Annotated in this window: 214 protein-coding genes and 1 tRNA gene (2 of these 215 running past the window's edge); 101 read left to right on the top strand and 114 right to left on the bottom strand. The window is 65.8% G+C overall.

The features are described 5' to 3' along the window. The 10 genes from QRN07_RS03550 to QRN07_RS03505 all read left to right on the top strand — a co-directional run. Positions 1 to 409, top strand: the 3' portion of a protein-coding gene (locus QRN07_RS03550) for a PH-like domain-containing protein (protein WP_050684665.1). Its footprint begins 110 nt before the window's first position; only the last 409 of its 519 coding nucleotides appear in the window; the start codon falls outside the window, past its left edge; the stop codon is at positions 407 to 409. A 54-nt stretch (positions 410 to 463) separates the two neighbouring features. Continuing rightward, a complete protein-coding gene (gene carA, locus QRN07_RS03545; RefSeq protein WP_157370950.1) occupies positions 464 to 1,693 on the top strand; it encodes a glutamine-hydrolyzing carbamoyl-phosphate synthase small subunit in 1,230 nt (409 codons plus the stop codon). Beyond that, positions 1,693 to 5,007: a carbamoyl-phosphate synthase large subunit gene (gene carB / locus QRN07_RS03540; protein WP_285240334.1), complete on the top strand. Its 3,315-nt coding sequence runs from the start codon at positions 1,693 to 1,695 to the stop codon at positions 5,005 to 5,007. The genes carA and carB overlap by 1 nt, the downstream gene beginning before the upstream one ends. After that, positions 5,000 to 5,854, top strand: coding sequence for an orotidine-5'-phosphate decarboxylase (gene pyrF, locus QRN07_RS03535; RefSeq protein ID WP_285240333.1), 855 nt, complete (start codon positions 5,000 to 5,002; stop codon positions 5,852 to 5,854). The genes carB and pyrF overlap by 8 nt, the downstream gene beginning before the upstream one ends. Positions 5,855 to 5,966: 112 nt before the next feature. Continuing rightward, on the top strand, positions 5,967 to 6,284 hold the full coding sequence (gene mihF, locus QRN07_RS03530; protein ID WP_050684669.1) for an integration host factor, actinobacterial type: 318 nt from the start codon (positions 5,967 to 5,969) through the stop codon (positions 6,282 to 6,284). 44 nt (positions 6,285 to 6,328) lie between these two features. Continuing rightward, positions 6,329 to 6,901: a guanylate kinase gene (gene gmk, locus QRN07_RS03525; protein ID WP_050684670.1), complete on the top strand. Its 573-nt coding sequence runs from the start codon at positions 6,329 to 6,331 to the stop codon at positions 6,899 to 6,901. Between the two features lie 35 nt (positions 6,902 to 6,936). Continuing rightward, positions 6,937 to 7,197, top strand: coding sequence for a DNA-directed RNA polymerase subunit omega (gene rpoZ / locus QRN07_RS03520; RefSeq protein ID WP_003800778.1), 261 nt, complete (start codon positions 6,937 to 6,939; stop codon positions 7,195 to 7,197). A gap of 39 nt (positions 7,198 to 7,236) precedes the next feature. Then, on the top strand, positions 7,237 to 8,475 hold the full coding sequence (gene coaBC, locus QRN07_RS03515) for a bifunctional phosphopantothenoylcysteine decarboxylase/phosphopantothenate--cysteine ligase CoaBC (RefSeq protein ID WP_285240332.1): 1,239 nt from the start codon (positions 7,237 to 7,239) through the stop codon (positions 8,473 to 8,475). Positions 8,476 to 8,552: 77 nt separating this feature from the next. After that, positions 8,553 to 9,788 carry a methionine adenosyltransferase gene (metK, locus tag QRN07_RS03510; RefSeq protein ID WP_050684672.1) on the top strand — a complete coding sequence of 412 codons (1,236 nt, stop codon included), beginning with the start codon at positions 8,553 to 8,555 and terminating at the stop codon, positions 9,786 to 9,788. Positions 9,789 to 9,877: 89 nt separating this feature from the next. Beyond that, positions 9,878 to 11,989, top strand: coding sequence for a primosomal protein N' (locus QRN07_RS03505; protein WP_285240331.1), 2,112 nt, complete (start codon positions 9,878 to 9,880; stop codon positions 11,987 to 11,989). On the opposite strand, the gene QRN07_RS03500 is transcribed toward QRN07_RS03505, so the two are convergent. Genes QRN07_RS03500 through QRN07_RS03485 form a run of 4 tightly spaced genes read right to left on the bottom strand, consistent with a single transcriptional unit; the run spans position 11,986 to position 15,845 of the window. Continuing rightward, on the bottom strand, positions 11,986 to 13,062 hold the full coding sequence (locus tag QRN07_RS03500; protein ID WP_285240330.1) for a glycosyltransferase family 4 protein: 1,077 nt from the start codon (positions 13,060 to 13,062) through the stop codon (positions 11,986 to 11,988). The genes QRN07_RS03505 and QRN07_RS03500 overlap by 4 nt on opposite strands. Further along, on the bottom strand, positions 13,059 to 13,979 hold the full coding sequence (locus QRN07_RS03495; RefSeq protein ID WP_285240329.1) for an alpha/beta fold hydrolase: 921 nt from the start codon (positions 13,977 to 13,979) through the stop codon (positions 13,059 to 13,061). Before QRN07_RS03495 ends, QRN07_RS03500 begins: the two co-directional genes overlap by 4 nt. 11 nt (positions 13,980 to 13,990) lie before the next feature. Then, positions 13,991 to 14,860 carry an aldo/keto reductase gene (locus QRN07_RS03490; protein ID WP_285240328.1) on the bottom strand — a complete coding sequence of 290 codons (870 nt, stop codon included), beginning with the start codon at positions 14,858 to 14,860 and terminating at the stop codon, positions 13,991 to 13,993. A gap of 10 nt (positions 14,861 to 14,870) precedes the next feature. Next, positions 14,871 to 15,845, bottom strand: a complete 975-nt coding sequence (locus QRN07_RS03485; RefSeq protein WP_285240327.1) for a sugar-binding transcriptional regulator — start codon at positions 15,843 to 15,845, stop codon at positions 14,871 to 14,873. 122 nt (positions 15,846 to 15,967) lie between these two features. Here QRN07_RS03485 and QRN07_RS03480 point away from each other — a divergent pair, with 122 nt between their 5' ends. From QRN07_RS03480 to holA, 8 genes are all read left to right on the top strand, one after another. Beyond that, entirely contained in the window at positions 15,968 to 17,782 is a 1,815-nt protein-coding gene (locus QRN07_RS03480) for a glycerol-3-phosphate dehydrogenase/oxidase (protein ID WP_050684678.1), read from the top strand. 89 nt (positions 17,783 to 17,871) lie between these two features. Beyond that, positions 17,872 to 18,621 carry an MIP/aquaporin family protein gene (locus tag QRN07_RS03475; protein ID WP_050684679.1) on the top strand — a complete coding sequence of 250 codons (750 nt, stop codon included), beginning with the start codon at positions 17,872 to 17,874 and terminating at the stop codon, positions 18,619 to 18,621. A gap of 77 nt (positions 18,622 to 18,698) precedes the next feature. Next, positions 18,699 to 20,213 (top strand): glycerol kinase GlpK, encoded by a 1,515-nt coding sequence (gene glpK, locus QRN07_RS03470; protein WP_056598206.1) that lies wholly within the window; start codon positions 18,699 to 18,701, stop codon positions 20,211 to 20,213. A gap of 322 nt (positions 20,214 to 20,535) precedes the next feature. Then, positions 20,536 to 23,061: a leucine--tRNA ligase gene (gene leuS, locus QRN07_RS03465; RefSeq protein ID WP_056598218.1), complete on the top strand. Its 2,526-nt coding sequence runs from the start codon at positions 20,536 to 20,538 to the stop codon at positions 23,059 to 23,061. 52 nt (positions 23,062 to 23,113) lie between these two features. Beyond that, complete coding sequence (locus QRN07_RS03460; RefSeq protein ID WP_285240326.1) at positions 23,114 to 24,136, top strand: DegV family protein; 1,023 nt, start codon at positions 23,114 to 23,116, stop codon at positions 24,134 to 24,136. Between the two features lie 209 nt (positions 24,137 to 24,345). Next, complete coding sequence (locus QRN07_RS03455) at positions 24,346 to 25,215, top strand: ComEA family DNA-binding protein (protein WP_285240325.1); 870 nt, start codon at positions 24,346 to 24,348, stop codon at positions 25,213 to 25,215. A gap of 144 nt (positions 25,216 to 25,359) precedes the next feature. Beyond that, on the top strand, positions 25,360 to 27,243 hold the full coding sequence (locus tag QRN07_RS03450; RefSeq protein ID WP_285240324.1) for a ComEC/Rec2 family competence protein: 1,884 nt from the start codon (positions 25,360 to 25,362) through the stop codon (positions 27,241 to 27,243). Next, a complete protein-coding gene (gene holA, locus QRN07_RS03445; RefSeq protein WP_285240323.1) occupies positions 27,177 to 28,193 on the top strand; it encodes a DNA polymerase III subunit delta in 1,017 nt (338 codons plus the stop codon). The genes QRN07_RS03450 and holA overlap by 67 nt, the downstream gene beginning before the upstream one ends. 92 nt (positions 28,194 to 28,285) lie before the next feature. Here holA and rpsT read toward each other — a convergent pair whose 3' ends face one another. Both rpsT and QRN07_RS03435 read right to left on the bottom strand, forming a co-directional pair. Next, positions 28,286 to 28,546 (bottom strand): 30S ribosomal protein S20, encoded by a 261-nt coding sequence (gene rpsT / locus QRN07_RS03440; RefSeq protein WP_050684685.1) that lies wholly within the window; start codon positions 28,544 to 28,546, stop codon positions 28,286 to 28,288. 168 nt (positions 28,547 to 28,714) lie between these two features. Continuing rightward, a complete protein-coding gene (locus QRN07_RS03435) occupies positions 28,715 to 29,290 on the bottom strand; it encodes a type II toxin-antitoxin system PemK/MazF family toxin (protein ID WP_285240322.1) in 576 nt (191 codons plus the stop codon). Positions 29,291 to 29,465: 175 nt separating this feature from the next. Here QRN07_RS03435 and lepA point away from each other — a divergent pair, with 175 nt between their 5' ends. Together lepA and hemW are read left to right on the top strand one after the other, a co-directional pair. Next, on the top strand, positions 29,466 to 31,322 hold the full coding sequence (gene lepA, locus QRN07_RS03430; RefSeq protein WP_050684687.1) for a translation elongation factor 4: 1,857 nt from the start codon (positions 29,466 to 29,468) through the stop codon (positions 31,320 to 31,322). A gap of 25 nt (positions 31,323 to 31,347) precedes the next feature. Further along, on the top strand, positions 31,348 to 32,577 hold the full coding sequence (gene hemW, locus QRN07_RS03425) for a radical SAM family heme chaperone HemW (RefSeq protein WP_056598225.1): 1,230 nt from the start codon (positions 31,348 to 31,350) through the stop codon (positions 32,575 to 32,577). Positions 32,578 to 32,605: 28 nt separating this feature from the next. Here hemW and QRN07_RS03420 read toward each other — a convergent pair whose 3' ends face one another. From QRN07_RS03420 to QRN07_RS03410, 3 genes are all read right to left on the bottom strand, one after another. Next, positions 32,606 to 33,118, bottom strand: a complete 513-nt coding sequence (locus QRN07_RS03420) for a 2'-5' RNA ligase family protein (RefSeq protein ID WP_285240321.1) — start codon at positions 33,116 to 33,118, stop codon at positions 32,606 to 32,608. Positions 33,119 to 33,140: 22 nt separating this feature from the next. Further along, a complete protein-coding gene (locus tag QRN07_RS03415) occupies positions 33,141 to 33,560 on the bottom strand; it encodes a DUF4870 domain-containing protein (RefSeq protein WP_050684690.1) in 420 nt (139 codons plus the stop codon). Positions 33,561 to 33,676: 116 nt separating this feature from the next. Beyond that, on the bottom strand, positions 33,677 to 34,525 hold the full coding sequence (locus QRN07_RS03410) for a DUF3097 domain-containing protein (RefSeq protein WP_056598228.1): 849 nt from the start codon (positions 34,523 to 34,525) through the stop codon (positions 33,677 to 33,679). A gap of 175 nt (positions 34,526 to 34,700) precedes the next feature. Here QRN07_RS03410 and hrcA point away from each other — a divergent pair, with 175 nt between their 5' ends. The 3 genes from hrcA (at position 34,701) to QRN07_RS03395 (ending at position 37,718) form a co-directional block, all read left to right on the top strand. After that, positions 34,701 to 35,714, top strand: a complete 1,014-nt coding sequence (hrcA, locus tag QRN07_RS03405; protein WP_056598229.1) for a heat-inducible transcriptional repressor HrcA — start codon at positions 34,701 to 34,703, stop codon at positions 35,712 to 35,714. A 94-nt stretch (positions 35,715 to 35,808) separates the two neighbouring features. Further along, the gene (dnaJ, locus tag QRN07_RS03400) at positions 35,809 to 36,936 is read left to right on the top strand and encodes a molecular chaperone DnaJ (protein WP_050684693.1); all 1,128 of its coding nucleotides are present in this window, start codon (positions 35,809 to 35,811) and stop codon (positions 36,934 to 36,936) included. 2 nt (positions 36,937 to 36,938) lie between these two features. After that, positions 36,939 to 37,718 (top strand): 16S rRNA (uracil(1498)-N(3))-methyltransferase, encoded by a 780-nt coding sequence (locus QRN07_RS03395; protein WP_056598230.1) that lies wholly within the window; start codon positions 36,939 to 36,941, stop codon positions 37,716 to 37,718. On the opposite strand, the gene QRN07_RS03390 is transcribed toward QRN07_RS03395, so the two are convergent. Beyond that, positions 37,705 to 38,655: a GerMN domain-containing protein gene (locus QRN07_RS03390; protein WP_050684695.1), complete on the bottom strand. Its 951-nt coding sequence runs from the start codon at positions 38,653 to 38,655 to the stop codon at positions 37,705 to 37,707. The two genes, QRN07_RS03395 and QRN07_RS03390, sit on opposite strands and share 14 nt — an antisense overlap. 362 nt (positions 38,656 to 39,017) lie before the next feature. On the opposite strand from QRN07_RS03390, the gene QRN07_RS03385 reads away from it, so the two are divergent. The 5 genes from QRN07_RS03385 (at position 39,018) to QRN07_RS03365 (ending at position 44,525) form a co-directional block, all read left to right on the top strand. Then, positions 39,018 to 40,106: a PhoH family protein gene (locus QRN07_RS03385; RefSeq protein WP_050684696.1), complete on the top strand. Its 1,089-nt coding sequence runs from the start codon at positions 39,018 to 39,020 to the stop codon at positions 40,104 to 40,106. Continuing rightward, the gene (ybeY, locus tag QRN07_RS03380; protein ID WP_050684697.1) at positions 40,103 to 40,576 is read left to right on the top strand and encodes an rRNA maturation RNase YbeY; all 474 of its coding nucleotides are present in this window, start codon (positions 40,103 to 40,105) and stop codon (positions 40,574 to 40,576) included. The genes QRN07_RS03385 and ybeY overlap by 4 nt, the downstream gene beginning before the upstream one ends. Next, positions 40,573 to 41,904 carry a hemolysin family protein gene (locus tag QRN07_RS03375; protein ID WP_056598231.1) on the top strand — a complete coding sequence of 444 codons (1,332 nt, stop codon included), beginning with the start codon at positions 40,573 to 40,575 and terminating at the stop codon, positions 41,902 to 41,904. The genes ybeY and QRN07_RS03375 overlap by 4 nt, the downstream gene beginning before the upstream one ends. Continuing rightward, a complete protein-coding gene (gene era / locus QRN07_RS03370; protein WP_056598233.1) occupies positions 41,888 to 42,847 on the top strand; it encodes a GTPase Era in 960 nt (319 codons plus the stop codon). Before QRN07_RS03375 ends, era begins: the two co-directional genes overlap by 17 nt. A gap of 97 nt (positions 42,848 to 42,944) precedes the next feature. Then, positions 42,945 to 44,525: an LCP family protein gene (locus tag QRN07_RS03365; protein ID WP_285240320.1), complete on the top strand. Its 1,581-nt coding sequence runs from the start codon at positions 42,945 to 42,947 to the stop codon at positions 44,523 to 44,525. An 84-nt stretch (positions 44,526 to 44,609) separates the two neighbouring features. Here QRN07_RS03365 and QRN07_RS03360 read toward each other — a convergent pair whose 3' ends face one another. Both QRN07_RS03360 and QRN07_RS03355 read right to left on the bottom strand, forming a co-directional pair. Continuing rightward, on the bottom strand, positions 44,610 to 45,212 hold the full coding sequence (locus QRN07_RS03360) for a hypothetical protein (protein ID WP_285240319.1): 603 nt from the start codon (positions 45,210 to 45,212) through the stop codon (positions 44,610 to 44,612). Positions 45,213 to 45,415: 203 nt separating this feature from the next. Further along, entirely contained in the window at positions 45,416 to 47,368 is a 1,953-nt protein-coding gene (locus tag QRN07_RS03355; protein ID WP_285240318.1) for a M13 family metallopeptidase, read from the bottom strand. Between the two features lie 247 nt (positions 47,369 to 47,615). On the opposite strand from QRN07_RS03355, the gene leuA reads away from it, so the two are divergent. From leuA to QRN07_RS03340, 3 genes are all read left to right on the top strand, one after another. Continuing rightward, on the top strand, positions 47,616 to 49,355 hold the full coding sequence (leuA, locus tag QRN07_RS03350) for a 2-isopropylmalate synthase (protein ID WP_285240317.1): 1,740 nt from the start codon (positions 47,616 to 47,618) through the stop codon (positions 49,353 to 49,355). A 108-nt stretch (positions 49,356 to 49,463) separates the two neighbouring features. Continuing rightward, complete coding sequence (gene recO / locus QRN07_RS03345; RefSeq protein ID WP_050684704.1) at positions 49,464 to 50,216, top strand: DNA repair protein RecO; 753 nt, start codon at positions 49,464 to 49,466, stop codon at positions 50,214 to 50,216. A gap of 2 nt (positions 50,217 to 50,218) precedes the next feature. Beyond that, positions 50,219 to 51,049: an isoprenyl transferase gene (locus QRN07_RS03340; RefSeq protein WP_050684705.1), complete on the top strand. Its 831-nt coding sequence runs from the start codon at positions 50,219 to 50,221 to the stop codon at positions 51,047 to 51,049. Between the two features lie 20 nt (positions 51,050 to 51,069). Here QRN07_RS03340 and QRN07_RS03335 read toward each other — a convergent pair whose 3' ends face one another. Then, the gene (locus tag QRN07_RS03335) at positions 51,070 to 52,038 is read right to left on the bottom strand and encodes an alpha/beta hydrolase (protein WP_050684706.1); all 969 of its coding nucleotides are present in this window, start codon (positions 52,036 to 52,038) and stop codon (positions 51,070 to 51,072) included. 60 nt (positions 52,039 to 52,098) lie between these two features. Between QRN07_RS03335 and QRN07_RS03330 the strand changes: the two genes are divergently transcribed. Continuing rightward, positions 52,099 to 53,169 (top strand): quinone-dependent dihydroorotate dehydrogenase, encoded by a 1,071-nt coding sequence (locus QRN07_RS03330; RefSeq protein ID WP_050684707.1) that lies wholly within the window; start codon positions 52,099 to 52,101, stop codon positions 53,167 to 53,169. A 105-nt stretch (positions 53,170 to 53,274) separates the two neighbouring features. Here the strand turns inward: QRN07_RS03330 and QRN07_RS03325 are convergent, their stop codons facing one another. Further along, positions 53,275 to 53,877, bottom strand: coding sequence for a DUF3043 domain-containing protein (locus QRN07_RS03325; RefSeq protein WP_050684717.1), 603 nt, complete (start codon positions 53,875 to 53,877; stop codon positions 53,275 to 53,277). A gap of 88 nt (positions 53,878 to 53,965) precedes the next feature. Between QRN07_RS03325 and QRN07_RS03320 the strand changes: the two genes are divergently transcribed. The 5 genes from QRN07_RS03320 (at position 53,966) to QRN07_RS03300 (ending at position 59,167) form a co-directional block, all read left to right on the top strand. After that, a complete protein-coding gene (locus QRN07_RS03320) occupies positions 53,966 to 55,411 on the top strand; it encodes a dipeptidase (RefSeq protein ID WP_050684708.1) in 1,446 nt (481 codons plus the stop codon). 171 nt (positions 55,412 to 55,582) lie between these two features. Next, positions 55,583 to 55,972 (top strand): HesB/IscA family protein, encoded by a 390-nt coding sequence (locus tag QRN07_RS03315; RefSeq protein WP_050684709.1) that lies wholly within the window; start codon positions 55,583 to 55,585, stop codon positions 55,970 to 55,972. Between the two features lie 186 nt (positions 55,973 to 56,158). Next, positions 56,159 to 57,031: an aa3-type cytochrome oxidase subunit II gene (gene ctaC, locus QRN07_RS03310; protein WP_050684710.1), complete on the top strand. Its 873-nt coding sequence runs from the start codon at positions 56,159 to 56,161 to the stop codon at positions 57,029 to 57,031. Between the two features lie 10 nt (positions 57,032 to 57,041). Beyond that, positions 57,042 to 58,769, top strand: a complete 1,728-nt coding sequence (gene ctaD / locus QRN07_RS03305; RefSeq protein WP_050684711.1) for an aa3-type cytochrome oxidase subunit I — start codon at positions 57,042 to 57,044, stop codon at positions 58,767 to 58,769. Further along, positions 58,766 to 59,167, top strand: coding sequence for a cytochrome c oxidase subunit 4 (locus tag QRN07_RS03300; RefSeq protein ID WP_050684712.1), 402 nt, complete (start codon positions 58,766 to 58,768; stop codon positions 59,165 to 59,167). Before ctaD ends, QRN07_RS03300 begins: the two co-directional genes overlap by 4 nt. A gap of 121 nt (positions 59,168 to 59,288) precedes the next feature. On the opposite strand, the gene QRN07_RS03295 is transcribed toward QRN07_RS03300, so the two are convergent. Further along, the gene (locus QRN07_RS03295; RefSeq protein ID WP_050687152.1) at positions 59,289 to 59,606 is read right to left on the bottom strand and encodes an HPr family phosphocarrier protein; all 318 of its coding nucleotides are present in this window, start codon (positions 59,604 to 59,606) and stop codon (positions 59,289 to 59,291) included. A 157-nt stretch (positions 59,607 to 59,763) separates the two neighbouring features. Here QRN07_RS03295 and QRN07_RS03290 point away from each other — a divergent pair, with 157 nt between their 5' ends. Further along, positions 59,764 to 60,534: a GntR family transcriptional regulator gene (locus tag QRN07_RS03290; RefSeq protein ID WP_050687154.1), complete on the top strand. Its 771-nt coding sequence runs from the start codon at positions 59,764 to 59,766 to the stop codon at positions 60,532 to 60,534. A 139-nt stretch (positions 60,535 to 60,673) separates the two neighbouring features. Here QRN07_RS03290 and qcrB read toward each other — a convergent pair whose 3' ends face one another. The 4 genes from qcrB to ctaE all read right to left on the bottom strand — a co-directional run bounded on the left by qcrB (position 60,674) and on the right by ctaE (position 65,005). Further along, a complete protein-coding gene (gene qcrB / locus QRN07_RS03285) occupies positions 60,674 to 62,344 on the bottom strand; it encodes a cytochrome bc1 complex cytochrome b subunit (protein WP_050687156.1) in 1,671 nt (556 codons plus the stop codon). Then, positions 62,322 to 63,392, bottom strand: coding sequence for a cytochrome bc1 complex Rieske iron-sulfur subunit (gene qcrA, locus QRN07_RS03280; RefSeq protein WP_050687157.1), 1,071 nt, complete (start codon positions 63,390 to 63,392; stop codon positions 62,322 to 62,324). Before qcrA ends, qcrB begins: the two co-directional genes overlap by 23 nt. A 99-nt stretch (positions 63,393 to 63,491) precedes the next feature. Beyond that, complete coding sequence (gene qcrC / locus QRN07_RS03275) at positions 63,492 to 64,280, bottom strand: cytochrome bc1 complex diheme cytochrome c subunit (protein WP_050687159.1); 789 nt, start codon at positions 64,278 to 64,280, stop codon at positions 63,492 to 63,494. An 86-nt stretch (positions 64,281 to 64,366) separates the two neighbouring features. Further along, entirely contained in the window at positions 64,367 to 65,005 is a 639-nt protein-coding gene (ctaE, locus tag QRN07_RS03270; protein WP_197273605.1) for an aa3-type cytochrome oxidase subunit III, read from the bottom strand. Between the two features lie 148 nt (positions 65,006 to 65,153). On the opposite strand from ctaE, the gene trpD reads away from it, so the two are divergent. Next, the gene (trpD, locus tag QRN07_RS03265; protein WP_285240316.1) at positions 65,154 to 66,209 is read left to right on the top strand and encodes an anthranilate phosphoribosyltransferase; all 1,056 of its coding nucleotides are present in this window, start codon (positions 65,154 to 65,156) and stop codon (positions 66,207 to 66,209) included. Positions 66,210 to 66,242: 33 nt separating this feature from the next. On the opposite strand, the gene QRN07_RS03260 is transcribed toward trpD, so the two are convergent. The 3 genes from QRN07_RS03260 to QRN07_RS03250 all read right to left on the bottom strand — a co-directional run bounded on the left by QRN07_RS03260 (position 66,243) and on the right by QRN07_RS03250 (position 67,414). Continuing rightward, positions 66,243 to 66,524, bottom strand: a complete 282-nt coding sequence (locus QRN07_RS03260; protein ID WP_050687163.1) for an Lrp/AsnC family transcriptional regulator — start codon at positions 66,522 to 66,524, stop codon at positions 66,243 to 66,245. Between the two features lie 118 nt (positions 66,525 to 66,642). Beyond that, on the bottom strand, positions 66,643 to 67,044 hold the full coding sequence (locus QRN07_RS03255; protein WP_285240315.1) for a DUF3054 domain-containing protein: 402 nt from the start codon (positions 67,042 to 67,044) through the stop codon (positions 66,643 to 66,645). A gap of 100 nt (positions 67,045 to 67,144) precedes the next feature. Then, entirely contained in the window at positions 67,145 to 67,414 is a 270-nt protein-coding gene (locus QRN07_RS03250) for a hypothetical protein (protein ID WP_285240314.1), read from the bottom strand. 219 nt (positions 67,415 to 67,633) lie between these two features. On the opposite strand from QRN07_RS03250, the gene QRN07_RS03245 reads away from it, so the two are divergent. Further along, the gene (locus QRN07_RS03245) at positions 67,634 to 67,783 is read left to right on the top strand and encodes a hypothetical protein (protein WP_164468854.1); all 150 of its coding nucleotides are present in this window, start codon (positions 67,634 to 67,636) and stop codon (positions 67,781 to 67,783) included. A gap of 51 nt (positions 67,784 to 67,834) precedes the next feature. Beyond that, positions 67,835 to 68,509 carry a DNA alkylation repair protein gene (locus QRN07_RS03240; RefSeq protein ID WP_285240313.1) on the top strand — a complete coding sequence of 225 codons (675 nt, stop codon included), beginning with the start codon at positions 67,835 to 67,837 and terminating at the stop codon, positions 68,507 to 68,509. A gap of 79 nt (positions 68,510 to 68,588) precedes the next feature. Here QRN07_RS03240 and QRN07_RS03235 read toward each other — a convergent pair whose 3' ends face one another. Next, on the bottom strand, positions 68,589 to 68,987 hold the full coding sequence (locus QRN07_RS03235; protein WP_050687170.1) for a VOC family protein: 399 nt from the start codon (positions 68,985 to 68,987) through the stop codon (positions 68,589 to 68,591). Between the two features lie 398 nt (positions 68,988 to 69,385). On the opposite strand from QRN07_RS03235, the gene QRN07_RS03230 reads away from it, so the two are divergent. Next, positions 69,386 to 70,225: a sulfurtransferase gene (locus QRN07_RS03230; protein ID WP_285240312.1), complete on the top strand. Its 840-nt coding sequence runs from the start codon at positions 69,386 to 69,388 to the stop codon at positions 70,223 to 70,225. A gap of 1,624 nt (positions 70,226 to 71,849) precedes the next feature. Then, complete coding sequence (locus tag QRN07_RS03225) at positions 71,850 to 72,638, top strand: hypothetical protein (protein WP_285240311.1); 789 nt, start codon at positions 71,850 to 71,852, stop codon at positions 72,636 to 72,638. A gap of 710 nt (positions 72,639 to 73,348) precedes the next feature. Here QRN07_RS03225 and QRN07_RS03220 read toward each other — a convergent pair. Beyond that, entirely contained in the window at positions 73,349 to 73,786 is a 438-nt protein-coding gene (locus tag QRN07_RS03220) for a hypothetical protein (RefSeq protein WP_285240310.1), read from the bottom strand. Positions 73,787 to 73,988: 202 nt separating this feature from the next. On the opposite strand from QRN07_RS03220, the gene QRN07_RS03215 reads away from it, so the two are divergent. The 4 genes from QRN07_RS03215 (at position 73,989) to QRN07_RS19755 (ending at position 77,322) form a co-directional block, all read left to right on the top strand. Beyond that, complete coding sequence (locus tag QRN07_RS03215) at positions 73,989 to 74,297, top strand: hypothetical protein (RefSeq protein WP_285240309.1); 309 nt, start codon at positions 73,989 to 73,991, stop codon at positions 74,295 to 74,297. After that, a complete protein-coding gene (locus QRN07_RS03210; RefSeq protein WP_285240308.1) occupies positions 74,294 to 75,433 on the top strand; it encodes a hypothetical protein in 1,140 nt (379 codons plus the stop codon). Before QRN07_RS03215 ends, QRN07_RS03210 begins: the two co-directional genes overlap by 4 nt. A gap of 451 nt (positions 75,434 to 75,884) precedes the next feature. Beyond that, the gene (locus tag QRN07_RS03205) at positions 75,885 to 76,718 is read left to right on the top strand and encodes a hypothetical protein (protein WP_285240307.1); all 834 of its coding nucleotides are present in this window, start codon (positions 75,885 to 75,887) and stop codon (positions 76,716 to 76,718) included. Positions 76,719 to 76,875: 157 nt separating this feature from the next. Beyond that, the gene (locus QRN07_RS19755) at positions 76,876 to 77,322 is read left to right on the top strand and encodes an NUDIX domain-containing protein (protein ID WP_350224276.1); all 447 of its coding nucleotides are present in this window, start codon (positions 76,876 to 76,878) and stop codon (positions 77,320 to 77,322) included. A 575-nt stretch (positions 77,323 to 77,897) separates the two neighbouring features. Here QRN07_RS19755 and QRN07_RS19750 read toward each other — a convergent pair. Then, positions 77,898 to 78,146, bottom strand: a complete 249-nt coding sequence (locus QRN07_RS19750) for a PLD nuclease N-terminal domain-containing protein (RefSeq protein WP_350224277.1) — start codon at positions 78,144 to 78,146, stop codon at positions 77,898 to 77,900. Between the two features lie 231 nt (positions 78,147 to 78,377). Then, complete coding sequence (locus QRN07_RS03200; RefSeq protein WP_285240306.1) at positions 78,378 to 78,842, bottom strand: hypothetical protein; 465 nt, start codon at positions 78,840 to 78,842, stop codon at positions 78,378 to 78,380. 220 nt (positions 78,843 to 79,062) lie between these two features. On the opposite strand from QRN07_RS03200, the gene QRN07_RS03195 reads away from it, so the two are divergent. Further along, entirely contained in the window at positions 79,063 to 79,611 is a 549-nt protein-coding gene (locus tag QRN07_RS03195) for a hypothetical protein (protein WP_285240305.1), read from the top strand. A gap of 76 nt (positions 79,612 to 79,687) precedes the next feature. Here the strand turns inward: QRN07_RS03195 and QRN07_RS03190 are convergent, their stop codons facing one another. After that, entirely contained in the window at positions 79,688 to 80,245 is a 558-nt protein-coding gene (locus tag QRN07_RS03190; protein WP_285240304.1) for a hypothetical protein, read from the bottom strand. A 1,007-nt stretch (positions 80,246 to 81,252) separates the two neighbouring features. Between QRN07_RS03190 and QRN07_RS03185 the strand changes: the two genes are divergently transcribed. Beyond that, positions 81,253 to 81,831: a recombinase family protein gene (locus tag QRN07_RS03185; RefSeq protein WP_285240303.1), complete on the top strand. Its 579-nt coding sequence runs from the start codon at positions 81,253 to 81,255 to the stop codon at positions 81,829 to 81,831. Positions 81,832 to 82,519: 688 nt separating this feature from the next. Here the strand turns inward: QRN07_RS03185 and QRN07_RS03180 are convergent. Together QRN07_RS03180 and QRN07_RS03175 are read right to left on the bottom strand one after the other, a co-directional pair. After that, entirely contained in the window at positions 82,520 to 82,984 is a 465-nt protein-coding gene (locus tag QRN07_RS03180) for a hypothetical protein (RefSeq protein WP_285240302.1), read from the bottom strand. Positions 82,985 to 83,100: 116 nt separating this feature from the next. Beyond that, positions 83,101 to 83,637, bottom strand: coding sequence for a hypothetical protein (locus tag QRN07_RS03175; protein WP_285240301.1), 537 nt, complete (start codon positions 83,635 to 83,637; stop codon positions 83,101 to 83,103). 230 nt (positions 83,638 to 83,867) lie between these two features. On the opposite strand from QRN07_RS03175, the gene QRN07_RS03170 reads away from it, so the two are divergent. Beyond that, complete coding sequence (locus QRN07_RS03170; RefSeq protein ID WP_285240300.1) at positions 83,868 to 84,281, top strand: DUF6924 domain-containing protein; 414 nt, start codon at positions 83,868 to 83,870, stop codon at positions 84,279 to 84,281. A gap of 906 nt (positions 84,282 to 85,187) precedes the next feature. Here the strand turns inward: QRN07_RS03170 and QRN07_RS03165 are convergent. Then, a complete protein-coding gene (locus QRN07_RS03165; protein ID WP_285240299.1) occupies positions 85,188 to 86,312 on the bottom strand; it encodes a hypothetical protein in 1,125 nt (374 codons plus the stop codon). Between the two features lie 104 nt (positions 86,313 to 86,416). After that, positions 86,417 to 86,941 (bottom strand): RNA polymerase sigma factor, encoded by a 525-nt coding sequence (locus QRN07_RS03160; RefSeq protein WP_285240298.1) that lies wholly within the window; start codon positions 86,939 to 86,941, stop codon positions 86,417 to 86,419. A gap of 205 nt (positions 86,942 to 87,146) precedes the next feature. Here QRN07_RS03160 and QRN07_RS03155 point away from each other — a divergent pair, with 205 nt between their 5' ends. After that, complete coding sequence (locus tag QRN07_RS03155) at positions 87,147 to 87,581, top strand: hypothetical protein (RefSeq protein ID WP_285240297.1); 435 nt, start codon at positions 87,147 to 87,149, stop codon at positions 87,579 to 87,581. Between the two features lie 59 nt (positions 87,582 to 87,640). Here QRN07_RS03155 and QRN07_RS03150 read toward each other — a convergent pair whose 3' ends face one another. From QRN07_RS03150 to QRN07_RS03120, 7 genes are all read right to left on the bottom strand, one after another. Beyond that, a complete protein-coding gene (locus tag QRN07_RS03150; protein ID WP_285240360.1) occupies positions 87,641 to 88,030 on the bottom strand; it encodes a LexA family protein in 390 nt (129 codons plus the stop codon). Between the two features lie 24 nt (positions 88,031 to 88,054). Then, positions 88,055 to 88,198, bottom strand: coding sequence for a hypothetical protein (locus QRN07_RS03145; protein WP_285240296.1), 144 nt, complete (start codon positions 88,196 to 88,198; stop codon positions 88,055 to 88,057). After that, positions 88,189 to 88,638: a hypothetical protein gene (locus QRN07_RS03140; RefSeq protein WP_285240295.1), complete on the bottom strand. Its 450-nt coding sequence runs from the start codon at positions 88,636 to 88,638 to the stop codon at positions 88,189 to 88,191. Before QRN07_RS03140 ends, QRN07_RS03145 begins: the two co-directional genes overlap by 10 nt. Then, positions 88,625 to 88,939 (bottom strand): hypothetical protein, encoded by a 315-nt coding sequence (locus QRN07_RS03135; protein WP_285240294.1) that lies wholly within the window; start codon positions 88,937 to 88,939, stop codon positions 88,625 to 88,627. The genes QRN07_RS03140 and QRN07_RS03135 overlap by 14 nt, the downstream gene beginning before the upstream one ends. A 52-nt stretch (positions 88,940 to 88,991) precedes the next feature. Further along, a complete protein-coding gene (locus tag QRN07_RS03130; protein WP_285240359.1) occupies positions 88,992 to 90,272 on the bottom strand; it encodes a Y-family DNA polymerase in 1,281 nt (426 codons plus the stop codon). A gap of 29 nt (positions 90,273 to 90,301) precedes the next feature. Further along, positions 90,302 to 90,733, bottom strand: a complete 432-nt coding sequence (locus QRN07_RS03125; protein WP_285240293.1) for a LexA family protein — start codon at positions 90,731 to 90,733, stop codon at positions 90,302 to 90,304. A 1,158-nt stretch (positions 90,734 to 91,891) separates the two neighbouring features. Next, positions 91,892 to 92,833: a glycoside hydrolase family 43 protein gene (locus QRN07_RS03120; RefSeq protein ID WP_082484323.1), complete on the bottom strand. Its 942-nt coding sequence runs from the start codon at positions 92,831 to 92,833 to the stop codon at positions 91,892 to 91,894. 381 nt (positions 92,834 to 93,214) lie between these two features. On the opposite strand from QRN07_RS03120, the gene QRN07_RS03115 reads away from it, so the two are divergent. Then, on the top strand, positions 93,215 to 93,751 hold the full coding sequence (locus QRN07_RS03115; protein WP_050687209.1) for a DUF3090 domain-containing protein: 537 nt from the start codon (positions 93,215 to 93,217) through the stop codon (positions 93,749 to 93,751). Between the two features lie 58 nt (positions 93,752 to 93,809). Here QRN07_RS03115 and pcp read toward each other — a convergent pair whose 3' ends face one another. Further along, positions 93,810 to 94,451: a pyroglutamyl-peptidase I gene (gene pcp / locus QRN07_RS03110; RefSeq protein ID WP_056600295.1), complete on the bottom strand. Its 642-nt coding sequence runs from the start codon at positions 94,449 to 94,451 to the stop codon at positions 93,810 to 93,812. Positions 94,452 to 94,503: 52 nt separating this feature from the next. On the opposite strand from pcp, the gene arr reads away from it, so the two are divergent. From arr to QRN07_RS03085, 5 genes are all read left to right on the top strand, one after another. Further along, entirely contained in the window at positions 94,504 to 94,914 is a 411-nt protein-coding gene (arr, locus tag QRN07_RS03105) for an NAD(+)--rifampin ADP-ribosyltransferase (protein ID WP_050687211.1), read from the top strand. Positions 94,915 to 94,965: 51 nt separating this feature from the next. Next, positions 94,966 to 95,406, top strand: coding sequence for a VOC family protein (locus QRN07_RS03100; protein ID WP_050687213.1), 441 nt, complete (start codon positions 94,966 to 94,968; stop codon positions 95,404 to 95,406). 106 nt (positions 95,407 to 95,512) lie between these two features. Beyond that, on the top strand, positions 95,513 to 96,709 hold the full coding sequence (locus tag QRN07_RS03095) for a type III polyketide synthase (protein WP_056600298.1): 1,197 nt from the start codon (positions 95,513 to 95,515) through the stop codon (positions 96,707 to 96,709). Between the two features lie 13 nt (positions 96,710 to 96,722). After that, positions 96,723 to 97,409, top strand: coding sequence for a class I SAM-dependent methyltransferase (locus QRN07_RS03090; protein WP_442854169.1), 687 nt, complete (start codon positions 96,723 to 96,725; stop codon positions 97,407 to 97,409). 1 nt (position 97,410) lies between these two features. Beyond that, positions 97,411 to 98,559, top strand: coding sequence for an FAD-dependent oxidoreductase (locus QRN07_RS03085; RefSeq protein WP_056600301.1), 1,149 nt, complete (start codon positions 97,411 to 97,413; stop codon positions 98,557 to 98,559). A gap of 12 nt (positions 98,560 to 98,571) precedes the next feature. Here QRN07_RS03085 and QRN07_RS03080 read toward each other — a convergent pair whose 3' ends face one another. Next, positions 98,572 to 98,985: a nuclear transport factor 2 family protein gene (locus tag QRN07_RS03080; protein ID WP_056600304.1), complete on the bottom strand. Its 414-nt coding sequence runs from the start codon at positions 98,983 to 98,985 to the stop codon at positions 98,572 to 98,574. Between the two features lie 61 nt (positions 98,986 to 99,046). Between QRN07_RS03080 and QRN07_RS03075 the strand changes: the two genes are divergently transcribed. The 5 genes from QRN07_RS03075 (at position 99,047) to QRN07_RS03055 (ending at position 102,831) form a co-directional block, all read left to right on the top strand. Continuing rightward, on the top strand, positions 99,047 to 99,727 hold the full coding sequence (locus QRN07_RS03075) for a peptide deformylase (protein WP_056600306.1): 681 nt from the start codon (positions 99,047 to 99,049) through the stop codon (positions 99,725 to 99,727). Positions 99,728 to 99,786: 59 nt separating this feature from the next. Then, positions 99,787 to 100,665, top strand: coding sequence for a methyltransferase domain-containing protein (locus QRN07_RS03070; protein ID WP_056600309.1), 879 nt, complete (start codon positions 99,787 to 99,789; stop codon positions 100,663 to 100,665). Positions 100,666 to 100,792: 127 nt separating this feature from the next. Then, positions 100,793 to 101,260 (top strand): NfeD family protein, encoded by a 468-nt coding sequence (locus QRN07_RS03065; protein ID WP_050687227.1) that lies wholly within the window; start codon positions 100,793 to 100,795, stop codon positions 101,258 to 101,260. A gap of 33 nt (positions 101,261 to 101,293) precedes the next feature. Beyond that, positions 101,294 to 102,235 (top strand): SPFH domain-containing protein, encoded by a 942-nt coding sequence (locus QRN07_RS03060; RefSeq protein ID WP_050687229.1) that lies wholly within the window; start codon positions 101,294 to 101,296, stop codon positions 102,233 to 102,235. A gap of 248 nt (positions 102,236 to 102,483) precedes the next feature. Further along, positions 102,484 to 102,831, top strand: coding sequence for an RNA polymerase-binding protein RbpA (locus tag QRN07_RS03055; protein WP_013600997.1), 348 nt, complete (start codon positions 102,484 to 102,486; stop codon positions 102,829 to 102,831). Between the two features lie 83 nt (positions 102,832 to 102,914). Here QRN07_RS03055 and QRN07_RS03050 read toward each other — a convergent pair whose 3' ends face one another. From QRN07_RS03050 to QRN07_RS02965, 18 genes are all read right to left on the bottom strand, one after another. After that, a complete protein-coding gene (locus QRN07_RS03050) occupies positions 102,915 to 103,652 on the bottom strand; it encodes a polyprenol monophosphomannose synthase (protein ID WP_050687300.1) in 738 nt (245 codons plus the stop codon). Positions 103,653 to 103,747: 95 nt separating this feature from the next. Then, a complete protein-coding gene (locus tag QRN07_RS03045) occupies positions 103,748 to 105,400 on the bottom strand; it encodes an amidohydrolase (protein ID WP_056600312.1) in 1,653 nt (550 codons plus the stop codon). A gap of 55 nt (positions 105,401 to 105,455) precedes the next feature. Continuing rightward, positions 105,456 to 108,356, bottom strand: a complete 2,901-nt coding sequence (locus tag QRN07_RS03040) for a DEAD/DEAH box helicase (protein WP_050687304.1) — start codon at positions 108,354 to 108,356, stop codon at positions 105,456 to 105,458. 20 nt (positions 108,357 to 108,376) lie between these two features. Continuing rightward, entirely contained in the window at positions 108,377 to 109,171 is a 795-nt protein-coding gene (gene tatC, locus QRN07_RS03035; protein ID WP_050687408.1) for a twin-arginine translocase subunit TatC, read from the bottom strand. A gap of 48 nt (positions 109,172 to 109,219) precedes the next feature. Beyond that, positions 109,220 to 109,504, bottom strand: coding sequence for a Sec-independent protein translocase subunit TatA (tatA, locus tag QRN07_RS03030; protein WP_050687306.1), 285 nt, complete (start codon positions 109,502 to 109,504; stop codon positions 109,220 to 109,222). 26 nt (positions 109,505 to 109,530) lie between these two features. Next, positions 109,531 to 109,884, bottom strand: coding sequence for a hypothetical protein (locus QRN07_RS03025; protein ID WP_050687308.1), 354 nt, complete (start codon positions 109,882 to 109,884; stop codon positions 109,531 to 109,533). A 10-nt stretch (positions 109,885 to 109,894) separates the two neighbouring features. After that, complete coding sequence (locus QRN07_RS03020; protein WP_200933667.1) at positions 109,895 to 111,877, bottom strand: helix-turn-helix transcriptional regulator; 1,983 nt, start codon at positions 111,875 to 111,877, stop codon at positions 109,895 to 109,897. 144 nt (positions 111,878 to 112,021) lie between these two features. Then, positions 112,022 to 112,417 (bottom strand): FKBP-type peptidyl-prolyl cis-trans isomerase, encoded by a 396-nt coding sequence (locus QRN07_RS03015; protein WP_050687312.1) that lies wholly within the window; start codon positions 112,415 to 112,417, stop codon positions 112,022 to 112,024. A 72-nt stretch (positions 112,418 to 112,489) separates the two neighbouring features. Continuing rightward, positions 112,490 to 113,416: an FKBP-type peptidyl-prolyl cis-trans isomerase gene (locus QRN07_RS03010; protein ID WP_285240292.1), complete on the bottom strand. Its 927-nt coding sequence runs from the start codon at positions 113,414 to 113,416 to the stop codon at positions 112,490 to 112,492. A gap of 110 nt (positions 113,417 to 113,526) precedes the next feature. Further along, complete coding sequence (gene pafA, locus QRN07_RS03005) at positions 113,527 to 114,891, bottom strand: Pup--protein ligase (protein ID WP_050687316.1); 1,365 nt, start codon at positions 114,889 to 114,891, stop codon at positions 113,527 to 113,529. An 8-nt stretch (positions 114,892 to 114,899) separates the two neighbouring features. After that, positions 114,900 to 115,622 carry a proteasome subunit alpha gene (prcA, locus tag QRN07_RS03000; protein ID WP_050687317.1) on the bottom strand — a complete coding sequence of 241 codons (723 nt, stop codon included), beginning with the start codon at positions 115,620 to 115,622 and terminating at the stop codon, positions 114,900 to 114,902. Between the two features lies 1 nt (position 115,623). Continuing rightward, complete coding sequence (prcB, locus tag QRN07_RS02995) at positions 115,624 to 116,445, bottom strand: proteasome subunit beta (protein WP_056600323.1); 822 nt, start codon at positions 116,443 to 116,445, stop codon at positions 115,624 to 115,626. Positions 116,446 to 116,525: 80 nt separating this feature from the next. Next, positions 116,526 to 116,729, bottom strand: a complete 204-nt coding sequence (locus QRN07_RS02990; RefSeq protein WP_015937113.1) for a ubiquitin-like protein Pup — start codon at positions 116,727 to 116,729, stop codon at positions 116,526 to 116,528. Between the two features lie 86 nt (positions 116,730 to 116,815). Beyond that, the gene (gene dop / locus QRN07_RS02985; RefSeq protein WP_157371012.1) at positions 116,816 to 118,435 is read right to left on the bottom strand and encodes a depupylase/deamidase Dop; all 1,620 of its coding nucleotides are present in this window, start codon (positions 118,433 to 118,435) and stop codon (positions 116,816 to 116,818) included. Between the two features lie 50 nt (positions 118,436 to 118,485). Beyond that, positions 118,486 to 120,237 carry a proteasome ATPase gene (gene arc, locus QRN07_RS02980; RefSeq protein ID WP_056600329.1) on the bottom strand — a complete coding sequence of 584 codons (1,752 nt, stop codon included), beginning with the start codon at positions 120,235 to 120,237 and terminating at the stop codon, positions 118,486 to 118,488. A gap of 82 nt (positions 120,238 to 120,319) precedes the next feature. Continuing rightward, positions 120,320 to 121,384, bottom strand: a complete 1,065-nt coding sequence (locus tag QRN07_RS02975) for a tRNA (adenine-N1)-methyltransferase (RefSeq protein ID WP_056600332.1) — start codon at positions 121,382 to 121,384, stop codon at positions 120,320 to 120,322. A 92-nt stretch (positions 121,385 to 121,476) separates the two neighbouring features. After that, positions 121,477 to 122,643, bottom strand: a complete 1,167-nt coding sequence (locus tag QRN07_RS02970; protein WP_056600335.1) for a site-2 protease family protein — start codon at positions 122,641 to 122,643, stop codon at positions 121,477 to 121,479. Beyond that, positions 122,636 to 123,367, bottom strand: a complete 732-nt coding sequence (locus tag QRN07_RS02965) for an HAD family hydrolase (protein WP_056600338.1) — start codon at positions 123,365 to 123,367, stop codon at positions 122,636 to 122,638. Before QRN07_RS02965 ends, QRN07_RS02970 begins: the two co-directional genes overlap by 8 nt. A 152-nt stretch (positions 123,368 to 123,519) precedes the next feature. Here QRN07_RS02965 and QRN07_RS02960 point away from each other — a divergent pair, with 152 nt between their 5' ends. Next, the gene (locus tag QRN07_RS02960) at positions 123,520 to 124,425 is read left to right on the top strand and encodes a PAC2 family protein (RefSeq protein ID WP_056600341.1); all 906 of its coding nucleotides are present in this window, start codon (positions 123,520 to 123,522) and stop codon (positions 124,423 to 124,425) included. Positions 124,426 to 124,481: 56 nt separating this feature from the next. Here QRN07_RS02960 and mshC read toward each other — a convergent pair whose 3' ends face one another. After that, entirely contained in the window at positions 124,482 to 125,759 is a 1,278-nt protein-coding gene (gene mshC / locus QRN07_RS02955; RefSeq protein WP_285240291.1) for a cysteine--1-D-myo-inosityl 2-amino-2-deoxy-alpha-D-glucopyranoside ligase, read from the bottom strand. Positions 125,760 to 125,774: 15 nt separating this feature from the next. Next, on the bottom strand, positions 125,775 to 126,608 hold the full coding sequence (locus QRN07_RS02950) for an undecaprenyl-diphosphate phosphatase (RefSeq protein ID WP_050687328.1): 834 nt from the start codon (positions 126,606 to 126,608) through the stop codon (positions 125,775 to 125,777). A gap of 52 nt (positions 126,609 to 126,660) precedes the next feature. Between QRN07_RS02950 and QRN07_RS02945 the strand changes: the two genes are divergently transcribed. Next, positions 126,661 to 127,599 (top strand): aldo/keto reductase, encoded by a 939-nt coding sequence (locus QRN07_RS02945; RefSeq protein ID WP_050687329.1) that lies wholly within the window; start codon positions 126,661 to 126,663, stop codon positions 127,597 to 127,599. Here QRN07_RS02945 and QRN07_RS02940 read toward each other — a convergent pair. Next, positions 127,596 to 127,853, bottom strand: a complete 258-nt coding sequence (locus QRN07_RS02940; protein WP_050687332.1) for a hypothetical protein — start codon at positions 127,851 to 127,853, stop codon at positions 127,596 to 127,598. The genes QRN07_RS02945 and QRN07_RS02940 overlap by 4 nt on opposite strands. A gap of 39 nt (positions 127,854 to 127,892) precedes the next feature. Between QRN07_RS02940 and QRN07_RS02935 the strand changes: the two genes are divergently transcribed. After that, positions 127,893 to 128,126, top strand: coding sequence for a DUF5703 family protein (locus QRN07_RS02935; RefSeq protein ID WP_056600347.1), 234 nt, complete (start codon positions 127,893 to 127,895; stop codon positions 128,124 to 128,126). A gap of 8 nt (positions 128,127 to 128,134) precedes the next feature. Here the strand turns inward: QRN07_RS02935 and QRN07_RS02930 are convergent, their stop codons facing one another. Together QRN07_RS02930 and QRN07_RS02925 are read right to left on the bottom strand one after the other, a co-directional pair. Beyond that, positions 128,135 to 129,295, bottom strand: coding sequence for an acyl-CoA dehydrogenase family protein (locus tag QRN07_RS02930; protein WP_056600349.1), 1,161 nt, complete (start codon positions 129,293 to 129,295; stop codon positions 128,135 to 128,137). An 11-nt stretch (positions 129,296 to 129,306) separates the two neighbouring features. Continuing rightward, positions 129,307 to 130,611: a M20/M25/M40 family metallo-hydrolase gene (locus tag QRN07_RS02925; RefSeq protein ID WP_050687339.1), complete on the bottom strand. Its 1,305-nt coding sequence runs from the start codon at positions 130,609 to 130,611 to the stop codon at positions 129,307 to 129,309. A gap of 179 nt (positions 130,612 to 130,790) precedes the next feature. On the opposite strand from QRN07_RS02925, the gene QRN07_RS02920 reads away from it, so the two are divergent. Continuing rightward, positions 130,791 to 130,873 (top strand) — tRNA-Leu (locus QRN07_RS02920). Between the two features lie 158 nt (positions 130,874 to 131,031). Here the strand turns inward: QRN07_RS02920 and QRN07_RS02915 are convergent. From QRN07_RS02915 to QRN07_RS02905, 3 genes are all read right to left on the bottom strand, one after another. Then, positions 131,032 to 131,526, bottom strand: a complete 495-nt coding sequence (locus QRN07_RS02915; protein ID WP_056600352.1) for a DUF805 domain-containing protein — start codon at positions 131,524 to 131,526, stop codon at positions 131,032 to 131,034. A gap of 111 nt (positions 131,527 to 131,637) precedes the next feature. Beyond that, the gene (locus QRN07_RS02910) at positions 131,638 to 132,603 is read right to left on the bottom strand and encodes a glycosyltransferase family 9 protein (protein WP_285240290.1); all 966 of its coding nucleotides are present in this window, start codon (positions 132,601 to 132,603) and stop codon (positions 131,638 to 131,640) included. Then, positions 132,600 to 133,745, bottom strand: coding sequence for a glycosyltransferase family 9 protein (locus QRN07_RS02905; RefSeq protein ID WP_285240289.1), 1,146 nt, complete (start codon positions 133,743 to 133,745; stop codon positions 132,600 to 132,602). Before QRN07_RS02905 ends, QRN07_RS02910 begins: the two co-directional genes overlap by 4 nt. A 209-nt stretch (positions 133,746 to 133,954) precedes the next feature. On the opposite strand from QRN07_RS02905, the gene QRN07_RS02900 reads away from it, so the two are divergent. From QRN07_RS02900 to QRN07_RS02880, 5 genes are all read left to right on the top strand, one after another. Further along, complete coding sequence (locus QRN07_RS02900; RefSeq protein ID WP_050687344.1) at positions 133,955 to 134,257, top strand: DUF4193 domain-containing protein; 303 nt, start codon at positions 133,955 to 133,957, stop codon at positions 134,255 to 134,257. A gap of 120 nt (positions 134,258 to 134,377) precedes the next feature. Further along, positions 134,378 to 135,118, top strand: a complete 741-nt coding sequence (locus tag QRN07_RS02895) for a M50 family metallopeptidase (protein ID WP_050687346.1) — start codon at positions 134,378 to 134,380, stop codon at positions 135,116 to 135,118. Between the two features lie 9 nt (positions 135,119 to 135,127). Next, complete coding sequence (locus tag QRN07_RS02890; protein ID WP_285240288.1) at positions 135,128 to 136,234, top strand: glutathione S-transferase family protein; 1,107 nt, start codon at positions 135,128 to 135,130, stop codon at positions 136,232 to 136,234. Positions 136,235 to 136,247: 13 nt separating this feature from the next. After that, positions 136,248 to 137,363 carry a serine hydrolase domain-containing protein gene (locus QRN07_RS02885; protein ID WP_050687349.1) on the top strand — a complete coding sequence of 372 codons (1,116 nt, stop codon included), beginning with the start codon at positions 136,248 to 136,250 and terminating at the stop codon, positions 137,361 to 137,363. Between the two features lie 27 nt (positions 137,364 to 137,390). Continuing rightward, positions 137,391 to 138,524 (top strand): FUSC family protein, encoded by a 1,134-nt coding sequence (locus QRN07_RS02880; RefSeq protein ID WP_231686115.1) that lies wholly within the window; start codon positions 137,391 to 137,393, stop codon positions 138,522 to 138,524. On the opposite strand, the gene QRN07_RS02875 is transcribed toward QRN07_RS02880, so the two are convergent. The 3 genes from QRN07_RS02875 to QRN07_RS02865 are packed head-to-tail and all read right to left on the bottom strand — an operon-like array spanning position 138,521 to position 142,133. After that, positions 138,521 to 139,432, bottom strand: coding sequence for a MaoC family dehydratase (locus tag QRN07_RS02875; RefSeq protein ID WP_285240287.1), 912 nt, complete (start codon positions 139,430 to 139,432; stop codon positions 138,521 to 138,523). The genes QRN07_RS02880 and QRN07_RS02875 overlap by 4 nt on opposite strands. Beyond that, complete coding sequence (locus tag QRN07_RS02870) at positions 139,429 to 140,769, bottom strand: 3-oxoacyl-ACP reductase (protein WP_285240286.1); 1,341 nt, start codon at positions 140,767 to 140,769, stop codon at positions 139,429 to 139,431. The genes QRN07_RS02875 and QRN07_RS02870 overlap by 4 nt, the downstream gene beginning before the upstream one ends. An 8-nt stretch (positions 140,770 to 140,777) precedes the next feature. Beyond that, on the bottom strand, positions 140,778 to 142,133 hold the full coding sequence (locus tag QRN07_RS02865) for an acetyl-CoA C-acetyltransferase (RefSeq protein WP_050687355.1): 1,356 nt from the start codon (positions 142,131 to 142,133) through the stop codon (positions 140,778 to 140,780). A 61-nt stretch (positions 142,134 to 142,194) separates the two neighbouring features. Between QRN07_RS02865 and QRN07_RS02860 the strand changes: the two genes are divergently transcribed. Both QRN07_RS02860 and QRN07_RS02855 read left to right on the top strand, forming a co-directional pair. Further along, the gene (locus QRN07_RS02860) at positions 142,195 to 142,914 is read left to right on the top strand and encodes a TetR/AcrR family transcriptional regulator (protein ID WP_231686116.1); all 720 of its coding nucleotides are present in this window, start codon (positions 142,195 to 142,197) and stop codon (positions 142,912 to 142,914) included. A 1-nt stretch (position 142,915) separates the two neighbouring features. After that, on the top strand, positions 142,916 to 145,018 hold the full coding sequence (locus QRN07_RS02855; protein WP_056600370.1) for an acyl-CoA dehydrogenase family protein: 2,103 nt from the start codon (positions 142,916 to 142,918) through the stop codon (positions 145,016 to 145,018). A gap of 83 nt (positions 145,019 to 145,101) precedes the next feature. Here the strand turns inward: QRN07_RS02855 and glgA are convergent, their stop codons facing one another. Continuing rightward, complete coding sequence (gene glgA / locus QRN07_RS02850) at positions 145,102 to 146,310, bottom strand: glycogen synthase (protein WP_285240285.1); 1,209 nt, start codon at positions 146,308 to 146,310, stop codon at positions 145,102 to 145,104. Positions 146,311 to 146,411: 101 nt separating this feature from the next. Here glgA and glgC point away from each other — a divergent pair, with 101 nt between their 5' ends. Both glgC and QRN07_RS02840 read left to right on the top strand, forming a co-directional pair. Continuing rightward, entirely contained in the window at positions 146,412 to 147,809 is a 1,398-nt protein-coding gene (gene glgC / locus QRN07_RS02845; RefSeq protein WP_056600373.1) for a glucose-1-phosphate adenylyltransferase, read from the top strand. An 84-nt stretch (positions 147,810 to 147,893) separates the two neighbouring features. Further along, the gene (locus QRN07_RS02840; protein WP_056600376.1) at positions 147,894 to 149,345 is read left to right on the top strand and encodes an SDR family NAD(P)-dependent oxidoreductase; all 1,452 of its coding nucleotides are present in this window, start codon (positions 147,894 to 147,896) and stop codon (positions 149,343 to 149,345) included. Between the two features lie 45 nt (positions 149,346 to 149,390). Here QRN07_RS02840 and QRN07_RS02835 read toward each other — a convergent pair whose 3' ends face one another. The 3 genes from QRN07_RS02835 to QRN07_RS02825 are packed head-to-tail and all read right to left on the bottom strand — an operon-like array spanning position 149,391 to position 152,782. Further along, entirely contained in the window at positions 149,391 to 150,242 is an 852-nt protein-coding gene (locus QRN07_RS02835; protein ID WP_050687365.1) for a transglutaminase family protein, read from the bottom strand. Further along, positions 150,239 to 151,165, bottom strand: a complete 927-nt coding sequence (locus QRN07_RS02830; RefSeq protein WP_018761308.1) for an alpha-E domain-containing protein — start codon at positions 151,163 to 151,165, stop codon at positions 150,239 to 150,241. Before QRN07_RS02830 ends, QRN07_RS02835 begins: the two co-directional genes overlap by 4 nt. Positions 151,166 to 151,225: 60 nt before the next feature. Then, positions 151,226 to 152,782, bottom strand: coding sequence for a circularly permuted type 2 ATP-grasp protein (locus QRN07_RS02825; protein WP_050687367.1), 1,557 nt, complete (start codon positions 152,780 to 152,782; stop codon positions 151,226 to 151,228). Positions 152,783 to 152,895: 113 nt separating this feature from the next. Here QRN07_RS02825 and QRN07_RS02820 point away from each other — a divergent pair, with 113 nt between their 5' ends. Both QRN07_RS02820 and pepN read left to right on the top strand, forming a co-directional pair. After that, positions 152,896 to 153,948 (top strand): YeiH family protein, encoded by a 1,053-nt coding sequence (locus QRN07_RS02820; RefSeq protein ID WP_056600379.1) that lies wholly within the window; start codon positions 152,896 to 152,898, stop codon positions 153,946 to 153,948. Positions 153,949 to 153,981: 33 nt separating this feature from the next. Beyond that, on the top strand, positions 153,982 to 156,582 hold the full coding sequence (gene pepN, locus QRN07_RS02815) for an aminopeptidase N (RefSeq protein ID WP_285240284.1): 2,601 nt from the start codon (positions 153,982 to 153,984) through the stop codon (positions 156,580 to 156,582). A gap of 35 nt (positions 156,583 to 156,617) precedes the next feature. On the opposite strand, the gene lplAB is transcribed toward pepN, so the two are convergent. The 5 genes from lplAB to QRN07_RS02790 all read right to left on the bottom strand — a co-directional run bounded on the left by lplAB (position 156,618) and on the right by QRN07_RS02790 (position 160,626). Further along, positions 156,618 to 157,715 carry a lipoate-protein ligase LplAB gene (gene lplAB / locus QRN07_RS02810; RefSeq protein WP_056600383.1) on the bottom strand — a complete coding sequence of 366 codons (1,098 nt, stop codon included), beginning with the start codon at positions 157,713 to 157,715 and terminating at the stop codon, positions 156,618 to 156,620. Between the two features lie 95 nt (positions 157,716 to 157,810). Next, a complete protein-coding gene (locus QRN07_RS02805) occupies positions 157,811 to 158,068 on the bottom strand; it encodes a type B 50S ribosomal protein L31 (protein ID WP_050687374.1) in 258 nt (85 codons plus the stop codon). Positions 158,069 to 158,221: 153 nt separating this feature from the next. Next, positions 158,222 to 159,031 carry a TrmH family RNA methyltransferase gene (locus tag QRN07_RS02800; RefSeq protein ID WP_056600385.1) on the bottom strand — a complete coding sequence of 270 codons (810 nt, stop codon included), beginning with the start codon at positions 159,029 to 159,031 and terminating at the stop codon, positions 158,222 to 158,224. A 7-nt stretch (positions 159,032 to 159,038) separates the two neighbouring features. Beyond that, on the bottom strand, positions 159,039 to 159,824 hold the full coding sequence (locus QRN07_RS02795) for a sulfite exporter TauE/SafE family protein (protein ID WP_056600387.1): 786 nt from the start codon (positions 159,822 to 159,824) through the stop codon (positions 159,039 to 159,041). A 16-nt stretch (positions 159,825 to 159,840) separates the two neighbouring features. After that, positions 159,841 to 160,626 (bottom strand): ABC transporter ATP-binding protein, encoded by a 786-nt coding sequence (locus QRN07_RS02790; protein WP_056600389.1) that lies wholly within the window; start codon positions 160,624 to 160,626, stop codon positions 159,841 to 159,843. Positions 160,627 to 160,715: 89 nt separating this feature from the next. Between QRN07_RS02790 and serB the strand changes: the two genes are divergently transcribed. Continuing rightward, on the top strand, positions 160,716 to 161,609 hold the full coding sequence (gene serB, locus QRN07_RS02785; RefSeq protein WP_056600391.1) for a phosphoserine phosphatase SerB: 894 nt from the start codon (positions 160,716 to 160,718) through the stop codon (positions 161,607 to 161,609). A gap of 84 nt (positions 161,610 to 161,693) precedes the next feature. Here the strand turns inward: serB and QRN07_RS02780 are convergent, their stop codons facing one another. Together QRN07_RS02780 and fabG are read right to left on the bottom strand one after the other, a co-directional pair. After that, positions 161,694 to 162,452 (bottom strand): SDR family oxidoreductase, encoded by a 759-nt coding sequence (locus tag QRN07_RS02780; protein ID WP_050687383.1) that lies wholly within the window; start codon positions 162,450 to 162,452, stop codon positions 161,694 to 161,696. Between the two features lie 119 nt (positions 162,453 to 162,571). Beyond that, a complete protein-coding gene (gene fabG, locus QRN07_RS02775) occupies positions 162,572 to 163,297 on the bottom strand; it encodes a 3-oxoacyl-ACP reductase FabG (RefSeq protein WP_056600393.1) in 726 nt (241 codons plus the stop codon). A 150-nt stretch (positions 163,298 to 163,447) separates the two neighbouring features. Here fabG and QRN07_RS02770 point away from each other — a divergent pair, with 150 nt between their 5' ends. From QRN07_RS02770 to QRN07_RS02760, 3 genes are read left to right on the top strand one after another with little or no spacing between them, the layout of a single operon-like run. After that, the gene (locus QRN07_RS02770; RefSeq protein ID WP_050687388.1) at positions 163,448 to 163,879 is read left to right on the top strand and encodes a DUF3099 domain-containing protein; all 432 of its coding nucleotides are present in this window, start codon (positions 163,448 to 163,450) and stop codon (positions 163,877 to 163,879) included. Beyond that, on the top strand, positions 163,876 to 164,145 hold the full coding sequence (locus QRN07_RS02765) for a hypothetical protein (RefSeq protein WP_050687390.1): 270 nt from the start codon (positions 163,876 to 163,878) through the stop codon (positions 164,143 to 164,145). Before QRN07_RS02770 ends, QRN07_RS02765 begins: the two co-directional genes overlap by 4 nt. After that, a complete protein-coding gene (locus tag QRN07_RS02760; protein WP_056600396.1) occupies positions 164,146 to 165,042 on the top strand; it encodes an SURF1 family cytochrome oxidase biogenesis protein in 897 nt (298 codons plus the stop codon). Between the two features lie 58 nt (positions 165,043 to 165,100). On the opposite strand, the gene QRN07_RS02755 is transcribed toward QRN07_RS02760, so the two are convergent. Further along, on the bottom strand, positions 165,101 to 166,699 hold the full coding sequence (locus tag QRN07_RS02755; RefSeq protein ID WP_050687394.1) for an ABC-F family ATP-binding cassette domain-containing protein: 1,599 nt from the start codon (positions 166,697 to 166,699) through the stop codon (positions 165,101 to 165,103). A gap of 290 nt (positions 166,700 to 166,989) precedes the next feature. On the opposite strand from QRN07_RS02755, the gene QRN07_RS02750 reads away from it, so the two are divergent. From QRN07_RS02750 to QRN07_RS02740, 3 genes are read left to right on the top strand one after another with little or no spacing between them, the layout of a single operon-like run. After that, the gene (locus tag QRN07_RS02750) at positions 166,990 to 167,631 is read left to right on the top strand and encodes a biotin transporter BioY (RefSeq protein WP_050687396.1); all 642 of its coding nucleotides are present in this window, start codon (positions 166,990 to 166,992) and stop codon (positions 167,629 to 167,631) included. Positions 167,632 to 167,640: 9 nt separating this feature from the next. Further along, the gene (locus QRN07_RS02745; protein WP_056600398.1) at positions 167,641 to 168,372 is read left to right on the top strand and encodes an energy-coupling factor ABC transporter ATP-binding protein; all 732 of its coding nucleotides are present in this window, start codon (positions 167,641 to 167,643) and stop codon (positions 168,370 to 168,372) included. After that, positions 168,369 to 168,992, top strand: coding sequence for an energy-coupling factor transporter transmembrane component T family protein (locus tag QRN07_RS02740; RefSeq protein WP_056600399.1), 624 nt, complete (start codon positions 168,369 to 168,371; stop codon positions 168,990 to 168,992). The genes QRN07_RS02745 and QRN07_RS02740 overlap by 4 nt, the downstream gene beginning before the upstream one ends. Before the next feature lie 11 nt (positions 168,993 to 169,003). Here QRN07_RS02740 and QRN07_RS02735 read toward each other — a convergent pair whose 3' ends face one another. Together QRN07_RS02735 and QRN07_RS02730 are read right to left on the bottom strand one after the other, a co-directional pair. Further along, positions 169,004 to 170,191: a thiolase family protein gene (locus tag QRN07_RS02735; protein WP_056600402.1), complete on the bottom strand. Its 1,188-nt coding sequence runs from the start codon at positions 170,189 to 170,191 to the stop codon at positions 169,004 to 169,006. Further along, positions 170,181 to 171,593, bottom strand: coding sequence for a class I adenylate-forming enzyme family protein (locus QRN07_RS02730; protein WP_056600404.1), 1,413 nt, complete (start codon positions 171,591 to 171,593; stop codon positions 170,181 to 170,183). Before QRN07_RS02730 ends, QRN07_RS02735 begins: the two co-directional genes overlap by 11 nt. 60 nt (positions 171,594 to 171,653) lie before the next feature. On the opposite strand from QRN07_RS02730, the gene ypfJ reads away from it, so the two are divergent. After that, on the top strand, positions 171,654 to 172,538 hold the full coding sequence (gene ypfJ / locus QRN07_RS02725) for a KPN_02809 family neutral zinc metallopeptidase (protein WP_056600407.1): 885 nt from the start codon (positions 171,654 to 171,656) through the stop codon (positions 172,536 to 172,538). Between the two features lie 61 nt (positions 172,539 to 172,599). Here the strand turns inward: ypfJ and QRN07_RS02720 are convergent, their stop codons facing one another. The 6 genes from QRN07_RS02720 to QRN07_RS02695 all read right to left on the bottom strand — a co-directional run bounded on the left by QRN07_RS02720 (position 172,600) and on the right by QRN07_RS02695 (position 177,784). Beyond that, positions 172,600 to 172,932 carry a metal-sulfur cluster assembly factor gene (locus tag QRN07_RS02720; RefSeq protein WP_050684829.1) on the bottom strand — a complete coding sequence of 111 codons (333 nt, stop codon included), beginning with the start codon at positions 172,930 to 172,932 and terminating at the stop codon, positions 172,600 to 172,602. Positions 172,933 to 172,942: 10 nt separating this feature from the next. Continuing rightward, on the bottom strand, positions 172,943 to 173,731 hold the full coding sequence (gene sufC / locus QRN07_RS02715) for a Fe-S cluster assembly ATPase SufC (RefSeq protein ID WP_050684828.1): 789 nt from the start codon (positions 173,729 to 173,731) through the stop codon (positions 172,943 to 172,945). Between the two features lie 78 nt (positions 173,732 to 173,809). After that, a complete protein-coding gene (locus QRN07_RS02710) occupies positions 173,810 to 174,169 on the bottom strand; it encodes a non-heme iron oxygenase ferredoxin subunit (RefSeq protein WP_050684827.1) in 360 nt (119 codons plus the stop codon). A gap of 20 nt (positions 174,170 to 174,189) precedes the next feature. Next, positions 174,190 to 175,476: a Fe-S cluster assembly protein SufD gene (gene sufD / locus QRN07_RS02705; RefSeq protein ID WP_050684826.1), complete on the bottom strand. Its 1,287-nt coding sequence runs from the start codon at positions 175,474 to 175,476 to the stop codon at positions 174,190 to 174,192. 2 nt (positions 175,477 to 175,478) lie between these two features. Beyond that, positions 175,479 to 176,942, bottom strand: coding sequence for a Fe-S cluster assembly protein SufB (sufB, locus tag QRN07_RS02700; RefSeq protein ID WP_050684825.1), 1,464 nt, complete (start codon positions 176,940 to 176,942; stop codon positions 175,479 to 175,481). After that, the gene (locus QRN07_RS02695) at positions 176,942 to 177,784 is read right to left on the bottom strand and encodes a helix-turn-helix transcriptional regulator (RefSeq protein ID WP_082178215.1); all 843 of its coding nucleotides are present in this window, start codon (positions 177,782 to 177,784) and stop codon (positions 176,942 to 176,944) included. Before QRN07_RS02695 ends, sufB begins: the two co-directional genes overlap by 1 nt. A gap of 107 nt (positions 177,785 to 177,891) precedes the next feature. Between QRN07_RS02695 and QRN07_RS02690 the strand changes: the two genes are divergently transcribed. From QRN07_RS02690 to QRN07_RS02680, 3 genes are read left to right on the top strand one after another with little or no spacing between them, the layout of a single operon-like run. Further along, the gene (locus QRN07_RS02690) at positions 177,892 to 178,860 is read left to right on the top strand and encodes an ABC transporter ATP-binding protein (RefSeq protein ID WP_050684823.1); all 969 of its coding nucleotides are present in this window, start codon (positions 177,892 to 177,894) and stop codon (positions 178,858 to 178,860) included. Further along, a complete protein-coding gene (locus QRN07_RS02685; protein ID WP_082178214.1) occupies positions 178,857 to 179,672 on the top strand; it encodes an ABC transporter permease in 816 nt (271 codons plus the stop codon). Before QRN07_RS02690 ends, QRN07_RS02685 begins: the two co-directional genes overlap by 4 nt. A 7-nt stretch (positions 179,673 to 179,679) precedes the next feature. Further along, positions 179,680 to 180,630, top strand: a complete 951-nt coding sequence (locus QRN07_RS02680) for a COX15/CtaA family protein (RefSeq protein WP_050684822.1) — start codon at positions 179,680 to 179,682, stop codon at positions 180,628 to 180,630. Between the two features lie 72 nt (positions 180,631 to 180,702). On the opposite strand, the gene QRN07_RS02675 is transcribed toward QRN07_RS02680, so the two are convergent. Further along, complete coding sequence (locus tag QRN07_RS02675; protein WP_050684821.1) at positions 180,703 to 183,051, bottom strand: SulP family inorganic anion transporter; 2,349 nt, start codon at positions 183,049 to 183,051, stop codon at positions 180,703 to 180,705. Positions 183,052 to 183,193: 142 nt separating this feature from the next. On the opposite strand from QRN07_RS02675, the gene QRN07_RS02670 reads away from it, so the two are divergent. Then, entirely contained in the window at positions 183,194 to 183,877 is a 684-nt protein-coding gene (locus QRN07_RS02670; RefSeq protein ID WP_050684820.1) for an SDR family NAD(P)-dependent oxidoreductase, read from the top strand. 22 nt (positions 183,878 to 183,899) lie between these two features. On the opposite strand, the gene QRN07_RS02665 is transcribed toward QRN07_RS02670, so the two are convergent. Further along, on the bottom strand, positions 183,900 to 184,859 hold the full coding sequence (locus QRN07_RS02665) for a heme o synthase (RefSeq protein ID WP_050684819.1): 960 nt from the start codon (positions 184,857 to 184,859) through the stop codon (positions 183,900 to 183,902). Positions 184,860 to 185,369: 510 nt separating this feature from the next. Here QRN07_RS02665 and tkt point away from each other — a divergent pair. Genes tkt through pgl form a run of 6 tightly spaced genes read left to right on the top strand, consistent with a single transcriptional unit; the run spans position 185,370 to position 193,585 of the window. Then, positions 185,370 to 187,487, top strand: a complete 2,118-nt coding sequence (gene tkt / locus QRN07_RS02660) for a transketolase (RefSeq protein ID WP_056600412.1) — start codon at positions 185,370 to 185,372, stop codon at positions 187,485 to 187,487. A gap of 23 nt (positions 187,488 to 187,510) precedes the next feature. Next, positions 187,511 to 188,626, top strand: a complete 1,116-nt coding sequence (gene tal, locus QRN07_RS02655; protein ID WP_050684817.1) for a transaldolase — start codon at positions 187,511 to 187,513, stop codon at positions 188,624 to 188,626. 6 nt (positions 188,627 to 188,632) lie between these two features. Next, positions 188,633 to 190,264 (top strand): glucose-6-phosphate isomerase, encoded by a 1,632-nt coding sequence (locus tag QRN07_RS02650; protein WP_056600414.1) that lies wholly within the window; start codon positions 188,633 to 188,635, stop codon positions 190,262 to 190,264. A 15-nt stretch (positions 190,265 to 190,279) separates the two neighbouring features. Next, positions 190,280 to 191,839: a glucose-6-phosphate dehydrogenase gene (gene zwf / locus QRN07_RS02645; protein ID WP_056600416.1), complete on the top strand. Its 1,560-nt coding sequence runs from the start codon at positions 190,280 to 190,282 to the stop codon at positions 191,837 to 191,839. Beyond that, positions 191,836 to 192,777 (top strand): glucose-6-phosphate dehydrogenase assembly protein OpcA, encoded by a 942-nt coding sequence (locus QRN07_RS02640; RefSeq protein ID WP_050684814.1) that lies wholly within the window; start codon positions 191,836 to 191,838, stop codon positions 192,775 to 192,777. Before zwf ends, QRN07_RS02640 begins: the two co-directional genes overlap by 4 nt. After that, positions 192,767 to 193,585, top strand: a complete 819-nt coding sequence (gene pgl / locus QRN07_RS02635) for a 6-phosphogluconolactonase (RefSeq protein ID WP_285240283.1) — start codon at positions 192,767 to 192,769, stop codon at positions 193,583 to 193,585. Before QRN07_RS02640 ends, pgl begins: the two co-directional genes overlap by 11 nt. Here pgl and QRN07_RS02630 read toward each other — a convergent pair. The 17 genes from QRN07_RS02630 to QRN07_RS02550 all read right to left on the bottom strand — a co-directional run bounded on the left by QRN07_RS02630 (position 193,538) and on the right by QRN07_RS02550 (position 213,031). Beyond that, a complete protein-coding gene (locus QRN07_RS02630) occupies positions 193,538 to 193,933 on the bottom strand; it encodes an RNA polymerase-binding protein RbpA (protein WP_050684812.1) in 396 nt (131 codons plus the stop codon). The two genes, pgl and QRN07_RS02630, sit on opposite strands and share 48 nt — an antisense overlap. A gap of 148 nt (positions 193,934 to 194,081) precedes the next feature. Then, positions 194,082 to 194,339 carry a preprotein translocase subunit SecG gene (gene secG / locus QRN07_RS02625; protein WP_050684811.1) on the bottom strand — a complete coding sequence of 86 codons (258 nt, stop codon included), beginning with the start codon at positions 194,337 to 194,339 and terminating at the stop codon, positions 194,082 to 194,084. A 48-nt stretch (positions 194,340 to 194,387) separates the two neighbouring features. Then, positions 194,388 to 195,203: a triose-phosphate isomerase gene (gene tpiA, locus QRN07_RS02620; RefSeq protein ID WP_285240282.1), complete on the bottom strand. Its 816-nt coding sequence runs from the start codon at positions 195,201 to 195,203 to the stop codon at positions 194,388 to 194,390. Between the two features lie 86 nt (positions 195,204 to 195,289). Beyond that, positions 195,290 to 196,516 (bottom strand): phosphoglycerate kinase, encoded by a 1,227-nt coding sequence (locus QRN07_RS02615; protein WP_285240281.1) that lies wholly within the window; start codon positions 196,514 to 196,516, stop codon positions 195,290 to 195,292. 10 nt (positions 196,517 to 196,526) lie between these two features. Then, positions 196,527 to 197,537, bottom strand: a complete 1,011-nt coding sequence (gene gap / locus QRN07_RS02610; RefSeq protein ID WP_050684808.1) for a type I glyceraldehyde-3-phosphate dehydrogenase — start codon at positions 197,535 to 197,537, stop codon at positions 196,527 to 196,529. Between the two features lie 264 nt (positions 197,538 to 197,801). Further along, positions 197,802 to 198,428, bottom strand: a complete 627-nt coding sequence (locus QRN07_RS02605; protein WP_050684831.1) for a superoxide dismutase — start codon at positions 198,426 to 198,428, stop codon at positions 197,802 to 197,804. A 180-nt stretch (positions 198,429 to 198,608) separates the two neighbouring features. After that, a complete protein-coding gene (whiA, locus tag QRN07_RS02600) occupies positions 198,609 to 199,589 on the bottom strand; it encodes a DNA-binding protein WhiA (RefSeq protein WP_050684807.1) in 981 nt (326 codons plus the stop codon). Positions 199,590 to 199,598: 9 nt separating this feature from the next. Then, the gene (locus QRN07_RS02595) at positions 199,599 to 200,618 is read right to left on the bottom strand and encodes a gluconeogenesis factor YvcK family protein (RefSeq protein ID WP_050684806.1); all 1,020 of its coding nucleotides are present in this window, start codon (positions 200,616 to 200,618) and stop codon (positions 199,599 to 199,601) included. Continuing rightward, positions 200,618 to 201,541, bottom strand: a complete 924-nt coding sequence (gene rapZ, locus QRN07_RS02590; protein ID WP_050684805.1) for an RNase adapter RapZ — start codon at positions 201,539 to 201,541, stop codon at positions 200,618 to 200,620. The genes QRN07_RS02595 and rapZ overlap by 1 nt, the downstream gene beginning before the upstream one ends. A 72-nt stretch (positions 201,542 to 201,613) precedes the next feature. Further along, complete coding sequence (gene uvrC, locus QRN07_RS02585) at positions 201,614 to 203,671, bottom strand: excinuclease ABC subunit UvrC (RefSeq protein WP_056600419.1); 2,058 nt, start codon at positions 203,669 to 203,671, stop codon at positions 201,614 to 201,616. 59 nt (positions 203,672 to 203,730) lie between these two features. Continuing rightward, entirely contained in the window at positions 203,731 to 204,399 is a 669-nt protein-coding gene (locus tag QRN07_RS02580) for a lysophospholipid acyltransferase family protein (RefSeq protein WP_050684803.1), read from the bottom strand. Further along, positions 204,386 to 205,102 carry an HAD family hydrolase gene (locus QRN07_RS02575; protein ID WP_056600420.1) on the bottom strand — a complete coding sequence of 239 codons (717 nt, stop codon included), beginning with the start codon at positions 205,100 to 205,102 and terminating at the stop codon, positions 204,386 to 204,388. Before QRN07_RS02575 ends, QRN07_RS02580 begins: the two co-directional genes overlap by 14 nt. Positions 205,103 to 205,171: 69 nt before the next feature. Beyond that, complete coding sequence (uvrA, locus tag QRN07_RS02570) at positions 205,172 to 208,096, bottom strand: excinuclease ABC subunit UvrA (protein ID WP_056600421.1); 2,925 nt, start codon at positions 208,094 to 208,096, stop codon at positions 205,172 to 205,174. Between the two features lie 49 nt (positions 208,097 to 208,145). Continuing rightward, on the bottom strand, positions 208,146 to 208,526 hold the full coding sequence (locus tag QRN07_RS02565; RefSeq protein ID WP_050684800.1) for a GntR family transcriptional regulator: 381 nt from the start codon (positions 208,524 to 208,526) through the stop codon (positions 208,146 to 208,148). Next, the gene (locus QRN07_RS02560; RefSeq protein ID WP_082484344.1) at positions 208,523 to 210,262 is read right to left on the bottom strand and encodes an ABC transporter ATP-binding protein; all 1,740 of its coding nucleotides are present in this window, start codon (positions 210,260 to 210,262) and stop codon (positions 208,523 to 208,525) included. The genes QRN07_RS02565 and QRN07_RS02560 overlap by 4 nt, the downstream gene beginning before the upstream one ends. A gap of 86 nt (positions 210,263 to 210,348) precedes the next feature. Continuing rightward, positions 210,349 to 212,103 (bottom strand): ABC transporter ATP-binding protein, encoded by a 1,755-nt coding sequence (locus QRN07_RS02555; protein ID WP_082484347.1) that lies wholly within the window; start codon positions 212,101 to 212,103, stop codon positions 210,349 to 210,351. Positions 212,104 to 212,257: 154 nt separating this feature from the next. Then, positions 212,258 to 213,031 (bottom strand): trans-aconitate 2-methyltransferase, encoded by a 774-nt coding sequence (locus tag QRN07_RS02550; RefSeq protein WP_056600470.1) that lies wholly within the window; start codon positions 213,029 to 213,031, stop codon positions 212,258 to 212,260. 95 nt (positions 213,032 to 213,126) lie between these two features. Here QRN07_RS02550 and QRN07_RS02545 point away from each other — a divergent pair, with 95 nt between their 5' ends. From QRN07_RS02545 to QRN07_RS02535, 3 genes are all read left to right on the top strand, one after another. Next, positions 213,127 to 215,670 (top strand): DEAD/DEAH box helicase, encoded by a 2,544-nt coding sequence (locus QRN07_RS02545; RefSeq protein WP_056600424.1) that lies wholly within the window; start codon positions 213,127 to 213,129, stop codon positions 215,668 to 215,670. A 79-nt stretch (positions 215,671 to 215,749) separates the two neighbouring features. After that, entirely contained in the window at positions 215,750 to 216,250 is a 501-nt protein-coding gene (locus QRN07_RS02540) for a GNAT family N-acetyltransferase (RefSeq protein WP_056600425.1), read from the top strand. Further along, complete coding sequence (locus tag QRN07_RS02535) at positions 216,243 to 217,586, top strand: alpha/beta fold hydrolase (protein WP_056600426.1); 1,344 nt, start codon at positions 216,243 to 216,245, stop codon at positions 217,584 to 217,586. The genes QRN07_RS02540 and QRN07_RS02535 overlap by 8 nt, the downstream gene beginning before the upstream one ends. On the opposite strand, the gene QRN07_RS02530 is transcribed toward QRN07_RS02535, so the two are convergent. The 4 genes from QRN07_RS02530 to coaE all read right to left on the bottom strand — a co-directional run bounded on the left by QRN07_RS02530 (position 217,572) and on the right by coaE (position 223,647). Beyond that, the gene (locus tag QRN07_RS02530) at positions 217,572 to 218,903 is read right to left on the bottom strand and encodes an MFS transporter (protein ID WP_056600427.1); all 1,332 of its coding nucleotides are present in this window, start codon (positions 218,901 to 218,903) and stop codon (positions 217,572 to 217,574) included. The two genes, QRN07_RS02535 and QRN07_RS02530, sit on opposite strands and share 15 nt — an antisense overlap. Before the next feature lie 98 nt (positions 218,904 to 219,001). Beyond that, positions 219,002 to 220,024 carry a TerC family protein gene (locus tag QRN07_RS02525; RefSeq protein WP_056600428.1) on the bottom strand — a complete coding sequence of 341 codons (1,023 nt, stop codon included), beginning with the start codon at positions 220,022 to 220,024 and terminating at the stop codon, positions 219,002 to 219,004. Between the two features lie 210 nt (positions 220,025 to 220,234). Then, positions 220,235 to 222,349 carry an excinuclease ABC subunit UvrB gene (gene uvrB, locus QRN07_RS02520; RefSeq protein WP_050684792.1) on the bottom strand — a complete coding sequence of 705 codons (2,115 nt, stop codon included), beginning with the start codon at positions 222,347 to 222,349 and terminating at the stop codon, positions 220,235 to 220,237. A gap of 83 nt (positions 222,350 to 222,432) precedes the next feature. After that, entirely contained in the window at positions 222,433 to 223,647 is a 1,215-nt protein-coding gene (gene coaE / locus QRN07_RS02515) for a dephospho-CoA kinase (protein WP_285240280.1), read from the bottom strand. A 70-nt stretch (positions 223,648 to 223,717) separates the two neighbouring features. Between coaE and QRN07_RS02510 the strand changes: the two genes are divergently transcribed. From QRN07_RS02510 to QRN07_RS02500, 3 genes are all read left to right on the top strand, one after another. Next, positions 223,718 to 224,410, top strand: a complete 693-nt coding sequence (locus QRN07_RS02510) for an IMPACT family protein (RefSeq protein WP_285240279.1) — start codon at positions 223,718 to 223,720, stop codon at positions 224,408 to 224,410. Continuing rightward, positions 224,400 to 224,900, top strand: coding sequence for a GNAT family N-acetyltransferase (locus QRN07_RS02505; protein ID WP_050684789.1), 501 nt, complete (start codon positions 224,400 to 224,402; stop codon positions 224,898 to 224,900). The genes QRN07_RS02510 and QRN07_RS02505 overlap by 11 nt, the downstream gene beginning before the upstream one ends. Positions 224,901 to 225,076: 176 nt before the next feature. Further along, positions 225,077 to 226,570 (top strand): HNH endonuclease, encoded by a 1,494-nt coding sequence (locus QRN07_RS02500; RefSeq protein WP_285240358.1) that lies wholly within the window; start codon positions 225,077 to 225,079, stop codon positions 226,568 to 226,570. Positions 226,571 to 226,637: 67 nt separating this feature from the next. Here QRN07_RS02500 and rpsA read toward each other — a convergent pair whose 3' ends face one another. Next, complete coding sequence (gene rpsA / locus QRN07_RS02495) at positions 226,638 to 228,116, bottom strand: 30S ribosomal protein S1 (protein WP_050687814.1); 1,479 nt, start codon at positions 228,114 to 228,116, stop codon at positions 226,638 to 226,640. 180 nt (positions 228,117 to 228,296) lie between these two features. Further along, positions 228,297 to 228,836 carry the 3' portion of a polysaccharide deacetylase family protein gene (locus QRN07_RS02490; protein ID WP_050687815.1) on the bottom strand. The gene runs 435 nt beyond the window's last position, so the window shows 540 of its 975 coding nt (coding positions 436–975); its start codon lies off the right edge, out of view; the stop codon is at positions 228,297 to 228,299.

The following is a 228,836-nucleotide window of genomic DNA, read 5'->3' as shown; positions in this document are numbered from 1 at the left end:
GCTCCCCGCCGTGCCCGCCGCACCTGGCGAGCCCATCACCTCCGCCGAGGGCCAGTACGTTGCCACCACCACCGGCGGCGACTGGCTGGACCGGATCGCCGTGCAGAGCCTCGGCATCCGCACCAACGCCACCCTCGCCGTCCACCCGCACGGGGTGCTCTTCGAGCGCACCGGCGCTCCCGCCCTCTACATCCCGGCCGCGTCCCTCACCGGGGTCCGGCAGGACAGCGGCATGGCAGGCAAGTTCGTCGAAAAGGACGGCCTGCTGGTGCTCACCTGGCTGCTTGGCAGCCGGGAACTGGACACCGGCTTCCGGACCCGCCGGGCCGCCGACAAGGACGTCCTGCACGCCGCCCTTACGGACCTGATCTCCCCAGCCCCCGCGGCTGGCACCACCAGTGGAAAGTAGGACCCAGTGACCGAAACCCGCAACGCCACAGACCCAGCAGTGAAAGCGAAAACAGTGACAGCAACCGCCACACCCCGAAGTGCCGCCAACCACGGCACCCCGTCCGCCCCGGCAGCACTGGTCCTCGAGGACGGCCGCATCTTCCGCGGCCGCAGCTACGGCGCCACCGGAACGGCCCTGGGCGAGGCAGTGTTCGCCACCGGCATGACGGGCTACCAGGAAACCATCACGGATCCTTCCTACGCCCGCCAGCTGGTGGTGCAGACCGCCCCGCATATAGGCAACACCGGTGTGAACAAGGACGACGCCGAGTCCCGGCGGATCTGGGTGGCCGGCTACGTGGTCCGCGACGCCGCCCGCCGCCCCTCAAACTGGCGTTCCGAGCGTTCCCTGGACGAGGAACTCATCGAACAGGGCGTTGTAGGCATCCAGGGCGTCGACACCCGCGCCATCACCCGCCACCTGCGGGAAAACAAAACCATGCGCGCCGGGATCTTCTCGGGCGACGCGGCCAACGCCACGGATAAGGAACTGGTCTCCGCCGTCCTGGCGAGCTCACCGATGGAAGGGTCCCGGCTCGCGGAGGAAGTCAGCGTTGACGAAGCCTACGTCGTGGAGCCCGCTGACCACGGCTGGGACGGCGACGCCCGCTTCAGCATCGCCGCGATCGACCTCGGCATCAAGACCATGACGCCCGTCCGCTTCGCCGAACGCGGTGTCCGGGTCCACGTCCTGCCCGCCACCGCCACCCTGGCAGATGTCCAGGCCGTCAACCCGGACGGCTTCTTTATGTCCAACGGGCCAGGCGACCCCGCCACCGCCGACGCCCAGGTCAACCTCCTCCGCTCCGTCCTGGACGAGAAACTGCCGTACTTCGGCATCTGCTTCGGCAACCAGATCCTGGGCCGCGCCCTCGGATTCGGCACCTACAAGCTGCGCTACGGCCACCGGGGCATCAACCAGCCGGTCATGGACCGCCGCACCGGCAAGGTGGAAATCACCTCGCAGAACCACGGTTTCGCCGTGGACGCTCCGCTCGACGGCGCCACCTTGGCCCCCGAGGAGCGCTTCGGCCGCGTTGAGGTCAGCCACGTCAGCCTCAACGATGACGTCGTCGAAGGCCTCGCCTGCCTCGACATCCCCGCGTTTTCGGTCCAGTACCACCCCGAAGCCGCAGCCGGCCCGCACGACGCCGCCTACCTCTTCGACAGGTTCATCGACCTGATGGAAAGCACCAAAAACGGCGCCCAGAACACCAACGACAACACTGAGGACACCAAGTAATGCCCAAGAGAACTGACCTCAAAAGCGTCCTGGTCATCGGTTCCGGCCCGATCGTCATCGGCCAGGCCGCCGAATTCGACTACTCCGGCACCCAGGCACTGCGTGTCCTCAAGGAGGAGGGCCTGCGGGTCATCCTGGTGAACTCGAACCCGGCCACCATCATGACGGACCCCGAGTTCGCCGACGCCACCTACATCGAACCCATCACCCCCGAGGTGGTGGAGAAGATCATCGCCAAGGAACGGCCTGACGCTGTCCTCCCCACCCTCGGCGGGCAGACGGCCCTGAACACGGCCATCGCCCTGGACAAGAACGGTGTACTGGAGAAGTACAACGTGGAGCTGATCGGCGCCAACATCGCCGCGATCGAACTCGGCGAGGACCGCGAAAAGTTCAAGGGCGTGGTGGAGCGCTGCGGCGCCGAATCGGCCCGCAGCCACATCATCCACACCATCGACGAGGCCCTCAAGGCCGCCGAGGACCTGGGGTACCCCATGGTGGTCCGTCCCTCCTTCACCATGGGCGGCCTGGGCTCCGGCCTCGCGTACGACGAAAGCGACCTGCGCCGCATCGTCGGCCAGGGCCTGCAGTACAGCCCTACCTCCGAGGTGCTCCTTGAAGAGAGCATCCTGGGCTGGAAGGAGTACGAGCTTGAGATGATGCGCGACAAAAACGACAACGTTGTGGTGGTCTGCTCCATCGAGAACTTCGACCCCGTAGGCGTCCACACCGGCGACTCCATCACCGTGGCCCCGGCGCTGACCCTCACCGACCGCGAGTACCAGCGGCTGCGTGACATTTCCATCGCCGTCATCCGCGAAGTCGGCGTCGACACCGGCGGCTGCAACATCCAGTTCGCCGTGGAGCCTGACACGGGACGCGTTGTTGTGATCGAGATGAACCCGCGCGTCTCCCGGTCCTCCGCCCTGGCCTCCAAGGCCACCGGCTTCGCGATCGCCAAGATCGCCACGAAACTGTCCCTGGGCTACACCCTGGACGAGATCCCCAACGACATCACGCAGAAGACCCCGGCGTCCTTCGAGCCGACGCTGGACTACGTGGTGGTCAAGGTTCCCCGGTTCGCGTTCGAGAAATTCCCCGCCGCCGACAACACCCTCACTACCACCATGAAGTCCGTGGGCGAGGCCATGGCCATGGGCCGCAACTTCACCGAGGCCCTGCAGAAGGCGCTGCGCTCCCTGGAGCAGAAGGGCTCGCAGCTGGACTTCAGCAGCGTCCCGGAATGGGAAGTCGCTGAGCTGATCGAGAAGTCCAAGCGCCCCACCACTGACCGCCTGCACCAGGTCCAGCGCGCCCTCCTGGGCGGCGCCACCGTGGAACAGCTGTTCGAGGCCACCAAGATCGACCCCTGGTACCTGGACCAGCTGCAGCTGCTCAACGAGATCTCGCACGAAATCCGCCAGGCCTCCGCCCTGACCAAGGAAATGCTGGAGCGGGCCAAACGCCACGGCTTCTCCGACGAGCAGATCGGCGCGCTGACACACAACTCCGAAGCTGTGGTCCGCGGTGTCCGCCAGGCCCTCGGGATCCGACCGGTCTACAAAACGGTGGACACCTGCGCCGCCGAATTCGCCGCCTACACCCCGTACCACTACTCGTCCTACGACGAAGAGGACGAGGTGGCGATGCACGCCAAGCCGTCGATCCTGATCCTGGGCTCCGGGCCCAACCGGATCGGCCAGGGCATCGAATTCGACTACTCCTGCGTCCACGCCTCCATGGCGCTGCGCAAGGCCGGCTACGAAACGGTCATGGTCAACTGCAACCCGGAAACGGTGTCCACCGACTACGACGTCTCCACCCGGCTGTACTTCGAGCCACTCACCCTCGAGGACGTCCTCGAAGTCATTGCCGCTGAAGAGCGCACCGGCGGCGTGATGGGTGTCTTCGTCCAGCTGGGCGGCCAGACGCCGCTGAAGCTGGCGCAGCAGCTCGCCGACGCCGGCGTGCCCATCCTGGGCACCTCACCGGAAGCGATCGACCTTGCCGAGCACCGCGGCATGTTCTCCCGGGTCCTGGACCAGGCCGGCCTGATCGCCCCGAAGAACGGCACCGCCGTGTCCTTCGAGGACGCCAAGAAGATCGCCGACGAAATCGGCTACCCCGTCCTGGTCCGCCCGTCCTACGTGCTGGGCGGCCGCGGCATGGAAATCGTCTACGACGAGCCCAATCTGTCCCGCTACATCGCCAACGCCACGGAAATCACCCCGGACCACCCGGTCCTGATCGACCGGTTCCTTGAGGACGCCGTCGAAATCGACGTCGACGCCCTCTTTGACGGCACCGACATGTACCTGGGCGGCATCATGGAGCACATCGAGGAAGCCGGCATCCACTCCGGCGACTCCGCCTGTGTCCTGCCGCCCATCACCCTGGGCACCAACGTGCTCGAACGGGTCCGCACGGCAACCCGCGCCATCGCTGAAGGCGTCGGCGTCCGGGGCCTGATCAACATCCAGTTCGCGCTGGCCTCCGACGTCCTTTACGTCCTCGAAGCCAACCCGCGGGCCTCCCGCACCGTACCGTTTGTGTCCAAGGCCACGGGCGTGCAGATGGCCAAGGCCGCTGCCCTGATCGGCACCGGCGTCACGATTGGCCAGCTCCGCAGCGATTACAAGATGCTGCCGGAAACCGGCGACGGTTCCACGCTCCCGCTGGACGCCCCCGTGTCCGTCAAGGAGGCCGTGCTGCCGTTCAGCCGCTTCCGCACCGTGGAGGGCAAGGTGGTTGACTCCCTGCTTGGCCCCGAAATGCGGTCCACCGGTGAGGTCATGGGCATCGACAAGCACTTCGACACCGCCTTCGCCAAGAGCCAGGCCGCAGCCAACAACGCCCTGCCCACTGAAGGCAAGATCTTTGTCTCCGTGGCCAACCGGGACAAGCGCTCCGTGATTATGGGCGTCAAGCGGCTCTCCGACCTGGGCTTCGAGATCGTCTCCACCGGCGGTACCGCCGACGTCCTGCGCCGCAACGGCATCCAGGCCACCCCGGTCCGCAAGGTGGCCGAGGGATCCAGTGCCGACGGGGAAGGCACCATCGCGGACCTGGTCATCGCCGGGGAGATCGACATGGTCTTCAACACCCCCTCCGGCGGCGAAGCCCGAAGCGACGGCTACGAACTGCGGGCAGCGGCAACCTCGATCGGGATTCCCTGCATCACCACGGTGGCTGAGTTCAACGCGGCGGTCCAGGCCATCGAGGCCATGCGCACCTACGAATGGTCCGTCACCAGCCTGCAGGAACACGCTGCCGCGCTGGCCGCCTCGCAGGAAGCGGCCCGCCGGAATGCCTGAGCAGGAATCCGCCGGCCGGGAGCCTTTCGGTTCCCGGCTCGGCGCGGCCATGGCCAGCCGCGGCCCGCTGTGCGTGGGCATTGACCCGCACCCGGGCCTGCTGTCCGCGTGGGGGTTGAACGACGACGCCGAAGGGCTGCGGACGTTTTCCCGCACCGTCCTGGACGCCGTAGGTTCCCTCGCTGCCGCGATCAAGCCGCAGGTGGCCCTATACGAACGCCACGGCTCGGCCGGCATGGCGGTGCTCGAGGAACTGCTCGCAGCTGCCACCGGGACCGGCGTGCTGACCATCGCGGACGCCAAACGCGGCGACATCGGCTCCACCATGGCCGCCTACGCGGACGCCTGGCTGCGGGACGGTTCGCCGCTCGCCGCGGACTCCGTGACCCTCAGCCCCTACCTGGGCTTTGAGTCGCTGCGCCCGGCGCTGGACCTGGCCGCGGAAACGGGCCGGGGCGTATTTGTCCTGGCACTGACGTCCAACCCGGAAGGCGCTTCCGTCCAGCACGTTGGCGGTGCGGACTCCGTGGCCCGGCGGATCGTCGAAGCGGCGGCAGCGGAGAACACCCGCTACGCCGGGGACCTGGGCTCGGTGGGCCTGGTGGTCGGCGCTACCGTGGGCTCCGCTCTGGCAAGCCTGGACCTTGATCTGGCGGCCGTCCGCGGCCCCATCCTGGCTCCGGGACTGGGAGCACAGGGGGCCACCCCCGCGGATCTGCGCGCCACGTTCGGCGCGGCGTATCCGCAGGTGCTGGGCACATCCAGCCGCGACATCCTGTCCGCCGGCCCCGATCCGGTACGGCTCCGGGCAGCTGCGGCCCGGACCCTGGACGGGCTGTGCGGGTAATAGGGCGCCGTTTAGGCCGATCCATTGATTCACGCAGTCCTGAAGAGTAGTTTCAGGACAGGTTCAAGGGCGGCCGCCCTGGACCATCCGCCGAATCCGGGGGTGTCCTCTTATGGTCCTGCGACCTTTATCTGCTGCGGAACGCGCTGACGCACTTCACAAGGCGGCAGCCGCCAGGGCTACCCGGGCGGACGCCAAGGAGAGCCTGAAGAACGGCAAGCGCTCCGCGGCGGACATCATCAGTTCGGCGGGGGAGGACGACGCCCTGGCCAGGATGCGCGTGTCCGAACTGCTCGAATCGCTGCCCGGCATCGGAAAGGTCCGTGCCGCCGCCATCATGGAGCAGCTCGGCATTGCCGCGTCCCGGCGGGTCCGGGGCCTCGGCGTGCACCAGCGCCAGGCGCTGGTAGATTTTATAGACGAGAGTTAGCGGGCCGCATCCGGCCGCATCCCCACCCCCGGCAAAAGGAATACGTGCACAAGTTACCTGGACTGACAGTCCTCGCTGGTCCGACGGCTGTTGGCAAAGGCACCGTGTCCACCTACATCCGCGACAACTACCCCGAAGTGTGGCTGTCAGTGTCCGCCACCACCAGGGCGCCCCGCCCGGGCGAGGTTGACGGGGTGCACTACTTCTTCAAATCCAAGGACGAGTTCGAACGGCTCATTGCAGAGGGTGAATTCCTTGAGTGGGCGGTGGTGCACGGGCAGAACACGTACGGCACGCTGAAGAGCACGGTGAACCAGGCCATCGCCGACGGCAAGTCGGTCCTCCTGGAGATCGACCTGCAGGGCGCGCGCCAGGTCAAGGAGGCCCTCCCGGAGGCGCAGTTCGTCTTCCTGGCCCCGCCCAGCTGGGAAGAACTGGTCCGCCGGCTTGTGGGCCGCGGCACGGAATCCGCCGAGGAGCAGCAGCGACGGCTGGAAACCGGTAAAGTGGAACTTGCTGCTGAACCGGAGTTCGACCACACAGTCATCAATGATGACGTCCGCCGGGCAGCGGACGAGCTTGTTTCACTCATGGGGCTGACCCCGCATCCACACTGACCGCTTCGTCAGCCCGCTAGTAATTTGGAGAATTCGTGTCCACGAACCTTGAAGGCATCATCAACCCGCCGATCGATTCGCTGCTTGAGGCAGCCGATTCCAAGTACGGCCTGGTGATCTTCGGTGCCAAGCGTGCTCGCCAGATCAACGCTTACTACGCCCAGCTGCACGAGGGCCTCTTCGAGTACGTTGGCCCGCTGGTCGACACCAAGTTGAACGAAAAGTCCCTCTCGATCGCGCTCCGCGAGATCAACGAAGGCAAACTGGTGTCCACACCGATCGAAGCCGCAGAGTAGTCCTGCAGCCGAGCCTGACTTGCTGTTGACGGAGGTCACGTGCGCATAGTCCTCGGAGTCGGGGGAGGGATTGCCGCCTACAAGGTGGCATCGCTCCTCCGGCTTTTTACTGAAGCCGGCCATCACGTCACGGTGATCCCCACCGAGGCGTCCACCCGGTTTGTCGGCACTGCCACCTGGGAAGCCCTCTCCGGCAACCCGGTGAGCAACAGCGTGTTCGACGACGTCCACCAGGTCAACCACGTCCGGTTGGGCCACGAGGCGGACCTCGTTGTGGTGGCCCCGGCCACCGCGGACCTTCTCTCCAAAGCGGCAGCCGGCCAGGCCGGTGACCTGCTCACCAACACGCTGCTGATGGCCTCCGGGCCCGTGCTCTTCGCCCCCGCCATGCACACCGAGATGTGGCAGCACGCCGCAACCCGCGCCAACGTGGAAACCCTGCGCAGCAGGGGAGTGGCGGTCCTGGAACCCGCCAGCGGCAGGCTGACAGGCTCCGACTCCGGACCCGGCCGCCTGCCCGAGCCCGAAGACATCTTCGCCGCCGCGATGGCCCTGATGCACGGCGACACCGACATCGCGCTGCCGCTGGCCGGCCGCACCGTCACCATCAGCGCCGGCGGCACCCGGGAACCCCTGGATCCGGTCCGGTTCCTGGGCAACCGGTCCTCCGGCAAGCAGGGCGTGGCCCTCGCCGTGGCCGCCCGGAACGCCGGCGCCACAGTCCGGCTGCTCGCCGCCCACATGGAAGTCCCTGCGCCCCCCGGCGTCGAAACGGTGTCCGTGGAGACTGCCCTGCAGCTTCGCGAAGCCGCCCTTGCCGCCGCAGCCGATTCCGACGTCGTGATCATGTCCGCCGCCGTGGCCGACTTCCGGCCGGCGGAAATCTCCGGCACCAAAATCAAAAAACGGGACGACACCGCCGACCCCGTCATCAGCTTGGTCCGCAATCCGGACATCCTCCAGGAGCTGGTGGAGCTCCGGAACCAGGGCCCGGAGCGCGAACACCAGCTTATTGTCGGTTTCGCCGCCGAAACCGGGGATGAACAGGGCGGTGTGCTGGCTTACGCCCAGGCCAAACTGCGACGCAAAGGCTGCGACCTTCTGGTGGTCAACCACGTGGGCGCGGACAAGGTTTTTGGCCAGGACACCAACGCCGTGGTCATCCTGTCCCGCTCCGGCTCCGAACCACAGGAGGCCGCCGGAACCAAGACCGAGGTTGCGGCGGCAGTCATCCGCAGGATCGGCTGTGAACTGAACCACGTACCGCACCGCGCCTGACGTGATCCGGGCCACCCCCGCTTAGCGCGGGGTCATGTCCCGGCGGGCGCGCCGCCTCCAACCAGTAAGGTAGTTGAGTGACTTTACCGCTGCACCTTCCCCAGACCTCCCGGGCTACGCCCGCCGCCCTCCGGCTCTTCACCTCAGAGTCCGTGACGGAAGGCCACCCGGACAAGATCTGTGACCAGATCAGTGACGCCATCCTGGACGCATTGCTGTCCAAGGACCCTGAATCCAGGGTTGCCGTGGAAACCATGGCCACCACCGGCCTGGTCCACGTGGCAGGCGAGGTCACCACCGACGCATACGTCGAGATTCCCCAAATCGTCCGGGAGACCATCCTCGGCATCGGCTATGACTCTTCAGCGAACGGGTTCGACGGTGCCCGGTGCGGAGTGTCCGTCTCCATCGGCCAGCAGTCCAACGACATCGCCGGCGGCGTCTTCAACTCCCTGGAAGCCCGGGAAGGCCGCCAGGAGGATGACTACGACCTTCAGGGCGCCGGCGACCAGGGCCTGATGTTTGGCTACGCCAGCGACGAGACCCCCTCCTTTATGCCCACCCCCATTTGGTTGGCCCACCGCCTCTCCGAACGGCTCACCCAGGTGCGCAAGTCCGGCGAACTGGCCTACCTGCGCCCGGACGGCAAGACCCAGGTCACCGTGGGATACGACGGCGATGTGCCCGTGTCCGTCGAAACGGTGGTCATCTCCAGCCAGCACGCCGAAGGCACCAGCCTCGCGCAGCTGCGCGCGGACCTTGCCTCGATCGTGATCGAACCCGTCCTGGCCGGCGCCAACCTGGACATCTCCCGCGCCGCGAACATCCTTAACCCGGCAGGCGAGTTCGTCATCGGCGGCCCGGTGGGCGACGCCGGCCTGACCGGCCGGAAGATCATCGTTGACACATACGGCGGCATGGCCCGCCACGGCGGCGGCGCGTTCTCGGGCAAGGACCCGTCCAAGGTGGACCGGTCCGCCGCGTACGCCATGCGCTGGGTGGCTAAAAACGTGGTGGCCGCCGGCCTGGCAAAGCGCGCGGAAATCCAGATCGCCTACGCCATCGGCCAGGCCCGGCCCGTTGGCACCTACGTGGAAACCTTCGGCACCGAGACTGTCGATCCTGCCCGGATCAGCGCCGCGATAGCCGAGATCTTCGACCTGCGGCCCCGGGCCATCATCGACGCCCTGGACCTGAAGCGGCCCATCTACGCCAAGACCGCAGCGCACGGCCACTTCGGCCGCGACGATCCGGACTTCACCTGGGAACGCCTCGACCGCGTGGACGACCTCAAGGCCTACTTCAACGCCTAGGGTCCGCAGCCGCCGGGCTCCCGGCCGATTGTCGGTGCCTGGTGATTGGCTGGACCCATCCACCACCAGGCCGATCGGAGGTAGCCGCAGTGGTTGCTGACACCCCCGCCCAACCGGCACTGGAGCTTCCGGGCGCCCTGCAGCCCACACTGCTGCAGGGTTTCCCGGCCAAGCGGCTGCCCACCGGCGTACCCCTGGCACGGGAGCTGCCGGTGGCCAGGGTGCTGGTGGAATCGACGCTGCCGCACCTGGACCGGCCCTTCGACTACGCCGTCCCGGAATCCCTCGACCAGGCCGCCCAACCAGGCGTGCGGGTCAAGGTCAGCTTCAACGGCCAGGACCTCAGCGGTTTCCTCCTGGAACGCACGGCGGAGTCGGACGCCGGCCACACGCTTGTGCCGCTGGCCAAAGTCGTGTCACCGGTCCCGGTCCTCACCCCGGCCATCCGCGACCTGGTGAACGCCGTCGCAGCCCGTTACGCCGGCACTGTCAGCGACGTCATCCGCGTGGCCATTCCGCCGCGGGTGGCCAAACTGGATAAGGACTACCCGCAAACCGAATCCGGGGCGGAGCAGGATCCGCCCGCAGCTGCGCCGGATGCCGGCTCCGCCTGGGATACCTACCACAACGGGCCCGCCTACCTGCGGCACCTGGGCCAGGGCGGTTCCCCCCGGGCCGTGCTCCATCCGCTGCAGGGCTATGGCGCCGCGGGCTGGCCGCAGCTGATGGCCGAGGCCATCGCCGCCACCCACGCAGCGGGCAGGGGAGCCGTGGTGGTGGTCCCCGATTACCGCGACCTGGACCGCCTCGAGGCCGCAGTCCTGGCGCTTATACCGGCCAAAGCAGTGGCCCGGCTGACTGCCGATGACGGGCCCACCCCCCGCTACCGGAATTTCCTGCGCCTGCTCGCCGGAACCGCCACGGTGGCCATCGGCACCAGGTCCGCTGCGTTTGCCCCGGTCCGCAACCTGGGGCTTGTTGCCTGCTGGGACGACGGCGACGACCTCCACATCGAACAGCGCGCACCCTACGCCCATGCCCGCGAGGTCCTGCTGCTGCGCGCCGAACAGGAGGGCACCGCGTGCCTTCTGGCAGGGCACGCCCGAAGCACCGAGGTCCAGCGCCTGGTGGCTGCAGGGTGGGCCTTCCCGGTGGAATCGGGTCGCACCGAAATGCGGCGCACGGTACCGCGGGTGGTGAATACCGCCGACAGCTTTGAGCAGGACCGCGACCCCCTTGCCTCCATCGCACGGCTTCCCGGCGCAGCCTGGCGTGCCGCGAAGGACGGGTTGGAGCGCGGCCCCGTGCTGGTGCAGGTGGCCCGGGCCGGCTACGCGCCGTCGCTGGCCTGTGAAACCTGCCGGGAGCCGGCGCGCTGCGGAACCTGCCAGGGCCCCTTGGCGATCGCCGGGGCGGGGTCGGCCATGGCCCAATGCCGGTGGTGCTCCACGCCCGCCCCGGACTGGCGTTGCACGCACTGCGGTGGCCGGCATTTGCGCAAGGGCGCCACCGGGGTGCTGCGGACCGCCGAGGAACTGGGCCGGGCCTTTCCCGGCAAAACAGTCATCACCTCATCCGGCGACCAGGTGAAGGCCACCGTAGGCTCCGGGAAGGCACTGGTGGTGGCCACGGTTGGCGCCGAACCTGTGGCCGAGGGCGGCTACGCGGCCGCGCTGCTGCTGGACGGCGACTCGCTGCTGCGCCGGGAAAGCCTCCGCGCCGGCGAGGACACCGTGCGGCGCTGGTTCAACGCTGCCGCACTGGTCCGCCCCGCAGCGGACGGCGGCCTGGTGGTGGTCACCGCTGCAGACACCACGGCGGTGGGCGCCCTGCTGCGCTGGGATCCGGCCGGCCACGCCTACCGGGAACTGGCCCTGCGGACCGAACTGCAGCTGCCGCCGTCCGTCCGGGTCGCCTCCGTGACGGGGCCGCGCGCCGCCGTCGACCATTTCACCAGCACTGTGGCCGCGGCACTCGACACGGCAGGAACAACACTGCGGACCGCCGGGCCGGCGCCGGTGCTCCTCAACGGGCCGGCATCGGCACGCCGGCCGGCTGAGGACGTGCGGACACTGCTCTTCTTCTCCTATGCCCAGGCCGCGGGCGTGGTCCGCGTACTCCGGGCCACCCGGGCCGCGGCCGCCGCGAAGCGCACCGTGGAACCGGTGCAGCTGCGGCTGGACGGCGTGGACGTCCTCTAGAGCTGCCGCCGGCGGACAATTCCCTGGGCGACGGCCACCAGCTGGCGGGCCGAGTCCTCCCAGCTGAACTGGGCGGCCCTGGCCACGGAGCGGCGGGACACCTGTTCCCAGTGCTCCCGGTCCGCCAGGTCCGCCACCGCCGCGGCGAACCCGACGGGCGAGGCCGGATCCACGTACGCCGCAACGTCCCCGCCCACTTCTCGGAAAATGGGAATGTCACTGGCAATCACCGGCGTGCCCACGGCCATGGCCTCCACCAGCGGCAGGCCATATCCCTCAGCCCGGGACAGGCTGACCAGCGCCGTGGCCTTCCGGAGCAGCGCGTCGTACTCCGCATCGGTCACCCCGTTGTGGAACACCACCTGCGCGCCCGCAGGAACCAGGCGTTCCAGCTCCGCCCGCCGGGCGGGTGTGATCCTGCTGAGCAGGTGCAGCGTGAACCCGGACAGACCGGCCATGCCCGCCACCATGGTTTCCACGTTTTTGTAAGGCATGAACGAGCCCATGTACACCAGCGAGCGGTCCGCGCCGGCAGCGGCGTCGCGGGGCACCTGGTCCGGCTGGGGTGCGTTGCTGATGATTTCCACCGGACGTTTGGTCAAGCGGTACTTTGCCATCAGCGCCTCGGTGGTCCGGCTGATGGTGGCCACCGTGTCCGCGCGGTCCAGCAGCAGCCGCTGCGGCCAGAACGCCTTGTGGTAAAGCCGCCACAGCACCCGGACAGGGGCCGGCAGGAATCCGGGCGGGGCGGGGTGCTCGTAGTAGATCAGGTCGTGCAGGGTCAGCACCAGGCCGTACTTCCGGCCCCACGTGCCCATGGTCTGCATCGGGCAGACCACCACGTCAGCGCCGAGCCTGTTGACCTGACGTGCCACAAACAGCTCTTTTGGCGATAACGGGCTGCTGATCAGGGTGTACGGCACGTCCGGCAGCAGGGCCAGTTGCCGTGGATCGGACACCAGCATCTCGACGTCGGCGATCCTGGCGGTCGCCGCGATCAGGCTGGCACCGTAGCGGCTGATGCCGTCGTGGTGGTCGGTGCGGGTGAACCGGGCATCGATGACGATCTTCACGCGGGATGGTCCTTCAGGAAGCTGCGGATGTGGTGGGCGGCCGGTTCCGGCGTTTCGTAGTGGATCAGGTGTCCGACGCCGGGAATCACCTTCAGCTCGCCGTCCGGCAGCTGCGCCAGGAGGGTGTGCTGGTCAGGCAGGGCGGCGATCTCATCCTTTTCGCCGGCGATCAGCAGGACGGGCAGGGTAAGCCGGGCGGCCACCTCGGTGACGTTGCCGCTGACGGACGCCGTGAACGATTCGAGCAGGCTGTCCCGGTCGGCGAAGGCGCTGAAATAGGCATGGTGCTGGCCGTGGATGAACCCCCGCAGTCCCGGGTCCCTGGTCTTTGCCATGGCTTCGCTCATGATCCGGACAATCAACGGGCTGCGGAGCAGGGCAAGCCCTGCGCGGCGGGGGAGGCGGGCTGCGAGCCGGTAATACAGCACGGCCAGCCGCGTCATGACACCCTTGGGCCCTTCCAGCGCGGGTGCGGCGATCGGATTGACCAGGATCAGCGGAGTGACAGTGCCGGGGTTGGCTGCCACGAAGTGTGCGGCGATGATGGAACCGAAGGAATGGCCCAGCAGCACGGTCTCCGGCCCCAGTCCCAGTTCCGCCATGAACCCGGTGATGAAGCGGCCGTAGTGCGCCACGGAGTGGTCGCCGTCGGCGAAAGCGGCCGAGCTGCCGAAGCCGGGGAGGTCCGGCATGATGATCCGCATGTCCGGCAGGAGATCGGCCACGCGCAGCAGGCCGTGGTGGTCGCCGCGGAAGCCGTGGATGACCAGCATGGTCCTGGTTTCCGGGGTCGCGTGCTGCGGTTCGTAGGTCCAGTAAGCCACCGGAGCACCCGCCAGCTGGACCACGCCGGCCGTGGTCCGCGCGGCCAGGCCTGCGCTGAGGTAGGTGGGTGCGCCCGGGTCTGCAGTCTGCATAAGTGCTGGTCCTAGTTGACGGTGTCGGGGTGGGAGCCGGTGCGCTGGTTCCGGTCGAGGCCTGCGAGCGCGGCCATGTCCGCCGCGGACAGGTCAAAGCCGAAAACATCCAGGTTTTCGCGGAGGCGCGGTTCTGAGGATGCCTTGGGGATGGCGATGTTGCCCAGTTGCATGTGCCAGCGGAGGATTACCTGCGCGGGCGTCCGGTGGTGGGCAGCCGCAATGCCGGCGATGCCGGGATCCGTGAGGACCTGGCCGCGGCCCAGCGGACTCCACGCCTCGGTCCGGATCCCCAGGGTGGCGTGTTTGGCCCGGAGCTCCTCCTGCTGCAGCCAGGGGTGCAGTTCGACCTGGTTGACGGCGGGGACCACCTCTGCGGTTTCCAGGAGCCGGTCCAGGTGGGCGGGCTGGAAGTTGCTGACGCCGATCGCGCGGACCCGGCCTTCCCGGTAGAGGGTTTCCAGGGCGCGGTAGGTCTCCCGGTACAGGTCCTTGGCCGGGCACGGCCAGTGGATCAGGTACAGGTCGATGTAGTCCAGGCCCAGGTTGACCATGGACGTGTCGAAGGCCCGCAGGGCGGCGTCGTAGCCATGGTGGTCGTTCCAGAGCTTGGTGGTGATGAACAGGTCCCCGCGGGCCAGGGAGCTGCTGAGCTCGCCGGAACCGCCGCTGCCTGCCGGACCGCCCAGCAGGGGCGACAGCCCGCGGGCCACGCCGGTCTCGTTGCCGTACATGGCTGCCGTGTCGAAGTGCCGGTAGCCGGCATCCAGGGCTGCTGCCACGAGATCCGCGGTCCCCGCCGCCGGAACCTTGTAGAGCCCGAAACCGAGCTGGTCAATCAGCACGCCGTTGTTCAGGCCAAGCCGGGGTGAGGTTCTCATGTCCACGACTCTACCCACTTGCCGCCGCGAGCCCCTCAAAGTCCACCAACCGCCGCGCAGTGGCCTCGTCCAGGATGAGGTCCGTGGCCAGGCCTGCTGTGAGTGCGCCGCGGAGGCCGTTGATCTTCGATTCCCCGGAGACCACGCAGATCCTCCGCCGGACCTCCCTCAGCTGCGCCAGGGAGGGGCCGGTGGAACGCTCGTTGAGCACAATGCCGTCAGAGGAGCCGTCGCCGCGGAAAAACACCGTTGCAACGTCGCCCACCACGTCCGAGGTGGCCAGGATATTCAGGTCGCATTCGTCCAGGTAACCGCCGGCGTAGACGTGGCTGGGGTAGTCGGCGTCCACGGAACCGACACCGAAAATGGCGATGCTCATCTTGGCCTGCAGTTCCAGGATCCGCTGCACGCTGCGCTCATTCCACATGGCCGTTTTGGTTCCGGCGTGGTCGAAGAACGCGGGCACCGGGAACTGCTCCACCCGTGCACCGTAGGCACTGCCGAAGCGGCGCATGATGTCGCTGGCGTACGTGATTCCCGTGGTGTGCATGTTGCCCGCGCCGTTCAGTTGGACGATCACGCTGTCGTGCGTGATCTTCCGGGTGAGGTGCCTGCTGACGGCGCTCAGGGTGGAGCCCCAGGCCACGCCGATGATGGCGTTCGAGTCCACGATGGGCCCGATGGTCCGGGCCGCCTGCATCGCCACCCGGTCAAGGGTTTCGGCCTCGTTGAGCGTTTCCAGGACCGGAACCACGTGCACGTCCACGTTGTAGTGGCGGCGGATCATGCCTTCCAGCTCGGGTCCGGTGTCCAGGGGATTGCGGATCTGGATCTGCACGAGGCCCGAGTCCCGGGCGGAGGAAAGCAGCCGGGAAACGGTGGAGCGGGACGTCCTGAGCTCGCGGGCGATGGCATCCATTGTGAGGTCCTGGAGGTAATACATCTGCGCAGCCCGAAGCGCGTCGGAATGCCGGGAGGGGTCCATTGCAGGTCCGTTCTGCACGTTTGTGCATAGAGCTTGACGCCATTTTCCATTATTCAAAAGAATAGTTGTAAAGGCGGCACACCTCCGGGCGGCCGCACCGCACCAAGCCCAAGGGAGTCGTTTTGGGACCGAAGGAAACACCCGCAGAACCAGCAGCCGCGGCACCGCAGCCGGGCGCTGAACGCACCTCAGTGCACAACCTCCGCCGGCGGCCGCACGCCAAGGTGCTGGTGGTGGGCGGCGGCATCAACGGTGTGGGAACGTTCCGCGACCTGGCGCTGCAAGGCGTGGACGTTGCGCTCGTGGAACGCGGCGACTACTGCCAGGGCGCCAGCGGAGCCTCCTCGCACATGATCCACGGCGGCATCCGCTACCTGGAAAACGGTGAGTTCCGTCTGGTCCAGGAGTCGGTGGTGGAACGCAACCGGCTGCTCCGCATTGCCCCCCACTACGTGAAGCCGCTGCAGACCACCATCCCCATCTTCAGCACGTTCTCCGGCATCCTGTCCGCACCGGCCCGGTTCCTGACCCACAAGCAGGGCAAGCCCAAGGAACGCGGCGCGTTCCTCATCAAAGTGGGCCTGAGCCTCTACGATTCCTTCTCCCGCGACGGCGGCACCGTTCCCCGGCACCAGTTCCGCGGCCGGAAGCGTGCCCTGGCCGAGCTGCCCCGCCTGCGGCAGGACGTCAAGTACGCGGCCACCTACTTCGATGCCTCGGTGCACAACCCCGAACGGCTCACCCTCGACGTCCTCCAGGACGGCGAAAAAGCCGGCCAGTCCGGCTCCGCCGCGGCCCAGGGCGACACCGCCCGGGCCAGCAACTACCTGTCCCTGGTATCAACGACGGAGCAGCCCAACGCCGGCACCGGCCGCGGCAGCACGGTCCGGCTCCGCGACGAACTGACGGGGGAGGAGTTCGACTTCACCGCCGACGTCATCGTCAACACCACCGGCGCCTGGGTGGATCAGACCAACGGGGCCATGGGATCGGCGTCGACCTTTATGGGCGGCACCAAGGGCTCGCACATTGTGCTGGACCATCCCGCCCTGCTGGACGCCTGCCAGGGCCGGGAAATCTTCTTCGAGCACACCGACGGCCGGATCGTCCTGATCTACCCCATGGGCGACCGCGTCCTGGTGGGCACCACCGACGTGGACGCGGACATGGCACAGGACGCCGTCTGCACCGACGAGGAGATCGACTACTTCTTCGAACTGGTGGGCCACGTCTTCCCGGACATCCCCGTCTCGCGGGAGCAGATTGTCTACACCTTCTCCGGCGTCCGCCCGCTGCCCCGGCACGATGCAACCCAGCCCGGCTTCGTCTCCCGCGATTACCGGATTGAACGCCGCGGCCCCGGTGCCGGCGCCCCGCAGGCGGCGCCCGTCCTCAGCCTGGTGGGCGGCAAATGGACCACGTTCCGGGCCCTGGCCGAGCACCTCACCAACGATGTCCTGGCCGAACTGGGCGAGCAGCGCAAGGTGTCGACGGCGCAACTGGCCATCGGCGGCGGCGCCGGCTTCCCGGCCGACGAGGCCGGGGTTCAGGCCTGGATCAAGGCGCACATGACAGCAGACCGGGACGCTGACCGCACGGCGGGGCTCCTGACCCGCTACGGTACCCGCGCCGAAGCCGTCATGGAGTTCCTTGACGCCGCGCCGGACCGTGCCCTGCACTCCACCCGCGAACTGAGTGTCCGGGAACTGGAGTTCATGGCCGCCAACGAGCAGGTGGGCCACCTCGTGGACATCCTGGTCCGCCGCACCTCCCTGGCCTTCCGGGGCCTGGTGACCGGCGAACTGCTCAATGAAATGGCCGATGTCCTGGGCGCCCCGCTGCACTGGGATGCCGCCGCCAGGGCCGCCGAAGTGCGGCACGCCCAAGAGGTGCTGCAGCGGTTCCACCGCGTGGAAATCCACAGCCTGGTCGCCTGAGGCCGGACTGACCGCCGGGGCGGCAAACCGCCCCGGCCCAACGGCCCCCAACCCGCAGGGGCCAACAACAGAGATAATAGGAGTCAAAGATGTCTCTTGGAATTGTGTTCCTTTCCGAGCTTTTCGGAACGGCGATGGTCACCCTCCTGGGTTGTGGCGTCGTCGCAAACGTCGCCCTTCGGGGGACGAAAGGAAATAACGGCGGGTTCCTGATGGTCACCTGGGGCTGGGGAATTGCAGTCTTCGCCGGTGTGTTTGTCGCCGCGAAGTCCGGCGCGCACCTGAACCCGGCCGTCACCCTGGGCAAGCTCACCAACGGCGGCGCCACCTACGCCCCGGACGTTCCCATTTCGTTCGCCTCCACGGTGACCTACCTGGGCGCCGAACTGCTGGGTGCCTTCATCGGCGCCGTGGTCTGCTGGCTCGCCTATAAGCAGCACTTCGACGCCGAACCCGAGCCCGCAGCCAAGCTTGGTGTGTTTTCCACGGGCCCCGCGATCCGGGCCACCCCGTGGAACCTGGCCACGGAAATCATCGCCACCTTCGTCCTGGTCTTCGTTATCCTCGCCTTCGGCGGGACCCCCTCAGGCCTTGGCCCCCTCGCCGTGGCGCTGCTCGTCGTCGGCATCGGCATCTCCCTCGGCGGCCCCACCGGCTACGCCATCAACCCGGCCCGTGACCTCGGTCCCCGCATCGCCCACGCCCTGCTCCCCATCAAAGGCAAGGGTTCCAGCGACTGGAGCTACGCCTGGATCCCGGTGGCAGGCCCCCTGGCGGGCGGGGCCCTGGCCGGCCTCGTGGCCAAGATTGTGCCGATCATTTTTATCGCCGCTGCCTGACCTGACCCACGGGCGCTTCAGCCCAACCGCTCCACCAACCATGAACCGTCACTCACTGACAAGACAAGGACGTCACCATGAACCAGTACGTAATCGCCATCGACCAGGGCACCACCAGCACGCGCGCCATCATTTTTGACCACAGCGGGGCGATCGTCTCCTCCGGCCAGATGGAACACGAGCAGATCTTCCCGCAGGCCGGGTGGGTGGAACACAACGCTGCCGAAATCTGGAACAACACCCGGGAGGTCATTGCCTCCGCCCTGTCCAAGGCGAACCTGACCCGCCACGACATCGCCGCCGTCGGGATCACCAACCAGCGCGAAACCGCCGTCGTGTGGGACAAAACCACCGGCGAGCCCGTGTACAACGCCATCGTATGGCAGGACACCCGCACGCAGGACATCGTCGATGAACTGTCCAAGGACGGCGGCGGGGACCGGTTCAAGCCAAAAGTCGGCCTGCCCCTGGCCACCTACTTCTCCGGCACCAAAATCAAGTGGATCCTGGACAACGTGGCCGGCGCCCGCGAAAAGGCCGAGGCCGGCGACCTGGTGTTCGGCAACACCGATGCCTGGGTCCTGTGGAACCTCACCGGCGGCGTTGACGGCGGCGTCCACGTCACGGACGTCACCAACGCCTCCCGCACCCTGTTTATGGACCTCGAAACCCTTCAGTGGGACGAGGAAATCCTCGGCATCTTCGGCGTCCCGCTCAGCATGATGCCCGAGATCCGCTCCTCCTCCGAGGTCTACGGCCAGGTCCACGGCTCCCAGCTGCTCCGCGAAACGCCCGTCGCCGGTATCCTGGGCGACCAGCAGGCCGCCACGTTCGGGCAGGCAGCGTTCCAGACCGGCGAAGCCAAAAACACCTACGGCACCGGCTGCTTCCTCATCTTCAACACCGGTGAGGAAATCGTCCACTCCAAAAACGGCCTGCTCACCACGGTCGGCTACAAGCTTGGCGACGCTGCGCCGCACTACGCCCTGGAAGGCTCCATCGCCGTCACCGGTTCCCTGATCCAGTGGCTGCGCGACAATCTCGGCCTGATCAGCAGCGCACCGGAGGTGGAAACGCTTGCCGCCGCCGTCGAGGACAACGGCGGCGTGTACATCGTCCCGGCCTTCTCCGGCCTCTTCGCCCCCTACTGGCGCTCCGATGCCCGCGGCGCCATTGTGGGGCTCACCCGGTACGTCAACAAAAACCACATCGCCCGGGCCGCGCTGGAATCCACGGCGTTCCAGACCCGCGAGGTCCTCGACGCAGTCAACGCCGACTCCGGCGTGCCGCTGACCGAACTGAAGGTCGACGGCGGCATGGTCGCCAACGATGCCCTGATGCAGTTCCAGGCGGACATCCTCGGCGTTCCCGTCATTCGGCCCAAGGTCGTGGAAACCACCGCCCTGGGCGCCGCGTACGCTGCGGGCCTCGCCGTGAACTTCTGGAAGGACCTCGGCGAGCTGTCTGCCAACTGGTCCGAAGACAAGCGGTGGGAACCCCAGCTGGACCAGGCCGAGCAGGACCGCCAGCTGCGGCTCTGGAAGAAAGCCGTCACCAAGTCCATGGACTGGGTCGACGAGGACGTGAAGTAGCACCGGCTTAGCTGATGCCTTCCCTGTTAAGGGGGCCCCGCCCGCTTCGCGGACGCCCGAAGCCGCTCCCGGGCCCCCTTAACAGCTCGGCATGCCCGGGCCGGTACATTCAGCCGCCCGTAGCGACTTACGCTAAAGTGGATTCATGCGTGCGATCCTCTTGCTTAGTCAGCCGCCGGGTGTCCGAAACATTGGATAGCTGAGCGGCAGCCCCTCCATGGAGAGGGGCTTTTGTGTGTCCGGGGTACTTTCCGGGCCGGCAGCAGGAGGATCAAGCCGTTATGGCAGTACAGATGCCGTGACAGAACAGAAGAGGGCAGCAGTGGGCGTTCAGCCGGAGACCAAGACCGGAACAGCAGCATCAGCAGCGGAGGCGCCCGAAGAAGGCGCCTACAGCTTTACCGCCATGGAGGCCAGATGGCCCAAGGTGTGGGATGACCTCCAGGTCTTCACACCTGTGGATGACGGCTCGAAGGAACGCCGCTACGTGCTGGACATGTTCCCGTACCCGTCCGGCGACCTGCACATGGGCCACGCCGAAGCGTTCGCCATGGGTGATGTGGTGGCCCGTTACCTCCGCCAGCAGGGCTTCGACGTGCTGCACCCCATCGGCTGGGACTCCTTCGGCCTGCCCGCGGAAAACGCGGCCATCAAGCGCAACGCCCACCCCAGCGAGTGGACCTACGCCAACATCGACACCCAGGCTGCGTCCTTCAAGCGGTACGCGATTTCCGCTGACTGGTCCCGCCGCCTGCATACCTCGGACCCCGGCTACTACCGCTGGACCCAGTGGCTGTTCAAACGCTTCTACCAGCGTGGACTGGCCTACCGCAAGGATTCCCCGGTCAACTGGTGCCCCAAGGACCAGACGGTGCTGGCCAACGAACAGGTGGTCAACGGCGCCTGCGAACGCTGCGGCACCATCGTCACCAAGAAGTCGTTGAACCAGTGGTACTTCAAGATCACCGACTATGCCGACCGGCTGCTCGATGACATGGAGCAGCTCCGCGGCCACTGGCCCGAGCGGGTCCTGGCCATGCAGAAAAACTGGATCGGCCGCTCCGAAGGAGCCCACGTCACGTTCGTGATCGAGGCCGACGGCGAAAAGCCCGCCAAGGACGTCACGGTCTTCACCACGCGCCCGGACACCCTGTACGGGGCAACGTTCTTTGTGGTGGCCGCTGACGCGCCGATCGCCGTCGAACTCGTCACCGCGGGACACGCCGACGCCCTGGACGCCTACCGCGAACAGGTCAAAGCACTCTCCGACATCGAACGCCAGTCCACGGAACGGGACAAAACCGGCGTCTTCACCGGCCGCTACGCCATCAACCCGCTCAACGGCGAAAAGCTGCCCGTCTGGGCCGCCGACTACGTCCTGGCGGACTACGGCACCGGTGCCATCATGGCCGTCCCTGCCCACGACCAGCGCGACCTCGACTTTGCCCGGACCTTCGACCTGCCCGTCCGGACCGTCCTGGACACCGGCGAGGAGGACCCCTCCGTGTCCGGTACCGCAACGGCAGGGGAGGGCACCCTGGTCAACTCCGGCGAACTGGACGGCCTGCCCAAGGCCGAGGCGATCCCCGCCGCGATCGCCATGCTGGAGCGCCAAGGCACCGGTGAGAAGTTCGTGAACTTCAGGCTCCGCGACTGGCTGCTGAGCCGGCAGCGGTTCTGGGGCACCCCCATCCCCATCATCCACTGCCCGTCCTGCGGCGAAGTCCCCGTCCCGGACGACCAACTGCCCGTAACCCTGCCCGCTGACCTGCGCGGCGAGGACCTGTCCCCGAAGGGCACCTCCCCGCTGGCCGCCGCCGAAGCGTGGGTCAACGTTGACTGCCCCTCCTGCCACGGCCCGGCAAAGCGCGACACGGACACCATGGACACGTTTGTGGACTCGTCCTGGTACTTCCTCCGGTTCGTTTCCCCGGACTTCACCGAGGGCCCGTTTGATCCGGCCAAGATCAACGACTGGATGCCGGTGGGGCAGTACGTGGGCGGCGTTGAGCACGCCATCCTGCACCTGCTGTACGCCCGGTTCTTCACCAAGGTCATCAACGACCTCGGCCTGATCGAAGCCAACGAGCCGTTCAGTGCGCTCCTGAACCAGGGGCAGGTGCTCAACGGCGGCAAAGCCATGAGCAAGTCCCTGGGCAACGGTGTGGACCTCGGCGAGCAGCTGGACAAGTACGGTGTTGACGCCGTCCGCCTGACCATGGTGTTCGCCTCCCCGCCCGAGGACGACGTGGACTGGGCCGATGTTTCCCCGTCCGGGTCCGCCAAGTTCCTGGCCCGGGCCTGGCGCCTGGCCCAGGACGTCACCAGCGGAGCGGGCACCGATGCCGCATCAGGTGACCGGGCCCTGCGCTCCGTGACCCACAGGACCATCGCGGACGCTGCGGAACTGCTGGACGCCAACAAGTTCAACGTGGTGGTGGCCAAGCTGATGGAACTGGTCAACGCCACCCGCAAGGCCATCGACTCCGGCGCCGGCGGCGCTGACCCGGCCGTCCGGGAAGCCACCGAGGCCGTTGCTGTGATCCTCAGCCTCTTCGCCCCTTACACGGCCGAGGACATGTGGAACGTCCTGGGGCACCCCGCCTCGGTCGCGAACGCCGGCTGGCCCGAACATGATCCGGCCCTCTTGGTCCAGGACACGGTCACGGCAGTCGTCCAGGTCCAGGGGAAGGTCCGGGACCGCCTCGAGGTGTCCCCGGACGTCTCCGAAGACGAGCTGCGTGAACTGGCGCTGGCATCGGACAACGTCCAGCGTGCCCTCGACGGCCGCGGCATCCGCACCGTAATCGTCCGGGCCCCTAAACTGGTCAACATCGTCCCGGCCTGACCGGGAACCGGCCGCCCTTCCCGGGCGGCCGGCACCAGACCAGGAGGCCCCCTTGCCCGAGAGCAATCCGGTTGCGTGGCACTGGTTCCGGGCGCGCCTGGCGGGACTCCGCCCGGCGCCCCGGCCCGCACCGGTCGCCCCCGGGGCGCCGCGGGTGCGGACCGCCGTCGTCACTGACTCTGCAGCCGCGTTGCCGGTGGACTGGGCGGCCACCAACGCCCCGGACGGCGCCCTCACGGTCATTCCCATGCCGGTCATGGTGGGCGCTGATATCTATGGCGAGGGTGAAGACGACATCCTCGAAACCATCGCCCTTGCCCTGGCCGCCGGAAAAGCCGTCAAAACGTCCCGGCCTTCACCCGGACAATTCGAACAGGCGTACCGCACGGCCGAGCGGCTCGGATTCGAGTCGGTGGTCTCGATCCATCTCTCAGGTGACCTTTCCGGCACCGCTGATGCGGCCCGGCTTGCGGCCACCAGGGTGCAGATCCCCGTGGAGGTAGTGGACTCCCGGACGGTGGGCATGGCGCAGGGCATCGCCGTCCAGGCAGCTGTCCACGCCGCGTCCGCGGGGGCGGAGGCTGCCGCGGTAGCGGCAGCAGCAGCCGACCAGGCCGGCCGGACGTCTGTCCGCTTCTATGTCCCCAGCCTTGAGCAACTGCGCCGGGGCGGCCGCATCGGCGCCGCAGCGTCCCTGGTGGGGACCATGCTGGCCATCAAACCGCTCCTGGCCGTGGACGGCGGGAAGATCGTGCCGCTGGAGAAGGTCCGCTCGGCTGCAAGGGCCGTGGCCCGGCTGGAGGAACTGGTCGCGGCCGAAGTTGCGGCGCACCCACTGCCGGTGCCACGGCTGGCGCTGCACCACTTCGGCAATCCCGCCGAAGCCGAGGCACTGGCTGAGCGGCTTGCCGTAGCCTTGCCGCAGTGCGCCCCGGCGCAGATCAGCTCACTGCCTGCTGTGCTTGCCGCGCATGCCGGGTTGGGCGTTCTTGCCGTTATCGTGGCGCATGACGCACCTGGCGATCAATCCGGTGGATCCTGGCCCACTGGAGCGGGGTTACCACTGTCGCTTTGAACGAAGGGGCAGAGCCGGGATGACCCAAATGCCCTTGGTATTGCTTTTGGTACTGCGTGATTTACCTTGCCTGCAGGAGAATATCCCGGTGGCTGATTCCAGGCAGTATCGTTCGTAAGCCGGTCACGGCCGGACCCTTCCCTGCCGCACTGTCCACATAGGATCACGGCCCCCTGTTGCCGGGCGGGCCGGCTTCCTAGCGTGGAACCATGTCAGGCCGGGAATCTCGTGCAGCGCGCCCGCCGGCGCGCCACGCGCCGGCCCGGCTGGAAGCCACCGTGGGAAAGTCTCCGGGGCTGCTGGCCGATGTGGCAGGGGAACCGTTCGAATACCGGAACGCCGGTTCTGCCGGTGGGAAAGAAAACGCGGAAGTGCCCTCGGCCGGCGGCCTGCGGGGCGCGAGGCTCCGGTGGCGGCTTGGCCTGCGCCTGGCTGTGCTGCTCGGAGTCCTTTCGCTCCTAGCCGGTGCCTGGTTTTGGTGGCTTGCGGCCGCCGGGCAGCCCGGGATCCTTCCGCTGGGAGCGGAGTCGGCGGCAGGACCCAGCCCTGCCGCAGACGGCGGGGATCCGAACCGGGAAAACACGCCCGACGCCGGTCCGGAACCGTCAGTGCCCGGCGCCGCGGCAGCGGTGGACGTTGTGGTGCACGTGGCCGGGGCCGTTGGCCGGCCGGGAGTTGTCCGGTTGCCCGCCGGCAGCCGGGTCCAGGACGCAGTCACCGCGGCAGGCGGAAGCGTGCCCGGCGCGGATCTGGACCTGCTCAACCTGGCGCTGGTCCTGGTGGACGGGCAGAAAATCCTGGTGCCGGTGGCGGGGGAGCCGTTGCCGGCCGCCGGTGGCGGCGCCGTCGGGGACAGCGGCCTACCCGACGGCCCGGCCCCGCCCGTCCTGAAGGTCAACCTGAACACGGCGGACGCCGAAACGCTGGCGACGCTGCCCAAGGTGGGTCCTGTACTGGCGCAGCGGATCGTGCTGTGGCGCAAGGAGCACGGGCCGTTCAGGACCACCGCGGAACTCGATGCCGTGGACGGTGTAGGACCCAAGCTGCTCGAGGCGCTTCTGCCTTTGGTCACGGTCTGACATGCGGCCGCGGATCCAACGGGGGTGCCCGTGACCGGCACTGGCCGGTCCGGCCGTAAAAGCCCGTGGAGCCGGTATGTGGACTCGGCGGTCCAGGGACCGCGGCCCGCGCCGGACGGTAGCCAGGCCGGGAGGCCCGGTGCCGTGTCCACCTCGGCACGCCTGCGCCGTTACGACGCCTTCCTGGACCTCCGCCGGCGGGTGCTGCCGGCAGCAGCGGCGGCGCAGCCGGACGACGGCAGGGCAAAGCCTGCCGGCCCCGGCACCCGGAGACGGACCGATCTCCGGCTGGTGCTCCCCGCACTGGCCGCTTGGGGCGCAGCAGTCGCGGGGCTCTGGCTGCCGCCGCTGGCCCTCGGTTTCGCGTGTTGTCTGCTGCTCGCAGCCTCGGCTGCGCTCCTGGCCGGCCACCGTTACGGTCGGCGCACCGTGCGCACCGTGCGCACCGTGCGCCCGGTGGGGCGTGGCGGCCGTTCGTTCCCCGCCACCGCCGCCGTCGCGCTGGCCCTGGCCGCCACCGTTGCCGCCCACGCGGCGGTGGCTGCGGGCCAACGCACTGACGGTCCGCTGGCTGACGCGGTCGCTGCCGGAAAGTCGGTGGTGGCGTTGGTGGAAGTGGCGGCAACGCCCAAAGCCCTCAACCTGGCGGGCCATTCTTCCGGACCCCAGCGATGGGCGGTGCCCGTCTGGACGGTGGAGATCAGCACCGGCGGGGTCCTCGTGCGCACCAGGGCGCAACTGCTGGTGATGGGCGGCGGGGCCTGGGGAGCCGCAGTACCGGGCCAGCAGCTACGGGCCGCGGGCAAACTCCGCGCGCCGGGTCCGGGAAGTCTGGAAACCGGCATCCTTGCTGCTTCCGCAGCACCCGCCACCATGTCCGACGGGGCCGGGCTGAACGCAGCGGCCGCGGACCTGCGGGCCCGCTTTGTGGCTGCCTGCCGGTTCCTGGGCCCGGATGCCAGCGGGCTGCTGCCGGGCCTGGTCACCGGCGATACCAGTGTCCTGGACGAAGACCTCATGGTTGCCATGAAATCGGTGGGCATGACCCACCTGACCGCAGTATCCGGGGCGAATTGCAGCCTGGTCCTGGGCGGACTGCTGCTGGCGGCCCGAAGGTTCCGGCTGCCGCGGGTGCCGGCGGCCGGCGTCGCGCTTGGTGGCCTTGGATTGTTTGTGGTGCTGGTGGGCCCGGAGGCAAGCGTCCTCCGCGCGGCCGTGATGGGCGGCGTTGCCGTGGCAGCGCTGGCCTGTGGGCGGTCCGGGCGCGGCCTGAGCTTCCTGTGCCTGGCCGTGATCGGGCTGCTATTGCTTGATCCGGGGCTGGGTGGCAGTTTCGGGTTCCTCCTGTCCGTCCTGGCAACATTGGGCATCATCGTGCTGGGCAGGCGGCTCATTGAATGGACGCCCGCGGCAGTTCCGCGCTGGATGGCCGCTGCTGTTGCGGTGCCGCTGTCCGCCCAACTGCTGTGCGGTCCGGTCACGGTCCTGCTGCAGCCCGGATTTTCGACGTACTCGCTCCTGGCCAACGTGCTGGCCGCCCCACTGGTGGCGCCGGTGACGCTGCTGGGGACTGCGGCGGTTCCGATGCTGGCGGTGGCGGAGTGGTGGGCTGTTCCCCTTATTGCCGGTGCCGGCTTGTTCAGCGCAGGAGTGGCCGCCATCGCACGCTTCGCGACTGCGCTGCCTGCGGCCACGGTGCCGTGGGCCGAGGGGATCCCCGGCGTGCTGTCCATGGCCCTGCTCTCCGCGCTGACCTTCGGAGCTGTGTGGGCCTCAGTCCGGCCGCGCAGGACGGCGCGTAAGATCCTGGCCTGCCACCGGCACACCGAACGGCTGCTGGCACAACTGGAAACGTGGGGACGGACTGGCCCGGCCCGCTTCCCCGGGCGCCGCCGCTTGGCCGGACGGCAAGGACATGGCAGGGTTGGAAACTCCACAAAACTCTCCGGAAGGAACCCCCGATGGCCGCTGCACAAAAACGGGCACCCAGCTCACCGGCAGCCAACATGGCCACGTGGCGGGACGTAAGCCCTGCCGCGATCGTGCTGGTAGGCGGGCCTGAGGAGTACCTGGGGATCCGTGCCATGGACAGGGTCCGGGCGCAGGTCCGCGCGGCTGCCCCGGATGTGGAAGTGAGCCGCATCAACGCTGCAGCCTATGAACCAGGCACCCTGCTGATGCAGGTCAGCCCCTCGCTCTTCGGCGAGAGCAAGCTCATCGAGGTCGAAGCCGTTGAGTCCATGAACGAAGCGTTCCTGACCGATGCCCTGGCCTATCTTGGCAGGCCGGAGGAGGACGCGGTCCTGGTGCTCCGGCACGGTGGGGGAGCACGCGGCAAAAAGCTGCTGGACGCGATCCGCAAGGGCGGCTGGCCCGTGGTGGACTGCCAGCCCCTGAAGAAGGACGCTGAAAAAGCCGCTTTTGTTGTCTCGGAGTTCAAGGCGGGCGGCCGCCGGATCGAGCAGGAAGCAGTCCAGGCGCTGGTCAACGCAGTGGGGGCCAGCCTTTCTGAGCTTGCCGCGGCCTGCAGCCAGCTGATTGCGGACGCCGGCACCACCGTGACCTCGGAGCTTGTGGACCGCTACTACGGCGGACGCATCGAGGCCACCGCCTTCAAGGTGGCCGACGCCGCCATGGCCGGGAACGGACCACTCGCGCTGTCCACCCTTCGGCACGCCCTCGCCACCGGCGCGGATCCTGTCCCGTTGGTTGCCGCGCTTGCTGCAAAGCTGCGGACCGTGGCACGCGTGGCCGGGGCGTCAGGCTCGTCGGCCCAGATCGCCGCCGAACTGGGCATGCAGCCCTGGCTGGTGGAACAGGCCCAGCGGGATGTCCGGCGCTGGACCCCGGACGGCCTGGTCCGGTCCATCCAGGCCACAGCCGAGGCCGACGCCCAGGTGAAGGGACTGTCCAGGGATCCCGTTTATGCCGTGGAGCACGCCGTGACGGTTATCGCCATGTCGGTCCAGGGCCGCTGACCCTTCAGCGAGGAACGGCCCAGCACGTTAAAGATGTGTGGCCGGCACCTTACGGTACCGGCCACAACCATCAGTTCAGTGAACTGGAAACCTTACAGTGCGTTGACCTTCTTGGAGATCGCCGACTTGCGGTTCGCTGCGTTGTTCTTGTGCAGAACACCCTTGCTGACAGCCTTGTCCAGCTTGCGGCTGGCAGTGGCCAGGGCAGCAGCCGCTGCATCCTTGTCGGTGGAATCAACGGCGGTGTTGACGGCGCGGATGGCCGTCTTCAGCTCGGACTTGACTGCGTTGTTGCGCAGGCGTGCCTTCTCGTTGGTGAGGATGCGCTTCTTCTGGGACTTGATATTCGCCACGTGTGAACTCTCTTTTTAATGCGGAAATGGTCTAGAGGGCTTTCAGATTGGCCATTGACTGAGCGGCGTGGGGATACCTATGGCGGCCAACCATCTGTGGCCGTCGACCTGCACGGACACACAGCTATAAAGAATAGCAGGTCAGCTGCCGGGCTGGCCATTTGACGGTCAGGTCCAGCCGTGTCGCTTCCGCAGCCCGGCGGCCACCTTCTCGAAGCGGGCACGGTCCAGAACGGCGCCCTCGCGGCGGATCGCGTCCGGCCGGATCTGCAGGACCCTGTCCAGGAGTGCTTCGCTGGGCCTGCCCTGCGTGTCCCATGGCCCGGCTCCCAAGTCGATGTAAACCCCGTCGGAGCGGGATGCAGGAACGTGGTCCTTGCTGGTGAGCATCAGGCCCAGGAGGTATGCGCCGCTGTTGCCCACCAGCAGGACGGGGCGGTCCTTCCCCCGGCTGTAGTCCTCCTCATACGGAACCCACGCCCACACCACCTCGCCCGGGTCCGGATCTCCGTCGGGGGCGGGGGAATACCGGACGGTGCTGCGGCCGCGGAAGTCGCCCGGGTAGCCGGCGGTTCCGGACTGCTGCGTTCCGGACTGTGCAGTCCCCGCACGCGGGGCAGGGCGCCGTGTCGGGGGAGCGGGGGGTTGCCGGCGCGTGCCGGACGGTGGGACCGCGCCGGCCTTCTGCAGGATCCGGAGGCCCGTGCGGACGGCGTTCACCACGGTTCGAAGATTGATAGCCATTCCGCAACATTAGCGCCGGGCGCCGGGCCCGGGGAATGCGCACCGTGGCGGCAGGAATGCGTGCACGGCGCCCCGGACGTGGGACACTGGAGGTTGAAGATGGGCGGTCCTCCGGCCCGGGCACGTTTGTGTGCCCTCCGGCCCCGCCACGTGAAGCCAACAGTAAGGACCCTGCGTGTCTCCCATGGCCCGCACCGCCCCGGTGCCCGCCGCGACAGATCCGGCCATTATTCGGAACTTCTGCATCATCGCGCACATCGACCACGGTAAATCCACCCTCGCCGACCGCATGCTGCAGTACACCGGAGTGGTCCAGTCGCGCGATATGAAGGCCCAGTACCTGGACCGGATGGACATCGAGCGTGAGCGCGGCATCACCATCAAGTCCCAGGCCGTCCGCATGCCCTGGGAACGCGATGGCGTCAGCTATGCCCTGAACATGATCGACACCCCCGGCCACGTTGACTTCACCTACGAGGTTTCCCGGTCGCTGGCGGCCTGCGAAGGCGCCGTTCTGCTCGTGGACGCGGCACAAGGCATCGAGGCCCAGACCCTGGCCAACCTGTACCTGGCCATGGAGAACAACCTCACCATCATCCCGGTCCTGAACAAGATCGACCTGCCGGCCGCGCAGCCCGAGAAGTACGCCGCTGAACTGGCGAGCCTGATCGGCGGCGATCCCGAGGACGTCCTGCGGGTCTCCGGCAAGACCGGCGCCGGCGTCGAGGCCCTCCTGGACAAGATCGTGCACGACCTGCCTGCTCCCCAGGGCGATCCCAACGCCCCGGCCCGCGCCATGATCTTCGACTCGGTGTACGACACCTACCGCGGCGTGGTCACCTACGTCCGTGTGGTTGACGGCATGCTGCACCCCCGCGAGCGCATCCAGATGATGTCCACCCGCGCCACCCACGAACTCCTCGAAATCGGCGTGAGCTCCCCGGAGCCCACCCCGTCCAAGGGGCTCGGCGTCGGTGAGGTGGGCTACCTGATCACCGGCGTGAAGGACGTGCGCCAGTCCAAGGTGGGTGACACCGTCACCAACCTGGCCAAGCCCGCCTCGGAATCGCTGCCCGGCTATGCGGACGCCAAGCCCATGGTGTTCTCCGGCCTGTACCCGCTGGACGGCGCCGATTACCCGGTGCTGCGCGACGCCCTCGAAAAGCTCATGCTCAATGACGCAGCCCTCGTTTACGAACCGGAGACCTCAGCGGCGCTGGGCTTCGGCTTCCGGGTGGGTTTCCTGGGCCTGCTCCACCTGGAAATCACCCGCGAACGGCTGGAACGGGAATACAACCTCGCCCTGATCTCCACGGCACCGAACGTTGAGTACGAGGTGACGCTGGAGGACAAAAAGGTGGTCCAGGTGACCAACCCCAGCGAATACCCCACAGGGAAGGTTGCCGAGGTCCGCGAACCCATGGTGTCCGCCACCATCCTGGCCCCCAATGAATTCGTGGGCGCCATCATGGAACTGTGCCAGAGCCGCCGTGGCGTGCTGGGCGGCATGGACTACCTTTCCGAGGACCGGGTGGAAATCCGGTACCGCTTGCCGCTGGCCGAGATTGTGTTCGACTTCTTCGACATCCTCAAATCCAAGACCCGCGGCTACGGTTCCCTCGACTGGAAGGCAGACGGCGAACAGGCCGCCGACCTGGTCAAGGTCGACATCATGCTCCAGGGCGAGCAGGTGGATGCCTTCAGTGCCATCACGCACCGCGACAAGGCCTACGCCTACGGCGTTATGATGACCGGCAAGCTCCGCGAACTGATCCCGCGCCAGCAGTTCGAGGTGCCCATCCAGGCCGCGATCGGCTCCCGCATCATCGCCCGCGAAAGCATCCGCGCCATCCGCAAGGACGTGCTGGCCAAGTGCTACGGCGGTGACATCACCCGAAAGCGCAAACTGCTGGAGAAGCAAAAAGAAGGCAAAAAGCGCATGAAGATGGTGGGCACCGTGGAAGTGCCGCAGGAAGCGTTCATCGCCGCCCTCACCACCGATGAGTCGAAGGACAAGGCCAAAAAGAAGTGACCACCGCGCAGCCGGGGACCCGCTGATGCCCAGCGTCCTTCCCCTGGGCGACCCGGCGCCGTCGGACGGCCTGCTGCCTGCCCAGGCGGCGGCCGGCGCGGCGGACCGGGCCTTTGGCCTGTACGTCCACATCCCGTTCTGCGCCGTGCGGTGCGGGTACTGCGACTTCAACACCTACACGGCAACGGAACTGGGCGGCGGCGCCTCCCAGGACGCGTATGCCGGCACCGCCGTGTCCGAGGTGGACCTGGCTGCCCGGGTACTCACCGCGTCCGGGCTGCCGGACCGTCCGCTCAGCACGGTGTTCTTCGGCGGCGGCACTCCCACGCTGCTCCCTGCGGAGGACCTTGCGCTGATCCTCCGCGCCGCCATCAGCACGTGGGGGATTGAGGACGGTGCCGAGGTCACCACCGAGGCCAACCCCGATTCGGTGACACCGGAATCCCTTGCCGTGCTGAAGGCAGCCGGTTTCACGCGCGTGTCCTTCGGCATGCAGTCGGCGGTGCCGCACGTCCTGAAGGTCCTGGACCGCACGCACAGCCCGGCCCGGGTTCCGCAGGTGGTCCGGTGGGCCCGCGAGGCAGGCCTGGCGGTCAGCCTCGACCTCATCTACGGCACCCCCGGCGAATCGTTGGACGACTGGCGCCTCTCCCTGGAGACCGCCCTTTCGTACGAACCGGACCACATCAGCGCCTACGCCCTGATTGTGGAGGACGGCACCAAGCTCGCAGCCCAGATCCGGCGCGGGCAAGTGCCTGGAATTGACGACGACGACCACGCGGCCAAGTACGAACTCGCCGACCAGTTGATCACCGCAGCCGGGCTTGGCTGGTATGAGGTCAGCAACTGGGCACGGACTCCGGAGCAGGCCTGCCGCCACAACCTGGCCTACTGGCGGGGGGACGACTGGTGGGGCATCGGGCCGGGCGCCCACTCGCATGTTGGCGGGGTCCGCTGGTGGAACGTCAAGCACCCCACCGCCTACGCGGGGCGGCTGGGCCAGGGCGTCTCGCCCGCTGCCGGGCGGGAGACGCTGGATGCGGAAACGCGCAACGTGGAGCGGGTCATGCTGGCGGCCAGGCTCAGCGGCGGCCTCCGGATTGACTCATTGGGCGATGCCGGCCGCCGGCAGGTGGCGGGCCTGATCGCCGATTCCCTGGTTGAACCCACTGCGGCGTTCCGCGGAACACTCGTGCTCACCCTCAAGGGCAGGCTGCTGGCGGACGCCGTGGTGCGGCGGATCCTCCCGGACTGACTGACCCGCAGCCGGCGCGGTTAACGGCTCAGGCCGTTGGCGGACTGTTCAGTGCCGTAACGGTCCGGGTGGTGCTGTCCCACAGCCGCGCGTCGGTGCACCGGGCCTCGAGGGTGGCGGCCAGGGTCCCCACTGCCGCGCCCAGCAGCTCTGCCGGAATCCGGCGGGCGAGCGTGACGTGCGGGGTCCAGGCGCCGGGGCGGGTGAGGGGCAAGGCGTCGTTGGCCTGCCGGTGCAGGCCGGCGTGGAGGGCCAGCAGTTGCCTTGATCCCACCACCAGCCGGGCCAGGACGTATTTGCCTTTCCCAGCAGGGAAGAGGACCAGCCCGCCCAGGCGGACGTCCAGTGGAAGGCCCGCCCAGAGCCCGGCCGCTTCGGCCGCAACAGCCAGGCTGTTGCCCGCTGCGAGCGTGATGTGGGGCCTGTTGCTGGGGGCGGTATGGGAGCCCAGGCTGGGCAGGCCCGCCGCGGCCAGCCGGGCCCAGTCCGCCCGGATGCACGCCTCGGCGGGACCGTCGAAGGTCAGCTCGATGCTTCGCACGGGACCCGGCCGTCAGGCGGTGTTACTTGATCCAGCGGAGGTTGAACTGGTAGCGGTAGGGCTGGCCGCGGTTGACGCGGATCCCTGCTGCCACGGAGTAGCAGGTCAGGGCAATCCAGATGAGGGCCGCCGCGACGGCGAAGATGTTTCCGATCACCGGGATGAAGACCAGGATGTTCGCCACCACTGCCGCGATGGTCGGAGGCAGGCTGAAGTTGAGGGCTTCCTTGGATTCCTGGGCCGTGAATGGTCCACGATCACGGAAAATGAGGTAGACGAGCAGCGACGGGATGCAGCCCAGGATGCCGCCGAAGTGCGCCAGCGTGGCCCATTGCCGGTCTTCGCTGGCCGTCAGGGGCAGCGCGTTGGCCGGGACGCCGTGGTATTCGGACCGGCTTTGGCGGCCCTGCGGGTCCCCGTGCCCGCGTGCGTTGTCTGCCACAGTTGTGTTCCTTCGAAGATGCAATAGTGCGTTCGGCGCTGAGGCGCCGGCCGCCCCCGCCGGGAGTGGCAGGTGCTGGTCTACCCAGAATACTGGGTGTTGGCCGGAAGACTGCTTTAGGGAACCGTGAGGAAGTCGATGACTTCCTCCACCCGGCCCAGAAGCGAGGCCTCGAGGTCCGCATAGGTATGCACCGCACCCAGGAGTTTCTGCCACCCCAGCCCCACGTCCTCCTTGGTCTGGTGCGGCCAGCCGAATGCGGCCAGGATCCCGGTTTTCCAGTCCTGCCCGCGCGGCACGGCAGGCCACTTCGCGATGCCCAGCACGGAGGGCCGGATGGCCTGCCACACGTCCACATACGGATGGCCCACAATCAGGACGTTCCCGGCCGCGCCGGGGGAGGCCATTACGGCATCGGCAATGCGCGATTCCTTCGAGTTGGGTACCAGATGGTCCACCAGGACGCCCAGCCGCCGGCCTGGACCGGGGTTGAAGGCCGCCACCGCACCGGCCAGGTCATCGATGCCGTGGAGAGGCTCGACGACGATGCCCTCCACCCTGAGGTCATCGCCCCAGACTTTTTCCACCAGCTCGGCGTCGTGCTTGCCCTCCACCCAGATGCGGCTTGCCTTCGCCACCTGGGCGCGCTGGCCGGCCACCCGAACGGAACCGGAAGCGGTCCGGCCCGCCGCAGTGGTGGGAGCGGCACGCGGCGCAGGCGGAACCAGTTTGATGGGCCGGCCCTCCAGGAGGAAGCCGAACCCCAACCGGAAGGACCGGGACTTTCCCCGCCGGTCCTCCAAGGCCACCACATGCATGCCGCCGGACTTCTCCACCCGGGTTACGGCACCGACCCAGCCGGACTGGACGTCCTCCAAAACCATTCCGCGCTCCACCGGGACCTCGGGCAGGGTGGTGCGGGCCGGGGTGGACATGTCTGCCGGCCCCCAGTTCTGGTAATCCATGGTTGACTCCGCCTCGCAGTTGGTTCGTGGCCCGGAATTTCGCCCGGAGCGGTACCAATGCTAACAACGGGGCGGGGCGTAATAGACTGTTGGCACTAAGGCATGCCGAGTGCTAACTGACGGGGCCGCGTTGCCCAGGCGGCGCGGCGGCCCCAATCCCGGATGGAGGTGGACTATGAGCGAGCCACGCAAGCTGGAAGTCCTGCGGGCCATCGTGGAGGACTACGTCCATTCCCGCGAACCCGTGGGCTCCAAAGCCCTCGTGGAGCGGCACCATCTTGGCGTCTCCAGCGCCACGATCCGCAACGACATGGCGGCCCTGGAGGACGAGGGCCTCATTACGGCGCCGCACACCAGCGCCGGCCGGATCCCCACGGACAAGGGCTACCGCCTGTTTGTGGACCAGATTTCCGCGGTCAAACCGTTGTCGCCGCCGGAACGGCGGGCCATCCAGTCGCTGCTGGAAGGCTCCGATGACCTGGACGATGTCCTGGACCGCACGGTCCGGATGCTCTCCCAGCTGACCAACCAGGTGGCAGTGGTCCAGTACCCGCACCTGAGCCGGGCCCAGATCCGGCACATCGAATTTGTCCTGCTCGCCCCCCGGAAAGTGCTGGTTGTGCTGATTGCCGACAGCGGCAAGGTGGAGCAGCGGGTCATTGACGTTGGCCACGACCTTGCTGACGACGCCCTCGCCGGCCTGCGGACCCGGTTCCTGGCGACCCTTGCCGGGACGCCGCTGGGCCGGCTCAGCATGGTGCTGCCCGCGGTGGTGTCCGCCGTGGCGCCTGTCCACCGCCAGGCCGCGCAGGCCTTGGCCAACGGGCTGGAGATCCTGGGGCAGAACAGCCGCGAGGAACGTATGGTGATGGCGGGGACCGCCAACCTGGCCCGCTCCAACGTGGATTTCCCGCTCAGCATCGGACCCGTCCTGGAAGCCCTGGAGGAGCAGGTGGTGATGCTCCGCCTGCTCAGCGAAATGGCGCAGGACCCCCGCGGTGTTGCGGTCAGTATCGGCCGGGAAAACCCGTACGACGGGCTGGCCGAGGCATCGGTGGTGGCCACCGCCTACGGTCCGGACAGCACCGCGAAAATCGGCATCCTTGGACCAACCCGCATGGATTACCCCACCACCATGGCCGCCGTCAGGGCTGTGGCCCGATACCTGTCCCGGATCCTGGGTCCCTGAACAGGCCTGCCCGGTCGGCCGCGCGCCGACAGGGCACCAAGAGCAACACCGGCAGTCGAACTGCCGGCAGTACAACAAGGAAGAGACACGAACTTTGAGCAGCCACTACGACGTCCTTGGAGTCTCACCGGAGGCTACGGGCGAAGAGATCAAAAAGGCCTACCGCAAACTGGCCCGCACCCTGCACCCGGACGTCAACCCCGGGGACGACGCGTCCGACCGTTTCAAGGCCGTCACGCATGCCTACGAGGTCCTGTCGGATCCGCAGAAACGGCGGGTCTACGACACCACCGGCAACGAAAACGGCACTGACAACGGCTTTGGCGGCGGCAGCTATGCCGGCCAGGGCTTCGCGTTCCAGGACATCTTCGACACCTTTTTCGGCGCAGGCGGCTCGGCCGGCCCGGCCTCCCGCGTCCGGCGCGGCCAGGACGCCCTGATCAGCGTTCGGATCGAACTTAAGGACGCCGTTTTCGGTGTCAACCGGAAGCTGGAGGTGGATACCGCCGTCACGTGCCCCACCTGCGACGGCTCCTGCTGCCAGCCCGGCACCTCGCCGGAACGCTGCGACATCTGCGGTGGCAGCGGCCAGGTCCAGCGGGCCGTCCGGTCCATCCTGGGCCAGGTCATGACGGCGGCGCCGTGCGGTACCTGCGAAGGCTTCGGCACGGTCATCAAGGACCCCTGCAACGAGTGCAGCGGGCAGGGACGCATCCGCAGCCGCCGTTCGCTGACCATCAAGGTCCCCGCAGGCGTTGCCACGGGCACCCGGATCCAGCTTTCCGGCCAGGGTGAAGCCGGCCCTGCGGGTGGCCCTGCCGGCGACCTGTACGTGGAGATCCGCGTCAACAACGACGCCACCTACGTCCGGGACGGCGACGACCTGCACGCCACACTGAACATTCCCATGACGGCGGCTGCGCTGGGAACCGACGTCAGCCTGGAAACCTTCGACGGCAGCCAGGACATCGACGTCAAGCCCGGTACCCAGTCCGGGGAGATCATCACGCTGCGCGGCCTCGGCGTCACGCACCTGCGCGGGTACGGCCGCGGCGACCTTAAGGTGCACCTCCAGGTGGAGACGCCCGCGAGGCTGGACCAGGCCCAGGAGGACCTGCTGCGGCAGCTGGCCAAGCTGCGCGGGGAGCAGATCACCGAAGGCAAGCTCGCGGCCAGCGGCGGTATGTTCGCCAAGCTGCGGGACCGGCTCGGTAACCTGTAGCGGTGAGCAACCCCGTCTTTTTCACCACCGCCGGCGCGCTGGACCAGGTGCACCCCCAGGGCAGGTTTGTCCTGGAGGGCCCTGAAGCCCGGCACGCCGTGGCCGTGAAACGGCTGGCGCCCGGTGAGCCCGTGGACATCGTGGACGGTGCAGGCACCAGGCTCAGCGGAGTTGTGGTGGCTGCCTCGTCCGCGGCACTGGAAGTTGAGTGCATATCCGTGGCCCGGGAGGACCGGCCTGACATCCGCCTTGTCCTGGTCCAGGCCCTGGCGAAAGGCGACCGGGACGAGCTCGCCATCGAGACGGCCACGGAACTGGGAATCGACGCAGTCATCCCGTGGCAGTCCGAACGGGCCATCGTCCGCTGGAAGGGTGACCGTGCCGCGAAGGCGCACGCCAAGTGGCAGTCCACGGTGACTGCCGCCGCCAAACAGGCCCGCCGGGCCTGGGTGCCTGAGGTGCGGGCCGCCGTCGACACTGCCGCCCTCGCCGGCGCTGTGGAAGCCGCGGACCTGGCCGTCATCCTGCACGAAAACGCTGTCCGGCCGCTCCGCTCCGTCCTGTCGGCGTGGGCCGGGGAGTCTACGGCCGCAGTGCGCGAGGTGCTGCTGATCGTCGGCCCCGAAGGCGGGATCAGCCCCCGCGAAGTGACGCGCCTGTGCGATCAGGGTGCCGTGACTGCCCTGCTGGGGCACCACGTCCTGCGCTCCTCCACGGCCGGACCGGCCGCCGTCGTGCTCGCCAGCGATGTGCTGGGCCGCTGGGACGCTACCGCACAGTGAACGAGCGGGTGTCCTCGTTGCGGTCCACCTGGTCGTCGGCACCCAACTGGGCCACCTTTGCCTCGTAGTCCCCGGCCGGCAGCGTCAGGGCAAGCGTAAACAGCCCGGCACTCCCGGGTTCGGGGGCCGTGGTGGTCTCGCCGGTCAGGAAGGGCTCCTTGGTGCCGTTCTTCTCGGACCGCAGGATCTGCCAGCGGAGCTTGCCGCCCGAGACCGAACTGCGGCCGCCGATTTTGACGCTGCCGGACCGCAGCTCGGTGCCTTCCTGAGGGTCGATGATCCAGACCGGAGCCAGCAGCCCGGTGGCGCGGGTCATCAGGGCGCCGAGCTGGACATGGCCGAACGCCATGTAATCGGTGTGCCCGTCCACCAGGATCCGGACCCGGATCTGCTGGCCGGTGTCGATCAGGCCCGAACTGGCCCCGGCGGCTGTGGCCGTATAAACGAGCTGCTGGATGGCCCGGTTGGCGGTGTCGGCGTCGAGGTTGCTGTTGAAGGCGTCCTCCGAAACATCCACCGTGATGACATCCTTGCCCGAAATGGACGTGGCCAGCTTGGAAGGATTTTGCCAGGGCGTAAAGAAATCCGCGTCGAGGGGTTTCTCGTCCATCATGGCCCGCAGGGCGCGTGTGACAGGGTTTTCCTGGTCCGGGACGTCGCGGAACTCGCGGTAAAGGAAGACATTGTTGTTGGTCCGGCCCAGCCAATAGACGGGGGCCTTGTTGGAGGACTGGGTTGTTTCCAGTGGGGAGCTGGTGGCCGGAATGTCGGGTGTGCCTGTCACCGAAGGGCTGGCTGTCAGGGTGCTGGACTCCGAAGCGCCGGGGTCGGCGATGCAGCCGGACAGGGCGGGAACAACAAGAAGGCCCGCAAGAACCAGTGCCCGCGCGCGGCGTGCACTTTGTCCGGCCCCGAAGGGCGCAGCGGTTTCGGGCACTGTTGTTGCCTGTCCTTTCCTGGTGTGGAGGGCCGATCCCCGGGCGGCCCGCTGTCCAGCAGTAGCTGGGTTTCCAGCATTACACAGGGTGCAGCCGGGAAGTGCTCCGGATCCGGGTCATGCCGGAACTGCAACGGGAACGATATGAGGACGATATGAAGTTGATACCTAACGGGGGAGCACGGCACCCACCAGCCGCACCGGCAGCCGGTGGCTACCAGGGTCCTGATCGCGGGCGGCGGTGTGTGCTGGCGTAAGATGGAGGGATCACTGGGCCGGGACCAGCACGTACCGGAAGTCCCGCCCGGCCAGACGGAAAGCACTTCGACCTTGAGGGGACCACGGGCCTGCGGGCCAGCACCATGACTGAATCAGCGAATGGAAAGCGCCGGCTCACCACAGGAGAGGGCATGGCGGCCGAATTCCCCCATTCACTCCCCGGGATCCGGACAGAAGTTGTTGTTTTCGACAACTCCGACCAAATGGTCCAATCCCTCGGCAGCCACGATGAGGCCCTGAGGTTCATTGAGGAACAGTTCCCCGACGTCAATTTCCACGTCCGCGGCAACGAGCTTTCCATCAGCGGACCAGTCCGCGACGTGCCCCGCATCATGCGGCTCCTGCACGAGGTCCGTGGCCTGGTGGCCCGTGGCAGCGTGATCAGCCCCGCCGTGCTGCAGCAGCTGGCGGCCCTGCTCCGGAGCCAGTCCACGCAGAACCCCGTGGATGTCCTCACCCACGACATCCTCTCCAGCCGCGGCCGGACCATCCGGCCCAAGACGCTGAACCAGAAGAACTATGTTGATGCCATTGATGCCAACACCGTGATCTTCGGGATCGGCCCCGCCGGTACCGGCAAGACGTACCTGGCCATGGCCAAAGCCGTCCAGGCGCTGCAGCAGAAGGAAGTCAGCCGGATCATCCTGACCCGGCCGGCTGTTGAGGCGGGGGAGCGGCTGGGCTTCCTGCCAGGCACCCTCAGCGACAAGATCGACCCCTACCTGCGGCCGCTCTACGACGCCCTGCACGACATGATGGATCCCGAATCCATTCCCCGCCTGATGGCGGCCGGGACCATCGAGGTTGCCCCGCTGGCCTACATGCGCGGCAGGACCCTCAATGACGCCTTCATCATCCTGGACGAGGCACAAAACACCACTCCCGAACAGATGAAGATGTTCCTGACCCGCCTGGGCTTCGGTTCCAAGATGGTGGTCACGGGCGACGTCACCCAGGTGGACCTGCCCTTCGGCACCCGCTCTGGCCTGCGGATCGTTGAAGAAATCCTTAAGGGCATCGACGACGTCAACTTCTCGGTCCTGGACGCCACGGACGTGGTCCGGCACAAACTGGTGGGGGACATCGTCAACGCCTACAGCAACTGGGACGACATCCAGCGCAGCCGGGTCAAGCAACCGGCCGGCAGCCAGCGGCGGGGGGACAGCGCATGAGCATCGAAGTGAACAACGAATCCGGCATCCAGGTGGACGAAGCCAGCCTGGTGGCGCTGTCCCGCTATATTTTTGAGCAGCTGTACATCCACCCCCAGGCGGAGCTTTCCATCCTGCTGGTGGACGAGCCCGCCATGGAAAAGCTGCACATCGAACTGATGGACGAGCCCGGTTCAACCGATGTCCTTTCCGTCCCCATGGACGAGTTGACCCCCGGCACCCCGGGCCGGCCCACGCCACAGGGGATGCTCGGCGACATTGCCATCTGCCCGCAGGTCGCCACGGTGCAGGCCAAAAACGCCGGCCACGGGCTCGCAGACGAGATGCTGCTGCTGACCACCCACGGCATCCTGCACCTGCTGGGCTACGATCACGCGGAGCCTGAGGAAAAGACGGAAATGTTCGGCCTCCAGCGTGAACTCCTGACCGGCTTCACCGGTAGAGAAGCACCCGCCGAGACCACCCAGTGACGCCACTGCTCCTGGTGGTGATGGCCCTGGTGTTCCTGGGCGTCGCCGCCGTGCTGACGGCAGCCGAGGCGGCCTTCAACTTCCTGCCGCGCCACGACGCCGAGGAAGCACTGGTGCGGAGCCGCAGCAACGCCATGCGGAAAATCCTCGCCGAGCCCGTGGCCCACATCCGGGCCCTGCGCTTCTGGCGGATCTGGTTCGAGATGGCCTCCGCCGTCGCTGTGGCGGTGCTGCTGTACAGCGTCCTCGACAACGTCTGGCTGGCCGGCCTGGCAGCCACGGGCATCATGGCCCTGGTGGGCTTTGTGATTGTCGGTGTTTCGCCCCGCCAGCTGGGCCGGCTCCACTCAGGCGCCGTGGTCAGGTTCACCGCCCCGATGATCCGCTTCCTCACCTGGGTCCTGGGACCCATTCCCGGTTGGCTGGTGGCCCTGGGAAGCGCCGCAGCACCCGGCGCCCCGGGCGGGGACGAAGCCTTCTTCAGCGAACAGGAATTCCGCGAACTCGTGGACCGGGCCAGCGAATCCGACATGATCGAGGACACGGAGGCCACCATGATCCAATCGGTCTTCGACTTCGGCGACACGTTGGTGCGGGCCGTTATGGTTCCCCGCACGGACATCCTGAGTGTCGACGCCGGATCCACACTCCGCCACGCCATGTCCCTCTTCCTGCGCTCCGGGTACTCCCGGATGCCGGTGATCGGCGAAAACAACGACGACATCCTGGGCATCATCTACCTCAAGGACGTGGCCGCCGTCCTGCACGAACTCGCCCCGGGTGAGGAACCACCGCTGGTGGATTCGCTGACCCGGGAGGTACGGTACGTTCCCGAATCCAAGCCGGTCAGCGACCTGCTGAGTGAACTGCAGAAGGAATCCACCCACGTGGCCATCGTCATCGACGAATACGGCGGCACCGCCGGGCTGGTCACGCTGGAGGACCTGATCGAGGAAATCGTCGGCGAGATCGTTGACGAGTACGACACTGAAAGTGCTGAAGCGGTGGAACTGGGTGACGGCTCCTACCGGGTCAGCGCCCGGATGAGCATTGATGACCTTGGCGAACTGTTCGACATCGAACTCGATGACGATGAAGTGGACACCGTCGGCGGTTTGCTGGCCAAAGCACTGGGCCGCGTGCCCATCGTGGGCAGCGCCGTGGAAGTCCACGGCGTCGCCTTACGCGCAGACCGGCTTGAGGGCCGGCGGAACCGGGTCAGCCACATCATTGCGGCACCGGTACCAAAGATAGACACTGACCTTGAAGACCTCCTCGAAGAGGCGGAAACAACCCAGCAGGGAGTTCCACGTGAGCAAGAAAATTAAAGCCGGCGGCGACGAGGAATTCGGCGGCTTCCGGGCCGGTTTTTCCGTCCTGGTGGGCCGGCCCAACGCCGGAAAGTCCACCCTGACCAACGCCCTGGTAGGCAAGAAAGTGGCCATCACCTCCGCCAAACCGCAGACCACACGGCACACCATCCGCGGCATCGTCCACCGGGAGGACGCCCAGCTGATCCTGGTGGACACCCCGGGCCTCCACCGGCCCCGGACCCTGCTGGGGAAGCGGCTGAACGACCTCGTCGCGGACACCCTGTCCGAGGTGGACGCCATCGGGTTCTGCCTGCCCGCCAACGAGAAGATCGGTCCCGGCGATAAATTCATTGCCGCGCAGCTCGCTGCCCTGGGCAACAAACCGATCATCGCGATCGTGACCAAGGCCGACACCGTCGACCGGCAGGCCCTCACGGAGCAGCTCCTGGCCGTCGCGGCCCTGGGACGTGAAGTTCTCGGCGAGGACGGCTGGAAGGACATCGTCCCGGTGTCGGCAACTGACGGCTTCCAGGTGGAAACCGTGGCCGACGTGCTGATCGGCCACATGCCGCCCTCGCCCCCGCTGTACCCGGACGGGCACCTGACTGACGAGCCCGAGGCCGTTATGGTGGCTGAACTCATCCGTGAGGCAGCGCTGGAGGGTGTCCGCGACGAACTGCCGCACTCCCTGGCCGTTGTGGTGGAGGAGATCGTTCCCCGGGAAGGCCGTTCCGAGGACAGCCCGTTCCTTGACGTCAGGGTCAACCTGTACGTGGAGCGTCCCTCGCAGAAGGCCATCATCATCGGCAAGGGCGGCGCCCGGCTCCGCGAAGTGGGCACAAACGCCCGCAAGGGAATCGAAGCCCTGCTGGGCACGCGCATCTATCTTGACCTGCACGTGAAGGTGGCCAAGGACTGGCAGCGGGACCCGAAGCAGCTGGTCAAGCTGGGCTTCTGAGCCGGCAGGACCGGTGCCGCCGCGGGGCGGTCCGGCGTTTTCCCAGACTGGGCCACTAAAATGGGCCGGATTTTGTTTTTAGAGGAAGGTTCATCACGTGGGGCGAGGCCGCGACAAGCAGGACAACGGCGCTGACAGTGCTGCCGGAGCTGGACCTGTGTCCCGCCACTCAGATGCTTCGGCCGCTGGCGCTGGCGCTGCCCGGCACCTGGGACCCATCCGCCGGATGCCCATCTGGCTGAAGGCGGTCACTGCCGTCCTGGCGGTTGTGCTCGTAGGTGGCCTGGCCTTCGCCGGGTTCTGGTTCTTCCGGCTGCAGAACAACATCTCCAAGGCGCCCCTGAACGCCGGCGGCGGCAGCACCGAAGGCCAGGTTGATGACGCCAAGGGCAGGATGCAGATCCTGATCCTCGGTTCGGATACCCGCGACGGGAAAAACGCCGACTACGGGACAGCGGACCAGTCCACCGGATACGGGAACTCCGATGTGATGATGCTGATGGACATCTCCGAGGACAATAAGCGCGTCAGCGTGATCAGTTTCCCCCGCGACCTCCTGGTGGACATCCCGGAATGCACTGACGAGGACACCAAACAGACGTATCCGGCCCGCAGCGGCGTGATGATCAACGAAGCCATGGCTGAAGCCGGGATCGGCTGCGCAGTGGACACCGTCAACAAACTCACCGGCATGGAAGTGGACCACTTCATGATGGCCGACTTCAACGCGGTGAAGGAACTCTCCAACGCCGTGGGCGGCGTCGATGTCTGCATCAGCGACGCCGTCTACGATCCGGACTCCCGGCTGCGGCTGCCTGCGGGCACCTCCTCCGTAGAGGGCGAGCAGGCCCTTGCATTCCTCCGGACCCGCCACGCGTTTGCCGACGGCGGGGACCTCGGCCGGATCAAGGCCCAGCAGGGTTTCCTCTCCTCCCTCACCCGGAAGATCAAGGACGAAGGCACCCTGACGGACCCCGTGCGGATGCTGAAGATCGCCGACGTCGTCACCCAGAACCTGACGGTCGACCAGGGCCTGGGATCAGTTCCCACCCTGCTCACCATCGGCAACCGGCTCAAGGACATCGACGTCGGAAAGGTCGCCTTTGTGGCGGTCCCCACGGGGCCTGCCGCGTCTGATCCGAACCGGCTCGAAGTGGCTGAACCCGCGGCTTCGCAACTCTTCTCCGCATTGCGCAAGGACGTGGACCTGACGGATCCCACCGCGCCCACGTCGCCGTCGGCCAGCCCGTCCGCGGAGCCCAGCACGGCCCCGACGGAAACAGCCCCTGCCGTGGCGCCGTACGACAAGGCCCTGCAACCCGTCGCGCTGGCCAACGGCACCGGCGTCCCTGGCCGGGCGCAGGAAATTGTGCAGGCCCTGGTCGCCGGCGGATTCACCCAGTCGACCTTCTTTGACGCAGCAGTGACCGGCCAGACCGTGGTTTACTACGGGGCGGACTTCGCCGATGTGGCCGCTGATACGGCGGCCCTGCTGGGCATCCCCGCCACACAGCTCGTCCCGTCAACCAACGTCTACGGCGTGCAGGTGGCCCTCGGCAGCGACTTCCCCTCCGGCGTTACCTACGGTGCCGGCACCGCCCTCCCGGACGACATCGTCAGCCAGACCGCCGGTGACGCCGTGTGCCAGCAGGCAAACCCGGAGCTGATCGTCCGCTGACAGCGGTCCCGGCTTCCGGCGGCGAACGCCTCCGACGGTGCCGTTCACCCGTAAATCAGCTCTACGTCTTCCGAAGCATGCTCCCTACCTTGCCGGCTCCCACTCTGGGGTGCCGTCTGTTAAGTCGGCGCCCAGGGGCGGCGTCGTCACAAGGGCGGTGACTCCTTGTGCCTCAAGTTCATCCACAACAACGCGAAGCATTGTCTCTCCCATGGCCCGGGGGAGTTCACCTTTGGTGTCCAGATATGCCAGCGGTCCGTGAGACGTGAGGTAGACCGGCGACGAGTAATTCGGCGTGTATTCATTTGTGGTTTCCAGCGCAGAGTCGGTTAACTCATTGCCCTTGCTGTCGATGTGCATGCACCGTTCCATGGCGATATGGAGGGCCTCGGCAGCCTTGTCTGTTTGATCGGTGATGATAAGGAAGAACGGCGATGGACCTTCCCACCCATCCCAATCCCGTGAAATGGATCCTTCCTCAGTCTGCCGGTCAAAGATGCCTGGGGCTACCGTCACGTTGGCGATTCCGTCCCCCGGTGTTGTGTTAATCGGCGCACCGCACGCCGCGAGCAAAGCCGCGCAGGCCAGGAGCGCAAGCATCGTCTCAACGGTTGCGATCCGTGTTTTTCGATTCGTCGCCAAAACTATGGCCTTCGCCGCGCGGCATTCCCTCATCCGGGAGGACACTGTTCTCCTCCCTCTTGAAATGCTGTAAACGAGTCGCCCGCTGCCATGCCGAAAGCGTACAGGGTCGTGGTGTGCCGGGACAGAGCAACAGGACTGGCCAGGTGGGATGCTGCCGCGATACGTCAGAGCCTGGCACAGCAGATGCAAGCGGGTTTAAAAGCGGAAGGTCCCGTCCCAAGGGGGACGGGACCTTCCGTGGAGAGCTACCAGATGTTGACGCGCTCGGCCGGCGGCATCCACATGCCGTCGGCTTCGGTGACGGTGAACGCGTCATGGAAGGCGTCGAGGTTCCTGGCGATGGCATTGGTCCGGAACTCGTTGGGGGAGTGCGGGTCCGTGGCCAGGCGCCGGACGGCCTCCTCGGTCCGGATGACCTGCCGCCAACCGGCAGCCCAGGACGCAAAGAAACGCTGCTGCCCGGTCAACCCGTCCAGCTCTTCGGGCTCCTGGCCGTCCAGGCTGATGTGGTAGGCCTTGTAGGCGATGGCAAGGCCGGCGAGGTCGCCGATGTTTTCGCCCAGGGTGAGCCGGCCGTTGACGTTGTGACCCGGCGCAGCCGTCGGGGACAGTTCGTCATACTGGGCCACGAGTTTGGCGGTGAGGGCTTCGAACGCCTTCCGGTCCGCGTCCGTCCACCAGTTCCGCAACGCGCCGCCGCCGTCAAACTGCGAACCCTGATCATCAAAGCCGTGGCCGATCTCATGGCCGATAACGGCCCCGATGCCGCCGTAGTTCACGGCATCATCGGCGTCGGCGGTAAAGAACGGCGGCTGGAGGATGGCGGCCGGGAAGACGATTTCGTTCATCATCGGGTGGTAGTAGGCATTCACCGTCTGCGGTGTCATCAGCCATTTAGTGCGGTCCACGGGCTTGCCCACCTCGTCCAGGTGCCTGTCGACGTCGGCGTTGTGCGCACGCTCCACGTTGCCCAGCAGGTCCGCCGGATCAATCTCCACAGCGGAGTAGTCGATCCACTCGTCAGGGAAGCCGATCTTGGCCCGGAAGCCCTCAAGCTTCCGCAGGGCCTCTTCCTTGGTCTCGGCGCCCATCCATCCCACATCCTGGATGCTTTGGCGGTACGCCTCGATCAGGTTGGCCACGAGGGTCTGCATCCTGGCCTTATGGGTTTCCGGGAAATGCCGGGCCACATAGATCTGGCCCACGGCTTCGCCGAGCGCACCTTCCACAACACCCACGCCGCGCTTCCAGCGGTCCTTGTTGCGCGGCGTCCCACTGATGGTGGTGCCGTAGAAGGCGAAGTTTGTGTCCACAAAAGTACTGGAGAGATACGGTGCGGCCGCGCTGACCACACGCATCGCGAGCCAGTCCTGCCACGCCTGCAGCGGCTCGGATTCCAGCAGCGCCGCTGCGCCCACAAAAAAGTCAGGGGTGCTGACCACAATCTCTTCCCGTTTGGCGGCGTCGATGCCTGCAGCGTCAAACCAGGTGGCCAGGTGCGGGAAGAGGGCAGCGGATTCACCGGCGGTCTTCAGGTTGTATGTTTTCTGCGGGTCCCGCAGCGTGACGTTGTCCCAGTGGTGCGAAGCGAGGAGGGTTTCCAGTTGCACCACGCGTCCCGCGGCAGTTGCTGCGTCCGCCACTCCGGCCAGTGCCAGCATGGCCTGCACATGGTCCGTGTAGGCGGCCACCATGGGCGCGAATTTTTCCTCGCGGTAATACGATTCGTCCGGCAGGCCCAGCCCGCCCTGGCCGGTGTAGAGCAGGACGCGGTCCGGGTTGCCGGCGTCGGGTGCCGGATAAATGTAGAACAGGCCTCCGACGTCCGCGCGGAACAGGCGCCCCGCCAGGGCGATCAGGTCGGCTGCGGAGTCCGTGGCATACACATCGGCGAGCCGCTGGCGGATGGGTCCGATGCCCTTGGCTTCTGCCGCGGCCTCATCCATGAAGCTGGTGTAGAGGTCCCCGATCTTCCGCTCGATGCCACTGGCGGCGGCGCCCTTACCTGCCGCTTCCTCAATGATGGCGCGGACGGCGAGCTCTGAACCGTCCCGCAATGCGGTGAAGGTGCCTTCCAGCGGACGGTCGTCCGGGATTTCCGTTGCCTTGAGCCAGGTGCCGTTCACATGCTGGTACAGGTCATCCTGCGGCCGGACTGTGTGATCAATGGTGGAAAGGTCGATCCCCGATGTGGGCACTGAAACTCCTTTTGACGAAAGCGCCGCAGCCGGACACCGGCGGGCGTCTGCATGCTGGACGTTACGGACGGTGGTGCTCTTTCATCTTACGCACCCGTGTTACGCTCAAATGGTGCGTGCAGAGCTCCTCCTTCTTAGCTGCCGCGGCGAGGCCTCAGACGCTGTCTAGCGCAAGGCCCATCCTCGCCGCGGAGTCTGTGTTGTCCGGCCGTCCTTTTGAAAAGACCACAGAAAAGGCCCGATCGTAATGCATAACGCACAAAAAACCTCAGGAATGCCGGCCCACCGCTACGCCCCGTTCCAGGACCTCATTACCGTTGAACTGCCCGACCGCACCTGGCCGGACAAGGTCATCACGGCAGCACCGCGCTGGTGCGCCGTGGACCTGCGAGATGGCAACCAGGCCCTGATCGATCCCATGAGCCCTGCCCGCAAGATGAAGATGTTCGATCTGCTGGTCCGGATGGGCTACAAGGAAATCGAAGTCGGTTTCCCGTCCGCGTCGCAGACGGACTTCGACTTTGTCCGCCAGCTGATCGAGGGCAACCACATCCCGGAGGATGTGACCATCCAGGTCCTGACGCAGGCCCGCGAACACCTGATCGAGCGGACCTACGAGTCACTGGTCGGTGCCAAGCAGGCAATCGTGCACCTCTACAACTCCACCTCCGTGCTGCAGCGCCGTGTGGTGTTCAACCAGGACCAGGACGGCATCCTGGACATCGCGCTGCAGGGCGCGCGACTGTGCAAGAAGTACGAGGAAACCCTCGTGGACACGCACATCACTTACGAATACTCACCGGAATCCTTCACCGGCACCGAGCTGGAGTACGCCGTCCGGGTGTGCAACGCCGTCGCCGACGTCTTTGAGGCCTCCGCGGACAGCCAGGTCATCATTAACCTGCCTGCCACGGTGGAAATGGCCACGCCCAACGTTTACGCGGATTCAATCGAGTGGATGAGCCGCCACCTGCACCCGCGGGAGGGCATCATCCTGTCCCTGCACCCGCACAATGACCGGGGAACCGGCGTGGCCGCCGCCGAGCTGGGTTACATGGCCGGCGCGGACCGGATCGAGGGCTGCCTGTTCGGCAATGGCGAGCGGACCGGCAACGTGGACCTGGTCACCCTGGGCCTGAACCTGTTTGTGCAGGGCATCGATCCCATGATCGACTTTTCCAACATCGATGAAGTCCGCCGCACCGTGGAGTACTGCAACCAGCTGCCCGTCCCCGAGCGTTCCCCGTACGGCGGCGACCTGGTCTTCACGGCGTTCTCCGGCTCGCACCAGGACGCCATCAAGAAGGGCTTCGAAGCCCTGGAACGTGACGCCGCTGCTGCCGGCAAGGCTGTGGCGGACTACTCCTGGCAGGTTCCGTACCTGCCCGTTGATCCCAAGGACCTGGGTCGCAGCTACGAGGCAGTCATCCGCGTGAACTCCCAGTCCGGCAAGGGCGGCGTGGCGTACCTGCTGAAGAACGAGCACAGCCTGGATCTGCCCCGGCGCGCGCAGATCGAGTTCTCCGGCGTCATCCAGCGCCAGACCGACACCGTTGGCGGCGAGGTCAGTGGCGCCCAGCTCTGGAAGGTCTTCCAGGACGAGTACCTGCCGTCCGGGCAGTCCGACGGCCAGTGGGGCCAGTACTCGCTGGGCAAGGTCAGCACGGAAACGGACGCCGACGGCGGCATGACCCTGCACGCCTCACTCACCGTTGACGGCGTGGAAGTCAGCCGGACGGGCACCGGGAACGGGCCCATCGCCGCGCTGCTGTCCATCCTCCGGGAAGACGGCGTGGACGTCCGGGTCCTGGACTACAGCGAGCACGCGCTCTCCGAAGGCGGCAACGCCATGGCCGCGGCGTATGTCGAAGCCGCCGTGGGGGAGCGGGTCCTCTGGGGTGTTGGCATCGACGCCAACACCAGCATGTCCTCGCTGAAGGCCGTCATCTCCGCCGTCAACCGCGCCGTGCGGGACGCCCGGGCCTGATCCTGAAGCTGTGCCGCCGGATCCGTCCGGCGGCACAGCCGCACCCCCCTAAACGCAGGGTGCCCGCGCCCGTACACGCGGGGCACGCGGGGGATGGGAAGATGGAGTGTGGCCCAACAGTCTTTCGCTTCCCGGGCGTACCGGGATGAAGCAGTGGTGCTCCGTACCCACAAGCTGGGCGAAGCGGACCGCATCATCACTCTCCTGACCAAACACCACGGCCAGGTCCGTGCCGTGGCCAAGGGCGTCCGCCGCACCAGCAGCCGTTTCGGCGCGCGGCTGGAACCCTTTATGGTCGCAGACCTTCAGCTGGTCGCGGGCCGCACCCTGGACATCGTCACCCAGGCCGTGGCCAAGGGGGCCTACGGCGGGAACATCGCCGCCGACTACGGCCGGTATACGGTGGCGGCGGCCATGACCGAGACCGCCGAAAAACTCACTGATGTGGACGGCGAAGCCGGGACTGCGCAGTACAACCTCCTGGTGGGCGCCCTGGCATCCCTGAGCCGGGAGGACCACGCCGCCGGCCTGATCCTGGACTCCTACCTGCTCCGGGCGCTGGCCACCGGCGGCTGGGCGCCGAGCTTTACCGTCTGCGCACGCTGCGGCAGGCCGGGACCCCACACGGCATTCTCGGCACCGCTTGGCGGCATGGTCTGCGCGGACTGCAGGCCGCCCGGTTCCCCCGCGCCGGCTGCGGAGACCGTGATCCTGCTGGGCGCCCTGCTCACCGGTGACTGGCCCACCGCGGACGGTTCCGCCGCCGTGCACCGCCGCGAAGCCGCCGGCCTGGTGGCCGCCTACCTGCAGTGGCACCTTGAACGAGTCCTGAAATCCCTCAAGCATGTGGAGCGTACCTGACAGTGGCCCTGGGCAAAAAGCACCCCACCACCCGCCGGCGGACCCAACCGGTCATCGCCCCGTACCCGCACCCCTCAGGGGCGGTGGCCCCGGCGATCCCCGCCGAATTTGTGCCCCGCCATGTGGCCATTGTTATGGACGGCAACGGGCGCTGGGCAAACCAGCGCGGGCTGCCCCGGATAGAAGGGCACAAGGCGGGCGAACCCGCCCTGCTGGACGTTATGGCCGGTGCCATTGAACTGGGCATCGAATACGTCAGTGTCTACGCGTTCTCCACAGAGAACTGGCGCCGTTCCCCGGAGGAAGTGCGTTTCCTGATGGGATTTAACAAGGACGTGCTACGCAGGCAGCGGAACCAGCTGGATGAGTGGGGCGTAAGGGTGCGCTGGTCCGGCCGCCGCCCCCGGCTGTGGGGCTCCGTGATCCGCGAACTCGAGGATGCCGAGGAGTTCACCGCCGGCAACAGCACCTGTACGTTGAACATGTGTGTTAATTACGGTGGCCGGGCCGAAATCACGGACGCCGTGTCCGCGATTGCCGCCGAGGTTGCCGCCGGCCGGCTGAAACCCGGTGCCATCACTGAGCGCACCATCCAGAAGTACCTGGACGAACCGGACCTCCCCGACGTGGACCTATTCCTGCGCAGCTCGGGGGAGCAGCGGCTCTCCAACTTCCTGCTGTGGCAATCCGCGTATGCCGAGTTTGTTTTTATGGACACCCTCTGGCCGGACGTGGACCGCCGCACCCTGTGGACCGCCGTCGAGGAATACGCCCGGCGCGACCGCCGCTACGGCGGCGCGGTGGATGCCGCGAAGCCGGCCGGCCATCCATAGCAGCAGATAGCAGCAGCGGCTTAAATGCCGGCTGACCCATAGGCGCGGAGCCAGCGGGCCAGCCTCGCATAGGCGTCCGCGCGGACCTTCTCGGGTGACAGGAAGACATCATGCAGTGCGCCCCCAATCTTCTCCACCGTCACCGTGGTGCCCAAGCCGAAAGCGCGGGCGCCGATGGCATGCACATCCAGGACAGCGTCAGTGCGCCGCATTTCCTCCGACCAGACCATCCCGTTGGCGCTGCCCTGCGATAACAGCACCAGCACCGGAACATCAAGCCGCAGGCCCTTTGCCACACGGGCTTGCCCGGCAAGGATGGCGCTCAACCAGCCGGCCCTCACAGGGAAGGCCATGGGCGGCCGGTAAGCGTCGTCAAGGTCCCATTCGCCTTCGGCCGAGCTGCTGATGGTCCGCCAGTAAAACCCACGCTCCGGCAGCCGCAGGACTGTTTCCGGCCGGCGCCGGGCCAGCGGCCCCACCAGGCCCGATGCGGCGCGCCGGACCAGGTGGCTGCCGTGCATTTCCAGCCAGGGGCTGTTGAGGACAAGACCGGAAAGTGCTTCGGGATTCCGGCTGGCCCACAATGATGCCACCAGGCCGCCGGTGGAGTGGCCCATCAGGGTCAACGGCCCGGCCGCCCCGTCCGCCCGGATCAGGTCCCACGCCCGGCTTATTTCGGGGTCGTAGTCGGCCAGGTCGGCGACGTAGCCGCCGGGGCTTCCCGGTTGCAGGCTCCGGCCGTGGTTGTGCATGTCCAGTGCGTAAAACGCGTACCCGGCCGATTCCCAGAAGCGGGCCAGGTCCGTATTAAAGAAGTAGTCGCTCCAGCCGTGCAGGAACAGCACCGCAGCCTTCGGGTTCCGACCCGGAGCGGGCGTGGCCGGCCGGTACCTGATGAGCGTGGCGGTGCGTGCCACGCCGTCCGGTCCGGCGGCGGAAAAGGGCCGGGAGGTGAATTCCGGTCCCAGGAAGTCCTGTTGCCATGCCATGGGCCCATGCTATTGCGTCACCCGTTTGGTCTGGGCCGCCGGAGACGGAAAACTAGAGGCATGCGCGTTTATCCCACATTCTTCAAGCTGGCATTTTCCTGGATGGACGCCGAGCGCGCCCACACGATCGGCTTCAAAGCCATCAGGCTCGCGCACACCACCGGTGCCGGGAAGGTCCTGCAGAAGTTCACGGCCCCCGCGGCTTCACTCCAGACCACCGCGTTCGGCCTGACGTTCCCGTCCCCGTTCGGCCTGGCTGCCGGGTTTGATAAGGAAGGCCACGGCATCGAGGCCCTGGCTGAACTCGGTTTCGGCCACGTCGAGGTGGGAACCATCACCGGCCAGGCGCAGCCCGGCAACGAGAAGCCCAGGCTCTTCCGCCTGGTTCAGGACCGCGCGGTGATCAACCGGATGGGCTTCAACAACGACGGCGCCGCCGCCGTGGCTCCCCGGCTCAAGGCGGCACGGGCTGCTTTGCAGCGCCGGCATCCTTCGGTGCGCCCGGTCATCGGCGTCAACATCGGCAAGACCAAAACCGTGGAACTCGCGGAGGCCGTGGACGACTACCTGGTCAGCGCCCGGACGTTGGCGCCGGTAGCCGACTACCTGGTGGTCAACGTCAGTTCTCCCAACACTCCCGGCCTCAGGCTCCTCCAGGACGTGGAAACCCTGCGCCCGCTGCTGACGGCTGTGGGCGACGAAGCAGACAGGGCAGCCGGGCGGCACGTTCCGCTGCTGGTGAAGATCGCCCCGGACCTGAGCAACGAGGACATCGATGACGTCGCCCGGCTGGCGCTGGACCTGAAGCTCGACGGCATCATCGCCACCAACACCACGATCGCCCGGTCCGGGCTCAGCACCCCGGCGGACCAGGTGGAGGCCCGCGGGGCGGGCGGACTGTCTGGCGCTCCGCTCAAGCAGCGCTCCCTGGAAGTCCTTCGCCGGCTCAAGGCTGCCACCGGTGATGCACTGACCCTGGTCGCCGTCGGCGGCGTCGAAACAGGCCAGGACGTCCAGGACAGGCTCGATGCCGGCGCAACTCTGGTCCAGGGCTACACCGCGTTCCTCTACGAGGGGCCCTTCTGGGCTGCCGGCGTCAACCGGCACCTGGCCAGGAACCGCCGCCGCTGATTCCCGGCCCCAGCCCGGGTCCGGCTTAAAAAGACAAAAGGTGGGCCCCGGCGGATTTTTCCGCCGGGGCCCACCTTTCGGGTTTGCGCTGCTGGGTTCGGTGGGTCAGGAAGGGAACTGGCCGCGCCGGACCTGCGGCTTGGGCAGGCGCAGCTTGCGGAACTGCAGGGACCGCATGGACCCGTACCAGACGGTGCCGCGTTCCACCTCGCCGAACTTCTGGGCCAGCAGCTTCTTCAGCTTGCGGGAAATCAGGTACACGTCCACAAACACGGCCAGAAACATCACCCAGAACGCGCCCAGGACGTAGATCATCAGCTCGCTGCTGGCCGGCACCAGCAAGGAAACGAGCACAAAGACCAGCGCGCCGAACATCAGGAACTCGCCAAGGCTGAAGCGGGCATCCACGTAATCGCGGGCAAACCTCTTCTGCGGGCCCTTGTCGCGCAGGGGCAGGAACTTCTCGTCACCCGTGTCCAGTGCGTGCCGCATCTTCTGCCGCTGATCGGCAATGACCTGGCGCTCGGCGGCTTTGGACGCCTTGCGGTCCTCAGGCACCAGCGGGCGCTTGCGCGCAGCTTCCTGCGCCCTGCGGGTGGGAGTCGGTGCCCCTTTGCCGATGGCGCCGTTGCGCTGCGCCGCCGCTTCCGCGGCCTGCTGGTCTACTGTCTCCTGCGCCGAGGGCGCTTCCTTTTTACGTCCGAACACCACAACAGAATACCTTGCGGGAGCCCGCCGGGCTGCTGGCGGCCGGGCCTGCCCTGGCGGCCGATGTGACGGGGGTAATGTTTTGGCCATGACTTCTTCACCTGCTGCCACCCCGCACAACGCCCCCGGCCCCACACCTTCGGGCCCTGCCGGCACCCCCTGGACGGAAGACCTCCGTACCTCGATCGGCAATGCGTTCGGGCGGACCCTCACCCACCTCAAGGAGCTCGTGGCCATTCCGGGCATCGCGTGGCCCAGTTTCGACAGGGCGCCGCTGGAAACCAGCGCCGGGGCTGTTGCCGCCCTCCTGCACACCGCCGGAGTGTCCGATGTCCAGATCCTCGCCTGCAACAAACCGGACGGCACCCCCGGAGGTCCCGCCGTCGTCGGCCGCCGCCCGGCTGCGCCCGGCAAGCCGACCATCCTGCTCTACGCCCACCACGACGTGCAGCCCCCCGGCGACGAAGCGCTCTGGGAAACCGATCCCTTTACTGCGGTGGAAAAGGACGGCCGCCTTTACGGCAGGGGCGCCGCGGATGACAAGGCCGGCATCATGGCGCACGTGGCCGCTTACGCCGCGGTCACCGAAGTCCTCGGCGACGAACTGGGCCTCGGCGTGACCTTCTTCTTTGAGGGGGAGGAGGAAGCCGGCTCGCCCACGTTCCGCGCGTTCCTCGAGACGCACCGCGAACTGCTCCGCGCCGACGTCATTGTGGTGGCGGACTCCAGCAACTGGAAAGTGGGCATCCCGGCCCTGACCACCAGCCTCCGTGGCCTCGTGGATGGCGTAGTTGAGGTCCAGGTCCTGGACCACGCCGTGCACTCCGGCATGTTCGGCGGACCGGTTCTGGACGCGCCGACCCTTCTGTCCCGCCTGATCGCCACCCTGCATAACGACGACGGCTCCGTGGCCATCAAGGGCCTGGTCGCCACGGACAACGCCACGGTGGACATGGCGGAAGCCGACTACCGTGCCGACGCTTCGGTGCTCGACGGCGTCCGGCTGGCCGGTTCCGGCAGCCTCGCGTCCCGCCTGTGGACCAAGCCCGCGCTGTCGATCATCGGTTTCGACGCACCGGCCGTGGACGTCGCCTCCAACACCCTGATCCCGCGCGCCAGGGCAAAGTTCAGCCTGCGGCTGGCTCCCGGCCAGGACCCGGCCGCGGCGATGACCGCTGTCAAGGCCCACGTGGAGGCCAACGCGCCGTTCGGGGCGAAAGTGGTGTTCACCCCGGGGGAGAGCGGCAACCCCTTCCAGACCGACACATCCTCCGCCGCCGCGTCCCTGGCCATGTGGGCGCTGGGGGAAGCCTGGGGAGTCCCCGCCGTCGAAACTGGAATTGGCGGCTCCATCCCCTTCATTGCCGACCTCACGGAACTTTATCCGGACGTCCAGATCCTGGTGACGGGTGTGGAAGACCCGGATTCGCGGGCGCACAGCGCCAACGAATCGTTGCACCTGGCCGACTTCCGGAACGCCATCCTGGCAGAGTCCCTCCTGCTGGCGCGGCTGAACCGTGACGGGCTGCAGTAGCCGGGCATCCAGCCGCGTTTCCAGGGAACAAGCAGAGCCCTTCCACGGTTACGCAAGGAGTTAGAGCTATACGTCTGTCCGACGTAGCATGTAGCTATAGCCCATACCGAATCCGTAGGGGCAGGCGCCGCTGAGGCGGCGCTGCCAGGACCGTCCTAAGAAGGTAGGCCAATGAGCACCGCAACCAATGAGAACAGCACCGAAACCACCAGCGCAGCCAGCGATGAACTGGCCGTCCACGAGGTCAAGCTGACCGACGTCGCCGCGGGCAAGGTACGCAGCCTTCTCGAACAGGAAGGCCGCACCGACCTGCGCCTCCGGGTTGCCGTGCAGCCCGGCGGCTGTTCCGGCTTGATTTACCAGCTCTACTTCGATGAGCGGCTCCTTGACGGGGACGCAGTCCGCGATTACGACGGTGTCGAGGTGGTAGTGGACAAGATGAGCGTCCCTTACCTCTCCGGTGCCAGCATCGACTTCGAGGACACCATCGCCAAACAGGGCTTCACCATTGACAATCCGAACGCAGGCGGCTCATGCGCCTGCGGCGATTCGTTCCACTAAGCCGGTTCTTTCGCCTGATGCCGGCGCCGTGCCCTCTGCCGTGGAAAACGGCAGGGGGACGCGGCGCCGACATGTGGGCGAAACGCCCGGCGGAGCGGTAAGCTCTACACCGAGTAGTAAAACTTTTAGTGTGCCCGGGGAGCCTAAGGCTGGCCGGACAACAGCATCAAGTAGGAAGGGCCGTCTGTGAGTTCGCAGAACCGAACCGGCAGCCGACGCAAAACGATCTCATCGATCACTGGCTTGGCAATTGCCGGCGCGTTGGTTTTGACCGGATGTTCGCCAGAGGTAGAGAGAGGGTGGCTGCCCACTGAACGTGGCACCACCAGCAACACCGATCGCATCATGGACCTCTGGGTCAACTCATGGATTGCAGCCCTGGTTGTGGGCATCATCACGTGGGGCCTGATCGTCTGGTGCCTGGTGGCCTACCGCCGACGCAAGGGCACCGTAGGGTTCCCCCGGCAGACCAGCTTCAACCTCCCGCTGGAAGTCTTTTACCTGACCATCCCGCTGTTCATGGTGCTGGTGTTCTTCTACTTCACCGACCGGGACCAGGCGGCCATCGATGACCGCTCCCAGCCCGCCGACGTCGTTGTTGATGTCCGCGGCAAGCAGTGGGCCTGGGACTTCAACTACAAGTCCGGCAGCGTCATCGAAGAAGACCTGCACGAGGCCGGCGTCCAGGCGCACCTCACCGGCAACACCATTGACAAGGAACTGCTTCCCACGCTGTACCTGCCCGTCAACAAGTCCGTGGACCTCGAGCTCAACGCCCGCGACGTCATCCACTCCTTCTGGGTTCCCGCCTTCCTGCAGAAGCGCGACATGATCCCTGGCAAGACCAACTACATCCGGTTCACCCCCACCAAGGAGGGAACCTATGACGGTAAGTGCGCCGAACTTTGCGGCGAGTACCACTCCGAAATGCTGTTCCGCGTCAAGGTGGTCTCGGAGGCCGAATTCCAGACCCACATGGACGGGCTCCGGGCGGCAGGCAACACAGGCCTCCTGGGTGCGGAATACGACCGCAACCCGAACCTGAACGAAATTAAGTAAGGGGAGCGACGTGGCTACGTACACTCAATCCGCACCCACCGAAGCCTTGTCGGCTCCCGTGGTTCCGAAGTCCAAGGGGCGCATCGTCGTCAACTGGATCACCTCCACCGACCACAAGACCATCGGGTACATGTACCTGATCGCGTCCTTCGTGTTCTTCTGCTTCGGCGGCGTTATGGCCTTGCTGATCCGCGCCGAACTCTTCGAGCCGGGCATGCAGATCCTGCAGACCAAAGAGCAGTACAACCAGCTGTTCACCATGCACGGCACCGTAATGCTGCTGATGTTTGCAACGCCGCTCTTTGCCGGCTTCGCAAACGTCATCATGCCGCTGCAGATCGGTGCCCCCGACGTCGCCTTCCCGCGGCTGAACGCACTGGCCTTCTGGTTCTTCCTGTTCGGCTCCACCATCGCCGTGTCAGGCTTCATCACCCCGCAGGGTGCGGCATCCTTCGGTTGGTTCGCCTACGCGCCGCTGTCCAACACCACGTTCAGCCCCGGAATCGGTGGCGACCTGTGGGTGTTTGGCCTGGCGCTGTCAGGCTTCGGCACCATCCTCGGTGCGGTCAACTTCATCACCACCATCATCTGCATGCGCGCCCCGGGCATGACCATGTGGCGGATGCCCATCTTCACCTGGAACACCCTGGTCACCGCCATCCTGGTGCTCATGGCCTTCCCGCCACTGGCTGCCGCCCTGTTCGCCCTCGGTGCCGACCGCCGGTTCGGTGCACACATCTTCGACCCCGAAAACGGCGGTGCCGTCCTCTGGCAGCACCTGTTCTGGTTCTTCGGCCACCCCGAGGTGTACATCATCGCGCTGCCGTTCTTCGGCATCGTCTCCGAGATCTTCCCGGTCTTCAGCCGCAAGCCGATCTTCGGCTACAAGGGCCTGGTGTACGCCACCATCGCCATTGCTGCCCTCTCCGTCACCGTGTGGGCCCACCACATGTACGTCACGGGCTCGGTCCTGCTGCCGTTCTTCGCCTTTATGACCATGCTGATCGCGGTACCCACGGGTGTGAAGTTCTTCAACTGGATCGGCACCATGTGGCGCGGTTCCATTACGTTCGAGACGCCCATGCTCTGGAGCATCGGCTTCCTCATCACGTTCCTCTTCGGTGGCCTGACCGGCATCATCCTGGCTTCGCCGCCCCTGGACTTCCACGTCTCGGACTCCTATTTCGTGGTGGCGCACTTCCACTACGTGGTCTTCGGCACCGTCGTGTTCGCCATGTTCGCCGGCTTCTACTTCTGGTGGCCCAAGTGGACCGGCAAAATGCTCAACGAACGCTTGGGCAAGATCCACTTCTGGCTCCTGTTCCTTGGCTTCCACGGCACCTTCCTGATCCAGCACTGGCTGGGCGTCGAGGGCATGCCGCGCCGCTACGCGGACTACCTGGTGGAGGACAACTTCACCTGGATGAACCAGTTCTCCACCATCGCCTCGTTCGTCCTGGGCGCGTCACTGATCCCGTTCTTCTGGAACGTGTACATCACCTGGCGCAGCGCTGAGCGGGTCACCGTGGATGATCCCTGGGGCTTCGGGGCTTCGCTGGAGTGGGCCACGTCCTGCCCGCCGCCGCGCCACAACTTCACCTCGTTGCCCCGGATCCGTTCCGAGCGCCCCGCACTGGACCTGCACCACCCGGAACTCCGCCAGGTCCACACCGTTGACTCACCCGCGCCTGCTGCAAAAACGCTGGGTAACGCCGACCAGAAGGACACCGCACAGTGAAAATCGAATCTTGGATCTTTGGTGCGGGTGTTTTCTTCTTCATTCCCGTATCGATTGTTTACGGCTTCCTGACCAACTGGCACGAATGGGTCGGCACCCTGGGAATCCTCCTCGTGGGTGGGCTGTCCGGCATGATCGGCGGCTACCTCGGCTTCACCGGCAAGCGGGTAGGCATGCGCCCCGAGGACCGAAGCGACGCTGAGATCCACGAAGGTGCCGGCGAGCAGGGCCACTTCAGCCCCTGGAGCTGGTGGCCACTGGTCCTCGGCATCGCCTGCGCCACCGGGTTCCTTGGCCTGGCACTTGGCTGGTGGATCGTATTCATCGCCGCCGGCCTTGCTGTAGTTGCACTCGTTGGCTGGGTTTACGAATACAGCCGCGGCGACCACGCGCACTAACTGCATAACAGACGTACGACGGCGGGCCCCACCAAATTTGGTGGGGCCCGCCGTCGTTAGTGGTCAATTCAGCAGGGGAGGGCGGGTACCGGAGCAGCCCGCGCCGGCTTGCGGGCCGCGGTCAGGAAGCCTGCACGGGCGCCTTCGCGGCGGCATCCTGTGAAGCGATCAGGGCGGCAAGGCCACGCAGAGTTTCCTCCGCCGCCTGCAGCGCGGCCGCCCCCGCCAGGGCGTTATCGCTGATGCCGAGCTCCACTTCACAGCCTTGTTCAAAGTCGGCGGCCATCACCTGGAGGAGGGAGCGGGCGTCCACCGCTTCGGTCCCGCGTTTACTGATGGTGACCGGCAGGCCCGTTTCCATCACGGCACGGACAAACACGGCCGCGGGCCGGGCATGCAGGCCTACGGCTGCTGTGATCACTGCCTTGTGTACTGGCAAAGGGGACTCCTTCGTGATGACGGCCCCCACCGTCGCATCGTGCTGTCCAGATCAATATATCGGCCGTGCCGGCCGGCAGCTAAACCCGGACCTTGCGCACCTGACTGGTCTAGACCTGACCTAAAATGGTGGCAGGACAGATAACAGGGAGACCACCATGGCCGCTGGCGCCACAGCCATCACCGGAACCATCGACCGCACCAGCGGCACGGCCATCTACGTGCAGCTGCGCGAGATCCTGCGCGCCCACATCACCGGGTACTGCAAGCCAGGGGCGGCCCTGCCCTCCGAACGGGACTTGGCCGAGCGGTTCGGGCTGGCCCGCATGACGGTGCGGCAGGCCATCGACGCCCTTGTGGGTGAAGAAGTCATTGAGCGGGTGGTGGGGCTGGGCACCTTCGTCCGCCGGCCCAAGATGGACCTTCAGGTCAAGCTGACGTCCTACAGCGAAGAGATGCAGCGGCGTGGCATGGTTCCCGCCGCCAAGGTCCTCAGCTTTGAACAGATCGCCGCCAGCGCCTTCCTGGCACGAGAACTCCAGCTGGAGGAGGGAACGCCGCTGGTCCGGTTCCGCCGGCTTCTCCTCGCGGACGGTGAGCCCATGAGCGTGGACGAGAACTTCATTCCCGCGCACCGTGTTCCGGGCCTCCTGGACGGGGAACCGCCCACATCGCTCTACAACGTCCTCAACGAACAGTTTGGCCTGGTGATGGAGTGGGGCGAGGACATGATCGAAGCGACGGCAGCCTCACCGTCAACGGCCCGGCTGCTGAACGTTGAAGTAGGGGCGCCGCTGCTGAAGATTCAGCGGCACGCCTTTGTTGCCCGGGCCATGGTGGACTATTCGGTATCGTACTACCGGGCGGACCGCTATAAGCTCTGGGTGCCGCTTCAGCGGCCCGGCGCCCGCCGGACCCGCAACCACTAGCCGCGCACGGGGGAGGCCCTGCAGGGTGCCTCCGTTGGGCTGCAGGAGGGGTAGGTGGTCTGTGGCATCAATTCCGGGACGAGCATTGAACGCAGAAAGGCCCGGTCCGCAGGGACCGGGCCTTTCTTGTGCTGCGCAGTTAGTGCGTCAGGGACTTGGAGTCCTCGGAAGCCTCAACAGCTGCATGGCCGTGACCGTGCGCTGCTTCGAGTTCCGCCGGCGTTGCCGGGGCAACACGGTCTTCGAAGAACCACTTGGAGAGGAACGCGCGGCGCTTCTCCTTGCCGGTGACGACACCGTGTTCGTTCGGCTCCGCAGGAAGTACCTTGGGAGATTCGAATCCTACGAGCTTGTAGCGCTTGTACTCATCGAGCGGTGCGTGCACCTCAATGAACTCACCGTGCGGGAGCCGGACAATGCGTCCGGTCTCGCGGCCGTGCAGGGCGATCTCGCGGTCCTTGCGCTGCAGCGCCAGGGCCACACGCTTGGTCACGATGAACGCGATGATCGGGCCGATGAAGAAGAGTGTGCGCAGCCAGTACGTCACATCGTTCAGGGACACGTGGAAGTGCGTGGCGATGAGGTCGGAACCGGCAGCGGCCCACATCACGCAGTACCAGACGAAGCCTGCCATGCCGATGGCCGTACGGGTCGGGGCGTTGCGGGGACGGTCAAGGACGTGGTGCTCGCGGTCGTCCTTGGTGATCCACCGTTCGATCCACGGGTACATAAACATTACGGTGAACAGGATGCCTGCCGGCACCAGGGCCGGGAGCAGGACGTTCAGCGTCAGCGTGAATCCGAAGATGACGTACTCGAAGTGGAATCCGTTGATCACACCCGGCATCAGGCGCAGGGCGCCGTCAACGAATCCGATGTACCAGTCAGGCTGGGTACCGGCGGAAACGGGGGAGGGATCGTAGGGACCGTAGTTCCAGATCGGGTTGATGGTGAAGAAGCCTGCCATCAGGGCCAGCACGCCGAAGACGATGAAGAAGAATCCACCGGCCTTCGCAGCGTAAACCGGGCCCAGCGGGTAGCCCACAACATTGTTGTCGTTGCGGCCGGGGCCGGGGTACTGGGTGTGCTTGTGGACAACCACCATAAAGAGGTGCAGGACGATCATCAGCAGGATCAGGGCCGGTACCAGCAGGATGTGCAGCATGTAGAGGCGGCTGATGATGGCCGTGCCGGGGAACTCGCCGCCGAACAGGAAGAACGAGATGTACGTTCCAACGATCGGGATTGACTTGATCACGCCGTCGATGATGCGCAGGCCGTTACCGGAGAGCAGGTCATCGGGGAGTGAGTAGCCGGTGAAGCCGGCAGCCATGGCAAGGATGAGCAGGACGCTGCCCACAACCCAGTTCATTTCGCGGGGCTTGCGGAAGGCTCCGGTGAAGAAGACCCTCAGCATGTGCACGGCGATGGAGGCTACGAACAGCAGGGCTGCCCAGTGGTGGACCTGGCGCATGAACAGGCCGCCGCGGATGTCGAAGGAGATATCCAGCGAGGAGCTGTAGGCCACGGACATTTCGACGCCCTTGAGGGGCACATACGAACCGTCGTAGTGGGTCTCCGCCATTGACGGATCAAAGAAGAACGTCAGGAACGTGCCGGAGAGCAGCAGGATGACGAACGAGTACAGGGCCACTTCGCCAAACATGAACGACCAGTGGTCCGGAAAGACCTTGCGGCCGAATTCGCGGAGGATTCCGGAACCGCCCACACGGGAATCGACGAAGTCGGTGACCCGGCCTGCCTTGGTTTTGGCGACGAAAGCGGGCTCAGCTGTTGTTGCTGCGCTCATGCATATCACGCTCCCAGTAACTCGGTCCTACGGGTTCTTTGAAGTCGCTGGTAGCGACCAGGTATCCCTCGTCGTCAACTGCGATGGGCAGCTGGGGGAGCGGACGGCTGGCGGGGCCAAAGATCACTTTGCACTCTTGCGTGAGGTCAAAGGTGGACTGGTGGCACGGGCACAGCAGGTGGTGCGTCTGCTGCTCATAGAGAGCAACGGGGCAACCGACGTGGGTGCAGATCTTGGAGTAAGCAACGATGCCGTTGTAACCCCAGTCCTCGCGGCCCGCGGACGGGTTGAGCGAGGAAGGGTCGAGGCGCATCAGCAGAACGACGGCTTTGGCCTTTTCGTTCAGCTTGCCCTCGTGGAGTTCGTTCAGGCCTTCGGGAATGACGTGGAAGGCTGAGCCCAGCGTCACGTCGGAGGCCTTGATGGGCGTTCCGTCGGGGTCGCGGGCGAGGCGCTTCAGGTTCCCGTCCTGGGGAGCCCACATGGTGTGTGCGAGCTTCTCGTCCGGGCGCGGTCCGAGGTCACCGAAAATGGCGATCGCGGGAAGCGGTGCCAGGGCCACGGCGCCGAGGAGCGTATTGCGGATGAGGGGGCGGCGTTTGATGCCGGTCTCTTCGACAATGTCATCGACAATGCGGACAGCTGCTACGCGGTCTTCCTCGTAGCGGATCGCATGGCGTTCCTCGGATACCTCGTGATCGGGCATCAGGGCCTTGGCCCAGTGCACGATGCCGGTACCGATGCCCAGCATGGCGAAGGCGGTGCCTACACCGAGGAGGGCGTTCTGGAGGCGGATGGTGGCAATGCCGGCATCCTCGCCCAGATCGATGGCGAAGTACGCCACCAGGAAGATTACGGTTCCAACAACAGAGAGGCCAAAAAGTAAGGCGACCTGCCGTTCTGCCCGCTTTGCGGCCTTCGGGTCCGTGTCAGCCAGGCGCAAACGGTGCGGGGGAATTCCAGGATCCTGGAACTTCTCCACCTCATTCTGACCAGCCGTAGCTACGGTGCCCGAGTGGTTCGGACTGCCGTCACTATGGTTGCCCATAATTCGCCTCATCCTTCTCTCGTCCCGGCGGCTGCCGGGTTAGTTTTCAATTTCAAGCTGCTGACGGATCAGCAGAAGTGCTGTGGTGCTGCGTGGACGTCAGGAGGTCCGGGAGGTGAGCCAGATGGTGAAGGCGATGATGACACCAAGGCCTGCGACCCAGACGAACAGGCCTTCAGCAACCGGGCCAAGCGAACCGAGGTCGGCTCCGCCCGGGGAGCCGGTGGATTCGATCTGCTTCAGGAACGTGATGACGTCGCGCTTGCCTTCGGGGGTGATGTTCGTGTCGCTGAACACCGGCATGTTCTGCGGGCCGGTGACCATGGCCTCGTAGATGTGCTTGCCGGAAACGTCCGCGAGGGCGGGAGCGAACTTGCCACGGGTCAGGGCCCCACCGGCTGCTGCCGCGTTGTGGCACATGGCGCAGTTGGTACGGAAGAGCTCGCCACCTGCAGCGGCGTCGCCGCCTTCGTCCAACAGGCCTTCTTCAGGAACTGCCGGGCCGGCTCCCAGGGAAGCCACATAGGCTGCAAGCTGGTGGGTCTGTTCGTCGTTGAACTGGGCCGGCTTTTCCATGGCCTGCGGGCCGTTCATCTGCATCGGCATACGCCCGGTGCCCACCTGGAAGTCAACAGCAGCAGCGCCGACGCCAACCAGCGACGGACCCGCCTGGGTTCCGCTGGCGCCCATGCCGTGGCAGGTGGCGCAGTTGGCGGCGAAAAGCTTGCCGCCCTCTTCGGTGTCGTTGGCGCTGTACGAGGTGGTGGAGGCTTTTGCCTCGTTCACCGTGGTAGCGACGGCGTAGAGCCCGCCCATGACGAGCAGCCCCATCAGTAGCAGCGCTACGGCTGCCAGTGGGTGACGCCGCTTTTGCGAAAGTGCCTTCACGTGGTGGTTCCTTTATTCGATCCTGCGCCGGCTCCGGGAGCCGCTACCTGAAATTCTGCCTCTTGTAGAAAAAGAATCAAAGCTGGCTACTTGAGGACGTAGATGACCAGGAAGAGGCCAATCCAGACGACATCCACGAAGTGCCAGTAGTAAGAGGTGACAATCGCGGACGTGGCCTCGAAGTGGCCGAACTTCTTCGCCGCGAAGGACCGGCCCATGATGAGCAGGAAGGCGATGAGGCCGCCGATGACGTGCAGGCCGTGGAAGCCGGTGGTCATGTAGAAAGCGGAGCCGTAGGCGTTCGAGGACAGCGATACATGCTCGGAAACGAGCATGGCGTACTCGAAGGACTGGCCGCCGACGAAGATGGCACCCATTATGAAGGTCAAGGTGAACCATTCATTCATTCCCCACTTGGAGAACTTGAGGGCGCCACCGCTTCGGCGCGGCTGCAGCCTTTCGGCGGCGAAGACGCCCATCTGGCAAGTAAAGGAACTGGCCACAAGGACGATCGTGTTTGCTAGCGCGAAGGGGAAGTTGAGCTTGGCCGTCTCTTCCGCCCACATGGCACCACTCGTGGAGCGCAGTGTGAAGTACATGGCGAAGAGACCGGCGAAGAACATCAACTCACTGGACAGCCACACTACGGTTCCAACGGAAACCATATTGGGGCGGTTCAGCGTGGGGTGCGCCGGGGTACTGGGGGCATGGGTCGCAGATGTCACATAGACATTATGTCTGTAAAAGTCCGTGCTGCCCAACGCAAACCGCCTTTTGGGGGGACTTTTTCTACAAAGACGCGAAATTGCCCGGAAAAGTTCCCGGGAGGGTTCATATTGGTCAGTCCCGGCCCTCGCTCGATAGCATCAGGGGGTGACTTCTCCGGCAACTGCAGCCCCCGCCAACACGTGGCCCCGGCTGATCTCGGCACTGATCAGCGGTTCGGACCTTACTGCCGCGAATACTTCCTGGGCCATGGACACCATCATGTCTGGAGCGGCGACGCCCGCGCAGATCGCCGGTTTCCTGGTGGCGCTGAGCGCCAAGGGCGAAACGGTGGAGGAGCTTTCCGGCCTGGTGCACGCCATGCTTTCGCACGCCAACCCGATCTCTATTTCCGGCGAAAAGCTGGACATCGTGGGCACCGGCGGAGACCAGCTCAACACCGTCAACATCTCCACGATGGCCGCCCTGGTCGCTGCCGGCGCGGGCGCGAAAGTGGTTAAGCACGGCAACCGGGCGGCGTCGTCGTCGTCCGGTTCCGCCGATGTCCTCGAGGCACTGGGCGTGCGGCTGGACCTGGGAATCAAGCAGGTGGCGCGGAACGCTGAACTGGCAGGCATCACATTCTGCTTTGCCCAGGTCTTCCATCCGTCATTCCGGCACACGGCCGTCCCGCGGCGGGAACTTGCCATCCCTACGGCGTTCAACTTCCTTGGTCCGTTGACCAATCCCGCCCAGGTCCAGGCATCAGCCGTTGGTGTTGCCAACGCGCGGATGGCGCCGCTCGTTGCCGGCGTACTTGCCCGGCGGGGCAGCAGGGGCCTGGTGTTCCGCGGGAACGACGGCTTGGATGAGCTGACCACTACCGGCCCGTCGACCGTTTGGGAGATCCGGAACGGCGGCGTGACCGAGCTTGTCTTTTCGCCGCAGGATCTCGGTATCAGGCTCGCCACCGTCGACCAGCTCCGGGGCGGCGATGCGCAGGTGAATGCCGGCGTGGTGCGCGACGTCCTGGCAGGAAGTGCGGGGCCGGCGCGTGACGCCGTGCTGCTGAATGCTGCCGCCGGGCTGGTGGCGTTTGACCTGACCGCTGACGGGCCGTTCCTTGACCGCATGGCCGGTGCTTACCACCGCGCCGCCGAATCCATCGATTCGGGAGCCGCGGCCGCGGTTCTGGAGAAATGGGTGTCGCTCACCACGTCCTGACCCGAGAAGTGGGCCCTGCTGCGGTGGGGAGGATTACTGCTCGAACCCCAGCGAAAATGCGGCGTCCAGGTCATGCTGGGAGTAGGCGCGGAACGCAATGTGCGTGGTGGTGTGGACCACGGCGGGGACCTTCGACAGCCTGTCGGCAATGACGTCCGCGAGGTCCTCGTGCCGGGGGACCCGCGCCACGGCAATGAGGTCCCACTCGCCTGTGACGGAATAGACCTCACTGATGCCTTCGATAGCGGAGATTTCCTCTGCCGTCTCTGGAATGCGGGCGGCGTCGGTCTTGATCAGAACGAATGCGGTGATCACGTTTAACCCTTCCGGATCAGTTGCGCCGTAGCTTTGCCCGGCCAGCTTGTCAGTTCTGCCAGCCTATTACAGAAGGGCGCCGCAGGACCTCTGTCCGTGGCGGGCAGCAATGCCAAGGTCACGGGTGCCTGCGGCGCCGGATCAGTGCCGCAATAAGCCGGTAGCCCAGCAGCAGGACTGCAAGGCTGAGAGTGGCCACGATGATGAAGGGCAGCACCACGCTCTGCCCGGTCACGGCGCGCAGCAGCATTCCGCCCACCAGGGCGCCCAGCCAGACGGGAACTCCGGCCCGTGTTGGTGAGAATGGGTTCCGCCAGGACCGCGCCGCAGCCCACCCAACGGCGGCTCCCAGCAGGAACGGCCATGCAGTCAGCAAAACCCCGGTCACCACATCGCCGCGATGGTGGGCATCGCGGCCGACGGCGGCAAACACCAGGATCAGCACCACATCAACAAGGGCGGCGGCCGCCCAGGCCCTGGTGGCGGTGGGTTGAGGGGTCCGGCTTTTCGGGAAACTCATGGCTTCGAGCCTATCGCCCGGAACCGTTGTGCCCGCGCGGTCCAGAACGAGCCCTGCAGGCAATGCTGGACGGCGGGAACGCGGCTGACAGCGGGGATCGTTAAGGCCCCCGGGGCGTTCGTCTGACCAGGCAGCCAGGCTCCCAGTGGTAGCTGCTGTCCGCGCCTTCGCCGTATTCCATCAGGACGTGGGTCACCGTATACGCCAGCGCCCGCCCTGGCCGGAAGCGGGCCTGTGCCCGGACGGGATACCGGAGCAGAACCGGCCTGCCGGGGGACTGATGCAGCGCGTCCGCTAAAGGGGTGGTGCCCTCAAAGGCGCGCGCCAGCGCCGCACCGACAGCAGGGGCGCTTGGGAAAAAATCCGGCATGGCAATCCTTCCGCAATCCGGCGGGCTACGGGCCTGAAAGCATTGGACAGCCAGGAACAGAAGGTGAGTGCCGCCGTCGGCCGCCGTTTTGTGAGCCTACGGCTAGTTGTCCTGCTGCGCACCCGTAGTGGCTACGCGGATCCGGCCGGCCCGTTACTTGTGCGGGCGCCCGGCACGACGGGTGTGGCTTACGCTGGACTTCCGACGAGTGGAGGCGCCATGAACAAGCCGCTGTGGATTTGCTGCCTGGTGGGGGCGGCGCTTGGCATCGCCCTGGGCCTGGCGATTTTTGACAGCCCTGTGGTGGGGGTTGCCTTGGGACTCGCGGTCGGCGCGGTGGTGGGTGCTGGACTCAAGCAGCGGCACTGAACCATCCCGGCCGATACGCTTGAATGGTAGGCACTGATGCAGGAGGCTGGCATGAACGGGACGACGCTGGACGCCGTGATGGCGGAACTGTCCGGATTGCAGGATCCGAGGGTGCGTGAGGTCAACGAAAAACGCGGGGACGACCACGGCGTGAACCTGTCGAAGCTGCGCGGCGTGGCGAAACGGCTTAAGACCCAGCAGGACCTGGCCCGCGGACTGTGGGCCACCGGGGACACTGCTGCCCGGCTGCTGGCGTTGCTGATCTGCCGGCCCAAGGAGTTTACGGCAGCCGACCTGGATGCGATGCTGCGCGAAGCTCGGGCTCCCAAAGTGCACGACTGGCTGGTGAACTACGTGGTCCGGAAGAGTCCCCACGCCGAAGACCTGCGCCTGGCGTGGACCGGGGATCCCGACCCGGTGGTGGCAAGTGCGGGCTGGGCGTTGACCGGTGACCGGGTGGCGAAGTCGCCGGACGGACTTGACTTGGCCGGCCTGCTGGACACCATCGAAGCGGAGATGAGGGACGCGCCGGACCGCCTGCAGTGGGCCATGAACAGCACGCTGGCGCAGATCGGGATTGTGCATCCCGAGCACCGTGGCAGGGCGCTGCGGATCGGCGAGCGGCTGGAAGTGCTCAAGGACTATCCCACGCCGCCGAACTGTACCTCCCCGTTCGCGCCCATCTGGATCAATGAGATAGTGCGGCGGAACGAAGCTCCTGCCTGATCCCGTAGATAGTTCACGCCTCACGCGTGGCGGGGTTCACCGGTTGGTCCCGTTGGACCGGCGGAGATACGCCCAACACTCACGCGGGTTCGTAGCCGATCAGCCAATGCAGTCCATGCCGGTCGATTACCTGCCCGTCCGAGGCGCCCCAGGGTTTTGCCGCCAACGGATCGACAATCCGGCCGCCGGCAGCGAGGCTGTCGAACCACTGGTGCAGTACGGGCGCTTCCGCCGTTCCCAGCAGGGAGAGCATCAGCCCTTCGCAGTTCACCGGTTTGTCACCCTCGGACGCGTCGGTGCCGGCCATGGCCACGGGCCCTGAAAGGACACCGTGCGCTATGGCCGAGGGGTCGCCCGTGGAGTTTCCGAAGTCAGCGTTGGTATGCAGGGCGAGTTCACCGCCGAAAATGTTCGCGTAGAAGCCCAGTGCGTCCCGGGCCGTGCCAGGAAACGTGATGTAGATCATGGGTGCAGCCATGTCCCCAGCCTACAGATCCCAGGCGAGGCCGCACAGGCAGTCTTTATCGGTGCACCCGCAGTCCTTTAGGCCGCAGCAGGGGAGTGGTCGCGATTACTGGCTCGGCCCCGCCCATGCCCCCGGGGCATTGGTCCACCGACCACCGCTGTCATCATCCCGTCCGCAACGCACGCAGCGCCGGAAGCGACGGCCATCGTCAGTGTGTTCAACGTGCCAGTCGTGACGGAGGTTCAATTTGCACAGCAGGGCCTGGATCATGGCACTGTCCGCTCTCTGGGTGGGTCCCCTTGGTACCAATTCCATGGTGGCACGCGAGGACCTCTAGGCATAGGCCGTGGTCATCCACATTATGAGACTTTTTTGCTCAAAATATGGACGCATCAATTAGCCTGCACTGTATGGACGACAGCCGGATAACCCCAGAAGATCTCCCACCCTTTGTTGATGTCGCGTGGCTCACGGCGCACCGCCAGAACCTTGTCATCGCCGATGTTCGGTGGTACCTCGACGGTGCGTCCGGCCGTAACGCGTATGATGGCGGACATCTGCCAGGTGCGGTATTTGTGGACCTGGACGCATGGCTGTCAGGCGATTCTGGACCACGCGGGCTTAACCCGCTTCCCGGCCCGGAAGTGTTCGCGCATGGAATGTCCTCCCTCGGAATCGGCGACGGCTCGACCGTCGTCGCCTATGACGACGCGGGGGGAGTCATCGCCGCGCGGCTCGTGTGGATGCTGCGTTCGCTCGGACATAGGGCGGCGTTGCTCGACGGCGGGATTTCCGCATGGTCGGGACCGCTCGAAACAACGCCCGTGGAGCCTTCGCCGGTGGCCTTCACGCCGTCTCCATGGCCCGGGGCCCGTCTCGCCACGCTTGAGGACATCACTTCGGAGGCTGCCGGAATCGTCGTAGACGCCCGCAACAACGACCGCTTCGACGGAAGCCTCCAGCTGCCCACCGATCCCCAAGCCGGACACATCCCCGGTGCAGTGAACGTCCCGTGCCGTGGGAACCTCGACTCCGACAGACGCCTGCGCCCGGTCGAAGACGTCCGACGGGCGTTTGCGAAGGTTGGAATCGAAGACGCGACCGACGTCACCTCCTACTGTGGTTCAGGCGTCACCGCGTGCCATAACCTTCTCGCTCTTGAGTATGCAGGGCTTGGTCAGGGCCGTCTTTACGCGGGCGGGTGGTCAGAGTACGGGGCCGACCTTCGCCGCCGGGCCGAGCTTGGATGACAACTGGCCTGCGGTGCTCGCCGGATGAGGCTTTGTTGACCAGGTCATTGGTGCTGCGGACGGTTTGGTGCATCGGCCGGAGTTACGTTCCTGAAGACGGAGCTAAGCGCCTTGTCCAGACCGCAGTGAATATAGGTTGCGGCGATTACCTCTCGTCCAGGATAGTTTCCATGCTGTGTTGTGTGCGGCTCATTAGCGTTGGAAACTGCCCCATCCTGCAGATGCGTTCGGTTCGAGTCGTCCGGAGTAAGCAACCCTAAACGGACCCGGTTCATCGGCGGCTTCGTAACGATAAACCGGTAGCCGTTCTCAAGTCCCAGGCTGAGATACTGCTTTCTTGCCTGTCAGGTACGGCCACGTGATGATGAGTCCCCCTGTAAGACCACCTGCAAGAGTGCCCAGCGCTGGGCCCGGTCCGAATGCAATCATGAGGAAAAGCGTCGGAATGACAAGAGCGAGTGCCAATATCGAATATCCCCGCTTGCGTTTAGGCCTTTTGTCTCGAACCCCAAATGCCCCAATCATTATTAGAAGGATTCCGGCGGTGGAGGCCACGCTCGGCCAATAGGTTTTGTCACCCGGGGCTACAAATAAAGCAAGAACGCCAGCCCCAATGAGGGAACCTATCAGCCAGAACAAGATGGCGACTACGATCTTCTTCCCTCTGGTGCTCAATTCATCACCCCTTGCGCCTCAAATGAGAGGCAGATTTCTTTGTTTGGCCACTGTGGGTGGACGCAAGCTTCCCTCCGACGGTTAGCCGTGCCGTCAGCGTAACAGTGGCCAAGGCCGAGCGCACTGGTCGGGATCCCTCAAGAACAGTGCTGTCCGCCGCCCCTTCCCGAGCGTTGGAAAACGTCCATAAGAGGCCAGTTCGCATAACGTCCCATACGCCGATCCTTGAATGGACGCCTTATTCCAGCCCGTGCAGCGCTGTTGTGGCTGGTCACGGCACTGTCGGCCGTGTCAGCGGTCAGGATAATGTCTGGATTATGCGTGAACTGTTGATGGTGGCGCTTGGGTTGTTCTTTTTTGGCGGATGCATAGTGACCTTCCTCTGGATTCGCACGGTTGCGCGCAGGACAAGCCAGTTCGGGTGGGCGGATTCACGTCAGGCGGTCGGTAGGCGGCGCCAGATTCAGTTTGCTTACGACCGCAGAAATGCTCACAATCGTCTGCCTCGACGCTCCAAATCTGCCCGGCGTAGATCTTCCTCATCCCAGAATGGAGCATCATTTCGGCGTACGTGGAGCATGTGAAGGACTTGTCCAGCGCCGAGCAAAAACCACGCTGCGAAAAGGCAGAAGAACCCAATATCCCAACCGTTGTTCAACCCCTTTGCGAATTCGTTGGTTGCGAGGAGCGCACTGGCTACAATCTGGGCACAGTAAGCCCACATACCGGTCGGTGAAAGCTGCTTCAAATTGGCGTTTCCTCGCCGCGGCTTCAGCGTGCTCCTGTCACTTCGGGGGATTGCATGAGTCGAACTGATCTCCGTGCAGTTCTTCATTGTCACGGGTTTACTGCCGGAGGAGACTTGAGGCGACGGCATCCAATCTCGGGCCGCCCGCGGGGCCACCCGGCTGCGGGGCCCCACAGGACTTTGTAGCGGCCTGGTGGATCAATGAGTTCCGTGACGACCCTTGAAAAGGCCGCTAAGAGGTCGTGCCATCTCTTGCCTTTGGCGACTGTCGCCCTGCTTGGATGTCTCAGCGGGTGCCAGTATGAGCCTGACGACGCGTTCCTCGCGTCTGCCACTTCTCCGGTCACGGAGGCTCGCACAGTCCCGACGCTGCCGGAGAGTCGCGACCCTCGCACGGTCCCACCGCTGCCGGAGAGCGGCGACATCGACGCCGGCACATACCTAGTCCCCGTCGTCGGCTACACGGAGCCTTTCGAGATCACCGTCCCGGACGGCTGGTATACCCGTGACGGCCAAAGCCTGGGCAAGGATGACCCGGGTCACCCGGCTGAATGGGCCGTCTACCTGACTCTTTCGCCCGCGGACTATGTGTCAATGGACGCATGCAGCTGGATGGGCGCTCTTGCCAATGTCGAACCGTCGGCCGAGGCCTTCGTCAAAGCGATGGCGGCACAGTCATGGACGGTAAGCACCCCTCCCGTCGAGGTCATGGTGGGCGATTACTCCGGCTTCGAGTTCGACCACTCCGTCGAGGGTGACGTGGACTTCAAAGCCTGCGGCGCCCGAAGGTTATGTATCCACTCAGAATCATTCGCCACCTGCTCACACTGGTACTCAACTCAGAATGAACACGAAACCTACCGGGTGGTCGACCTGAACGGCCAGTGGGCTGTGGTCTCGGTGGGCTATATCGACGAATTGATCAATCCGGAACTGATGAGAGAGGCACGTGCCGTCTTCGACTCGATCGTGTTCAGGTCCTACAAGTGACCAGTTAATCCGATAGGCGATCCCACCCGCGGCTCCGACTCCTTCTCTGAACTCACCGGGTGTCTCAGATCCGCAGCGCCTCGAAACGCTAGGGTTTCACGGCAGTCTGAGGCGTAGCAGTTAGGGCACCCTCACCGTGCATTTCATCGTTCGGGGTAAACGTACACATCAGGGGCCGACAACGGAGCAGAGGAATGGATCCATGCCTGGCTGAACGCTAAACGACCGGCTTACGGACGGGGCCACTCGGAAGCGTAAAGCCTCTGCTGACCGGTTCCGGAGTGGGTATCCATAATGCCGCGGGTGCTTGACTGGCGTGGTTAGGCTTTGAGCAATGACCGGCGAATGAGTCGGAGCAAGTTCGCTGGGGCGTTAGCGGGGACTAGATGAAAAAAATAGAAGCGCCCCGAACCTGGGCCGTCTACGCAGGTATCGGGATCGTTCTCTGGGTGGTGTTTAGTGCAATCGATTTCGCTAACAACGGGGCTTCGTGGCGAACGATCGCGTATGCGCTGCTGGAAGCAGGGTCGATTTACCTCTTGTTTAGGGCGATTAGCACCTTGAAGCGCGAGAGAACCCAAGGGCGGTAGCCGCCCGCAGCGGTACCCTAGCCGGGCGCCATACCGTTCATTCCGGCTGTCTTGTATGGTTTGTGTTTCGAAGCGCAGAGGTTGAGCAAGTAAGTCAATCGAAGTTGTGGAGGTACTTGTCTACGTCCGCCCAGATTTCATCTTCGGTCCTTGGGGGATGTAGTTGCTGGTGAGCTCGTCCCAAAGCTGCCATAGGACATACGCTTCCTCGGCGTCTCGATCGGCATACTCGACTGCTCGAAGGTATTGAACGGCATCTCGGAGGATTTGCCCCCTGGTTCGCTGGCCAGTTTTCCATGAGGCTAGTTCGTATGCCCAGATCAAAGGCCACTGCTTTTCAAGTGGAATGGCTTGGACTTCTAAGTCCTGCAGGGTTGCCGTCCACAAGTCACGAATGTCGTTGGGATCCTCGTTGTCGGCGCCGGCAAGTGTGCGAAGGTTCGCCGAATCCATGCCGTCCGCCAGCCACTGGGCGGCAATGTCAGGAAAGTCGTCGACTTCCAACAGCCCGGAAGTCATCAGGGCCATGGCCTGGTCAGGGGTCGGTTGAAGCTCCATTTGATCAGCCTTACATACGTGCCGCACGATTCGAGCGCGTCACGCCATAGGGTCGGGGACGCATATATTGTGCCTTCTCTGCGACGGAGCGGCGCCCCGGTAGAGGATCCTTCACCGGACGCCGGTGCTGCGGAACGGTCAAAGGCTCAAGAAAGAATCAGGGGTCCGCTTTTAGGCGAGGTTTCGTGCGTAACTGTTCCGTATGGACTGGGACGAGGCTGGCGGTAGTGGTGTTCTTGGCGCAAGTGCGGGAAATTTGGAGACGAAGGCTTCGCGGGATTTGTATACGTTCGCGGTTCCGGCTGGTGGGCAGTTCCTTTACCTCGATATTGGGACGTATCCCTATTACGGGCGATGGCAGCTGATGTCTCAGGGCACGGGCGCGCAGATCGCGACTGGGCGATGCTGGGCCGGGGACAAGCAGGTCAACAACTTTCCCGCAGGGAACTACACTCTGGATTTTCATGGCGTCAAAGAGGCTCAGGGCACCTACTCTTTCGAGATCCGATGAAGATTGAAGCCAGTGATCTGAGCGTCAGTGAAAAGATGATTTTGCGTGAATGGAGGCGGTGTGGAACGGTCCACCTGCGTTTACGCTCAGACTTATCGGTAGATCAGGCTGCTTCATGTTTACGAAAATCCAGGTTGGAACTCGCACTACCCGGCCTTGGGGAAATGGGCCTCGGGGGAGTGGCCGCAACCTCCCAGGGGCCGGTGCTGATCCTTCATGATGTGCCTGACCGCAAAGAGGCTTTGGAACTGGTGCGCAGGATCGCCGATAACTTGCGAGAGCAGGGAGTTACCGGCCGGTTGATGTCCTGCGGGTTCCAAAAGTCTCCCCTCGAAAACTCTGACCGGTTCTTTCCAGCGATAGCGGCCGGGATCAGCCTGCGGGGAAACCCATCATTTGTTCCCCCGGTTCCGAACGCTGGCCGTGCGCGGGCGGAATATCACTGGGATATCGATCCCATGGTGCTGGGGACGGTTTTTGACTATGCCCTTCGCTGGTGCACCGTCCCGTCCGGGAAGTACTTCGTTAACTCTGGGTTGACACAGTTTAAGTGCGAGCAACAAGAGTGCGGGGATCTTCTGTTGGCGGCCTACGGGGCCATCCCCACGGCCGCGCTGACTTGTGCGGCGGGACCCAACGAGGCACGCCGCGTCGCCATTACCAGGGATGGTTTCCTTACGTTTGAATGGTATTTTCCACCCAGCGGCTGGAAGGACGGTGTCGCCGAGCTGACGGGGGTGCTGGAGGCGATGGCCGACTACGCGCAGTACGGACTGGTCAAGAGAATCAACATGCCTGGTTTCACCTGGCAGACCTTGATTGACCTCGACTGGCCAGTCAGGCCCCATTTGCGAACATCGTCCATGTGGGGGCAAGAGCTCATGGCCGGGCTCATTCCTGATGCCTTCGCGGTTCAGCTCCTCAGCAGCACCCACAAGCTTCCGAACTTCAACGGACAGTGGGCCTCCAGACCAGCTGGCCGCTCCTCTCTGCTTCTCACCCACGCCGACCTGTCAGCCTGGTTTGACGGGCGTCATCCCCGTCAGGAAACCCTTGACGCAGCACGCCACAGCCTGTCCGCACTCTTCATGAATGACGCGATGCTCAGGGACAAAAAAGTAGACTTCTTCGGATAGCACCTCAGAATATCTCAGGCGTAGAGCGGATTACACGAGAGCTAGCGCCCGGATGAGAGCTCTAGTCTCAGCCTCCCACCAGTCCGTTTGACGGAGGATGGTGCTCATTCCAATACTCTTTGCGCTGTCTCCGCAGAGATTTTACGAGCACTGTAATCCCGAGGACCAGGGCGATCGCCGCAACGCCCAGTAATATCCAAGTCAAAACTTCCGATCCGCGGAAGATCGCGTTTGACCACGTTGCGATCAGACCGATCACTATAAAGAGAAGCGCTGCTCGGGTTTCCCTTTTGTTCATACGGGAGTCTAACCACGATGATGCCGCGGGTAATAGGAGCCGACGTTGTCCTGCAAACGGAGCCACCTCACCGCGCCCGTAAGCCGGTCCTCCACCGGACGCAGTTTGAGTCCGATGGGTCGGGATCGGATTATTGCCTCATAAAGTGGTGCCATGACCGAGATGATCGTTTGGAATCTGGCCTTTCGTCGTGGCACAGGTATTGGCAAAGCACCAGGACGAACTGCCGAAGCTGCCCTGCCAAGCCAGCCGCCCTCTGGGTGGACAGGAAGTTATGGTCCTGGCGTTCGTTGGGAACACTGGCCACGAAGCCTCAACACTGGTTTGCCTATGATGCACGTGCTGACTCTGTGGCCACCGGAAGACTTCCAACGGCGCGGTCCCCAGTTTCCAGGGATTGCGATTTTTGCTGGTGAGGGCCAATTCGCAGTAGGCGACAAATTTCCCATGCCGAGCGCTGAATCAACCGATCCATTCCTGCGCGACCTTGCAGCAGCCGAGAACCATCCAGGTTTGCTTAGGCGCAGAGACCTCATCGACGGAGAATTTGCCATCCTCTGGCTCATGCATGATGAGTTGGCTGCCGGCCCGACGGCACCTCGTCCCGATCTTCGTGCCAAGGGCGAGCATGTCGACGAATCACAAGGTAATAATGCTTGGGACAACGTCGAGCCAATCACGGACATTTGGTTGGTTCCGCGAGTCGATCCGAATGCTGGCAAGACACCTGTTGAACTCTGGGGAGATGAGGTCGGCGCCGATGGGTATGTCCATCCCACAACAGATGCGGGCAGTCTCACGGACTGGGCAGAACCCCTATTCGCCAGATGCCACTTGGGCGGAACTGCCTTTCCCGTCCAGACAATGCCTGACGGGCTTACTCCTTGGTACCTCGAACTGGAAGAGATCTCTGGGCTCAACTTCGGCGGTGGTGGCAACGCTCAATTCGATCTGGAATCCGATACGTTCGACTGGGCCTGCGGATAGCGCAAGCGGGGTATCTGGCCGTGGGTTTCTAAGCGCCTCAGACAAGAGCAGGACCGGTCCAGGACGTGTCGCGTAAGCCGGTCCTTTACCGGGCGTTATAAGTCAGCAGTTCCGGGGGCTTCGTACGAACGCAGCGGCGGGTCGGTAGGCTGAAGAGATGCCTCGCGAAGTCGAAAAGGTTGTCTGCTACGTCGTCCACGATGACCATTTGCTGGTGTTCACACACGACAACCAGCCAATGACCGTAACCGGGGTGCAAGTGCCTGCCGGGTCGATTGCGCCCGGGGAGTCACCGGTGGAAGCCGCTATTCGTGAGCTTTATGAGGAAACTGGGAGACGCGGACAAGTACTCCGAAGTCTTGGCACTCAGTCATACGACCTACGTCCAGCGCGGGATGAGGTGGCAATCCGGCATTATTTCGAGATGACAGTGTCCAGTGCCGATGTTGCAGAGCGATGGGCCGGCGGAGAGGATGACTCATCCAGCGGCGGTAACGCGGAAATTTGGACATGCTGGTGGCTTCCCCTCAAGCATGCCCACGTTCTGGCAGCAGGCTTCGGAGGCTTGCTCGGCTCAATGCACGAAACGGATGCTGTCCGTTAGTCGATCCTTCACCGGACACCCTCAGTTAGAGGTGACCTGAACGGGCTTGAACCTGAAAGGCCCTCCACATCCGTCCCCGAAGGGATGTTCCCCGGTGGATTCAGTTACTACTGGCAAGTCAACCTTGGTTTGGCCGCCCAGCGCAGCTGTGGCCTCAACATGGATTGAAGTCACGCTTACGGGCTCGTTCAGGTAAGGCGCGGATTGGGGGACCAGCCACTTCTGCTCATCGTCCTGTTCCACCGGCTCAGGCATACACCCTTCCCCAAAACAAGCTGCAACTGATGCCGGCAGAGTGGAGAACACTAATTCCACGGGACCCGTATAGGCATAACCAATGGCTGGGCACACGCGGGGAATACGGGACACGCTGCCAAGCGCAGCGATAACCGCCAACAGCACTGCGACAACGCCACCGACTGCAAGGAGCATTGCCCACCGACGCGTCATGGAGTGAGAGTAGCGCTTGAGGAGGCAACTTTCGAGCATCGGGAGTTTCGGGAGAGGATCCTTTACCGGACGTCCCCGATGCTTATTCGGCGTCACGTCCCATTCATGCCGATAGAGGCGCTTGGTCAGGAGGCGGTGGGTGAGGTTCGAGTTGACCTGCTCCCGGTAAGGAACCAAACAAGCGGGCCGAGGACAGGGACTGCAAACACGACTAGGATCCACAGCACGGTGCCGACTGGGGTTTGCTGTTTGTTCCGCATGATGCTGATCAGCGCAGCGATGAAGAGTATCGCAATTACCAGGCCTACCAGCGGGGTCGCGGCTTCCCACGCTGGCGGAATGATCGGATTGGCATTTTCGGCTACGGATTGCATCAAGAACATGTGGTCCCCCAATTTGTCTTATTCCTCATCCGGTAGCTTGGCGCACTCGGTTGCGGACACCCTACCGCTAACCGCTTCTTCTAGGACAGTCAACCGCCTGCGTCCCCGTGCTTTGCAACCTGAGCATTCGGCAGACTCCTGGACGAAAGCGCTCGAGTATCCGCAAGGGGATCCTTTACCGGGCGGGGCTTCATCTCACTGAAGTTGCTCGCTACTTCGAGGTCAAGACGCGACAACGGTTGCAGTTTCGACGGATAGGAGCCGGGCGTAGTTCAAACACATGCTCAAGCTTTCGTTCGCCGGAACTCGTACGCCCTCGACTGCCACGGTTGCACCCTCAGATAAAGGCGAGGTGCCAGGAAAGACGACTGACTCACCGTCGAACTTAGTGCCTTCTGGAAAGACCAAGGTGTAATCGTCACCGTCCTCCGCCTCCAGGATGAAGCAACCGGCGTCGTCATTGTCTATGCGCCCCTTCAGCTGAGCGCCTTGTCTCGGAGCCGAAGACGGTCCCGAAAGAACCACAGCCTTCTTGCCGGCTTCACTTAGAAGCAACTCCGTCGGCAGCTCCTGCTGTGCAGAGGGCGAATTTGTGGCAACCGGGGTCCTGTCTTGTGCTGCGGGTGAGCAGGATGCCAGCGAAAGGCCAATTACTGTCAAAGCGCCGAAGGAAAGTGCATGCTTCATTTCTGTCCCCAATCAGAATTGCGTGTCGCTCCAGCCTAAAAGCTGAACCTGCCACATCCCACTGTTCCAGGTATTACCGCAATGAAACCGGTATAAGGGTGTCAGCTCAATGCCCAGTCCGTAGACACCGCGTTTAGGTGCAGTACCTGTGAAACGTCCCGGTGAAGGAGCTTCTTCTGACGATGAGTCTTTGCCTTTGTCTGCGGAGTAGGGTGCAGCTATGGACGAGCGCATAGGAAACGTTGAGTCACTGGACCCGCATCCCAGTGTCATCGTTCGATTCATACAATCGGCCGCCGAGAAAACGTGGCCTTCGGACGTGGCCCTCTTCCAGGATTACTTTGATCATCTTGGGTGCGAGCTCGACGTCGTAGATGATCTGGCTGGCACGGAACCGCCGGCCGTGACTCGAGGATTATTTACAACAACAGATATTCGGACCGATGGTGCTTCGTGGGCCGCTCTCGACGGGTTGCTCTCTAGCCTCAATTTTTTTGCCTACCAGCATGAACAGGATGTGGCCGCTGCCGTTGTCGCCGGTTATGAAGGTGTGAGGGCCGGTCTCAAAGATTTGTTTGGCCCGTCGCCCGATGAGCAGACGGATGGACACGGTAATCGTTCAGCTATGTGGAGGACCCAGGACGTTCTGATTGAGTTGTACGCGCATGTGACAGAGGCTCCTGCGCTGCAGGTTGGTATCAGCCACAGAGAACGCAATGCGATCTACGAACGTCTATTAGCGCACACCGCGTTCAAGCCAAACCCGTGATTAGCTTCCGCACCTCCCGACAGCGTCCGGTGAAGGATCCTTACCCAGACGTGGCTTCTAGTCCTGTGGCACCTGCTCAGGGGTCTGATATTGGCTTGGTGAAACACCGTGTGTTCAGGAGCTCGAGGCTTGCACGGCGGGCGGCTAGCTGGAGTGTTTTGTTCTCGGAGGTGATGGTGACTATGAGTCCTCCGGGAAAGACGGTCCAGGGGGCTTTTTCGAGATCTCCGATGGGCGTGGGCTCAGGGTAGATTTCCAGTGGCCCTGTAAGGGGTCCGTCCTCACCAGCACCCATCTGGAAGATGAGCCGGTTTGGCTCTGCCCTTGCATAACCTCGAGCCCATCTACCCCGAAGCCCCGATCCAGGCTCTCTGTGGGCGCATTCGAAAAGTCCTCGTTCGGTGTCCTGGGCTTTGCGCTTCGTCCGCATAGGGGCAACGACAAAGAACTGGATTGCGGCTGTCATAACGATGCCGGAAGTGATCACGATGACCCATGCAGGCCACAAGCCCAGGGCAGCCTGCAATGGGACATAGAAGATGCCGGCTAGGACGAACAGCGGCAGGGAACTGATGGTGTCGTAGACCTGTTCCAGTCGGCTCTTGGGAGTCGGGTCCAAATCCGGCTCGCGCATGGGAAACCTGCTTCCTGCTAAATCGAGTTCGGGTAGGGGCGTCAGCAGGACTGAAAGACACCGTTACGCCGTCTGTTAGTGGGTCCTTCACTCACCTACGAAGGGTGCCGTCGCGCCTGTCGGTCTTTTCGTCTTTGCTGCCACTCAAGGATCGGGCCGATTACGAGTAGGTAACTTGCCCCTAGACCGGACACACCTCCGAGAATCGTGTACGCACTGGTGAGCAAGGGTGATGAGCCATCTTCTTGTCCTCGAAGAATGAGAGCGAGACCGAAGGCGACAATGGTGACAGCAAGGGCGGCCAGGAAGACTCTTTTTCGGCGCGTCCTGGCCCGAGGGGATGGTGTCATGAATGCCTCTCGTTCTTGCTTCCGGTTTCCGGTTGTTCGCGAGCATCCGGAAGTGGATCGTCAGAGTCCTGATCTTGTTTCCGGCGCCGTAGTTCCCTCCGCGCCAACACAAAATAGCTCACCCAAAGAATTGCGAGGATCACCGACGACAGCTTCGCCCAACCTGAGTAGCCAAACAGTCCAAGGGCAGCCCATGTGACACCGAAGACCAAGGCAAGGTTTCCGATCCACCGAAGGTCCGCGCTTGATCTTTTAGGGAAACGCATCGAGGTTCGCAGCCTGGCAGTCATGGTTACCAAGGACTCTCCTTTGATCAGTTCTCCGAAACGTATGGGCATCCTTGACCCAGTCACCCACCAATCTGTTCCCGAGAAAAGACCTTTGTGGGTTTTCTACGGTTTTCTACCCGATCTGCATCTCTCTACAAGGAGTCAGTAATGCCTGATAAATCTGCCGGGTGCGGCGCTTTCTAAAAAGCATGTTCAAGAGTGTCTAAGCACGAGCAGCGAAGCGCCCGTTAGCCGGTCCTTCACCGGCCGCCGCGAAGCCCCAAATAGCGCTCATCAAAATCCGCTCCATTCTGCGGAAACAGGATTCCCGTATGACCCGCCCGCAAAACTGCCCGGTGAAGGTGCCCTAAACGCTACACTCGATCCCATGCTTATCGGTTATGCCCGCGTCTCGACCAATACCCAGGACCTGACCGCCCAACGCGACGCTCTCGCGGCCGCCGGCGTGGATCCCGACGCCATCTATGTCGATCACGGGTTCACCGGCACCAAACGTGAACGGCCCGGCCTGGGTAAAGCCTTGGCCGCCTGCCGCAAGGGGGACACCCTCGTGGTGACCAAGCTGGACCGGCTCGCCCGGTCCTTGCCTGATGCCCGGGACATCGCGGATGAGCTCACCCGCAAAGGGGTTGCCCTTAACCTGGGCGGGAGCGTCTATGACCCTCACGATCCGGTAGGGAAGCTGCTGTTCAACGTCCTGGGCATGGTTGCCGAATTCGAAGCGGACCTCATCCGTGCCAGGACAAGGGAAGGAATGGCCGTGGCCAAAGCCAAGGGCCGGCTGCGAGGCAAACAGCCGAAGCTCTCAAAATCCCAGGAAGCGCACCTCGTGAACCTCCACCAGGGTGGGGTGCACACCACCACCGAGATCGCCGAGCTCTTCGGCGTGGCCCGCTCGACGGTCTACCGTGCACTCCAAAGAGCAGCGCCAGCGCCACTTATCTGAAATCGCATCCTAGGAAGATTGCATCGGATTGGCCGTAAACGAGGAAGCCAAATAGCGCCCACGACAAGTCCAGAGGGGACGGTGGGAAACGAGGGGATGGGCGTTGCGTTGGCTCGGGCAGCCGCGCCCGCCTCAGCCCGCTGATTTGCCCCGACGGAGTGCAAGGCCTTGTCGACAGCAACACCCAGGTCCCCGAAGGCAGCACCTACACAGCCGGGGACAAGTTCACCATCGAGATCCAAACCGAGGCCAAAACGGCAGGAGGCTAGTTGCTCGCCGCTTTAGGCATGTAAACCTACGACGAGAACCTAAATTCTTTTAGCATTGACTCAAATTCCAAAAGAGTCAGTACGCTCTCACGATTGATATCCAGCTCGTCCTCTATGGTCACGGTGGATGTTTCGCCATCCAGTCTGACGTTATAAATGTTATACTCAAAGTATCTAGTATTGGTCTTTAGTTCCCCTATTTCAAAAATAAGCTCATTTCTTATTTCTGGGGTTAATTCACAGGTAAGAAAATCTTCAATTGGAGAGCGTAATGTCAAGGTATTCCCATGCGATATGCGGTTTTGATTAAGCCATCACGTACAATTATCTTGAGACCCCTGTCGTGGTGTAGGGGAGTTGACGTGCGCAGGTACTGCGTTGGCGACAACCGGGGCGAAGCAATGCCAGAACTCGAGAATCTAATCAGCATGCCGTAGCACATATTTTTCTGGTGAATTGTAATCAAAAAGGTACCGTACGAGCTTTATATCGTTATAGCCTTCTCGAATACCTAATTCGATGGTATGAGGAGTTGGAAACTCTGAAGAACCAACAGTGCGCATTTGTAAAACGTAGCTTTCATCTTCAAGTTGTTTGTCAGTAATTTCCCAGGTTCTCTTTTCTTCCGTCTTTTCACCTTGGGAAGACTCGTTGACGAAGTTGACCGGGGCTTCTGATAGTTCGAACGTGCCGTCATCCTTGATCTCTAAGAGGAGATCCGGCGCCATTTTCCCGCCCAAAAATGTTTCGTGATCTGACTTCCACGACCCGAAAAGGGAACTGGCTGCTGGCGGTTGATTACCATTTATGCACTCAGTCGTTAGCAGAATCACTACTGAAAAAATACAGAACGCTTCCAGCGTCCTGTGGGCTCTTCGGATCATCCTAATCTTTCTGTCCAAGTGATGGGCTCGCTTCGCTGCAGATGTTTTCTGAGGAAGAGAACCCGTCCACACCACTGACCTGACTGGACTCATTCACGACGTGGGCAACCGTGCGTTCAACGCGGTTGTGTAATCGCTGGGCCCAGAGTCCAGACGTTCGTGGGAGAGAACTCCATGTCCCACCCTGGAACGAGTCCAGTTACATCGATGTGGTCGACATAGCTGGGTATGTCCTGGGGGAGAGCGGGAAGCCTGCCCGCATAGAATTCGACGGATTCTGCCGTGATGAGCAGGTCCATGGCATTGATTTTTCCCAGAGGTCTGGCTTCCACCCCGTCGGACGACTGTTCTATATGGCAATCACCGACAGGCCAAACCGCTGGGGTTGGGCTGTCTTTATCAGGGATTTTCCATGTCACTTCTGTTGTCTTTCGAAACATCATGACCCCGCAGTTCAATGAAACGATGTCGAGTTCAGTAGGAAGGTAGGACGAGCGGATCTCGAACAGCGCGCCCACGGTTGAGTGGAGCACATCTATGCGCACGTCCAGCAACTGCGCGTCCACAAAGATCCAGTCAGTAGTCAGCGGATTGTGTTCGGGCTTACCCGGGAGATCCAGTATTTGCTGTAAAAAGAGAGCGGAAAGCTTCATGCACCGAACTCTACGTGGGGAGAAGCTTAGCGGGACGTGGACCGCTTCCTGCTGCTTCTCGCGCCGAATTCACTGAGCAGCACTGCCGGCCTCGGCATCACTGCGGAAAAGTCACTAAACCCTCTCCCACCGACCACGCCACTGCCCTGAAACTGGCCCAATCACAAAGACCCTGTTCCAACATATCGAGACCCTCGCGCCCACCCTCATTCGCGTGGTTGGATAACGGCATGCCGATTCTTCCAAGCACAGAGAATTCACTTCTGGTCCGCACGAGCTTCGTCGATGACGAATCGTGGGCCGATGTTCTGTCCGTTGTCATGACGGAAAATGAGGACGGTTTCCGTGCCTATGTGGAAGTCATTGACGACCCAACTTGGTCCGAGGCTGATTGCGAACAGGTCCGCTATGCGGCTCTGGCGACCGGCGAACAAGCAGCGGTGCTCTTCATTGTGGACAACGCCGCTCTGGAACCCGACTACCCGGTACTGGTAGTTGACCTCCTCGACTTGGAACACGAACCGTTCCGATGTATTGCAAGTGAACTCTGGGGAGTCGATAACAACTTGAACATCGCCAACATGGACTGGGAAGAGTTCGCTGACATGGCCCAGAGCGACGGGATTTTCAGAGGCTTCGCCTGACATCTTTCTTATCCAACGCAGCGCCAATCTCCTTACGGCTGCTGACATTGTGCGGACGACTTCTGAAACTGACAGACTTGTGGCTTGGTTTCTTGGATAGCGTGACCAGGACTCAGTGAAAGGGAAGTTCTGAGCGCTGGGGGAAGGACACGACTCCTTGCGTGGGGGTCGCGGTGAACCACTGGCCGCCTTGGTTGTTGGCAAAGATGAGGACTCTTTCAGCGGTGTCGAGTGGGTCGCCGTCAGGGTAGGACCCCTCCTGGAGTGCACGTCTCGGGCGTGGATGTGATGCGTAGGTTCCCCCTGCCGGGATTCCCTTTGAGTATCTGCTCGACTTCGACGAGGTGGGTCGTGGCCTGGTGACCGTAAATTGTGGTCTGTCCGGCCTGGCTAACAGACTTTCCGATGAGCACCAGGCCGGCGTTGTCGTATTCGTCCTGAGGGTTGGCGAACAAGACAAAGTCCACACACGAGAACGCGCCACCACCTGGAACGGGGATGCTGGTAGAGCCCGGGTCTGAGCTGGCGGCTTCCGTTGTGAGTTCGGCAGTTCCCGGCCCGCCCGCCAATCTGCCCCCGCATGGTGTCAGCAGCATGACGAAAAGTAGGGCCATGATGAGAACTCTCCATAACCGACCGCGCTTCATTATGCTCCCTCAAGGTGATTGCTGATCGGCGGAATAGCATTTTCGGCCCTGCACTTACGGATGGTGTACATGGCCCTGAGCGGGAACGACACGAAGCGGTTCAGCGAGTGGTTCAGTGAATTGGGACGAGCGGCTGGGCGGTCATCCTGGCGTGGCACTTCGCGTGGGGTAGGCCGGTATTCCCCGCCAGAGCCGGAGGCCACACCTGACTTTCCGCATCTCGTAACCTTCCCGCTTCGTGTCCCTAGGCGTGGGAGATCTATGGCAATGATGCTCCCGCTTCGTGGTTAAGGGCGTAGGGGCTGGATCCAGGTCCTTCGGTGGGTACGACGTCGAAGACGGGCAGAACTTCGTTGCTGCAGGAGGCGGTTTCGTTGGTGAGGTTGCCTGTCAGGGCCGGCCAAGGCGAGCCATCGTAGCCATAGACGACCCCCCAATCGTTGAGTACAACAGGCCGGTCTCCCAGAGAGTTGTTGTCTGAGGATATGTCGCCAGATGCATCCTCCGGGAGGGACTTCGTGGCTGCTGTGTAGCCTGAGGGCCAGCGGAGGTAGACCTTTTGGGTGCTGGTCTGGAATGTGAAGCATGCTTCCGTTGAAGTGAGGTGGCCATTCATGACCCCTGATGAGGTGCCGTCAGCATTCATACGTTGTTCCTGGATCATGCCCACCACTTTGGGGACGGTCGTGTAGGTAGCGATGGGTACGTCCCCAGTTGGAGCGACGGAAATCCGCTGGCTTAGATCGGGGCCGGTATCGACCACTTCATGGGTGGTGGTGTCAGTCAGTATGCCTTGACGCAAATTTCGGATTTCCAAAAGTGCGTGAGGTTCCGTCATGAGATGCGATTCTCCGTCAGTTCCCTTGGTAATGAAGGCGAGAAACGTTAGTGGCGCGACGCTGTTGGTGTTTTTCCACCACGCGGGCGCTGCTTTCACATCCAGCGTGGATTGCCCAGGGATTCGTGTGCCTTTTAGAACCTGCAAAACGTTGATGGGTTCCACTCCAAGGACCGGGAACTGCGGACCGGGTATGCCGGGGGCAGCGGGCGCGCTTTGAGATTGCCTGAGGAATTCTTCCTGGGCTTTGTTCCAAGCAGTCGGGTTGGGTAGGGCCTGAAGCACCAGAACTTCGTCTGCGGCAGCGAAAAGATCCTTGAGGGGACCGGACGGTGTTTCCTGAGCTGGCGATGTCTGGGATATCGCTGGTGCCGCCGGTTCCACAGGAGTCGTAGGCAGGGAGGTAGCGACGATCATCCCCACCACAGCTGCGGCTGCGGCGGTGAGTCCGATCCCGGCCAAGCGCCCCCAATGACGTTTGACCGGGCGGCTATGGAAATCCGCTATGGCTCCGCCGACTGCGATGTGAGTGACATCGGTATCCATAACTGCCAGGCTTCGAGCCCTGCTGCGGGACATTTCGTCGGCTGAGATATCCAAGGCAGGGTCAGCTGCTATTAGACGTCGTATGGCGGACGTTTCTTTCTTGGTCATCGTCGTGCCTCCTCTGACTCTTGCTCTGTCCGAAGTAGTTCGCTCAGTTCTTTCCTTGCCCGGTGCAGACGCATCCTGATGGCAGTCGCGCTGACATTGAGCAGGTCCGAGACTTCACCGGATGTGAGACCGTCCCAGTACGTCAGGAGCAACACCTCTCGCTCGTCGGGCTTCAGCCGATCCATGGTGTCCCGGACAGTTGTCTCTGCCACTTGGTCGTGGGTGCGCTGCCCCTGCAGTTGGTGGAGAAGGTTAGCGGATCGTGCCGCTGACCGTCGGTGGTTCCGGAGGACGTTCCCGGCAACTCCAAAGATCACGAGTACAGACAGATCGTTTTCCTGATGGGACTTCTCCCAGGCAATTCGAAAAACTTCCGCGCAAAGATCCTCGGCCGTCGCGGAGTCGTTCGTTCGGCGGCGGAAATATCGGTAAACACGGTCGTGGCAAGCCGCATGAGCCGCCAAGAACCGTTTCTTCCTGCCCGAATCCACGCGTTCCCCCTGGTCTGTCTGCAAGCTCATGCCCTGTTAATGTCCGGCAGCCCGGAAAGTGTAACGAGAGTGCTCAAAGAATTTCCGGTTCAGGCTTTGCGGTCAACTCTTCCTTACAGTGACGGCACCTCCGCCGGGGCTCCCTCCTATAAAGAAGTGCCCGTACTTGAGTGCGGCGCGGAGCTGAGCAACGGAAGTACTCTTTCTTCAACGAGAAAACTTCTTTGGGGGACAAATGGAAAATGCACCTGTGTTGCTGGTCGCCGATCCGGCGGCATGGGAGAGGCAGTACCTTCGGTTCGTACGGACAACCAAGCGACTGAGAAACTTTGGCTGGATTTCCAAGCTTCCATGTGCCGGTGTGGTGCTTTACCTGGTGGGGATATATTCCCCCCTGTTCAGGGGGGACGTCGTGTTCGGTCACCCCAGCTACGAGGAATACATGGCGATAACCGAAATGGCGGCTCCCCTCTTTGCCGCGTCCATGGTGCCTTGGTTTGTAGCCAACTGGTTGACTTGGCGGTGGTACAGGAAGTCCTATGTTGCCCTGGGATTTGGCCCAGACGGCAAGATTTTAGTGGTGCGCGAAATTCCCAGCGAAAGCGCGGTCAGCGTCGCTGAATCTTCCCGGGGGGATCTTGAAGGTTGGAGCCTCGAAACCTCCCGATGATGCTTCTCTGCCAGGAGTAGGGGCCCCTGACTGCACCACGGTTTCTCTTGGCTCACGTTTTAGAGTCGGTGGAGGGTGCGGGTGACGATGCCGAGGATTTGCAGGTCGGTGATGTCTGAGATTTCCGTGGGTGGAACGTTGGGGTTTGAGGCTTCGAGCCAGGTGCGGCCGTTGGTTTGGCGGAGCCGGCGGATGAGAATGTCGCCGCCATCCATGGTGGCGACCACGACGGAGCCGTGGTGTGGTGTGCCGGTGCGGTCGAACAGGATTTCATCGCCGGCGCAGATCCCGTCAAGGTTCATGGCGTTATCGCGGACTCTCATCAGGACGGTGGTGGCCGGTTTGGGTATCAGGGCTTTGTTCAGATCGATCCGCCCGGAGAAATAGTCCTGGGCGGGGGGAGGGGAACCCCGTGGGCAGAAGCGATTCCGGGACCGGAGCCAGGCCAGGTTCTTCCGTGGTGGCCGTGATCCTCAGCTTCTACGGATCACGATGAGCCGGTGTCCCTCGAGGACCCGTTCGCGCAGCGTTGTGCGGGCCGCATCATATGTCTCGCCGGCGGCTGTGATGTGGTCGTGGGAAACGTCCGGGGCGTCGACGGTGCCTGTTAAGTCCACGTTTTCACCTTTTGCTTCGTGGTGGTGTTCTTTGATGTGCCGAACCGCTCCAGAGCGTGCAGGAGCAGGGGAGTGGGGTCATGGAGCAGGTCCACCGGGCGCCGGCCTTCGAGGTCCGGGCACGGGGTGGTCATCCAGGCGCTGAAGTAGTTGTGCGCGATCCGCAGCTCCATAGCCCTGGCGAACAGGACAAGAACTGCCGGCTTCACTTCCAGGGTGTCAGTGAACTGGTAGCCAGGGCACAGGGTTTCATCCCCGAGAAAGATCCGCACGAGCTGACGCATGATCGGTTCTGGATCCGTGTGGATGGAAGTAAGCCGGGTCCGTACCTGGGCGAGGGTGGGAAGGCCGAACTCTTTCCGGATGCCCTCCCATGCCGTGTCCGGGATTGCTTGCCCGTACAGGAGCGCGGGCGCAGTTGTGGGGTTAGGTGGCGTCATTGATTGAAGCCAGGATCCAGTGGTCGGTCATCGCTGGCTGGCGCAGCTCCATGGTCCGTAAGGGGGCGCCGCCGTGGAGTTGGACCTGGACTTGCCAGATGGTGACTTCAACAACGGCGGCACCGGCGGGCACCCTTGTCTGGGTTTCCCACCTGGATTCGCGTTCGTACCGGCGCACAGGGTCCGCGGCGACGGCCCAGATGTGTCCGTCGTACCTGACGGCTAACGGGGTGCCGTCGAAGGTGAAGCGGACGTCGACCACGGGTGCGGTGCGGGTGGGGTGTTCGGGTGCGATGGTCATGAGGGGGTTTTCCTTCAACGGTGCTGTGCTGTGGGGTGTTCGGGGCGGGGGGTTAGCCGGCTTTGGCGAGGGGCAGTTCGTCCCAGTGGGTGGTGTATCGGGGGGAGAGCATGTCGCGTTTCATGGTCCAGTTCAGGCCTTGGCGGATCCCGCCGTGTCCGAGTCCGATGGATCCGCGGCCGTAGCGTTTGGTGACGTCTTCAAGGAGGGTGTCGATGTGGCGTTCCTCGTGCGGGTTCTCGAACAGGGACAGGGGGGATTGGTTTCCGGAGGGGCGCAGGTCGGTGACCATGATCCCGGCTCTGGCGTAGCGGATGCCGTCGACAATTTTGGGCAGCAGTGCGTGGGCTGCCCTGGTGAGGAGGACCGGGTCCGCGGTCGGCATGGGCAGCGGTACACACACGGAGGGGTAGGAGGTGTCGTGGGGGTTGAAGTGGGAGGTCCCGGCGAACGCGGTGAGGACTTTGGCTTGCTGGTCGTGTTTGGCGAGCCTGGCTGCGGCTTGTTGTCCGTAGACGCTCATGACCTGCCGGATCCCGGTGGCGGTGGTGATGGGTGTGGCGAACGAACGGGAGAAGATCAGTTGTTCCTTCCCGATACGTTCTTCTTCCATGGGGATGCAGGGGGTGCCTTGGAGTTCCAGGACGGTGCGCATCATGACAACGGAGAACCGGTCCCTGATCATGACGGGGTTCGCGGCGGCGAGGTCGTGGATGGAGTGGATCCCCAGGGCGTTGAGGCGTTTGGTGAGTCTGGTGGCCACGCCCCAGATTTCAATGACGGGCAGGGACCTCATTAGCCGTTGCCGCTCCGCTGTGGGCACGGAGTCCCAGTGGCAGACCCCGGCGAACCTCGGGTTGTTCTTCGCCCATTTGTTCGCCAGTTTTGCCAGGGTCTTCGTCGGTGCGATCCCGACACAGGCCGGGACCCCGATATGGGCCCGGACGGCGTCTTTCATTTCCCGGCCCAGGATGTGGAGGTGGGTGGGTTCGCCTTTGACGCCGAGGAAGGCTTCATCGATGCTGTAGACCTCGAGCCAGGCCGAGTACCGGCCCAGCAGCTCCATGACCCGTGAGCTGATGTCGCCGTAGAGCTCGTAGTTACTCGACAGGGCGATCAGCCCCCATTCCTTGGCGCGGGGGGCGAGTTTGAACCACGGGTCACCCATGCCGATACCGAGGGCTTTGGCTTCGGGGGAGCGGGTGACCGCGCACCCGTCATTGTTTGAAAGCACGATCACGGGTTTGCCTTCCAGGGACGGATTGAACGCCCGCTCCGCGGAAGCGTAGAAGCAGTTCACATCCACATGGGCGATCTGCGGCATATGCCGCATCAACGCCGGCTTTGACACGGACCCGACCCCTAGACGTGGTGAAGGCATCGCGTCGCGACACCCCAAATGGTCAGATCTGACAGGGCCGGGACTTCAATGTCGGGGTAGCGGGGGTTCTCAGACTGCAGGATCACTTTGCCGGCGGTGATCCGCAGCCGCTTGATTGTCAACTCCCCGTCCAGGACAGCGACTACAACGGACCCGTCTGTGGGCCGCAGCGCACGGTTGACGATGAGCTCATCCCCGTCGCTGATCCCAGCGCCCTCCATGGACTCCCCGGACGCCCGCACCACGTAGGTGCTGGTGACGTCCTTGATCAGGTGCGCATTCAAATCAATCCGCCCATCAAAGTAGTCCTGCGCCGGCGACGGGAAACCCGCCGCGACCGGCACCGGAGAGAGTAATGCCGAAACCAACGACACGCTCGCGTCTATCACGCGGGGACCAACAACAACGCTCACAACACACCTTTATTCGAATATATGTTCGACTCTTTGAGTGTACGCCGGGACGCTGACATTCGGGGTGCCGACCGGGAGGGTGAAACCCAGGGGACAGCTTTGAGCTGCTCGCAAGGGCTCCATCTGCCCGCCAATGGGCACTGCCGACCTATAGCAAGGTCCACAGCGCAGCAGGAACTCAGGGATCCCGATTCGACTGGCGACGTGGCGGGGACGTGCGGGCTCGGCGCCTGCAGGGCTGCTCTGTAACCCGTGCCCGCGGGGTTCTGCTAAGTTGGCCGGGTGAGGTTCTTTCCCTACCTGGTGGCCATCTTTCTGGCATTGGCCGTGGGGGTAGTGGCGTTTTTGGCCGTGCCGCTTTGGTCGAAAGCCCTCGCCGTGGTGTGGATTGCATCCCCATGGGTTGTGAACGCGTTCCGGCTGAGACAAGGCAAGCGGATTGCTGCTGAGTTAGCTTCGCACTGTTCAAGCTCAGTGCAGGACCGGATTCTGCACGACTACCGTCAACGCAAATAGCACTCTGAATTAGCCCATGAGTCCCGTTGATGCCGTACAAGCATCCCGGGCACGGCAAAAGCTCAAGCCCTCCGGGCCTTTGTCGAAAACGGGGAAACGGAACCCAACTGACCGGCTGACCACATAGCGATCCCCGCATCTTCAGGATCCAGGTGGGTCAGAGAAAGAGTCCCGCACCAGCTGGTCGCTGGCCGGCACGCCCGTGGCGGATTTCCAGCCGGGGGAGTAGTGGGTGGAATGTAAAGCAGGTACTGATTACTGTGCCCGGTTTGCGATTGGGCCGCATAGCTTGGTGGGTATCGCGTCAGGCAGCATTGGTACGGAGGGGGTCAAAAACCTGCCCGGCCGCTCTTGTACGTGAGCAGCACGGCCGTACCAGTCCGGGACAGGAACCGGCAGGATATGGCTCCGGGACATGCCCCGAAACTCGGGGCGGCCGGCGAACTGAAGGGGACCAGTCCATGCAAAGGCGCACTACATTCACAACCCTTATGGCCCAGGGCACCGTCGCTGGAGGCGGGGTGATCATGCAAAAAATGCGACGGTTCTTGTCCTACTTGACATAATGTAGATTATCGGCGCTTTAGAGGTCCCGGTGGAAGTGGTTCCGGCGCGCCGTGGAACGCGACTCACGAAACAACGTCATACAATCCGGACCCGGACGCCGTGGATCTCTACTTCGGCAAGTTTAACGCGTTCGTCAGGGGTGTCATTGGGCCAGTGGAAGACCAGATAGCTGTGTCCCGTGGAGGTGCTCAGAATCATGCCGTGGCCGCCGTTGCTGGACCACAGTGGCTGGTCATGCTGCATCCAGGGCCCAACGATGGTTCCACTTTCCGACTCGGCGATTCCCATGGCGTATCCTGTCTGTCCGTGGCTGGACCACAGCATCAGCAGCGATCCTTCGGGCGACCGGATGAGAAATGGACCATCTGTGAACATGGGGTCTTTGGCAAGGTTCAGCCCCGCCGGTGGTTCAACCCCGTCCGGAAACCGCAGCGGGCGGCTCCACCCTGCGGATGAGGCTGCGAACAACAGGATCGGCTCGCCGACGCCGGCCTTGAGGTCCTGCGACAGGCGGCGCGCATACATTTCGCCATCGGAGATCCCTGGCCTGCCAGCCGTCCCCTCAGCGCCGCGGCTGTAGACAAGCCAGCGGACAGCGTCTTCATCAACAAACAATGTCCCGTCGAGGCTTGGCTCCTGCTCCGGCGTAACCGGTCCCTCGCTCCATGGTGCGTAAGGACCTGTGGCGGTGTCGGAGACCAGAATCCCGACTCCGCGGGGCCGTTCGAGTGTCGAGGTGGCGAATGTAGCGAACATAAAGAATCGGCCGTCAAGGTGATGGACTTCCGGTGCCCAATACTGGCTGTCCGCCCAAAAGCCCTGCGGTGGGCGGAATGCGGGGAACGGACCGCTCCAGCGCTTGAGATCATCGCTTGTATAGCAGTCGAAGCCGGTCGCCGGCCCTCCCCAGACGTTTTCGTCAGTCGTCCCGAAAAGGACGAACTCACCCGGAACCGGCTCCAGGATAAACGGATCACGTATCCGGATTTCCTCAAGGCGGAGTTGTTCAACGGGCATCGGCATTCCTTTCCTCGGCTTACTGGTTCGCCTCATCCGGGCGCCCGGCCTGGTCCATACAATGCGACCAGTCTTGCTGTCTTGGCAGACCGCGTGGAGGCTCACTTTCGCCCAATGAAAACGTTTGCCTGCCTCTCCCCCGCCGGATTCACCGTGTGTCTGGGCCGGATCGGCTGCGGGTTGTTCGGAGTCCAGGGTAGAAGACGTCGATTGGGGCGGCGAGCCCCCGCCTTGACCTGGGTGCTGATATCGTCGGCGACGACTTCGAAATCGCCGTTTTCGACGGCGAGCTCCTCAGTACCGAACTCATCATTCGCATGTCGTGTGGCTGCTGACCGGCGCAGAAGCCACCGCGGAACCTTCTGTGCCTAAGATATTCACATGCCTACACGTGTTCACGAGTTTGCCTGGCCTGACCGGGTTGTCGTTGGCACCATCGGCCTCCCCGGGGCGCGCACGTTTTATCTGCAGGTGCGCGCCGGGACGCAGATCGTGACCATCGCCCTGGAAAAGCAGCAGTCAGCCCTGCTCGCCGAAAAGGTCGACGAAATCCTCGACCAACTCATCACCATCGACGGCAACCCGTTCAGCGTCCCCACGGGCACTCCCATCGAACTTGTCGACAACGATCAGCTCGAGCCCGTCCAGGAACAGTTCCGGACCGGCGCGATGAGCCTCGGGTGGGACCCCACGACGGCGCAGGTTGTCGTCGAGGCCTACCCGCTCACCGACGCCGATCCCGAGGATATCGACGACGCTGAGGAAACCGAAAAACTTCTGGTGCGGATGCCCGTAGGAACAGCCCGCGCGTTCGCCAAGCGCACGCGCGAAATCGTGGGTGCCGGGCGTCCGATGTGCCCGCTCTGCGGTTATCCCATGGACGCCGACGGGCATACCTGCACAGTTCCCGAAGGCTGACGCCGACGGCGCGCACCGGGAGGTCCTGCAATATAGGCAGCAGCCCGCAAAGCAAGGCTTAGTGGGTGGCGCCGGCTGACATTTCAACATCGGTTCGGGTGCGCAGGCTTGCGCGGACGACGGCGGCGATTCCGTTGGCTGCCGTTTCCACCGTCATCGACGGGGCGGCGCTGCCCGGCGGGACTTGTTCTGGAAGGTACGGAAGGTGGACAAAGCCGCCCCGGGCACCGGGCCTGTCCGCGAGGGCATGCATCAGGGCGTAAAAAATGTGGTTGCACACGTAAGTGCCTGCCGTCTGCGAGACCTCGCCGTCGATGCCCGCAAGGTTGAGATCCCGAAGCGCAGCCTTGATGGGAAGGGTGGAGAAGTATGCGGCCGGTCCGCCGGGGACAACTTCCTGATCAATGGGCCGCCCGCCCTTGTTATCCGGGATGCGGGCGTCATCGCAGTTGATGGCCACGCGTTCGAGGGACACCCGTCCCCTGCCGCCCGCCAGGCCTGCGCAGACCACCAGCTCCGGATCCAGGCGGGTAATGGCTTCCCGGAGGACCTCCGCCGATTCACCGAAGACGCAAGGCAGCTCCATCGCCTCCACCGCAAGGCCTTCGGCCCGAAGGATCGCCGCTGCCCGGCGCGCAGCCAGCCAGGATGGATTTACTTTCTCGGGTCCGAACGGCTCGAAGCCGGTAATCAGGATCATGGGTTCCACCCTAACCAGCCTGCCTCTCCCCCGGCATGCCTAGACTGAAAGCGTGAGCCAACCCCTGGATGAAGGACCGTTCTTTCACGGTACAAAAGCCGATCTCCGCGACGGCGATTTCCTCAGGGCCGGATTCCGGTCCAACTATCGTCCGGAGGTGGTGATGAACCATATCTATTTCACCGCCCTGAAGGACGGTGCCGGACTCGCCGCGGAACTCGCACCTGGCGACGGGGCCCCGCGCGTCTACGCCGTGGAGCCCACCGGGGCGTTCGAAAACGACCCCAACGTGACCGACAAAAAATTCCCGGGGAATCCCACCCGGTCGTTCCGCAGTGCAGAGCCGCTGCGGGTCATCGGCGAGGTCACTGACTGGACCCGACTGACGCCCGCTGCGCTGCTGGCCTGGCAGGAGCGGCTGGCGGTACTGCGCTCGGACCAAAGTGCCAAAATCATCAACTGACCAGGATCCTGCCCTTTCCAGGGCCCGGCCCGGCTGGGTAGCGTGCTGTGCATGGCCATCAAACTTGAAAACGTCGGCATTGCCGTTCGCGACATCGAAGCAACCATCGCCTTCTTCACCGACCTCGGTCTCACAGTGGTGGGCCGGGACACCGTCAGCGGAGAATGGGCCGATACCGCCGTGGGCCTCGACGGCAACCATGCCAAAATTGCGATGCTCCAGACACCCGATGGCCACGGCACCCTGGAGCTCTTCGAATACATCCATCCGGACGCCATCGAAACGGAGCCCACCCTCCCCAACGAGATCGGCATGCACCGCGTCGCGTTCTCCGTCGACAACATCGACGCTGCCCTGGAGATCGCCGCGAAGCACGGCTGCCGGCCACTGCGTGGAGTTGCCACTTACGGGGACGTCTACAAACTCTCCTACGTCCGGGGCCCCAGCGGAATCATCGTGATGCTCGCCGAGGCATTGAACACAAAAAACTGACGGCTGCGCCGAAGCAGGGCTGCTCACCGGCTCCCCCATTAATAGATTGTGCAGGTCAACGGCCCAAAGCATTGTCTTCTTCCGGAGGCTCGCCAAGAATGAACCAATGACGGTCTATGTGCGGGCACTCGAAACAGCAGTTCCAAAAACCACCCTGGTCCAGTCCGAGGCGCGTGACGTGTTCGCTGCCCAACCCGGCTTGACCCGGCTCGGATCGCGGCTGGTCAGCACGTGTTTCGACTCGGCCGCCATCGACACCCGCTACACCGCCGTGGATGAACTGACCAAGGACTTCCGCGCGGACGATCCGCAGTTCTTCGACCCGGCCACCGGGCTCCTGCTGAATCCCAGCACCAAGGTGCGCAATGAAATCTTCGGCCGGGAAGCCACCAAACTTTTTGTTGAAGCTGCCGCTGCAGCCCTCGGGGCCTGCCCTGACCTCAGCCCGGGCGACGTCACGCACCTCATCACGGTGTCCTGCACCGGCTTCTTCAACCCCGGCCCGGACTACAAAATCGTCCGGGAACTGGGACTGAACCCCTCTGTGCAGCGTTACCACCTCGGCTTTATGGGCTGTTATGCAGCTTTTCCCGCCCTCCGCGCCGCGAAGCTGTTCTGCGAGGCGGACCCGGGCGCCGTGGTGCTGGTGGTTTGTGCAGAACTCTGCTCGTTGCACGTCCGGACCTCCAACGACCCCGACACCATCATGGGGTCGGCGCTGTTCGCGGACGGAGCCGCTGCCGCCGTCGTGACCTCCCAACCTGCCCCGGACGGGACGGCGCTGCTGCAGCTGGACCACTTCGAGACGGTCCTGACGCCGGTGGGCGAGGACTCCATGGCGTGGAACATTGGTGACCACGGCTTCGAGATGGTTTTGGGCAACTACGTCCCGCACATCATCGATGACCACATCGTGGGGGCGCTCGAGCCGCTCCTGGCCCGCGATCCGGACCTGCTGCCGCTCCCCTACACCGCCATCCGGCACTGGGCCATCCATCCCGGCGGGCGGAGCATCCTGGACAAAGTCCAGTCCCGGCTGGGCCTGACGGACCAGCAGCTGGTGCCGGCCCGGGAAACCCTCCGCAACTACGGCAACATGAGCAGCGCCACCGTCCTGTTTGTCCTCAAGTACATTGTGGAACAGGAACCGGAGCCGGGCGATGAACGGATCTGTTCCATGGCTTTCGGGCCGGGCCTGACAGTGGAAACTGCCCTGTTCACCAAACTGCCGCGCACCTCCGCCGCGGCCGGCAGCGAAACCGTTTCCGGCCGAGTCTCGCTGCAGGAAGCGCCGGTGGCCTGACCCGGTGCGACTCCTGCTGGGCGAGCGGGCGGTGGACGCCGTGGAACTGATGGACCGCCCCGACTGCAACCCCGTGCTGCTCGAAAATACCTACCGCCAGTTCGGCCCGGTGAACCGGCTGTTTTCCGGCTGGCGGGGACTGTACCGCCGGGAACTGCGGCCGCTCCTCGCCACGGCGGTCCGGCCGGTGTCCCTGCTGGACATCGGCTGCGGCGGGGGCGACCTCGCCACCCTGCTTGCCCGGTGGGCCGCCCGGGACGGACTGCGCCTTGACCTGACGGGCATCGATCCTGACCCCCGTGCTGCCGCGTTTGCGTTGCGGCGCCCTGCCCGGCCGGGTGTCCTGTTCCGCCAGGCCCACAGCCGGGACCTTGTGGCCGAGGGACGCAGGTACGACGTGGTGATTTCCAACCACGTCATCCATCACTTGCCGCCGGAACAGCTCAGCGAGCTGCTGTCCCATTCCGAGCAGCTGGCCACACGATCGGTCCTGCACAACGACCTGCGCCGCAGCCCCACGGCGTTTGCCCTTTTCAGCGCCGCAGCCCTGCCGTTCCGGAACTCCTTTATCCGCGCGGACGGGCTCACCTCCATCCGGCGCAGCTATACCCCGGCCGAGTTGCGGGCTGCCGCTCCCCAGGGGTGGCGGGTGGAACTGAACCAGGCGTTCCACCAGGTGCTCACCTTCCGGCACGGCTGATATGGAAACGGATGTGGTCATAGTGGGCGGCGGTCCGGTGGGGCTTTACCTGGCTGCCCTGCTGCTCCAGGCCGGCGTCCGCGTCCGGGTCCTGGAGCAGCGGCCATCCCCCAACGGGCACTCCCGTGCCATCGGCATCCACCCTCCGGCGCTGGCGGCGCTTGAGGACGTCGGGCTTGCCTCCGGCCTGGTCCACGCCGGCGTCCCCATCCGCCGCGGCCTGGCCATCAGCGGCGGCAGGACGGTAGGTGCCATGGAATTCAGCAGCGTTTCGCGCCGTTATCCCTTTGTCCTGGCGCTCCCCCAGCACCGGACGGAGCAGCTCCTGGCAGAACGCGTCCGGACCCTGGACCCGGACGCGCTGGTGCGGGGTGCACGGGTCACGGGCGTAGCGGACGACGGCGGACAGGTTGCCGTCAGCGTTGGGCCCGGCCTGGGTGCCGCGGACCCGGCCCGCGGCTACGCGGCACAGGTGGTCATCGCCGCGGACGGGGCCCGGTCCGGCCTGCGGCAGCAGCTGGGTGTACCCGTCGCCCGGAAAACGTATCCGGACCATTACCTGATGGGTGATTTCGCCGATGCCGGCACCCATGGAGAAAAGGCCGTCCTGTTCCTGGAACGGCACGGCATAGTGGAATCCTTTCCGCTGCCCGGTGGCGTCCGCCGCTGGGTGGTCCGCCTCGGGGCACCCGCAGCCGCCACGGATCCGCTGCATCTTGCCCACCTGGTCCGAGACCGGACGGGAATCCTGCCCGAGCCAGGCAGCAACTCCATGCTGAGCGCCTTCTCCGTCCACACCACCGCCGTCAGGAAAACAGTCATCGGCCGGGTGGTCCTGCTGGGTGATGCCGCCCATGAAATCAGTCCCATCGGCGGGCAGGGCATGAACCTGGGTTGGTTGGATGCCCAGGCGCTGGCCCCCGTGATCCACCGCGTGCTGGCCGGCACCGCCACGCCCGCGGAGGTGTGCCGCTATGAGTCCGGCAGGCGGCAGGCCGCCGCCCGGGCCGCCCGGCAGGCCGGAATCAACATGATGCTGGGCCGGCCGCTCCCACCGGCGTTGCTGGGCGTGCGGAACGCCGCCCTGGCCGCGGTCGCGTCCAGCCCGCCTGTGAACCGCTGGGTGGCCCGCCGGTTCACCATGCAGTGACCGGGGCGGAGCCTACCGGTAGTAGCAGTCGTAGCTGGCCTGGCTGGTGATCAGGCCGTCGCTGACTTCGAACACGGAGGAAGTGCTGGCGCGGATGGTTTCGCCGCGGTCCCAGTAACGCAGGTCCATGCGGACCGTGGCGGACCAGTCGGCTTCCACCACAACGCGTCCGTCCCCGCTGGTGGTCCGCTTGATCACAAACTCCTGGCCGGAAACAACTTCGGAGCTCTGGTCCGCTCCTTGCAGCACCTGGGCCAGGTTCCGGGTGGCACCCTCGGGCGCCAGCAGGTGCGGCGCCTCCACCAGCGTGAAGGTATCCGCCAGGAAGGGCCTCAGTTGCGCCGCGCCGCCGCCGGCTTGCAGGGTCCGGATGAACTCGAGCACCAGCTCACGCGGGGATGAAACACGTTGGGGTTCAGTGGCCATGCCTTCGAGACTAACCCAGCCGCCGGCCGTGCACGCCCGGCGGCGCCGCTAGGCTTTGCCCATGAGCAACAATCCTCCGGAAACAACCCAGAGCCCGGCGCAGATCGCCGAACAGGTCGAGGCCATGCTGGCCACCGGTGACCTGCCGCCCATTGTGCAGGCGGGACACCCGGTGCTGCGGCAGCGTGCAGCCGCCTACGATGGCCAGCTGCCCGGCGACCAGCTGGAACGGCTGATCGAGTTGATGCGGCGGGTTATGCATGATGCGCCCGGCGTGGGACTCGCCGCACCGCAGTTGGGCATCCCGCTGCAGCTGGCGGTCCTGGAGGACAAATTCGACGTCGACCCGGAGGCGGCAGCGCTCAGGCGGCGGGAACCGCTGGACTTCCTGGCCATCGTCAATCCCCGGTACACGCCGCTGGGAGCCAGCCACGCCTCGTTCTACGAAGGCTGCCTGTCACTGAACGGACTGCAGGCAGTGGTGGCCCGGCCGGAAACCGTCCGGCTCGACTTCCTGACGGTCGACGGCGGTGCGGTGCAGCGGGAATTTTTTGGCTGGCAGGCCAGGATTGTCCAACATGAGACGGACCACCTGAACGGGGTTCTGTACGTGGACCGCGCCCAGTTGCGCTCGCTGAGCAGCAACGCCGAATACGCTGCGCACTGGGCGGGCCCCGGCATCGACAAGGCCAGCGAAGGGCTGGGGTTCGACGCCGGACCGGCGGGTATCAGCGTCGCCTGACGGCAGCGGCCGCGGCACTGCGCCGGGCAGCGCCGGGTCCGCCGCCTAAAGTGGTATCCATGCCCTTTGCCCCGCACCTTTCCCTGCTGTGCCCGGTATGCCGGCAACCCTTCGAGCCTTCCGGAGCCCATCCGCAGGCCGGGAAGCGGCTGGTCTGTCCGGCAGGGCACAGTTTCGACGCCGCACGGCAGGGCTACTTCAACTTTCTGGTCGGGAAAGGGACGGCTTTCGAGGCGGACTCTGCCGCCATGGTCGAAGCCCGCCACTCCTTCCTCGCCGCGGGGCATTACCTGCCGCTGGCAACCGCCGTGGCAGCCGCCGTCGTCCGTGTCCTGCCGGCTACCGGCGCGGCGGTCCTTGATTCCGGCACCGGGACGGGCCAGTACCTTCGGGTGCTCCTTGACCAGGCAGCGGCAACGGCCCCCGCTGCCTACGGCCTGGACATCTCCAAATACGCGCTGCGGCGGGCAGCCCGGCTCAACCCGGAGGCCATGAACCTGGTCTGGGACATCTGGCAGCCGCTTCCCCTGGCAACAGATTCCGTGGACGCCGTGACGGTGGTGTTCGCGCCCCGGAATCCTGCCGAGTTCGCCCGGGTCCTGCGGCCCGCCGGTCGGCTGGTGGTGGTCACCCCCCGCAGCGGCCACCTCGCCGAACTCGCTGCGCGCACCGGGATGCTGGCCATTGAGGAGGGTAAGGACGCGCGGCTGGCTGCTGCCATGGCCTCGCATTTCGATCTCGAATCATCCTCGGACATCGACATTCCGTTGTCACTCACGGTGCCGCAGGCAACGGACCTGGCTTTTATGGGGCCAGCCGGCCACCATCTGGGCCGCGAGGCCATCGCCGGCAGGCTCGCGGGCAGCAGGGAGCCCGTGACTGCCGAAGCCCGCTTCAAGCTGTTGGTGTTCACCCCTGCGCAGACGCCGGCGGAGTAACGACTTGGCCAATATCCCGGCCCGCACGGATGCGCCCGCCCCCTCCGGGAGGCGTCCGGACTAGGATGGAAGTGCAGTGACTGGGGGGTCTGCGGCACGCGGCTCCACGAAGCAGAGGGGGAACGGCATGTTCGAATGGCTGGGCGAAAACTGGTGGGCATTGTGGCTCACCGCGTTCCTGGCATTTGCGGTGATCGAGATGATCACCCTCGACCTGTTCTTCATCATGCTGGGCGGCGGCGCCCTCGCGGCCCTGGTTGCCGACTTCGCCGGCGCCGAGGGCTGGCTGCAGATCATCATTTTCTGCGTCGTTTCGCTGCTGATGATCGCCTTCGTCCGCCCCGTGGCCCTTTCGCACATCAAGAAGGGTCCGGCTGAGCAGCGGACCAACGTGGACCGCCTGATCGGCGAGTCCGCCGTGGTGATGGAAGCCGTCACCACAGCCGGCGGGCTGGTAAAAATCGGTGGCGACATCTGGAGCGCACGCTCCTCCGCGGGCGACCTGCCCGCCGGCCAGCACGTGGTGGTGGCCGCCATTGAAGGCGCCACAGCAGTGGTGTCAACGCCGCCACCGGCCACCCCCGCCCAGTCCTGACAGAGTCTTATCAATTGGGGAAAGAGGAGATGTATGGAAAACGCAGGAGGGACCGCCCTGGCCATTGTGCTGGTAGTCCTGATCATATTTGTGGTGATTGTCCTGGTCAGGTCGGTGCGGATCATTCCGCAGGCCCGGGCCGGCGTGGTGGAGCGGCTGGGTAAGTACCAGCGCACGCTCAATCCCGGCCTGACCATCCTGATCCCGTTTGTGGACCGGCTGCTGCCGCTGCTGGACCTGCGTGAACAGGTGGTTTCGTTCCCGCCGCAGCCCGTGATCACCGAGGACAACCTGGTGGTCTCCATCGACACGGTGGTCTACTTCCAGGTCACCGACGCCCGCGCCGCGACCTACGAGATCGCCAACTACATCCAGGCCGTGGAACAGCTCACCACCACCACCTTGCGCAACGTGGTGGGCGGGCTGAACCTCGAAGAGGCGCTCACCTCCCGGGACCAGATCAACGGCCAGCTGCGCGGCGTCCTCGACGAAGCGACCGGCCGCTGGGGCATCCGGGTGTCCCGGGTGGAGCTCAAGGCCATCGATCCGCCCCACTCCATCCAGGATTCGATGGAGAAGCAGATGCGCGCCGAGCGGGACCGCCGTGCGGCCATCCTCACGGCTGAGGGTACCAAGCAGTCCGCCATCCTTACGGCCGAAGGCCAGCGGCAGTCGTCCATCCTGAAGGCTGAGGGCGACGCGAAAGCGGCGATCCTCCGCGCCGACGGTGAAGCGCAAGCCATCCAGAAGGTCTTCGACGCCATCCATAAGGGCAACCCTGACCAGAAGCTGTTGGCGTACCAGTACCTGCAGACCCTGCCGAAACTTGCCGAAGGCACGTCGAACAAGCTGTGGATCATCCCCAGCGAACTCACTGAGGCACTGAAGGGAATCGGGGGCGCCCTGGGCGGCACCAACCCGGATCCCTCAGCGGACGGATTCGCCGCCACCCCGGCAGCGCCCGCCCAGCCCTGAACCACCGGGCTGATTGCCCGGGGGGGGATCCGCAGTAACCTGCGGGTCCCCTCCCCTGTTTTGTGCCTGCGCCGGTTGAACCGGTATACTCGGGTATTTGCCCGGCTGGAGCAATCCGCTGGAACAACACAGCTTCGCGATGCGTTGAATCCTATGATGCAGCACAGAGCACAAAGAAGTCCGGCGGTGCTTCGTTACTGCCGGCCAGCGCGGGTTTTCCTACCGCGTAACGACCAGAGGGAGAAATCATGAGCGATCGCAGCCTGCGGGGCATGCGCCTTGGCGCGCAGAGCATGGAGACCGAGTCCGGCGTCGAGCCGGCGCCGCGCCAGCGGGTCGAGTACCGCTGCGAAGACGGCGAGCAGGTTTTTGTCACCTTCTCCTCCGAAGCGGAAATTCCCCCGGTCTGGGTTTCGAAGACCGGCAAGGAAGCGCTCCTGGTGGACGGCGAACGCCCCGACACCAGCAACGACAAAGCTGTCCGCACGCACTGGGACATGCTGCTGGAACGCCGGTCCCTTCCCGAGCTGGAGCAGATTCTTGAGGACCGCCTGACCATCCTGCGGGAACGCCGCGGAGAGCGTCGCTCAGCCTAGCTGCCGCAACAGAAAAGGGGCCATCCCGCACTTCGGTGCGGGATGGCCCCTTTTCTGTTCAGCCGGAACGGCTGCGGGAGCCGTCAGTTCGCGGCTTTCCTGCCGGTCAGAGCCTTCCAACGGGCAGCCAGGCCCCACTTGGTGACGTTGATCATGGCCTCAACCACAATGTTGCCGCTCATCTTCGATGCCCCGAGTTCGCGCTCCACAAACGTGATGGGCCGTTCCTCGATGCGCATGCCCATCCGGGCCACCCGCCAGGCGAGGTCCACCTGGAAGCCGTAGCCCACCGAGTCCACCTGGTCCAGGTTCAGCCGCTCCAGGGTGGTCCGCCGGAAGGCACGGTAGCCGCCGGTGACATCCTTGATCTTCAGGCCCAGCATAAGGCGGGCGTAGGTGCTGCCGATCCGGGAAATGGCCTGGCGGTACAGCGGCCAGTTGACCACGCTGCCGCCCGGAACCCAGCGGGATCCCATGGCCAGGTCCGCGCCCTGTTCGATGGCTTCCAGGAGCTGGGGAAGTTGCTCGGGCTGGTGGGAGCCGTCAGCGTCCATCTCCACGAGGACGTCATAGCCCGCCTCGAGGCCCCAGCCGAAGCCGGCGATGTACGCGGCGCCAAGGCCTTCCTTTCCTTTACGGTGCAGGACGTGGACCTGGGCGTCGTCGGCAGCGATGGAGTCGGCGAGCTTGCCGGTGCCGTCAGGGCTGTTGTCATCAACCACCAGCACGTCCGACGACGGGACGGCGGCCCTGAGGCGCTGGAGCGTCTTGGGCAGCGATTCCAGTTCGTTGTAAGTGGGGATGATCGTAAGGACGCGCACAGAGGGCCTTTCCTGGGAGGAGCGGTCAATGCACCAGAGGGTGAGCGGGTCACCGGCGGGCGCAACTACCCATTATAGGGCGGACGGGGCGCCGGTCAGTGACGCAGGGCCGGGCTCGCGAAGAGTTCGACGCCGTTGCTCACCGTCTGCAGGCACGTCGGGTCGGTCCCGGTATCCAGGGCCGGCAGCAACGGCGTCCTGGCGCGGGGATCAGTGCTCCACGACTGGACCCGGCCATCCGCCACCTGCACCATCAACTCTTCGACCTCCCACACCGCGAAACTTGCCGGCGCGCCGGGAACCAGTTGCCCGGCCATAAAGTCGGGATGCCGGGCTGCCCGCCAGCCTGCACGGGTGTGGCCCAGGAACGCTGCGCGGGCGGAGATCCGCTGGTCTGGGTTGTGATGTTCCAGGCAGGCCCGGATGCTGGACCACGGCCGCAAGGGCGTGACCGGGCTGTCGCTGCCGAAACAGACAGGGACTCCCTGTGCGTAGAGGGTGGCGAACGGATTCATTCCCCGGCTCCGCTCCCCCAGCCGCTGTTCGTACAGGCCGCCGGGTCCACCCCAGGCGGCGTCGAACGCCGGCTGTGCGCTGACGGTGACGGCGTATTTAGCCAGCCTCGCCACCGCGGCGGCGTCCACCATTTCCACGTGCTCAAAACGGTGCCCGGCGGCGCGGACCCGCTGCTCGCCCACCTGTTCCGCGGCGAGGTCCAGCGCGTCGAGTGCCGCGTCCAGCCCGGCGTCGCCAATCACATGGAAGCCGCCCTGGATGCCCAGCAGCGAGCACGCGGCCAGGTGCGCCGCGGCTTCGTCCACGCCCAGGTACAGCGTGCCCTGCTCCGCTGAGTCGCTGTAGGCGGAACGGAGCGCCGCCGTCCGGGACCCCAATGAGCCGTCGATGTTCAGGTCACCGGCCAGGCCGCGGATCCCAAAACCGAAGCTGTCCAGGATGCTGCGGGCGTGCGCCTCGGACTCCGCCAGCTCACCCCAGTAGGGCAGCACCTCGGGAACCGCCGGGGCACCTGCGGCTCCTTCATTCCAGGCGGCCGCGATCCGGAGGTCTTCGGCGCCGCCGATGTGCGGGGCTCCCATCTCGGCGACCGCCACGTACCCGTTGGCTGCAGCCTCGGCCAGGGCCCGGGCCTGGTGCTCCCGGAGGGTTGCGGCCGGCAATGCCCTGGTGAACTGCCGGGCCGCTGCGTGCGCGTCCCGGCGGACCCGGGGGCCGCCGTCGAACCCGTCCCTGCCCCGAAGCCCCGCGGACCCGGCCAACGTTGCGGACACCAGGGCGGAGTGGACGTCCACCCGGGCCAGGTACACGGCACGGCCGCCGGCGGCCCGTTCGAGTTCCTCAGCGGTGGGCAGTGTCGCGTCAGCCCACCGCGTTTCATCCCAGCCGTGCCCCAGGACGGTACCCTGGCCCGGCGCCGCAGCAACGGCCGCCAGCAGTTCGGCCGCCGAGGCGGTACTGCCCAGGGCCAGGGAGCCCAGCGCGATGCCGGTCTCGGTGAGGTGCGCGTGCGAGTCCACGAACCCGGGGGTCACCAAGGCGCCGCGTAGGTCAATGATCTCCATGGAACTGTCCGCGATGGACGTGGCCGCCTGTTCGGACCCCACCCAGGCCACGGTGCCGCCCTCCACCACCATGGCGGTGGCGAAGGGATCTGCGGCGGTGTAGACGGACCCGTTGCGGTAAAGCACTGCTTTGGGGCGGCCTGCGGACGGGGATTCCGGGGTGGTCATGTAGGGCGGGGCTCCTCAGGGGAAGGGCCGGCGGGCGCCGGCGGACGGGAAAACGTCAGAGAACGGACGAGTAGGCCACAACGCCCCGGCGGATCAGGGCGATGGCTTCGGCGCACAGCCGGGAAAGCCGGGGCTCCAGGCCGGGGATCTTGGCCAGTTGGTCCAGCAGGTCCACTACCTGCTTGACCCAGCGGACAAAGTCGCCGGCTGCGAGGTCAGTCCCGTTCAGGACCTCCTGCAGGTGCCGGCCGCGGGCCCACTTGTACATGGGCCACACCAGCCCGAGTTCAGGTTCGCCGGTCAGGGGAAGTTTGTTGTCCTCTTCCACGTCCTCCAGGGCGGACCATTCCCGGACCACAAGGTCCACTGACGTCTCCAGTGAGACGCTGGGCATGCGCGGCCGGAGGCCCCGGTCCTCGCGTTTGGCCTGGTAGACCAGGACGCTGGCCAGGGCCGCGACTTCCACGGCATCCAGGTCGTTGAATGCGCCCAGCCGGAGCGACTGGGAGATGAGGAGGTCCTTTTCGCCGTATATCCGGCGGAGCCGTTGGCCGTCGGGGCTGATGGACAGCCTGCCGTCCGGGGCGCTTTCGAGATAACCGTAGGTGGACAGGACGTCGCAGACACGGTCGAAAGTCTTGGCAATGGTGTTGGTCCGGCCCTGGATCTGCCGGACCAAGCCGTCGGTTTCCCGGCGGAGCTTCCACCAGCGTTCAGCCCAACGGGCGTGGTCCTCACGTTCGCTGCACCCGTGGCAGGGATGCGCGCGAAGCGCGCGGCGCAGTTCCGTGATGCGCTTGTCCTGGTCCGGCAGCGCGGCTGCCCGGCCGAAGTCGTCGTTGCGGGTGTGGCCCGGGGCCAGCGGACGGTTCTCACGGAGCGCGTTCCGGGCGGAGGAGGCCAGGTCGCGGCGGGACTTGGGCACCTTCGCGTTGAACGACTTGGGGATCCTGATCCGCGTGACGGGCGAGATGGGTCCCTCAAGGTCGTCAGTGCCGATCCGGCGCAACTGGTTGTCCAGGGTCAGGACCGCCGGCCGGGGCTCACGGCTGCCGTGGTCCGAACTGAGCACAATCGCCGGGCCGGGCGCCCGCCCACCGGGAACGTCTACTACATCCCCCGGCAGGAGCCGGGCCAGGGAGTCATCGCTCAGGGACTTCCGGTTCCGGTACTTGGATTTGGTGCCGGCGTTCTCCGCGTCGGAAAGTTCCCGGCGCAGGCGCGCGTACTCGGTGAAGTTGCCCAGGTGGCAGGTCATGGACTTGGCATATCCGGCCAGGGACTCTTCCCGGCTCCTGACCTGCTTGGCCAGGCCCACCACTGACCTGTCCGCCTGGAACTGGGCGAAGGAAGACTCCAGGATTTCCCGGGCCCGGGCGCGGCCGAACTGGGCCAGGAGGTTGATGCTCATGTTGTAGGTGGGCCGGAAACTGGAGTTCAGCGGATAGGTGCGCCTGGAGGCCAGGCCTGCGACCGCTGTGGGGTCGGTGCCGGGCTGCCAGAGCACCACGGCATGGCCCTCCACGTCGATGCCGCGGCGGCCCGCACGGCCGGTGAGCTGGGTGTACTCGCCCGCGGTGATGTCCACGTGCGCCTCACCGTTGTACTTATCGAGCTTCTCCAGTACCACGGACCGGGCCGGCATGTTCACGCCCAGCGCGAGGGTTTCGGTGGCAAATACGGCCTTGACCAGGCCGTCCACAAAGAGTTTTTCCACCACTTCCTTGAAGGTGGGGAGCATGCCGGCGTGGTGCGCAGCAAAGCCGCGCAGCAGCCCGTCGCGCCAGGTCCAGAAACCCAGGACATCCAGGTCGTCCGGCGGGATGTCCTGGCCGGCAGCGTCAACCCGCTGGGCGATGACCTGCTGCTCCTGCTCCGTGGTCAGCCACAGCCCCGAGGAGACGCACTGCGCAACGGCGGCGTCACAGCCTGCCCGGGAAAAGATGAACGTGATGGCCGGCAGCAGGTCCATCCGGTCCAGGCTGGCGATCACCTGGGGCCTGCTGGCCCTGCGGACCCCTGGCTCCTGGGCGCCGCGGGCCGGCCGGTCGGAGCCGCCGCGCCGGCCGCGCTGGTTCCGTCCGCCGGAGCCAGGCCTGCTGCGGAAGCCCTGCTGTCCCTCGCTGCGGGCCACGGAGAGGAGTTCGGGGTTCACATCGAAGCCGCTCCCGGGGGCAGCTGCGGTGACGGTCGCCGGAGCGCCGGAGGCGTCCACTGGCGGGGCGATCTCATCAAAGGTGGTCTCGCCGGCGAACAGGTCCACGATCTGGCGGCCCACCATCACGTGCTGCCACAGCGGCACCGGACGGTGCTCGGAAACGATGATGTCCGTGTCGCCGCGGACGGTGTCCAGCCAGGCCCCGAACTCTTCTGCGTTGGAAACAGTTGCGCTCAGGGAGGCGACCTGCACCTCGCTGGGAAGGTGGATGATCACTTCTTCCCAGACGGCGCCGCGGAACCGGTCGGCCAAATAATGGACCTCGTCCATCACCACGTAGCCCAGGTCATCAAGGGTGGCGGAATCCGCGTACAGCATGTTCCGCAGGACTTCGGTGGTCATCACCACCACCGGCGCATCGCCGTTGATGCTGGTGTCGCCGGTCAGGAGACCCACGTTTTCGGCGCCGTATTTTTCGCCGAGCTCAGTGAATTTCTGGTTGCTCAGGGCCTTGATGGGTGTGGTGTAGAAGGCTTTCAGCCCGCGCTGGAGGGCCAGGAAGATGGCAAATTCGCCAACGATCGTTTTGCCGGCACCGGTGGGCGCCGCCACCAGCACTCCCCTGCCTTCCTGGAGGGAACGGCAGGCCTGGCGCTGGAAGTCATCGAGTTCGAACTCCAGGGTCCTGGTGAAAGCCCCCAGGTACGTGGCGTTTTCGGCTTGGCGTTCCGCGTTGGCGCGGTATCTCTCTGCCGGTGATAACTCGTCAGGATCGGTGGGCCCGGTGGTGGAGAACATGTCCCAAGCCTAGCGGGAGCTTAGAGCTTCTTGAGCTCACTGCCGGGGGTGGCGACGTCCGCGGTGGCGTCCGTCTCAGCGGCGACCTTTGCCTCACGCTTGTCCCTGCGCTTGTCGTTGATGATGCACAGGCCGATGGCGGCGAAGAACAGGATCAGCAGCGGAGCCGCCAGCATCACCATGGACAGCGCGTCCGTGCCGGGTGCGGCCAGGGCGGCGAGGACGAAGACCAGGAAAACGATGATGCGCCAGGCCTTCAGGATGGTGCGGCCGCGGACCACGCCGGCCATGTTGACGCCGACCAGGATCACCGGCACCAGGAAGGAAACCCCCAGGATCAGGAACATCTGCGTGGCAAACGTGAGGTAGTCAGTGGCTGAGACGTTGTTGGCGCCTGTGGTGGGGGTGAACTGAAGGAGGGCCCGAACCACCGTGGGGAAGACCAGCCAGGCGACAAAAACGCCGGCGAGGAACAGCGGTACGGCCGCGGCCATAAATCCCAGCGTGTACCGGCGTTCCTTACCCGTCAGGCCAGGGGTGATAAAAGCCCACACCTGATAGATCCAGACGGGGCTGGAGATGACCAGGCCGATCTGGATGGCAATCTGGATCTTGAACGCGAACGGATCCGCGATGGTCGCGAAGTTCAGTACCGCGGTGCGGCCTGTCTGCTGCGCGATGGTGATGAGCGGTTCAGAGAGGTTGAAGACCACCGGATCGTAAAGGAACCAGCCGGCGATGCCGGCCAGCACCACGGCGATGGCCGACTTGATCAACCGGTTCTTGAGTTCCTTGAGGTGGTCCCAAAGAGCCATCCGGCCTTCCGGATTGGCTTTGCGGCCCTTCTTTTGTGCCACCTTGAACTACGCGCGGGTGGAGGGCGGTACGTCCGTACCGTCAGCGTTGCCGCTGGACGGGGTTTCGGGGCGCGGGTGGTTCACTACCCGGCCTTCGACGGGACCTGAGGCATCGGCGGCGTCGCCGTCAGTCTTGCCGTCGTTCTTCATTTCCTTGACCTCGGACTTGATGATCCGCATCGACTGGCCAAGGCTCCGCGCCATCGCCGGAAGTTTGGGCGCGGCAAAAAGCAGCAGTGCTACAACGATGATGATAACGATGGGCCAGGGGCCATCAAAGAGTCTTCCCATGGGAAATCCTTTCCTCTAAGTACATCCTACTTCGAAGTGAAGTCGAGATCTCCGAGCGCCTGCAGTTGGCCCCGGTCTGTCCTGCGCTGCACCCGGCGGCGCCGCCGTTCTTCCCGGCGTGACGCTTTGGCGGCCTCGTAATCATGTCTCATGATCTCGGGTGAGGCAAAAACAGCGGATCCGGCTGGCATCCGGTCGGGAGCAGGCGCCGGTTCGGGAAGGAACACGGGGCTGATGTGGCCCAGTTTTTCGCCGGCTGCGCCCAGGTCCTTGACCGTGGCCATGAATTTCCGGAACAGCCGGATGCCTAAAAGGAGGAACAGCAGCAGGGCCAGCGCAACAAGCGCCACCCATATCAGAATCCAGGACCACCAAAGCATGGTTTCGAGTCTAGCCGCCGTACCGGGCAAGCGACGCAGCGAGCCATTCCCGGGCCGCGTCGGCCAGGCCTGCCGGTGCCAGGATGCGGGCCTGGCCACCGTGCTGGGCCACAAATATGGGCAGCCACGCCGTGTTGCCGAACTGGATTTCCGCCACCAGGCCGCCGTCGGGAAGTTCCGCGGTACGCGCCGCATGGTATTCATCCGCAAGTCCCCGCCCCTGCCCGGTGAGCTGGACTGTTACGGACGTATCGCCGTCGTTCGCTGCGAACATTCTGCCGGAGCCGGCCGCGAGGGCCGTGGCATCCGTGCTGATCGATGTGCCGGTGGGGCGAAGGTCCTGGACCCGGTCGAGGCGGAAGTTCCGGAGCCCGTCCACCAGGTGGCAGTACGCCTCGAAGTACCAGGTGTCGTCCAGCGAGAAGAGCCGCAGCGGGTCCACGTCCCGCTCCGACACGGTGTCGCGCTGGGGTGAGAGGTACGTCAGGTGAAGTTGCGAGCCGGAACTGATGGCGTCCCGGACTGTGGTGTGGACACCGGCATCGGCAGGCGCCATGGCGGGTCCTGCCAGCGACCCCGCCCGGAGCCCGGCTTCGCCGGCTGCCGCCATAAGTTTGAGTGTCACTGATTCCAGGGCTCCTCCCCCGGCCAGTTCCGGCAGGCCGTTGAGGGTCTCCAGCCCGGCCAGCAGGGCGCAGGCTTCCTCCACTGTGAACCGGACCGGCCTGTTCAGGTCCAGGTCCTGGCTGATAAAAACGTGGTCGTCCTCCCACTGGATGTCCAGGAGGTCATCCGGGTATCCGCCGGGGAGCCCGGAACAGATCAGGATCCGCAGGTCGGCCTCGAGTTCCTGGCGGGAGATGCCAAAGTGCCGGGCCACTTTCTGGATGTGCAGTCCTTGATTGTGGACCAGGAACGGGACCAGTTGAAGCATACGTTTGAGCTGGTCCTCGGCTGTTCCTGCCCTGTCCTGCCGGGATCGTGCTCCGGAAAGGGTGAAGAGGGGAACGGGCGCTGCGCTGAAGTCCGCGGCGGCGCGGAGGCGGCGCTGCACCGCCTCAGCGAGTTCCGGCGGGGCAACTGCCACAGCGTCGGGTCCGTAGGAGGCCAGTTCCTCGGCCAGGACTTCGGGGTCGCGGTACGCGAGTGCCAGGCGTTCGTAGTCCGCATCGGGTCCGGCCGGGTGGTCCACATCATTGGTAACGGCCCGTTGCCGCAGGGACAGGAGGCGTCCTGTTCTGACGTCGACGACGGCGGTGCGGCGCGGGAGTTCGGGAAGGAGGTCCAGTTCCTGGCGGATGTTGAAGTCCGCAGGTGGGGTGTACTGCTCCCGTGCCAGGGTTTCCACGGAGCTGGTCAGCCTGGAAAGGCGGAAGTGCCGGGCGGCCTGCCGGGCCCGGTCGAAGCCGATCAGGTACCACTGACCGAACCGGCTGCCCAGTCCCCACGGCTCCACCGTCCGCCGTTCCTCCTGGCCGGTGGAGGCGGCGCGGTACCCGAAGGAGACCGGGTGCCGGGTGTGCATGGCCGCTACGAGGTCGTCAAACGCCTGGCCGGCAGGCTTGATGCGGGGCTGCACACCGGCGGGCAGCTTAATGTCGGCCATCTGGCCGGCCGCCTGAAGTTTCCGCATTGCGCTGCGGGCCGCAGTGCCCAGCGCCGCGCGTTCCCACAACTGGGAGGCAAGGAGCAGCACTGTCCATTCGTCCGGGCTGAACTGGACGTCCGGAAGACGGTTGGATTCCTTGCCGATCCGGTACCGGGTGGTGGCTGGATCGTCTTCGCTCCAGCCCAGGTCCGTCAGGGTTTCAACGTCGAAGCCGAACTGCCGGAGATCGTTTTTATCCCGTTCGAACATGCGGCCGAACGCCACGTCGTTTCCGGTGACGGTGCGGTACACGGTCTCCCGCAGTTCGCTGCGGCGCAGGCCGTACCGGGTGTTGAGAAGGGCGATCAGCAGGTTCAGGAGGCGTTCAGTGCGGGATGCGGACACGGTTGCTACGTTACTCAATGACGGCCCGGAACGCGCAAAGCGCGGCAGCATGTGGACGCAAGGTCCGATCAGCTGCCGCGCTTTGCGGTGCCTGCCAGGGTGCCGGGAACCGGCTGACCCGGGCAGGTCAGGGGGCCTTCCGGATCAGCGGACGCCCACCAGGTCAACAACGAAGATCAGGGCTTCGTTGGGCTTGATCGCTCCACCGGCGCCACGTGAGCCGTAAGCAAGCTCGGAAGGGATCTCCAGGCGGCGGCGGCCGCCAACCTTCATGCCCAGCAGGCCCTGGTCCCAGCCCTGGATGACCTGGCCCACGCCAACCCGGAAGTCCAGGGGTGCGCCGCGGCCCCAGGAAGCATCAAACTCTTCGCCGGTGGACCAGGCGACACCCACGTAGTGGGCGGAGACGGTGCTGCCGGCCTGGGCTTCCGGTCCGTCGCCTTCGATCAGGTCCGTGATGACCAGGTCCGTGGGGACGTCGCCCTCGGGGAAATCGATCTCGGGCTTCTGGCGGTCGAAATCACGCTGTCCAAAGGACATGGTTGCTCCTTGTCGTTGGTGCTTACTGGTGGGATGCCACGGAGGAATCCCGTGCTCCGGTCTTAAATGTTGTTACTTGACGCCCAGAATGTCCACTACGAAGACCAGGTCGCCCTTGGCTTCGCCCTGGCCTGCGTCACCGTACGCCAGGTCCTTGGGGATCACCAGCAGGACGCGGGAACCCACCGTTTTACCGGCGAGGCCCTGGGTCCAGCCCTTGATGACCTGCTGCAGCGAGAACGGTGTGGGCTTGCCGCGGTCATAGCTGGAATCGAATTTGGTGCCGCCCACGAGGGTGACGCCCACGTAGTGCGCCGTCACCGTGTCGGTTTCCTTGACGGTGGCACCGGTGCCCTTGATGAGGTCCTGGGAAATGAGCTCCGTGGGAGCTGCGACGCCGTCAACGTTGATCTCCGGGATGCCGTCGCCGTTTTCCTTCACCGTCGGCAGCCCGGCCGGCGGGGTAATGGTTTCACCCTCCGGCTTTTCGAGGACCGGGGCAACCTCGGTGGTGGAGATGACCTTGATCACCAGCAGCTGGGTGGGCTGCGCCGGGGCACCCGCGGTGCCGGCCTGGCCGGGGACGGCGAGGGCGATGCTGGAGCCAACCTTGGCCCCAACGATTGCGTTGTAAACCAGCTCGCTGCCGGTTTTCAGTTCATCGTTGAGCTCGAGTGCTTCCGGCTCAGCGGGGAAGGTGTCTTCCAGGGTTGCCCCGTCTTCGCCGTTGATGGCGAGGATGGACAAGTTGGCGATCTGGTTGGCCTTGACGGCGTCACCGCTGCCCTCGGTAACCAGCTTGGCGGTGGGTTCCGTGACCGCGAGGGGCTTGTCGAATTCGACGCCCGGGGCTTTTTTGTCACCGTTTTCGGTCAGTTTGAGGGAGTCGAACTTTGCAGTCTCGCCAGCGGACTGGCTGGTGGGCTCCGGTTCACCGGTACCGCCGCAGGCAGTCAGCAGCAGCAGGCCGGGAAGGAGAATTGCTAGTAGTCGGCGCACGTTGGAAACTTTCGTCGGGGCAGGGTGGGGGCGACACGCCGCTTGCAGCGGCCGTTATCGCGGCAGCCCAAATAATGGGCCTTTTCAAGAATAGCCCGGAAAGCTGGGTGTCAGCCCATAGACTCGAGCAGCGCATCCACGCGTTCGTCCACGCTCCGGAACGGATCCTTGCACAGGATAGTTTGGTGCGCCCGGTCGTTGAGTTTCAGATGGACCCAGTCCACCGTGTAGTCGCGGCCCAGTTCCTGGGCGCGCCGCACGAAGTCACCGCGGAGCTTGGCACGCGTTGTCTGCGGCGGCGCGTCCACCGCGTCCTTGATCACGGTGTCATCCACCATCCGGCGGACGGCGCCGCGGGACTGAAGCAGGTAATAGAGTCCCCGGGTACGGGAGATGTCGTGATAGGTCAGGTCCAGTTGCGCGATGCGCGGAGCGTCCAGGCTCAAACTGTGCCGGTTCCGGTAGCTGTCCATCAGCTTCTTTTTGATGGCCCAGTCGATTTCCGTGTCGATCCCCCGGTGGTCGCCGGACTCGATGGCCTTCAGCGTCCGCTCCCACAGGTCGAGGATCAGTGGGACGTGCGGGTTGTGGGCGCCATGCTCCCGGACGAACGCCGTCACTTTGGTGAGGTATTCCTGCTGGATCTCCAGGGCAGTCAGCTGGCGCCCGTTGGCCAGCCGGACCAGCGCGCGGCCACTGAGGTCGTGGGAAATCTCCCGGATGCTGCGGATGGGGTTTTCCATCCGCATGTCCCGCATGATCACCCCGGCCTCCACCATGCGCAGCACCAGGTCCACCGTGCCCACCTTCATCAGGGCGGTGGTTTCGGACATGTTGGAGTCGCCTACGATGACGTGGAGGCGGCGGTAGAACTCGGCGTCCGCGTGCGGTTCGTCCCTGGTGTTGATGATGGGCCGGGACCGGGTGGTGGCGGAGGATACGCCTTCCCAGATGTGGTCTGCCCGCTGGGAGAAGGCGTAGGTCGCCCCGTGCGGTGTCTTGAGGATCTTCCCGGCACCGGCGATGAGCTGGCGCGTGACAAGGAAGGGGATGAGGATCTCGGCAAGCCGGGAGAACTCGCCGCGGCGCGGGATGAGGTAGTTCTCGTGGCTGCCATAGGAGTTGCCGGCGGAGTCGGTGTTGTTTTTGAACAAGTAGACGGTGCCGTTGAACCCTTCCGCAGCGAGGCGGGCCTGCGCTTCGTCCACCAGGTCATCGAGAATGAGTTCGCCGGCACGGTCGTGGGCGATCAGCTGGGCCAGGTCGTCGCATTCCGCGGTGGCGTACTCAGGGTGGGACCCCACATCGAGGTACAGCCGGGACCCATTGGTGAGGAAGACATTGGAGGAACGGCCCCAGGACACCACCTTGCGGAAGAGGTACCGGGCCACCTCTTCGGGGGCCAGCGGCCTCGAGTCGGGGCTTGAATACGAGATGCCGAATTCGGTTTCGATGCCGAAGATCCTCTTGTCCATCTGTCCTCCTAGGTCAGCAGTGCGGCGATGTCGGCGTCGTTGAGCCGTCGGAAGGCCCGCCGCGCGCCGCGTGTTGCCTCCGAATGCCGGTCCAGGACTGCAACTTCCAGGGCGCCGGCAGGCAGCGGCGCTGCGGCACCCGCTGGTTCAGCGGCCCCAGCCGCCGGCCGGACCAGCCCGCCCATGGCGAGGCGGACCGCCTCGGCCAGGGTCAGCGAGGTCCGCCAGCCGTCCTCGATGGCGGCGGAGACTTTATCCGCCTGGCCGCCCATGACCACAAAACGGTGCTCGTCGGCGATGGACCCGTCGAACGTCAGCCGGTACAGGTGGTCGCCTTCCTGGCTGGCTCCGACTTCCGCCACCGCAAGTTCAACCTCGAAGGGTTTCTGTTCGGTGGTGAAGACGGCGCCGAGGCTTTGCGCATAAACGCTGGCCAGGCCCCTGGCGGTGACGTCCTCGCGGTCGTAGGAGTATCCCCGGACGTCTGCGTAGCGGACACCCGCCTGGCGGAGGCTTTCGAATTCGTTGTATTTCCCTACGGCGGCGAACGCGATTTTGTCGTAGATCTCGCCGATTTTGTGCAGTGACGGGGAGGGGTTTTCCGCGACGAGAGCTATCCCTTCGCCACAGCTGATGACCACCACGGACCTGCCACGGGCGATGCCCTTCCGCGCGAAGTCGGCGCGGTCCTTCATGAGTTGTTCGGGTGAGACGTAGAACTGCTGTGTCATCTCAGGCCTCCCGTCCGGCGATGGTGCGTGCCTCGATGACAGCCCTCGCGGCCGCCCCGAGCTCTTCGTCGGGAACCCGTCGGGTACCGGTGCTGTCAACGGTGTAGACCACAGGCCACAACTGGCGGACGGTGTCAGGCCCGCCCGTGGCTGAGTCGTCGTCGGCGGCGTCGTAGAGGGCCTCGACCGCTACGGCCAAGGCTTCGGCGGCGGTGAGATTGGGCCGCCACAGCTTTTTCAGGGCGCCACGGGCAAAGACGGACCCGGAACCCACGGTGTGGTGTTCGTGTTCCTCGTACCGGCCGCCGGTGACATCGTAGGAGAACAGCCGGCCCGCGTTGGCGCCGGTATCGAATCCGGCGAAGAGCGGCACTACCGCCAGGCCCTGCATGGCCAGCGGCAGGTTGCCGCGGATCATGGCGCCGAGCCGGTTGGCTTTGCCCTCAAGGCTGAGGAGTGTTCCCTCGATTTTTTCGTAGTGCTCCAACTCGACCTGGAACAGCCGGGTCAGGTCAATGGCAATGCCCGCGGTGCCGGCGATCCCGAGGACCGAGAACCGGTCAGCGGGGAACACCTTTTCAATGTGCCGGCTGGCAATGACGTTGCCCATGGTGGCCCTGCGGTCCCCCGCCATCAACACGCCGCCCGCGTAGCCCATGGCCACGATGGTGGTGGCGTGCGGGACCTGGAGCGGCGCTGTCACGGCGGCCCCGGTCGGGAGGGCCCGCGTGAACGGCAGGAGTTCGGGCCGTTCACGCTGGAGGTGTTCGGTAAAGGACGAGGTGGCGTAGGCGGCTACCTTGTTGGCGGTTGATTCCTGCACTCATGCACTCCTTGAACGTGGTCCTTCGACGTCGCTTCAGATTCCGGCCGTCCGGGGCTTCCGCCACCTGGGTGCTGCGGTTACTGGCCGCCCTTTTGGACAAACGCGCGGACGAATTCCTCGGCGTTGGATTCCAGGACGCCGTCGATCTCGTCGAGGAGGTCATCCACACCTTCGGTGGAGGCTGACGCCTGCGCTTCGGGCGGTGCCGGCGGCGCCTCGGGGATGTCTTCGTCGACTTGGCTGTCCCGCGACTGCGGCTGCTGCTGCTCCTGGCCTGCCATGATGTTTCCTTCCAATATTCAGTCTTTGGATCCGGCGGATCCTCCGATATGCCCATCCTGCCACGGGCCGCACCTCCCGGCGTGGTTTACGCCGCAGGCGGAGCGGTGGTGTGTCCTAGCAGTTCAGCGAGGAATGGACCCGCTTCCCGGTGGCGGGCAAACAGCCCGCCGGTGAGCGCCATGGTGCCCCGCAGCGGTTCCCGGGTGGGGACACGCTGCAGCCGGCCGTAGCCGGGGACATCAAAGATCACGGAGTCCCAGCTGGCCCCCACCACGTCCTTGCCGAACGTGCTGACGCACCGGCCGCGGAAGAACGCACGTGTATCCGGTGGTGGCTCCGTCATTGCCGCCGCGATGGCAGCATCCGGAGTGATCCGCTGCATCCGGTCCCGTGCCAGCAGGCGGTGGTACAGGCCCTTCTCCGGCCGGATGTCTGCCCACTGCAGGTCCACCAGGCCAAGCCTGGCATCGTTCCAGTCCAGCCCGTCACGCTGCCGGTATCCGTCCAGGAGGGAGAGTTTGCCCAGCCATTCGACCGATGAGGCGGCAGCTGCCCGGTCGGTGTCCAGTTGCGTCAGGACGGTGGCCCAGCGTTCCAGCACGCCGTGGGTGTGTCCGTCGCCGTCCACCGGATCGGCGACGCCGGTATCCTGGGCCAGTTTGGCGGCGGCTTCGTGATACATCCACTGCAGGTCAAGAGCGCTGACGCGCCGGCCGTCAATGAGCCGCAGCTTGCCGGTGAGGCCGGTGTCGTGGCTGACCGCCTGCAGGGCGGCCACGGGTTCGTAGACCTCCACTTTGGGCGCGAGGCCCGCTTCGATCAGGCTCAGGACCATCGCCGTGGTGCCGAACTTCAGGTAGTTGGCCACCTGGGAAAGGTTGGCGTCCCCGATGATGACGTGCAGGCGCCGGTATTTGTCGGCGGTGGCGTGCGGTTCGTCGCGGGTGTTGATGATGGGCCTGCGGATGGTGGTTTCCAGTCCCACTTCCGCTTCGAAGAAGTCGGCCCGCTGGCTGATCTGGTAGCCGGCGGCCGAGTTGTCCTGTCCCAGTCCCACCCGGCCTGCGCCGCAGATGATCTGGCGCGTGACAAAAAAGGGCGTCAGTCCGCGGACAATGTCACCGAAGGGCACGGACCGGGGCATCAAATAGTTTTCGTGGGAACCGTAGGAAACGGATTTGTTGTCCGTGTTGTTTTTGTAGAGGTTCACGGGGGGCAGTTCGGGATCCGCTGCGAGGCGCCGCACGGTGGCCAGCGCCACGAGGTCCCCGGCCGCATCCCAGGTCACGGCGTCCAGCGGGTTGGTTACTTCGGGGCTGGAGTACTCGGGGTGCGCGTGGTCAACGTAGAGCCGGGCGCCGTTCCCCAGGACCATATTCATCAGCAGGGTGCCTGATTCGTCCTGGCCGTCCAGTTCGAGTTCCTCCCGGCCGTACGCCAGGGCCACGGCCTCGGCGTCCAGCACGGGAGGCTGGTCCGTCAGCTGGCTCGGGTGTGCCGCGCCGCGGTCAACGGTCCAGCCGCGGGCGTCGTGCAGCGGTTCCTCGTCCGTGTAGTCCCAGCGGGTTTCGGCCCCGCCTGCCGCACGCTGCCGGGTCACCTGTGCATAGGCCTGGACCACCCTGGCGCTCATCATGGTGGCATTGGCTGACGGTGCGGTGGGCGCGTGGATGCCGTATTCGGTTTCCGAGCCCATGACCCGCATGGCCCCGCCGGCCGGGAGCGCTCCCCCGCCGACGGGTTCCGGTGCAGCCGTCACAGATATTGTCCTGTGCTGGGCATCGTTTCGATGGACTTGCCGGGCTCCTGGCCGGCTTTGCCCTGGACGATGGTGCGGATGTAGGTAATCCGCTCGCCCTTCTTGCCGGAGATCCGGGCCCAGTCATCCGGGTTGGTGGTGTTGGGCATGTCCTCGTGCTCACGGAACTCATCAACGACGGCCCGCAGGAGGTGCTCGATGCGGAGCCCCTTCTGCTGGATGGTCAGGAGGTCCTTGATGGCGTACTTCTTGGCGCGGTCCACCACGTTCTGCACCACGGCGCCCGAGTTGAAGTCCTTGAAGTACAGCATCTCGGTATCGCCGTTGGCGTACGTGACTTCCAGGAACTCGTTGGACTTGTCGGTGGAGTACATCGCTTCCACGGTGCGTTGCACCATGGCGTCCACGGTGGCCTGGACGTCACCGCCGTACTCCGCCAGGTCAGACACGTGGAACGGCAGGTCCGGGGTGATGTATTTGTTGAAGATGTCCGCGGCGGCCTCGGCGTCAGGGCGCTGGATCTTGACCTTGACGTCGAGCCGGCCCGGCCGAAGGATGGCGGGGTCGATCATGTCCTCGCGGTTGGACGCGCCGATCACAATCACGTTGTCCAGCCGCTCTACGCCGTCGATCTCGCTGAGGAGCTGCGGAACGATGGTGGTCTCGACGTCGGAGGAAATGCCGGTGCCGCGGGTGCGGAACAGCGAATCCATTTCGTCGAAGAAAACAACAACGGGGCTGCCATCCGATGCCTTCTCGCGCGCCCGGGCAAAGATCAGCCGGATGTGGCGTTCCGTTTCGCCCACATACTTGTCCAGCAGCTCGGGGCCTTTGATGTTCAGGAAGTAGCTCTTCAAGTCAACGTTGCCGGACCGTTCGGCGGCGCGGGCGGCCAGCGAGTTGGCCACGGCTTTGGCGATGAGGGTCTTGCCGCAGCCTGGCGGGCCGTAGAGCAGGATGCCCTTGGGCGCCTTCAGGCCGTGCTCGCGGTAGAGGTCCGGGTGCAGGAACGGAAGTTCCACCGCGTCCCGGATCTGCTCGATTTGGGGTCCCAGGCCGCCGATGTCCTCGTACGTGATGTCCGGGACCTCTTCGAGGACCAGGTTTTCCACTTCGGAGCGCGGCACCTTTTCCAGGGCATACCCGGTGCGGGAGTCGATGGACAAGGCGTCGCCCACCCGGAGCTTCTGGGCCAGCAAGGCACCGGAAAGGCGCACCACACGTTCTTCGTCGGCGCGTCCCACCACCAAGGCCCGGTCGGTGCCCAGCATCTCCTTGAGGGTGGCCAGCTCCCCGGCACGCTCGTAGCCGAGCCCGGCAACCACCAGGAGGGCCTCGTTGAGCAGGACCTCCTGGCCCACTGCCAGCTGGTTCATGTTGACCAGCGGGCTGACGCCCACCCGCATCTTCCGGCCGGCGTTGAAGATGTCCACCGACTCCTCGGTGGCCGCCTGCCCGCTGTTGCCCTGGGAGGGTTGCTTTTTGGGATTGAGCTGAAGGATGGTGCCGAAGCTGTACGGCGGCTGCCCTTCCTGGTCCAACGCGTTTTTCAGCCGGATGATCTCGGCTTTCGCGGCTTCCAGCATGGCCACCAGCTTGGTGTTGTTCTGCGATGCCGCAGCCAACTGCCTGTCGATGTGCCTGAGCTTGTCCCGGAGGATGTTGACCTGGCGGTCTGCAACCGAGAGGTCGTTGGCGGCAGACTGCTCTGCCGGTGTACGTCCGGAGTCCTGGTTCGGCGTCTCCATGATGTATCAGCCCCTTCCTGCGCTTCCCTTACGACACTAGTCCCAAGATGGCAGGTAGGGGTGGAGGCTCCCGAAATGTGGACTAGTTCGTGACCTCCGGAGCGTCCTTGACCTGGGTGCCGGCGATGGCATCGCGGGCGGCGCGGCGGAGCTTCTTATCCGAAACCAGCCGTTCGCCCACAGCGCCGGGGGTCCAGGCGTTGACGTCTTCAGCGTTGAATTCGGTTTTGGACGGTCGCCGTTTGACGGAGATGCCCGTGACGCCGTCCGCAAGGCGGCGCGTGACCAGCAGGAAGCCGGTGTGCGCCACCATCCGGTGGTCAGGGCGGACTGCCAGGCCCTCGAGGTGCCAGCCACGGACCATGGATTCCCAGGCGTCCGGTGCGGTGAAGCGGCCGTCGGCACGGATGGCCTCCGCGGTCCTGGACAGCTGCGTGACGGTGGCCACGTAATTGATCCATACTCCGCCGGGGGCCAGGACCGTGGCGACCGCGTCCAGGCATTCCCAGGGAGCGAGCATGTCCAGGACCACGCGGTCCACGGAACCCGGAGCCTCGCTGCGGACCACTTCCTCCTGGAAGTCACCCAGCGAAATCTGCCAGGCCGGGTGCGGCCCGCCGAAGATGGTTTCGACGTTGCCGCGGGCAATGTCCGCGAATTCCTCACGCCGCTCGAAGGAATGCAGGTAGCCATTGTCACCTACTGCACGGAGCAGCGAAATGGACAGCGCCCCGGAGCCCACGCCGGCTTCCACCACGCGGGCGCCCGGAAAGATATCGGCCATGGTGACAATCTGGCCTGCGTCCTTGGGGTAGACCACAGCGGCACCGCGGGGCATGGACAGCACAAAGTCGGACAGCAGCGGTCGGAGCGTCTGGTACTGCTGGCCCACGTTGTTCACCACCACGGAGCCGTCCGCCTGGCCGATGATCTCATCGTGGTTGAGGAAGCCGCGGTGGGTGTGGAACGCGCCACCCGTTTCCAGGGTGACGGTGTTCATGCGGCCACGTTCGTCCGTCAGCTGGACGCGTTCGCCTTCGCGGAAAGGGCCCCGGCGGCGGGCCGCACCGGCCGGCTGCGAGCCGCCGCCGGCAGCGCCGGGCTGGGCTGCTGCTGTGGCTTCGTTGACGGCAGATTCGCTGCTCATGGAATTCCTCACTCCTTGTAAACCTTTGGCGCCGCTGCGGGGACGTCCCTCACCGGGACCTGCCGTGGCGGTGCACCGACCGGCAGGTAACTCTACCGGGTCCTGCCCGGCGCGCCCCTATTGGGCCGGGGCGCCTTGCCGGTGATGGCGGTTACCACGCTGTCCTGGGCCAGGAGGCCCGTCACCTTGCCGTTGTGGTCCACAACGGCATAGTGCCTGCCTTTCACCTGGGACAGGAAGCCGATCAGCTCCTGGCCCCGGGACCACTCCGGGACGTAGGCGCCGGCGGCCAAGGCAAAGGATACGGCGGTGATTGGGGTGGCCGCCGCTGCTGCGTCCGGCACGGAGTGCAGCGCTGCGGGTTGCACCACGCCTTCCGGTCGGCCGTCTGCGCCGCAGACCACCACGCTGACCGTTCCGCCGGCGCTGCTGGCCAGGGCGTCCTTAACAGACGCGGTGGCGGGAAGCCCGGTGGCCGGCGTCGACAATCCGGCGGCGGTGACTCCCGGGAGCCGGGTGCGGAATTGTCCCTGCTGGATGGATGCCGACGCGCCCATCCAGAGGAAGCTGCCCACCAGGACGGTGATCATGACCAGGCTGAGATCCGGGTTGTCCCCGGCCAGGAAGGGGCGGATGAGGAACCAGTAGGCAATGGCCACCACAATGATCCGGCCGCCCCAGCCGGCGGCAATGGTGCCTTTCGCCTGGCTGCCGGTGGCCTTCCAGACAGCGGATTCCACCATGCGGCCGCCGTCCAGGGGCAGGCCGGGCAGGACGTTGAACACGCCGATGAGGAAGTTGGCCCACATAAAGATGTTGGTCAGGATCTCCGCGACGCTCCCCATGGAGGTGTTGGCCAGGACCAGCCAGGCGCCCCCGGCCAGGACAAAGTTGGCGGCAGGCCCGGCCAGGGCCACCAGGACGGAGCGGCCGGGAGACGCGGTGAAGCTTTCGAACTGGGTATGTCCGCCCCAGAGGTTCAGGACGATTTTTTCCGTGGGCCAGCCGTAGATCTTTGCGGTCAGGGCGTGCGCCAGCTCGTGGACCAGGACCGAGATGAGGAGCAGGACTGCGTAGGCGAAGGCTACAACGTAGGCGCTGGTTCCAAGCGCCGGGTTGCTGCGGGCAAGGACAGGGCCGTAAACGATCACGGTGAAAGCCGCGATGATGAACCACGAATAGGCAAGGACCACGGGAACGCCGAAGATCCGGCCCAGCGGAATGCCTTCGCGGCGGACCGGGGTGCTGGTTTCAGTCATGGGCGTGCCCTGTTGCGGGCACCGGCGCTGCCGGCTCCTGGCCGGTCAGCAGCAAAGCTTCCAGATCTGCCGGTGACCGGCCGGCCAAAGTGTCCCAGCGGGTGTAGCGGTCATCCAGGGGCAACGGCACGATGTGCGGGATGGCGACGGTGGCCACACCGGAGGCAACGGCTGCCGCCACGCCCGGAGCCGAGTCCTCCAGGGCAACGCAGTCACCGATATTCAGGTTCGGGTCGGTTTCCTGGAGGAGTTCGACGGCGGTCAGGTACGCCTCGGGGTGCGGCTTCCCCTGGGTCACGGAGTCGCCGGTGACAATGACCTCAAAGTAGGGCCGTGGCAGGCTGGCAACAACTTCCCGGGCCAGCGGGCCTTCGGACATGGTGACCAGGGCGCATCGGATGCCGGCGCCGTGGAGCTCCTCAAGGAGTTCTTTCGCGCCGGGCCGCCAGGGCACCTCCTGCCGGACGCTGCGGACCACTTCACCGGTCAGCACGTCGATGATCTCCCGGATTTCAAGGGCCACACCGGCTTGTTGCAGCAGACTGGCGGAGTAGTCCAGCGACTGGCCCACCAGTTGCACCGCCTGCTGGTGCGACCACGTCCCGCCGTGGGCTTCCACCAGTGCGTGCTCGGCAGCCATCCAATAGGGCTCCGTGTCCACGATGGTCCCGTCCATGTCCCAGAGGACGGCTTTGAGTGGGGAATGTGTGGAGGGGGATCGCATGCTGCACAGTCTACGGCGACTCGCTGGAAGGTTGCTGGTGGGTACGCCCACGGCGAATACTCCTGTTGTGCCTGCTGACCGCGCGGGGGCGGGACACTTTTGCGGCGGTTCATGCACTGCGGGAGGGCGGTTCTTGGACGTAGGGTGAAGAAATGAATAGCTTCGAGGAAGACACCACCGAACCGGGTGCCGTACCGGGGCAGGAGCGGTTCCTGCAGCCTGTGGCTGAGGGACGGCGCGTAACAGTGATGCTTGCAGCTTTCGAAGGCTGGAACGATGCGGGGGAAGCGGCCAGCGACTCCCTGCGCTACCTGAATAAGCTCTGGGGCGGCAAAAAGGCGGCGTCGATAGATGCCGACGAATATTACGACTTCCAGTTCACCCGGCCCACCGTCCGCCGGAATGCGGCGGGTGAACGCAAGATCAAGTGGCCGTCCACCCGGATCTACAAAGCCAGCGCCCCCAGCTCCAATGTGGACGTGATTTTTGTCCAGGGCACGGAGCCGTCCTATAAGTGGCGGGCCTATACCGCCGAACTGCTGGTCCACGCCGAAGCGCTGCACGTCGATTACGTGGTGTTGGTGGGGGCATTGCTCGCGGATGTTCCGCACAGCCGGCCCATCCCCGTCAGCACCTCGTCCGACGACGGTCCGCTCCGGGAGCGGATGAACCTGGAGGCCTCCCAGTACGAGGGTCCGGTGGGCATTGTCGGCGTCCTGTCCGAGGTGGCGCTCCTGGCCGGCCTTCCCACCATCTCGCTGTGGGCTGCGGTGCCGCACTATGTGGCCCAGGCGCCATCTCCCAAGGCACAGCTTGCCCTGCTGCACCGGATCGAGGAGCTGCTCCAGGTCCCGCTGGACATCCACGAGCTGGCTGAGGAATCCGATGCCTGGGAGCGGGGCGTGGATGAGCTCGCCACCGAGGACCCCGAGATCGCCGCCTATGTCCGGCAACTGGAAGAAGCCAAGGACACCGCCGACCTGCCGGAGGCCACCGGGGAGTCCATCGCCCGGGAATTCGAGCGTTACCTCAAGCGGCGCGGCCAGGACCGGCCCTGATTGCAGAGCGGCGCCGGTCCTGGGGACCGGCGCCGCATCAGGATTGCTGACCCGGGCTAGAGCACAACACCCAGCAGGGCGTCCACGGCGTCGCTGACCAGCGCCTGGTCGGTCAAACTTGCCGGACCGCCGTCGGACATTGCCTGCTGCGACCACTGGGACACCGCAGCCACGGCGGCGGGGGCGTTGAGGTCCGCGGCGAGAGCGTCGCGCATCCGGGCGACCAACGGCGCCGCAGAGCCTTCCGGCGCATGCCCGAGCGCCTGGCGCCACAGGCTGATCTCCGCTTTGGCTGCGGCGAAGCCTTCGTCAGTCCAGGACCAGTCCGAGCGGTAGTGGTGGGCCAGGATAGCCAGCCGGATCGCTGCGGGGTCCTCCCCCGCTGCACGCAGCCGGGACACCAGCACCAGGTTTCCCTTGGACTTGCTCATCTTCTCGCCGTCCAGGCCCACCATGCCGGCATGTGCATAGTGCCGGGCCAGCGGAACACCGGCCAGGGAGTATGCATGTCCGGCCCCCATCTCGTGGTGCGGGAAGACCAGGTCCGAGCCGCCGCCCTGCACCGTGAACGGGGCCGGCAGATACTGCTGTGCGATGACGGTGCACTCGATGTGCCAGCCGGGCCTGCCGGCGCCAAGGCTTGCGCCGGGCCAGTGGGGTTCGCCCTCGCGGGCCACCCGCCACAGCAGCGGGTCGAGTGCCTGCCGCTTCCCGGCCCGGCCGGGGTCGCCGCCACGCTCGGCAAAGAGCTCCAGCATTTCACTTTCGGCGAGCCCGGAGATGGCGCCCAACGTCCATGCATCGGGTGCCACCGACTGCTTTCCCGCGGCCTCAACGTCGTAATAAACGTCGCCGTCGGGTTCACCGTTGCTGCCCTGGACGGTGTAGGCCAGGCCAAGTGCCACCAGCTTTTCCACGGCGGGAACAATCAGGGCGATGGATTCCACGGCGCCCACGTAACGGTCCGGGGCCAGGACGTTCAAGGCTTCCATGTCCGTCTGGAAGAGTTCGATCTGGCTGGCGGCCAGGTCCCGCCAGTCAACGCCGGTGGCGGTGGCCCGCTCCAGCAGTGGATCATCCACGTCGGTGACGTTCTGGACGTACGCAACCCGGTGGCCGGCGTCGCGCCACACGCGGTTCAGCAGGTCGAAGGCGACGTAGCTGGCGGCGTGGCCCATGTGGGTGGCGTCGTACGGGGTAATGCCGCAGACGTACATCGAGGGCGACGGGCCGGCATCCAGCGCAGTTTCGCGGCCTGCTGCGGTGTCGAACAACCGGATGGCAGGCATGCTTCCGGGCAGGGTTGGAACGGGGCGGGAGGTCCAGGATTTCACAGGGCAAGCCTAGTGCTACGCGGCGATGACACCGAAACCGAGCAGGATGTACAGGGCGAGGCCCAGGAGGATCCGGTACCAGACAAAGAGCCGGTAGCTGCGGGTGGAAACGAATTTCAGGAACCAGCCGATGATCACATAGCCCACCACAAAGGCGATGACGGTTGCCAGCGCGGTTTCGGGCAGGCCGTACGGGCCGGTCAGCCCGTCCTTGGACACCACCTTGTACAACTGGTACAGCCCGCTGCCGAACACGGCCGGGATGGCCAGGAGGAAGGAGTAGCGGGCCGCCGCTTCCCGGTTGTAGCCCATCAGGAGCCCCGCGGTGATGGTTCCGCCGGACCGTGACACGCCTGGAATCAGGGCCATGGCCTGGGCGAGGCCAAAGAAGATGCCGTGCTTGTAGGTCAGCTGGGTGAGGTCCCGCTCCTGCTTGCCCACGGCGTCGGCCACGGCAAGGATCAGGCCGAAGACGATCAGCATGGTGGCCACGATCCACATGCTGCGGAGCACGGACTCGATCTGGTCCTGGAACAGCAGGCCCAGCACGATGATGGGCAGGCTGCCCAGGATCACCAGCCAGCCCATGCGGGCGTCGGGATCCTGCCGGGAGACTTTGCCGCTCAGGGATCCGGCCCAGGCTTTGACGATCCGGACAATGTCCCGCCAGAAATACACCAGCACGGCCGTCTCGGTACCCAGTTGGGTGATGGCGGTGAACGCCGCCCCCGGATCAGCGGCGCCGGGCAGGAACTGCCCCACAATCCGCAGATGCGCGCTTGACGAGATGGGTAGAAATTCGGTCAGTCCCTGCACTAGGCCCAGCAGGGCCACCTCAAACCAGTTCACGGTAAGACCCTACGTCATGGGCAGCTGTACTCCAGCCCGTAAGCTTGCAGCTATGCAGCAGCGTTACGTCGGCAACAGTGGTTTGCGAGTCTCCGCCCTTTCGCTGGGCACCATGTCCTGGGGCGCCGGAACAGACGAGCAGGACGCCGCGGCGCTGCTCCGCACCTTCCTCGACGCCGGCGGCCGGCTGGTGGACACCGCAGCGTCCTATGCCGACGGCCAGTCCGAAGCCATCATCGGGTCCCTGCTGAATGATGTGGTGGCCAGGACGGAAATTTCGATTTCCACCAAGGCAGGAATGACGACGCCGGCCGGCCGGCTCGCCGTCGACGCGTCCCGCAACGCCATGCTCACCGGCCTCGACGCCAGCCTGGCGCGGCTGGGCACCGACTATGTGGACGTCTGGTTTGCCCAGGCCTGGGACGGAAACGTTCCGCTGGAGGAAACCCTGTCCGCCTTGGAATTCGCTGTCCGCTCCGGCCGGGCACGCTACGCGGGAGTGTCCAACTTCAGCGGCTGGCAGGCCGCCAAAGCCGCTGCGATCGCCGGTTTCCCGTTGGTGGCGGCGCAGGCGGAGTACTCCCTGCTGCAGCGCAAACCCGAAACCGAACTGGTCCCCGCCATTGAGGACGCAGGCCTTGGCCTGATGGCGTGGGCCCCGCTGGGCCGGGGCGTCCTCACCGGTAAGTACCGCGGCAGCATCCCCTCCGGTTCACGCGCCGCGTCGGCGGCCGATGCCTCCTATGTGGAGGCGTACCTCGACGAGCCGGCGTCGCGGACCGTGGAAGCTGCCTGCATGGCAGCCAAGGGCCTGGGCCGTTCCGCCCTGGACGTGTCCCTCAGCTGGCTGCTCCGCCAGCCCGGCGTGGCCACGGCTGTGGTGGGGCCGCGCACACCGGTACAGCTCAAGGAGATCCTGGACGCGCAGCTGACGCCGCTGCCACCGGAAATCTCCAGCGCCCTGGATGACGTGTCCTTCAAGGCGGCTTAGTCCTCGAGAATTTCGAGGTCCTCGTCCGCGTCACTTTCCTCGTCCTCGTCCTCGTCATCAAAGATCTGGAGCGGGGTCACTTCGTTGTACGCTTCGTAAAGAGCGTCCTCATAGACTTCGAAAGCATCTGCTACCGCAAAAAATGCTGCTTCCACTGAGGGGTCACCATCTCCACGGCGGTTGGATGCTGCTATAAGGTGTTCTTCCAAAGCGGTGGTCAGGGACGAAAGCGCGACACGCGGATCGATGCTCATGACAACACGCTAGCCGGAAAAGGACGAAAATGGAGAGCAATGAAGGAACAATTTCTCACCAGCTCGGTCCAGCGGGAACGGGACTATCTTCGCCAGTACGAGTACCTCGTCCTGACGGTCAGCCCTGAGGATTCACTGCCTGAGGCGAGGCGCAGGCTTGTTGAACATTCCGAGTACGGCAAATGGGAGCTTGAGCGCAGCCGGCTGTACGTGGGTGGCGGCAGGCGGTTCTGGCTCCGCCGCCGGGTGATGCAGGTCCAGCGGACCGTTTAGGTCCCGGTTCAGTCCGCCAACGGCCCCAACCAGGCGTTGGCCACGGTGTTGTGCGCGCTCTCGTCATCCGAGGGGTGGAACATTCCCGCCAGCACGTCGCGGTAGAGGCGTTCCAGCTCCGAGCCCCGGAAGTAGCTGGACCCGCCGCTGACCCGGATGGCCAGGTCCACTACGCGGCGCGCAGTTTCGGTGGCGTTGACCTTCAGGCCCACCAGCTTGGGGAACCATTGCCCGCCATGGTCAACCAGCCGGTCCACGTCAGCAGCCACTGACTGCAGCTGCGGGTACAGGTTGTCCATCGCCATGGCCGCCTCCGCAACCTTCCACCGGATGTCCGGGTCCTGGGCGTAGCTCCTGCCGCCGTTCTTCAGCGAGGTGCGCCGCTTGGCGGTTTCAACACCCACAGTGAGCGCACGTTCCCCCAGCCCGGTATATACGGCCGCCAGCAGCGTTTCGAAGCACGCAAAGATGGCGAAAACCAGCGGGTCCGGATTGGGCCCCACGGGGAGCTTGCGGAAGATCCGGTCCGCCGTCACCACGGCACCGGCCAGGACGGTGGTGCCCGACTGGCTGGCGCGCATGCCCAGGGTGTCCCAGTCGTCCTTGATGAGGTAGCCCGGAGTGTCCCTGGTCATGAACCCGTGCACCAGTTCACCCTCGCCGTCCCGGCCGGCAGCGTCCTTGCCGAAGATCCCCAGCCGCGTCCAGGCCGGCGACAGGCTGGTGAAGATTTTGGTCCCCGTAAACGAGTAGCCACCATCGGGCAGCGGTTCGGCGACCGTGCGCGAGTCGAACAGGACGGAATCGTTCCCGGCCTCCGAGTTACCGAAGGCAAAGACCTCCCCCTGCGCCGCCTCCGCCAGGATGAAGTCCAGGGAGTGGTCGCCCCGGGCGCCGAGGACGCGGGCGACGCCGGTCCACACCAGGTGCATGTTGACCGCCAGGGCCGTGGCCGGGGCCGCCGTGGACAGCCGCCGCTGGCACTGCGCCGCGGCTTCGAGGCCAAGGCCCAGGCCGCCGTCGTCCGTGGGGACAAACAGTTTCAGGTAACCGGCGGCTGCCAGCTCCGCCAGGTCTTCGTGGAAGAAGGCGTTGTCCCGGTCATAGCCGGCCGCCCTGCCCCTGATACGTTCCAGCAGGGGGTCCGGCAGGACATCCTCGGGGGTCACGACGGCACCTGTCAGTAGTTGGTGAGCAGCGTGTCCAGGACCCTGGCCCCGAACTTCAGCGAATCGGCGGGCACACGCTCGTCCACGCCGTGGAACATGCCCGTGAAGTCAAGGTCGTCCGGGAGCATCAGGGGCGCGAAACCGTAGCCGGTGATACCAAGCCGGCTCAGGGATTTGTTGTCCGTGCCGCCCGAAAGGGTATAGGGCAGGACCTTGGCGCCGGGGTCCTCGGAATGGAGCGCATCGATCATGGAGTCAACCAGGTTGCCGGCGAAGGGCACCTCGAGGGAGACGTCCTGGTGGACGTAGCTGACGTCGACGCCGGCCCCGGCGAGGTCGCGGACAATCTCCAGGACGCGGTCCTGCTGGCCGGGCAGCGTGCGGCAGTCGATCAGGGCTTCGGCGGATTCGGGGATGACGTTGTGCTTGTAGCCGCCCTTGAGGAGGGTGGGGTTGGTGGTGTTCTGCAGCGTTGCGCCCACAAAGCGGGCCACGGTGCCCAACTGGTCCAGCAGCAGGTCCGGGTTGTCCGCATCAAATTCGACGCCGGTCAGTTCCGTGACGCCATCCAAGAACTGGCGCGTGGTGGGCGTCAATTCGATGGGCCACTTGTAGTCGCCGATGCGGGTGACGGCGGCGGCGAGCCTGGTGACCGCATTGTCGGTGTTGATCTGCGAGCCGTGGCCGGCCCGGCCGTGCGCCACGAGGCGCAGCCAGGAGATGCCTTTTTCGGCGGTCTGCAGGAGATAGGTGCGCTGCCCGCCGATGGTGGCCGAGAAGCCGCCCACCTCGGAGATCGCTTCGGTGGCGCCTTCGAAGAGTTCGGGGCGTTTATCCACCGCGTAGCGGGCGCCGTACTCGCCACCGGCTTCCTCGTCGGCGAAAAACGCAAAGATGATGTCGCGCTTGGGCTTTTTGCCGGACCGGGCGAAGCCGCGCAGTACGGACAGGATCATGGCGTCCATGTCCTTCATGTCCACCGCGCCGCGGCCCCAGATCAGTCCATCCTTGAGCTCGGCGCCAAACGGGTCCACTGACCACTGGTCGCGCAGGGCGGGGACCACGTCCAGGTGGCCGTGGACCACCAGGGCACTGGCGGCCGGGTCTTCGCCGGCCATCCTGGTGACAACGTTGGCCCGGCCGGGTGCGGACTCGAAGATCTCAGCGGAGAGGCCCACCTCTTCAATCAGGCCTGCCGCGTATTCGGCGGCCGCACGCTCCCCCGGACCCGATCCATCGCCGTAGTTCGAAGTGTCGATCCGGATGAGGTCCTGGCAGATCCGGACAACTTCATCCTCAGGCAGGACGTCAGGCATGGAAAACTCCTCGGGTTTGGTGGCTGGTGGGGTGTTCCCAACTGCTGCCCTCAGCCTACCCACACGCCCCCCACAGGCGCCGATTCCATGTTTCGGGAAAGTTCATGTTAGAGTTTTTCTCGCTGCTTCCGAGAGATGCGAAACGCCGAAAGGCGGGAAACGTCGTCGGGAAACACCCTGCGCGGGTGGCGGAATGGCAGACGCGCTAGCTTGAGGTGCTAGTCCTCGAAAGGGGGTGGGGGTTCAAGTCCCCCTCCGCGCACAAACGAAAAACCCCGGAAAATCAATGATTTTCCGGGGTTTTTCTGCGTTCCCGGTGTTATGCCATCCGGTGACTCCGCGGCGCCCGGGGATCCGTTACCGCTAAGCAAAGCAGGGAGCCCACCGTGAGCGGTGGACTCCCTGCCTATGTTGCGGTGGTTAGTTGCCTGTGGGCTGGTCGTAGACCTGCCCGGCCGGGTTGGCCGGCATGAGTGTCAGGATGAAGACTGCCAGCGCGCCCAGGAACGGAACGAGGTTGAGCAGGATGAGCCAGCCGCTGAAGTTCCCGTCGTGGAGCCTGCGGACAGTCAACGCCAGGGACGGGACAAAAATGGCCAGGCCCCACAGCAGGATCAGGGCACCGACAACAAAGAACCCCGGACCGGCCATGGGGCTGCCATTGACATCAGTGGTGGAACTGGTGGCAGCGGCGATCCCTGCCACGATATAGAGGACGGTGATGACGATGACGTTGGCCAGCGTGAACCACCAGTACTCGCTGCGGCTGGCACGGCCGGAAAACGTGGCGTACTTCTTGAAGAAGCGGCGCACGGCCACCGGCAATGAGGCACCGTAGTGCGGTGCCCACAGAGGCACCTCGCCCGTAGGAGCGAAAGCAGCCTGCTGTTGGTCTGGATATTGTGGATAGCTCATGGGAACCCCCCGGTTGTTCGAGTGATGCGACGTGCTAATAGTAGGGCCTGGCCAGCCTAAATCTGTTCGTTGGAGTAACTTTTGTTCCGGCTGCAGGGTCAGCCGCGGGATTCACGGCAGGCCCAGGGTCCTGACGGCCGCCAGCACGTCGGCCACTGTTACTCCGAGCAGTGCCGGATCCGGTTCCTGTGCGAACGTGTCCCCCCGGCGCAGCGCGGCCCGGGTGAGGACCACGTGCGGTCCCGGTGGCGGACCCCAGATCTCCGGCGGAGCAGGTCCGAAGAGGACAACTGATGGCGTTCCGTAGGCTGAGGCGAGGTGGGCTGCGCCGGTGTCGGCGGAGACCACCAACCGGGCAGCGGACACAGTGGCCGCGAACTGCGCAAGCGGCAGTTTTCCAGCGAGTACTGATTCCGCTGGCAGACCTGCCAGGGTGCAGACCCGACGTGCCCGGTCCCGTTCGGAACTGCTGCCAGTGAACACCACCGCGTGCCCTGCCCGGTCCAGGGCCGTTGCCACTGCCGCAAACCGCTCCGCCGGCCACAGCCGGCTTCCGTACGCGGCACCGACATGGAGGACCGTGGCGCCAGGCGCGCTGCTGGGAACCCTGGGTGTCTGCAGTTGGACATCAAGGGGGTCGGCGGCGACGCCATGCCAGGCCAGCAGCCTGACCCAACGGTCCCGCTCATGCAGGGCCGGATTCCAGGCCGGGCCGTCATGGTGCCGGCCGCGGTGGCCCATGGTGGTCCGTGCCTGCAGGGCATCGATGCGGCTCTGGCTTTCCGGGCCGCTGCCGTGAAGGTTGACTGCCACGTCCACCACGCCGGGCGCCAGTGCCAGGGGTTCATCCAATCCGTGGGTGGGCAGGAGTTCGTAGCCGCCCACCAGGTCCAGCGCTTCAGTGAGCCACCCCTGGGCCGCATACCGCAGGCGGTGGCCCGGGAAGGCACGGCGGAGCCCTTTCAAGGCAGGGACGGCCACCAGTAAGTCGCCGAGTTTTAAGGCCCGGAGCACCAGCAGCTCCGGCTTGGCCTCCGGGACGCCGGCTGCTCCCGGGTTTTCCGTTCCGACGATCATCCTTGCCGTCCGGGGCGTGGCGTGGACACCAGGCTGCGCACGTCTTCGTACACTCTCTTGACAGGCACTCCCGCCACCACAGAATCATCGTGGCCGCACCGGGGCGCTGTCCAGCCCACTTGGGTCACGTCGATTCCGCACGCTGGACAGACGGTGGTCCAGCCCAGCTGGATGCGGTGCAGGCTGCGGCCCAGGGGCCCGGCGTTGATCATGTTGCCTACCCAGAAGATGCCCACTGTGGGGGTGCCCAGTGCCTGGGCAAGGTGCCTTGGTCCGCTGTCGTTTCCCACCACCACATCCGCCGCCGCCAGGACGTCCACCAGTCCGGCCAGGTCCAGTTCGCCCACCAGGGAGACTACTGGCGCGGGCGCGGCAAGGGCGAGGATCCGTTGGGCCAGTGGGCGGTCGCTTTCATCCCCCACCAGCACCACGGCGCAGCCATCGGCGGCACATGCCGCTGCAAGTTCCGCGAAGTGCGCCACCGGCCAGCGGCGGCGGGGATCTGTGGCTCCCGGGTGGACGACCACCAAAGGCCGGCTGCCGGCGTCGTCCGGAAGGACTGCAGCGGCACCGGCCGAAGGCGCGGCAGCAAGCCGGGCCTCGAGGTCCACCGGAGCTGCCCCCGCCAGTCCTGCCACTTCCAGCGCCCGCAGGGGTTCGTGCTGGTAATACAGATAGGGAACGGTGCGCTCAAGGCTCGCGGCATCGGCCGTCCTGGTCCCCACGGTGTGCCGTGCATCCAATCGCAGCAAAAAAGGATTGGAATAGCGGCCGCCGCCATGCAGTTGGACTGCGAGGTCGAATTGGCGGCGCTGCATATCCGCAAAAAAGGCGTCCACGGCAGCAGGGTCCTTTGTCCCGGGACGGACCCCCTCAGCGAAGGGCAGGATCTGCACCTCATCCACCGCGGACTGCACTGCAGCCAGCAGGCTCCGGTGGACGGGCGTGCCCAGCAAGGTAATGACCGCGCCCGGATATGCGCTCCTGAGGGCAGTGATTGCCGGCAGTGCAAAAATCAGGTCGCCCAGGCCACCGCCGCGAAGCACCGCGATCCGGCGTACGCCGCTGAACCTTTGCAGGACCGGACCGACGGCGGTATCCATCTGTTCGGCGCCGCCGAATTCAGCTGTGAGGTGATCCACCGATCTCCCCTTCCGGTGTGGCGGGTGCCGCCATTGCCGTGGGCAAGCCGCCGTCAGTGCTGCCACAATAGGGCCAAACCGGGCTCTCCGCCAGTCCGTTCCGGCACCGGGGCGGGCGCCGCGCCGGTCACCACCTCTTGGGGAATACCGGGTTGATGCTGTACGTTTCATACGCGACAGGCGAACCAAAGAAAAGAGAAGCACCCAAAGTGGCAACCGATTACGATGAACTGCGTTCCGACGTCAAGGAATCGCAGGACAACTCACTCGAGCAGCTCCAGTCTGCCAATGCTCCCGACGCGCGCAGCGTTGTCCTGGAGCTGGATGAGGCTGACGGGCTGGACGGCGCCGGAGTTCCCGGAGGCGAATTTGTCGCCGAAGAACTTGTGGTGCAGGTCATTCCGCAGGCTGACGACGAGTTTACCTGCTACTCCTGCTTCCTGGTCCGTCACCGGTCCCAGATCGCGAAGCAGAAGGACGGCCACAGCTACTGCACGGAGTGCGAAGGCTAATCCGTCCACCCCGTTCGGGGCGGCGGGATGACCCGCGGCCCCGTTGCCTTGAGGGCACGCCCCGATTCCGGCGTGCCTTTTGGCTTTTAACCCGGACCCTACACGGAAACAACGGTACCCATGGACTTCGCCGGCAACGCCGGGCAGTGGCTTGCTGCCCTTTTCAGCCGGGCAGAGCTGCCTGCCATCACCGCGGTGGAGCTCCTGGTGGCGCTGCTGGCGGCCATTACCCTTTCCATTCCGCAGGCCTCGTGGCGATATTTCGGCCTGCTGACCACTGCCACGCATGAGCTGGGCCACGCGTTCGCGGCGGTGCTGAGCGGCCAGCGGCTCTCGGGAATCACGCTGCGGCTGGACCACTCCGGGACCACCACCAGCTACAGCAGGAGCCGGGCGGCCGCCGCCTGGTCGTGTTTCTGGGGTTATCCTGTACCCGCCCTGGCGGGAGCGGCCTTCGTCTGGTGCGGCTTCAGCGGGTGGGGGCCGGCGGCCCTGGCCACGGGAACCATCATACTGGCCGTCTCGCTGGTGTTCCTGCGCAACCCGGCAGGCTTCCTCATCACCTTCAGCGCGATCGGCGCTTCGGCTGGCCTGCTGCTGCTGGTCCCCCACGCGTTTGCGGGGCACGTTGCAGTCGTCCTGGGACTGGCCCTCCTGGTGGGGGCGGTCCGGGACATCTTCAAACTCGTCCACCTGCACCTCAAGCGGCGGAACCGGCTGTCGAGCTCGGACGCCTATATCCTCTACCGCGCCACGAGGGTGCCGTCGGGGCTGTGGATCGCCGCGTTTGCCGTGGTGGTTGCAGCCGCCTGGCTGCTGGCCTGGCAGCCGATCGCGCGGATTCCGTTGCCGGGCGCATAGGCTGGAGCGATGAGCCAGGACACGGACAGCAAGCAGAAGGCCTCCGACAGCGGGGCGGACCACAGCACGCGCGGGGCTTACGTTACGGGCGGCGCGGAATTCACCCGGGACACCAACTACATCGAAGACCGGATCACCAGCGACGGCAAACCCGGTGCCAATGGGGAACCCGGCTGGCCGGTGGAAACCGGACGCTACCGGCTCATCGCCGCCCGGGCCTGCCCCTGGGCCAACCGCACGGTGATTGTGCGCCGCCTGCTGGGCCTCGAGGAAGCAATCTCCCTGGGCCAACCAGGCCCCACCCACGACTCCCGCTCCTGGACCTTCGACCTGGATCCCGGCGGTGTGGACCCGGTGCTGGGGATTGAGCGGATCCAGGACGCCTACTTCACCCGCTTCCCCGGCTATCCGCGGGGCATCACTGTCCCGGCACTGGTGGACGTGCCATCCGGGGCCGTGGTGACCAATAACTTCCCGCAGATCACCCTGGACTTCTCAACCGAGTGGAAGGCATTCCACCGGTCCGGGGCACCGGATCTCTACCCCGAACACCTGCGCGCCGAAATCGACCACGTCAACAAGCGGGTGTTCACCGAAGTCAACAACGGTGTGTACCGCTGCGGGTTTGCCGGCTCCCAGGACGCCTACAACGCGGCTTACGACCGGCTGTGGACAGCCCTGGACTGGCTGGAGGAGCGGCTTTCCGGCCAGCGGTTCCTGGTGGGTGAGACCATCACGGAGGCGGACGTACGGCTGTTCACCACCCTGGCCCGCTTTGACGCCGTCTACCACGGCCATTTCAAATGTAACCGGCAAAAACTGACAGAGATGCCCGCGCTCTGGGGTTACGCCCGTGACCTGTTCCAGACGCCCGGCTTCGGCGACACCACCGATTTTGTGCAGATCAAGCAGCACTATTACATCGTCCACGAGGACATCAACCCCACTGGAATCGTCCCCGCCGGACCTGACCTTTCCGGGTGGTTGGAAGCCCACGGCCGCGAGGCCCTGGGCGGGCGCCCGTTTGGCGATGGGACTCCCCCGGGACCTGTCCGCGCCGGCGAGGAAGTCCTGCCCGGGCACGGTGCGGCCCCTCGAGTGGAAAGCGCTTTCTGACTAGACTGGCAGGATGCAGATTTCGTCAGGCTTTGCCGCTCCTGGTTATGAAAGCGTCCGGGACCTCTTTGACTCCTTCCTGGCAGCGGACCCGGACTACAGCGCCCAGGTGGCGGCCTACCACCACGGAAAAGTTGTGGTCCGCCTCACCGGCGGCCCGGACATGGCCCCGGACACGGTGACCGGGGCCTATTCCTGCTCCAAGGGGGTTGCCGCCATGGTGATTGCACTCCTGGTGCAGGACGGGCTGCTTAACCTGGATGCCGCCGTCGCGCACTACTGGCCGGAATTTGCAGTGCACGGCAAGGACCGGCTGCTGGTCCGCGAGGCGCTGTCGCACCAGGCCGGGCTGATGGGCTTGGCGGGCGGAATTGCCCTCGAGGATTTCACCACAGCCGCCGGAGCCGCACGGCTGGCCGCCGCCCGTCCCACCTGGCGGCCCGGCAGCCAGTTCGGCTACCACGCCCTTACCATCGGAATCATCATGGAGGAACTGTGCCGGCGCACCGCGGGCCGGTCCCTGCAGGAGCTGTACAACCAGCTGATCCGTACCCCGCACGGTGTGGACTTCTTCCTGGGCCTTCCCGGGGACCACGAACACCGGTACCGCGACGTGCTGTACGCAGCTGCCCCGGAGGACCAGATCTGGCTGGACCCCCTGAGCCTGGAAGGCCTGAACGGCAACGCTCCGGTAAGCACCATCATGGAGTTGCCCAACCTCCGGATTGTCCGTGCGGCAGGCATGTCGGCCGCCGGTGGTGTTGGCTCAGCCGAAGGGCTGGCGCGGCTCTACGCGGCCGCCGCCACGGGGGTGGACGGCGGTGCTGCTTTCCTGCAGCCCGGGACCATCGAGGCGATGGCCCAGGAGCAGGTCTGGGGATTGGACCGGTCCTCCGGACAGGACAACGCCTTCGCGGTTGTTTTTATGAAACCGCACCCCACGCGGAATTTCGGCAGCCACCGTGCGTTTGGTCACGAAGGCGCCAACGCGGCCCTGGGTTTCGCGGACCCCGCCTACGCCCTGTCCTATGGCTACATTCCGCGGCGTGCGGAGGAAGGCCGCACGCCGGGCAAAGCCCACCGGCTGGCCGCGGAGGTCCGCCGGTCAGCTGCCGCCACCTTGTCGTAGGCCGCCCCCGGCCCTACTGTGGGGCTGATGCATAAAGCTCCAGCACGTAACAACGTCAGGTGGGCACGGGGAACCCAGCTTCTGAAACAGGCAGTCACCGGCTTGTCGGCCGCCTTCGCGGCCCAGCGCCTCCAGCTGGCGGCCAAAGCCGCCCTCGCGGCGGGGCTGGCGTTCCTGATAGCGCCCCTGATGCCTGGGGCCGCAGCGCAGTACCCCTACTACGCACCCCTCGGCGCCCTCGTGGCGATGTACCACAACGTGGCCGGCTCGGTGCGGCAGGGACTGCAGGCACTGATCGGCCTGTCGCTTGGCATCGGCCTCGCATTCATCCTGGTCAACGTCACAGACCCTTCCCCGCTGACAGTTGCGGTTTTTATGGGCATCGGGGTCCTGCTCGGTGGCCTGCCGCTGATCGGCTCAGGCAGCGACTGGATTCCGACGGCGGCCCTGCTGGTGTTGCTGGTGGGCGGAAGCAATCCGGACGACTTCTCGTTTGGCTACCTGGTGCAGATGGGCGCCGGCGTGGCGGTGGGCATTGGCGTCAATTTCCTGATCTTTCCACCGCTGCACCTGAACGCCGCCGCCTCGAGCCTGGCCGACCTGCGCCGCGCCCTGGGCCGGCAGCTCACGGACATGGGCTCGGCCCTGAAGGAGCAGTGGCCGCCCGAACACGAGGAGTGGTCCAGCCGTTCGGAGGAGCTTGCGGCGGCTGCGAGGTCCGTGCGGCACCTGGTCAAGGAAGCGGATGCCAGCCGCCGGGCCAATCCGCGGCGGAAGCTGCATCCCCGCGACGTGGAGGGCGACTACCGCGACCTGCGGAACCTGGAACGGGTCACCTTCCACATCCAGGACATGACGGACGTCCTCACCGACGTGATTTGGGACAGCGACGTGCCGTACGACGTTCCGGTGCAGGACAGCGGTCCCTTGGCGGACGCGATGACCGCGACGGGCAGCTATCTCACCGCCTCAGCCGACGTGAAAGCCGACGGCAAGGCTGTGGGCTTCGACTCGGAAGGCTTCGATGCAGCGCGGACGGCGGTGGAAGCCTGCATGGCCTCCACCGCCGGCCGTGAGGCGGAACCGGAGATGGTTCCGGCCTCGGAATCAATCCTCCTCAGCCTGCACCGGATCCTCCGGGCCCTGCGGCCCCCCAACTAAAGCGCAGTCACCGACCCCGCGAAATGGCGGCGCCCGGATCGCGGGCTCCAGGCCACAAAGTCGGACCTGCCCGGTGCGGCACCCCCGCCGTGGGTGGACCTGATTTCCAACGCCACCCGGCAGGGCAGGAATACCGGTGCGTCGAAGCTGACGTCCCAGGTGAAGGCATCCCCGCGGGCCGGGCCCACATCCGCAAGTGCCCTTGAGGCCAGGTACATGCCGTGCGCGATGGACCGCCGCATACCCAGGGCCTTGGCGGACAGCACGCTCAGGTGGATCGGGTTGAAGTCACCGGACACGGCCGCGTAGGCCCGGCCTGTGTCGACTCCCAGCTGCCAGGACGCCGTGGGATCCGGGGCGGTGAAGTCCGGGCGTGCCGGGGCAGTGGATGGCTTGTCGATGCCGGGCAGGAACACACCCTTGGCGAGGTACGTGGAGACGCCCCGCCAGCAGGGAAGCGCACGTCCGGCCTGCCGCACTTCAGTCACCACGTCCACCTGGGTTCCGGCCCGGTGTCCACGCAGGTTTTCCACCCGGGACGTCATATCCAGGGTGTCGGTGAAGACCAGGGGCCGCAGGTTCGCCACGGTGTTGCTGAGGTGGATCATCCCCAGCAACGGGAGCGGGAAGTCGTCCCGGTTCAGCACACTCATGGCCAGCGGAAAGGAGAGTGCGTGGATGAACCCGGCGGGAAGCACGTCACTGGCAGTCTCCCCCACCAGGTGCTGGTAGGCGGTGAGGTTGCCTACATCCACCGCCACACCGCGGACTTCATGGCTGTCCCCGGGAAGGGCGGGAAGGTCGTGCGCACCCAGGATCCTTCGGCGCGCAGCCTGGGCTGCGGCGTTGACATAAAGCTTGGACAACGACGGCATCTCGCCCAGGATCACCGGCTGGCCGGTGCTCATGCTCCCACCAGGTTCTGCCCGCAGACCCGGAGTACCTGGCCATTGATGCCGCCGGCGGCACCGCTGGCCAGGAAGGCGATCGCTTCGGCCACATCGATGGGCTGGCCGCCCTGCTGGAGCGAGTTGGCCCGGCGGCCCAGTTCACGCAGGGCCACCGGAATCCGGGCCGTCATGTCCGTTTCGATGAAGCCCGGTGCCACGGCGTTGATGGTGCCGCCGTAAGCTGCGATGAGCGGCGCGGTGGCACGCACCATGCCCATCACGCCGCCTTTGGATGCCGCGTAATTGGTTTGGCCCCTGTTGCCCGCGATGCCACTGGTCGAGGCCAGGGAGACGATCCGCGGTGCAGTACGGAAATGCTCCGATGCCAGCAGCGCCTCGTTGATCCGCAATTGCGCCGCGATGTTGATGTTGATGACGGAGTTCCACTTCGCCTCGTCCATGTTGGCGAGCAGTTTGTCCCTGGTGATGCCGGCGTTGTGGATGACGACGTCCAGGCCGCCGTGGCGTTGCACGGCGTGGTCGATGATGCGCTGGCCGGCACCGGGCGTGGTGATGTCCAGCTGCAGGGCGGTTCCGCGGACCTCATTGGCGACGGCGGCCAGCCGGTCACCGGCGGCCGGGACGTCCACCAGGACCAGGGTGGCGCCGTCACGGTGGAGGGTCCTGGCGATCTCGGCGCCGATGCCGCGCGCGGCGCCGGTCACGACGGCGGTCCTGCCTGCCAGCGGCCGGTCAGGGGTGTCCTGGGGATCGCCGCCCGTGCCCGTCACGGTGATGAACTGGCCATCGACGAAGGCAGAGCGGCCGGACAGGAAAAACCGCACGGCAGCCAGCGCGCTGGGACTGGTGGGTGCCACGTCCGGGGCCAGGAGCACGCCGTTTCCGGTTGCCCCGCGGCGCAGTTCCTTCGCCAGCGAGCGGAGGAACCCGTCCACGCCCTGCCGGGCGGCAGCCGCGGCGGGATCGGCGGTGTCCGACGCCGGCCGTGACACGGTGATGACCCGCCCGCCGGGTCCGAGGTCACGGAGGGAAGCGGCCACCACCAGGACCGGGCCGGCAAGGTCCTCCGGCGTCACCACGTCGTCCAGGACCAGGATGATGGCGCCGAGCCGTTCGCGGGGCACCGCGTGCCGGCGGACGTCCAGGTCCCAGGTGAGGAGCTCGGAAGCGAGGCTGTCGGCGCCCGGGGTGCTGCCCTGCACCAGGACAGGCCCGGTGATCAGCGGCTGCCCCGGCTGGTACCGGCGCAGGAAAGCAGGCTGCGGCAGGCCAAGTTTTTTGGCCAGGTTCCTGCCGAGGCCCTGATTGACCAGTTGGGTGTACTTGTCGGTCATGGTGTCCCCTACAGAGATTCGAGAATGGCGACGACGCCCTGGCCGCCGGCAGCGCAGACGGACACCAGGCCCCGCGCGGGGCGGCCTTCGGTGCTGCCCTTCTGGTGCAGCATCTTGGCCAGTGAGGCCACAATGCGGCCACCGGTGGCCGCGAACGGGTGCCCTGCGGCCAGCGAGGAACCGTGGACGTTCAACCGGCTCCTGTCGATGCTGCCCAACGCGCCGGGCAGGCCCAGCCGGGTCCGGCAGAACTCCTCGTCCTCCCAGGCCGCCAGGGTGCTGAGCACGGTGGCGGCAAAGGCTTCGTGGATTTCGAAGAAGTCGATGTCGTCGAGGGTGAGCCCCTGCCGGGCCAAGAGGCGCGGAACGGCGAAAACAGGTGCCATCAGGAGGCCGTCCTTGCCATGCACAAAGTCAACGGCTGCGGCCTCGGCGTCCACCACTGCGGCGAGCTTGGGCAGGTCGTGGGCGTCAGCCCATTCGTCGGAGGCCAGCAGGACGGTGGCGGCACCATCCGTCAGGGGTGTCGAGTTCCCCGCCGTCATGGTGGCGTCCGCGCCAAGGCCCTTGCCGAACACGGGCTTCAGGGTGCCCAGCTTTTCCAGCGATGTATCTGCGCGCAGGTTGCCGTCGCGGGCCAGGCCGCGGTAGGGGGTGACGAGGTCGTCGAAGAAGCCTGCGTCGTAGGCAGCCGCCAGGTTGCGGTGGCTGTTGAACGCAAGCTCGTCCTGGGCCGCGCGGGAAATCTTCCACTGCGCCGTGGTGAGGGCCTGGTGTTCGCCCATGGACAGGCCGGTCCGTGGCTCGGCGGTGCCGGGCGCCAAGGGTGCCAGGTCCTTGGGCCGGAGCCGGCTGAGGATCTGGAGGCGCTGCGGGATGGTCCTGGCCCGGTTCAGGTCCAGGATGACGGCGCGCAGGCCTTCGCTGACCACCACAGGGGCGTCCGAGGCGGAATCCACTCCTGCGGCGATCGCAGACTCGATCTGGCCCAGCTTGATCTTGTTGGCCAGTCCCACCACGGTTTCAAGCCCTGTGGCGCAGGCCTGCTGCAGATCGTAGGCCGGGGTTTCGGCGGACAACGCGGATCCCAGCACAGCCTCGCGGGTCAGGTTGAAGTCGCGGGAGTGCTTGAGGACGGCACCTGCCGCCACCTCGCCCAGCCGCTCGTCCTGCAGGCCAAACCTGGCGATCAGTCCGTCCAGCGCTGCCGTGAGCATGTCCTGGTTGGAGGACTTTGCGTACGCTCCCCCGGACCTGGCGAACGGGATCCTGTTGCCGCCCACGATCACTGCGCGACGGACGGCTGCTGCACCTGCGGAGCCGGTTTTGGCGGGGCCTGCTGTGGGTTGTCCAACACTGGACATGGGGTCTCCTTTGGTCACGGGGCGGTTACCGATACCCAGCGTACCTGATACGCTGGGTATCGTGAACATCCAGGAACCCGGCGCCGGCGATACCGCGGCCGGCAGCCCCGACGGACGCTCCTCCCGCTGGCAGAACCACCGGGACGAACGGCGCCGTGAACTGATCAAGGCCGCACGCCGCGCCGTGCACACCCTGGGCAGTGATGCCTCCATGGAGGACATCGCGACGGCGGCCGGAACGTCGAAGTCCGTGTTCTACCGTTACTTCGGGGACAAGGCCGGGCTCCAGCAGGCGGTGGGCGAAGTGGTTCTCCGGCAGATGCAGCGCCGCATCCAGGAAGCAGCACAAGGCGCCCAGGTGCCGCGGGAGGGACTGCTGGCCATGGTGTCCGCCTACCTGCAAATGGCGGAGACCAGCCCCAACGTGTACTCGTTTGTGACCCGCTACGGCGTGGGCGAGCCGGACGCCACCCCCGGGTCTGCGGCAGCCCCGGGCGCGCTGGGCCATTTCTTCGATGCGATCGCCGACATGATCGCCGTGCCCATGCGTTCCCACCTGGGTGAAGGCAAGGAAGCGGTCATCGGCTACTGGCCGAAGGCTGCGATCGGGCTGGTCCGCAATGCCGGCGAACAGTGGCTTGGCACTCCTGACTCTCCCGCCAAACCGGGCCAGGAAGCCATGGCCCGCCAAATCACCACCTGGCTCTGCGTGGGCGTCGCCTCGGACCTGCCCGCCCCGCCAGCCATCCACAACTCCCTGTCACTACCAACGAAGGACTGACATGACTGACGTAGTTGACCGTTCCGCCACCTTAGGCGCCGGCACCCCCACGGCGCAGCCGGCCGTGGACACCGCAGCGCTCGGGGAACAGCTGCTGGGCAAATGGGCCGCGATCCGGCACCAGGCCCGCGACCTGGCCGGCCGGCCGGAACTGCACAAGACCGAAGGCCTGACGCACACCGAACACCGGACCCGCGTGACGGGCCAACTGCAGTTCCTGGTGGACAACGGCGCCGTGCACCGGGCCTTCCCGGCCCACCTGGGCGGGGCGGACAACCACGGGGGGAACATTGCCGGGTTCGAGGAACTTGTGGTGGCCGACCCGTCGCTGCAGATCAAGGCAGGCGTCCAATGGGGTCTGTTCGGTTCCGCCGTGATGCACCTGGGCACCGAAACCCACCACACAAACTGGCTGCCCGGCATCATGAACCTGGACATCCCCGGATGCTTCGCCATGACCGAAACGGGTCACGGCTCGGACGTGGCCAGCATCGCCACCACCGCAACGTATAACAACGCCGCCGGGGAATTTGTGCTCAACACCCCGTTCCGTGCCGCGTGGAAGGACTACATCGGCAACGCCGCCATCGACGGCCTGGCAGCGGTGGTGTTTGCACAGCTCATCACTAACGGCGTGAACCACGGCGTCCACGCCTTTTACGTGGAGCTCCGGGACCCGAAGACAGGTGCGTTCCGGCCAGGCGTCGGCGGCGAGGACGACGGCATCAAGGGCGGCCTCAACGGGATCGATAACGGCCGGCTGCACTTCACCAACGTCAGGGTCCCCCGCACCAACCTCCTCAACCGTTACGGCGACGTCGCAGCGGATGGAACCTACACGTCCCCCATCGCCAGCCCAGGCCGCCGCTTCTTCACCATGCTCGGAACCCTGGTCCAGGGCCGGGTGTCCCTGGACGGGGCAGCAGTCGCAGCCTCCAAGGTGGCCCTGACGGCCGCCATCCGCTACGCCACCGAACGCCGCCAGTTCAACGCCTCGTCGCACACGGACGAGGAAGTGCTGCTGGACTACCAGCGCCACCAGAAGCGGCTCTTTACCCGGCTCGCCGGAACCTATGCCGCCAGCTTCGCGCACGAACAGCTGCTGCAGAAGTTCGACGACGTCTTCTCCGGCGCCCACGACACCGATGAGGACCGGCAGGACCTGGAAACCCTCGCCGCCGCCTTGAAGCCCCTCAGCACCTGGCACGCCCTCGACACCCTGCAGGAATGCCGCGAGGCCTGCGGCGGCGCCGGGTTCCTCGCCGAAAACCGGTTCGCCTCGCTCCGGGCGGACCTGGATGTCTACGCCACCTTTGAAGGCGACAACACCGTGCTGCTGCAGCTGGTGGCCAAGCGCCTCCTGGCCGACTACGCCAAGGAATTCCGGAACGTCGACTTCGGCGTCCTGGCGCGGTACGTGGTGGGACAGGCCACCGGCGCCGCGATCCACCGCACCGGACTGCGGCAGGTGGCCCAGTTCATGGCCGACACCGGCTCCGTGCAGCGGGCCGCCATCGCCCTCCGGGACGAGGAAGGCCAACGCGCCCTGCTTACAGACCGGGTGCAGACAATGGTGGCAGGGATGGGCGCAGCCCTGAAGGGAAGCAACAAACTTCCGCAGGAGCAGGGCGCGGCTTTGTTCAACCAGCACCAGAATGAACTCATCGACGCCGCCCAGGCGCACGCCGAACTCCTGCAGTGGGAAGCCTTCACCGACGCACTGGCGGATGTCGAGGACCCGGGCACCAAAAAGGTGCTGACCTGGCTGCGTGACCTGTTCGGGCTGTCCCTGATCGAGAAGAACCTGTCCTGGTACCTCATGAACGGCAGGCTCTCCATGCAGCGCGGCCGCACCGTGGGTGACTACATCAACAGGCTGCTGGTGAAAATCCGGCCGCACGCCCTGGACCTCGTGGCTGCCTTCGGATACGGCGACGAGCACATCAGGGCTGCCATCGCCACGGGCGCAGAGAAGGAACGCCAGGACGAAGCCCGGGCCTACTTCCGGGCCAGCCGCGCCAGCGGCCGGTCCCCGATGGACGAAAAGGTCCTGATCGCCCGCGCCGCCGGGCAGCGCAGGGCAGACGCCCGGCACCCGGCCTGACCGGACGCCCGCAACAGCAACGGCCGCAAACAACGACGGCGCCGCTCCCACCCAAGGGGAACGGCGCCGTCGTCGTCAGGACGTTACTGGCCTTGGGCCGGGAGGACTGAGCGGTAGACCTCCAGGGTGGTTTCCGTGATGGATTCCCACGAGAAGTGCTGTTCCGCACGCAACCGGCCGGCTTTGCCCATGGCCCGGGCACGCTCCGGATCGAACACCACCTCGGTGAGCGCTGCAGCGAACTCGGTGACGAACTTCTCCGGGTCCAGCGGGGTGCCGGTTCCGTCCGTGACCTGCTCAAGGTCAACCAGCAGGCCCGTCTCACCATGCTGGACCACCTCGGGAATGCCGCCGGTAGCGCTGGCCACCACGGCAGCTCCGCAGGCCATGGCCTCAAGGTTGACGATGCCCAACGGCTCGTAGATGGAGGGGCAGGCGAAGGCGGTGGCATGGCTGAGGACCTGGATCAGCTCATGCCGGGGAAGCATCCGCTCGATCAGTACCACGCCGGTGCGCTGCTCCTGCAGCTCTTCGATCAGGCGGGCGGTTTCAGCGGCCAGCTCTGGAGTGTCCGCGGCGCCAAGGCAAAGAACCAGCTGGACTTCCGCCGGCAGCTTCGCCGCTGCCCGCAGGAGGTACGGAACCCCCTTCTGGCGGGTGTTGCGGCCCACGAAGACCACGCTGGGCCTGGCGGGGTCGATGCCCAGGGCGCGGACGGCGTCGTCGTTTTCGTCCCGGGTCCACAGTTCAACGTCGATGCCGTTGTGTACCACCCGCACCTTGGCGGGGTCCACCTCCGGGTAGCTGCGCAGGATGTCCTGCCGCATGCCCTCCGAGACGGCGATGATGGCGGCCGCGGCTTCGTAGGCGGTTTTCTCCACCCAGGAAGACAGGGCGTAGCCGCCGCCGAGCTGCTCGGCCTTCCACGGCCGCAGGGGCTCGAGGCTGTGCGCGCTGAGGACGTGCGGGATGCCGTGCAGCAGACCCGCCAGGTGCCCTGCCATGTTGGCGTACCAGGTGTGCGAGTGCACCAGGTCCGCCCCGGCGATATCGGGTACTATCCGCAGGTCCACCCCGAGCGTCTGCACAGCGGCGTTGGCACTGCCCAGGTCGTCAGGGACCGCATAGGACGTCACCGCCGCCCCATGGTAGTCGGCGTCGCGCGGTGCCCCGAAGGCACGAACCTGCAGGTCAACGTGCTTACTAAGCACCCTGCTCAGTTCTGCCACGTGGACTCCGGCGCCTCCGTAGATCTCCGGCGGAAACTCTTTAGTCACAATGTCTATTCGCACAACACCCAAGGTAGTCGTTCACGCTTAACTGTTCTAGTGTGAAGGAGTCCGGGCCAACCGGACTGTCTTGGGAGTTACGAAGGCGTACAGGAGCGACCACCATGCCGTTGAACAAAAAAGTCCTGGCCATTGTCCTCGCAGGCGGCGAGGGCAACAGGCTGATGCCGCTGACGGCGGACCGCGCCAAACCGGCCGTCCCCTTCGCGGGAAGCTACCGCCTGATCGACTTCGCCCTTTCCAACCTGGTGAATTCGCGCTACCTGCAGATTGTGGTCCTCACGCAGTACAAATCGCACAGCCTTGACCGACATATCTCGGAGACCTGGCGGATGTCCACGCAGCTGGGCAACTATGTTGCCTCCGTCCCCGCGCAGCAGCGCGTGGGCAAGAGCTGGTTCCTGGGCAGCGCCAACGCCATTTACCAGTCCCTGAACCTGATCCACGACTCCAACCCCGACATCGTTGTTGTGGTGGGCGCGGACCACGTGTACCGGATGGACTTCTCCCAGATGGTGGCCCAGCACGTCAACAGCGGGGCCAAGGCCACGGTCGCGGCCGTCCGCCAGCCCCTGCATATGGCGGACCAGTTCGGGGTCATCGAAGTGGACCCCAACGACCCGCAGAAGATCTCCGCCTTTGTGGAGAAGCCGGCCAGCACCCCCGGCCTCGCCGCTGATCCGTCCCAGTTCCTGGCCTCCATGGGCAACTACGTTTTCGACGCCGACGCGCTTGTCGCGGCCCTCCACGTGGACGCCGAACGGCTGGACACCAAGCACGACATGGGCGGGGACATCATTCCCTACTTCGTGAACCAGGGCGAGGCCGGCGTGTACGACTTCACCCTCAACGACATCCCGGGTTCCACGGAACGGGACCGCACCTACTGGCGCGACGTCGGCACCATTGACTCGTTCTACGACGCCCACATGGACCTCATCTCCCCGCTGCCGGTGTTTAACCTGTACAACTCCGAATGGCCCATTTACACCAGGCAGAGCATCTCCCCGCCGGCCAAGTTTGTCCGCGGCCGGGACGACACCGTGGGCACCGCGCTGGACTCCATCGTCTCCAGCGGCGCGGTCATCTCCGGCGGCGTGGTGGAAGGCTCCGTCCTCTCCAACGACGTCAAGGTGGGAACCAGTGCCCGGGTCATCGATTCCGTCCTGATGGACAAGGTCACGATCGGCGAAGGCGCCGTGATCAACCGTGCCATCCTCGACAAAAACGTGAAGGTACCCGCGGGGGCAGCCATCGGCCTGGACGCCGACCTGGACCGTGCCCGCGGCTACAAGGTCACCGATTCCGGGATCACCGTCCTGGCCAAAGGCCAGTTGGTCCCGGAGCCCGGCGACGACGAGCGCCGGCTTGCCGCCGAGCACCTGGACAGGATCCCGAAGTCCGTGATGGCCGCCGCTGACAAGTACCCGGATGTCCGCGGCGCCGTGGGCCGGGTGGGCGAAAACCATGCTGCCGCGGCGGCAAACGCCGCCCAGCGGTAGCGTTTTTCCCTGCCTTGCACCGGGTCCGGCAGCGCGGCACCAGCCGTGCGGCCGGCCCGGGGGCCAGGCTGTAAAATTGATCGAATGAGCTCCCCCGATCTGTCGCCCGAGGAAATCCAGGCCTGCCTGAAGGTCCTGAACACCATCCACGCCTACGACGAGGAGCACCCGGACTACATCTCGGTGCGCCGGGCCACGGGGAAAATGTTCAAGGCCGTGAAGCGGCACCGCCGTGTTTCCAAGCGGGACCTGATCGCCGAGGCCGACCGGGCCGTCATCGCATTGACCGCCACTGCCGCGCCGGACCGCATCGACGACGAAACCCGGGGCAACAAGCTGGCGCCCTCGGCCACCGGAGACGTGGCCGGCCACCTCATCAGGTCCAGGCCCTGCTACATCTGCAAAAACCACTACACCCAGGTGGACGCCTTCTACCACCAGCTGTGCCCCGAGTGCGCGGCGTTCAGTCACGGCAAGCGGGACGCGCGGACCGACCTCACCGGCAGGCGCGCCCTCCTCACCGGCGGCCGCGCCAAGATCGGCATGTACATCGCCCTGCGGCTGCTCCGCGACGGCGCCCACACCACCATCACCACCCGGTTCCCCAAGGACGCCGCCCGCCGGTTCGCTGCCATGGAGGACAGCGGCGAATGGCTGCACCGGCTGCGGATCGTGGGCATCGACCTCCGCGACCCGTCACAGGTGATGGCCCTGACCGATTCCCTCAACGAGGCCGGTCCGCTGGACATCATCATCAACAACGCGGCCCAGACCGTCCGCCGTTCAGGCAATGCCTACAAGCCCCTGGTGGACGCCGAGGACGAGCCGTTGCCTGCTGCCCTGGAGCCCGCCAACGGTGGCCCGGAACTGCTGACCTTCGGGCACGCCCACGACAAGCACCCGCTGGCCCTTGCCGGCAGCGTGATGGAGCACCCTGTCCTGGCAGGGGACGCCATCACGTCGCTGGCGCTGTCCACGGGGTCCGCGTCGCTGGAACGCATCGCGGCAGGAACAGCCATCGACGCCGGCGGCCTGGTCCCGGACCTGGCCGGGATCAACAGCTGGACCCAGGTGGTGGACGAGGTGGATCCGCTGGAAATGCTCGAAGTCCAACTCTGCAACGTCACAGCACCGTTCCTGCTGGTCAGCAGGTTGCGGGACGCCATGCGCCGGTCCACTGCACACCGCAAATACATCGTGAACGTCTCCGCCATGGAAGGCCAGTTCTCCCGCGCCTACAAGGGTCCGGGGCACCCGCACACCAACATGGCCAAGGCGGCCCTGAACATGATGACCCGCACCAGCGCCCAGGAGCTGCTGGACTCGGACGGCATCCTGATGACCGCCGTGGACACCGGCTGGATCACGGACGAGCGGCCGCACTACACCAAGGTCCGGCTGATGGAGGAAGGCTTCCACGCTCCCCTGGACCTGGTGGACGGCGCAGCGCGGGTCTACGACCCCATCGTGATGGGCGAGGACGGCGAAGACCAGTACGGTGTTTTCCTGAAGGACTACAAGCCCAGCCCCTGGTAAGCGAACGGTCCGGCGCCCCACACGGGGGGCGCCGGACCGGTACCCCTAAGCTACCTGCGTGATCTCGACCGTGACGCTCAGCGCCGAGCCGCCGCCACCGGACAGGATGCCCTTCAGTGGCGGGACGTCGCGGTAGTCCCGGCCCCTGGCCACGGTGACGTGGAAGTCCCCGGCGGGCTTATGGTTGGTGGGGTCCCAGCTCCGCCAGGCCCCGTCCCACCATTCCAGCCAGGCGTGCGACTGCCCGGCCACTGTCTCGCCGATTCCGGCGCTGGAGCGCGGGTGCAGGTATCCGGAGACGTACCGGGCCGGGATCCCGCAGCTGCGCAGGGCACCGATGGCCAGGTGCGCCAGGTCCTGGCAGACCCCCTGGCGCTGACCCCAGGCTTCCTCCGCGTTGGTGGTCACCGCCGTCGAGCCTGACATGTACGTCATCTCGCCGCGCATCCACGCAAAAATGGCCAGCGCCGCCTCGTGCGGGTTCTTCCCCGCCACCACTGCCGGCACAATGCCCAGCACCTCGGAACCGGGCCCACTGAGCCTGGACTGCGGGAGCCAGTCGCTGTGGACGTCAAGGGTTTCCGGAGCGGACAGGACATCCCAACCCACAATGTCCGACTCGGACGGGATCTTCTCGGCGCGGTGGACCTCCACTGTGATGTTGGAGACCACCTCAAGGTGCTCGTGCGGCATCTGCATGTCGAACGCGGTGACCCGGGTGCCCCAGTAGTCGCGGTACGTGCTGACCGCGGCCTGGGTGGGCGAAACCTTGACGGTGGATTCCAGGACCACCTGCTGGGCGTCGGTGAGCGGCGTCATCCGGGCCTCGTTGTAGGACAGGGTGACGCGTTTGTTGTATTTGTAGGCCGTCCTGTGGACGATGCTGAGCCGGGTCATGAAACTTCTCCCACCCAGGCCAGTTCGTCCGCCTGATTGAAGTACTTACGGGAAATGGCGTCGGACGCCTGCGAAACGGCCTTCTGCACGCGCTCCATGTGTTCTGGCAGTTCGGACATCAGGTCATCGGTGCGGTGGAACTCGAGGAACGTGCGCGCCTGGCCCACAATGCGGCGGGCGTCGTTGATGAAGCCCACCCGCTGCGCTGACGGGTCCAGCTTCGCCAGGCATTCGTCGGCGTCCCGCAGGGCGTACACGATGGACCGTGGGAACAGCCGGTCCAGCAGCAGGAACTCGGCGGCGTGCTGGTCCCCGAACGCAGCCCGCCGGGTCCGCAGGAAGGACTCGTACGCTCCTGCACACCGGAGCATGTTCACCCAGGACATGCCCGCGGACAGGACATCGCGGGTGGACAGCATGCGGGCGGTCATGTCGGCGCGTTCCAGGGAGCGGCCCAGGACCAGGAACAGCCAGCTCTCGTCGTGGCTGACAGTGGTGTCAGCGAGCCCGCTGACCATTGCCGTGCGCTCCAGGGTCCAGTTGCAGAACCTGTAGGTGCCCACCACGTCCTTGCGGTGCTGGCTCAGCCCGTAATAGGTGGTGTTCAGGCTTTCCCACAGCCCGGAAGACACTGTTTCCCGGGCACGCCGGGCGTTCTCACGGGCGGCCCCGAGGGACCCTGCGATGGAGGTGGCGCTGGTTTTGTCGTACGCCAGCGCGTGCAGGAGTTCAGGCAGGCCGAAGTCCTCACTCTGTGGCCGGGCGCCCATCACGGCCAGAAGCTCCTGGGCCACGCTGCGGCGCTCCTCCATGGGCAGGTGGTTCAACCGCTCCAGGTGCACGTCGAGGATGCGGGCGGTACCGTCGGCCCGCTCAACATAACGGCCGATCCAGAAAAGTGACTCGGCAATACGGCTAAGCATTCGTTGCAACCTCCTGCAGGCCCTGCATGGAAAAAGACGGGAAACTTCCGAAGAGCCGGTTCACTGCTGCTGCTCCGACTGGCGGTCGCGCCAGTTGCTCTCCACGGGCCACACGGACACGCGTTCGCGGACGGTGATGGCCTGCCGCGGCAGGGTTTCCACCGGGACCTGCGGCGAATCGGCAAGGACCCAGGTGTCCTTGGAGCCGCCGCCCTGGCTGGAGTTGACGATCAGGGAGCCCTCCTTGAGAGCCACCCGGGTCAGGCCGCCCGGCAAAACCCAGACGTTGTCGCCGTCGTTCACTGCGAAAGGCCTGAGGTCCACGTGCCGGGGACCGAACTTGTCCCCGCTCAGGGTAGGGACTGTCGAAAGCTGCAGGACCGGCTGGGCGATCCAGCCGCGCGGGTCGCCGATGATCCTCTGCCGCAGGGCATCCAGTTCATCCTTGGAGGCATCGGGGCCGATCACCAGGCCCTTGCCGCCCGAGCCGTCCACCGGCTTCACCACAAGTTCTGCGAGGTTGTCCAGGGTGTACTCCCGGGCTTCCTTCTCCTCGAGGCGGAACGTGTCCACGTTCGCGATGATGGGCTCCTCGCTGAGGTAGTAGCGGATCAGGTCAGGAACGTAACTGTAGACCAGTTTGTCGTCCGCGACGCCGTTGCCCACGGCGTTGGCGATGGTCACCCCGCCGGCGCGTGCGGCGTTGACCAGTCCGGGGCAGCCAAGCATGGAATCGGCCCGGAACTGCAGCGGGTCCAGGAAGTCGTCGTCGATGCGTTTGTAGATGACGTCTACGCGCTGCTCACCCGCAGTGGTGCGCATGTACACGCGGTTGCCGCGGCAGATCAGGTCGCGGCCTTCCACCAGTTCCACACCCATCAACCCGGCCAGCAGGGTGTGCTCGAAGTAGGCACTGTTGAAGACGCCGGGCGTCAGGACAACAACGGTGGGATCGTCCACACCGGACGGCGCCGTTTTGCGCAGCGCGGAGAGCAGCCGGCGTGGGTATTCCTCGACGGGCCGGATCAGCTGCTGGCCGAAAGCCTCGGGCAGGCCCTTGGCCATGGCGCGGCGGTTTTCGAGGACGTAGCTGACGCCGGACGGGACGCGGACGTTGTCCTCCAGCACCCGGAACGTACCGGCGGCGTCGCGGACCACGTCAATGCCGGAAATGTGCACCCGGACGCCGCCGGCGGGTTCGAAGCCCTGGACCTGGCGGTGGAAGTGGGCGCTGGTGGTGACCAGCTGGCGGGGAATGACACCGTCCGCCACAACAGTCATCTTGTCGTAGACGTCGTTGAGGAAAGCCTCCAGGGCGCGCACACGCTGCGCGACGCCCCGCTCCAGGACGTCCCACTCGGCGGCGGGAATGACGCGGGGAACGATGTCGAGCGGGAAGGGCCGCTCCTCCCCCGCGAAATCGAACGTGACTCCGCGGTCCAGGAAGGTGCGCGCCATCGAGTCCGCGCGGGCGCTGACATCAGCCAGGGAAAGTTTCCGCAGGGCGTCCGCCACCTGCCCGTAGGAGTCCCGTGCCTGCTGCCCGGGGGCGAACATCTCGTCGTAGGCTCCGGACCGGCCTGCGGCCTGGGAGTAATCCTGGAATAGGTCTGACATGTCCAATAGCCAACCACCTTTTTGTTTCGAATTCATTACTGTGGCCCATTCTGGCGTGTTGGCGGGGCTGTGTGGGTTCGTGGATTCCGGAGGTTTTCCGGCACAGTAGGTGAGTGCCAGCGAGCAGAAGCCGTTTTCGACCCCCACCGGGGAGCCCCCGTCGTGCCCGCCGGCTGCTTCCCGGGCTCGCCGCCGCTGTCGTAGCCCTGGCGGTGGCCTTCGTGGTCCACGGGCTGGTTCCGGTCCTGCCGGCAATGACCCTGGCCGTGGTGCTGGGAGTCCTCACCGCCAACCTTCCGTGGGCCGGCGCCTTTACTGCCGGGCGCGGCAGGCCGGGACTCGACTTCGCCGGCAAGCACCTGATGCGTGGCGGGATTGTGGTCCTGGGCCTGAAGGTCAGCGTGATGGACGTGCTGGGACTCGGCTGGCTGGCGCTGGTCCTGATCACCGGCGTTGTGGCTGCCAGCTTCGGCGGCACATACCTGATCTCGCGGCTGTTCCGGCTGCCGCCGGTCACGGCCCTGCTGGTGGCCACCGGATTCTCGATCTGCGGTGCCTCCGCAATTGGTGCCATGGCCGCCGTGCGCCGCATCAAGCACGTGGACACCGTCCTGCCGGTGGCACTGGTGACCCTCTGCGGCACCCTTGCCATCGGCGCCCTCCCCCTGCTGATCCATCCGCTCCAGCTCACCGCCCCGGTCTTCGGCGCCTGGACCGGCGCCTCCGTCCACGACGTCGGACAAGTGGTGGCCACGGCGCAAACGGCCGGCACGGCGGCACTCGGGATCGCCGTCGTCGTAAAACTCACCCGCGTGCTGCTGCTGGCCCCGGTGGTGGCCATCGCCGGGGCCCACCAGCGGCTGGCGCGGCAGCCTGACGACAGCCTGGAAAGCGGGCACGTGCGTCCTCCTGTGATCCCGCTGTTTGTCCTCGGTTTCATCGCCATGGTGGGGCTGCGGTCCACCGGCTGGCTGTCCGATGGCTGGCTGGAGGCAGGGGCGGTGCTGCAGGACATCCTGCTCGGGGCCGCACTGTTCGGACTCGGCTCTGCTGTCCGCATCCGGGCGCTGCTCCTGACGGGCGGCCGGGCGCTCCTGGCCGCCCTCGCGTCGTGGCTGCTGATTGCCGTGCTGGGCCTGGGCGCCGCCGTCCTGATTGCCGGCTGATCCGGACCGACGGCCCCATGATTAGATAGCTGGGTGTCACATGAGAATCTGCAGCGCGATGAAGCCGCCCACCGTTCAGCCCTGATCAGCACCACCAGCTACGACGTCGCACTGGACGTCAGGCAGGCGGCGGATCCGGATGTTGCCGGCTACCGCACCCAAAGCACCATTACCTTCTCCGCCGCAGAGCCGGGCAGTTCAACGTTCCTGGACTTCATCGGCGAGGTGCACAGCGTCCTGCTCAACGGCGTGGAACTTCCCGCCGGGGTGGCGGACGGCGTCCGCATCAGGCTGGAGAACCTCCAGGCGGAAAACCAGGTGGTGGTCACGGCCACGGCGCTGTACAGCAGGTCCGGCGAGGGAATGCACCGCTTTGTGGACCCGGCAGACGGCCAGTGCTACCTCTACACGCAGTACGAGCCGGCCGACGCGCGCCGGGTGTTTGCCAACTTCGAACAGCCGGACCTCAAAGCGGCGTTTACGTTCCACGTCACAGCGCCTGCGGGCTGGCAGGTGGCCTCGAACGGCGTCGAAACGGCCCGCACCGTACTTGGCGATGACCCGGCTGCTGCCCGCTGGGACTTTGCCACCACCGAACGGATGTCCACCTACATCACCACCGTGCTGGCCGGACCCTATTTCAAGGCTGAGGACCGCTGGCAGGCCACGCTGGCGGACGGCACGGCCATGGACGTCCCGCTGGCACTGTACTGCCGGGCCTCGATGGCGGCGTCGTTCGATGCTGATGCGCTCTTTACGCTGACCAAAAACGGCCTGGACTTCTTCAACCGGCTCTTCGACTTCCCTTACCCGTGGGGTAAGTACGACCAGGCCTTTGTGCCCGAATACAACCTCGGCGCCATGGAAAACCCGGGCCTGGTGACGTTCACGGAAACCTATGTCTTCACGTCGCGGGCCACGGACTCGCAGTACCAGGCCCGGGCCAACACGCTGATGCATGAGATGGCGCACATGTGGTTCGGGGACCTGGTGACCATGCTGTGGTGGAACGACCTGTGGCTCAAGGAGTCCTTTGCCGACTACATGGGCACCCTCGGTGTTGACCGGGCCACCGACTGGGACTCCGCCTGGGTCAACTTCGCCAACAAGCGCAAGGCGTGGGCTTATGTGCAGGACCAGCTGCCCACTACGCACCCGATCGTGGCGGACATCCCGGACCTCGAAGCCGCCAAGCAGAACTTCGACGGCATCACTTACGCCAAAGGCGCTTCGGTCCTGAAGCAACTGGTGGCGTACGTGGGCTTTGACGCCTTTATTGCGGGTTCCCGTGCCTACTTCCGCGAGCACGCCTACGGCAACACCACGTTGGCTGACCTCCTGGCGGCGCTCAGCGCAGCCTCCGGCCGTGACCTGGCCGGCTGGGCACAGCAGTGGTTGCAGACCTCCGGGATCTCCACCCTGGAGCTGGAGATGTCCGCTGCGACAACGGATCAGGTGCTCGGGGCCGTCAGCGTGCGCCAGGACGCCACGGATCCCGTCACGGGCGTGTCCGTCCCCCGTCCGCACCGGCTCCGGCTGGGGCTCTACAACTTCAACGGTGACGCCCTGGTGCGTACCGGAAGTGTGGAAACCGACATCGCCGGTGACCTGACGGCCGTTCCCGAACTCAGCGGCCAGGCACGGCCCGCCCTGCTGCTGCCCAATGACGACGACCTGACCTACGCCAAGGTCCGCCTGGACCCGCAGTCGCTCGCCACGGTCCTGGCGTCCCTGGACCGGATCGCTGATCCCATGGCCCGGGCGCTGTGCTGGACGGCGTTATGGAACTCGGCCCGGGACGGCGAAAGCCCGGCGCTCCGCTACATCGACGCTGTGGCGTCGTTCGGCCCCGCGGAGACGGGGATCGGCGTCCTGCTGAACATCCTCGACAACGCCAGTGCCGCCGTCGAACGCTACACACCCGCCGCTGAAAGGGACGCTGCCCGGTCCTCGTTCCTGGCCACCGCCGCTGCGGAACTGGACCGGGCTGCTCCCGGCTCGGACCAGCAGCTGGCCTGGGCACGCACGGTGGGGACCCTCAGCCGGACCGACGACGCCCTGCGGGGCCGGCTCGCCGGACTCCTGGCCGGCACCTCACCGGTGCCCGGCCTGGCTGTGGACCCCGAACTGCGCTGGCATCTGTGGCTGGCCCTGGCCGCGCAGGGCCAGGCCACGGAGGCGGAGCTGGCCGCCGAACTGGCCCGGGACACCACCGCGTCCGGGCGCGCGGGCCACGCCGCGGCCATGGCGGCCCGCCCGGATGCCGCAGTCAAGGCCGCAGCCTGGGCCGCGGCAGTGGAAGGCGAGGAGCTGTCCAACCAACTCCTCAGCGCCACCATCAGCGGCTTCACCACGGCGCCGGCCCACCTGCTGGCTCCTTATGTGGAGCGGTACTTCGACTGCCTGCGGGGCGTGTGGGCCGGTCGCAGCATCGAGATTGCCAGCCGGATTGTAAGGGGCCTGTATCCGTCCGCGCAGGACCTGGCGCCTGGTACGGAGCCGGCGGAGCACCCGGTCCTGCGCCGCACCGACAGCTGGCTCGAAGCCAACGCCGATGCGCCCCGCGCCCTGCGCCGGATCATCATCGAACAGCGCAGCCACCTGCTGCGGGCCCTCACGGCGCAGGCGGCCTGAACCAACCTGCGCAGCGAACCCGGGCCTGGGGGCGCTCAGGGGACCCGGTGGAGCCATTCGTCGGTGCCAAAGCGCTGCTCCACCCGCTCGCGGGCCGTGGTGAGCTCCGCTGGGGTGAGCTCCGCCGGGGTAGCGCCGTACCTTTCGGCGAACACCTCCGTCATGGCCGCGATGATGGCGGTACGGGACAGGCCCGTCTGGCGGCGGAGCGGGTCCACGCGCTTCTTGGCGCTCCGGGTTCCCTTGTCGGACAGCTTTTCCTTGCCGATCCGCAGGACCTCCACCATTTTGTCCGCGTCGATGTCATAGCTCATGGTCACGTGGTGGAGCATGCCGCCGTTGGCCAGCCGCTTCTGGGCCGCGCCGCCGATCTTGCCCTGGTCGGTGGTGATGTCATTCAGCGGCACGTAGTAGGCGCTGATGCCGATCTTCTCCAGGGCCGCCATGACCCAGGCATCCAGGAAGGGGTAGGAGTCGGCGAAGCTCAGGCCGTCCACCAGGGTCTGCGGGACGTACAGCGAGTAGGTGATGCAGTTGCCGGCCTCCATAAACATCGCTCCCCCGCCGCTGATCCGCCGGACCACCTTGATGCCGTGCCGCGCCACGCCGTCCGGGTCCACTTCATTCCGGACCGACTGGAAGCTGCCGATCACCACAGAGGGTTCCTCCCAATCCCAGAAACGCAGGGTGGGGTTGCGGCGGCCGGCGCCTACTTCCTCGGTGAGGACATCGTCCAGGGCAACGTTGATCTCGGTGGGCAGCACGGTGGGGGCAATAACGTCCCAGTGGTGGTCCTGCCAGGACGTGGCTTTCGCGAGGGCCCGGCGGACGGTGATGGCCACGGCGTCCGCGGAGAAGCCGAACAGGACTGCGGCGGCGGGCAGCGCGGCCGTCACGGCCGCGGCGAGGTCAGCGGCCGGCGTCGTCTCCGGCAATCCGGTGAGTGCCCTGTTGATGTCCAGGAGGGCCTCATCCGGCTCCAGGAAAAAGTCGCCGCTGACGGAGACGTCGGCCAGCGCACCGTCAACCACGGCCAGGTCAACCACCACGAGTTTGCCGCCCGGCACTTTGTACTCGCCGTGCCTGCTCCGGGCGTCGGCAGGGTCGTTGGCTGAAAGCTGTTCGGAGGTCATGGTTCCATCCTGCCCCAGGGAAGAGGTGGCCCGCCAACGCAGAACGCCCGCACCGTTTCCGGTGCGGGCGTTCTGGGAACTGCTGGGGCGAAGGGTTACTTCTTGCCGCCGAAGCCCTTGAAGCGTGCGTTGAAGCGCTCGACGCGGCCGGCCGAGTCCATGATGCGCTGCTTGCCCGTGTAGAACGGGTGGGACTCGGAGGAGATTTCGACGTCGATGACCGGGTAGGTGTTGCCGTCTTCCCACTCGATGGTCTTCTTGGAGCCAACGGTGGACTTGGTCAGGAACTTAACGCCGGAAGCCAGGTCGTTGAAAACAACTGCTTCGTACTTCGGGTGGGTGTTCGACTTCATAATGGGGCCTTTGTTCAACGCAACTGGATTTTGCCAGATGCCAGGTATGAATGGGATGGCTGGCCGTTGCTGCAGCAGAAAGCTGGCTTGGCAGGACAACCAGCTACCCATCATAGCGGAAGGCGCCGCGTACTGACGAACGCGCCGCGGCGGTCAGGGCCGCGCCCGGAGCTCCCAGAAAGCCACCGCGGACGCCGCCGCCACGTTCAACGAATCAACGCCCCGCCGCATCGGGATCTTCACGGCAAGATCCACGGCTGCCAGGGTTTCCGGGCTCATGCCGGCACCCTCCGTTCCCAGGACCAGCGCCAGCTTGTCCGGGTTCCGGGCCGCCACCGCGTCCACGTCCTCGGCGTCCGCCGTCAGTTCCAGGGCCGCCACGGTGAAACCGTGCTCCTTGAGCACTGCCAGGTCGCCGGGCCAGTCCGTCAGCCGCGCCCAGGGCACCTGGAAGACGGTACCCATGCTGACTCGGACGCTGCGGCGGTACAGGGGGTCCCCGCACCGTGGCGAAACGAGGACGGCGTCCAGGTCCAGGGCCGCCGCTGAACGGAAGATGGCGCCGACGTTGGTGTGGTCCACGATGTCTTCCAGGACCGCCACCCGGCGGGCGCCGGCGAGGATGGTGGCCAACGGCACCGGCGCGGGCCGCTGCATGGCGGCCATGGCCCCCCGGTGCAGGTGGAATCCGGTGATCTCCTCCAGCACAGCGGCAGTGCCGATGAAGGCCGGCACTTCCGGGTGGGCGGCCAGGACGTCCTGGAGATCCGCCAGCCACTTTTCGGCCAGGAAAAAGGACCTCGGCCGGTGGCCTGCTGCCAACGCGCGGCGCAGCACCCGGGAGGACTCGGCGATGTACATGCCTTCTGCGGGCTCCCGGAGCTTGCGCAGGTGCACGTCGGTGAGCTGGGTGTAGTCGGAGACGCGCGGGTCTTCGGCGGTCTCGAGGTAGTGGAGGGTCACGGGGTGATTATTTCAGCAGGTTGGCGACCATAAAGCCCATGGCCACCAGGCCCAGGACGAAGATCACACCGCGGAGCACTGCGGGCTTCAGTTTCCGGCCCACTTTCGCGCCCACCAGTCCACCCACCGTGGAGGTGACGGCGATCAGAAGGACCACCAGCCAGTGGATCCGGTCAAAGGCGAAGAGCAGGTAGGACAGGGCAGCCACCAGGTTCACGCCGAGCACCAGGACATTTTTCATGGCGTTGGCGTTCTGGATGGTGCCCTTGAGGAAGACCCCCAGGATGCCCACCAGGAGGATGCCCTGGGCGGCCACAAAGTAGCCGCCGTACACCCCGGCCAGGAACACCAGCACCACCAGGAGCAGGCCGTGCCGTTTGTCCCGGACCGCCTGTTCCGGATCGGACTCGCGGTTGCGGACCCATGCCTGCAGCCGGGGCTGGAACACCACCATCAGGAGCGCGAGGACCAGCAGCACCGGCGCGACGTAGTGGAACACCTGTTCGGGGAGGTGCAGCAGCAGCCACGCGCCGGAGATGCCGCCCAGCAGGGACGCCGGCAGGAGCTTAAGCAGCTGCCGGCCGCGGCCCCTGAGTTCGCGGCGGTAGCCGAACGCACCGGCCGCCGTGCCGAACACCAGGCCCATGGCATTGGACATCGACGCCACCACCGGGGTCACGCCCAGTGCAATGAGCACCGGGAACGTCACCAGCGTGCCGGAGCCCACCACCGCGTTGATGGTGCCGGCCCAGAGCCCGGCGATGGACACAAAGATGCTGCTGAGGAGGTCCACGCCGCAGGCTCCGGGGTCAGTGGCGGGCGACGGCGGCGTACCGGCCGGCGTTGACGCTCACGTCGAGGTCCAGGCCGAAGGTCCGGCTCAGGTTCGCACCGGTCAGTACCTCTTCGATGGGGCCTGAGGCCACCACTCCCGCATCGCGGAGCAGCATGGCGTGCGTGAAGCCGGGCGGGACTTCCTCGAGGTGGTGTGTGACCAGGATCATGGCCGGGGCCGCCTCATCGCGGGCCAGTTGGCTGAGCCGGTGGACCAGGTCCTCGCGGCCGCCGAGGTCCAGGCCAGCTCCTGGCTCATCCAGGAGCAGTAGTTCGGGATCCGTCATGAGGGCGCGGGCGATCTGGACCCGCTTCCGTTCACCCTCGGACAGGGACACGAAACGGCGGTTGAGCATCGGGCCCATGCCCCATTCGTTCAGGAGCCGGAAGGCCCGCCGTTCGTCGTCCTTCTCGTAGCCTTCACGCCAGCGGCCGGTCACGCCATAGGCGGCGGTGACCACCACGTTCAGGACGGTTTCATCCCCGGGGATCTGGTTGGCCAGCGCGGCTGAGGAAAGGCCGATGCGGGGCCGGAGTTCAAAGACGTCCACAGCGCCCAGGACCTCGTCCAGAATGCCGGCGGTGCCGCTGCTGGGGTGCAGCCTGGCCGCGGCGATCTGGAGCAGCGTGGTCTTGCCGGCGCCGTTGGGTCCCAGGATGACCCACCGCTCACCCTCCTTGACCTGCCAGTCCACCTTGTCCAGGAGCGTCTTGGCTCCACGCACAACGCTGACGGCGGCCAATTCAAGAACATCACTCATAGGAATAGACACTAGGACAAATAAGAGGCGGACTGCTAACCGGTGCGCACCGGCGCAGCGGGCCGCTGCCGCTCGCTAAGATTGCAGGCATGACTTCGAACGTAACCGCCGTCAGCTATGGCCGGAACATGACCGCTGAAGCACTGGACCGGCTGGGGTCCGTCCTTACCGCCGCCGGTGTTTCCCCGCAGCCCGGAACCACGTCCGGGGACGCCCGTTACCAGGTCCACATTGCCGATCTTTCCCTGCCGGACGCCACCGCCGCCGGACTGGCCGGCCTGCGCCGGGCCGTGGCGGATGCGGCCATCCCGGGAGTTGACACCGCACTGGTTCCGGCCGGCCTCCGGGCCGCCGGCCGGAAGCTGCTGATCATGGATGTTGACTCCACCCTCATCCAGCAGGAAGTCATCGAACTCCTGGCAGCGTACGCCGGCAAGCGCGAGGAGGTGGCTGCCGTGACGGAAGCCGCCATGCGCGGCGAGCTCGACTTCGCCCAAAGCCTGCATGCCCGGGTGGCGGTCCTCGCCGGGCTGCCGGCCGACGTCGTCACTTCCGTCCGGTATGAGGTGAAACTCAGTGAGGGGGCCGCGGAACTCGTTGCAGCGTTCAAGGCCGCAGGCCATGTGGTGGCGGTGGTCTCCGGCGGCTTCAACCAGATCCTGGCGCCGATCGCGGCCGACCTGGGCCTGGACTACTGGCAGGCCAACGAGCTGGAAATTGTGGACGGCGCGCTGACCGGGAAGGTCCTGGGCGCCGTGGTGGACCGGGCGGCCAAGGAGAAGTACCTGCGGGAGTGGGCTGCTGCCGAGGGCATCGCCCTGGAGCACACGGTGGCGGTGGGTGACGGCGCCAACGACCTGGACATGCTGGGTGCGGCCGGAATCGGGGTGGCGTTCAACGCCAAGCCGGCCGTCCGCGCCGTGGCCGACGCCGCCGTCAACATGCCGTACCTGGACGCCGTCCGCCACGTCGCGGGCGTCTGACCCTTAACCGCGAGATGGCACTTCGCGGCAATGTCCGGGAGGATCATTGCCGCGAAGTGCCATCTCGCGGAGGGGCAGGAAAGGCTAGCTTGCAGGCCCGCTCTTGCCGAAGTAGTCGGCGCCGCCGGCGTATTCGGTGTGGCCGGGTTCGACGTCGGCCGTGGCCATGCCCGCAACGACCTCGGCGAACTCCTCGACGGAGTACAGCTTTCCGGCTTCCGCCCGGCGTGCCTCGATGGCACCCGGGGTGGAGCGGTCCAGCAGTGTGGCCGTGACTGTTCCCTCGATCATGTCGCCGGAGACCACCACCAGGGTGATGCCCTTCTCAGCCAGTCCGGGGACCAGTTCGCGCAGTGCGTCCTCGCCGGCACGCTTGCTGCGGGCCACCCCTTCGTAAGCGGGCATGGTGGGGACAGTGTTGATGAAGTGGGCCTGGTGGCTGGTGACAAACACCACGCGGGAGCCTTCGTTCATCAGCGGCACTGCCGCGTTGAGCATGTTCACCTGCGCGTCGCGGTTCAGCCGCAGCGCGTAATCCTCGCCCATGCCGGCCTCCATGCCGCCGGAAGCGTTCAGCACCAGGATGTCCAGGGTGCCGAAGTTTTCCATTGCGGCGCTGGCCAGCGCGTGCACACCCTCCTCGGTGGTGAGGTCGGCGCCAACGGCCACGGCACGGCCGCCGGCTGCTTCGATGCCTGCAACCACCTTGTTGGCGCGCGGCGCCTTCTGGCGGTAGTTGACCACAACGGCGGCGCCCTCGCCGGCGAGTATTTTGGCGACGTCAGCGCCGATGCCGCGGGAAGATCCGGTGACGATCGCGGTTTTGTTGTCCAGCAGTCCCATGGGGCTCCTTTTGTTTGAAACGTCTAAATTGCTCTCGGCCTGCCATCCATCATGCCAGCGGTCAGGACCGATTCCCTTGTCCGACCCCTCCAAAGAAGGCCAGTACGGCTAGTTGCCCGTCAGTGCCCCATGCCCAGGCCGCCATCAACGGGGATAACGGCACCGGAGATGTAGGCGGCCTCATCGCTGGAGATCCAGCGGACCACGTTGGCCACCTCTGAGGCCTCGGCGAAGCGGCGGGCAGGGATGCTGGCCAGGTAATCCTTCTGGGTCGCCTCGGGCAGTTCGGCGGTCATGTCCGTGTTGATGAAGCCGGGGGCCACCACGTTGGCGGTGATGCCGCGGGAGCCCAGCTCGCGGGTCAGCGACCGGGCGATGCCCACCAGTCCTGCCTTGGACGCGGAGTAGTTGATCTGGCCCGGAGCGCCGTAGAGGCCGGACACCGAGGAAATCAGCACCACGCGGCCCTTGCGGAGCCGGATCATGCCCTTGGAGGCGCGTTTGATGACCCGGAACGCGCCCGTGAGGTTGGTGTCGATGACGGACGTGAAATCGTCTTCGCTCATCCGCAGCAACAGGGTGTCCTTGGTGATTCCGGCGTTGGCCACCAAGACCTCAACGGGGCCGTGCGCTGCCTCGACCTCGGCGAAGGCCGCGTCCACGGAGGCTTCGTCGGTGACGTCGGCCTTCACGCCCAGGATCCCTGCGGGCAGCGTGGATTCGCTGCGGTAGGTCACGGCAACCTTGTCGCCGTTGGCCAGGAAGGATTCCGCGATAGCCAGGCCGATCCCCCGGTTGCCGCCGGTGATCAGGACGCTGCGGGGGGCGGGAACTGCTTCAGTCATGAAGGATCTCCAGGAATTCTGCGGCGCTCCGCCGCTGTAGGAAGGGTGATTTGGCTGAAACCGATCTTAGCGCCCGGCCCGGCCGGCGTTTGGGTGCCACTGCCGATGGTGAGAGAATTGAGGGAAGCCTTTGGAGCGTGATCTGCCACCATGACCCTTGAAAACCATGCGGGACAACCCGTGCCCGGAGAACCGGGCCGGTTTTCCGGCGATGCGGAAGTGCACAGCATCACAGAGGCAGGCGGCGCCCACTCCGAGGCCATCCGGCAACGCATGATCAAGTACGCGGTGGCCATGGGCATCCGCATGGTCTGCCTGGTCCTGATCTTTGTGGTGGATGGCTGGTTCAAGATCATTCCCATCGCGGGCGCGGTCTTCCTTCCCTGGTTCGCCGTGATCATCGCCAACGGTGATGACACCGCCGCAGGCCACAGCGATTCGCTGATCGACGCGGCGCCGCTGGCCGAACTGGACAGCCCGTTGGCCGGACCCGCGGAACCGCCGGCAGGCAGCGAAGTCCTGCAGGGAGAACTGGTGGAAGACACCGACGACGACAACCCGGAAGAGGGCCGCCGACCTTGAGTATCTTCGACCTGGCAGCGGGGCTGCCACCAGCTTCCGCCGGCCCCGGCGCGGTCTGTTCCCGCAAGGCCTGCCGTGCGCAGGCGTCGTGGCAACTGCTGTGGAACAACCCGAAAATACACCCGCCGGAGCGCCGCAAGACCTGGCTGGCCTGCGCCGAGCACCGCGGCTGGCTGGAGGACTACCTCCAGACCCGCGGGCTGTGGAAGGAAACCATCCCGATGCCGGCCGCACCCACCACCGGCCCCATGGAGCATGAGCGCTGAATGTACCGTTTCCTTTTTTCCAGCAAATGGCTGGGCTACCTTCTGCTGGCTGCGGTCTTCGCCACCGCCTGCGTGTTCCTTGGCCGCTGGCAGATGGACCGTCGCGCCGAGACCCTCGCGGAAATCAACCGGGTGGTGACCAACTACTCCGCCACACCCGTCCCCTTTGCTGACGTCCGGGACCAGTTCACCAGCCTCGATCCCGCCCGGGAATGGACGCAGGTGACGCTCACCGGGACCTACGACGTGGCCGGGCAGCGGATTGTCCGGAACCGGCCGCTCAACGGCCAGCCCGGCTACGAAGTGGTGGTCCCGCTCCGGCTGTCAACAGGTGAAACGGTGGTGGTTGACCGGGGCTGGCTGCCCATCGGCAACAAAAACCCCGGCAGCCCCGATTCGATCCCGGCGCCCCCGTCCGGTGAGGTAAGCGCCGTCGTGCGCCTGAAGCATCCCGAACCCGAACTCCAGCGGGGCGCTCCCGCCGGGCAGTTGGCGTCCATTGACCTGAACGCCTACGGGGGGCAGCTGGATTACCCGCTGCTGACGGGCGCGTACGGCCAGCTCGCCACGGAGACGCCGGCCAGCGCCGAGATGCCGTTCCCGTTCCCCAAACCGGCCACGGAAGAGGGCACGCACCTTTCCTACTCGCTGCAGTGGTTCGCCTTCGGCGTCCTGATGTTTGTGGGGTTCGGGTACGCCGCCCGCCAGCAGGCCCGCAACGCGGCCATCGATGCCGAGGCGGACGCCGCGGCGGAAGCTGACGGGCCGGTCGATTCCGGCAGCCCCGTACACTCCGCCGCAGCTGCAGCCCGGCGCCGGCCCCCGGCGGCGCGGAAGCGGAAGCACCCCACCGCGGAGGAAGCGGAAGACGCACTCCTGGACGCGCAAGGATACTGAAAAGGTCCGCCACAATTGTGGCGGACCTTCTCAACCGGCAGTGTTCACACCGGGCGGATCACGCCAGGGTGATCAGGTCCAGGTAGTCTTCGTTCCAGTGGTCCTCGACGCCGTCCGGCAGCAGGACAACACGCTCCGGATTGAGGGCCTCGACGGCCCCCTCATCGTGGCTGACCAGGACGACGGCGCCGCTGTAGTTCTTGAGGGCCCCCAGGATCTCGGCGCGGCTGGCCGGGTCCAGGTTGTTGGTGGGCTCGTCCAGGAGCAGTACGTTGGCGCTGGAAGCCACGATGGTGGCCAGCGCCAGGCGGGTCTTCTCGCCGCCGGACAGCACACCGGCGGGCTTGTCCACGTCATCTCCGGAGAACAGGAACGAACCGAGGATGCCGCGCACCTCCGCATCCTTCATGTCCGGGGCCGAGGAACGCATGTTTTCAAGGACCGTACGGTCCACGTCCAGGGTTTCGTGTTCCTGGGCGTAGTAGCCCACCTTGAGGCCGTGGCCGGCGATCACATCACCGGTGTCCGGCTTGTCGACACCGGCGAGCATCCGCAGCAGGGTGGTTTTGCCGGCACCGTTGAGGCCCAGGATGACCACCTTGGAGCCGCGGTCGATCGCCAGGTCCACGTCAGTGAAGATTTCCAGTGACCCGTAAGACTTGCTGAGGCCCTCCGCGGTGAGCGGGGTACGGCCGCAGGGTGAGGGGTCCGGGAACCGGAGCGCTGCCACGCGGTCGTTCTCGCGGACTGCTTCCAGGCCGCTGAGCAGCCGTTCGGCTCGTTTGGCCATGTTCTGGGCAGCGACGGCCTTGGTGGCCTTTGCGCGCATCTTGTTGGCCTGGTCAAAGAGGACCTGGGCCTTCTTTTCGGCGTTGGCACGCTCGCGCTTGCGTGCCCGCTCGTCGGTTTCGCGCTGGGTGAGGTACCGCTTCCAGTCCATGTTGTAGAAGTCGATCTGAGCCCGGTTGGCATCCAGCAGGAACACCTTGTTAACCGTGGCTTCAAGCAGTTCGGTGTCGTGGCTGATCACGATCAGGCCGCCCTGGTGGTTCTTCAGGAAGTCACGCAGCCAGGCGATGGAGTCGGCGTCCAGGTGGTTGGTGGGTTCGTCAAGGAGCATGGTTTCGGCATCCGAGTAGAGGATGCGGGCCAACTCCACACGGCGGCGCTGGCCACCGGACAAGGTCTTAAGGGGCTGGTTCAGGAGCCGGTCCGGCAGGGCAAGGTTGGAGCAGATCGCTGCGGCCTCGGCTTCGGCGGCGTACCCGCCGGCGGCCAGGAACTCGGATTCGAGCCGGTCGTAGCGGTTCATGGCCTTGCGCTGGACCGCGGCGTCGTCGCTGGCCATTTCCTCGTGGGCGAGGCGGAGCTTGCTGACGGCGATATCCAGGCCGCGGACGGACAGGATCCGGTCCCGTGCCAGCTGTTCCATGTCCGGGGTGCGCGGGTCCTGCGGCAGGTAGCCGATCTCCCCCGTGCGGGTGACTTTGCCGGCAGCAGGCAGGCCCTCGCCGGCCAGGACCCGGGTCAGCGTGGTTTTGCCGGCACCGTTGCGGCCCACCAGGCCGATTTTGTCGCCCTTGTCGATCCGGAAGCTCACCTGGTCCATGAGGAGCCGTGCACCGGCACGCAGTTCAAGATCCTGGACAGTAATCACAGCAGGTAAGGCCTTTCACAACAGGGGAACGCCGCAGCCCGCTTCATCGGATCCGGAGCGGGCGGGGCAGAGTGGCCGGAGAACGGCCCACCCAAGTCTACCGTCCATGGCTTCAGCGCATAACCGCCGGGGACGGTGCCGTCCATCACCGCACCCGCTGACGGCCTTTGTTTCCACTCTCAGGTTGCCGGCTCCGGCTTTAGTAGGACCCCTACAAAATCCGGCCACCGCCGCCCCGGTAGCGTCGGCGGTACGAATTGACCTGCTTGTACAACCCCGACAGGACCCCCATGAGCAACACCGCACCCTCCCCCACCAAGACCCACACCCCGGGCCGGACCCGCTGGAACGCCACGGACCTGGGCCTGATCGCCGTCTTCGCCGCGCTGGTGGCCGCCGCGGCGCTCGCGCCCGCCCTGGCCATTACGGGAATCGGCGTCCCCATCACTTTCCAAACCCTGGCGGTGATGCTGACCGGCCTGGTGCTGGGCCCGGCCCGGGCGTTTGCCGCCGTCGGCCTTTACGTCCTCCTGGGCCTTGCCGGCCTGCCCATTTTCAGCCTGGGCCGCAGCGGCCTGGCGGTCCTGGCGGGCCCCTCCGCCGGGTACATCATCGCCTTCCCCATCGCCGCGGCTGTTGTTGGCTGGCTGGCCACCTTGGTGATCCGCAGGACCACCAAGGCCCGCACGCTGTGGTTCTTCGCCTCCGCCTTGCTGACCAGCGCCGTGGTGGTCCACTCGCTGGGTGTGGCCGGCATTGCCATCACCACCAAGGCCACCCTGGGCCAGGCATTCCTCAGTGACGCCGTGTTTTACCCGGGAGACATTGTCAAGAACATCCTTGCCGCCGGTATCGCCGTCGCCCTGCACCGCGCCTTCCCGGACATCCTGGTGCGGCGTGCCAAGCGCACCGCCCGGCCCGTTGCCGCGTAGCCGCGCCGGATGCCCAAGGTAACGTTCGACGGCGTCTCCGTAGCCGTCGCGGTGGATCACCTGCCGGAGCCCAAGATGCTGCTGCAGGATGTCAGCCTGGAGCTCACCGAGGCGCGCGTTGGCGTGATCGGTGCGAACGGCTCGGGAAAGTCCACGCTCCTGCGCCTGGTCAACGGGCTGGTGCAGCCCAGCGAAGGCCACGTCGCGGTGGACGGGCAGGACACCGTCCGTGCTGTCCGGTCCGTCCGGCGGGCCGTGGGTTTTGTTTTTACCGACCCGCTGTCCCAACTGGTGATGCCCACGGGACGCGAGGACGTGGAACTGTCCCTGCGGCGGACAGCCCGCAACGGTGCCGAACGGCGCCGCCTGGCCGACGCGGCACTGGACCGGTTCGGGTTGCTGCCCCTGGCAGACCAAAGCATCTACGAGCTTTCGGGCGGCGAACGGCAGCTCCTGGCCCTGGCGGCAGTGCTGGCAGTGGACCCCGCCGTGTTGGTGCTGGATGAACCGTCAACGCTGCTTGACCTGCGGAACAGGGAACTGCTGCGCCGGACCCTGACCGGGCTGGACCAGCAGATCATTATGTCCACCCATGACCTGGACCTGGTCCTCGGGATGGACAGGGTGCTGGTCATCGACCAGGGCGCAGTGGTGTTTGACGGCCAGGCCGCAACCGCTGTCGCCTTCTACCGGGAACTGTGCCTGGCCGGCCTCGAGACTCCAGGGCCAGGTCCGCGGTGAAGGACCACGGTTTCCTTCTGGCCACCTACGCGCCAGGCACCTCACTGGTCCACCGCACGCCGCTGGCCGTGAAATTCCTGCTGGTCTTCGCCTGCGGCGTTGCCTCCTTCGTGGTGGCGGACTGGCGCTGGTCTGCGGTCGCCCTGGCGGCCCTGGCCGCATTGTTCCTGCTGTCCGGCGCCGGTTTCCGGCGGTTATGGCGCGCGGTCCGGGCCCTGGTGCCGGTGCTGCTGGTGATCGGGTTGTTCCAGGGTTGGCAGCTGGGTGCGCCAACGGCCGCCCGGATTGTCCTGAACATCCTGGTCTGCGTGGTGGCCGCGTCCATCCTCACCGTGTCCACGCCGGTCCAGCGCCTGTTGGACGGGGTGGTGGCGGCTGTCCGTCCGCTGCAGCGGTTCGGCGCCGACCCGGAACGGTTCGCCCTGACCATCGGCATTATGCTCCGCAGCATTCCGTATATCGCGGGCACCTTCGCCGATGTCCGCGATTCCGCCAAAGCACGCGGCCTGGAACGCAATCCCCGCGCCCTGGTCCTGCCCGTCTTCATCAGCTCGGTGGCTTACGCGCGCCGGACCGGCGAGGCGCTGGCCGCCCGCGGGCTGGGCGACGCGGAAGACTGACTTGGCCCGGCTCAGTCGCGGCTGATCCGCTCGTAGCGGAGGAGCGCGGCCGTGCCCATCCCCCCGGCCATGCTGATCAGGGCCAGCGCCAGGGTGCCGGCCACCCCCTGCGCGCGCGCCTGTGCCAGCAACCGGGTGACCAGGACGGCCCCGGACGCTCCATAGGCATGCCCCAGGGCCAGGGCGCCGCCGTCGGCATTAGCCAGCTCCGGGGCAATGCCCAGCAGGTCCAGGCAGGCCAGCGTCTGAGCGGCGAAGGCCTCATTGAACTCCACCAGGTCCACCTCTGCTGCTGCCAGGCCGGCCGCCGCCAGGACGCTGCGTGCCGCCGGAACGGCGCCAATGCCGAGGACCGCGGGGTCCACGCCGGCCGTGGCGGTGCCAAGCACCAGCAGCCCGTCCGCGGCGTTCAGTTCCCTGGCCCGCGCCAGCGAGGTCACCACCACGGCGGACGCCGCGTCCGCGTCAAAGCAGGAGTTTCCGGCGGTGACAGTGCCGCCGGGGACAAAAGCGGCCGGGAAACGCGCCATAACGGCGTTGTTCAGGCCTCGGCGGGGGCCGTCGTCGGCTGAAACCTCCGTGGCGCCTACGGCCACGGAGACAATTTCGCCGGAAAAGGTTCCGGCTGCTGCGGCAGCGAGGGCCCGGCCGTGGCTGGCCAGGGCCAGCGCGTCCTGGCGTTCCCGGCCAACAGCGTACTCCCGGGCCACGTTTTCCGCCGCGACGCCCATGTCCGGATCACCGAAACCCGCCGGTACAAACTGGGCCCGCGAATAGAACCGGGGCGTCCCGTCGGCATCCGGGCGGGCCCGGAGCGGTGCGGTGCTGGTGCTCTCCACTCCCCCGGCCAGGTACACGGGGTTTCCGCCGGCTGCCACCAGCCGGGCCGCCAGGGCGATGGCGTCCAGGCCGGAACCGCACTGGCGGTCAACGGTCATGCCGGGTACCCCCACGGGAAGGCCTGCCGCCAGCAGGGCGAGGCGGGCCACGTTGCCACCGGCGCCCACGGCGTTGCCGATCACCACATCCGCAACGGCGGCTGGGTCCAGCCCGGTGGTGCTGACCAGCCGGCGAAGCACAGGCGCCAGGAGTTCATGGGCCGGCACTGTGCGCAGCGGACCGTTGACCCGGCACACCGGGGTGCGCAGCGCCGCGATGATGACCGGTTGGCGGTCCGGGGGCAGCAGGTCAGGCGCCAAGGTTCTTCACCCGGGGATCGTGTCCGGCAATCCAGTCCAGCAGCAGGGTGCGGCTGACCTTGCCGCGGTCCGTGGCGGGCAGCTCGGTGAGCAGGAAGTACTGCAGCGGACGTTTGTCCCGCGGCAGGATGGCCTCCAGGCCGGCCCGCAGCGAGGTGGCCGTCAGCCCGCCATGGGCCGGGACCACCCCCGCCACCACCCGCTGGCCGCGGATGTCGTCAGGCATTCCGGCGGCCACGGCTGCGCACACGCCGGGGAGGGCGGAGAGGGCCAGCTCCACCTCATGCGGGTAGACGTTTTTCCCGGCGGTCAGGATCATGTCGGCGCGGCGGCCCAGGATGTGCAGTTCACCGTCACGCAGGAACCCCTGGTCCCCCACCGTGTACCAGTCGCCGAAAGAACGCAGTGCCTCGCCGTCGTCCCCCCAGAGGTAGCCGTTGCTGACCAGGCCGCTCCGGACGCAGATGTTTCCGGCGCCGTCGTCGGGTACCTGGGCCCCGGCGTCGTCAAGGATGCGGACCTCCACGCCAGGGAACGGCCGCCCGATGCCTGTGCCGCCAACCTCCGGAGGCCGGCCGGCAGGCAGCCCGGCACCCGAGACGAAGCTCAGCTCGGAGGCGCCGTAGTACTCGAAAATCGTGGCGTTGGGGGCCCACCGGCGGGCCGCCTGGAGCGTGCGCGCATCAAGCTTGGACCCGGCGCAGATGATGGTCCGGATGCCTGCTGCGTCCACCCCGCCGGCCAGGCCGCGTTCGCTGAGCATCCGGAGCATGGTGGGAACCAGGACCAGCCGGGTGACCCGGTCATAGGTGATGGCCGCGTGGATGTCCCCCACATCAAAGGAGGCCAGGGTCTGGAACTCGGAGCCGGCGTACAGGCATTCGGAGAGGGCGTACAGGTTGAGGCTGGCAGCCAGGGGGCCCGGGGCCAGTGTCACGTCATCCGCGCGGAGGCCGAAGAACTCGATCGACGCCTCAAACGATTCCTGCCAGGAACGCCGGGACCTGGTGAAGGCCTTGGGCAGGGACGTGGTTCCGGACGTCAGCCCGATCAGGAAGGTGGAGCCCGGCGGCCCGTCAGCCAGCAGGTCCGCGGCAGCGTCCGGAACCTGGCCGGGGACGGCGTGCGCGCGTACCGCCGCCACGATGTCCGCCTGCAGGCCGGCTGGCCAGGAGGGGTCCAGCACGGCGCACTGCCGCTCCCCCGCCACGGCTGCCGCGTACTGCAGGGCGAAATCCACGGAATTCTCCTGGCAGAGGGCCGTGATCGGTCCCGTGGCACCCAGCCGGGCCTCGGCGCCGTCGCGCAACTGCGCCCACGTGAGCCGGCGGCCGGCGATCACGACAGCGGGATGGTGCGGACGTTCGTCGGCCCAGCGCTGGAGTCGGTCAAGAAAAGGCATCGGATCAACTTTACCGGCAGGCTCCGGTCCGGCGCCGTGGCCGCGGGCTATTGTGACCCTATGAGTTTCAATGACAATGTGCAGCTGGACCCTTCGCAGGTCCAGGACCGCCGCGGCATGGGCCGCGGCGTAAAAGTGGGCGGCGGCATCGGCGGCGGACTTGTCCTCCTGGTGGCGCTGCTCCTGGGCATCAACCCGGACCTCCTGGGCGGCCTGGCAGGCACCCAGGCACCGCAAACCCAGCAGCAGGGCACGGCGCCGGCCTGCTCCACAGGTGCGGACGCCGATGCGCGCGAGGACTGCCGCATCACGGGCACGGTCAACAGCCTCAACGCTTTCTGGCCGGCCTACCTGCAGCAGTACAACGTGCAGTACCCGCAGCCCGAGACCGTCATTTTCGAGGGCGGCACCGACACCGGCTGCGGTTCGGCCACCAGCGCCGTGGGTCCGTTCTACTGCCCCACGGACACCACCGCTTACTTCGACCCGGGTTTCTTCCAGGAACTGGTGGACCGGTTTGGGTCCTCCGGCGGTCCACTGGCCCAGGAATACGTGGTGGCCCATGAGTTTGGCCATCACGTCCAGAACATCCTGGGCGACCTGGACCGCGCGCAACAGGATCCGCAGGGGCCGGAGTCCGGCGCCGTCCGTACGGAACTGCAGGCCGACTGCTACGCGGGGCTCTGGGCCCGCCACGCCACCACCGTTGCGGACCCGGCTACCGGCCAGCCGTACCTGGAACCGTTGACCCAGCAGGACCTGAACGATGCCTTGTCGGCCGCGTCCGCCGTGGGCGATGACCGCATCCAGGCGTCCGCCACCGGCCAGGTCAACCCGGAAGCCTGGACCCACGGTTCCAGCGAGCAGCGCCAGGCCTGGTTCAGCAAAGGCTACGAAACCGGCGACATCAAACAGTGCGACACCTTCGCCGCCGCCAACCTTTAAGGCACGTACGACGACGGCCGGTTACCTTTTGCGAAAAAGGTAACCGGCCGTCGTCGTACTTTCAGATGTTGAAGCCGAGGGCCCGCATCTGGTCCTTGCCGTCGTCCGTGATCCGCTCGGGACCCCACGGCGGCATCCAGACCCAGTTCAGGCGCCACTCGTCCACAACGCCGTCGAGGGACTTGCCCACCTGCTCCTCGAGGACGTCGGTGAGCGGGCATGCTGCGGTGGTCAGCGTCATGTCGATCAGCAGCGCGCCGTCGTCGTCGGAGTACTTGAGCCCGTAGAGCAGGCCCAGGTCCACGATGTTGACGCCGAGCTCGGGATCGATGACATCCTTCAACGCCTCTTCGACGTCCTCCAGGGCCGTCTGGCCCGGCTTGATATCAGTCATGGCGGGTTCCTTACAGGGCCGGTGCCGCAGCGATGGCGGCAGCGCCGGCGCCCTTGGCGTAACGGTCGTAGCCTTCGTCTTCCAGGCGGTCGGCGAGCTCCGGGCCGCCCTCTTCAACAACCTGGCCGTCAACGAAGACGTGGACGAAGTCAGGCTTGATGTAGCGCAGGATCCGGGTGTAGTGCGTGATGAGCAGCGTGCCCATGTTGCCCTCGGAGTGGGCGCGGTTGACGCCTTCGGAGACGACCTTGAGCGCGTCGACGTCCAGGCCTGAGTCGGTTTCGTCCAGGATGGCGAACTTGGGCTTGAAGAGCTCAAGCTGAAGGATCTCGACCCGCTTCTTTTCGCCGCCGGAGAAGCCTTCGTTGACGTTGCGCTGGGCGAAGTCGGCGTCGATGCGCAGCTGCTCCATGGCAGCCTTGACGTCCTTGGTCCAGGTGCGCAGCTTGGGGGCTTCGCCGTCGATGGCGGTCTTGGCGGTGCGCAGGAAGTTGGTCATGCTCACGCCGGGAACCTCGACAGGGTACTGCATGGCGAGGAAAACGCCGGCGCGGGCACGCTGGTCAACGCTCATTTCCAGGACGTCTTCGCCGTCCAGCGTGATGGAGCCGCTGGTGACGTTGTAGCGGGGGTGTCCGGCGATGGTGGAGGCCAGCGTGGACTTGCCGGACCCGTTGGGGCCCATGATGGCGTGGGTTTCGCCGGTCCGGATGGTCAGGCTGACGCCCTTCAGGATTTCCTTGGTGCCCTGCTCCGTCTCAATGCTGACGTGCAGGTCCTTGATCTCAAGAGTAGACATATGTCTTGTTCTCCTCTGCACCGGCCTGGCGGCTGCGGTGCGGTCTTTGTCTGGAAGTTGGTTCGTGAATCTGTGGTGCTAGCTGAAGGTTGGTGCCTCGGCGCCGTTGAGGACGTTGCTGAAGTCCACGTAGACCTCGTCGGCCCGGATTTCAACAGCGAACACAGGAACGGGATCGTAGGCGGGCAGCTGCAGGGGCTGGCCACTGCGCAGGTCGAACTGGGAGCCGTGGCCCCAGCACTCGATGGCGCACCCTTCCACTTCGCCCTCGGACAGGGAAATGTCCGCGTGCGAGCAGGTGTCGCCGATCGCATGGATTTCCCCCATGGAGTCCTTGACGATGGCCACCGGGTAGTCCTCGATCAGGATCCGCAGGGCCTGCTTCGGCGAAATGTCATCGACTTTGCAGACGAGTTCGCCTTTTGGCTGGTCAGTCATGTGTTCCCGTGCCCCGTGCCTTAGTTTTCCGTCAGCGCGAGTTCGCGCTCCACGGCGTCCGTGAGGCGTTCCTCAAGGGCGGGTACCTTGATCTGCTGGATGATCTCGTTCAGGAAGCCACGGACCACGAGGCGGCGGGCCACGTTTTCCGGGATGCCGCGGGCCATCAGGTAGAACAGGTGCTCGTCATCCAGCCGGCCGGTGGCGCTGGCGTGGCCGGCACCCTCGATCAGGCCCGTCTCGATTTCGAGGTTCGGGACGGAATCGGCGCGGGCGCCGTCCGTGAGCAGCAGGTTGCGGTTGGCCTCGTAGGTGTCGGTGCCTTCTGCTTCCTTGCGGATCAAGACATCGCCCACCCAGACGGCGTGCGCGTTGCGGCCCTGCAGGGCACCCTTGTACAGCACGTTGGACTTGCAGTTGGCCACGGCGTGGTCAACAAACAGGCGCTGCTCAAGGTGCTGGCCGGCGTCGGCGAAGTACAGGCCGAACAGTTCGGCTTCGCCGCCGGGGGCGGTGAAACGCGCGGACGGCGTGACCCGGACCAGGTCACCGCCCAGGCTGACCATAACGTGCTTGAGCTTTGCGTCGCGGCCGATCTTTGCCTGCTGCGAGGAGGCGTGCACTGCTGCGTCGTCCCATTCCTGAAGGGACACCACCGTGAGGTTGGCGCTGTCCTCAACAACGATTTCGACGTTTTCGGCCACCACGGCGTTGCCGGTGTGGTTGAGCACAACAACGGCCTTGGAGAACTTCTTCGCCACGATCACCAGGTGCTGGGCGGCGGCGTCGGCCGAACTGCCCGTGATGTTGACGGTGATTTCCGAATCGGCTTCGAACTCTTCGGGGATGGTCACCACGGTGGCCTCGGCGAAGTTCTCCCAGGCGTTGGCGGAGACCCGGTCCTCCGGGATCCCGGCGGTGCCGATCCGCTGGTCGTCGCGGCCAACCGTTTCCACGATGACAGCGTCAGGACCGCTGACGGACACGGCGGGGGCCGCGCCGGAGAGGACCTCGCTGTGCAGGCCGCGGAGCCGTTTGAGCGGGGTGAAGCGCCAGTCCTCTTCCAGGCCGGTCAGCGGCTTGAAGTCCGCCAGCTTGTAGGAGGTCAGGCGGCCGGCGCGTGAGCTGTCCGGAATGCCTTCGCCGCCGCCGTGGGAGTGGCTCTTGGCAGAGGCTCCCGCCAGCGGGGACTTGGCGCCCGCAGCGTTGATGGGCGAAAGGCTTTCGCCCTCTTCAGTGAAACCGTCGATGAACGGCTGGGCTGAGGGCGCGCCGATGCGCGCTTTTTCGGTAGTGATTTCAGTCATCGTTATCCGACGGACCCTTCCATCTGCAGTTCAATCAGGCGGTTCAGCTCAAGTGCGTATTCCATGGGGAGTTCCCGGGCGATCGGCTCGATGAAGCCGCGCACGATCATCGCCATGGCCTCGTCTTCGCGCATGCCGCGGGACATCAGGTAGAACAGCTGCTCTTCGCTGACGCGTGACACGGTGGCCTCGTGTCCCATCACAACGTCGTCCTCGCGGATGTCGATGTACGGGTACGTGTCCGAGCGGCTGATGGTGTCCACCAGCAGCGCGTCACAGCGGACGGTGTTGGCGGAGTGCTTGGCGCCTTCACGGACCTGGACCAGGCCGCGGTAGGCGGCTCGGCCGCCGCCGCGTGCCACCGACTTGGAGATGATGGAGCTCTTGGTGTTCGGTGCGATGTGGACCATCTTGGAACCCGTGTCCTGGTGCTGGCCTTCGCCGGCGAAGGCGATGGACAGCGTCTCGCCCTTGGCGTGCTCGCCAACGAGGTAGACGGCCGGGTACTTCATGGTGACCTTGGAGCCGATGTTGCCATCGACCCACTCCATGGTGGCGCTTTCTTCGCAGATGGCGCGCTTGGTCACCAGGTTGTAGACGTTGTTCGACCAGTTCTGGATGGTGGTGTAGCGGACGCGGGCGCCCTTCTTCACCACGATCTCCACAACGGCGGAGTGCAGGGAGTCCGAGGTGTAGATCGGCGCCGTGCAGCCTTCGATGTAGTGGACGTAGGAGTCCTCGTCCGCGATGATCAGCGTCCGCTCGAACTGGCCCATGTTTTCCGTGTTGATGCGGAAGTAGGCCTGAAGGGGGATGTCCACGTGGACGCCCTTGGGGACGTACACAAAGGAACCGCCGGACCAGACGGAGGTGTTCAGTGACGCGAACTTGTTATCGCCCACGGGGATGACGGTGCCGAAGTACTCCTGGAAGATCTCCGGGTGTTCCTTCAGCGCGGTGTCGGTGTCGAGGAAGATGACGCCCTGCTGTTCCAGGTCCTCGCGGATCTGGTGGTACACCACTTCCGACTCGTACTGGGCTGCCACGCCGGAAACCAGGCGGCTGCGCTCGGCTTCGGGGATGCCAAGCTTCTCGTACGTGTTCCGGATGTCCTCGGGCAGGTCCTCCCAGGTGGCAGCCTGCTTCTCGGTGGAGCGCACAAAATACTTGATGTTGTCGAAGTCGATGCCGGAGAGGTCTGCACCCCAGGTGGGCATGGGCTTGCGGTCGAAGTACTTCAGGCCCTTCAGGCGCAGGTCAAGCATCCACTGGGGTTCGCTCTTTTTGGCCGAAATGTCCCGGACGACCTCTTCGCTGAGCCCACGTCGGGCGTTGGCGCCGACGTCGTTTTTGTCAGCCCAGCCATACTCGTAGTTACCGATGCCGTGGAGCTCGGGATTCTTTTCGAGAATCTCCGAGATCACAGTGCTTTCGGCTACCGCTTTCTCTGATAGTTGGTCCGTCATCACGGCCTTTCTTGCTGATGGTTGTTTACTTCAACCAGGCTGGCGGGGGCTGCCGGGGAGCCTGCGGGCTCCGGGGCAGACAGCCTGCCTGTGGGAATGTGGGTGGTGCAGACGTGGCCGCCGCGGGCCAGCGTGGAAAGCCGGCGGACGTCGACGCCCACCAGCCGGGAGAAAACTTCGGTCTCAACGTCGCAGAATACGGGGAAACGGGACGCGAGTTCCTGGATGGGGCAGTGTCCCTGGCACAGCTGGACGCTGGACAGGGCCGCCGGCAGCGGGGCCTTGGCTTCGATGGAGGCTGCGGAGGACACGAAGTTGTCCCGGCTCAGGGCATCGGAGAGCGCCTTGGCACGGTCGGCGATGTCCGGGCCTGCCTTGTCGATTTCCGGGGCGTAGCGGCGTTCCATGTCGGCGAAGCGTTCGACGGCGAACGCCCGGACAGCGTCCGGGCCGGCGGCTTTCTGGAGCTGCTGGAGCGCCAGGGCGGCGATGTCCAGGTAATCGTTCCCCAGGCTCGACTGGCCCTGCGAGCTCAGGACGTACCGCCGGGCGGGGCGTCCTGCGCCGCCGCCGGAGCGGGCAGCACGCTTGACTTCGATGACGCCCGCGCGCGAAAGGTTATCCAGGTGGCGCCGGACGGCGGCAGGGGTGAAGCCCAGAAGGTCGCCGAGTTCGGCGGCGCTCACGGGCCCGTGCTCCAGGACGGCGGACAGGACGCGGTCCCGGGTTCGGTCATCCGCGTCGGCCACCGCACCGGCGGCCACAGGGCTGCGGTGGGTGGGGGCCTGTGCGGCCCCGCGCCCGGTGACGGGCGCAACAGTAGCGTTACTCACGGAATACACAACACAATCATGTCGTAATTTAGTCCCGTCCTCCAGTAAGGACAGGCTGGCCTCGGCCTGGCGGCCGGCGCGGCGGCCGTAAGTACTACGTCCCGTAGAATACGTGGGTGCGATCCCCATCTTCCCCGGTCCTGTCCATTGACGGGCTCATCAAGGACGTCGGCCCCCTTTCCAGCCTCGACGGCCGGATGCTCCGCGTGGTCAGCGGTGTGTCGCTGACCGCGGAACGCGGCCAGGTCACCGCCCTCCTCGGCGCCAACGGAGCCGGTAAAACCACCACGCTCGAGTGCGCGCAGGGCCTGCAGAAGCGTACCGGGGGAACCATCACCCTGCTGGGCCAGGACCCCGCTGCGGCGGGGGCTGACCTGCGGTCCCGCGTTGGCGTGATGCTGCAGGACGGCGGCCTCCCTCCGTCGGCCAGGCCCATCCCGCTGCTGCGGCACGTCGCAGGCCTTTACGCCAACCCCTGGCCGGTGCCCGAACTCGTGGAACGGCTGGGCATCGACGCCTTCAGCCGAACCACTGTGCGCCGGCTCTCCGGCGGCCAGAAACAGCGCCTGGCCCTGGCTGCGGCGCTGATCGGCCGCCCCGAAGTGCTCTTCCTGGATGAGCCAAGCGCCGGCCTGGACCCGCAGTCACGCCAGGTGGTGTTCGAGCTCATCGCAGAACTCCGCGACGCCGGCATGGGAATCATCCTCACCACGCACCTGATGGATGACGCCCAGCGGCTTGCCGATTATGTCTACATCATCGACGGCGGCCGCAACGTAGCCGAGGGCACGGTCCAGGAACTGCTGCAGCGGGACCATGGCGTAACACCCGGCGCGGAGCAGGTGCGCACCCTGGTCTTTGATGCGGACCCCGGACTGGAGTTCGACGGCGTCCTGCCGCCCGGTGCGGAAATCCTCGAGGTCCGGGCCGGCAGCTACACGGTGACCGGCGCCCTGGCCCCGGCGCACCTGGCCGCTCTGGCCACCTGGTGGGAAGCACGCAACATCATGCCGACCGCCATGAGCCTGCAGGCGCGTAGCCTTGAAGACGTCTTTTTGGATATTTCGGGAAAGGACGTCCGATGAACGGGACCCCCGCAACCACCGGCCCTGCGCCGTCCCCCGGCGCTGCCGGAAACCCGGGCGGCAGCACGCTTTCCGGTCCGGCGACGCTGTTCCGGCGGGTGCTGCTGCAGGGCAAATACGAGGCGCTGGCGATGCTGCGGAACGGTGAGCAGCTGATCCTTGCCATCATCCTTCCGCTGCTGGCACTGGTGGGACTCACAGTCACGCCTTTCCTGGACGGCATGGGTGCCAGCCGGATCAACGTCGCCGTACCGGGCATCCTGGCCCTGTGCGCCATGTCCACGGCCTTCACCGGCCAAGGGATCGCCACGGGGTTTGACCGCCGCTACGGTGTGCTCCGCTTCCTGTCCACCACTCCCCTGGGCCGCGGTGGACTGATCGCCGGCAAGGCCCTCTCCGTCCTGGTGGTCCTGTGCCTGCAGGTGGTGGTGGTGACCCTGGTGGCGCTGCTGCTTGGCTGGCAGCCGCCCGCCGCGGGGTGGCTGCCCGGCCTGCTGCTGCTGGTCCTTGGTGCAGGCGCCTTCACGGCGCTGGGCCTGCTGGTTGCCGGAACCGTCCGGCCGGAAGCCACCCTGGCCATCACCAACCTGCTGTGGATCCTGCTGGGCGCCCTCGGCGGGATTGTCATCCCGGGCGAACGGCTCCCGGGTGCCGCGCAGGCAGTGGTGCACTACCTGCCCTCAGGTGCGCTGGGCGAGTCCCTGCGTGAGGCATTCCTTGGCGGCACCCTGAACGGCGCCGCTGCCCTTGTCCTGCTGCTGTGGACGGTTATCGCCGGTGCAGCAGCCATCCGCTGGTTCAAATGGAATTGAGTTTTTCGTGAGCACGGTTTCCCGCCTTCCTCAACTAGCCGGCCGCCTTGCCGCGCGGCTGCCCCGCACGGTGGACAAGAGTGTCCGCCGCCTGGCCGTGGCCTCCCTGATCGGGCAGACCCTGCTGGTGGTGACCGGCGGCGCTGTCCGGCTGACCGCTTCCGGACTGGGCTGCCCCACCTGGCCGCGCTGTACCGAAACGTCCCTGGTGAACACGCCGGAGATGGGAATCCACGGCTTCATCGAATTCGGCAACCGGCTGCTTACTTTTGCGCTGGCCGCCGTCGCCGCCCTCCTGCTGGTGTACCTGTGGAACCTCCGCAAGGAACGCCGGGACCTGTTCCTGCTGGCCCTGGGCCTGCTCGCCAGCATTCCGGCGCAGGCTGTGATCGGTGGCATCACCGTCCTGACCCAACTCAACCCCTGGGTGGTGGGCCTGCACTTCCTGGTCTCCATGGCCCTGGTGGTCTTCGCCACCCTGCTGGTGAACCGGGCCTACGGGCGGACCGGCAGGTTCCCCGCCCTTCGGCTTCCCGCTGTTCCGGGCGTTATGCGCCCGCTGACCGCCGCCGTCGCCATCTTCTCCATCCTGGCCGTGATGCTGGGCGTGGTGGTCACCGGAGCCGGGCCCCACGCCGGCGACGCCGACGCCCCCCGCAACAACCTTGACTGGGACCTGTTCTCACACATCCATGCCGTACCGGCTTACCTGATTACAGCAGGAACCCTGGTGGCGGTGGCAGTGGTCCTGTTGCGCCGGATCAAGGGTCCGTTCCGTGCAGCCGTGCTGGGCCTGCTGGCCGTGACGCTGCTGCAGGGCGTCATCGGCTTCACGCAGTACTACAACGGCATTCCTGAACTGCTGGTTGCGGCGCACATGCTCGGAGCCGCGCTCTTGATGTCAGCCGCTACCAACGCCTGGGATGTTGCCCGCAGCAGCCCCGTGGCTGCCGGGTAGCAGCGCGGACTCCAGTCCCTGCGCAAGGCGCCCCGGTCCACCTGGACCGGGGCGCCTTCCATTTTTAAGACGTCAGGATGCCGCTGCAGGCACAGGAGTGTTGCCGGCAGCGGCATGCGCGGGATCGAGGACCTCGATCCCGCCGGGCGTCACCAGCACCACCCGCGCGGAGGCGATGTCGTAAAACAGCCCGGTCGCCTGGACGGTGCCGGCCGCCAGGGCCGGGCCCACCAGGGGGTGGCTTTCCAGTTTGGCCAGTTGAACGGCCACGTTGACCATTCCCAGCTGGTCGAGGCGGCAGTAGCCTGCCCCGGCTGCCGCCAGCGCCACGGGATGCCCGGCCACCAGTTCGCGGTAGCTGGGCCGGGCGTGGTCCAGCCAGGCCTCGAAACCGGTGCCCAGCGCAGCGTTTCCCGTTCCGCCGGCATCGTCGAAGAGGGCCTTCATGGCGCCGCAGTTCGAATGCCCGCAGATGACAATCGAATCCACGTCCAGGCCCTTGACCGCGAAGGAAAGCGCAGAATCGATGGAGGCATCCTGGCCGTCGTGGCACACCACGTTGCCGATGTTCCGGAGCGTCAGCAGGTCACCCGGTCCGCTGCTGGTGATGAGGTTCGGGTTGACCCTGGAGTCCACGCAGGCAACAAAGAGGGTGTCCGGGTTCTGGCTGTCCGCCAGGTCCTGCACCAGTGGCTTGACCTGGTCCGCAAAGCGGCGGTGGTACTTGTTGATCCCCAGCAGGATGGAGCGCAGCGGCCTGGCTGCGGCGGAACCGCCCTCAGCTGCCGCGTGGCCGGTGACAGCGGCAGCCGGCTCCTGCCACGTGGTCCGCGGCGGCAGCGGCAGCTCACGGGCTTCCTGCCGCTTGGGGGTATTGTCTGCCGCGTCCTGGAACAGGGTGTTGCCGTGTTCCTCGAGGCTGACGCTGCCGCCGGTTGCCTGGTACTGGTTCTGCCAGGCGATCAACGCCTCGCGGAATGCATGGTCCAGGTAGTCGGCGTTCATCTCCACCACCATCTGATGGCCTTCCGGGACTGCCTGCAGGACCCGGTTGAGGCGGGGCAACGCGAAGAAGCTGCAGGAGCCGGCAATGGTGATCCGCCAGGCGGCGTCTGGGCCGGCAGGCTGGTGGGCCTTGATCTCGGCCCGGAGCACCCGCCACAGTACGCTTGCCGCGGCAAGGGCCAGGCCGATGATCACACCCTCGAGCAGGTTGAGGAACACCACGCACAGCAACGTCACGGCGTAGACCAGCAGGTCACCGGTGCGCAGGCTGGTCCGGATGTCCGCCACCTTGATCAGCCGCGCCCCGATCACCACCAGGAGTCCGGCGAGGACCGACAACGGAATCAGTTGGATCAGTCCGGCGAAGAGGGCCGAGAAAGCCAGGATCCAGATGCCGTGCAGCACGGCCGAGGAACGGGTCCGGGCGCCGGCCTCGACGTTGGTGGCGCTCCGGACGATCACGCCCGTTACGGGCAGGCCGCCAAGCGATCCGGAAACAATGTTGGCTGCGCCCTGGCCCACCAGTTCCCTGTTGAGGTTGGTGCGGGGCCCGTTCTGCATCTTGTCGACGGCGACGGCGGACAGCAGGGATTCGATGCTGGCGATCAGGGCCATGGAGAGCACGGCAAACGCAATGGTCCGCCAGTTGCCGTCCGGAAGTTCCGGCAGCGCCACGGCGTCGAAAATTGATCCGTTAAAGGAAATCCGTTCCAGGCCTGGCGCCAGTGCCACGGAGAGGGCGGTGCCGGCGGTGACTGCGGCAAGCGGACCGGGAATGCGGCGGATGGCAGGCGGAAGGTATTTCCAGCCCAGCAGGATGCCGATGACAGCAAGGCCCAGCAGTGCGGCATGGATTTCGAGTCCGGTGATGGCGGCCGGAAGTGATGCGAGGTTTTCCAGGGCCGAGCCGGCCGGCTGGGCGCCCAGCAGGACCTGGAGCTGCTGCAGGATGATGGTGATGCCGATCCCCGCCAGCATCGCCTTGACCACTACGGGGGACACCGCCAGCGCTGCCCGGCCCACCCGGCTGATGCCCAGCAGGAGCTGGACGATGCCTGCAGCTGCGGTGATGGCGCAGGTGGCCTGCCAGCCGAACTGGTCCACCAGGCCCGCCACGATCACTGTCAGTCCGGCGGCAGGCCCGCTGACCTGCAGCGGCGAGCCGCCCAGGCTGCCGGCCACGAGGCCGCCGACGGCAGCGGCGATGAGTCCGGCCATGATGGGGGCGCCGGAGGCGGCCGCGATGCCGAGGGAGAGCGGCAAGGCCACCAGGAAGACCACCAGGGACGCTGGAATGTCGGCACCCAGGTGACGCAGGAAAGCCGGCCTGCGGAGCCCGGGACGCTTGCTGCCCGGCTGGCCTGGGTTCGGCGGGCTGTGGCTGGTGGACGGGAGGTTCGAGTGACCGGGGGCCATGGATATTCCTTTGCTTGCGGGAAGGATCCATTCCACCGTAACCAGTCAGTAACGCCGAGTGACCAAAAAAGTGATCAATATGACAAGCCTGTCATATCTAGGTTGCCGAAGTAAGTTCCACGTGCCGCAGTAGGGTTTTTCCATGGGACAACTGATGGTGGTAACGGGTGCCGGACGGGGATTCGGCCGTGCCTGCGCCGAAGAATTCAGCGCACAGGGCTGGGACGTGGTGGCGGTGGTCAGGTCGGCCCAGGGGCTGGAACCGTTCGACGGCGGCATCACCGTCGTCGAGCACAACGTCACGGCCGATCCCGCAGGCGTTTTCCGGGAGGCGCTGGGTGGGCGTGGCGTGGACCTGCTGGTCAACAACGCCGCGCAGGGTGCCCCGCGCGGCGGGGTCCGCGATGTGGATCCGGACCTGCTGCTGGCAAGCCTCGATACCAACGTGGCGGGGCCGCTCCGGCTGGTGCAGGAACTGCTGCCGGCCCTGCAGTTGACTCCCGCGCCTCTCATTATCAACGTCAGCTCGCGGCTGGGCTCCCTGTCCCGGCAGGCCGCCGGGCACTACGTCCACCTGGGCACCAGCTATGCGTACCGCGTCTCGAAGGCCGGGCAGAACATGCTGACCATCTCCCTGGCCAATGAACTCGGTGGCTCAGTCCGATGCTGGGCAGTTCACCCGGGCCAACTTGCCACGGCCATGGGTGTTCCCGGGGCGTCGAAGCTGCCGGCAACGGCCGCCGTCGAACTTCTCAAGCTGGTGGAAAGCGGCGACCCGGCTCCCCTGCGGTTCTGCGCGCTGGGCGGAGCCGACCTCGAATGGTGATGCCGGGCCGTAAAGTTGCCGGCTAACCTGCCATCACGGCGGGGCCGACGAACGGGTCAACGGCCAGGGCGATAAACAGCAGGGTGAGGTAGCTGATGGAGCCGTGGAACACCTTCATGGCGCGCTTGTCCGAGATCTCCTCGTGCTGGGCGCGGTTATACAGCGAGTGCGACTCGTAGAGGAACCATGCGCCGGCCACCACGGCCGTGACGGTGTAGACCCAACCGGCCCCGCCGGCGGGAACCATCAGCAGGGAGCAGGCCACCATGGCCCAGGCATACAGCACCACCTGCACGGAGACCACCTTGGCGCCCGCGATGGCGCCAAGCATGGGGACGTTGGCGTTGCGGTAATCCTCGCCGTAGCGCATGGACAGCGGCCAGTAGTGGGGCGGCGTCCACAGGAAGATGACCATAAACAGGATGATGGCGGGCCATTCCACCGAGTTGGTCACTGCCGCCCAGGCGATGACAACGGGGAAACAGCCGGCGGCACCGCCCCAGACGATGTTCTGGGCCGTGCGCCGTTTCAGGATGATGGTGTAGATGACCACATAGAAGAAGATGGCCGCGAGCCCCAGCCAGGCGGACAGGGGGTTGGCGCCGAACCACAGGATGGCGATGGCCGCGGCGCCCAAAAGCCAGGCAAAAACCAAAGCCTCGCGCGGGGTCACCTCACCGGTGACCAGGGGCCGCTTTTCGGTCCGGTGCATCAGTTTGTCGATGTCGCGGTCGATGTAGCAGTTGAAGGCGCCGGCACTGCCCGCGGCGAAAGCGCCACCCACCAGGGTGGCAAGGATCAAACCGATGGAGGGAAAGCCGCGCTCGGCGTAGATCATGGTGGGAAGTGTGCTCACCAGGAGCAGCTCGATCACGCGGGGCTTGGTGAGGGCGAGATACGCCTTGGCCTTACGGGCAAACCCAGGGCCCGTGGTCCCGGATGCTTTCAGCGGCGTATCGGTTGTGCTCACGGTGGCAGTCACCCGTTCTGTGTGGCAGTTCTGTCTGGCAATGCAGCTCATGTCCGGCGGCCGGCCCGTCCGCGCACCCGCAGCTTCAACCGGCGATCCGCAAACAGCCGGATTCCGGCCCGGACGTTGACGTCCGCTGACTGGAATTGGCCTCCCCTCATCATAGCGTGCCGGAACCCGCCGCCAGTCCGGCTGATATGCGGTGATGATCGCTCACGTGCCAATTCGAGCAGATTAACTCAACCTCACAGCAGGGCCATTCATAAAAGGGGAAATAGCGTCCACAACGTGAGATTTTTCCGATTTCCGGCGCGCGGGCGGGCTAAGCTGTCACCAGATCAGCGCGCGGCAGGAATGCCTTGGAAAACGCATTCCATGCCGGTTCGCGGCTGAGTGATAGATAACGTTTCGATGGTGAACGGCTGGTACACACCGCAGCGGGCGCCACACGGCGTGCCCCTGACCGGATCCGGTGTACCACCTGCCATCAGCACAGAGAGGGGCCCGGTTTTCGTGCCACATTTGGAAGAGCAAGAACTGTCATGGACCAGCTTGGACCAGCGCGCCGTGGACACCGTCCGCGTACTTGCCGCTGATGCAGTGGAGAAGGTGGGCAACGGCCACCCCGGAACGGCGATGAGCCTGGCCCCGGCCGCTTACCTCCTGTTCCACAAACTGATGCGCCACGATCCCCGGAACCCGGACTGGCTGGGCCGCGACCGCTTCATCCTGTCACCCGGCCATACGTCGCTGACCCTTTACATCCAGCTGTTCCTCTCCGGCTACGGCCTGGAACTGAAGGACCTCGAGGCGCTGCGCACCTGGGACTCGCTGACCCCGGGCCACCCCGAGTACAAGCACACCGCCGGCGTGGAGATCACCACCGGTCCGCTGGGCCAGGGCCTGGCCTCCTCCGTGGGCTTCGCCTACTCCCAGCGCCGCCAACGCGGTCTCTTCGACGCCGACGCCGCCCCGGGCACCAGCCCGTTCGACCACACCATCTGGGTCATCGCCTCGGACGGCGACCTCCAGGAAGGCGTCACCGCGGAGGCATCCTCCCTTGCCGGCCACCAGGAACTGGGCAACCTTGTTGTTGTCTACGATGAGAACCACATCTCCATCGAGGACGACACCGACATCTCCTTCACCGAGGATGTCCTGAAACGCTACGAGGCCTACGGCTGGCACACCCAGCGCGTTGACTGGACCAAGACCGGCGAATACGTCGAAGACGTCCAGGAGCTGTACACGGCACTGCTGGCCGCGAAGGCCGAGACCTCAAAGCCGTCCATCATCTCGCTGCGGACCATCATCGGCTACCCGGCCCCGAAGAAGCAGAACACCGGCAAGATCCACGGTTCCGCGCTGGGCGCAGAGGAAGTCGCAGGCCTCAAGGAGGTACTGGGCTTTGATCCCGCCAAGTCCTTCGACGTGGACCAGGACGTCCTGGCACACGCCCGCTCCGTTGTGGACCGCGGCGCAGCAGCGCACAAGGAATGGGAAGAGTCCTTCAACGCCTGGCAGGCAGCCAACCCGGAGGGTGCAGCACTCCTGCAGCGCATCGAGTCCAAGGAACTTCCCGACGGCGTCGACGCGGCACTGCCTGTCTTCCCGGCCGGCAAGGACGTTTCCACCCGCGCCGCCTCCGGCAAGGTACTGAACGCACTGGGTCCGGTCCTGCCGGAACTCTGGGGCGGCTCCGCCGACCTCGCCGAGTCCAACAACACCACGATTGAAGGCTCTCCGTCCTTCATCCCGGCGTCCAAGCAGACCGACGCCTGGTCCGGAAACCCCTACGGCCGGGTGCTGCACTTCGGCATCCGTGAGCACGCCGCCGCAGCAATCGTCAACGGCATCAGCCTGCACGGCAAGACCCGCGCCTTCTCCGGTACGTTCCTGATCTTCAGTGACTACCAGCGGCCCGCCATCCGCCTCGGCGCCCTGATGGGGGCCTCATCCCTGTACGTATGGACGCACGACTCAATCGGCCTGGGTGAGGACGGCCCCACCCACCAGCCCGTGGAACAGCTCGCCACCCTGCGCGCCATTGTGGGCCTGGACGTTGTCCGCCCCGGTGACGCCAACGAGGTATCCATTGCCTGGAAGACCATGCTGGAAAACCACGCCAACCCGGCCGGCATTGTCCTGACCCGGCAAAACATCCCCACCTGGGAACGCGGCGAAGGTGCAGCCGACGGCGACGTCTTCGGTTCCGCCGCAGGCACCGCCAAGGGCGGCTACGTCCTCGCCGAAGCCAGCCGGGACGGTGCCACCGTTCCCGCCGACGTTGTCCTCATCGGCACCGGTTCCGAGGTCCAGCTGGCCGTCCAGGCCCGCGAGGCACTCCAGGCGGAAGGCATCGCCGCCCGCGTTGTGTCCATGCCGTGCGTCGAATGGTTCAACAAGCAGGACGCCGCCTACCGCGAATCCGTCCTGCCTGCTGACGTCAAGGCACGCGTCTCCGTCGAGGCCGGCCTTTCGCTGGGCTGGAAGGAATTCGTTGGCGACGCCGGGCGTTCCATCTCGCTCGAGCACTACGGCGCATCCGCCGACTACAAGCGCCTTTTCCAGGAGTTCGGCATCACCGCGGAAGCAGTAGCTGCCGCCGCCAAGGACTCCCTCTCCGGCCTCCAGGCCTGAACCCGAATTTAGGAGAAACAACAATGACTACTCCCACACAGCAGCTGTCCGACGCCGGCGTTTCGATCTGGCTCGATGACCTGTCCCGCGGCCGCCTGGACACGGGCACCCTCCGCAAGCTCATCGAAGAGAAGAACGTGGTGGGTGTGACCACCAACCCGTCGATCTTCCACGCCGCCATCACCGCCGGCACCGACTACGACGGCACCATCGCCGCGCAGGCAGCCGCCGGTTCCAGCGTCGAGGAAACCATCTTCGAAATCACCACCACCGACGTAGCCGACGCCTGCGACCTGTTCGCCCCCGTCGCCGCCGCGACCAAGGGTGTTGACGGCCGTGTCTCCATCGAGGTGGACCCCCGCCTGGCCTGGGATACCGCCGGCACCATTGCCGAGGCCAAGAACCTCTACAAGAAGGTCAACAAGGACAACGTCCTGATCAAGATCCCCGCCACCCTTGAAGGCCTCGAAGCCATCACGGCCACCCTGGCAGAGGGCATCAGCGTCAACGTGACCCTGATCTTCTCCCTGGAGCGTTACCGCGCCGTCATCAACGCCTTCCAGGCCGGCCTGGAACAGGCCAAGGAAAACGGCCACGACCTCTCGAAGATCCACTCCGTGGCGTCCTTCTTCGTCTCCCGCGTCGACTCCGAAATCGACAAGCGCCTCGACGCCCTCGGCACCGATGAAGCGAAGGCCCTCAAGGGCAAGGCCGGCGTGGCCAACGCCCGCCTGGCCTACCAGGTCTACGAGGAACTCTTCAGCACCGAGCGCTGGGCGCTCCTCGCCGAAGCCGGCGCACTCCCCCAGCGTCCGCTGTGGGCCTCCACCGGCGTGAAGGACCCGGCCTACCCGGACACCCTCTACGTCACCGAACTGGTGGCCGCCGGCGTTGTGAACACCATGCCGGAGAAGACCCTTGACGCCAGCTTCGACCACGGCGTTGTCACTGGTGACACCATCACCGGCACCTACGCGGAAGCGAACGGCGTCCTGGACGCCCTCGAAGGCCTCGGCATCTCCTACAACGAGGTTGTGGCCCTTCTGGAATCGGAAGGCCTGGACAAGTTCGTGGCCAGCTGGAAGGAACTGCTGGCCGACGTCGAAGGCGCCCTCGCCGCTGCACGGAAGGCTTCCTAGTCCCCTATGAGTACTCTCAGCTACGACGCCACCGGCGCTGCCCGGCAGGCTCTTGAACAGCACCTCCCCTCCCTGGTGGCGGACCGCATCGCCACCAGGATCTTCGCCAAGGACCACACCCTTTGGGGTCCCGACGCCGAAGCCGAGTCGGCCGTCAGGCTCGGCTGGGTGGAAGCCGCCACTGTCTCGCAGGCCCTGGTGCCGGCCATCCTGGAACTCCGGGACGCCCTGCGCGCCGAAGGCGTGACCCGCATCGTGCTTTGCGGCATGGGCGGCTCCTCGCTGGCGCCCGAGGTCATTGCCGGCACCGCCGGCGTCGAGCTGACAGTGCTTGACAGCACCGACCCTGACCAGGTCCGCGCCGCACTGGCCGACCGCCTTGCCCACACCGCCATTGTGGTTTCCTCCAAGTCCGGGTCGACGCTGGAAACCGACTCCCAGCGCCGCATCTTCGAGCACGCCTTCACCGAGGCGGGCCTGGACGCCAAGAGCCGGATCATCATTGTCACCGACCCCGGCTCCCCGCTGGACAAGTCCTCCCGCGAAGCCGGCTACCGTGCCGTCTTCAACGCGGACCCCAACGTGGGCGGCCGCTACTCGGCGCTGACGGCTTTCGGTCTGGTCCCCTCCGGCCTGGCCGGTGTGGACATCCAGAAGTTCCTGGACGAAGCCGAGGAAGCCGCAGAAATCCTCAACGATGACGCGGCTGGGAACATTGGACTCGCGTTGGGCGCTGCCCTCGGCGGCACCAGTCCGCTGCGCAACAAGATCGTCATCGCGGAGGACGGCTCCGGCATTGTGGGCTTCGCTGACTGGGCCGAACAGCTCATCGCCGAATCCACCGGCAAGCTGGGCACCGGCGTGCTTCCGGTAGTGGCCGGACCCGCATCCCCCGAGGCCGGCTCCGGCGCCCCCGACGTCCTGGTGGTGCGCCTGGTGGCTGCTGATGCCGACGTCGAACCCGGCGCCAACGAGGTGGCCATCGCCGGCGGCCTGGCCAGCCAGATGATGGTCTGGGAATTCGCCACGGCCGTGGCCGGCCGCCTGCTGGGCATCAACCCCTTCGACCAGCCGGACGTTGAGGCCGCCAAGGTGGCAGCCCGCGGCCTCCTGGACGCGCAGCCCGAACCCACGCCGGCGGCCTTCGTGGACGGGTCCATTGAGGTCCGGGGCGGTGACTGGCTCGGCGACGCAACTACTGCGGAGGCAGCCGTCACGGCACTGCTCGGCACGTTGGATGACGACAGCTACCTCAGTGTCCAGGCCTACTTCGACCGGCTTGCCTTTGCGCAGCTCGAAGGCGTGCGGGACGAGCTGGCAGCCGTCAGCGGCCGGCCGGTCACGTTCGGCTGGGGACCGCGGTTCCTGCACTCCACCGGCCAGTTCCACAAGGGCGGACCCGCGATCGGCGTGTTCCTCCAGGTCACTGCCGCCGAAGCGGAGGACCTGGCCATTCCGGACCGTCCGTTCACGTTCGGGGAACTGATCTCCGCGCAGGCCGCAGGCGACGCCCAGGTCCTCGCGGAGCACGGCCGGCCCGTGCTCCGCCTGCACCTGACAAACCGTGCCGCCGGTGTGGCGCAGCTGCAGGACATCGTCGCTGCACTGTCCGCCCGGGCATCCGCTACCGAAAGCTAAGGCGCAAAAGCAACCATGCCAGAAACTGAATTCGGCCGGAAAACCGCGGGCCGGGGGCGTAATCCGCTCCGGGACCCGCGGGACCGGCGTTTGAACCGGATTGCCGGGCCGTCCTCCCTGGTGCTCTTCGGAGTCACCGGCGACCTTGCCCGTAAAAAGCTCATGCCGGCTGTGTATGACCTTGCCAACCGGGGGCTGTTGCCGCCCAGCTTCGCGCTGGTGGGCTTCGCCCGGCGCGAGTGGGACAAGGAGGACTTCGCCGCGGAGGTGAAGGCCTCCGTGCAGGCGTACGCCCGTACGCCGTTTGACGAGGCAGTATGGAACCAGCTGTCCGAGGGCATCCGGTTTGTGCAGGGCGAGTTCGACGACGACGACGCTTTCGAGCGCCTGGGTGAAACCATCGACGAACTCGATGAGCAGCGCGGAACACGCGGCAACCACGCCTTTTACCTGTCCATCCCGCCCAAGGCCTTCGAACAGGTCTGCCGGCAGCTGTCCAAGCACGGGCTGGCGCAGGCAGACGGCGACAAGTGGCGCCGCGTGGTCATCGAGAAGCCGTTCGGCCACGACCTGGAATCGGCCCGCCAGCTGAACGACATCGTCGAGTCCGTCTTCCCGGCGGACGCTGTTTTCCGGATCGACCACTACCTGGGCAAGGAAACCGTCCAGAACATCCTGGCGCTGCGGTTCGCGAACCAGCTCTTCGAACCACTGTGGAACTCCAACCACGTGGACCACGTCCAGATCACCATGGCCGAGGACATCGGCACGGGCGGCCGGGCAGGGTATTACGACGGCGTGGGCGCGGCCCGCGACGTGATCCAGAACCACCTGCTGCAGCTGCTGGCCCTGACCGCGATGGAGGAGCCCATCTCCTTCAACGCCGATGACCTGCGCGCCGAGAAGGAAAAGGTCCTGGCCGCGGTCAAGCTGCCTGCCGACCTGTCGCAGCACTCAGCCCGCGGCCAGTTCGCCGGCGGCTGGCAGGGTGGTGAGCAGGTCCAGGGGTACCTGGAGGAGGAGGGCATTCCCGCCGATTCCACCACGGAAACCTTCGCGGCGATCCGGGTGGACATCCACACCCGCCGCTGGGCAGGTGTGCCGTTCTACCTGCGTGCAGGCAAACGCCTGGGCCGCCGCGTGACGGAAATCGCAGTGGTCTTCAAACGCGCGCCCAACCTGCTGTTCCGCGACCATGGCGAGGACGACTTCGGCCAGAACGCTGTCGTCATCCGGGTCCAGCCCGACGAGGGCGTCACCATCCGCTTCGGCTCGAAGGTCCCGGGCACGCAGACGGAAGTCCGCGACGTCACCATGGACTTCGGCTACGGACACTCGTTCACCGAATCCAGCCCGGAAGCGTACGAGCGGTTGATCCTGGACGTGCTCCTGGGTGAACCGCCGCTGTTCCCGCGGCATCAGGAAGTGGAACTGTCCTGGAAGATCCTTGACCCGTTCGAGGAATACTGGGCGGAACTGAACGAACAGCCCGAGCCGTACGCTCCCGGCAGCTGGGGCCCTGCCTCCGCCGACGAGCTGCTGGCCCGTGACGGACGAACCTGGAGAAGGCCATGATTGTAGACCTGCCGGACACCACCACCTCAAAGGTCTCCAAGAAGATCATGTCCCTGCGCGAGCAGGGCGGCGTGATTGCGCTGGGCCGGGTGCTCACCCTGGTGGTGGTCACCAAGTCCGGGCTGGAGGAGGAAGCCATCGAGGCGGCCAACGAGGCCAGCCGCGAACACCCGTGCCGCATCATTGTGCTTGCCGACGCCGGGTCGGACGCCAAGGACAGGCTCGACGCGCAGATCCGCGTGGGCGGCGACGCCGGAGCCTCGGAAGTAATTGTGCTCCGCGGCTACGGCGAACTGTCGCACGAAAGCGAATCCCTGGTCGCAGCACTGCTGCTCCCGGACGCGCCGATTGTGGCCTGGTGGCCGCACGGCGCCCCGGAAAACGCGTGCGAGACCTCCATCGGGAAAATCGCGCACCGCCGGATCACGGACTCTGCCAACGAACCGGACCCGCAGGCCGCCCTGGAGATTATCCGGGCCACCTATAAGGCCGGCGACACGGACCTGGCCTGGACCCGGCTCACCAACTGGCGCATCCAGCTCGCGGCAGTCCTGGACCAGGTGGATTCCTCGCCGGTTACGGCTGTTGCCGTCGAAGGAGCCTCCGACTCCCCCAGCACCCTCCTGCTGGCAGCCTGGCTCACGTTGACCCTGGACGCTCCGGTCACCATTGTGGCCGACCCCGCCGGCACCGGCATCCGCAGGGTCCGGCTCAGCCGGCAGAGCGGCGACGTGCAGCTCTTCCGTCCCGGCCTGTCCGTGGCGGAACTGACCCAGCCGGGCCAGCCGGCCCAACGGATCTCCCTCCCCCGCCGCAGCCTCCGCGACTGCCTGGCAGAGGAGCTTCGCCGGCTCGACCCCGACGAAGTGTTCGGCGAAGTGATTACTATTGGACTGCCACGTACCAATCTAAGGAGCGTCCGACCCAGTGAGCGTTGATCCACGAGTAAGCATTCATCCTGATTCGTCCGTCCTGATGGCAGCCATCGCCGCGCGTCTTATCACCAAGCTTGTTGACGTCCAGGACAAATACGGTGAAGCCACCGTGGTCCTGACCGGGGGCACTGTGGGCATCGGTACGCTGAAGGCTGTTGCTGACTCGCCGGCGGCCCCGGCCGTCGACTGGTCCAGGGTCAACTTCTGGTGGGGCGATGAGCGTTTTGTCGCCTCCGGTGATCCGGAGCGGAACGCCCAGCAGGCCTTCGACGCGCTGTTGTCCCACATCCCGGTGGACCCGGCCCGGGTCCACGCTCCGGGTTCCTCAGACGACTTCGGCAGCGTCGAGGAGGCCGCAGCGGACTACGCCCGCCAGCTGGCTGAAGCGGCGGCAGCCGAGCACGCTGCAGATATGTCCGATGACCGGCCGGAGCATCCTTCGGTGCTGCCGCGCCTGGACGTGGTCCTGCTGGGTGTTGGCCCCGACGCACACGTTGCCTCCCTGTTCCCTGAGCAGGGCGGCATCCGCGAGAAGGTCGGCACCGTTATTGCCGTACACAACTCACCGAAGCCGCCGCCGTTGCGGGTTTCCCTGATCCTGCCGGCCATCAACACCGCATCCGAGGTGTGGATGGTGGTGGCCGGCGAGGACAAGGCAGGCGCCGTGGGCCTGGCCCTTGCGGGTGCCAATCCCATCCAGGTTCCGGCTGCAGGGCCGCGGGGCACCTCGCGGACCCTGTGGCTCATCGATGAGAATGCGGCCTCACGGGTCCCGCAGCAGCTCGTCCGGAAGGACGCCGCGGGCGCGTAGCTTTTCCAACGCTCCGGCCAGGACGTCTTCGGCGTCCTGGCCGGAGCGTCGCTCTTTAACGTATTCGAGGTGGGTTTTGTAGCCGTCGTCGGCCGCGTCGGCCATGGCTGCCGCCTGGCCGTCCCTTGACGCCGTGGCCCCGCATCTGCGGCAATCCCAGACGGCAGGGATCTGGTCCTCCGGCAGGCGCAGGAAAACCGGCTGGGTTTCGTGGCCTGAGACGCACCAATACGATACCCGCATGCGGGGCAAGGGGCTGCCCGGCGAGTCCCCGGACTGGAGGCTGGAGCCGCTGCCTGCCGTGACACCGGCGCGGGTGCCCCGAAATCCTGAGCCTGGATGGACCATGGGAACTCCTGACTGGCAACGGGTGCCGGTAGGCAGGCAGGGCTGCTTAACCAAAAAAACTGTGGCCGTCGGTAACCGACAGCCACAGTTTAGTTTGGATGGACCCGCGGCGGGAGTGCCGCCGCGTAATCCTTGCCTGAAGCTTTGCTCAGGAGTCGCCGGCTCCGCTGAACCGCATGATCAGGCCAAGGCCGATGATCACCACGCCCCAGGTCACGCCGAGGACCACGGTAAACCTGTTGAGGTTCCGTTCCGCTACGCCCGAGGAGCTCAGCCCTGAGCTCATGCCGCCGCCGAACATATCCGACATACCGCCACCGCGTCCCTTGTGAAGGAGGATGAGCAGTGTCAGCAGGAGGCTGGTGATGCCCAGGAGGATCTGCAGAATGACATGAAGAACGTCCACGACGGCCTTTCAGGAAGTTGGGATTGCGGGAGCGGGGGTGCTGACGGACTAGTCCGTCACCAGGTGACTCTCGAACCTGACAATATTAGCAAACTCGGCGGGGTCAAGGCTGGCGCCACCCACGAGCAGGCCGTCCACATCCGTTTCCTGCAGGATGGCTGCCGCGTTGTTGGCCTTTACGGAGCCGCCGTACAGCAGGCGGGTCTTGGCTGCCACGTCGGCGCCGAAGAGCTTTTCCAGTTCGGTCCGGATGGCAGCACAGAGTTCCTGTGCGTCGCCGGGGCCGGCGACCTCGCCGGTGCCAATGGCCCAAACGGGTTCGTAGGCGATGACGAGTTCGGCGGCCTGCTCGTTGGTGAGCCCGGCAACACCGGCGCGTACCTGGTCAAGCGTGTGTTCCACGTGGGTGCCGGCCTGGCGGATTTCCAGGCCCTCACCGGCGCACAGCACGGGGGTCACGCCGTGCTTGAACGCGGCCTTGACCTTGGCGTTGAGGACTTCGTCCGTTTCGTTGTGGATGGTGCGGCGTTCGCTGTGGCCCACCAGGACATAAGAGCAGCCCAGCTTGGCAAGGAACGCGCCGGAGATGTCTCCGGTGTAGGCGCCGGAATCGAACTGGGACAGGTCCTGGCCGCCGTAGGCAACGTCGAGGTCGTCGCCCTGCACCAGGGTCTGGACGCCGCGGAGGTCGGTGAACGGCGGGAAGACGGCAACCTCGACGCGGTTGTAGTCGTGCTTGGCGTCGGAGAGGGTCCAGGCGAGTTTCTGCAGGAGCGTGATGCCCTGGACGTGGTCCATGTTCATTTTCCAGTTGCCCGCAATGAAGGGCTTACGGTCAAAGGCGCCGTTTGTTGACGTAGTCACGTGTTCTCCAAAAGTCGTTAATAAGTGTTTGGCCGGCAGGCTGCGGGAGCAGCCTGCCGGCCGGCGGACTGTGCAGTCCGGTACTGCTAGCGGTCCAGGACGCTCAGTCCCGGCAGGTCCTTGCCCTCAAGGTATTCCAGGCTGGCGCCGCCACCGGTGGAGATGTGGCCAAACTGGTCGTCAGCGAATCCCAGCGTACGGACGGCCGCGGCGGAATCGCCGCCGCCAACCACGGTGAACGCTTCGGTCTCGGTCAGGGCCTTGGCCACGGCACGGGTGCCGGCGGCGAAGGCGTCGAACTCAAAGACGCCCATGGGCCCGTTCCAGAAGACCGTTTTGGCCCCGGCAATGCGGGCAGCAAAAGCGGCGGCGGAATCGGGTCCGATGTCCAGGCCGATGCCTTGGCTGCCGAAGCTGCTGGCCTCAATGGCGTCTGCTGCCACGGTTTCGTGTGCCGCATCGGCGGCGAACTTCTCCGCCACCACAACGTCTGTGGGCACCACGAACTCGGTGCCGGCGTCGGCTGCGCGCTTGAGGTAGTCCTGGACCACGGGGATCTGGTCCTTCTCGAGCAGGCTGCCGGCCACCTTATGCCCGGCTGCTGCCAGGAACGTGAACAGCATGCCGCCGCCCACCAGGATGGTGTCAGCCTTGCCCAGCAGGTTTTCGATCACGGCGAGTTTGTCCGAGACCTTCGAGCCGCCAAGAACCACCACGTAGGGGCGCTGGGTGTCGGCCGTCAGTTTGCGCAGCACCTCGACCTCGGTGTGGACCAGGTCGCCGAGGTACGACGGCAGCCGGGTGGCGACGTCGTACACGCTGGCGTGCCTGCGGTGCACAGCCCCGAAGGCGTCATCGACATACGCGCCGTTGCTGCCGGTCAGCGCGACAAGCTCATCAGCGAAGGCTCCGCGTTCGGCGTCGTCCTTGCTGGTTTCGCGGGCGTCGAACCGGACGTTCTCCAAAACCAGCGCTTCGCCGTCCTGCAGCGCCGCAGCTCCTTCCCGTGCGGAGTTGCCCACGGTGTCCGCGGCCAGCGTCACCGGGAAGTCCGCAAGTTCCGCCAGGCGGTCCACTGCGGGCTTGAGGGAGTACTTGTCCTCGGGTGCGCCTTTGGGGCGGCCAAGGTGGGCTGTAACCAGCACGCGGGCACCGGCGTCCGTGAGCTTTGCCAGCACCGGGAGGGACGCCTTGATGCGTCCGTCGTCAGTCACGGCAGAGCCGTCGAGCGGCACATTCATGTCACTTCGAACCAGAATGTACCGCCCGCGGACACCTTCAGCGATGAGGTCGTTGAGGGTGTTTGATGTCATGTGTCTAACCCTAGCCCAGCTTGGATGCGACGAGCTCCGTGAGGTCAACGAGGCGGTTTGAGTAGCCCCATTCGTTGTCGTACCAGGAAACAACCTTGACCTGGTTGCCGATCACCTTGGTCAGGCCGGAGTCGAAGATGGACGACGCCGGGTCCCCCACGATGTCCGAGGACACGATGGGCTCGTCGGTGTAGGTCAGGAAACCCTGGAGTTCCTCGGACTCGGAAGCGCGCTTGAGGGCGGCGTTGACTTCCTCGACGGTGGTTTCGCGGCCGACGGTGACGGTGAGGTCAGTGGCGGAACCGGTGGGTACGGGAACGCGGATGGCGTAGCCGTCCAACTTGCCCTTGAGCTCCGGCAGGACCAGGCCGATGGCCTTGGCTGCACCGGTGGAGGTGGGGACCATGTTGATGGCGGCGGCGCGGGCGCGGCGCAGGTCGCTGTGGGGTCCGTCCTGCAGGTTCTGGTCCGCGGTGTAGGCGTGCACGGTGGTCATCAGGCCGCGTTCGATGCCGAACTCGTCGTTGATGACCTTGGCCAGCGGGCCGAGGCAGTTCGTGGTGCAGGAAGCGTTCGAGATGATGTGGTGCGTGGCGTTGTCGTACAGGCCGTGGTTCACACCCATCACAATGGTGATGTCTTCATCGGACGCCGGGGCGGAAATGAGGACCTTCTTGGCGCCGGCATCGATGTGCTTCTGCGCGGCCGCGGCCTTGGTGAAGAAGCCGGTGGACTCGATGACGATGTCCACGCCCAGCTCGCCCCAGGGCAGGTTGGCGGGATCGCGCTCAGCCAGGACCTTGATGACGTTGCCGTTGACGACGATGTTGCCGTCCTTGACTTCGATGGTTTCCTTCAGCCGGCCGCCGACGGAATCGTACTTGAGCAGGTGGGCCAGCGCTTCGGGGCTGGTGAGGTCGTTGACTGCAACGATCTCAAGGTCCGCGCCCTGGGCCAGTGCTGCGCGGAAGTAGTTGCGGCCAATACGGCCGAAGCCGTTGATACCAATACGGGTCGTCACGTTGTTTCAGTCTCCTTGGTGCTTTGTGAAGCACTACTAGTTGAGCGGGCGTTCAAGCCAACTAACAGATCCCGCACGCCATTGGGCAGAGATGATTTACAGATCGGAGGGCGACCAGCCTCATTGCTGAAGGCTAACCGCCTTCCGTGACCTATCTTACGTTTAATTGGGTCCGCCCCCGCAAGTGCAGGGGCGGACCGTCCACATCCCGGCCTTAAAGCACCGGATTGTGAGGTTTGTTACACGAATGTGTAGCAGGGATCACTACGGGAGGGTGATCAGGCCCGTTGCATTCGTGCGTGCTGCTTCGAAGCGCTTGGCGACGTCGGCCCAGTTCACGATGTTCCAGAAGGCCTTCACGTAGTCGGCTTTGACGTTGACGTAGTCCAGGTAGAAGGCGTGCTCCCACATGTCCAGCATCAGCAGCGGGGTGGTGCCGAGCGCCACGTTGCCCTGCTGGTCGTAAAGCTGCTCGATGACCAGGTTGCCGCCGATGGGCTCGTAGGCCAGGAAGCCCCAGCCGGATCCCTGCAGGCCAAGGGCTGCTGCGGAGAACTGGGCGCGGAAGGCGTCGAAGGAGCCGAAGGCGTCGTCGATGGCTGCTGCCAGCTCACCTTCGGGCTTGTCGCCGCCGTCCGGGGACAGGTTGTTCCAGAAGACGGAGTGGTTGACGTGGCCGCCGGTGTGGAAGGCCAGGTCCTTGGAGAGCCGGTTGATGTTGGCGAAGTCGCCCTTTTCGCGGGCTTCTGCCAGCTGCTTCAGGGCGTTGTTGGCGCCGGCCACGTAGGCAGCGTGGTGCTTGCTGTGGTGCAGCTCCATGATCCGCGCGGAAATGTGCGGTTCCAGTGCTGCGTAGTCGTAGCTGAGTTCCGGCAATACGTACTCGGTCACAAAATCCTCCAATATCGTGGACTCTCGGTCCGGTTTCTACTTCTTGGATTGTGCATCCGGGCGTCAGGCGCCCGGAAACTTGCGGCGGTGGCGTTCCAGTGACGAAAGCCGCTCCCCTTGGCCTAACCTGCAGCCGGGGCCGGATATTTCCGTCACGCCATTTCCGATTCTAGGGGGCGCTCACTCGTCCAGCATTTCGGGCGTCACATTGGCGTCCGTACCGGGAATGCCCAGGTCCTGGGCGCGTTTGTCCGCCATGGCCAGCAGGCGCCTGATCCGGCCCGCGATGGCGTCCTTGGTCATTGCCGGGTCAGCCAGTCGTCCCAGTTCGTCAAGGCTTGCCTGCTTGTGGGCCACCCTGAGTTCGCCGGCGTATTTGAGGTGGTCCGGGACATCGTCACCAAGGATTTCCAGGGCCCGGTCCACGCGGGCGCCGGCGGCCACGGCGGCCTGGGCGGAGCGGCGGAGGTTGGCGTCGTCAAAGTTGGCCAGCCGGTTGGCGGTGGCGCGGACTTCCTTGCGCATCCTGCGTTCTTCCCAGACCATCAGGGCGTCGTGGGCGCCCATCCGGGTCAGCAGCGCGGCGATAGTGTCGCCGTCACGGATCACCACCCGGTCAACGCCCCGCACTTCGCGGGCTTTGGCCTGGATGTCCAGCCGCCGTGCGGCGCCAACAAGGGCCAGCGCGGACTCGGGACCGGGGCAGGTGACTTCCAGTGAGGAGGACCGGCCGGGTTCGGTGAGGGAGCCGTGGGCCAGGAACGCGCCCCGCCACACAGCTTCCGCGTCGGCCGCGGAGCCGTTGACGACGGCGGACGGCAGCCCGCGCACGGGGCGGCCACGCCCATCGAGGAGCCCGGTCTGGCGGGCCAGCGCCTCGCCGTCGCGCACTACACGCACCACGTACCGGCTGGCACGGCGAAGGCCGCCTGCTGAAACAACGATGATTTCGCTTTGGTGGCCGTACACCTCAGCGATGGCGGCCCGGAGGCGTCGGGCGGTGGACGCCAGGTCCACTTCCGCTTCGATCACGATCCGGCCGGAAATGATGTGCAGGCCGCCGGCGAAGCGGAGCATCGCCGAGACCTCAGCCTTGCGGACTGATGACTTTTTGATGTCCAGACGGGACAGTTCTTCCTTGACTGATGCTGTCAGTGCCATGGCACCTTCCTAACTGTTCCCGAAAATGTCCTGGTACGCCGTCGCCAGACGCAGCGGATCATGGACGGGCCGGCGTCCCGACGCCCCTACTTTACCCAAGACCACCTCGGCACCGATCATGCCGGCTGCTTTCTCGAACTCCTTCCGGTCCGGGACGGACGCCGGATCGGCCAGGACAACGTCCACGCTGAAGTCCGGGGCGTAACGCCGCAGCACGTGCAGGTGGTCCGCCGCACTCATGCCGGAGGTCTCCTTGGTGTCTGTGGCGAGGTTCATGGTGAGGCAGCGTTTTGCCGGCGTGTCGCAGAGGGCCTGCCGCATTTCGGGGAGCAGCAGGTGCGGCAGCACGGACGTGTACCAGGACCCCGGGCCCAGGATGACCCAGTCCGCCAGCTCAATGGCCGTAAGGGCCTCCACGCAGGCCGGTGCGTCCACGGGCAGCAGCCGGACCTGTTCCAGGGAACCTGCCACGGCGCAGCGGGCCTGGCCGCGGACGGTGTTGAGGGCCGTCTCGCCGTTCGGCGCGGTCACCCGGACATCACCTTCTATGGTGAGCGGAACGGTGGACATGGGCAGCACCTGGCCGCGGGCGCCCAGCAGGGCGCCTGCCCAGGTGAGTCCGGCCACGGCATCGCCCAGCAGTTCCCAAAGAGTCACAATCAGCAGGTTGCCCATGGCGTGCTCGTCCAGGGAGCCGCCGGTGCCTTTGCCGGGCTGGAACCGGTGCTGCATCACGTCCCGCCAGGTCCGGCCCCAGTCGGTGTCGTCGCACAGCGCGGACAGGGCCATCCGCAGGTCTCCCGGCGGGAGGACACCGTACTCTTCACGCAGGCGCCCGGAAGACCCGCCGTCGTCCGCCACCGTGACGATCGCCGTCAGTTCCGAGGTGAGCAGGCGTAAGGCGGACAGGGAGGCTGACAGCCCGTGCCCACCCCCCAGCGCCACCACGTTGGGCCCCTTGTCCTGCTGGGCTGCGGCCGAGCCGGCAGGGACGGGGACAAGCGGCAGTGCGCCCGTGAACAGTGCCATTACTCGCGGCCCAGGTCCCGGTGGGTGGTGGTCACCGTGACCCTGGGGTATTGCGCAAGTTTTTTGGAAAGCTCCACGGCGACAGCGACGGAGCGGTGCTTGCCGCCCGTGCAGCCCACGGCGATGGTGGCGTAGTGCTTGTTTTCGCGGCGGTAACCGTCCAGGACAGGCTCGAGGGCCATCACGTAGCGGTCCACGAAGTTCTTGACGCCTTCCGCTTCGAGGACGTAATCGCTGACGCCCTGGTCCAGGCCGGTCAGCGGACGCAGCTGCGGGACCCAGTGCGGGTTGGGGATGAACCGGACGTCGGCCACGTAGTTGGAGTCCACCGGCAGGCCGTACTTGAAGCCGAAACTCATCACATTCAGGCGCAGCGCCACCGGACCGGTCTCGCTGAAGAGTTCAGTGATGGCCGTGGCCAGGCCGTGCACGTTGTAACCGCTGGTATCCAGTACGACGTCGGAGCTGTCGCGCAGTTCCTGCAGCAGCTCCCGTTCGGCGGCAATACCATCAAGGATCCGGCCGCCGCCCTGCAACGGATGCGGCCGGCGGCCCTGTTCAAACCTGCGGACCAGGACGTTGTCGCTGGCATCAAGGAACAGGACGCGGAAGGCCACCCCGCTGGCGGCCAGTGCCCCCAGCGCGGCCCGGATATCCGCAAACAGGCCCTTGCTGCGGACATCGATCACCACGGCCAGCCGCGGGATGGACTGCGGGGCGTGCGAGACCAGTTCGGCCAGGGTTCCAAGCATCTGCGGCGGAAGGTTTTCCACCACGTACCAGCCGTGGTCCTCAAGTGCGTCAGCTGCGGTGCTCCGGCCCGCGCCGGACATCCCCGTGACCACCAGCAGCTCCGCTTCAAGCGGCTTGACGGGCTGCAGCCCCTCGTCCCCCGCTCCGGATTCCGCTGTTGTGTCTGCCATGAGGTCCGCCCCGTTCCTGTAGTTATCACGTGGGGCGGCCGCCGCGGCGGAAACCCCCGGACTTTACCCTAGCTAAGTTTCGAGGATTTCGCCGGTGGTCATGTTGATGGCGGGCAGGTCCGGAGCCTCAGTGCCGCCGGCCGCAAAGTGGGCCATGATGGCACCGGCCAGGGCCGGGCCAACCCCGTTCGCTCCGGTCAGTTCAGCGGCCGTCGCGGCCTTGATGGCCTTGACGGACCCGAAGTGGGCCAGCAGGGCCTTGCGTTTGGCGGCACCAAGGCCCGGAACGGCGTCCAGGGCGGACACCGTCATCGCCTTTCCCCGCTTTTGCCGGTGGAAGGTGATGGCGAACCGGTGCGCCTCGTCGCGGATCCGCTGCAGGAGGTACAGGCCCTGCGAGGTCCGGGGCAGGATCACCGGGAAGTCACTGTCCGGCAGCCACACCTCTTCAAGCCGCTTGGCCAGGCCCACCACGTACACGTCGTCGACGCCGAGGTCAGCGAGGGCGCGCGCGGCGGCGTTGACCTGGGGCTTGCCACCATCCACCACCACCAGGTTGGGCGGGTAGGCGAATTTGCTCCGCGGGGCGGGGGTGGTGGAGTCGTCCACTGTGGTGGTGGTTTCCGGGGCGTGTTCCGTGCCGGCCGCTTCCGTGCCGGCCGCTTCCTCGCCGGCAGCCGGTGCCGGGACGGCCGCCGCGGCCAGGGCCGCCTCGGTGACCTGGGCTGTTTTGTCCTGGAGGTAGTAGCGGAAGCGGCGCGTCAGGACGTCGTGCATGGCGGCCGTATCGTCGGAGGCCGCGGGGCCGGTGATGGCGAACTTGCGGTAGTCCGACTTTTTGGGCAGGCCGTCCTCCACCACCACCATGGAGGCCACCACGTTGGTGCCCTGGACGTGCGAGACGTCGTAGCATTCGATCCGCAGCAGGGCCACGGGCAGGTCCAGGGCTTCCTGGAGTTCCTGCAGGGCCTGCGACCGGACGGTGAGGTCACCGGCCCGGCGGGTTTTGTGCAGCCGCAGGGCATGTTCGGCGTTTTCCCGCACGGTGGACATCAGGGCTGCCTTGTCCCCGCGCTGCGGCACCCGGATGTCCACCTTGGCGCCGCGGATCCCGGCCAGCCATTCAGTCAGGTCACCGGCATTGCTGGGTTCCACGGGGACCAGGACTTCGCGGGGCAGCCGGCCATGGGTGTCGCCTTCCTCGCCGTAGACCTGCTGCAGCAGGTGCTCCACGAGGTCGGGGGTGCTGAAATCCTCCACCTTTTCCACCACCCAGCCGCGCTGGCCGCGGATGCGTCCGCCGCGGACGTGGAAGACCTGCACGGCGGCTTCCAGTTCGTCCTCGTGCAGGGCGAAGATATCGGCGTCCGTCTCCTCCGCCAGTACCACGGCGTTGCGCTCAAAGACCTTCCGGAGGGCGGTGATGTCGTCGCGGAGCCGTGCTGCGTGTTCGTAGTCCAGCTCCGCCACTGCGGCCTGCATCTGCTTTTCCAGCTTGGCCGTGAACCGTTTCGCTTCGCCGCCCATAAACGCGCAGAAGTCCTCGGCCAGCGCGCGGTGGTCTTGCGGTGAAATCCTGCCCACGCACGGCGCCGAGCACTTGTCGATGTAGCCCAGCAGGCAGGGCCGGCCACTGGCTTCGGCGCGCTTGAAGACGCCTGCGCTGCAGCTCCTGACGGGGAAGACCCGCAGCAAAGTGTCCATGGTTTCCCGGATGGCACCGGCGGTGTAGGGACCGAAATACCGGGTCCCTTTGCGTTTGTCGCCGCGCAGCACCTGGACGCGGGGATACTTCTCGCTGAGGGTGACAGCCAGGTACGGGTAGGTTTTGTCGTCCCGGAACACCACGTTGAAGCGGGGCTTGAATTCCTTGATCCAGGTGAACTCGAGCTGCAGCGATTCGAGCTCGCTGCCCACCACCGTCCATTCGACGCTGCTGGCGGCATGGACCATGGCGTAGGTCTTGGCCGGCAGGCCCGCCGGGTTGGCAAAGTACGAGTTCAAGCGTGAGCGGAGGTTCTTGGCTTTGCCAACGTAGATGACCCTGCCGTGCGGATCGCGGAACCGGTAGACACCGGGGTTTATGGGGATTTCTCCCGTCCGGGGCCTGTAACTTGCTGGATTTGCCACCTGTCCAGTCTACTGAGGCCCGGCGGGTGCCGGGGACACCGCCGTGCCCCCGGGCAGGCTTACTCGGCGATCTTGCTCTGGTTGTAGCTGGTGGAGCGTTCCTGTCCGCTGAGTTCGGCGATGGCGTCCATGATCCGGTCCGTGACCTGGCGGCGGGCCGGCAAAGAGTGGTCCGGGCCGGTTTTATCGAAGTACAGCGGCTCCCCCACCTTCATGGTGAAATGCTGGGGCCGGACACCCTTCTCCCCGGCGCGCTGCAGGTTCTCGGTGCCGATCAGGCCCACCGGGATCACGGGTGCACCGGTGGTCAGCGCCAGCCAGCCCACACCGGTGCGGCCGCGGTACAGGATGCCGTCGCGGGAGCGGGTGCCCTCCGGGTAGATGCCGATGCCTTTGCCGGCCTCCAGGATGTCCATCAGCGTTTTGAGGGCCTGGACGCTGGCTGCCTGCTCCCCGCGTTCCACGGGAATGGACCCGACGGATTCGAAAAAGGCCTTCATCACGCGGCCCTTGACGCCCCGCGTGGTGAAGTACTCGGCCTTGGCGAAAAATGCGACGGGCCGGGGCATCAGGGCCTGGACAATAACGCTGTCGAAGAAGGACAGGTGGTTCGGCGCCACGATGAACGGCCCGTCAGTGGGCACGTTTTCGAGCCCGATGACGGTGGGCCGGCAGGAGCCGCCGATCAGGGTGCGGGTGGTCCAGCGGACGGCGTCAAACATTTCCATCGTTGGTCACCTCACTCATGGCGGCGGAGTGGATGGACTCGAGGCGGTCGACGGCGGCGGCCAGGGCGTCGGCGTCCTGCACCACGGTCACTGCCCCGGCAAGGTCCAGCTCGCCGTCGGGCGCGAATCCCCAGGCAACACCGATGCAGTCAAGGCCGTTGGCGATGGCACCGGCGACGTCCTGCGCCCGGTCCCCCACCATGATGGCGTGGTGCGTGCCCAGGTCAGCCAAGGCAGCCGCGATGATTTCGGTTTTGCCCAGCGGGACCCCGGCCACAGCCGTTTCGTCATCCGCGGAACCGTGGATGCCCTTGAAGTACCCGTCCAGGCCATGGTGCGCCAGCACGGTGCGCGCCAGCCCCTGCGGCTTCTGGGTTGCCACTGCCACCGGCCGGCCGGCGGCCGCGTAGGCGCCCAGCAGCTCCCGGACCCCCGGGTAGACCCGGCCCTGGCCGATGCCCGTGGCCACGTAGTACTGCCGGTACCGGGTGATCACCTGGTCCAGCAGGTGTTCGGGTACGCCGGCTACGTTCAGCAGGGAATCACTGAGCTTGGGGCCGATCATGGCCTCCAGCAGGTCCTGGGCCGGGACCGGAAGTCCCAGCCCGCCCAGGGCGGCGGCAATTCCGTCGGTGATGCCGCCGGCCGGATCGACAAGAGTGCCGTCCAGGTCAAAGATCACGGGCACTGTTGTTTGAGTCACCGGGTTAGTTTCTCACGACAGCACTCATGCCTGAAACTCCCATGCCGATACCGGAATACTTCCGCCGGATCAGCCGAGGATTTCCGCCAGGAACGCCGCTGTGTGGCTGGTGGTCGATTTGGCCACCTGCTCGGGTGTTCCGGTGGCCACAATCTGGCCGCCGCCGGAACCGCCGTCGGGCCCCAGGTCAACCACCCAGTCGGCACTCTTGATGACGTCCAGGTTGTGCTCGATGGTGATCACGGTGTTGCCCTTGTCCACCAGTCCCTGCAGGACCATCAGCAGTTTCCTGATGTCCTCGAAGTGCAGGCCGGTGGTGGGCTCGTCCAGGACGTAGATGCTTCGGCCGTTGGACCGCTTCTGCAGCTCCGCGGCAAGCTTGACGCGCTGCGCCTCGCCGCCGGACAGTGTGGTGGCAGGCTGACCCAGCCGCACGTAGCCCAGGCCCACGTCCACCAGGGTGCTCAGGTGCCGGGCGATGGGTGTGAACGCCGCGAAGAACTCGGCGCCTTCCTCGATGGGCATGTTCAGGACATCGGCGATGGTTTTGCCCTTGTAGTGGACTTCCAGGGTTTCCCGGTTGTACCGGGCTCCGTGGCAGACCTCGCAGGGGACGTAGACGTCCGGCAGGAAGTTCATTTCGATTTTCAGGGTGCCGTCACCCGAGCACGCTTCGCAGCGGCCGCCCTTGACGTTGAAGGAGAACCGGCCGGGAAGGTAGCCGCGGACCTTGGCCTCAGTGGTCTCGGCGAAAAGCTTGCGGATGTTGTCGAACACGCCGGTGTAGGTGGCGGGGTTGGAGCGCGGGGTGCGGCCGATGGGGCTTTGGTCCACGTGGACCACCTTGTCCAGGTGCTCAAGTCCCTGGACGCTCTTGTGCCGGCCGGCCACCTGCTTGGCGCCGTTGAGCTTGTTGGCCAGCACCTTGTAGAGGATCTCGTTGACCAGGGTGGACTTGCCGGAGCCGCTGACCCCGGTCACGGCCGTGAAGAGGCCCAGCGGGAAGGCCGCGTCCACGTTGATGAGGTTGTTCTCGCGGGCGCCCACCACCTTGAGTTCCCGCTTGCGGTCATACTTGCGGCGCTTTTTGGGTACGTCGATCTTTTTTCGGCCGGAGAGGTAATCGCCGGTCAGGGACTCGGTGTTGGCCAGCAGGTCCTGGTAGGAACCCGAATGGACCACCTGGCCGCCGTGCTCCCCGGCGCCGGGCCCGATGTCCACGATCCAGTCGGCCACGTGGATGGTGTCCTCATCGTGTTCCACCACGATCAGGGTGTTGCCCATGTCGCGGAGCCTCGTGAGGGTGTCGATCAGGCGGCGGTTATCGCGCTGGTGCAGCCCGATGGAGGGTTCATCCAGGACGTAGAGGACACCCACCAGGCCGGAACCGATCTGCGTGGCCAGCCGGATGCGCTGCGCTTCGCCGCCGGACAGCGTGGCGGAGGGCCGCTCCAGGTTCAGGTACTCCAGGCCGACGTCCAGGAGGAAGGTCAGGCGTGCCTGGATCTCCTTCAGCACCTGGTGTGCGATCTGGGCTTCGCGGCCGGTCAGCACCAGGTTGTTCAGGAACTCGGAGCAGTCCCGCATGGGAAGGGCCGCCACTTCGGCAATGGACTTGCCGTTGATCAGCACCGACAGCGACGCCGGGTTGAGGCGGGCGCCGTTGCAGGCGGGGCAGGGGATCTGCCGCATGTATTCCTCGTAGCGGTCCCGGGCCCAGTCCGAATCCGTCTCACCGTGCTTGCGGTGGACGTACTGGATGGCACCTTCAAAGCCGGTGCTGTATTTCCGTTCGCGGCCGAACCTGTTTTTGTACTGCACCACCACTTTGTGGTCCTTGCCGTGCAGGACCGTCTGGCGGACGTCCTTGCCAAGCTTTTCCCAGGGGGTGGTCATGGAGAACCCGAGTTCCGTGGACAGGCCTTCGAGCAGCCGGTTCCAGTATTCGGTGGTGGCGGTGCCCAGCGACCAGGGCGCGATGGCACCTTCAGAGAGGGACAGTTCGCCGTTGGGGACGATCAGTTCCTCGTCCACTTCAAGCCGGGTGCCGATGCCACTGCAGGCTGCGCAGGCGCCGAAGGGGTTGTTGAAGGAGAACGACCGCGGCTCGATCTCGTCGATGGCCAGCGGGTGCTCATTGGGGCAGGCGAGGTGTTCGGAGAAGGCACGGATCCGGGCGGGATCATCGGCCTCCAGGTTCACGAACTCCGCCAGGACACGGCCTTCGGCGAGGCCCAGGGCGGTTTCCACGGAGTCGGTGAGCCGCTGGCTGATGCCATCCTTGACCACCAGCCGGTCCACCACCACCTCGATGGTGTGCTTGTACTGCTTGCCGAGTTTGGGCGGTTCGCTGAGCTGGATGAGTTCACCGTCAACGCGGGCCCTGGAGTAGCCCTTGGCCGTCAGCTCCTTGAACAGGTCAACAAACTCGCCCTTGCGTCCGCGGACCACCGGCGCCAGGACCTGGAACCGGGTGCCTTCGTCCAGCTCCAGGAGCTGGTCAACAATCTGCTGCGGCGTCTGCTTGGCTACAGGCTCGCCGCAGACGGGGCAGTGCGGGCGGCCTACGCGGGCCCAGAGGAGGCGCATGTAGTCGTAGATTTCGGTAATGGTGCCCACCGTGGAACGCGGGTTCTTGCTGGTGGACTTCTGGTCGATGGAGACCGCCGGGGACAGCCCCTCGATGAAGTCGACGTCAGGTTTGTCCACCTGGCCCAGGAACTGGCGTGCGTAGGCGGACAGCGATTCCACGTAGCGCCGCTGGCCCTCGGCGAAGATGGTGTCGAACGCCAGGGACGATTTGCCGGATCCGGACAGGCCGGTGAACACGATCATGGCGTCGCGGGGAAGGTCAAGGTCCACGTTGCGAAGGTTGTGTTCCCGGGCGCCCTTCACCACCAGGCGGGAAAGGTCCGGCCGCTGCACGGAGGCAGCAGGGACGACGGCGGTGGAATCGTTGGGGACGGCTGTTTCTTCAGCTACGGCTTTAGGCACTTACCAATGCTAATCGAAAACTTCTTCGAATATCCACGTGATGCTGCGCTCACCCGGCGTCGTAGGCCGCCGCCAGCAGCTTCACGGCCTCCGCGAAAGTGGCGCCCTGGCTCCTGGCAGCAGCTGCGTAGGCTGCGGCTGCGGCGGACAGTCCGCCCAGGCGTTCGTCCGGCGCGCACACCACGGTGCCGTTCCGCCCCCGGGTGGCCACCACACCGGCCGACTCCAGCTCCTTGTAGGCCCTGGCCACGGTGTGCGGTGCCACGTCCAGGGCGCTTGCCAGTGCACGGACGGCGGGCAGCCTGGCCCCGGGCGCCAATGCGCCGTTGTCCACCTGGTGGATGATCTGGAGCCGGAGCTGGTCGAAGAGCGCCACGGTGCTGGCGGTGTTGGGCAGCCACGTACCGGGAAAGGTGTTGTCGGGACTCACAGCCCGGGCTCCAGGACTCCGGGCCGGATTTCGCGGGAAGCGAACTGCGCGCGGTAGAGCCCGCTGTAGTAGCTGTTTGCAGCCAGCAGGTCCTCGTGGGTTCCCTGCTCAACAATCCGTCCGTGGTCCATGACCAGAATTAGATCAGCGTTCCGGACCGTGGACAAACGGTGGGCAATCACAAAACTGGTCCGGCCGTGCAGCAGCCGCTTCATGGCCTGCCTGATCAGCAGCTCCGTCCTGGAATCCACGGAACTCGTGGCTTCATCCAGCACCAGGACCTCGCGCCCTGCAAGCTGGGCGCGGGCGATGGTGATCAGCTGGCGCTGGCCGGTGCTAAGCGGCTCGCCGCCGTTTTCCAGGATCGTGTCGTAACCCTCCGGCAGGGACCTGACGAACCTGTCCACGTGCGCCGCGTCCGCCGCGGCCTGGATGTCTGCCGGGGCGGCCCCGGGCCGGCCGTAGGCGATGTTTTCGTGGATGCTGCCTGCGAACAGCCAGGCGTCCTGGAGCACCACACCGAACCGCTCCCGCAGCCTGTCCGGTGGCAGGGTGGCGATGTCAACACCGCCAATGGTGACCCGGCCGGACCCGGGTTCGCTGAACCGCAGCAGCAGGTTGACCACGGTGGTCTTCCCGGCGCCGGTGTGGCCCACAATGGCCACTGTTTGGCCCGGTTCCACGGTGAAGGCCAGGTTCCGGACGGCCGGCGCAGCGTCCGGGTAGCCGAAAGTGACGTTCTCGAAGGCGATGCGGCCGTCCGGTACCTTGCGGGCGTTCGGAGGGCGGCCGCTGTCCCGGCGCTGTGCGGGGCCGGGGACTTCGCCGGCGTCCAGGAGGTCAAAAACGCGGGCGGCGGAGGCGACGCAGGACTGGATGAGGTTCAGGAGGCCGCCGATCTGCCCCACAGGCTGGGTGAAGAGCCGACTGAACTGGATGAACGCCTGGATGCCGCCGATGGTCATGGAGCCCGCAATCACCTGGAGCGCACCCACCACTGCCACCGCAATGTAGTTCAGGTTGGAAATTAGCACCATCAGCGGCTGGACCATTCCGGCCGAGTATTGGGCCCTGGTGGCCGAGCGGGCAAGTTGGTCGTTGCTGCGGCCGAATACCTCGGCGGCGCGGTCCTGGTACCCGAAGGCCTTGATGACCTCGTGGCCGGAAATGAACTCCTCCACATGGGCGTTCAGCACGCCGGTCTCATTCCATTGCCGGTCAAACTGTGCCTGGGACCGGCGGGCCACCAGGACGGTGACCAGGGTGGACAGTGGGATGGTGGCCAGGGCGATGACCGCCAGCAGCGGGGAAATCCAGAGCATCATGGCCAGGGAACCCACCAGCAGCAGGCAGGAGGAAATCAGCTGGGTGAGGAGCTGGTTCAGGGCCTGGGCAATGTTGTCGATGTCGTTGGTTGCCCGGCTCAGCACGTCGCCGCGGGAGCGGTCAGTGAAGTAGCCGGCCGGCAGCCGGTGCAGCTTGGCCGCGACGGATTCGCGCAGCCCGTACATCAGGCCCTGCACCGAGCGTGCTGTCAGCGCCCCCTGGATCCAGTTGAAGAGCGAGGCGAAAATGTACATCCCCGCCACCAGCGCCAGCAGCCCGGCCAGCCGGACCTGGTCCAGCCGGCCGCTCATCAGCCCATCAACCACTGCGTCGGTGGCGTCGCCCAGGAACTTCGGGGCTGCGACGTTGAATCCGGCGAACGCGCAGGTAGCTGCCACGGCGCCCGCCATCCTCCGCCGGAAGGGCCGCAGCAGGCCCAGCAGCCTGCCCGCGGTGGGCCAGAATCCGGGCTCCTCTCCCCCGCTGCCGCCGGCTGTCACTGCCGGCCATCCAGGGCAAGCTGCGATTCCGCGATTTCACGGTAGGTGGCGGACCCTGCCAGCAGTTCAAGGTGCGTCCCCTGCGCCACCAGGTGCCCGCCGTCGAGCACCAGCACCAGGTCAGCGGCCTCCACCGCCGAAATGCGCTCGGCCACCACAATCACGGTGGCCGTGGACAGGTTGGACTGGAGTGCTTCGCGCAGCCTGACGTCCGTTGCATAGTCGAGGGCGGAAAAGCTGTCGTCGAACAGGTAAAGCGGCGCCTTCCGGAGCAGCGCCCGGGCAATGCAGAGGCGCTGCCGCTGCCCGCCGGACAGGCTGGTGCCTCCCTGGCCCACGCGTGTCTCCAGGCCATGGGGCAGGTCCCGCATGAACCGCATGGTCTGTGCGGTTTCCAGCGCCGCCCACAATTCACTGTCTGTGGCCTCCGGCGCAGCCACCCTCAGGTTCGCGGCGATGGTGCCGGAAAAGAGGTGTGAGTGCTGAGGGACGATGGACATGCTCCGGCGCAGGCCATCCAGCGGCAGGTCCTTGATGTCCGTGCCGTCGAGGCTGATCCGGCCGCTTGTGGAGTCCAGGAAGCGGGGCACCAGGTTCAGGAGGGTGGACTTGCCGCTGCCGGTGGATCCCAGGATGGCAGTGGTGGTTCCGGGCGCGGCCGTGAAGGAGATGCCGGCGAGGACCGGAGCCTCAGCACCCGGGTAGGAGAAGCCAACGTTGTGGAACTCGACGGCGGCGGCACGGGACGGTGTCTGCAGGTGGCGCGCTGCCGGAAACCTGCGGGGCGCGGTGGCGGCCGGGCCGGGATCGGTGACCGACGGTTCGGCGTCCAGGACGGCGGTGATCCGTTCTGCGCAAACGGCGGCCCGGGGTGCGGTCATCAGGACGTACATGGCCATCATGATGGCCAGCAGGATCTGCAGGATGTAGGCGATGAACGCCGTTAATGCGCCAAGGTTCATCTGCCCGGCCTGGATCCGGTGCCCGCCGAACCAGACCACGGCCACGGAGGAAAGGTTGACCACCAGCATGATCAGGGGCAGCATCCCGGCGACCAGCAGCGCGGACTGCAGGTTGTTGGCCGTGAGCTTCCTGTTCACGCCGGCGAACCGTTGGACCTCATGGTCCTGGCGGACAAACGCCCGGATGACCATGGCGCCGATGATCTGCTCGCGGAGGATGCCGCCGGCGCGGTCCAGGAAGTCCTGGCCTTCGCGGTACAACGGGATGAGCCGCCGGACGATCAGATACATGATCAACACCAGCAGCGGCACAATGGCGATCACCACTGCGGACAGGCCCGCATCCTGGTGCAGGGCCAGGGCGATGCCGCCCACTCCCATGGCCGGGGCCGCGAAGAACATGGTGAACACCAGCAGCGCGAACGCCTGGATCTGCTGGGTGTCGTTGGTGGCGCGGGTGGTGAGGCTTTGGGCTCCGAACAGGGCCACATCCTGGGAGGACAGGGCTTGGATCCGGTCGAAGATGCGGGCCCGCAGGCCGTGCCCGATTTTCATCGCCACCACGGCGCCGAGGTACCCGGCAGCGATGGCGGCGGCGGCCTGGACGGCGGCGACGGCGGCCATCACCAGGCCGAGGCGGGAAATCACGCTGACGTCGCCCGCCACGATGCCGTCATCGATAATCGCGGCGTTGATGGTGGGAAGCAGGAGCGTGGCGCCGGCCTGGACCAGCTGCAGGAGGAGCAGGGCGACCACGGCTGCTTTGTGGCCCTGAAGGAGCCGCCCCATCAACGCAATCAGCAAGGAACCTCCAGTGCAGGTCGAATGGCTGGGGTGGGCGGTAGCCTCCATCCCTCAACCATTCCGTCATTGTAGGGCACATCACATTCGACCGGTGTCATATCGCGTGACCGGTCTTGTAGAGGCTGGCGCTGCGGCTGCCTCAGCCGTTCTTTTGGCCGACGGCGAAGATCCTGCGGAAGGGAAAGACCGTGCCGTGTTTGCCCGGCGGATAGGCCTCGGCCAGCAGGGCAGCGTATTCGGCCTCGAACAAGGCGCCCTCTTCAGCGGGCAGTGCAGCCATGACCGGCCGCAGAGCCGTGCCGCGGACCCATTCAAGGACGGGATCGGCACCCGGCAGCAGTTGCTGGTAGCTCGTTTCCCACGCATCGGCGGTGAAGCCGGCATCAAGCAGCAGGTCCAGATACTCCGCCGGCTCCCCCACCGACTCGCCGCCCCGCAGGACCCCTGCGAGCTGGGGGGCCCAGCGCTCCGACGCGGCGAGGCCGCGCATCAGGGTATGGGAGGGCGCGTTGAAGTTGCCGGGCACCTGCATGGCGAACCAGGCCCCTGGTCGGAGTGCGGCAAGCCAGGTCCGCATGAGGTCCTGGTGCCCCGGGACCCATTGCAGGGCGGCGTTGGTCACCACCACGTCCGTCCCGGCCGGGGGCCGCCAGCCCGCGATGTCGCCCTGCTCAAACCGCAGGCCGCCGGCGGCCAGGCCCGCCGCCTTGGTGAGCATGTCCGGGGAGGAATCCAGGCCCACCACGGTCGCAGCCGGCCAGCGTTCCGCCAGCGTTGCGGTGAGGTTGCCGGGCCCGCAGCCCAGGTCCACCACCTGCTGCGGGGCCTGGGCGTGTACCCTGCCGGTGAGGTCGAAGAACGGGCGGTCCCGGTAATCGCCGAATTGAACATACTTCGCCGGATCCCACTTCATGTTTTCCTCCAGTTTCTGGTGCTGCAGCAATGCTGCCGAGCCTAGCCCGGCCGGAACGGATTCCGGGGCGTACCGGGGCACTAAGCTGGAAATCAATGAAACTCGTTGACCAGCTGACTGATCTTTCCGCTCTGAACCCGGCTGCCGCCGTCGACCCCGATGACCTGTATTCGCGGTTCGTTGAATGGACGCAGGCCAGGGGCCTGGCGCTGTATCCCGCGCAGGACGAGGCCATCATGGAGCTCGCCACCGGGGCCAACGTGATCCTGGCCACCCCCACAGGTTCCGGTAAGTCCCTGGTGGCCATCGCCGCGCATTTCCAGGCGATGGCCCAGGGCCGCCGCAGCTACTACACGGCGCCCATCAAGGCTCTGGTGTCCGAGAAGTTCTTTGCCCTTTGCGAGATCTTCGGCGCGGAAAACGTGGGCATGGTCACCGGGGACTCCGGGGTGAACCAGGACGCACCGATCATCTGCTGCACCGCGGAGATCCTGGCGAACGTGGCGCTTCGCGAGGGAACAGCCGCGGAGCTGGGCACCGTGATCATGGACGAGTTCCATTTCTACTCCGACCCGCAGCGCGGCTGGGCCTGGCAGGTCCCGCTGCTGGAACTCCCCCAGGCACAGTTCCTCCTGATGTCCGCGACGCTTGGCGACGTGGCCCGGTTCGAGGACGGACTCACGGAGCTGACCGGCCGGCCCACCACCACCGTGAGCTCCGCCGAGCGGCCCATCCCGCTGCACAACTACTATCACCAGACCCCGGTGCACGAGACCCTTGAGGAACTGCTCTCCACCCGACAGGTCCCCGTGTACGTGGTCCACTTCAGCCAGATCGAAGCGATCGACCGGGCCCAGACGCTGATGAGCATCAACGTCTGCAGCCGCGAGGAAAAGGACAAAATCGCGGAGCTGATTGCCGGCTTCCGGTTCGCCGCCGGCTTCGGGAAGACCCTGAACCGGCTGGTCCGCCACGGCATCGGCGTGCACCACGCCGGCATGCTGCCCAAGTACCGCCGGCTGGTGGAACAGCTCGCCCAGGCAGGACTGCTGAAAGTCATCTGCGGCACGGACACCCTTGGTGTGGGCATCAACGTGCCCATCCGCACCGTCCTGTTCACCGCCCTGAGCAAGTACGACGGCGTCCGCACCCGCCTGCTGAACTCCAGAGAGTTCCACCAGATTGCCGGCCGGGCAGGCCGGGCAGGCTACGACACCGCCGGGACCGTGGTGGTCCAGGCGCCGGAGCACGTCACCGAAAACGTGAAGGCCATGGCGAAAGCGACCGCCAAGTTCGGCGATGACCAGAAGAAGCTGCGCCAGGTGGTCAAAAAGAAGCCGCCGGAGGGTTTTGTCTCCTGGGGCGAACCCACCTATAAACGTCTCGTCGAGTCTGTTCCTGATCCACTGGGTTCCAGCTTCACGGTGACCCACGCCATGCTGATGAACCTGATGGAGCGGCCGGGCGACCCCTTCACGGCCGCCCGCCGGCTGCTGACGGAAAACCACGAGCCCAGGTCCTCCCAGCTCCGGCTGATGAAGAAGGCGCTGGGGATTTACCGGGAGCTGCTGGCGGCCGAGGTCATCGAACGCATCCCCGTGCAGGAGCAGGGCCCGGACGGCCGAACAGTCCGTTTGACCGTGCACCTGCAGGCCAATTTCGCCCTGAACCAGCCGCTCTCCCCCTTTGCACTTGCTGCGCTGGAGCTCCTGGATCCGGAGTCGCCGTCGTACGCCCTGGACGTGGTGTCCGTGATCGAGGCGACCCTGGAGAAGCCGCGCCAGATCCTTTCCGCCCAGCAGAAGAAGGCCCGCGGCGAGGCTGTGGCGGCCATGAAGGCCGACGGGATCGAATACGACCAGCGGATGGCGATGCTGGAGGAGGTCACGTATCCGCAGCCCCTTGCCGAGATCCTGGGTGAAGCGTTCGAGGTGTACCGGAAGGCGGCACCGTGGGTGGGCGATTTCGAACTCGCCCCCAAGTCCGTGGTCCGGGACATGTACGAGCGGGCCATGAACTTCGGCGAGTTCGTCCAGTTCTACGGGCTGGCCCGGTCCGAGGGCATTGTGCTGAGGTACCTGTCCGACGCGTTCAAAGCGCTCCGGCAGACGGTGCCGCAGGACATGCTGCGCGAAGACCTGGAGGACCTGGTGGCGTGGCTGGGTGAGATGGTGCGCCAGGTGGACTCGAGCCTGCTGGACGAATGGGAGGAGTTGGCCGCCGGCAACACGCTCACCCCGCACGACGCTCCGCCGCCGCCGCCTCCGCTGCTGACCGCCAATATCCGGGCTTTCCGGGTGATGGTGCGCAACGAGATGTTCCGCCGGGTGGAACTTTTCGCGGACGAAGATGCCGCTGCGCTGGGCCTGCTGGACGGCGCTGCCGGCTTCGATGCGGACCGGTGGGAGGATGCCCTTGACGATTACTTCGACGAGCACAACGACATCGGCACCGGCCCGGATGCCCGCGGACCCGGCCTGTTGATCATCACCGAGAAACCCGGCACGTGGAAGGTGCGGCAGATCTTTGACGACCCCGCCCGGAACCACGACTGGGGCATCTCCGCCGACGTGGACCTTGCGGCTTCGGACGAGGCCGGCACCGCGGTCCTCACCGTGACGGCCGTGAACCGCCTGTAGGACCTGGCGCCTGTAGGACCTGGCGCGCGGCACCCGTTGCCCGGCGCGTCCTGCGGTATCACGGCGGTAAGCTCGAACAATGAGTGTAATCCGCGCCGCAAACCAGCATGATGTACCTGCAATCCTCCGGATGATCCACGAACTGGCCGACTACGAAAAAGAGCCTGACGCCGTCCGGAACACCCCGGAAATGCTGCAGGAGGTCCTGTTCGGTCCGGACCCGCGTGTCTTCGCGGCCATCGCGGAAAACGCGGCCGGCGAGGTCCAGGGGTTCGCGCTGTGGTTCCTGAACTACTCCACCTGGGAAGGTGTCCACGGAATCTACCTGGAGGACCTCTACGTCAGCCCTGCCGCCCGCGGCGAAGGCCACGGCAAGGCCCTGCTGCAGCACCTTGCAGGGATCGCCCTGGCCAACGGGTACGCCCGTGTGGAGTGGAGCGTCCTTGACTGGAACGAGCCGTCCATCAACTTCTACCGGAGCCTCGGCGCCCGCCCCATGGACGGGTGGTCCACGTTCCGGCTCACCGGTGCGGCCCTGACGCAGTTCGGCACGGCCGTCCCGGCAGCGGTCAATGGCTGACGCGGCCGTGACGGCTGTCGGGCCTGCCCGCACCGCGGGCCACCAGGTCAAGGCGCGGCACGAGTACCGCGGCATGCGGACGGTGGAGCACTACTTCACCGTGCCGCTGGTGCACGGGACTGACTCGGAAACCATCACCGTATTTGCCCGGGAGTACGTTTCCACGGCGCACACCCCCCAGGAAGCGGAAGACCTGCCCTGGCTGCTGTTCCTGCAGGGCGGCCCCGGCGGCCGTGGCAACAGGTTTGCGTCCCTGGGCGGCTGGAGCAAAGCCGCTGCCAAGGATTTCCGGATCCTGATGCTGGACCAGCGCGGCACCGGCCTGTCCACGCCGATCGACCGGAATACGCTGGCGCTCCAGGGCGACGAGGCAGCGCAGGCCGCCTACCTGGAAAACTTCCGTGCTGATTCGATTGTGGCCGACGCGGAACTCATCCGGAACACGCTGGGCTCGCCGGCCTGGAGCATTTTTGGCCAAAGCTACGGCGGATTCTGCGCCCTGACCTACCTTTCGTTTGCGCCGCAGGGCCTCAGGGAAGCCCTGATCACCGGCGGGCTCGCTCCCCTGTCAGTACCTGCGGAGGACGTCTACCGGGCCACCTTCCGGCGCGTGGCAGCCCGGAACGCGCAGTACTTCGGCTGGTACCCGGAAGACCGGGACACGGTGGACCGGATTGCCCGGCACCTGCGGAGCACTGCCGAAACGCTGCCGGACGGCAGCGTCCTCACCGTTGAACGGTTCCAGATGGTGGGCTCCTTCCTGGGAGGCAACACCCGGGTCGACGCGCTGCACCACCTCCTGGAAGATGCGTTCGTCGCGGCCGACGGCGGCACCCGCCTTTCGGACGCCTTCCTCGAGCAGGTGCACGGCATCGTTTCCCGCCGCTCAAACCCGCTGTACGCAGTGGTGCACGAATCCATCTACGGCCAGGGTTCAGCCACCGCGTGGGCCGCCTGGCGGGTCCTCGCCGAGTACCCGCAGTTCCGGCCGGACGCCGACCACGTCCTACTGACGGGCGAAATGGTCTACCCGTGGTACTTCGACCAGGACCCGGCGCTGCAGCCCCTGCGCGGCGTCGCGGAACTGCTGGCGGCGAAGGAGGACTGGGCGCCGCTGTACGACGTCGACCGGCTGGCTGCAAACACGGTGCCCGTGGCTGCCGCCGTGTATGCGGAGGACATCTATGTGGACCGGGACTTGTCCCTGGGCACCGCCTCAGCCGTCCGCGGGCTGCAGGTCTGGGAGACTGCAGACTTCCACCACGACGGAATTGCCGACGACGGCGAAGCCATTTTCGGCCGGCTGCTGGGAATGGTCCGGTCAGTCCGGCGCTGACTGCCTGCGCCGCGCTGCCAGCGAGAGGAAGGCCACGGCCAGGACACCTGCCCCGATCACTGCGCCCAGCATGTTCAGGCCCGGATAGCCTGCCCAGCTGAGCACAAGCCCGGAGACGGCACCACCCACCGCACCGGCGGCGCCCATCAGCATGTCGGACACCCCCTGGACCACCACGCGGGAGTCCGGGTCCACACTTTCGGCCAGGAGCGTGGACCCGGCCACCGTGGCCGCCGACCAGCCCATGCCCAACAGCACGAGGCCCACGGCTACGGCGGTGGTGGAGCCTTGGCCGAGGCCGGCCACGGCCGCCGCGACCAGCAGCAGCGTAAGCCCGATCATGATGGTTTGGATCCGGCCTGCCCGGTCGGTCAGCCAGCCCATCACCGGCGAGAGTGCATACATGCCGGCGATGTGCAGGGAAATGGTGAAGCCAATGACAACCAGAGCGTCGGCTGACGCATGGTGCCCGGCCTGCGAGGCGGCGGGTCCTTCCACCACGTGCTGCAGGTGCAGCGGCGTCATGGACATGATGCCCACCATTACCGCGTGGGCGGCGACAACCGCGGCAACGGCCAGCCGGGCACCCGCGGAGCCCTGGATGGCCCGGAAACCCCTGGCCAGGGACCCTTTTGCCCCCACGGGATCTTCAGCTTTGGCGGGGGCGCGGGGCACGGCGGCGGCAAGTTCCCTGGTCAGCTGCAGCGGGTCCGGGCGGAGTCCGGCGAAGACAATGACGACGGCGACGAGCAGGCCGGTGCCTGAGATGACGAACGGTCCCGCGGTGGACGGCAGGCCCAAGGCCAACCCCACCGCGGCACCGGGCCGGATCAGGTTCGGTCCGGCAACGGCACCTACTGTCACTGCCCACACCACAGTGGACAGCGCCTTCCCCCGGCTCCCGGCCGCCGCAAGGTCCACGGCGGCAAACCGTGCCTGCAGGCCTGCGGCCGAACCCACGCCAATTCCAGCCGCACCCAGCAGCAGCAAAGGGAACAGGCCGGTCACCGTTGCCAGGACCATCAGGACGGTGCCGCCAAAGGCAGTCAACAGTCCGGCCACCTGGCTGATCCGCCGGCCGCTCCGGTCTGCCAACGCCGCCAGGGGAACGGCGGCCACGGCTGCACCGAGGGTCATGGCGGTGGCCACCACTCCTGCCCAGGCGCTGGACCCGGAGAGCTCCACGGCGAGGATGGAGCCGATGGAGACCGTTGCTCCTGCGCCGATGCCGCCGAAGACCTGGGCGGCGGCCAGCAGCGCCACCGTGCGCTGCTGGACCCGGCGCACGTCGGGGTCCGAGGGGGTTCTGGCGGCCATGCTGGAAGCATAGCCCCAGCCCTCGGCGCATGGCGTTTAAAGCAGCAATCCCGGCTGCGGGTGCGGCCGGGATTGCTGTGGTGCGGTGGGTTCGGGTGTTACTCGCCGTGGCTCTTGCGGGCGTCTTCCTCGAGCCGCGGGTCCACATGGGCATCCTTGGCTTTGGAGCTCAGCAGGCTGGCAACAACGGCAATGATGATGGTGCCGACGATGACTGCGAGGGACACAAAGGTGGGAATTTCAGGGGCCCATTCGATGTGGTTGCCGCCGTTGATGAAGGGCAGCTCGTTCACGTGCATGGCGTGCAGGACCAGCTTGACGCCGATGAACGCCAGGATGAACGACAGTGCGTGCTTCAGGTAGATCAGGCGGTTCATGAGGCCACCCAGCAGGAAGTACAGCTGGCGGAGGCCCATGAGGGCGAACAGGTTTGCGGTGAACACAATAAAGGGGCTCTGCGTGAGGCCGAAGATGGCCGGGATGGAGTCAACGGCAAACAGCAGGTCGGTGAGGCCGATGGTGATGAACACGATCAGCATCGGGGTGAAGACCTTTTTGCCGTTCACGGTGGTGCGCAGCTTGCCTTCATCGAATTTCTCCGACATCGGGATGATCTTGCGGATCCGGGCGATGAGCGGGTTTTCCTTGTCCTCCTCGTCCTCACCTTCGTCCTGTGCCTGCTTCCAGGCGGTCCACAGCAGGAACGCACCGAAGATGTAGAAGACCCAGCTGAACTGTTCGATCACAATGGCGCCGAGCAGAATGAAGATGCCGCGGAGGATCAAGGCGATGATGATGCCCACCATCAGGACTTCCTGCTGGTACTTTCGGGGTACGGAGAACCTGGCCATGATGATGATGAAGACAAAGAGGTTGTCGATGCTGAGGCTGTACTCCGTGACCCAGCCGGCCACAAACTGGCCGCCGAATTCAGGGCCGGTGAAGAAGAACATGGCACCGGCAAACACCAGCGCGAGGCTGACGTAGAAGGCCACCCAGAGGCCGGCCTCCTTCATGGAGGGTTCGTGCGGACGACGCACCACCAGGAGGAGGTCAATCAGGAGGATCAGGCCGAGGATGACAAACGAGCCAACCTCGAACCATACGGGCAAATCGAGCACAGGTAGCCTTTCGCAGGGTACGGAAAAGTCGTGTAAGTCTCTCCGGCCTGCCGATGCACTTGGTGCTGATGTGGCGGCCCGCTACGCCCGGCGGGGCAACCATGCCCTGCGTGTTGACGATCGTAGCACTCGGGATACTCCCCTACGCGACGTTAACTGTAACCCAGACCGGCACCAAAGGACCCCGGCCCACCCAAGATGACGTGGCGGTCAGGCGTGCCCGGCTGCCTGCATCTGGCGCAGTTCCTTCTTCAGCTCACCGACTTCGTCGCGGATCCGTGCGGCCACCTCGAACTGAAGATCGGCGGCTGCGCCATGCATCTGCTCGGTGAGCTGTGCGATCAGCCCCACCAGATCCTCGGCCGGCGCCGCAGCGAGCCCGTCCGCGCGGACCTGGGCTGAGCCCTTCTTCGCGCCGCCCTTGTTTGCCCCCGTGATCCCGCGCTTGCCCTTGCCGTAGTCGAAGCTGCCCAGCAGCGCATCGGTGTCGGCGTCTTCCTTGGCGAGCTGGTCGGTGATGTCCGCGATTTTCTTCCGCAGCGGCTGCGGGTCGATGCCACGTTCGGTGTTATAGGCCACCTGGATGGCACGGCGCCGGTTGGTTTCATCGATGGCGTGCGCCATGGAGTCCGTGATCCGGTCCGCGTACATATGGACCTGGCCGGAGACGTTGCGGGCGGCACGGCCAATGGTCTGGATCAGCGAGGTCGAGGACCGGAGGAAGCCTTCCTTGTCCGCATCGAGGATGCTGACCAGGGACACTTCGGGCAGGTCCAGGCCTTCCCTCAGCAGGTTGATGCCCACCAGGACATCGAAGCTGCCCATCCGGAGTTCACGCAGCAGTTCCACCCGGCGGAGGGTGTCCACGTCCGAGTGCAGGTACTCGACCTTGATCCCGTGCCCCAGGAGGTAGTCCGTAAGATCCTCCGCCATGCGCTTGGTGAGGGTGGTGACCAGGATGCGTTCGTTTTTCTCTACCCGGGTCCGGATCTCGCCCAGAAGGTCGTCGATCTGGCCCTTGGTGGGCTTGACCACCACCTCAGGATCGATCAGGCCCGTGGGCCGGATGATCTGCTGCACAAAGCCGTCCGCCTTGCCCAGTTCGTACTTGCCGGGGGTGGCGGAGAGATAGACGGTCTGGCCTACCCGGTCCAGGAACTCGTCCCACTTCAGCGGCCGGTTGTCCATGGCGGACGGCAGCCGGAACCCGAAGTCCACCAGGTTGCGCTTGCGGGACATGTCGCCTTCGTACATGGCGCCGATCTGGGGAATGGTCACGTGTGATTCGTCCACCACCAAGAGGAAGTCGTCCGGGAAGTAGTCGATCAGGCAGTGCGGTGCGGTGCCGCGGGCGCGGCCGTCGATGTGGGAGGAATAGTTCTCGATGCCGTTGCAGAACCCCATCTGCTGCATCATTTCAAGGTCGTAGGTGGTCCGCATCCGCAACCGCTGGGCCTCGACGAGTTTGTTCTGGCTCTCCAGCACCTGGAGCCGTTCGGCAAGCTCATCCTCGATCCGCTTGATGGCGCGGGCCATCCGCTCGGGTCCGGCCACATAGTGGGAGGCGGGAAAGACGTACATTTCGTCCTCTTCCCGGAGCACCTCACCGGTGAGCGGATGGAGGGTCTGGATGTTCTCGATTTCGTCGCCAAAGAATTCGATCCGGATGGCGAGTTCCTCATACATGGGGATGATTTCCACGGTATCGCCACGGACGCGGAACGTGCCGCGGTGGAAGTCCATGTCATTGCGGGCGTACTGCATGGAGACGAATTTGCGCAGGAGGTCATCCCGGTTCATTTCGGCACCCTTGCGCAGGGTCACCATGCCGGCGATGTACTCTTCCGGCGTTCCCAGGCCGTAGATGCAGGATACGGTGGCCACCACGATGACGTCGCGGCGGGTGAGGAGCGCGTTGGTGGCGGAGTGCCGGAGCCGCTCCACTTCCTCGTTGATGGACGAGTCCTTCTCAATGAAGGTGTCCGTCTGGGCCACGTACGCTTCAGGCTGGTAATAGTCGTAGTAGGAGACGAAGTACTCCACCGCATTGTTGGGCAGCAGCTCGCGGAATTCGTTGGCCAGCTGCGCGGCAAGTGTCTTGTTCTGCACCATCACCAGGGTGGGGCGCTGCACCTGCTCGATGAGCCAGGCGGTGGTGGCGCTTTTACCGGTACCCGTGGCGCCCAGGAGCACCACGTCCTTCTCGCCGTTCTTGATACGTTCGGTGAGCTCCTTGATGGCCGCCGGCTGGTCGCCTGCAGGTTTGAACTCGCTGATGACTTCGAAGGGCGAAACAACACGGTTTATTTCCTGCGCAAGGCTCATGCATCTAATCTACAACCGGGCACCGACAGCCAGGCTGCCAGTCCGTTACCGGCGAACATACGGTGTGCCAGCACGCACAGCCATCAGGGGGTGTACGACGGCGGCGCCCAGCCGGAGCGGGCAGCCCATTCGGTCATCCTGGGCCGGGCTTCGTCGGTGAACCACGGCTCTTTCGCCTCGGCATAGCCTCGGGTGGTGCCGGCGCCGGCGAACTGGTTGGCCAGCGCGTTTTTATGCTCTGCATAGCGGGCAGCGGCCCCGGGATCGGCGCGGAGCCAGTCGCGGAACATCAGGGCATAGCGCCACCCCGGCGAATTCACGGCACGGACGTGCACGTTGACGTCGCGGCCGGGGTCCGCGTTGGCATGGAAGCGCTTCTGCCACCGGGCGCTGTCAGTCTCGGGGGGTTTGGGAGTGTCGCGGTTGACGCCGGGGACCTGGGGGAACCCGGCGGCGGCCAGGAGTTCCGCGATCCGATCCGCTGCGGCAAGGTCGGGGACGGTGACCTGGAGGTCGATGACGTCCTTGGCAGCGAGCCCAGGAACGGATGTTGAGCCGATGTGGTCCACGGCCCGGATTTCTTCCGGCGCGGCCGCCCGGATGCGGCCGCCTAGCCGGGCGGCCTCGAGTGGCCAGCTGTCCCGGTACGGCTCCTGCACCGGACCGCTGTTTCGTGAGGCCCGGACACCCGCGGCGAGGTTGTGCGCAAAGGGCAGCAGGCGGTCCTCCCACAGCCTGTCCACCCGGTCGAGGACATCCCCACGCCCGCCCGAGTTGTCGAGGACAACATCTGCAGCCGCCAGCCGTTCATCCCGGCTGGCCTGGGCGGCCAGCCGCGACCGCGCTTCCATCTCCGTCATCCCGCGGTGTTCCACCATCCGCCGCACGCGCACTTCTTCCGGTGCATCCACCACCAGAACCAGGTGGAAGGCGTTCCCCTGCCCGGTTTCCACGAGCAGGGGAATGTCCTGGACCACTACGGAGCCTTCGGCGGCAGCTGCCACGAGTTCCGCGGACCGGGCCCGGACCAGCGGATGGACGATTCCATTAAGGGCCGCCAGGCGCCCGGGGTCACCGAACACCACGGCGCCCAGCTTGGCCCGGTCCAGCCGGCCGCCGTCGTCCAGCATGGCCGCCCCGAACTCAGCAACGATGCGCCGCAGCCCCGGAGTCCCCGGCTCCACCACCTCGCGGGCCAGGGCGTCGGCATCCACCAGGACGGCACCCAATTCCCTCAGGCGCGTGGCCACCATGGACTTCCCGGAGGCGATGCCGCCCGTCAAACCGATTTTCAGCACACTTCAACACTATCGCCGTGGCCGGGCAACCCCCGGGACCCGGCCCCGCTGCCCGTACTACACTTGAGCGGTGCAAGAGCAGGAGAGCCGCGCCACCCGGTACACCACGCTGGCGGCAGGCGACGGTTTCCGGCACGAACTGGAGATCCGCCGGTCCCGGTTCATCACCGTCCTTCGGCGGACGCCTGACGAAACTGCGGCCAGGGACCTCGTGGCCGAATTGCGCCGCGAATTCCACGACGCCCGCCATCACTGCTCCGCCTTTATTGTGGGTCCGGACCGGACCGTCCAGCGTTCCAACGACGACGGCGAGCCATCCGGAACCGCCGGTGCTCCCATGCTGGAAGCGCTGGCGAAAAGGGAGACGCTGCCCGGGGTGACGGACCTCAGCGACGTTACAGCCGTCGTCGTCCGCTATTTTGGTGGTGTGCTGCTGGGCGCCGGGGGCCTGGTCAGGGCATATTCGGAGTCTGTGTCCACGGCGCTGGCACTGGCACCTCTGACGCACAGGAACCGGCTGCGGATCTGTTCCACCTCCGTGCCGCCGGGGCATGCGGGGCGGCTGGAGAATGACCTGCGGACTGCGGGGTTCACCCTGGGGCAAACCGCATACGGAGGCAGCCACACCATCCTGCGACTGGCCCTCCCGGACGACGCGGAGGCGATCGACGCCGCCAACCACCGCCTGCAGTCGCTGACGGCCGGAACCGCGACCCTGACGCTCGAAGGAACCGAATGGGTGGACACTGCGCATGGCAGTTGAACTCGCAGATGTGGACGAATCGGTCCTGACCGGCCTGTGGGAACTCGCGGTGCGGGACGCGGCCCCGGACGAGGTGACTCCCCCGCTGGGCGGTCCGGGCTGGAACCACGAACGGCATGAGTGGTTTTTGGCGTACCACCGTTCGGCGACCGGCCTGGATGGCCCGTCCGGCGAGAAATCGTGGGCAGTTATGGCCAACGGGGAGTTAGCAGGATCCGTGCGGCTCAAACGGATTCCGGCAGCCGAAGCCACGGGCGCCGGGGCTGGGGAGGCCGAAACCGGGATCTGGCTGGGCAGGAGTTATCGGGGCCGGGGCATCGGGTCGGCAGCATTGGCGCTGGTGCTGGCTGCAGCACGGGCTGCCGGCGTGTCCCGCTTATCCGCTTCGACCACCGGGGGGAACGTCGTTGCGCAGCACCTGCTTGCTGCGGCCGGGGCCACTCTTGAACCCGATCCTGAGGGAGCGGTGAGCGCCGGGTTCGTCCTTTAGCCGGGTGCTTTCCCTACCGGCTGTTGATGTCACGTGTGCCTTTGGGGAACGTTTCAAGGTCCCCCCAAATTGTCGTAGGGTGCTGGGATGATTCAGGTATGGAAGGGCCCCAGGATTACCTGACGCCGACGACGCCGAGTGGCACCGCCGCTTTCCACGGTGCGGGAGTGCAGGGCATGGTTGCCGTTGCTGGTTCGGTGCGGCCAGCCGCCCATGGGGCCGGGGTGCAGGATTTGGTGGCCGGGGTGCGGTCCTTGCGTCCGGCGGCCACGGGTGCGGGCCTGATTGACCAGATCCGTGGGTTGGAGGACCTGAAATCCACTGCGGCCGCGGCGCAGGCCCGCCTTAGCATCGCCTTTGACCACCTCGAACGGCAGCGCCAGGCCGGGGCCGGGGTCCCCGCCGCAGAGCAGGGCCAAGGCGTCGCGGCGCAGATCGCGTTGGCCCGACGCGAATCCCCCAACCGGGGCAGCCGTTACCTGGGACTGGCCCGCGCACTCGTGACGGAAATGCCGCACACCCTTACCGCCCTGGATACCGGCCAGCTCAGCGAATGGCGGGCCACCCTGATCGCAAAGGAAACAGCCTGCCTCACCACACACGACCGGGCCGCCGTCGACGAAGAACTCGCCCCGGACACCGGGACCTTCCACGGAGCCGGAAACAGGACCATCACCACCGCCACCAAAGCCGCCGCGTACCGGCTGGACCCGCTCTCCGTCACCCAACGCGCCACCCGCGCCGCCAACGGCAGACGCGTCAGCCTCCGCCCCGCACCGGACACCATGACCCTCCTCACCGCCCTCCTGCCCGTGGCCGAAGGCGTCGCCACCTACACCGCCCTCACCCGGGAAGCCGACACCCTAAAGTCCACCGGCGATCCCCGGACCCGCGCCCAGATCATGGCCGACACCCTCGTCGAACGCATCACCGGTACCCCCGGCGGAATCACCGGGATCACCATCAACCTCGTGATGACCGACCGGACCCTCCTGCAGGCCGACAGCGAACCCGCCCGGCTCCCCGGCTACGGAACCATCCCCGCCGGCTGGGCCAGGCACCTCGCCCGCCACGGGACAAAAACCCGCAACCCCGACGCGGCAAAGTTGAAGACCTGGGTCCGGCGGCTCTACACAGCCCCAAGCACCGGAGACCTCATCGCCATGGACTCCACCGCCCGCCTCTTCCCACCAGCCCTGCGCCGGCTTATCGAAGTCCGCGACGACACCTGCCGCACCCCCTACTGCGACGCCCCCATCCGCCACCACGACCACATCCTCCCCTGGCACAACGGCGGACCCACCACAATTGAGAACGGCGCCGGACTCTGCGAAGCCTGCAACCACACCAAAGAACAACCCGGCTGGAACACCACCGCCACACCACCCAAACCCAGCACACCCATCCCCCCACCCCAAGGCCGACCCAGGCACCACACCCAACTCACCACCCCCACCGGCCACACCTACCACTCAACCGCACCCCCACCACCAGGAACATCGCTGACACCGGGGCCGCGCACCATCGAGGCCATGCCCAGAGCGGGTACACCCTCATTGCTCCGACAACTTAAGCGGCGCCGGCTCCAACGAATCCGCGGGACGAAACCGGGTACGCCGCTCCCGCAGGGAGCCGCAAGCTGGATACCCCGAGACCTGGCCAAGTGTTAAACACAACAGGCCCCCACCAGAGGTGAAGGCCTGTTGTGTTGGCGCCGTTAGCTGGCGCCGGTGGCAACTAGTTGCCGGTGAGCTTTTCGCGCAGTGCGGCGAGTGCCTCGTCGGATGCAAGGGTACCTGCGCCGGCGTTGGACTCTGCAGCCGGCTCCGAGGAGTAGCTGGTGGTGCCGGAATCGCTGTCACCGGACGTTGCTGCTGCAGCGTCGTCGGCGGCGTGCTGGGTAACCTGCTTCTTGTGGGCTTCCCAACGGGTCTGGGCGTCAGCGTACTGCTGCTCCCAGGCGGCGCGCTGGTTCTCGTAGCCTTCAAGCCACTCGTTGGACTCCGGATCGAAGCCCTCGGGGTACTTGTAGTTGCCCTCTTCGTCGTACTCAGCGGCCATGCCGTAGAGAGCCGGATCGAATTCGGTGCTGTCGGCGTCGACGCCCTCGTTGGCCTGCTTGAGGGACAGCGAGATGCGGCGGCGTTCCAGGTCGATGTCGATGACCTTGACGAACAGTTCGTCACCAACGGAGACAACCTGCTCGGCCAGCTCAACGTGGCGCACGGCGAGCTCGGAGATGTGGACCAGGCCTTCGATGCCGTCTTCGACGCGGACAAACGCACCGAACGGAACCAGCTTGGTGACCTTACCCGGCACAACCTGGCCCAGGGCGTGGGTGCGGGCGAAGGTCTGCCACGGATCTTCCTGCGTAGCCTTGAGCGACAGGGAAACACGCTCGCGGTCCAGGTCGACTTCGAGAACCTCGACGGTGACTTCCTGGCCAACTTCGACAACCTCGGACGGGTGGTCGATGTGCTTCCAGGACAGCTCGGAAACGTGAACGAGGCCGTCTACGCCGCCCAGGTCCACGAATGCACCGAAGTTGACGATGGAGGAAACGACGCCGGGACGAACCTGGCCCTTTTCCAGCTTGTTGAGGAACGTGGAGCGAACCTCGGACTGGGTCTGCTCGAGCCATGCACGGCGGGACAGAACCACGTTGTTGCGGTTCTTGTCCAGCTCGATGATCTTGGCTTCGATCTGCTGACCGATGTACGGAGCCAGGTCGCGCACACGGCGCATCTCGACGAGGGATGCGGGCAGGAAGCCGCGCAGACCGATGTCGAGGATAAGACCACCCTTGACAACCTCGATGACGGTACCGGTGACGACACCGTCTTCTTCCTTGACCTTCTCGATGTCGCCCCAGGCACGCTCGTACTGAGCGCGCTTCTTGGAGAGGATCAGGCGGCCTTCTTTGTCTTCCTTGGTGAGCACCAGGGCTTCGACCTGATCGCCAACGGAGACAACGTCTCCGGGATCAACGTCGTGCTTGATGGAAAGCTCGCGGGAGGGGATGACACCTTCGGTTTTGTAACCGATGTCGAGCAGAACTTCGTCGCGGTCGACCTTAACGACGGTACCTTCGACGAGGTCTCCGTCGTTGAAGTACTTGATGGTCGCGTCGACAGCTGCGAGGAAGTCCTCAGCGGTACCGATGTCGTTAATTGCGACTACGGGGGTACCGGGCTTCTCGGTGGAGGTGATGGTCATGTAGTAGGGGCTCCGTTGTGGATAGTAAGTTGATCAGGCGACCACCACTTCCGGGTATTGACCTGGAGGCAGAGCACGGCGGATTGCCGGGTCATCCTGACTGCGGGATTAAACGTGCGGAAAAAAATTACGCACACGTAACACACGCCCGTTTATTCTAGTCGCAGCTCAACAGCCGGGTCAAAGCGGCGGTAGTACGTCCCCAAGGCGGGCAAACGTGGTTCCGCCGGCCAGGAGTTGCGGCAGTGCACGGCGGAAACCCGGGCCGGTGCCGCTGCCGGGCTTGTTGAAGTGCGCAATGACGATGTCCCCCGGCCGGACCCCGGCAAGGGCAGCAGCCACAGCCCCGGGTCCCAGGGTGGCGCCGCCGTCGGCATTAACGCTGAAGTTCACCGGCAGCATCCCCAACCTGCGCGTCATCCCGGCGGCCACCTCATCAAGATGGGCGGTGCCGGACCGGAAAAACCGCGGCTCCACTCCCGACGCTGCCCGCAGCAGCTCCAGGCAGCCCGTGAGTTCGTCATAAGCCTCCGCGACGGATCCGGTGCCGGGGATCCGGTACGCGGATTTGCCGACGACGGACAAGGGCCTGTGTGCCCAGCCGTGGTTTGCCAGCTCAAACAGCGGGTCGTGGCCAAGTTCAGTTGCCAGGCCAAGGTTCGCCTGGACCCAACGGGCATTGACGAACAGGGTCGCTGGCACGGCGAGTTGCCGGAGCAG

Source organism: Pseudarthrobacter sp. MEB009, from assembly GCF_030208875.1.
Classification (GTDB): Bacteria; Actinomycetota; Actinomycetes; order Actinomycetales; family Micrococcaceae; genus Arthrobacter.
Note: the sequence above shows the minus strand (reverse complement) of the source record. Positions and strands in the feature narration are given on the sequence as shown.

Excerpts from the sequence above, each read along its gene's own strand:
- QRN07_RS02580 (WP_050684803.1), bottom strand. The coding sequence starts at position 204,399 with ATGGAAATGTTTGACGCCGTCCGCTGGACCACCCGCACCCTGATCGGC.
- QRN07_RS03220 (WP_285240310.1), bottom strand. The coding sequence starts at position 73,786 with ATGGAGCTTCAACCGACCCCTGACCAGGCCATGGCCCTGATGACTTCC.
- QRN07_RS03095 (WP_056600298.1), top strand. The coding sequence starts at position 95,513 with ATGACGGTCTATGTGCGGGCACTCGAAACAGCAGTTCCAAAAACCACC.
- QRN07_RS02885 (WP_050687349.1), top strand. The coding sequence starts at position 136,248 with ATGCAGATTTCGTCAGGCTTTGCCGCTCCTGGTTATGAAAGCGTCCGG.
- QRN07_RS03070 (WP_056600309.1), top strand. The coding sequence starts at position 99,787 with ATGCCCTTTGCCCCGCACCTTTCCCTGCTGTGCCCGGTATGCCGGCAA.
- QRN07_RS03155 (WP_285240297.1), top strand. The coding sequence starts at position 87,147 with ATGGAAAATGCACCTGTGTTGCTGGTCGCCGATCCGGCGGCATGGGAG.
- QRN07_RS03175 (WP_285240301.1), bottom strand. The coding sequence starts at position 83,637 with ATGAAGCTTTCCGCTCTCTTTTTACAGCAAATACTGGATCTCCCGGGT.
- QRN07_RS02710 (WP_050684827.1), bottom strand. The coding sequence starts at position 174,169 with ATGACTGACCAGCCAAAAGGCGAACTCGTCTGCAAAGTCGATGACATT.
- serB (WP_056600391.1), top strand. The coding sequence starts at position 160,716 with ATGACTTCGAACGTAACCGCCGTCAGCTATGGCCGGAACATGACCGCT.
- QRN07_RS02890 (WP_285240288.1), top strand. The coding sequence starts at position 135,128 with ATGAGCCAGGACACGGACAGCAAGCAGAAGGCCTCCGACAGCGGGGCG.
- QRN07_RS03015 (WP_050687312.1), bottom strand. The coding sequence starts at position 112,417 with ATGTCCTTTGGACAGCGTGATTTCGACCGCCAGAAGCCCGAGATCGAT.
- QRN07_RS03485 (WP_285240327.1), bottom strand. The coding sequence starts at position 15,845 with ATGGACCCCTCCCGGCATTCCGACGCGCTTCGGGCTGCGCAGATGTAT.
- fabG (WP_056600393.1), bottom strand. The coding sequence starts at position 163,297 with ATGACTGAAGCAGTTCCCGCCCCCCGCAGCGTCCTGATCACCGGCGGC.
- QRN07_RS02935 (WP_056600347.1), top strand. The coding sequence starts at position 127,893 with ATGAAGGAACAATTTCTCACCAGCTCGGTCCAGCGGGAACGGGACTAT.
- QRN07_RS03335 (WP_050684706.1), bottom strand. The coding sequence starts at position 52,038 with ATGGCATGGCAACAGGACTTCCTGGGACCGGAATTCACCTCCCGGCCC.
- QRN07_RS02500 (WP_285240358.1), top strand. The coding sequence starts at position 225,077 with ATGGTTGCCGTTGCTGGTTCGGTGCGGCCAGCCGCCCATGGGGCCGGG.
- QRN07_RS03215 (WP_285240309.1), top strand. The coding sequence starts at position 73,989 with ATGGACTGGGACGAGGCTGGCGGTAGTGGTGTTCTTGGCGCAAGTGCG.
- QRN07_RS02640 (WP_050684814.1), top strand. The coding sequence starts at position 191,836 with ATGATTGTAGACCTGCCGGACACCACCACCTCAAAGGTCTCCAAGAAG.
- QRN07_RS03455 (WP_285240325.1), top strand. The coding sequence starts at position 24,346 with ATGTCAGGCCGGGAATCTCGTGCAGCGCGCCCGCCGGCGCGCCACGCG.
- QRN07_RS03195 (WP_285240305.1), top strand. The coding sequence starts at position 79,063 with ATGGACGAGCGCATAGGAAACGTTGAGTCACTGGACCCGCATCCCAGT.
- QRN07_RS02650 (WP_056600414.1), top strand. The coding sequence starts at position 188,633 with ATGAGTACTCTCAGCTACGACGCCACCGGCGCTGCCCGGCAGGCTCTT.
- QRN07_RS03045 (WP_056600312.1), bottom strand. The coding sequence starts at position 105,400 with ATGACCACCCCGGAATCCCCGTCCGCAGGCCGCCCCAAAGCAGTGCTT.
- QRN07_RS03025 (WP_050687308.1), bottom strand. The coding sequence starts at position 109,884 with ATGCTTTGGTGGTCCTGGATTCTGATATGGGTGGCGCTTGTTGCGCTG.
- QRN07_RS02835 (WP_050687365.1), bottom strand. The coding sequence starts at position 150,242 with ATGACCCGGCTCAGCATCGTCCACAGGACGGCCTACAAATACAACAAA.
- pcp (WP_056600295.1), bottom strand. The coding sequence starts at position 94,451 with ATGATCCTGATTACCGGCTTCGAGCCGTTCGGACCCGAGAAAGTAAAT.
- sufB (WP_050684825.1), bottom strand. The coding sequence starts at position 176,942 with ATGACGGACCAACTATCAGAGAAAGCGGTAGCCGAAAGCACTGTGATC.
- QRN07_RS03120 (WP_082484323.1), bottom strand. The coding sequence starts at position 92,833 with ATGCCCGTTGAACAACTCCGCCTTGAGGAAATCCGGATACGTGATCCG.
- ypfJ (WP_056600407.1), top strand. The coding sequence starts at position 171,654 with ATGAGTTTCAATGACAATGTGCAGCTGGACCCTTCGCAGGTCCAGGAC.
- QRN07_RS03210 (WP_285240308.1), top strand. The coding sequence starts at position 74,294 with ATGAAGATTGAAGCCAGTGATCTGAGCGTCAGTGAAAAGATGATTTTG.
- QRN07_RS02675 (WP_050684821.1), bottom strand. The coding sequence starts at position 183,051 with ATGGCCCCCGGTCACTCGAACCTCCCGTCCACCAGCCACAGCCCGCCG.
- QRN07_RS02925 (WP_050687339.1), bottom strand. The coding sequence starts at position 130,611 with ATGCCTGACGTCCTGCCTGAGGATGAAGTTGTCCGGATCTGCCAGGAC.
- QRN07_RS02865 (WP_050687355.1), bottom strand. The coding sequence starts at position 142,133 with ATGTCCAGTGTTGGACAACCCACAGCAGGCCCCGCCAAAACCGGCTCC.
- QRN07_RS03205 (WP_285240307.1), top strand. The coding sequence starts at position 75,885 with ATGACCGAGATGATCGTTTGGAATCTGGCCTTTCGTCGTGGCACAGGT.
- glpK (WP_056598206.1), top strand. The coding sequence starts at position 18,699 with ATGAACCAGTACGTAATCGCCATCGACCAGGGCACCACCAGCACGCGC.
- QRN07_RS02770 (WP_050687388.1), top strand. The coding sequence starts at position 163,448 with ATGACCCTTGAAAACCATGCGGGACAACCCGTGCCCGGAGAACCGGGC.
- QRN07_RS03315 (WP_050684709.1), top strand. The coding sequence starts at position 55,583 with ATGAGCACCGCAACCAATGAGAACAGCACCGAAACCACCAGCGCAGCC.
- lplAB (WP_056600383.1), bottom strand. The coding sequence starts at position 157,715 with ATGACCTCCGAACAGCTTTCAGCCAACGACCCTGCCGACGCCCGGAGC.
- QRN07_RS02855 (WP_056600370.1), top strand. The coding sequence starts at position 142,916 with ATGACTGACGTAGTTGACCGTTCCGCCACCTTAGGCGCCGGCACCCCC.
- QRN07_RS02750 (WP_050687396.1), top strand. The coding sequence starts at position 166,990 with ATGAGCAACACCGCACCCTCCCCCACCAAGACCCACACCCCGGGCCGG.
- QRN07_RS02970 (WP_056600335.1), bottom strand. The coding sequence starts at position 122,643 with ATGACTGAAACCAGCACCCCGGTCCGCCGCGAAGGCATTCCGCTGGGC.
- QRN07_RS02730 (WP_056600404.1), bottom strand. The coding sequence starts at position 171,593 with ATGCCTTTTCTTGACCGACTCCAGCGCTGGGCCGACGAACGTCCGCAC.
- tatC (WP_050687408.1), bottom strand. The coding sequence starts at position 109,171 with ATGGCTCTTTGGGACCACCTCAAGGAACTCAAGAACCGGTTGATCAAG.
- QRN07_RS03080 (WP_056600304.1), bottom strand. The coding sequence starts at position 98,985 with ATGGCCACTGAACCCCAACGTGTTTCATCCCCGCGTGAGCTGGTGCTC.
- QRN07_RS03490 (WP_285240328.1), bottom strand. The coding sequence starts at position 14,860 with ATGAGAACCTCACCCCGGCTTGGCCTGAACAACGGCGTGCTGATTGAC.
- QRN07_RS02550 (WP_056600470.1), bottom strand. The coding sequence starts at position 213,031 with ATGAAGTGGGATCCGGCGAAGTATGTTCAATTCGGCGATTACCGGGAC.
- QRN07_RS03055 (WP_013600997.1), top strand. The coding sequence starts at position 102,484 with ATGAGCGATCGCAGCCTGCGGGGCATGCGCCTTGGCGCGCAGAGCATG.
- QRN07_RS03130 (WP_285240359.1), bottom strand. The coding sequence starts at position 90,272 with ATGCGGCATATGCCGCAGATCGCCCATGTGGATGTGAACTGCTTCTAC.
- QRN07_RS02760 (WP_056600396.1), top strand. The coding sequence starts at position 164,146 with ATGTACCGTTTCCTTTTTTCCAGCAAATGGCTGGGCTACCTTCTGCTG.
- QRN07_RS03495 (WP_285240329.1), bottom strand. The coding sequence starts at position 13,979 with ATGCAGACTGCAGACCCGGGCGCACCCACCTACCTCAGCGCAGGCCTG.
- rapZ (WP_050684805.1), bottom strand. The coding sequence starts at position 201,541 with ATGGCAGACACAACAGCGGAATCCGGAGCGGGGGACGAGGGGCTGCAG.
- QRN07_RS02780 (WP_050687383.1), bottom strand. The coding sequence starts at position 162,452 with ATGGGACTGCTGGACAACAAAACCGCGATCGTCACCGGATCTTCCCGC.
- QRN07_RS03385 (WP_050684696.1), top strand. The coding sequence starts at position 39,018 with ATGACTGAATCAGCGAATGGAAAGCGCCGGCTCACCACAGGAGAGGGC.
- QRN07_RS02630 (WP_050684812.1), bottom strand. The coding sequence starts at position 193,933 with ATGGTCCATCCAGGCTCAGGATTTCGGGGCACCCGCGCCGGTGTCACG.
- QRN07_RS19750 (WP_350224277.1), bottom strand. The coding sequence starts at position 78,146 with ATGCAATCCGTAGCCGAAAATGCCAATCCGATCATTCCGCCAGCGTGG.
- QRN07_RS03225 (WP_285240311.1), top strand. The coding sequence starts at position 71,850 with ATGAGTTCCGTGACGACCCTTGAAAAGGCCGCTAAGAGGTCGTGCCAT.
- QRN07_RS03255 (WP_285240315.1), bottom strand. The coding sequence starts at position 67,044 with ATGAGTTTCCCGAAAAGCCGGACCCCTCAACCCACCGCCACCAGGGCC.
- QRN07_RS02975 (WP_056600332.1), bottom strand. The coding sequence starts at position 121,384 with ATGAGCAGCGAATCTGCCGTCAACGAAGCCACAGCAGCAGCCCAGCCC.
- QRN07_RS02965 (WP_056600338.1), bottom strand. The coding sequence starts at position 123,367 with ATGCGATCCCCCTCCACACATTCCCCACTCAAAGCCGTCCTCTGGGAC.
- QRN07_RS03040 (WP_050687304.1), bottom strand. The coding sequence starts at position 108,356 with ATGTTCTCCACCACCGGGCCCACCGATCCTGACGAGTTATCACCGGCA.
- leuA (WP_285240317.1), top strand. The coding sequence starts at position 47,616 with ATGCATAACGCACAAAAAACCTCAGGAATGCCGGCCCACCGCTACGCC.
- pafA (WP_050687316.1), bottom strand. The coding sequence starts at position 114,891 with ATGGACAAGAGGATCTTCGGCATCGAAACCGAATTCGGCATCTCGTAT.
- hrcA (WP_056598229.1), top strand. The coding sequence starts at position 34,701 with ATGAGCGAGCCACGCAAGCTGGAAGTCCTGCGGGCCATCGTGGAGGAC.
- QRN07_RS02535 (WP_056600426.1), top strand. The coding sequence starts at position 216,243 with ATGGCTGACGCGGCCGTGACGGCTGTCGGGCCTGCCCGCACCGCGGGC.
- QRN07_RS03185 (WP_285240303.1), top strand. The coding sequence starts at position 81,253 with ATGCTTATCGGTTATGCCCGCGTCTCGACCAATACCCAGGACCTGACC.
- QRN07_RS03190 (WP_285240304.1), bottom strand. The coding sequence starts at position 80,245 with ATGCGCGAGCCGGATTTGGACCCGACTCCCAAGAGCCGACTGGAACAG.
- QRN07_RS02720 (WP_050684829.1), bottom strand. The coding sequence starts at position 172,932 with ATGACTGATATCAAGCCGGGCCAGACGGCCCTGGAGGACGTCGAAGAG.
- QRN07_RS02670 (WP_050684820.1), top strand. The coding sequence starts at position 183,194 with ATGGGACAACTGATGGTGGTAACGGGTGCCGGACGGGGATTCGGCCGT.
- QRN07_RS03475 (WP_050684679.1), top strand. The coding sequence starts at position 17,872 with ATGTCTCTTGGAATTGTGTTCCTTTCCGAGCTTTTCGGAACGGCGATG.
- whiA (WP_050684807.1), bottom strand. The coding sequence starts at position 199,589 with ATGGCACTGACAGCATCAGTCAAGGAAGAACTGTCCCGTCTGGACATC.
- QRN07_RS03100 (WP_050687213.1), top strand. The coding sequence starts at position 94,966 with ATGGCCATCAAACTTGAAAACGTCGGCATTGCCGTTCGCGACATCGAA.
- rpsA (WP_050687814.1), bottom strand. The coding sequence starts at position 228,116 with ATGACCATCACCTCCACCGAGAAGCCCGGTACCCCCGTAGTCGCAATT.
- QRN07_RS03320 (WP_050684708.1), top strand. The coding sequence starts at position 53,966 with ATGACTTCTTCACCTGCTGCCACCCCGCACAACGCCCCCGGCCCCACA.
- QRN07_RS03180 (WP_285240302.1), bottom strand. The coding sequence starts at position 82,984 with ATGATCCGAAGAGCCCACAGGACGCTGGAAGCGTTCTGTATTTTTTCA.
- holA (WP_285240323.1), top strand. The coding sequence starts at position 27,177 with ATGGCCGCTGCACAAAAACGGGCACCCAGCTCACCGGCAGCCAACATG.
- QRN07_RS03075 (WP_056600306.1), top strand. The coding sequence starts at position 99,047 with ATGAGCAACAATCCTCCGGAAACAACCCAGAGCCCGGCGCAGATCGCC.
- QRN07_RS03170 (WP_285240300.1), top strand. The coding sequence starts at position 83,868 with ATGCCGATTCTTCCAAGCACAGAGAATTCACTTCTGGTCCGCACGAGC.
- QRN07_RS02945 (WP_050687329.1), top strand. The coding sequence starts at position 126,661 with ATGCAGCAGCGTTACGTCGGCAACAGTGGTTTGCGAGTCTCCGCCCTT.
- QRN07_RS03435 (WP_285240322.1), bottom strand. The coding sequence starts at position 29,290 with ATGGCTATCAATCTTCGAACCGTGGTGAACGCCGTCCGCACGGGCCTC.
- glgC (WP_056600373.1), top strand. The coding sequence starts at position 146,412 with ATGCCGTTGAACAAAAAAGTCCTGGCCATTGTCCTCGCAGGCGGCGAG.
- pyrF (WP_285240333.1), top strand. The coding sequence starts at position 5,000 with ATGCCTGAGCAGGAATCCGCCGGCCGGGAGCCTTTCGGTTCCCGGCTC.
- QRN07_RS03140 (WP_285240295.1), bottom strand. The coding sequence starts at position 88,638 with ATGACGCCACCTAACCCCACAACTGCGCCCGCGCTCCTGTACGGGCAA.
- QRN07_RS02910 (WP_285240290.1), bottom strand. The coding sequence starts at position 132,603 with ATGATCGTCGGAACGGAAAACCCGGGAGCAGCCGGCGTCCCGGAGGCC.
- tal (WP_050684817.1), top strand. The coding sequence starts at position 187,511 with ATGACTACTCCCACACAGCAGCTGTCCGACGCCGGCGTTTCGATCTGG.
- QRN07_RS03085 (WP_056600301.1), top strand. The coding sequence starts at position 97,411 with ATGGAAACGGATGTGGTCATAGTGGGCGGCGGTCCGGTGGGGCTTTAC.
- QRN07_RS03060 (WP_050687229.1), top strand. The coding sequence starts at position 101,294 with ATGGAAAACGCAGGAGGGACCGCCCTGGCCATTGTGCTGGTAGTCCTG.
- uvrB (WP_050684792.1), bottom strand. The coding sequence starts at position 222,349 with ATGAGCCTTGCGCAGGAAATAAACCGTGTTGTTTCGCCCTTCGAAGTC.
- QRN07_RS03250 (WP_285240314.1), bottom strand. The coding sequence starts at position 67,414 with ATGCCGGATTTTTTCCCAAGCGCCCCTGCTGTCGGTGCGGCGCTGGCG.
- QRN07_RS03245 (WP_164468854.1), top strand. The coding sequence starts at position 67,634 with ATGAACAAGCCGCTGTGGATTTGCTGCCTGGTGGGGGCGGCGCTTGGC.
- QRN07_RS03135 (WP_285240294.1), bottom strand. The coding sequence starts at position 88,939 with ATGACCATCGCACCCGAACACCCCACCCGCACCGCACCCGTGGTCGAC.
- sufD (WP_050684826.1), bottom strand. The coding sequence starts at position 175,476 with ATGACTGAAATCACTACCGAAAAAGCGCGCATCGGCGCGCCCTCAGCC.
- QRN07_RS03165 (WP_285240299.1), bottom strand. The coding sequence starts at position 86,312 with ATGGATACCGATGTCACTCACATCGCAGTCGGCGGAGCCATAGCGGAT.
- QRN07_RS03235 (WP_050687170.1), bottom strand. The coding sequence starts at position 68,987 with ATGGCTGCACCCATGATCTACATCACGTTTCCTGGCACGGCCCGGGAC.
- QRN07_RS03230 (WP_285240312.1), top strand. The coding sequence starts at position 69,386 with ATGGACGACAGCCGGATAACCCCAGAAGATCTCCCACCCTTTGTTGAT.
- QRN07_RS02830 (WP_018761308.1), bottom strand. The coding sequence starts at position 151,165 with ATGCTTAGCCGTATTGCCGAGTCACTTTTCTGGATCGGCCGTTATGTT.
- carB (WP_285240334.1), top strand. The coding sequence starts at position 1,693 with ATGCCCAAGAGAACTGACCTCAAAAGCGTCCTGGTCATCGGTTCCGGC.
- ybeY (WP_050684697.1), top strand. The coding sequence starts at position 40,103 with ATGAGCATCGAAGTGAACAACGAATCCGGCATCCAGGTGGACGAAGCC.
- QRN07_RS02825 (WP_050687367.1), bottom strand. The coding sequence starts at position 152,782 with ATGTCAGACCTATTCCAGGATTACTCCCAGGCCGCAGGCCGGTCCGGA.
- QRN07_RS03290 (WP_050687154.1), top strand. The coding sequence starts at position 59,764 with ATGGCCGCTGGCGCCACAGCCATCACCGGAACCATCGACCGCACCAGC.
- QRN07_RS03160 (WP_285240298.1), bottom strand. The coding sequence starts at position 86,941 with ATGAGCTTGCAGACAGACCAGGGGGAACGCGTGGATTCGGGCAGGAAG.
- QRN07_RS03200 (WP_285240306.1), bottom strand. The coding sequence starts at position 78,842 with ATGAAGCATGCACTTTCCTTCGGCGCTTTGACAGTAATTGGCCTTTCG.
- QRN07_RS03115 (WP_050687209.1), top strand. The coding sequence starts at position 93,215 with ATGCCTACACGTGTTCACGAGTTTGCCTGGCCTGACCGGGTTGTCGTT.
- QRN07_RS02745 (WP_056600398.1), top strand. The coding sequence starts at position 167,641 with ATGCCCAAGGTAACGTTCGACGGCGTCTCCGTAGCCGTCGCGGTGGAT.
- arc (WP_056600329.1), bottom strand. The coding sequence starts at position 120,237 with ATGGAGACGCCGAACCAGGACTCCGGACGTACACCGGCAGAGCAGTCT.
- QRN07_RS02895 (WP_050687346.1), top strand. The coding sequence starts at position 134,378 with ATGGACTTCGCCGGCAACGCCGGGCAGTGGCTTGCTGCCCTTTTCAGC.
- mihF (WP_050684669.1), top strand. The coding sequence starts at position 5,967 with ATGGTCCTGCGACCTTTATCTGCTGCGGAACGCGCTGACGCACTTCAC.
- QRN07_RS02960 (WP_056600341.1), top strand. The coding sequence starts at position 123,520 with ATGAATAGCTTCGAGGAAGACACCACCGAACCGGGTGCCGTACCGGGG.
- prcA (WP_050687317.1), bottom strand. The coding sequence starts at position 115,622 with ATGACACAGCAGTTCTACGTCTCACCCGAACAACTCATGAAGGACCGC.
- QRN07_RS02505 (WP_050684789.1), top strand. The coding sequence starts at position 224,400 with ATGGCAGTTGAACTCGCAGATGTGGACGAATCGGTCCTGACCGGCCTG.
- QRN07_RS02915 (WP_056600352.1), bottom strand. The coding sequence starts at position 131,526 with ATGAGCTATCCACAATATCCAGACCAACAGCAGGCTGCTTTCGCTCCT.
- QRN07_RS02990 (WP_015937113.1), bottom strand. The coding sequence starts at position 116,729 with ATGGCAGGCCAGGAGCAGCAGCAGCCGCAGTCGCGGGACAGCCAAGTC.
- tatA (WP_050687306.1), bottom strand. The coding sequence starts at position 109,504 with ATGGGAAGACTCTTTGATGGCCCCTGGCCCATCGTTATCATCATCGTT.
- QRN07_RS03065 (WP_050687227.1), top strand. The coding sequence starts at position 100,793 with ATGTTCGAATGGCTGGGCGAAAACTGGTGGGCATTGTGGCTCACCGCG.
- zwf (WP_056600416.1), top strand. The coding sequence starts at position 190,280 with ATGCCAGAAACTGAATTCGGCCGGAAAACCGCGGGCCGGGGGCGTAAT.
- QRN07_RS02530 (WP_056600427.1), bottom strand. The coding sequence starts at position 218,903 with ATGGCCGCCAGAACCCCCTCGGACCCCGACGTGCGCCGGGTCCAGCAG.
- QRN07_RS02805 (WP_050687374.1), bottom strand. The coding sequence starts at position 158,068 with ATGAAGTCGAACACCCACCCGAAGTACGAAGCAGTTGTTTTCAACGAC.
- QRN07_RS02595 (WP_050684806.1), bottom strand. The coding sequence starts at position 200,618 with ATGGCACTGTTCACGGGCGCACTGCCGCTTGTCCCCGTCCCTGCCGGC.
- QRN07_RS19755 (WP_350224276.1), top strand. The coding sequence starts at position 76,876 with ATGCCTCGCGAAGTCGAAAAGGTTGTCTGCTACGTCGTCCACGATGAC.
- QRN07_RS02540 (WP_056600425.1), top strand. The coding sequence starts at position 215,750 with ATGAGTGTAATCCGCGCCGCAAACCAGCATGATGTACCTGCAATCCTC.
- QRN07_RS02790 (WP_056600389.1), bottom strand. The coding sequence starts at position 160,626 with ATGAGTGATGTTCTTGAATTGGCCGCCGTCAGCGTTGTGCGTGGAGCC.
- sufC (WP_050684828.1), bottom strand. The coding sequence starts at position 173,731 with ATGTCTACTCTTGAGATCAAGGACCTGCACGTCAGCATTGAGACGGAG.
- QRN07_RS02545 (WP_056600424.1), top strand. The coding sequence starts at position 213,127 with ATGAAACTCGTTGACCAGCTGACTGATCTTTCCGCTCTGAACCCGGCT.
- QRN07_RS03410 (WP_056598228.1), bottom strand. The coding sequence starts at position 34,525 with ATGGATTACCAGAACTGGGGGCCGGCAGACATGTCCACCCCGGCCCGC.
- dop (WP_157371012.1), bottom strand. The coding sequence starts at position 118,435 with ATGCGGGTCATGGGCTCGGAAACCGAATACGGCATCCACGCGCCCACC.
- hemW (WP_056598225.1), top strand. The coding sequence starts at position 31,348 with ATGCCCAGCGTCCTTCCCCTGGGCGACCCGGCGCCGTCGGACGGCCTG.
- QRN07_RS02880 (WP_231686115.1), top strand. The coding sequence starts at position 137,391 with ATGCATAAAGCTCCAGCACGTAACAACGTCAGGTGGGCACGGGGAACC.
- QRN07_RS03330 (WP_050684707.1), top strand. The coding sequence starts at position 52,099 with ATGCGCGTTTATCCCACATTCTTCAAGCTGGCATTTTCCTGGATGGAC.
- QRN07_RS02840 (WP_056600376.1), top strand. The coding sequence starts at position 147,894 with ATGAGCTCCCCCGATCTGTCGCCCGAGGAAATCCAGGCCTGCCTGAAG.
- QRN07_RS02875 (WP_285240287.1), bottom strand. The coding sequence starts at position 139,432 with ATGAGCACCGGCCAGCCGGTGATCCTGGGCGAGATGCCGTCGTTGTCC.
- QRN07_RS02555 (WP_082484347.1), bottom strand. The coding sequence starts at position 212,103 with ATGGGGCGGCTCCTTCAGGGCCACAAAGCAGCCGTGGTCGCCCTGCTC.
- qcrA (WP_050687157.1), bottom strand. The coding sequence starts at position 63,392 with ATGGGCAACCATAGTGACGGCAGTCCGAACCACTCGGGCACCGTAGCT.
- QRN07_RS02685 (WP_082178214.1), top strand. The coding sequence starts at position 178,857 with ATGAACGGGACCCCCGCAACCACCGGCCCTGCGCCGTCCCCCGGCGCT.
- QRN07_RS02870 (WP_285240286.1), bottom strand. The coding sequence starts at position 140,769 with ATGACCGACAAGTACACCCAACTGGTCAATCAGGGCCTCGGCAGGAAC.
- QRN07_RS02615 (WP_285240281.1), bottom strand. The coding sequence starts at position 196,516 with ATGACATCAAACACCCTCAACGACCTCATCGCTGAAGGTGTCCGCGGG.
- QRN07_RS02560 (WP_082484344.1), bottom strand. The coding sequence starts at position 210,262 with ATGGCGGGCGCCGTGGCAGCTACCTGCGCGTTCGCCGGATTCAACGTC.
- QRN07_RS03240 (WP_285240313.1), top strand. The coding sequence starts at position 67,835 with ATGAACGGGACGACGCTGGACGCCGTGATGGCGGAACTGTCCGGATTG.
- QRN07_RS02940 (WP_050687332.1), bottom strand. The coding sequence starts at position 127,853 with ATGAGCATCGATCCGCGTGTCGCGCTTTCGTCCCTGACCACCGCTTTG.
- qcrB (WP_050687156.1), bottom strand. The coding sequence starts at position 62,344 with ATGAGCGCAGCAACAACAGCTGAGCCCGCTTTCGTCGCCAAAACCAAG.